The sequence below is a fragment of the Streptomyces sp. VTCC 41912 genome (assembly GCF_045799175.1).
GTDB classification, from domain to species: Bacteria; Actinomycetota; Actinomycetes; order Streptomycetales; family Streptomycetaceae; genus Streptomyces; species Streptomyces albulus_C.
Genome location: NZ_JBJMAB010000001.1, coordinates 223,714 through 449,435, shown reverse-complemented (window position 1 = coordinate 449,435; position 225,722 = coordinate 223,714). Strand labels below are relative to the sequence as shown.

The window sequence follows — 225,722 nt, the reverse complement described above, 5'->3', positions numbered from 1 at the left end:
CGCCGGGAGGTTGTTGTCGCGGGCCATCGCGAACGCCAGCCGGATGGCCGCGGTGTGCACCGCCAGCTCGCAGACGGTGATCGCGATGACCACGCACCACAGCACGGCCTGACCGACCGTCGACCCCAAGGTGGCCAGGACCACGTACTGCAGGCCGTCCACCGACAACCGCTCGTCGTGCAGGTCGGGCACCGCCAGCAGCGCGAACAGCAGGATCAGGCCGCCGATGAGGAACGAGGCGACCAGCGCCCGCAGGATCGCCCGGGGCGCGTTGCGGGCCGGATCCTTGGACTCCTCACCGAGCGAGGAGGCGGTGTCGAAGCCGTACATGACGTAGGCGGAGGCGAGCGAGGCGGTCAGGAACGCGCCCAGGTACCCCAGACTCTGGCCCTGGCCCTTGCCGAAGGTGTCCGTCAGCGCGGTCGCCGGGCCGCGGGTGACGTGCGCCGCCAGCAGCAGGATCAGCACGACGGCGGCGATCAGCTCGATGGCCACGCCCGCCGAGTTGATCCGCGCCATCAGCTTCACGCCGAAGGCGTTGACCAGGGTGGTGAAGGCGATCAGGACGGCGCCCAGGAGGACCGCGTTGGCGGCCGCGTCGGTCTTGCCGGTGCCGTCCCCGACGAACTGGAACCACGACGAGATCTGCGGCAGCGTCACCTGGTACGCCAGTGCCACCGCGGCCAGCGACACCATGGACGCGGTGAGCATCATCCAGCCGCCGAGCCAGCCCACGTGCGGACCGCCGAGCTGCTTCGCCCAGTTGTAGATGGACCCGGCCACCGGATAGCGGCAGGCCAGCTCGCAGAAGCAGAGCGCCACCATCAGCTGGCCGACGAAGACCATCGGCCAGGACCACCAGTACGCGGGACCGCCGTGGCTCACGCCGAAGTAGAACAGCTGGAAGGTGCCGGTGAGGATGGAGATGTAGCTGATGCCGGCGGCGAAGGTGTGGAAGGTGCCGAGGGTCCGCTTGAGTTCGGGCTTGTAGCCGAGCTCCGCCAGCGCCCCGTCCTCGTGCCCCGCGTCGTGCCCGCCGTCGCCGGACGGACCGCCGGCGCCGGAGCCCGGTGGCACGGAACCGCTCACTCGAACCACCTCTGCGGGACCGGCGCGGTGTTCCGCCAGACGTGCTTTGCCTCCTGGTACTCCGCCAGCCCGGCCGGCCCCAACTCCCGGCCGACCCCGGACTGCTTCATCCCGCCCCACTCGGCCTGCGGCACGTACGGATGGAAGTCGTTGATCCACACCGTGCCGGCCCGCAGCCGGGACGCCACCCGGTGCGCACGCTCGGCGTCCTGGGTCCACACCGCCCCGGCCAGCCCGTACACCGTGTCGTTGGCCAGCGACACCGCCTCCGCCTCGTCCCGGAACCGCTCCACGGTCAGCACCGGCCCGAACGACTCGTCGCGCACCACCGACATGTCCGGGGTGCACTCGTCGAGCACCGTCGGCAGGTAGTAGAAGCCGTCCGCCAACTCCGGATCGTCCGGTGGCGCCCCACCGCAGCGCAGTACGGCGCCCTCGGCCAGCCCGGCCGCCACGTACGCCGCGACCTTCGCCCGGTGCTCCGCGGAGATCAGCGGCCCGGTGCGGGCCCGCTCGTCGAACGGGCCGCCGAGCGGGATCCGCCGGGCCCGGGCGACCAGTTCGTCGACGAAGCGGTCGTGCAGCTCGTCCTGGACGAGCAGCCGCGCGCCGGCCGAGCAGACCTGCCCGGAGTGCAGGAAGACCGCGGTCAGGGCGTAGTCGACGGCGGTGTCGAAGTCGGCGTCCGCGAAGACGATGTTGGGGTTCTTGCCGCCCAGTTCGAGGGCGATCTTCTTGACCGTGGGGGCCGCCGCGGCCATGATCCGACGGCCGGTCACCAGCCCGCCGGTGAACGACACCAGGTCCACCCGCGGATCCTCGGTCAGCGGCGCCCCCACCAGCGGGCCGGTGCCCAGCACCAGGTTCGCCGCGCCGTCCGGCACCCCGGCCTCGGCCAGCAGCCGCATCAGGTGGATCGCGGTGTGCGGCGTCAGCTCGCTCGGCTTCAGCACGAAGGTGTTCCCGGTGACCAGGGCCGGCGCGACCTTCCAGGCGGTCTGCAACAGGGGGTAGTTCCACGGCGTGATCAGCGCGCAGACCCCGACCGGCTCGTGCCGCACGGTGCTGTCCACCTCGGGCGTCCCGGCGTCCACCACCCGGTCGGTGCCGCCGGACGCGCCGAGGTTGCCGAAGTACCGGAAGCAGCCGGCGATGTCGTCCATGTCGTAGCCGCTCTCCACCAGCCGCTTGCCGGTGTCCAGCGACTCGGCCCGGGCCAGCGCCTGGCGGTCCCGTTCCAGCAGCTCGGCGACGCGGAGCACCACCCGCCCGCGCTCGGCGGCCGGGGTCCCGGGCCAGGGCCCGTCGTCGAACGCCAGCCGGGCGGCGGCGACCGCGGCCGCCGCGTCCTTCGGGCCGCCCTCGTCGACCGTCGCGACCAGCGTGCCGTCCGCCGGGCAGCGGATCTCCCGCGCCTGCCCGTCGGCCGCTGCGGTCCACTGACCGCCGATGAACAGCTCCGGCATGGGTGCGCCTCCGGTCTCGTCTCCGGGCGGGGGCACGCACGGGACGGGCGCCCTGCCGCGGTGATCTCTGACGGTGGTGATCTGGGTACCGAGCGTAAGGGGGGCGTCGGGGGAGTGCACGGTGCGCGACGGCGGCGCGCGCGGGCGGGGTGCGGGGTGGGGCCGATGGGGTGACCGACCGGCGCTGTCCGACAATGGGGGCATGCACCTCGTCCCCGACGCCGCCGCGTACCTCGCCGGCCGCTGGCACATCGAGCGCACCGTGCACGACCTGCGAGCCGACACCACCGGCACCTTCCGGGGCACCGCGGACTTCATCCCGGACGGCCCGGACGGCGCGCTGCGCCATGCCGAGGAGGGCGTGCTGACCTGGCAGGGCGTCGAGCACCCGGCGACCCGCACGCTGTGGCTGCGGCCCCGGACCGACGGCACCGCCGCCGTCACCTTCGAAGACGGCCGGCCCTTCCACGACCTGGACCTGCGCAGCGGCCGGTGGACCGCGGTCCACCCCTGCGCCGCGGACCACTACGAGGGCACCTTCACCGTCCTCGCAGCGGACCGTTGGGACCTGACGTGGCGGGTCACCGGCCCGCACAAGGACCAGCTGCTGCGCTCGGTCCACCGCCGGGCCGACTGACGCCCGCGCCCACCGGTGCGAGCCGCCCCGCGCTCCGCTACGGCTTGACCGCCTTCAGCGCGTACAGCATCGGAATGATGGGTTCCGAGTCCGGCAGCCGCCACCAGCCGTCGGCGTCCGGCACCATCGACGGGAAGCGCGGCCACGGCAGCACCTCCGTCTCCCGCACGCTCTGCACGGTCAGCCCGGCCCCGACCACCGCGGTGACGACCTCGCCGACGCCGTGCCGCCACTCGTAGCTCGTCGTGGCGCCCTGGAGGGGCGGGCCGTCGGTGTAGGTGGTGGGGGTGTCGCTGCGCAGCGCGCCCCGACCGGCCAGGTAGTCGTTGCGGAGCAACAGCGGCGGGGCGGCCGGGTCCGCGGGCGGCGTCGCGCCGAGGGCGTTCAGCAGCGGGTGGAACTCCACCAGGTAGAACGTCCCGCCCGGCCGCAGCAGTTCGGCGACGGTCCCCGCCCAGGCGGCGAGGTCCGGCAGGTAGCAGACCGCGCCCTTGCCGGTGTAGACCACGTCGAACCGACGGTCGCCGAGCGCCTCCACCGCGCGGTACACGTCCGACCGGACGAACTCCATCTCCCGCCCGGCCGCCGCGGCCAGCCGCCGCGCCTGTGCCACCGCTTCGGCGGAGAAGTCCAGCCCCACCGCCCGCGCCCCCCGGTCGGCGAAGGCCGCGGTCTCGGTGCCCAGGTGGCACTGGAGGTGCAGCACGTCGCGTCCGGCCACGTCCCCGAGGTCGGCCCACTCGAACGGCGCGAACCAGTCCTCGGCGCTCCGCGTCCCGTCCAGCCCGTAGAAGGCACTGGCGACGTGGACCGGGGTGCGCGCGTCCCAGTTGGCCTCGTTGGCACGCACCATCTCCGCGGTGCCGGGCGGCCCCGGTCGTGCGCCGACGGGTCGGGCGGGCACCGCCCGGTCGGTGGACTCGCTCTGTTCTGTGGTCATGCCCCCTCTTCTACCTGTCGACGCCGCCCGCACACCAGGCCGTCGCCCCGCCCCGACCGGTACCGGCCACCCGGCCGACCGCCGCCACCCGGCCGCCGGCGAGCGCCAGCCGCCGGGTCGCCCGGCCGGCGAGCGCCTCGTCGTCGGTGGCGACGACGCACGTGAGCCGGTACTCGCCCCACACCCGCAGCAGCAACGCGGCGAAGTCCGCCCGGGCGGCCGGCGGCAGCCCCTCCGTCGGCCGGTCCGCGAGCAGCACCGCGGGCCGTTTGACCAACGCCCGGGCCAGCGCCGCCCGCCGCCGCGCGTACCGGTCCAACTGCCCCGGCAGCAGGTCGCCGCGGTCGGCCAGCCCGACCGCCGCCAGCGCCTCCCCGGCCAACTCCCAGCGGTCCACCGGCCGCAGCCCCAACGGGGCCAGCGCGGCGGCCACGCCCTGCCGCACGGTCGACCCGGCGAGCGACCCGAGGGCCTCGTCGTCGCCGGTGCCGAGCAGCCCGATCGATTCGGTGCGGATCCGGCCGAGCCGGGACGCGGTGACCGTGGCCAGATCCGTACCGTCGAGCAGCACGCTGCCCCGGGTCGGGCGCTCCAGTCCGCCCAGGATCCGCAACAGCGTCGAAGAGCCCGCGCCGGGCGGCCCCTGGACGGCGAGCGCACCGCCGGCCGCCAGGGAGAAACCGACGTCGTCCAGGGCCCGCACCAGGTCACCGCCGCGTCGGTAGTGCTTGGTCACGCCGCTCAGGTGGTACACGGTGCCGTCTCCTCACGGGCCGCCGGGCCGCGGCTCCGGGATCGACCGTAACCACCCCGTGTGACCGACCCATGAGCGGAACGTGAGAGCCGGATGAGAGCGCCTGCACGGATCACCCGGCGGCGCCCTCCGGCGATGTCCCGGCGATGTCCCGGCGGGGTCCCGGCGACGGCCCGCCGCTGGCGCGGGGCGCGCGGCCCGCGCCGGTCGGTGCAACCGGTCGACTGCCCACGGCGTCACGGCAGTTGGAGACGGGGCGCGGCACCCGTACGGTGGCCGTCACGGCAATCCGACGGGAAGAGTGGGGAATGAGCCAAGAAACCCGGCCGCTGTCCAGCGCTGTCGACGTGAGCATCCCGAGTGTCGCGCGGATGTACGACTACTACCTCGGCGGCAAGGACAACTACGCCGTGGACCGCGAGGCGTGCGAGGAGCTGAGCAAGGTCGTCCCGAGCACCCAGGTGCTGGCGATCAACAACCGGCGCTTCCTGCGCCGGGTGGTCCGCTGGCTGGCCCAGGAGCAGGGCATCCGGCAGTTCGTCGACCACGGCTCTGGCCTGCCGACGCAGGACAACGTCCACCAGGTCGCCCAGCAGGTCGACCCGCGGTCCCGCGTGGTGTACGTCGACAACGACCCGATCGTGCTGGCGCACGGCCGCGCGCTGCTGGAGGAGAACGACAACACCGCCGTCATCCAGGCCGACATGCGGGACACCGACGGCATCTTCGACAGCCCGGAGGTCCGCCGGCTGATAGACCTCGACGAGCCGGTCGCCGCGCTCTTCGTCTCCGTGCTGCACTGCATCCCGGACGCCGACGACCCCGCCGCGCTGGTCCGCCGGGTCGCCGAACGCCTCGCCCCCGGCAGCTTCCTGGTGGTCTGTCAGCTCGTCAGCGAGGACGCCGCGACGCGGGACTTCGTCACCGAGTTCATGCGGGTCAGCACCCAGGGGAGCTGGGGCCGGGTCCGGCAGCAGCACGAACTGCGGTCCTACCTGGACGGGTTGGAGATCCAGGAGCCGGGGTTGGTGGAGGTCTCGACCTGGCGGCCGGACGCGGCGGACGCCGGCCCCAAGCAGCTGACCCAGGAGTGGATCGAGTACGGCGGCGTGGCGCGCAGGCCGTAGCGCACCGACGGAGAGCGGGAGCGGCGGGCGGGGCGGGCCGGGGCCGGCGGTCCGGCCCCGCCGCAGTCACCCCAGCTGCTCCAGCAGCTCTTCCAGCATCGCCAGCGAGCGCCGCGGGGACTCGGCCTGGGCGCTGAGCCGGTCCATCACCGCCAGGTAGTGGTCGACGTCGTCCCGCTTGTCCAGGTAGAGCGCGCTCGTCAGCTGCTCCAGATAGACGATGTCCGGGAGGTCGGGCTCCAGGAAGCGCAGGATGGTGATCGGTCCGCCCGCCGCGGCCAGGCCGCCGAGGGCGAACGGCGCGATCTGGAGGGTGACGTTGGGGCGCCGCGCCATCTCCAGCAGGTGCCGGAGCTGATCGGCCATCACCTCCGGTCCGCCCAACGGCCGGCGCAGGCATGCCTCGTCGAGGATGGCCCACAGCCGCGGCGCGTCGGTGAGCGCGAGCAGTTCCTGCCGCTGCATCCGCAGCGCCACCCGCTGCGCGGTCTCCTCCGGGGCGGACCCCGGGTGGCCCAGCAGCGCCACCGCGCGGGCGTACTCCGCGGTCTGCAACAGGCCCGGCACGAACTGGACTTCGTAGGTGCGGATCACCGAGGCGGCCGACTCCAACCCCAGGTGGGTCTCGAACCAGCTGGGCAGCACGTCGCTGTACTGGTGCCACCAACCGGGCGTGCTGGTCCGGCGGGCGAGGGTCAGGAAGGTGGCGCGGGCGGTGCTGTCGAGGACGCCGTACAGCGTCAACAGGTCCGCGACGTCCCGCTCCTTGCAGCTCACCCGGCCCAGTTCGAGGCGGCTGATCTTGGCGTGGGAGGCGCGGATGGCGTCGCCGGCCGCCTCGCGAGTGATGCCGGCGGCCTCCCGGAGCCGGCGCAGCTGGGTGCCCAGCACGATGCGCAGGACGGTGGGGCCGCCGCGTGGATGTTCCAGATAGCGGCGCAGGGACAGATCGCTGTGCGGCTGCGCGGCGCTCATAACTGACTCCCCTGAGTGGTCGGGCCGACGCCCAGTGTCCCATTGCCCCGAGGAGGCGTACACCTACGCCGACTATCCGGCCGACATATGCCTCAGTCGTTGCCCCCGAAGGCGGTCGTCTGCTCAGTCGTGGGGGAACAGATCGTCGAATTCGCCGTCCTTGGCCCCCTGGACGAAGGCGGCCAGTTCGGCACGGGTGTAGATCAGCGCCGGGCCGGAGGCGTGTCGCGAGTTGCGTACCGCGACCCCGCCGTCCGGAAGAAGCGCCAGTTCAACGCAGTTACCACTGGGGTTGCTGCGGCGGCTCTTGCGCCAGACCGCGCCCTCGATGGCGCTCGCCGGCATTCCGTTGGTCATCGATTCCATCACGGCTGCTCCCTTGGTGGGGGGTGTGCTCGGGACCGATCCGGGCGGTGATCACGGTTGGCGTGATCCTGCCCCTGGCTGGCCGTCCGTACCGATGTAATTGCAGATGCACTTGCAGCGATGGACGGCCGACGAGGATATTAGCCCTCCGGGGCGGCCCCGCCCAGACCGTCCCCCACGCGCCCAACTCGCTTGCCCCTCCGCGGAGATCGTGATGACCACACACCCGGCACAGTCCGAGCGCGACGTCCTCCGGGAAGGAGGGGAGCCAGTGACCGGCGACACCGCCCGGGAGGCGTGGTGGCTGCCGGGGCCCGACGGGTTCGCGGCCTGTGCGCTCGGCGGCGCGGCCTGCACCGTGGCCGAGGCCCGCCGCTTCACCCGGACCACCCTCGACGCCTGGCGGATGTGTCCGGGGCTCGCCGAGAGCGCGGTCCTGATCGTTTCGGAACTGGTCAGCAACGCACTGCGGCACGGCGCCACCGAATCCGCCGAGACCGTCTTCGACTCCCTCTTCGAGAACCGTTTCTGCCACGGCTGGTTGGCGCTGACCCGACAGGAGCGCGGGGTGTTGTGCGCGGTCTCGGACGGCGGCACCCAGTCACCCGTGCTGCGGCCGCAGCACGCGCTGGCCGAGTCCGGGCGCGGGCTCCACCTCGTCGACCGGCTCAGCGACTCCTGGGGCTGGACGCCGCCCGACCGGTCGGGGAAGACGGTGTGGGCCTCGGTGGTCACGGCGGCCCGCGACTGACGCTTCAGCCGCCGCCGCGCAGCAGGTAGCCGTCGCGGATCGAGGAGGGCGTGGCGAACGGTCCGCTGCCGTACGGGTGCAGGGTGATGGCGAGTTCGTTGGCGGCCGGGCCCGCCTCCGGATGGGGTGCGAAGTCGCCGTCCCTCGCGTCCAGTTGGCGCTGGACGCCCCGCTGGCAGCTCTTCGCCAACTGGTCCGCGGCGACCGGGGAGAGCGTCAGACCGGGCCGCAGCTGTACGTGGACGACGGGCCTGGCCTCCAGGTCGCCGGACGCGTCGAGGGTGAGGCAGAACCCGGAGATCAGCCCGGCCAGCGGATTGCCGTCGAAGAGTCCGCGCTCGACGTGGTGCGGATAGCTGTTGGCCCCCATGGCTGACTCCCAGGCGCCCGACGGTGGGTTGCCCCGCCATCTTCGGGGCCCGGCAACCGGGCGTCATGAGTCGGGCTACTCAGGTCCGCGGGTGAGTACCCTCGCCCGGCCGATGCAGGTCTGACGGCCGAGTGACGTTCCGTCAAGAACATTGCCGCAGGCTCATTCTGACGGTCCGTCGACGGTGCCGACGCACGGTGTCGCCGACCGGCGGGCCCGTCAGTCCGCCAGTCCGTCACCCAGGCCGAAGGCGGCGAGCAGGCGCTCCGCCGCCAGGGTCGCGGTCAGCTCGCCCGCGCGGACCGCGGCCTCGACCTCCGGGCCCAACCGGCGGACGTCCGGATGCTCCTGGAGCCGGTCGACCAGGCGCTCGCGGACCATCGACCACGTCCAGTCGACCTGTTGGGCGCGGCGGCGCTCGGCGAGCGCACCGGTGGCGTCCAACAGGGCGCGGTGCTGCTCGATCCGCTCCCACACCGCCTTCAGCCCGGTGCCCTCGCGGGCGCTGCAGGTCAGCACCGGCGGCGTCCACGCCGCGTCGGCCGGCTGCAACAGCCTTAGCGCGCCGGCGAGTTCGCGCGCCGCCGAGCGGGCGTCCCGCTCGTGCGGGCCGTCCGCCTTGTTGACCGAGACCAGGTCCGCCAGCTCCAGGACGCCCTTCTTGATGCCCTGCAACTGGTCGCCGGTGCGGGCCAGCGTCAGCAGCAGGAACGTGTCGACCATGTGGGCGACGGCGGTCTCCGACTGGCCGACGCCGACCGTCTCCACCAGCACCACGTCGTACCCCGCGGCCTCCATCACCACGATCGACTCCCGGGTCGCCCGCGCCACCCCGCCCAGCGTGCCGGACGTGGGGGAGGGGCGGACGAACGCCGCCGGGTCGGTGGCCAGCCGCTCCATCCGGGTCTTGTCGCCGAGGATGGAGCCGCCGGTCCGGCTGGAGGACGGGTCGACGGCCAGCACCGCCACCCGGTGGCCCAGCCCGGTCAGCAGCGAGCCCAGGGCGTCGATGAAGGTCGACTTGCCCACGCCCGGGACCCCGCTGATGCCCACCCGCCGGGCCGCCCCGGAGTACGGCAACAACCGCACCAGCAACTGCTGGGCCGCCGCCCGGTGATCGGCGCGGGTGGACTCGACCAGGGTGACCGCGCGGGCGATCCACGCCCGGGAGCCCGCCCGCACGCCCTCGGCGTACCGGTCGACATCGATCCTCGCAGGCATGGCCCTCCGCCCTACAGCTCGTGGCCGAGGACCGACGCCAGGTCCCGCACCAGGTCGTGGGCCGCGTCCGGGATGACCGTGCCGGGCAGGAAGACCGCGGCGGCGCCCATGTCCCGCAGCGGCTGGACGTCCTGGGGCGGGATCACCCCGCCCACCACGACGGTGATGTCCTCCCGGTCCTCCGCCGCCAACGCCTCCCGCAGCGCCGGCACCAGCGTCAGGTGGCCGGCCGCCAGCGAGGACACCCCGACGATGTGCACGTCGGCCTCCACCGCCTGCCGGGCCACCTCGGCCGGGGTCTGGAACAGCGGGCCGACGTCCACGTCGAAGCCCAGGTCGGCGAAGGCCGTGGCGATCACCTTCTGGCCGCGGTCGTGGCCGTCCTGCCCCATCTTGGCCACCAGGATGCGCGGCCGGCGGCCCTCGGCGCGCTCGAACGCGGCCACCAGCTCCCGGGTGCGCTCGACCCCCGACGAGGGGCCCGCTTCGTCTCGGTACACACCCGAGATGGTACGGATCTGGCCCGAGTGGCGGCCGTAGACCTCCTCCAGGGCGTCCGAGATCTCCCCGACGGTCGCCATCGCGCGGGCCGCGTCCACCGCCAGCGCCAGCAGATTGCCCTCCAGCCCCGGGCCGGGCGCGGCCTTCGCCGCCTCGGTCAGCGCCCGCAGCGCCCGCCGGCAGGCGTCCTCGTCGCGCTCCGCGCGCAGCCGCCGGAGCTTCTCGATCTGCTGCGCCCGCACCGCGGAGTTGTCGACCTTGAGGACCTCGATCTCCTCGTCGGTGTCCACCCGGTACTTGTTGACGCCGATCAGCGCCTGCCGCCCCGAGTCGATCCGCGCCTGGGTGCGCGCCGCCGCCTCCTCGACCCGCATCTTCGGGATGCCCGCGTCGATCGCCTTGGCCATCCCGCCGGCCTCCTCGACCTCCTCGATGTGCGCCCAGGCGCGGCGTGCCAGATCGTGGGTGAGCCGCTCGACGTACGCGCTGCCGCCCCACGGATCGATCACCCGGCAGGTGCCCGACTCCTGCTGGAGGAAGAGCTGCGTGTTGCGGGCGATCCGGGCGGAGAAGTCGGTGGGCAGGGCCAGCGCCTCGTCGAGGGCGTTGGTGTGCAGCGACTGGGTGTGGCCCTGGGTCGCGGCCATCGCCTCCACGCAGGTGCGGGTGACGTTGTTGAACACGTCCTGCGCGGTCAGCGACCAGCCCGACGTCTGCGAATGGGTGCGCAGCGAAAGGGACTTGGGGTTCTTCGGCTCGAACTTCTGGACCAGCCGCGCCCACAGCAGCCGGGCCGCGCGCAACTTGGCGACCTCCATGAAGAAGTTCATGCCGATCGCCCAGAAGAACGACAGCCGCGGCGCGAACGCGTCCACGTCCATCCCCGCCGCCAGCCCGGCGCGCAGGTACTCCACCCCGTCGGCGAGCGTGTACGCCAGCTCCAGGTCGGCCGTCGCGCCCGCCTCCTGGATGTGGTATCCGGAGATCGAGATGGAGTTGTACCGCGGCATCTTCTGCGAGGTGTACGCGAAGATGTCGGAGATGATCCGCATCGAGGGCTGCGGCGGATAGATGTAGGTGTTGCGGACCATGAACTCCTTGAGGATGTCGTTCTGGATGGTCCCGGCCAGCTTCTCGGGCGCTACGCCCTGCTCCTCGGCGGCCACGATGTAGAGGGCGAGAACGGGCAGCACCGCGCCGTTCATCGTCATCGACACCGTCATCCGGTCCAGCGGGATGCCCTCGAAGAGCTGCCGCATGTCGTAGATCGAGTCGATCGCCACGCCCGCCATGCCGACGTCACCGGTCACCCGCGGGTGGTCGCTGTCGTAGCCGCGGTGGGTGGGCAGGTCGAAGGCGACCGACAGGCCCTTCTGCCCCGCCGCGAGGTTGCGCCGGTAGAAGGCGTTGGACTCCTCGGCGGTGGAGAAGCCCGCGTACTGCCGGATCGTCCAGGGCTGGTTGACGTACATCGTCGGGTACGGGCCGCGCAGGTACGGCGCGATGCCCGGGTACGTGCCCAGGAAGTCCAGGCCGTCGAGGTCGGCCGCGGTGTAGAGCGGCTTGACGTCGATGCCCTCCGGCGTCTCCCAGGTCAGGTCCGCGACGCTCTTGCCGGTGGCCTGCTGGACCGCGTCCGTCCACCGGTCCCGGTCGCCGGCCTCGGCCGTCCCGGACAGGTCGCCCAGCTCCACCGTGCTGAAGTCGGGGACGGCTCCCGCGTGCCCCGGGGCGTGGCCTGACGCAGCGTCCATGGCGCCCTCCTGCCGTGCCGTCTCCGTCATCCCGCCACCTCCGTGACATCCAGGGCCGAGGACAGCGCCCCGACCGCGTCGCAGCCCACGAACACGAACGTGTCCACTCCGGCCGCCACGAACTCCTCGCGGTGCGCACCGGGCTTGCCCGCCAGGTACACCCGCACCGCGCCCGCCGCCTTCAGCGCCGCGGTCACCTCCGCCGCCTGCTCGGCGTAGACCGCGTCACTGGAGCACACGCACGCGATCCGCGCGCCGCTCGCCGCGAACGCCGCGGCCACCGACTCCGCCGTCACCTGCTCCGGCACGGTCTCGATCCCGCCCGCCTGGAAGAGGTTGGCGGCGAACGCCACCCGCGCGGTGTGCGCCGCGACCGGACCCAACGCGGCCAGGAACGCCTTCGGCCGCGTCCCGGTCGCCGCCAGGTGCCCGTCGGACCGGGCCCGCAGCGCCTCGAACGCGTCGTCCCGGCGGACCCGCGGCAGCCCCCCGCCCGCCCGCGCCGGCGCCGGCTCGCGCTCCAACGGCGCCTCGGCCAGGTGCGGGAACTCGCTGACCCCGGTGATCGGCTCCCGCCGGTGCGCCAGATCCGCACTGCGTCGCCGCCAGGTCTCCGCCAGCCGCTCGCCGACCATCCCGGACCGCAGCGCGGCGGCCTGACCGCCCGCCCGCTCGATCTCCTGGAAGAACGCCCAGCCCGCGCGGGCCAGTTCGGCGGTGAGCCGCTCCACGTACCAGGAGCCGCCGGCCGGGTCGATCACCTTCGCCAGGTGCGACTCCTCCAGCAGCACCGACTGGGTGTTCCGGGCGATCCGCCGGGCGAACGCGTCCGGCAGGCCCAGTGCCGCGTCGAACGGCAGCACGGTCACCGCGTCCGCGCCGCCCAGGCCCGCGGACAGCCCGGCCACCGTGGTCCGCAGCATGTTCACCCACGGATCCCGACGGGACATCATGACCGCCGAGGTGACCGCGTGCTGGCGCTGCCCGGCCGCGGTCGGCGACACCCCGCAGACCTCGGCGACCCGGGACCACAGCAGCCGCGCGGCGCGCAGCTTGGCGATGGTCAGGAACTGGTCGGCGGTGGCGGCGTAGCGGAACTCCAGTTGCCGGCAGGCGTCGTCGAGGCTCAGCCCCCGCCCGTCCGCGGCCAGTTCCCGCAGGTACGCCACGCCGGTGGCCAGCGAGGCGCCCAACTCCTCGGCCGCCGAGCCGCCCGCCTCGTGGTACGGCAGCGCGTCGACGCTCACCGTGCGCAGGCCCGGGGCGCTCCGGGCGACCTGACCGGCCAGTTCGGCGGTGGCGGCCAGCCCGTCGGCCAGTGCGCGGTCGTCGCCGGTGCGGGCCAGCAGCCCCAGCGGATCGGCACCCAGGACGCCCGCCGTCTCCGACGGCGCCACCCCGGCCTCCCGGTACAGCCGCAGCAACTCCGCTGCCGCCGCCGGGAATTGCGCGCCCGCGTCGAGCACCACAGGGGCCAGGTCCAGATAGACGCCCCGGAGCGCGTCCGCCAGGCCGGACACCGGCACCCCGCCGTCGCCGACGGTCAGCCACACGGAGGTGCCGCCGTTCTCCAGGTCGGCGAGGAGCGCCTCGTTGACCCGCTGCGGATCGGTGCCGACCTGGCGCTGGCGGACGTCCCACCCGAAGGCGGTGCCCTCGGGCCGGGCCGCCCGGACGAACGGCGCGAAGCCGGGCAGGCCCGCGGCGGGCGGCGCGTCCTCGGCGGTGTACAGGGGAGGGACGCGGATCCCGTCCTGGAGATCCGTGGCGAGCGCGTCCTCGGCGGCGGCGCCGGTGGCCTCGGACGCGCCCGATTTGCGGAGCACGCCTTCGACGAGACGCTGCCACTGCTCGCGTTCGGCAGCCGGGAAGGCGGCGGCCAGGGGGAGTTCGGGGGACTCGGCGGTCATGGCAGCAGGCTAGGCGAACGGCCGTTAGCCGGAGCAGGGGCCCGAGCTGTGACCTTGCACTCGTTGAGGGCGGCGCCGATCGCCGTGTACAGGGCGAATCCACCCCGGACGGGCAGCGCCGGGCCCCGCCGACGGCTCCCGGAACCCGATCTTCCGGCGCGCTACGGTGGCCCCGGCACCCCACCGAGGAGCGCAATGCGCACACCGCCGAGCCCCCGCACCACCCTTGCCGTCGCCCTGCTCGTCCTCCTGGTCCTGACCGCCACCGCGGCCCTGCTGGTGCCGGCGCCGGCCCGCACCCCCGAGGAGCCCGCCGCCTGCCGGGGGCGCGCCCCCGGCAACTGGTCCACCGACCCGGCCACGACCGGGGCGTTCGCCCGCTACGGCGACGACGACTCCCGCACCGACGACTGGACCGGCGGCGACGGCACGCACTCCGTGCGCCTCCCGGACGGCCGGACGCTCTGGCTGTTCTCCGACACCTTCCTCGACCTCGTCCACCCGCCCCCCAACCCGCAGGGCGCGCCCACCCGTTGGCGCACGACCGTCACCGGGGGCACCCCGTTCCTGCGCCACAATTCGCTCGTTGTGATGACGCCGGAGGGCCGACCGGAGCGCACGCTGACCGGCGGGACCCCCGCCGCGCCCGGGCCGTTCTTCCCCGACCCGCCCGGCGGCGGCTGGCGCTGGCCGGTCCACGCGACCGTGGAACCCCGCACCCCCGGTGCCGCGGAGCGGGTCGTCCGGGTGCTGCTGTGGAACCGCGTCCCCGGCACCGGCCCGTGGGTCTTCGGCGTGCCGCACGGCACCGAGGTCGCCACCCTCGCGCTGCCCGACCTCCGACTGGAATCCCTCACCCCGGTCGCCGACCAGGGCGCCGTCGCCGACCCGGGCCGCCGCGTCCTCTACGGCACCGCACTGGTCCGCGTCGGCGACGTCACCTACGTCTTCGGCGGCGACGACCCGCCCGGGTCCCCGGCCGACAGCGCCTACCTGGCCAAGGCCCCGGCCGGCCGGCTCGCCGACCGGACCGCCTGGCGGTTCTGGAACGGCGCGCGCTGGCGGCCGGACGCCGCGGGCGCGGTGCCGGTCCTGCGCGGCGGCGGTCGGCGCGGCGTCGGCAGCGCCTTCACCGTCGTCCGCGACGGCCGGACGTGGGTGCTGCTCACCATGGACACCGCCGGCGGCGGCACCGCCGGGCTGCGGACCATCACCGGCTACTGGGCCTGTGCGCCCCAGGGCCCTTGGCACGGCCCGGCCGGCCGGATCACCCCACCGCGCCCGGCCGCCCCCGACCCCGACCACGTCGCGGTCTACAACCCGCAGGCCCACCCGGAACTCACCGACGGCACCGGCCTGTTGCTCAGCTACGACGTCAACTGGCTGGGACCACCCGGCGCCGCCGCCGACCCGGTGGTCAACGGCGACGTGGAGCTGTACCGGCCGCGATTCCTGCGCCTCCGCATGGCACCGGCGGGGGAGTGACGCGCGGTGCCGGCGACGCTCACCTGCCGTGCCGCTCCCGCCAGGCGCGGGCCTGCTCCTCGACGTCGAACGGGACGCGGTTCAGCGGCGGTCCCTCGGGCGGGCTGGCCAGCGCCGCCCGGATCCGGCCGTTGATCTCGGTCAGGACGCGGCGCAGCGCGGCCTCGCTCGGTGCGTCGGCGGCGGCCGCCTGGGCGTCCTCGATCTCCTTGCGCAGGACGAGGCTGGGAGGGAGGAAGGACACCTGCTCGCGGTCCATCTTCTCCTTGATCCACCACATCTCGTCGTAGGGCCGGTCGAGATTGCGCAGCGGCTTGCCGAAGCCCGGCAGGTCCTCGAACCCGCCGCGCTCGGTCGATTCGCGGATCTGCTTCTCGACCCAGCTCTCGTAGCTGACACCGGGGGGCTTGCGCTCGGTCATCGTGGGGGTCTCCCAAGGTGTGGCCGGACGGTCCTCGTTCCTCCACGGTAGTGCAACCCGCCCCGGCCGGCCGGGCCTCGGGGCGAGGCGCCCGGTCAGCCGCCGCCCTCGGCCGGGCCGGTCGGGCTCGGCTGCACCAGAGGGAAGGCGTTGCTGCCGCCGCACACCATCGGGCCGACCCGGACGCCCCCGCCGACCAGCGTCACGGTGACCTGGCCGGGCGGCCTGTTGCCGGGCACCCGGGCGTTGGCCGCGGTGCACACCAGTTGGTTGAGCGAGGCCGGGTCCAGCAGTTTGGCGTTGACCGGCAAGGTGATGGTGACCTGCCCGGTACTGGACGTGGCGGTGAGCGGGGCCGGGAACTTCGGCACCACGCTGGACAGTCCGCGCATCCGCTCGGCGTGGTTCGGCCCCTGCACCAGCAGGTCGATCGCGGCCTGCGGATCCAACGGCTCGCGCGCCGGACGGGTCGCCGGGTGCAGTCCGTCCGGACCGTAGAAGAACAACTGCACGTTGACGGTGGGCTTGCCCGGGGCCCGCACCCCGGTCGCCGGCTCGCCGGCGTCGATCACGTCGGTGGGCTCGATCCCGCAGCCGGCCAGCGTCGCGGTGAGCACCCCGGCCAGGGTGCCCAGGACGACCCGGCGGCCGGGGGTCCGGCCCGGGGCGGGGCGGCACGCGGCGGTGCGGCGTGCGGTCGGGCGTCGGTCGGTCATGCGGTGTCGTTCCCCTTCCCGGCGCCGCCGGGCTCCTCGCCGGGCTCGTCGGCGGACCCGCCGGCCGGTGCTTCCTCCTGGTGCAGCGGCAGTTCCACGGTGAACACCGCACCGCCCTCGGGCGCGTTGGCGGCGCGCAGCACGCCGCCGTGCAGCCGGACGTTCTCCTGCGCGATGGCCAGGCCCAGGCCGCTGCCCTCGGACCGGGCGCGGGCCGAGTCCGCCTTGTAGAACCGGTCGAAGACGTGCGGCAGCACCTCGGGGTCTATGCCCGGGCCGCTGTCGCGGATCTCGATCAGCAGCACGGCGTCGGCGGGCTCGGGCGCGTGCAGCTCCACCCGGACCGGTTCGCCGCCGTGGTGCAGGGCGTTGCCCACCAGGTTGGCGACCACCACGTCCAACCGGCGCGGGTCGAGCCGGGCGCGGACGTCTGCCGGCAGCTCCGCCGTCACCCGGCTCTGCCAGGCCCGGGCCTGGAGGGTCTTGCGGATCGTCTCGCCGACGTCCACCTCGTCCAGGTGGAGGGCGGCGGCGCCGGCGTCGAACCGGGACACCTCCATCAGGTCCTCCACCATCCGCGCCAGCTTCCCGGTCTCCTGACTGATCAGCCGGACCGCGGAGGCGGTGTCCGGGTCGAGCGAGTCGGCGTCCTCGTCCAGGACGTCGGTGACCGCGGACATCGCCGCCAGCGGAGTCCGCAGCTCGTGCGAGACGTCGGCCGCGAACCGCCGGGCGTTGGCCTCCATCCGGCGCAGCTCGGCCATGCTTTCCTCCAGCTTCGCCGTCATCTCGTTGAACGACCGTGACAGGTCGGCGAGTTCGTCGGCGCCCTTGACCTCCAGCCGGGTGTCCAACTTGCCCTCGGCGATCCGGCCGGCGGCCTGCCGCAGCCCCCGCACCGGCCGCAGCACCCCGCGCGCCGCGAACAGCGGCAGGATCACCGCCAGGGCGAACGCCGGCAGCGCCCCGCCGCGCGCGGCGGTGACCAGCGCCTCGACGTTGGCCTCCTCGGCGCGCAGCGGCAACTGGGCGTAGACCGTCAGCGGGGACGGCTGGTTGTCGGTCTGCCGCACCGGCATCCCGATCAGCAGCCACGGCGAGCCGTCCCGGTCGACGCGCTGGAACGCCGGCACCCGGCGCTTCTCCACCGACGCCTTGAAGTCGGCCGGCACCACCATGTCGCGTCGCAGTCCGCCCTCGTCGTCGTCCGGCACGCCGTTGTAGTGCACCGAGACGTCCCAGTCGCGGGACTTGCCGGAGCGCTCCAGCTTCACCCGGAAGAAGTCCAGGTCCGACCGGGACGGCGGCACCGCCAGCTCCGGCGCCAGCGAATTGACCTGGGCCCGCAGGTCGTTGACGGCGCCGTCCTGGGACCGCTGGAGGATGGCGTTGCGGGCCTCCCGGTAGGTCAGTCCCGCGGTGGTCAACGCACTGACCGCGGCCACCAGCAGGAACGCCACCACGAGCCGGGCGCGCAGTCCGCGCACCGCCGAGACGCCGGGCAGCAGGCGGCGGAGGCGGCTCACAGGGGTCCGAAGCGGTAACCGAAGCCACGCACGGTCTGCACGTACCGGGGGCTGCGCGGGGTGTCCTCTATCTTCGTCCGCAGCCGCATCACGCAGGCGTCTACCAGCCGCGCGTCGCCGTGGTAGCTGTGCTCCCAGACGTGTTCCAGCAGCTGCTGCCGGCTGAAGACCTGGCCCGGGGTGGCGGACAGGAAGAGCAGCAGCTTCATCTCGGACGGCGCCAGCGCCAGGTCCTGGCCGCCCTTGCTGACGACCAGCCCGGCCCGGTCGACGGTGAGTTCGCCGTAGGTCTCCACCGGCGCGGGCCCCGGCTCGGCGGCCGGGGCGCCGTCGGTGGGCAGCGCGGTGCGCCGCAGCACCGCCCGGATCCGCGCCTCCAGGACCTCGCCGCGGGCCGGTTTGACGATGTAGTCGTCGGCCCCGGCCTCCAACCCGAGGACCACGTCGAGGTCGTCGCCGCGGGCGGTGAGCATGATGATCGGCAGCTGGCGCTCGGCGCGGATCAGCCGGCAGATCTCGAAGCCGTCCTTGCCGGGCAGCATCAGGTCCAACAGGACGATGTCGGGGCGGAAGCCCGGCAGCGCCGCCAGCCCTTCCTCACCGCTGGCCGCGGCGGCGACCTCGTGGCCGCGCCGCCGCAGCGCGAGGGACACCCCGTCCCGGACGGCGGCGTCGTCCTCGATCAGAAGTACTCGTGGCATGGGACCAGTATCAATAATTTTCATGATGGATCCGTAACAGGAGCAGCCCGCCCCGACTCCTGTGCATCTGTGGAGGTGCGGGCGGCGTCCGTGCAAAGGGGCACACCACGCCGCCGGCAGGCAGACCAGCACAGCACACGAGGGGCGGGATCGACATGGCAGGGCGCTTCGGCACGGGACGGCGCTTCGGCATCGAGGGCGGGATCATCGGCGTGGCCACGGCGGCGGTGGCGTCGCTGGCGGTGGCCGGAGCGTTCGTGCTCCTCCAGCCCAGCGCCGAGGCGGACACGGTCGACCAGGCGCGCAAGCCGGCCCAACCGCCGCGCACCGCACCGGTCGACCCGACCATCGTGCACGCCTCGGACCGCCCCGGGCGCAGCCTGAACATCACCATCGACGACGGTCCGGACCCCGTCTGGACGCCGAAGGTCCTCCAGGTCCTCAAGGACAACGGCGTCAAGGCGACCTTCTGCATGATCGGCCCGCAGGCCGCGGCGCACCCCGCCCTCGTCAAGAAGGTGGTGGCCGACGGCCACCGGCTCTGCGACCACACCGTCGACCACAACACCGCCATGGACCACCGGCCCGACGACTACCAGTCCCGGCAGATCCTCGAAGCCAAGAAGATGATCGAGGACGCGGCCGGCGGCGCCAAGGTCGAGTACTACCGCGCCCCCGGCGGCGCCTTCACCCCCTACAGCCGCAAGCTCGCCGCCGACCACGGCATGCGCCCGCTGGGCTGGAACGTCGACAGCAAGGACTTTGAGGGCGGCTCGGTCGCGACGATCGAGTCGACGGTCCGCGGCGAGCTCAAGAACGGCCCCACCGTCCTCTTCCACGACGGCGGCGGCAACCGGGCCCGCACGGTGGAGGCGTTGGAGCGGCTGCTGCCCTGGATGAAGCAGCAGGGCTACGGCTTCGGGTTCCCGCAGCGGTAGCGCCCCCATACACAGTCGAACGGGCCGGTCACCACCGGCCCGTTCGTCGTGTCCTGCCCGTCGCCCGCCCGCGGCGGCGTCCCGCACGCCGCCGCCTCACGCGGCGCCGAACAGTTCCGCCAGCCCCTGTTCCACGCCGAGGTGCTCGTGCTCGCGACCGGCCGGCACCGCCTCGTAGGAGCGGGCCAGGAAGCGCCGGACGTCCGCGGTCCGCAACTGGACCATGGCGATGCCCTCGTCGGCGTGGAACTCCATCACCGTGCGGTCCGGGCCCGACGGCCGCACCCGCACGTCACCCCGGCCGACCGCGCTCCCCAGCCCGTCGGCGAGCAGGTCCCGGGCGAACGCCCAGTCCACCGCCGCGCCGTCGAGGGAGATCTCCGGCGGGAAGGTCATCCGCACCGCCAGCGGGTCGGTCCGCTGGTAGCGGAGCACCGCCGGCACCGCGTGGCCGACCGACGTCGCGAGGAGGCGGACCTGGACGGCTTGGTCGATGGCGGTGTGCATCGCGGCGACTCCCTCACGGCTGGGCGACCCGCGCGGGCGCGGGCGTGGTCATCCTGTAGGACGGTGTGCCCGGCCCGGCCGTGCATGCGGCGGGGGTGTGATCTGTGTCATGTCGACGGCGTCCGGTCGCCGTGGCCCACCGGGCGGGTGAGGAATTCGTCCAGGATGCCCGGTGTCGCCGTCGCCGCGAAGCCGGCCGCCGCGCCCTGCGCGAGGTCGGGCACGCGGTAGCCCTCCTCGCCCGCCGCCACCGCCGCGGTGAGCGTCACCAGCCCGGCCCGCCGGGTGAACGGGGAGGTGGTGAACGTCCAGGCGGCGACGGCCTCGCGGCGCAGCACCAGGGTGTCCCGGCTGAAGGTGCCCGCCCGGATGACCAGGTGCTCCCCGACGATCCGGTGCCCCAGGTTCCGGTACGCGTCCCGGGCCAGCCACAGCACCGCCGGCGCGGCGAGCACCGCGTAGATCCACGCGGCGTGCAGCAGTACGGGCGTGAACGCCGCCCCGAGACCGGCCAGCAGCGCGCTGACCGGCAGCACGGCGAACAGCAGCCCGCGCGTCCGCCGCCGGCGCAACGCGGCCCGGGGATGCCGCACCAGGCGGTGATCACCGTCGATCTGATGCCCCGTCACCTCCGGGTCCGGGAACGGGGTGCGCAGCGTCCCGCCGGCCACCCGGACCGCCTCCCGCCGGGGCGCCGGCGGGAGCAGCCCGCTGCGCTTGCGGTTCTCCTCCTTGTTGCCCAGGCCGCCCGCCACCGCCCGCACCGTCGCCCCGCCGCCGGCCCGCAGCAGCAGCGGTTCGCGCAGCACCACGCCGCGCAGCCGGGCCCGCTCGATGGTCACCGAGCGGGTGGTCAGCAGCCCGCGGTGCACCCGCAGGGTGCCGGCGTCGGCCCACTCCAGGCGGTAGCTCCACCAGTTCTCGACGTAGAGGACGAGCGCGCCCACCGAGCCCAGCGCGATCACCGCCAGCAGCGCCGCGGGGAGGGTCAGCCACAGCATCCCGTTGCCGAACTCCTCGAACGCCCGCCGGACGAAGCCGAGCTTCCACGGCTCGATGCCCATCTCGTGCAGCGCCCGGTACGCCGACCCGCCGGCCACGAACACGCCGCCGACCACCCAGAAGGTGAGCGGCGCGTACCGCAGCCAGCGCCAGTTGATCCGCGCCAGCACCGGATCCTCCGCGACGGCCCCGGTGGCCGCCCGCGCCAGCAGCTCCGCGCGCAGCCGCTCGGCCTCGGCCACCGGCAGGGCCTCCAGGGAGAGCTCGCCGGCGCCCTCCCCGGAACCCGCCGTGCCGGCGCGCAGCACCGTGACGCCCAACAGCCGGTGCAGCGGCGACGCGGTCAGGTCGACGGTGCGGATCCGGTGCAGGGGCACGCTCCGCAGCCGCCGGGTCAGCAGGCCGCTGCGCACGTCCAGGCTCTCGGCGGTGACCCGGAAGTCCGTACGCGCCCAGCGGACCAGCCCGGCCGCGGTGACCACGGCGAAGGCGGCGGCGATCGCGGCGAGGGTGATCCAGGCGCCGGTGGTGATCCGTCCGCCGGTGGCCAGTGCGGTCAGCGCCAGCGAGCCGAGCGGCGCGCCCAGCCAACCGCAGTGCACCAGCAGGGTGCGCGGGCTCAGTCGCCGCCACTCGGCCGCCCCGGGCACCGCGGGCTGGTCGTCGGTGCGCGGCGCGGGGGTCGGCGCGTCGCCGCCGGTGCCGGTCCCGTCGTGCCGTGCGGCGCTCATGCGGCGTCCCCCGGCACGTCCTGGGCGACCTCGCCGATCCGCCGGGAGAGCGCCTCGGCGTCCGCGTCCGACAGCCCAGCGATCTTGATGTCGCCGGCGGTCGAGGCGGTGGTGACGGTGACCGTCGCCAGCCCGTAGCGCCGCTGTATCGGCCCGCGCACGGTGTCCACCGTCTGCACCCGGGACAGCGGCGCGATCCGCCGCTTCTGCCAGAACCAGCCGCCCGCCGCGTAGACCGCGCGCTCGCCCAGCTCCCAGGCGTGCACCGCGTACCGCATCCGCGGCATCACCACGAGGTAGGCCACCGCCGGCAGGACCAGGACGACCAGCAGCAGCGGGCCCAGCCACGGCAGCGCGCCGGGGAAGAAGAGGACCGACAGCGCCGCCATCACCAGCGCGGTCAGCAGCATCGGCCCGCTGAGCGTGAGCAGTGCCTGCACCCGCCACCAGGCGCGGGCGCGGGGATCGACGCGGTGCCGTGGCGGGCGCAGGAGCGGTGCGGCGTGCTCGGACATGAGGGGTCACCGTTTTCCAAGTCAAACGTATTGTGTGGCGGTACGTTATAACGGTACGAGCGACTTGTAAAAGTGCGCCGGTCGGCGGGGCAGGGGCCGCGGGGCCCGTCGCGGCGCGGTCCCGCGACGAGGTCTGGCAACGGGGTGTCGCGACGAAGAGCAGTGACGTACGGAAGAAGGGAAGCCACCCGTGCCGAAGAAGGTGGATCACGAAGCCAGGCGCCGGGAGATCTCGGCGGCGCTCTGGCGGCTCGCGAACACCCGGGGCGTGGACGGGGTCAGCCTGCGCGACGTCGCCGCCGAGGCCGGCATCTCGCTCGGCCGGATCCAGCACTACTTCCGCAACCGCGACGAGCTGTTGCTGTTCGCCCTCCGGCACATCAACCACCAGGCCGCCGAACGGATCCGGCACCGCATCCTGGCCCTGGAACAGGACCCGACGCCGCGCACGGTCATCCGCGCCTGCTGCGCCGGGATGCTCCCGCTGGACGCCGAGAGCCGCGCCGGCCTCCTGGTCGCCGCCGCCTACTACTCCCGTGCGGTCCACGACCCCGCCCTGGGCGCGGAGGCCCGCGACGGCATCCCCAAGCTCCGTGATCTCTTCGTCGACCAGCTGCGGTTGGCCGCCGAGCGCGGCGAGGTCCCGCCGGAGCGCGCCACCGCGGACGAAGCCATGATCCTGATCGCCCTCGCCGACGGCCTGGCCTCCTACGTCCTGCTGGGCATCCACGGCCCCGAGCAGGCGCTCGCCCTACTGGACCGCCAACTCGACGGCCTCTTCGGGACGGCGGGCACCTAGGGCGGACGGGGCGGGGGCCGGGTGAAGTTGACGCGGGAGCGGGAAGTCCTTGAGCAGGTCGTCGACGGCGACGTGGGGGCGCGGTCGCGGGGCGTCCGACTCGGTGGTCGTCAACGCGGTATCGACCTGCGTGCCGGTGTGCGCGGCCGGACCCGGCGGGCACCTCCGGTGCGTTAGAGGGAGCGGGCCGCGCCGCCGTCGATGCGAATGCTTTCGCCGTTGATGTAGGCGGCGTTGTCGCTGACGAGGAAGGCGGCGAGCCGTCCTACCTCGGCGACCGTGGCATAGCGGCCGGCGGGGATGCGGGCGAGGAACTCGGGGTCCGAGGGCCAGCTGTCGACGAAGCCGGGCAGGATGCTGTTCATCCTCAAGCCAGTGGCGGCGTAGCGGTCGGCGTAGAGCTTGGTGAAGGAGCTGAGGGCGGCGCGCAGGCTGGAGTTGAGGGGGATGATGCCCATCGGTTCCAGGGCCGTGTAGGAGGACAAGTTCACGATGGCGCCGTGTCCGGCGGCCGTCATGTGCGGGGTGACCAGCCGAGCCATCCGCACGACGCTGAGCAGCAGCATGTCCAGGCCCGCGTGCCAGTCGGCGTCGGTGAGGTCGAGCAGGTCGCCGTTGGTCGCGTGGCCGGCGCCGTTGACCAGGGCGTCGATGCGGCCGTGCCGCTCAAGGGTGCTGTCGACCAGGCGGTTGAGGTCGTCGGGTTCTGTGAGGGAGCCCTGGACGGCGGTGGCGCCCAGTTCGAGGGCCAGGTCGTGGATGCCGGCGCCGTGGCTGAACAGCACGAGCCGGTGGCTGGCGGCTAGCTCCCGGGCGATTCCGGCGCCGATGCCGCGGCCTGCCGCGGTGACGATGGCGACGGGCTTGCTGGCGGTGGGGGTGGTCATGAGGGCTCCAGCACTCGCTTAAGTTCGACTGTACGAAATTTACCGTACAGTCGAACTCAATGACCGGCAATTCGGACAGTACGGGTAGTGTCGTACGCTCGTACCATGGCCGCTTACCATCCCGCCCGCGAGCAGCTGCTCCTGGAGGACGTGCTTGCCGCACTGGGCAACCCGGTGCGTCTGGGCATCCTGCGTGAACTTGCCGCCTCCCCCGGCGAGCGCACCTGCGGCAGCCTCCCACTCGACGTCACGAAGTCGACGGCCACTCACCACTGGCGCGTCCTGCGTGAATCCGGCATCACCCGCGAACACCGCGACGGGCGCTACAAGGCCGTCACCCTGCGCCGCGACGACCTCGACAACCGCTTCCCCGGCCTCCTCGACGCCATCCTCACCACCCCAACCACAGGCGACGCCAGGTAGCCCCCCAGAAACTCACCCCCTCGTAGTCCCATGGGGCTGATCAATGGGGCGGACCGTGCGGGGGAGGAGCGAGGCCGACACGGGAGCGGGGCGGTCGCGGTCGCGGCCTGAGTCGACCCGAGTCGACCTGATGAACAGTCAGTTGATGGAGGCGAGGCCCCTCGGCCGGCTTTCCGCGCTTTCCCGCCACCGCCATCCGGCCCGTTCGCGAGGTCTGCCATTCTGCTGTCCGACCGTCGCGCTGGACCCGCCCCCGCCGCACCCCGGTGGGGCGCTTCCGCGCGTCACCGGCACGACCAAGGGGAGGCGACCATGCCGTACATCGGGGAGACCTGGCGGGTGGAACGGGGTGCCGACGTGGTCGGCGAGATCACCGTCACGCAGGCGGACTTCCCCTGGTTGAACGGGCGCTTCACCCCCGGTCCGGCCTTCGCCGAACTGCGGCCGCACTTCGCCCGCGAGTTGGCGCTCGTCGACACCATCGACGACGACCTCTCCGCCTGGGAGGACGCCTACGCGCGCGCCAGCGACGGCGTCCGGCTGATCGCCCCGGGCGGTCCGGTGGCGGAGTTCCTGCTGCACATCGAGGACGACGCGGCGTGGTTCCGCTGGAGCGACGAGCCGTTCCCGGCGGTGTGACGAAGGGGACCGCGGGGCGCCGGCCGGAGCTGGTGCAGCGGCGCGCGTGCGTGCGTGGCGATGCGGTCAGCGTGCGTGGTGGCGTAGGCCGTGTTCGTGGTGGCGCGGGCCGTGTTCGTGGTGGTGCGACGGGGGAGTCGCCGGGCGGGCGCCGGCGCCCTCATCCGTCAGTCCATCAGCCCATCAGGCTCCCCAGGCGTCCCTCCAGTACCACCAGCAACTCTCCCAATGCCGCGGAGAGTTCCTCCTGCCGCTGTGCGCCGATCCCCTCCAGCAGCGCTGCCTCGTAGCGCAACTGCTCCGGCAACAGCCGGTCGATGGTGTCCCGCCCCTCCTGGGTGAGCGAGAGGTGGGTGACCCTGCGGTCCCGGTCGTCCGGCCGACGGCTGATCAGCCCGCGCTCCTCCAACTGCCGCAGGCGTTTGGTGACCGCCGCCCCCGAGGCGAAGGTCTCCCGCGCGACCCGGCCCGGGGTCAGCTCGCGGTCCATCCGGCGCAGTGTGCCGAGGACGTCGAACTCGGGCCGGGTCAGTCCGGCCCGCCGCAGCGGTGCGTCGGCGGCCTGTTGCAGCAGCGCGGAGCAGCGGTTGAGCCGTCCGATCACCGCCATCGGGCCGGTGTCCAGCCCGGGGTGCACCTGTTGCCACTGGCGCAGCACCCCCGCGACGATGTCCTCGGTCACCCGCACGCTCCTCTCCGCCCCGTCCGTCCGCCCGGCACCCCGGTCGCCCACGGACTTCATTGTGCCTGCCCAGGGCCGGCCGGAGGGTACGTCAGGCGGCCGGCGCCAGCGGGCGGCTCAGGCGGCGAGCGCGGGCGTGGTCAGGCGCCGCACCAGCACCGCGAGGGTCCGGTGCCCCTGCTGTTCGGCGCCGGCGATCCGCTCCTCGGGCAGCGCCCGTTGCCACCACTCGCCGTTCGCCACGTCCACGGCCTCCCGCAGCTCGACCAGGCACCCGGCGAGCCGATCGCGCGCCCAGCCGGCTTCAGGCGCCCAGTCGGCTTCGTGCGTCCTGTTGGTCTCGTGCGTCCCTTCGGACTTCGGTGTCCCAGCAGCTTCGTGCGCCTCGCTCGCCGTGGTGGGCCGACCGTCCGCTCCAACGGGCGCGCGGCCGGTTCCGGTGCGCGGCGCGCCAGCCCCCGTGGGCGGTGCACCCGGTCCCGCGGGTACGGCACCGGTCCTGGCGGGTGCCGCGTTCGCGCCCGGTGCGGCCGCCAGCAGCCGGGCCGCAGCCGCCTCGGCCTCCGCGACCCGTTCCAGCGCCAGATCGATCCGGTCGGCGGCCCGCCGATTGGTGACCAGCACGCAGCAGACGAGCCCGACCGCCGCGCCCACCACGGTGTCCAGCCACCGGTCGGCGATCAGCGTGCCGGCCGGCAGCGGCCGGCCGAACTCGGTCAGCAGCAGCGCCATCGGCGTCACGCACACCGATCCGAGCCAGTAGTTCCGGGTGATCGTGGCCTCCGCGCCGAGTTGGAACGCCAGCGCCAGCGCGATCATCGTGACCTGCCCGGTGTGGATCAACGGCAGCAGCGCGGTGAACAGGACCAGTCCCAGGAGGTTCCCGAGGGTGCGTTGGAAGGCGCGCTGCCAGGAGAGCGTGGTGTTGGCCTGGTAGATCGACGCCGCGGTGACCACGGCCCAATACGGATGCCCGACGCCCACCGCCAACGACGCCCAGCCCGCCAGGACGCACCCCACCGCCACCCGTGCCCCGATGGGCAGCAGGGGCGAGCCGGGACGGAGCCGCCCGAGCACCGCCCGCAGACCCCGCGGCCGTCCGGGCGCCGGGCTCCGCAGTCCGCCACCGGCCACGGCCCGCCCGACACGGGACCCGGCGGCCGCGCCGACCTCCGGGGGCGTACCGAACCCCGCCGTCCCGCGGGCCGGCGCAGCCTCACTTGCTCGGGCCCCTTCGCCCTGCCGAGCCGCCCGTGCGCGCCGCATGGCCCCGGACCGTGATGCCACGCCGGACCGCAGTGCCATGCCCGGCTCCAACGCCACCCCGGCCTCCCAGGCCGCCCTGGCCTCCCACGCCACTCCGGCCAGTTCCTCAGCCTCCGCGCCGGTCAGCGTCACCTCGGGCAGCGGGCGTCCGCTCCGGAGCTCCCGCGCCCATCCGCCGAGCCGCCCGGCCTCGGCCGCGGCGTCCCGTGGCTCGCCGCCCAGCGACGACTCCGCCCGCACCAACAGCCGCTCCAACCCCTCCCGTGCCGCGGCCTTCGCCGGCGTACGGGTCGGGACCAGGAACAGCGCGTGCCAAGCGGCGTTCACGGCCGCCGCGGTGGCGTGCCGGGCGTGCACCACGCCGGGCGGTTCGGACTCCCCGGCCGACGGGGCGCCGGCGGCTCCCGCCTGGGCCCGCAGCAGCCCGGCGGCGGCCTGAAGCGCCCGAGCAGTGGCGATCCGCTCCGGACCCTGCGGCCGCACCAACGCCGGCGCCATGCACACCAGCCAGGCGAACGCCCCGGTGGCCAGCGCCAGCGCCGCGTGCGGCAGCACGTCGGCCGGTTGTTGCGGCACGAAGAACGCCGAGGCCGCGATGAACGTGAGGATCAGGTTTCCGGGCGGCCCGATCCGCGTGGCGTCGCACACCACCTTGTGCGCCGCGGCGACCAGCGAGGCCAGCACCACCAGCACGGCGGCGGAGGTGACCAGCGAGGCCGCGGTCAGCGCCACGGCCAGGCTCGCCACCATCCCGAGCACCACCCACGGCAGGGTCCGGGCCCGTGCCGCGTACGGCAGGCCGTGCGCGTACAGCGCGCACATCGCGCCGGCGGAGGTGTAGAGGACCAGGTCGAGCCGCCCCAGCCCGAGCAGCACCAGATCCGGGACGGCCAGCGCCACCACGGCGCTGAGCGCGGGCTTGTGCCAGATGTCGACCGGCCGTCGCAGCCGCACCGTGCTCCGGACCGGCAACGGACGGAACCGCACCGTGCCCGATCCGTCGGGCCCCGTCTCCGTCTTCCACCGCCCCGTGGGCCTGGCGTGCTTGGCGTGCTTTCCCATGGAAAAAGATTAGCAGGTGTTTTACCTGTAAAAGATACGCGCTGAGTCACCTCACGAGCGCGCGACAATGACCCCGTGCCCACCGCGAAGAACGTCAAGAACACCGAGAGCGCCGCGACCGCCGAAGCGACCGAGCCGACCGAGCCGACCGAGCCAGCCAAGTCGACCAAGTCGATCGAGCCGGACGAGTCCGCTGAGGCAGTCGGGATGACCAAGACCACGAAGACCGCGAAGGCTGCGAGGGCTGCGAAGGCTGCGAGGGCCACCGAGGACACCAAGCGCCCCCAGAGCACCAGGAGCGCCAAGGGCGCCAGGCCCGCCAAGGCAGCCCAGAGTGCCGGTGGCGCCAAGAGCGGCAAGGGTGTCAAGGGCGCAGGGGGCGCCGGTGGCGCCAAGAGTGCCCGGAGCGCCCAGAGTGCCACGAGGGGAGAGCCGGCCTCCGCGCCCGCTTCGCCCGACCGCCGCCGTGAACTCCTGGACACCGCGGCGGAGGTGTTCGCCGCGCAGGGCTACAACGCGACCACCGTCCGCCAGATCGCGGACGCGGCCGGGATGCTCGCGGGCAGCCTCTACTACCACTTCGATTCGAAGGAATCGATGGTCGACGAGATCCTGGCCACCTTCCTGGACGAGCTGTGGGCCGGTTACGACGCGGTGCTCGCAGCCGACCTGGAGCCCCGGGAGACCATCGAGGCGCTGGTCACCGAGTCGTTCCGGGAGATCGACCGGCACCGCGCCGCGGTCGCGATCTACCAGAAGGAGGCCCGGCACCTCGCCACCCAGCCCCGCTTCGACTACCTCGCCGCCTCTCGCCGGAAGTTCGAGCGGGCGTGGCTCGGCACACTGGAGCGCGGAGTGGCCGAGGGCGTCTTCCGCGGTGACCTCGACCTCCGGCTGGCCTACCGCTTCCTGCGCGACACGGTCTGGGTCGCCGCCAGCTGGTACCGCCCGCAGGGCCGACACACCCCCGAGGAGATCGCCCGCCAGTACCTCGCGATGGTGCTCGACGGCATCGCGCTCCCCGGGCCCGCGTGACGCCGGACGGACGCAATGACGCCGCGGACGCAATGCCGCCGGGCGCGTTCCCGTTGGCGTCCGCCTGCACGTGGGCAGGAAGGCGTCCGTCCGCAAGCGTGGCCTGCGGGGGGGGGGAGTCGGTCCACTGCCCCTCCGTTTCCGCCTCCGCCCCCGCCCCGCCTTCAACGGAACGCGAGCACACGGGAACGCGGCGCGACAAGGGCTCTGCGCGGCTCACGGACGACGGGTCGTGAAGCTGGGACGTTCGCCCCGACTCGCACGACTGACCCCTGAGCCAGGGGGCGTGGCCAACGAACGGGCGGCCGGCCGTGACCGGTCGGGAGTGGGCCGCGGTTCACGGAGGTGCGCCACCGCCGGCGGGCCCCGTCGCCTCAGCAGGCCACGTTCTTGACGTACAGGGCCCGCGATCCGGCCGTCGTGCCGTACCGCACGTCCTTCGTCGCTCCCTGGGGGAGCCTGCCCCGCGGATCCGCCTGGTGCGGGACGACGATGGTGTAGCAGGCCGGTCGCTGGGCGCACAGGTTCGTCAGCCGGACGTAACGCTGCCCGCCCTGGTCGAAGAACTTGCGTACCTTCACACAGCGCGGCACCTGGTCGGCCATCGCCTGCGTCGCGGTGGCCAGCGTCAGCGAGGCACCGCACACCGCACCCGCGAGTGCTATCGACATGATCTTCCGCATCCGGTTTCCCCCGTTCCTCGCGCGGCGACGGTCCGCTTCCCGGCCCTCATCGCTGCCGGTCGGCCGTCCGCCCCGTCGCGTTCTCGGCCTTCTTCGCCTTTCCGGCTGTCCGGGCTGCCCACGCCTTCGTCGGCCCCGTCCCATTGTCCACACCCGCACCCCGTTTTTCAGCCCCCGGCTGCCGCCTGGAGTTCGTCCACCCGTAGGTAGGTCAGCGCCCGCCGCGTGAGTTCCGCCACGTCGTCCGGCTCCTCCTGCCACGCCCAGTGCTCCATGGCCACCGACAGCGCATCGATCAACGCGCAGGCCAACAGCCGTACTTCCATGCTGTCCGCGGACGCCCCGGTGCGCACCGCGAGCACGGGGACCAGCTGGTCCTGCATGTCCCGCCCCGCCGCCAGCCACCGCATGCGGATCGCCGGCACGCTTCCCATCACGCGGATCAGCCGCCGGGCCTTGTCCGGGTCGGCCAGCCGCCGCGCCGCCTCCGCGTCCTCGAACGCCGCCCCTACCGCACTGGTCAGCGGCTCGTCGACGGGCCGACCGGCGAGCTGCTGGACGAGCACCCCCACGCTGGACGTCAGTACGGGCGTGAGTGCGTCCTCCTTCGCCGCGCAGTACCGGTAGAACGTGCGCAGCGAGATCCCGGCCGACGCGGCGATGTCCTCGACGGTGGTTGCCTCGTAGCCCCGCTCGGAAAACAGCGCCGCCGCGGTCTCGGCGATCTCCATCCGGGTCTCCTGCCGCCGCCGTTCGGTCAACGAGGGCCTGCCGCGCCCTGCCGTCATGCGCCTCTCCCACTCCCGGCGGCCGCCCGGCCCGCCTCACCCGATTCCCATATTGTCACGAACCAGCACCTTGGCACGTCATGCCAAAAAAGCTATGTTGGGCCTGGCTGATCACCAGGCACCGCTGCACCACAACACCCGAACCCGCCCCCTCCCGCACACCCGCCTCTCCCTCTCGCCGCCAGTCCGCCTCCCCGACTGCCCGCCCGGCCCACCGGCCCGGCCCGCCGTGCACCGCAACCACGAACCCGAGCCCGAGAACCCGGCCGCGAGTCCGTGCACGAAGCCCGAGCCCACCAGACGGGGGCCACGCGCACCGACCCTCACGGGCCGCCCGTCTCCCACCGACCGTCTCGCCGCCCCACCGCCGCGCCGCCTTGCCGTCCTGCCGCCTCGTCGTCTTGAACTGGCCGTGCCGCCTTCCCCCTCCGGCGCCGGCTGGCGTGCCCCCTACCGTGCCCTGGTCCGTGGCGAACAGCCCATGCCGGACCCCACGACGGACCCCGAGTCGTCCCCCTTTCACCTGCGACGTTTCACCGTGACGTTCCCCTCTTGACGTTCCGACCACGGCATTTCACCTACGCGTTTCGCGCGTTCCGCACCACGAGGGATCGAAGGAGCCAACCATGCCCCGCCGTACCTACCTCGTCACCGGCGCAGCCTCCGGCATAGGCCGGGCCACCGCAGCCCGCCTCCGCGACGGGGGCCACACCGTGATCGGCGCCGACCTCAAAGGCGCCGACATCTCAGCCGACCTCGCCACGCCCGCCGGCCGAACCGAACTCGTCCAGCGCGCCGACGAGTTGACCGGCGGACGCCTGGACGCCGTGATCGCCTGCGCCGGGCTCGCCCACCCCGACCCCGTCACCCTCCGGGTCAACTACTTCGGTATGGTCGCCACCCTCGAAGGGCTGCGCCCGCTGCTCGCCGCCGGCACCGACCCCCGCGCCGCCCTCGTTTCCTCCGCCATCGCCATCCACCCGTCGGACCCGGCGATCGTCGACGCGGCCCTCGCCGGCGACGAGGAGGCGGCCGTCGCCGCCGCCCAGGCCGCCGTCGACCGGGGCGAGGGCCACACCATCTACGGCTCCTCCAAGCACGCCATCGCCCGTTGGCTGCGCCGCACCGCCGTCACCGAGGGCTGGGCGGACGCCGGCATCCCGCTCAACGCCGTCGCCCCCGGAACGGTCGTCACGCCGATGACCGCACCGCTGCTCGACGACGCCGCGATGCGGGAGGTCGTCGACGCCAGCCTGCCGATGCCGTTGAACGGGCACGCCCGCCCCGAGCAGATCGCCCCCGCCCTCGCCTGGCTGACGTCCGCGGACAACACGCACATCACCGGTCAGATCCTCTTCGCCGACGGCGGGGCCGACGTGACCCTGCGCGGCGACACCGGCTGGTGAGGCACCGGCCCTGGTGAGGCACCGGCCCTGGTGACGCACCGACCGTCGCGCTGCCCGGATACCGCCCCGGCCGGAATTCCGCCCCCGACGCCTTGCGGACCGATGTCCCGCCGGCGTCGGGGGAACGATCCGCGGCGGCGCCGGGTCAGTCGTTCCCCGACGGGCGGGCCGCCACCACCTTCAGTCCCCGCTCCGCGAACTCCCGACGGGTCTCGTCGGTCACCGCGCCGTCGGTGATGAGGGTGTCGAAGACATCGGCGTCCCCGACCCGCGCGAAGCACCGCTCGCCGATCTTCGACGAGTCCGCGACGACCACGGCCCGGCGGGCGCGCTCGGCCATGAGCCGGTTGATCCGGGCCTCGGCCTCGTCGTGCACCGTGGCCCCTCGCAGCGGATCAACGCCGTTGGCGCCGATGAACGCGATGTCGATGGAGATCTGCTGGAGCACCAACTCGCTGAACGGGCCGACCAGTTCGTAGGACCGCGAGTGCGCCACGCCACCCGTGAGCACGATCTTGATCTGTGGTCGGACCGCCAGCTCACTGGCGATGTTCAGCGAATTGGTGACGATGGTCAGATGTGCCTGCGGGTCTGCTTCCGCGAAGTCCGCCCGGGTGGCGAGCACCCGCGCGATCGCGGTCGTCGTCGTCCCACCGCTCAGCCCGACCACGTCCCCGCGCTCGACCAGCCGTGCGGCCGCCTTTGCCACCGCCTCCTTCTCCGCCGACCGGTGTCCTTGCTTGTAACGGATCGGAAGGTCGTACGCCACGGAGCTCAGCACCGCCCCGCCCCGGGTGCGGACCAGTAGCTGCTGTTCGGCGAGCGTGTCCATGTCGCGCCGCATCGTGGCGGCCGAGACCTCCAGCTCGGCCGCCGCCTCCTCGACCTCGACCCGGCCCCGGTCCCCGAGCAGCTCAAGCAGTGCGTTCATCCGTTCATGGCGCTTCATGGCGCGAGCCTAATTCGTTTCCCCGCCCGCACCGGCCCCGGCCCGAACTCATCCCGTCACCTCCGTCTCACTCCTCCCGCGCGTTCGCCCCACGCTTCTTTCTCCGCCCCGACCCCCTGCCGTCCGTTCCCTCGGGGCTCTGGCGACGGGACGGCAGGGGGCAGGAGCCTTCACCCGCGGACCGTGGCCTCCACCGTCTGCGGGGTGGGCACCGTCACCGGGGTGCTGAGCACCTCCAACAAACGGGCGGCCTCCTGCGCCACGGCTTCCCGGGCCGGCTTGACGTACTTCCGGGAGTCGATCAGCGCGGGGTCGGCGTCCAGCGTGCGCCGTATCGAGTTGGTGAAGACGGAGACGAGATGAGTAGAGATGTTGATCTTGGTCATGCCGGCGGCGATGGCCCGGCGGAGCTCGTCGTCCGGTACTCCGGACGAGCCGTGCAGGACCAGGGGCACCGGGAGCGTCCTGCGCAGCGCCGTGATCAGGTCCTTGTCCAGCTCGGCGGTCCGCTCCCGCATCGCATGGGAGGAGCCGACGGCGACCGCGAGGGCGTCGACGCCGGTGGCCCGGACGAAGGCCAGGGCCTCCTCGGGGTCCGTGCGCACCCCCGGCGCGTGGACCCCGTCCTTCCCGCCGACCTCGCCGAGCTCCGCCTCGACGTAGGCGCCCCGCTCGTGGCACCAGGCGGTGAGCGTGGCGGTGGTGGTGACGTTCTGTTCGTAGGGGAGGGCGGAGGCGTCCACCATGACCGACCCCACCCCGGCGGTGATCCCCCGGTGGACCAGCTCCGCCTCGGTGATGTGATCGAGGTGGACCGCGATCGGGGCCGTGGACTCCTCGGCGAGGGCGAGCGTGGCCCGGGTAATGGGGAGCAGGCTTCCGTGATAGCGGATGCAGTTCTCGCTGAGTTGCAGGATCAGCGGGTGTCCGGTGCGCTCGGCGGCGGTCACCAGGGCTTCGGCGGTTTCCAGATGGATGACGTTGAAGGCCGCGGCGCCGACCCGCGCGGCGCGCGCGGCATCGACGATCGACGCGGTGGGAACGAGTGGCATGGTGTCCTGACTCCCTTGGGAGGAAGGGTGAGTTGGCGTCGGCGCGGGCGGTGCGGCGAGGAGATCGCGGCTTCGGCGCGGACGGGGCGCCGCTTAGGGGGCGGCGGGCTCCTGGAGCATCACGGAGCGGGTCAGGCTGCGCGGATTGTCCGGGTCCAGCCCCCGGGCGCGCGCCCGCTCCAGCGCGACCCGCTGCACCAGCACCAGATCGGCAAGCGGATCCCTGGCATGGGACACGAAGTGCGCCCCGGTGCGTGCCACATCGGCCTCCAGCCCCTCGGGAGCCTCGCCGAAGAGCCAGGTCACCCGGCCCGGTGCCGCTATCGAGATGGGACCGTGGCGGTACTCCATCGCGGGGTAGGACTCCGTCCAACTCTGCGACGCCTCACGCATCTTGAGTGCCGCCTCGTTGGCCAGGCCGTACGTCCAACCGGTGCCGAGGAACGCGAACTGCTCGGCGTCCACCCACTCCTTCTTGACCGGAACGGTAAGGGCCTCTTCCGCGTCGGCCACCGACCGCGCGACGTCTTCGCCCAGGTGGGCGCGGAGCAGCGTCAACGCCGTGGTCGCGAACCGGGTCTGCACCACCGATCGTTCGTCCGCGAAGGGCAGTGCCACCGTCTCGTCCGACAGCTCGACCGCCGGAGTCTCGGGATCGCCGAGCACCGTCACGGTGGGGATGCGTCCTTTGACCGCCTCCAGTACGCGCAGCACCTCGGTCGTCGTCCCCGAGCGGGTGATCGCCACCACCGCGTCGTACCGCCGGTCGGCACCGAGGAACGCCTCCGAGGCCGGGAAGGGGTCGGTGACGCCCAGCCCCGCACCTTCGCGCAGGGCCGCGTAGGACTGCGCCATGAACCACGACGTGCCGCAACCGACGACGGCCACCCGCTGACCGGCCCCGGGCAGCGGGCCGCCGCCGGCGCCGATCCGGGCGGCCTCCCGCCATGTGTCCGGCTGGCTGTGCAGCTCCTGCTCCATGTACGAGGTCTCGCTCATGGCCACCCTCCCGTGGTGCGTGCTCAGTGTTTACCGATCGATTGCAGTGTGGCTGCAACTTTCTGCTTCGTTGGGAGCAACTCTACGCAGGTTCGTGCATGCGTTCCATCCCTCGCACGGGTGATTGCGACGGAAGGGGCGTGCGGTTGCCGGCGGATGGGTGGCTGATTGCGTGCGGTGCGACGGCGTGGCATGGAACGAAAAGCGGGTAAGTGACTGTTGACATCTGCGTGAAAGGTGCCTGATATTCGCAAGCTCAGTCATGCCGATGCCCGGTGATGGCCGACGACGCGGTGTCCAGGCGCCCGTCACGCAGTCATGCAGTCACGCAGCAAAGACGCTCCGTCGCACGAAGGACTCCCGATGTCCACTGCCTCACGCTCCACACCGCGTCCGTCGCCCCCGACCTCACTCCGCACCGGCCGGATGTTCGCGCTCACCGGCGCCGTCGTCGGTGTCATCTACGGCTACGACACCGGCAGCATCTCCGGCGCCCTGGTGTTCCTCAGCAAGGACTTCGGCCTGACCGAGACGGAGAAGGGCCTGGTCAACAGCATCCTGGTGTTCGGGTCGATCCTGGGTGCGCTGATCGGCGGCAAGCTCGCCGACGCCCTGGGCCGCCGGGTCGCGATGCTGATCGTCGCCGGTTCCTACGCGGTCTTCGTCGCACTGTCCGCGGTCGCCCCCACCGTCGAGGTGCTCGACGCCGTCCGGTTCCTGCTCGGGGTCGCCATCGGCATCTCGATCGTGGCCGCGCCGCTCTACGTCGCGGAGTCGACCCCGGCCCGCATCCGGGGCGCCTCGGTCGCCGCGTACCAAGTGGCCACGGTCGTGGGCATCGTCCTCACCTACTTCGTCAACTGGGGCCTCTCCGGCGGCGGCCACTGGCGCTGGATGCTCGGCCTGTCGGCGATCCCCGCGGCGCTCGTCGTGATCCCGCTGCTCCGCCTGCCCGACACGCCCCGTTGGTACGTCCTCAAGGGGCAGACCGAACGGGCCGTCGAGGTGATGGCGGTGACCGACCCGGAGGTCGATCCGCGCGCCGAGGTCGCGTCGGTGCGCGCCGCACTCGACGAGGAGAGCGGCGGGTCGGTGCGCTCCCTGCTGCGCAAGCCGTACGCCCGCGCCGCGTTCTTCGTGGTCGGCCTCGGCTTCTTCTGCCAGATCACCGGAATCAACGCGGTGACGTACTACAGTCCGCAGATCTTCGAGGAGATGGGCTTCACCGGCAACGGCCAGAACTTCCTGCTGCCGTCCTTCGTCGAACTGGCCTCCCTGGTCGCGGCCGTGCTGGCGATCCTCATCATCGACCGGATCGGCCGCCGGGTGGTGCTGCTGTCGGGCATCGGCACGATGGTGGTGATGCTCGGGGTCCTGACGGCCGTCTTCAGCGCCGGAAAGCTGCACGGGACCACCACCTGGGTGGGCTTCGTGGCGATCCTCCTGTTCACCGCCGCCTTCAACTTCGGCTTCGGGTCGCTGATCTGGGTCTACGCGAGCGAGGCGTTCCCCGCCCAACTCCGTTCCACGGGCGCCTCGGTGATGCTCACCGCCGACCTCGTCGCCAACCTCCTGATCGCCCAGTTCTTCCCGTCGCTGATGGCGAAGGCGGGGGCCGCCGCGACCTTCGCGGGACTGGGCGTGCTCGCACTCGGCGCCCTGGTCTTCGCGGCCTTCACCGCACCCGAGACCAAGGGCCGCCAGTTGGAGGAGATCCAGGACTACTGGCGCAACGGCGGCCGCTGGCCCACCGCCTCCGCGCCGGGACCGGCGGCCGCCACCACCGGTCCACTCGATGACTCCGCAGCTCAACCGACATAGCCCTGATGGGGCAGGACCCCGATCGCTGGTCTATCGGGGCCCTGCCGTCACGCCGCCTCGGGAGCCCGGGGAGGAACTGGGGGGGCGCGTCAGATTTCGCCGAGGACGGTGACGATGCGCTCGGCTTTGAAGTCCGTGCGGTTCTGCCCGGGGGTTGGCGCTGAGCTGATGCCCCGGTGCTACTCGGGCCGACGCGGCAGGTCCCGGTCTCGGTCGCGGCCGACTGGGGCTGCCGAGTTGAGGGGTCCCGGAGGGGGAGTCGCGGGACAACGGAATTTCATTGTGGCCCACTAACGTGCACCGGGAATTGACCAAGCGATATTCCGGTAATCGCGAGTATCGCCTCCGGCCATGGAGAATTAGTGCGTAAACTCGCTTCAAAGCTGACCCTGGTGGGCGTGTCCGTTGCTTTCCTCGGAGGGGCGCTCCTGTCTCCGCAGGCGCAGGCGGCCCAAGTCGCGGCAGGAGTGCCCGGGCGCTTCATCGCAGACGCCGACATCCTGGCGGCCCCCGACGGGGCGGTCGTGGGCAAGGGCCGGAACGGTCAGCCCGTCACGGTCAACTGCCAGACGGCCGACGGTAATTGGTGGAACCTCAACGCCCCCGAAGCCGCAGGCTGGGTGTGGCAGCCGAACCAGGTGTTGCGCGACTGGGGCACTCCCAATCCCCCGGTCTGCTGACCGTCTTCCGGCTTGACCAACCTCTCGGGCTCCCCGTCGGTCACAGGCTGACGGGGAGCCTTGCAACTCCTAACGAAATGATCTTCGGCGTGGTTGGTTCACTCCCAGGCTGATGATCTGGGGGTGCGGACGGCGCGGCCGAAACCGTGAAAGGTCGATGATGAGTTGTGGGCGGTGATCGACCCCCTGCTGCCGAATGTGGAGGGTCGAAGCCGGCATCCAGGGTGCAAGCGGCATCCTGACCGTCTGGTGTTCCAGGGCATCCTGTTCGTGCTGCATACCGGGATCGCCCGGGGACATCTGCCGCAGGAACTCGACTTCGGCGCGGGTATGACCTGCTGGCGCCGCCTGGCCGAGTGGACCGAGGCCGGGGTGTGGCCCCGGCTGCACGAGGTCATGCTCGCCAGGCTCCGCAGCGCGAACGCCCTGGACTTCTCCGGGGCGGCGGTCGACGGCTCCCACATCCGGGCGTCAAAGGGGGCCCCAAGACGGGACGAAGCCCTGTTGACCGGGGTAGAACCGGCAGCAAGCATCACCTGATCACCGGCGCCACCGGTATCCCGCTCGCCGCCACCTTGACCGGAGGCAACCGCAACGACGTCACCCAGCTCATCCCGCTGCTCCAGGCCGTGCCGCCTGTGCGCGGCGAGCGCGGCCGGCCCGGGCGCCGCCCAAACGTAGTGCTGGGCGACCGCGGCTACGACCACGACAAGTACCGCCGACTGGTGTGGGACCTGGGCGTGAAACCGCAGATTGCCCGCCGTGGCACCGGGTTCGGCTCCGGGCTCGGCACCCAACGCTGGGTCGTGGAACGCGCGTTCGCCCACCTGCGCTCGTTCCGCCGCCTGCGTATCCGCTGGGAGATACGCGACGACATCCACGAAGCCTTCCTCACTCTCGGATGCACACTGATCTGTTGGAGACGCCTGCGCTCAATCTGTGACTGATCCAGTGAGTACGGGAAGGGGATGGCGAAGGACTTTCCGACGTGGCTATTTGAGATGGGAGAGGAGCGCGTCAAGTGCCTTGGTCAGGGCGTCGGCATTGGCTGTGTCGAACCATGCGGTGCGGATGCGCTCGTTGCTTCCGTTCGGTGTCTCGTGGTCACCCGCGAGTTGATGCAGGGAGCGCGTACCGTCGCCCAACGCGCGCCCGACACCCTGGAAGAGGCTGCGGATGTAGCGGTCCGCGTGCTCGACGGGAATGCCCTGCTGGGAAGCCCAGTCGGTGAGCGTGGCCAGGTACCAGTAATGCGAGGTCAGGGTGCCCGTCAGTGCGGAGAAGACGCTGAAGTCCGCTTCATCCGCGACCGGGAGCGCCTCACCGAGGCGGTCGAAGAGGGCGTCGACCACTGGGTGGGAGGGATAGGTGACGGTGACGGACCGGCGCTCGCGCACAGAGGGAAGCGGGATGGCACGCACCACGGGAGCCCCGGTGTCGAACGTCCCGCGCAGCTCGCTGATGCCGACACCGGCGATCACACTGACCACGACGCGGTCGCTGTCGATCCGGAGCCCGGCGAGCGCCTCGGCGTGGTCCAGGGGTCGGACGGCGAGGACCACCACGTCGGAGTGGTTGACGACGTCCTGGTTGTCTACACACACTCGCACGTTCGGATACCGCTGGGACAGCTCGGCGGCTGTACGGGCGCCGCGAGGCGAGAGGTAGACCTCTGGTGGCTCCTCGACGCCGTCGCACAGGCCCGCCACGATAGCCCGGCCGATCTCGCCCACACCGATGATCCCGATACGTTCCACTGTGCCTCCCCATCGTCTACCAGCTGTGGCCTGCTCAGGCCACAGCTGAGTGCAGGTGCCGACAGTGGGCGTGCGCAGGCCGCTTGCTTTCCCGCCGTGGGAGGCGCTACGCGGCTCCCACGGCTTCGCCCGTGCCACTCCCCAGGACTCCTAGATCATTGCCCCCCGGGGTGATTCAACCCGCTCGGAGAGCATTTCGTTAGGAGTTCTTATAGGCAGGGGATCGAGGGCCAGGCAGCGTCCTGCCAAAGGAAGGTGAGGTCCGCGTGGCCTCAGGGTCTGCTCCGTGGTGGTGTCGATTCCGGGCGTGGGCGTCGGGCCTGTGGTCGGGGTGCGTCCATGGCCCGTGCGGCGCGGGGCCCGGTCCGCCGGACGGTTCCGGTGGGCCGGGCCGCGGGTGCGACGGAGGTTCAGGACGGAAGTTGCTCCCGGTATTCCGCCAGTGCCGGTGCCGTCTTGGTCGCGGTGAACTCGGTGATCCGGTACTCGCAGACCCCGGCCCGGACGAACGGGTCGTCGGCCGCGAGCTCCTCGACGGTCGCCCGGTCGCTCCCGGCGGCGATGATCACTCCTCCGTCACGCGGGTTCTTCCGCCCGGACGCGATGAAGTGTCCGGCGGCGTACGCCCGCTCCAGCCACGCCACGTGGTCCTGGAGGGCGGCGTCGACGCGGTCGAGGGGAGCGGTGTAGGTCAGTTCCAGTACGAACATGGCTGCAATATAGAGGAGGGGCGGCGGGCGCCCACGGGCGGTACGCGGCCGCCCGCAACCGTGCACCGGTTCGATAGCGTGACGGCACCATGGACACTTCCGGAACCCTCTCCCGTGCCGACGAACTGCAGCACTGGCCCACGGACGAAGCCGGGGCCCGCGCGGTCCAGGACCGGCTGCGCGGCCACGTGCGGCTCGACGAGCCCGGCCCGGTACCGGGCTTCGAGGGCACCGCCGTCGGCGTGGACGTCGCCTACGACGACGAACACGACGTCGTCGTCGCGGCCGCCGTCGCCCTCGACGCCCGCACCCTCGCGGTCGTCGACCGGGCCACCGCCGTCGGTCCGATCTCCTTCCCCTACGTTCCCGGCCTGCTCGCCTTCCGGGAGATCCCCACCGTCCTGGACGCGCTGGACCGGCTCGCCCGCACCCCCGACCTGGTCGTCTGCGACGGCTACGGGCTGGCCCACCCGCGGCGCTTCGGTCTCGCCAGCCACCTCGGTGTGCTGACCGGGCTGCCCACCATCGGGGTCGCCAAGACGCCGTTCACGTTCCGGTACGAGGCGCCGGGGCCGGAGCGCGGCGCCACCTCGCCCCTGTGGGACGACCGGGCGGCGGACGGCGAGCCCGAAGAGGTGGGGCGTGCCCTGCGCACCCAACGGGGCGTCAAGCCGGTCTTCGTCTCGGTCGGCCACCGGGTGGACCTGGACCGGGCCTGCGCGCACACCCTCCATCTGGCGGCCGCCTACCGTCTGCCGGAGACGACCCGGGCCGCCGACTCGCTGTGCCGCAAGGCCCTGGCGAGCCTCTGACGGCCGGCCCGGGCTAGCCGCGGACCACCCGGAAGACGATCCCCGCGTCCTGGAGGCGACGGGTCAGCGCGTCGCCCATGGCGACGGCCGTCGTCACCTGGCCCGCGGTGTCCGGGAGGTCGTCGAAGGCGAGGCTGAGCGCTCCCTCGGCGAGCATCTTCGCGGTCTCGTCGTAACCGGGATCGCCGCCCCTGACCTCGGTGACCAGGTGCGCACCTCCGCCCGACGCCACGAACCGCACCGCGAACCAACTCCGCGCCCGGCGCTGCGGACTCGGCCCCTCGCCCGGTTGCAGCCGTCCGGACAGCCACCGTCGGACGGGCGGTACCTGGGCGAGTGCCGCAAGGGCCCCGGCGCCCGCCGTCGCGGCCACCGCGGTCGGCAGTCGGCGCACCCCCGCGTAGTGCCGGTAGCGGAAATCGGGGCCGTACTGGTCGAGGGCGGCCGCCGAGCGGGCCACGACCTGCGGGTCCAGGGTCGGCAGCGGCAGGCCCCAGGTGCCGGTGTCCCGGCTCCGTACGGGCGGCCCGAACGGGGCGCGCACGATGCGGCCCGCGGGCCGCGGTTCGACCCGGCGACGGGCCCGCGCGGCCCGCGCCATGGCGGCCGGCCGGGAGGCCGCGGTGAGCGCGGAGGAGAGCGTCCCGCCGGAGAACGTGGCGTCGGTCCGCACGAATCCGTCGATGCGCAGCGGCACCCCCTTGGGGAGCAGGCCCACCGTGTAGTGCACCCCGAGGTCGTACGGGACGGAGTCGAAGCCGCAGGCGTGGACGAGCCGTGCCCCGGTGGCCCGGGCGGTGGCGTCGTGGCGCAGGTACGTCCGGTCGACGAACTCCGCCTCGCCCGTGAGGTCCAGGTAGTCGGTGCCGGCCTCGGCGCACGCCGCGACCAGGGTTTCGCCGTGCCGGAGGTAGGGCCCGACGGTGGTGGCCAGGACGCGGGTGGCGGCGGCCAGGGCGCGCAGCGAGCCGGCGTCGGCGCTGTCGGCCCGCAGCAGCGGGAGGTCCGCGCAGTCCGGGTTGAGGGTCGCCAACTGGTCGCGCAGCCGCTCCAGTTTGGCGGTGCTGCGACCGGCGAGCGCCCAGCGGCAGCCTTCGGGGGCGTGCCGCGCGAGGTACTCCGCGGTGAGGGCGCCGGCGAACCCGGTCGCTCCGTACAGGACGAGGTCGTGGTCCCGTCCTGAGGTGTCCTGCCGTGACATCTGCGTCCTCTCTGGTCCGAGGTCCGGACCCTAGGGACTTGTTGACGGATACGTCAACGACAGGCCGGGTCGGCGGGGTTGCCCTTGGCGGCCCGGAAGGCGGTCCGCGGTGCGTCCGGTCTTGACGCGGCGGGGTAGGCCGGCCAGATTCATGCGGTGAGGTGGGACATCCGATGTCCGGCTTGTCCCGGGGTGCGGGGCGGGCGAGTCGGGCCGCTCCTGGAGGAGGCCGGCTCCTGTGACGACGCAGTCCGCGGATCCGGCTGGCCGGAGCCCGCGCAGGGCCTGGTACCGCGAGGTCACCCCGCGCCAGTGGAAGGCGCTGTCCGCCGCCTGGATCGGCTATCTCCTCGACGGCTTCGACTTCGTGCTGATCACTCTGGTGTTGACCGAGGTCGCCGACGACTTCCGTCTGGACAGCGCGACCGCCGCCTCGCTGGTCTCCGCCGCCTTCGTCACCCGTTGGTTGGGCGGTGCCCTCCTGGGGGCGATGGGCGACCGCCACGGCCGCAAGGCAGCCATGATCGCCAGCATCCTGCTCTACTCGCTCGGCACCTTCGCCTGCGGGTTCGCCTGGGACTACACCAGCCTGTTCGTCGCCCGGCTGGTGATCGGGCTGGGTATGGCGGGGGAGTACAGCACCAGCGTGACGTATGTGCTGGAGAGCTGGCCCGCCCGGTTGCGCAACCGCGCTTCCGGGTTCCTGATCTCCGGCTACGCCGGCGGTACGGCCGTCGCGGCGCAGGTCTACGCCTGGGTGGTGCCCGCGTGGGGCTGGCGCTGGATGTTCTGGCTCGGGGTGCTGCCCGTACTGGTCGCACTGTGGATGCGCCGGTCGCTGCCGGAGGCCGGGGACTGGCACGCGGAGGTCGCCGGCGCGCGCGGCGGCGACGGTGCGGCGCCCCCGAACCGGCCGCATCCGTTCCGCCCGCTGTTCACCGGTCGCCGGCGCCGCCGGGCGAACGCGGTGCTGGCGACGCTCGCGACGGTCGCCCTGTTCTGCGCGTTCACGCCCTGGGGTGCGGGGTTCGTGCCGTGGTCGGCCGGGCTCGCCGCCCTGTGCCTGCTGGCCTTCGCCGCCCAACTGGGCGGGCGTCGTGGCTGGCTGCTGCACGTCTCCTTGATGGTGACGGTGTTCTGCGCCTTCCTCTACAGCTGGCCGGTGCAGGCCCTGTTGCCGACCTACCTCAAGACCGACCTGGGATACCCGCCCGCGCAGGTCGGCGACGTGATGTTCGTCGCGGGCTTCGGCGCCATGGCCGGCTGCTGGCTGGCCGGCTTCACCGGGGACCTGCTCGGGACCCGGCGCGCCTACGCGTGCACCCTGCTGGCCTCACTGGCGTTCGTGTTCCCGGTGTTCGCGGTGCGCGGGAGCGTGCTGGGGCTGGGCGTGCTGCTCTTCGTCCTGCTGGCACTGGGGCAGGGCATCTCCGGGATCCTGCCGAAGTACATCGCCGGCCATTTCCCGACCGGGACCCGCGCCGCGTCGCTGGGCTTCGTCTACAACGCGGGGGCGCTGGGCGGAGCGGTGGCGCCGGTCCTGGGGGCGCACCTCGCCCGCGGCATGCCCCTGGGGCGGGCGCTGGCGGTCCTCACCTTCGGGCTGACGCTGCTGGTCGTGCTCCTCGTGGGCGGCGACGTCCCGCGGCGACTCGCGCGGCTGGTGGACCGTCAGGTGCCCGGGGACCACCTCGTGACGGAGACGGCGGGTGGCGCGGAGACGGCCGAGGGGCGTGGGCGGGGCGTCCCGCGCGGCGAGTCGTCGTCCGGTGCGGCGTAGCGCCGGAACGGAGGGCGGGCCGGTGCCGCCGGCCGCGGGCCCGGCCGGAGTCATTCGGTGCTGTCGTCCCGCCGTCCCAACGCCACCCCGCGGACCCCCTCCAACTCCGTCAGCGCCTCCACCAGGGGATGCGCGGAGCCGTCGCCCTCCAACCGGAGCAGCACCTCGGCCGCCACCTGGGTGTCGTCCGGGCGGGTCTCCACCTGGACGTCGGTGACGCGGAACCCGCTGCCGGTGCACAGCTCCAACATCCTCCCGAGCAGACCGTGTTGCGCCTGATAGGTGAGGCGCAGGTCTATCCGGTTGTAGGACGGCCCGGCGGTGATCCGCTCCGACACCTTGGAGAAGCCGCGCACGATCAGGAAGTGCACGGCCGTCGCGCCGATCGCGAGCAGTGGCAGCCCGCCACCGCAGGCCATCCCGATGGCGCAGGTCAACCAGATGGTCGCGGCCGTCGTCAGTCCCCGGACCGCGTCCTTGCGCACGAAGATGAGCCCGCCGCCGATGAACCCGATGCCGGAGACGACCTGCGCGGCGACCCGGGACGGGTCCAACACCACGCCGTCCGTGCCCAGCAGCGCGCCGAAGCCGTGGATCGAGACCTCCATGAACAGCGCGCTGCCCACCCCGACGAGGGTGTGGGTGCGCAGCCCGGCGCTCTTCTGCCGGGCCTCGCGCTCCAATCCGATCAGCGAGGACAGCAGGAGGGCGATGCCCAGCTCGGTGAACTGGCGCAGACCCTGGCCGGCATGGACGTCGAAGAGTGCGGCGGCGAGGTGAGACATGACGGCATTGTCCCTCCGCCGGACCGCCGCGGGGCGCTCCGCGGGCCGTTGTCAGTGGTCGCGGTTAGCGTGGGGGCGATGGGCGGTGCGGGCTCCCGCGCGGCCCATCCCGGGCGTTGAGGACGGCGTCGGGCGGGGGAGCGGACGTGGAGGACGGGATGGCGCAGGCGGTGCGGACGACGGCGGTATCGGCGCGGAGTTGCGCGTGCCCGCGGCTGATAGCCCCCGAGCTGCTCATCGGCCGGCTCGGCGGGGGATGACGGCGCGGCGACAGGCGCGCGAAGGCCCGTGACGGCGGTGGCAGTTGAGCACCGTCGCCACGGGCCTTCGTCGTGCGCGACCACGGGGCACGGGGGGCTTGTGGAAAGTGGAACACGTTCTTAACATCACGAGTGTTACATCAGAAGTGTCACAGTGCGGAAGGCGTGGGGCGCGATGACGCAGTCAGGCAACGGCCCGCTCGGCGGGGTGCGGGTGGTGGAGCTCGCCGGCATCGGCCCCGGCCCCTTCGCGGCCATGCTGCTGGCCGACCTCGGCGCCGACGTCGTGCGGGTCGACCGCCCCGGAGGCGCCGGACTGGGCATCGATCCGGCGTGCGACCTCACCAACCGCAACAAGCGCTCGATGCTGGTGGACCTGAAGCAGCCCGCCGGAGTCGCCCGCGTCCTCGACCTGGCCGAGCGCGCCGACGTCCTGATCGAGGGGTACCGGCCGGGAGTGGCCGAGCGGCTGGGCGTCGGGCCCGAGCCGTGTCTGGCGCGCAACCCCCGCCTGGTCTACGGCCGGATGACCGGCTGGGGCCAGGCGGGGCCGCTCGCCGGCACCGCCGGCCACGACATCGGCTACATCGCCCTCACCGGCGCCCTCGGCATGATCGGCCCGGCCGACGGACCGCCCGCGATCCCCGCCAACCTGCTCGGCGACTACGCCGGCGGTTCGCTCTACCTCGTCATCGGCGTGCTCGCGGCCCTCCAGCACGCCCGCACCGAGGGCGGGACGGGCCAGGTCGTGGACGCCGCGATCGTCGACGGCACGGCCCATCTGACGGCGATGATCCACGGCATGCTGGCCGCCGGTGGCTGGCAGGACCGGCGCGGCGCCAACCTCCTCGACGGCGGCGCCCCGTTCTACGGCACCTACGAGACCGCCGATGGCGGCCACATGGCCGTCGGCGCGCTGGAGCAGCGGTTCTACGCCGAGTTCATCCGGCTGCTCGGCATCGAGGACGAAGTCCCCGGCCGGGACGACCTCACGGCCTGGGGCGACCTGCGCACCGCCATCGCCGCCCGTTTCCGGACCCGCACCCGGGACGAGTGGACCGCGGTCTTCCAGGAGTCCGACGCCTGCGTCGCCCCGGTGCTCTCCCTGCGCGAGGCCCCGGGACACCCGCACCTCGCGGCCCGCGGGACCTTCACCGAGCACGCCGGTCTGACCCAGCCCGCCCCCGCGCCCCGCTTCTCGGCCACCCCGGGGACCCTCCGCAGGGCTCCCGCCCTCCCCGGAGCGGACACCGAAGAGGTCGCCCGCGACTGGCAGCTGCCCGGCCTCGCCGAACCGGTCGACGAGCCGCACCGCACCGAGCCGAAGGAGACGGCCCGTTGACGCAGCCGCCCACCGCCCTCGCGGACGCGACCACTCCGCGCCGCCGCGCCCGAGCCGTCGCCGCTGCACGCCGCCCGGCGGCGGTCACCGCCCGACCCTACGGCCGCCGGCCGGCCGCGCTCCCCCTTGAGGCGCCCGGCTCCGTCCACGGCCGCAAGCAGAGAGCCGGGGCCACCGTGCGGGAGGGGTTCCGTGCGCCCTGGACGCCGTACGGCACCGACGGGTTCGTCCGCGAGCACGGTGCGCGGCAGCCACCGCCGGCCGACGCTCCCCAGCCGCCGCGGGCAGGCGCCCGCGGCGGCCGGATCCCCGCACACCGGGCGGCCGCCGCCAGGGTGCGCACCGTCCAGCCCATAGGCCCCGACCCCGCCGAGCTCACCGAGACCGTCGAGCACCGGCTCTGAGGGGACGCGCGCGCCACGCCCGCCCGGGGCGATCCCCGGCCCCGGCCGAGCAGCCCGTCGACCATCCAGGCCCATCCCCGAAGGGACAGCAGAGTGGAGCGCCAGATCTTCACCGAGGACCACGACGCCTTCCGCGCCACGGTGCGCACCTTCCTCGCCAAGGAGGTGACGCCGCATTACGAGCAGTGGGAGAAGGACGGCATCGTCAGCCGGGACGCCTGGCGGGCGGCCGGCCGACAAGGTCTGCTGGGCCTGGCCGTGCCCGAGGAGTACGGCGGCGGGGGCACCACGGACTTCCGCTACAGCGCCGTCCTCGCCGAGGAATTCACCCGCGCCGGCACCCCCGGCTTCGCCATCGGACTGCACAACGACATCGTCGGCCCCTACCTGACCTCGCTCGCCACCGAGGAGCAGAAGCGCCGCTGGCTGCCGGGGTTCTGCAGCGGCGAGACGATCACGGCGATCGCGATGACCGAGCCCGGCGCCGGCTCCGACCTCCAGGGCATCCGCACCACCGCGGAGGACCGCGGCGACCACTGGGTGCTCAACGGCTCCAAGACCTTCATCTCCAACGGCATCCTCGCCGACCTCGTCATCGTCGTCGCCAAGACCACCCCCGAGGGCGGCGCGCACGGCCTGAGCCTGCTGGTCGTCGAACGGGGGGCGGAGGGTTTCGAGCGCGGCCGCAACCTCGACAAGATCGGTCAGAAGTCGCAGGACACCGCCGAGCTCTTCTTCCACGACGTGCGGGTTCCCAAGGAGAACCTCCTCGGCGATCTCCACCGCGCCTTCGTGCACCTGATGACCAACCTCGCGCAGGAGCGGATGGCGATAGCGATCGCCGGGATAGCCGCCGCCGAGCACCTGCTGGAGACCACCACCCGGTACGTCAAGGAGCGCGAGGCCTTCGGCCGGCCGCTGGCCAAGCTCCAGCACGTCCGGTTCGAGATCGCCGAGATGGCCACCGAGTGCGCGGTGACCCGCGCCTTCCTCGACCGCTGCATCACCGACCACTCCGAGGGCACCCTCGACGCCGTGCACGCCTCCATGGCCAAGTGGTGGGCCACCGAGCTCCAGAAGCGGGTGGCCGACCGCTGCCTCCAGCTGCACGGCGGATACGGCTACATGACGGAATATCCGGTCGCCCGGGCCTTCACCGACGGCCGCATCCAGACCATCTACGGGGGGACGACCGAGATCATGAAGGAGATCATCGGCCGCTCCCTGCTCGGCTAACCCTCCCCGACCGCGCCGTCCCGGGCCCCGACACCAGCGGCCGACACCGCGATCCCGACCCCGGCCGGAAAGAAAGGCTTTTCTGTGAGCACCGAAGCGTACGTGTACGACGCGATCCGCACCCCCCGCGGTCGCGGCAAGGCCAACGGCGCCCTGCACGGCACCAAGCCGATCGACCTGGTCGTCGGCCTGATCCACGAGGTGCGGCGGCGCTTCCCCGACCTGGACCCGGCCGCGATCGACGACATCGTGCTGGGCGTGGTCGGGCCCGTCGGCGACCAGGGCTCGGACATCGCCCGGATCGCCGCGATCGCCGCCGGTCTGCCCGACACCGTCGCCGGCGTACAGGAGAACCGCTTCTGCGCCTCCGGCCTGGAAGCCGTCAACATGGCCGCGGCCAAGGTCCGTTCGGGCTGGGAGGACCTGGTCCTGGCGGGCGGCGTGGAGTCGATGTCGCGGGTTCCGATGGCCTCCGACGGCGGCGCCTGGTTCGCCGACCCGATGACCAACTTCGACACCGGCTTCGTCCCGCAGGGCATCAGCGCCGACCTCATCGCCACCATCGAGGGGTACTCCCGCCGCGACGTCGACGAGTACGCCGCGCTCTCCCAGGAACGGGCCGCCGCGGCGTGGAAGGACGACCGCTTCGCGCGCTCGGTGGTCCCCGTCCAGGACCGCAACGGCCTGGTCGTCCTCGACCACGACGAGCACCTGCGCCCCGGCACCACCGCCGACTCGCTCGCGGGCCTGAAGCCGTCGTTCGCCGCCATCGGCGACGCCGGCGGCTTCGACGCGGTCGCGCTCCAGAAGTACCACTGGGTCGAGAAGATCGACCACGTCCACCACGCCGGCAACTCCTCCGGCATCGTGGACGGCGCCGCGCTGGTCGCCATCGGCTCCAAGGAGGTCGGCGAGCGCTACGGCCTCACCCCGCGGGCCCGCATCGTCGCCGCCGCGGTCTCCGGCTCCGAGCCCACGATCATGCTCACCGGCCCCGCGCCCGCCAGCCGCAAGGCCCTGGCCAAGGCCGGTCTGACCATCGACGACATCGACCTGGTCGAGATCAACGAGGCGTTCGCCGCGGTCGTCCTGCGGTTCGTCAAGGACATGGGCCTCAGCCTGGACAAGGTCAACGTCAACGGCGGCGCCATCGCCCTGGGCCACCCCCTCGGCGCCACCGGCGCGATGATCCTCGGCACCCTCGTCGACGAACTGGAGCGGCAGGACAAGCGCTACGGCCTGGCCACCCTCTGCGTCGGCGGCGGCATGGGCGTCGCCACCGTCGTCGAGCGCCTCTGACCCCTCGTCCCACCCACCACGGAGTACTACCCATGAGTGAATCCGCTGCTGCGTCGACCATCCGCTGGGAACAGGACGAGACCGGTGTCGTCACCCTGGTCCTCGACGACCCCCACCAGTCCGCCAACACCATGAACAACGCCTTCAAGACCTCCCTGACCGCGGTCGCCGACCGCCTGGAGGCCGAGAAGGACAGCATCCGCGGCATCATCGTCACCTCCGCCAAGAAGACCTTCTTCGCCGGCGGCGACCTGCGCGACCTGATCGCCGTCACCCCCGCCCAGGCACAGCAGGCGTTCGAGACCGGCAACGGCATCAAGCGCGACCTGCGCCGGATCGAAACGCTCGGCAAGCCCGTGGTCGCCGCCATCAACGGCGCCGCGCTGGGCGGCGGCTACGAGATCGCCCTGGCCTGCCACCACCGCATCGCCCTGGACACCCCCGGCACCAAGATCGGCCTGCCCGAGGTCACCCTCGGCCTGCTGCCGGCCGGCGGTGGCGTCACCCGTACCGTCCGGCTGCTGGGCATCACCGACGCACTGCTGAAGGTGCTCCTCCAGGGCACCCAGTACGACGCCGCGCGCGCCAAGGACAACGGGCTGATCCACGAGGTCGCCGAGACGCGGGACGAACTCCTCACCAAGGCGCGGGAGTTCATCGACGCCCACCCCGAGTCCCAGCAGCCCTGGGACGCCCCGGGTTACAAGATCCCCGGCGGCACCCCGGCGCACCCGAAGTTCGCCGCCAACCTCCCGGCGTTTCCCGCCAACCTCAAGAAGCAGCTCAACGGTGCCCCCTACCCGGCGCCGCGCAACATCCTCGCCGCGGCCGTCGAGGGGTCCCAGGTCGACTTCGAGACCGCCCAGACCATCGAGGCGCGCTACTTCGTCGAGCTGGTCACCGGCCAGGTCTCCAAGAACATGATCCAGGCGTTCTTCTTCGACCTCCAGGCCGTCAACTCCGGTGCCAACCGCCCCAAGGACGTCGCGCCGCACACGGTCCGCAAGGTCGCCGTCCTCGGTGCCGGCATGATGGGCGCCGGCATCGCCTACGCCTGCGCCAAGGCCGGCATCGAGGTCGTCCTCAAGGACGTCACCCTGGAGGCGGCCCAACGCGGCAAGGAGTACTCCGAGGGGCTGCTCACCAAGGCGTTGGCCAGGGGGCGCACCACCGAGGCGAAGCGCGACGCGCTGCTGGCGCGGATCACGCCCACCGCCGAGCCCGCCGACCTCGCCGGCTGCGACGCGGTCATCGAGGCGGTCTTCGAGGACGTCGCCCTCAAGCACAAGGTGTTCAAGGAGATCCAGCACGTCGTCGAGCCCGACGCGCTGCTGTGCTCCAACACCTCCACCCTGCCCATCACGTTGTTGGCCGAAGGCGTCGAGCGGGACGCCGACTTCATCGGCCTGCACTTCTTCTCGCCCGTCGACAAGATGCCGCTGGTGGAGATCATCAAGGGTGAGCGGACCGGTGACGAGGCGCTGGCCCGCGCCTTCGACCTGGTCCGCCAGATCCGCAAGACCCCCATCGTCGTCAACGACTCCCGAGGCTTCTTCACCTCCCGGGTCATCGGCCACTTCATCAACGAGGGCGTGGCGATGATCGGCGAGGGCCTCGACCCCGCCTCGGTCGAACAGGCCGCGGCCCAGGCCGGCTACCCGGCCAAGGTGCTGTCCCTGATGGACGAGCTGACCCTCACCCTCCCGCGCAAGATCCGCAACGAGACCAAGCGCGCCGTGGAGGAGGCCGGCGGCACCTGGCAGCCGCACCCGGCCGACGCCGTCATCGACCGCATGGTCGACGAGTTCGACCGCCCCGGGCGCAGCGGCGGGGCCGGCTTCTACGACTACGGCGACGACGGCCGGCGTGCCGGCCTGTGGCCCGGGCTGCGCGAGCACTTCCAGCAGGAGGGCGCCGCCGTCCCGTTCCGGGACATGCAGGAGCGGATGCTGTTCTCCGAGGCGCTGGACACCGTCCGCTGCCTGGAGGAGGGCGTGCTGACGTCCGTCGCCGACGCCAACATCGGCTCCATCCTCGGCATCGGCTTCCCCGGGTGGACCGGTGGCGTGCTCCAGTACATCAACGGCTACCAGGGCGGGCCGGGCCGGGAGGAACTCGTGGGCCTGCCCGGGTTCGTGGCCCGCGCCCGCGAGTTGCAGGCGGCCTACGGCGACCGGTTCGCGCCCTCCGCGCTGCTGGTCGAGAAGGCCGAGCGGGGCGAGAAGTTCAGCGACTGAGCCGGACGCGCGGGGGCGGGCCGGTGCGGTCCGCCCCCGTCACCGGCCGGTCGCGCCGTCGGCCCCGCTCGGGCCCGTGCGGTCCGCCCGGCCGTCGTGCTCGCCCGTGCCCAGCCACTCCCGCAGCTCTTCCTTCATCGACCGTTGGAAGGCGGTGACCAGTGCTTGCACCACCATCGGCTGCATGTGCGCGGAGAGCGACTTCATCCGCGCCACCTCCTCGGCGTCCGGCCCGCCGTCCCGGTAGGGCTCCCACACCTCGTCCTTGAACAGCCGGCTGAGCTCCCGGGCGGCCGAGCGGGTGTGCTCGATGACGACGGTGCGGGCCGCCAGGATCGTCTCCAGGGCGATCGGCACGTCGAGCAGCCGCGCCCCCAGGTGCAACAGCCCCGGGTCGACCCGGAAGACGTCCGGCTCCTCGGTGCGGACCAGGACGTTCATCGCCGCCAGCCGGTCGAGGTCCTCCTCGGTCAGCTCCCGTCCGACCCGCCGTTCCAACTGGTCCCGGGTGGCGTCCTCGGCCTTGTCCGGGATCCAGCTCGCCACCAGGGCGCGGTGGATGGCCAGGTCCTGGGCGCTCAGGTCGGGCGGCAACTGCTCCAGGTAGCGTTCGATGGCGGACAGGGTCAGGCCCTGGTGCTGGAGTTCCTCGATCAGCGCGAGCCGCGAGAGGTGGTCCGGCCCGTAGCGACCGACCCGGCGCGGGCCGATCTCGGGCGGCGGGAGCAGTCCGCGGGTGCTGTAGAAGCGGATCGTGCGGACCGTGACGCCGGCGCGGGCGGCGAGTTCGTCGACCGTCAGGTCGGGGGCGGACTCCATCATGTTCAACAGTATTGCTGTCTCACCAGTCCTGTGAAACCTTCGTCACCGCTCAGCGCGCGGCCGGGCCCCCTTCGAGAGGGCCCGCATCCTCCGTACGGTCCGTAGCTCAGGCCCACGCCTTCGGGAGGCGCCATGACCACGCTCCTGCGCATGCCCGGCGAGCCGGGCGAACTCACCCTGCCGGCCCTGCTGTTGCGCAACGCCGAGGACCACGGTGCCCGGCCCGCACTGTCCTGGCGCGCGCCCGGCGGCGGCCGGCGGACGCTCAGTTGGGCGGCGGCGCGCCGCCGGATCGGCGAACTGGCCGCCGGGTTCCGGGCGCTCGGCGTCCGGCGCGGCGAGATCGTGCTGCTCATGATGGGTAACCGGCCCGAGCACTGGCTCGGCGACCTGGCCCTGGTGCACCTGGGCGCGGTGCCGGTCACGGTCTACGGCACCGCCGCCCCCGAGCAGATCGCCCACGTCGTCCGGCACAGCCGGGCCCGCCTGGCCGTGGTCGAGGGCCCCCGGGAGCGGGCCCGCTGGGAGCCGCTGCTCGACGATCCGGCGGCGCGGCTGGAGCGCCTGGTGGTCGTCGAGCCGGCGGACGACCCGTCGGGCACCGGGGGCGCGACGGCCCGGTGCGAGGGCTTCGCCGCGGTGGCGGCCCGCGGCGCCGAGGCGTACGACCCGGTGTCCTTCGAGGCGGCCTGGCGGCAGGGCGACCCGGACGACACGCTCACCGTCGTCTACACCTCCGGCACGACCGGCGACCCCAAGGGGGTGGTGGTCAGCCACCGCCACGTGCTGCTGAACGCGGTGGCGCTGGACGGCGTCGTCGAGCTGCCGGACCACGCCGCGCACCTGTCCTACCTCCCGTTCGCGCACATCGCCGAGCGGATGCTCGGCCTCTACCTGCCGGTGTTCCGGGCCGCGCACGTCCACCTGTGCCCGGATCCGGCCCAGGTGGCGCCGCTCGCGCGGGAGCTGCGGCCGGCGCAGTTCTTCGGGGTGCCGCGGGTGTGGGAGAAGCTGGCGGCGGCCGTCGGCGGCGCCCTCGCGGAGCTGCCCGAGGAGCACCGGGCGGCCGTGGCGGCGGCCGCCGAGACCGCTCGGGCGCACGTCGCCTACCGGGAGCGCGGGCAGCGGCCGCCCGACGGGCTGGCGGCGGCGTACGCCGCGGCGAAGGCGCAGGTGCTGGACCCGCTGCTGGCGGCGGCCGGTTTCGACCGGTTGGTGTGGACGGCGAGCGCCTCGGCGCCGATGCCCCCGGAGGTGGTGCGGTTCTGGGCCGGCTTCGGCATCGTGATCATGGATGCGTGGGGGCTGACCGAGACCGTGGGGGTGGCCACGACCAACGCCCCGGGCGGCTTCCGGCTGGGTTCGGTGGGACGGCCGCTCGCCGGTCTGGAGGTGCGCACGGCCGCCGACGGCGAAATCGAGGTGCGCGGCCGGACGGTCTGCGCGGGCTACCTCCGGGGGGACGGGGCGGTGGAGCCGGCCACCGGCGCGGACGGCTGGTTCCGCACCGGCGACGTCGGGCGGATCGACGCGGACGGCTACCTGTGGCTCACCGACCGCAAGAAGGACATGATCGTGACGTCGACCGGCAAGAACGTCTCGCCCGCGCTGGTCGAGAACGCCCTCAAGGAGCATCCGCTCATCGGGCAGGCGCTGGCGCACGGCGACGGCCGGTCGTACGTGGTGGCGCTGCTGGTGCTCGATCCGGAGCTGGCTCCGGCCTGGGCGGCCCGGCACGGCATCGAGGGGAGCCTGTCGGAACTGGCCCGGCACCCGCACGTCCGGGCGGAGGTCGAGAGGGGTGTCGAAGCGGCCAACTCGCGACTAAACCGCACGGAACAGGTCAAGCGATTTTCCTTGTTGGGCGAGGAATGGCGGCCGGAAACTGGCGAACTCACCCCGTCGTTGAAGCTCCGCCGCCGTGTCATTCGCCACAAATATGGACAAATCCTAGAGCGAATGTACGCCATGTGATCTCCCACACAGACGGGGGGCCACTCTTCGGGGAAGGTGTGCCGACTGGCCGTTCGCGCGATCCGCGGTGCCGGTCACGTGCAAGCTCTCCGAAAGCGAGATGAACCACCAGTGAGCACAGAAACCGTCGTGGATGAAGCCCAGCGGCCATCGGACGGGGGGAGCGGGGTCCAGCAGGACGCGGGGGACGCCGGCTACAGCAAGGCCCTCAAGGGCCGCCACATCAACATGATCGCCATCGGCGGCGCGATCGGCACCGGCCTCTTCCTGGGCGCCGGCGGGCGCCTGCACTCGGCCGGCCCCGCACTGGCCGTCGCCTACGCGGTCTGCGGTCTCTTCGCCTTCTTCGTCGTCCGGGCCCTCGGCGAACTGGTGGTGCACCGCCCGTCGTCCGGCTCGTTCGTCTCCTACGCCCGGGAGTTCCTGGGCGAGAAGGGCGCCTACGTCGCGGGCTGGATGTACGTCGTCAACTGGTCGACGACCGGCATCGCCGACATCACCGCGATCGCCCTGTACACCCACTACTGGAGCGCGTTCACCAGCATCCCGCAGTGGGTGATGGCGCTGATCGCGCTGGCGGTGGTGCTCACGATCAACCTGATATCCGTGAAGATCTTCGGTGAGATGGAGTTCTGGTTCGCGATCATCAAGGTCGCGGCACTGGTCGCCTTCATGTTCATCGGGATCTTCCTGCTGGCCACCCAGCACCCGGTCGACGGACACACCCCGGGTCTGAACCTGATCACCGACCACGGCGGCTTCTTCCCGACCGGTCTGATGCCCGTGGTGATCGTGCTCCAAGGCGTCGTGTTCGCGTACTCCGCGGTCGAGCTCGTCGGCGTCACCGCCGGTGAGACCAGCGAGCCGCACAAGGTCGTCCCCAAGGCCGTGAACTCGATCATGTGGCGGGTCGGCATCTTCTACGTCGGCTCGGTGGTCCTGCTGGCGATGCTGCTGCCGTGGAACGTCTTCAGCGCCAACGAGAGCCCCTTCGTCACCGTGCTGTCGCACGTCGGCATCCCGCACGCCGGCGACGTGATGAACCTCGTCGTGCTCACCGCGGCGATGTCCAGCCTGAACTCCGGGCTCTACTCCACCGGTCGCATCCTGCGCTCGATGTCCATGGCGGGCTCCGCGCCGAAGTTCGCCGCGCGGATGAACCGCAGCCAGGTGCCGTACGGCGGCATCATGCTCACCTCCACGGTGTGCGTGCTCGGTGTCGGACTCAACGCCTGGTTGCCGAGCCAGGCGTTCGAGATCGTGATCAACATCGCGGCGCTGGGCATCATCAGCACCTGGTGCACGATCATGATCTGTCACATGGTGTTCGTCCGCCGGTCCAAGGAGGGCCTGGTCGAGCGTCCGCGCTTCCGCCTGCCGGGCACGCCGATCACGGACATCACCACCATCGTCTTCCTGGTCGGCGTCATCGTGCTGATGTGGTTCGACGACGGCGTCGGCCGGCAGACCGTCCTGCTGATCCCGGTGCTCGCCGCCGCGCTGGTCGGTGGGTGGTTCGTGGTCCGCGGACGGGTCCGCCGGATCGCCGAGGAGCGTGAACTCGCGAAGTAGTACGGGGGAAGCCCCACGCCTGCACGCCGGAGGGCGGTCGCGGTGGACCGGAAGGTCGCCGCGGCCGCCCTCCGGCGTGCGGGGCCGTTGTCAGTGGTCGCCCGTACCGTGGGGTCATGGCTGAGAAAACGGGGATCGACGCCGCAATCGTCTACGTCAAGGGTGATGCCACCGCACCTCGGGGCAAGGGCGTCAAAATGATCGTGCACGTCTGCAATGACCTCGGTGGCTGGGGCAGGGGTTTCGTGCTCGCGCTCTCCCGCCGCTGGCCGGAGCCGGAGCGGGCCTACCGCCGCTGGCACCGCGAGCGGGCGGGGAACGACTTCGGGCTGGGCGCCGTCCAGTTCGTGCCGGTCGGTGAGCGGATGTGGGTGGCCAACGTGGTCGGCCAGCGGGGCATCAAGACCGGGAGCCGGGGGGTGCCGGTGCGGTACGAGGCGCTGGCGGCCGGGCTCGGCAGGGTCGCGGATCGGGCGCTGGAGCTGGGGGCCTCGGTCCATATGCCGCGGATCGGCTGTGGGTTGGCCGGTGGCACCTGGTCGCGGGTCGAGCCGCTGATAGTCCAGCGCCTCGTCGGGCGCGGGGTCGCGGTGACGGTCTACGACCAGTGAGGGTGACGGCGCGCCGGGCGGTGTGCGCACCGGGTGGTGGACCGGCCGGTCCACCACCCGGTGCGTGGGATCAGCCGCCGATCAGCGGATAGTGGTCGGAGAGGTTGGTGTAGGTGTACTGCTTGCCCCAGCTGGAGACGGTCCAGGGCGCCGACTCCTCCTTGACGACCGTGTTCTGCCAACCGGCGGGCCGGGCATGGCCGTTGCGGAAGAGCACGTAGTCCAGGTCCTCGCGGGGGTCGTTCGGGTAGCGGTACTTGGCGATCGAGTTCTCCGCGGTGTCGAAGGAGTACGGGTGGCCCGTGCGCCGGTCGGCGGGCGCCAGGTCCGCGTTGGCCAGCAGGGCCGCGTACTCGCTGCCGTGGAAGTCGATGTTCAGGTCGCCGGCGACCATGACCTCCTCGTTCGCCGGGATGTTCTTGGCGTCGAGGAAGGCGTCCAGCTCCTTGAGCTGCTTGGCGCGGTCGGCGGCGGCCTCGCCGGCCTTGCAGCCCGAGTCGGTGGACTGGGTGTGGGTGCCGACGACGTGCACCTTGGTGCCGTTGACGTCCAGCACCGCGTAGACGAAGCCCTTGTTGGAGAAGGCGTCCGAACCGCAGGCGTCCTTGTAGACGTACTGCTCCTTGCGCAGCACCGGCCACTTGCTCAGCAGCGTCACCCCGCCGTCTTCGGGGGTGACGGCCGAGTAGGCGCCCGAGGTGGCGTCCCAACCGCTTCGGCTGCGGCCGACCACCGGGGTCTGGTGCGGGTACTCCGCGGCGGCCTGTGACGTGAGTGCGTCGGAGGAGGAGTTGTCGAAGGCCTCCTCAAGCACCACGACGTCGTTGCCGTGGAAGAAGTCCGCGGAGGCGATGGCCTGGGCGCGGTGGTCCTGGCCCCAGTTGGGATACAGGTTCTTGCTCATGAGGAAGGTGTTGTAGGTGAGCACCTTGAGTCGGGGCGCGCTCGCGGCGGCCCGGGGGCCGGTGGGGCCGGCCGGGGTCGAGGTCGTGGCGGCCGATGCGGTGGGGGTCGCGATGGCCAGCGCGGCGGTGAGGGCCGCGCAGAGCGCGGCGGCACGGGAAGTGCGCAGGGGGGAGTGCGGCACGGAAACTCCCTGGGAAGAGAGGGGACATGGGGTGTTGAACCGGCGACGCACATCAAACCAGCTGGGGTTACTTCTAGGTAACCGTTCGGCGGGCGGCAGATGTACAGACCGCAGCTCCAGCCGAGGGCGTCGCGTCCGCGCGCCGTGCTCCCGGGGCCGTGGAATCCCTCTGGGCAGCGGCTCGTTACAAAGTTATTCAGTTAGTGTCACTGTTGCTGGCGGAGGGTGCGCCGGCCCGTGGCGGTGTGCGGAGGGGGGCTGATGACGGACGAACAGCGGTTGCCGGCAGGGGTGTTGGCGGGGGCGCCGGGGGCCGGGGGCGGGCCGTCGGAGAAGATCCTGGACGCCGCGCGGGAGCAGTTCATGACCTTCGGGCTGCGCCGGTCCACCATCGACGACGTGGCCAAACGCGCCGGGGTCTCCCGGGTCACGGTGTACCGACGGGTCGGCAACAAGGACGAGTTGGTGCAGCGGGTGCTGCTGCGGGAGTACCGGCTGTTCGTGGCCGAGGTGGACGCGGCGGTGGCCGGGCTGCCGACGATGGAGGAGCGGATGGTGGAGGGGTTCGCGGCCATCCTGCGCCTGATCCGCGGGCATCCGCTGATCGGCGGGCTGCTGCGGTTGGAGCCGGAGACGATGCTGCCCCACCTGACGCTGGAGAGCGGGCCCTCCTTCCTCGCGATGCGCGGGTACCTGGCGGGACACCTGCGCCGGGCGCAACGGGCGGCGCAGGAGGGCGCCGACGGGGTGGGCGAGGAGCGCGCGGACCGGGACGCGGAAGGCGACGGGGACCCCACGGCGGTGGCCGAGCTGATGGTGCGGATCACCGTGTCGTTCCTGCTGAATCCGGTGAGCTGCTTCGCGTTGGACGACGACGAGCAGGCCCGGCGGTTCGCCCGGCGGTACCTCGCACCGCTGCTGCACCGGTGAGCGGCCGGACGGCCCCCGCCGGAGGCCGCCCCGCCGGAGGCCGCCGCGCCGGGGGACTCCGACAACAGGGCCGGGCGCGAGAGGTGCCGCCGGGCGGCCGGTCAGCGCCGGCTGTGCAGCCAGCGCCCCGCCGCGACGGCCCGGTCCACCCGGCGCGCCGGCGTGGTGAAGGAGGTCAGGTCCACGGGCGGACGGAAGCGCCGGACGGTGAGCGCCTGCGGGGCGGTGAAGCCGCGCAGGCCCTCGGCGCCGTGGACCCGGCCGTGCCCGGACGCGCCGGACCCGCCGAACGGGAGGGCGGGGACGGCGGCGAAGCCGAGGACGGAATTGACCGATGCCGCCCCGGAGTCGAGGCGCGCGGCGACGGCGAGGCCGGCGCGGCGGCTGCCGGTGAAGACCGCCGCGCCCAGCGCGTAGGCGGAGGCGTTGGCGCGGGCCACCGCCTCGTCGAGGTCCCGGACGGCGTTGACCACGACGACCGGTCCGAAGGTCTCCTCCCGGACGGCGGGGGAGTCCTCGGGGACGTCGACCAGGACGACGGGGTGGGCGTGCGGCGGGGCGATCGACTCCGGTCCGCCGTGCAGGGCCCGGCCGCCGGCGGCCAGGGCGTCCTTGACGTGCCCCTCGACGGTGGCGAGTTGGGCGGGAAGGGTGAGCGGACCGTAGGCGGCGTCCGGTCCGGGGCCGGTGCGCAGGGCGCGGACGCGCCGGACGATCCGGTCGCAGAGCGCGGCGTGGATCGGCTCGACGGCGTAGACACGCTCCACGCCGGCGCAGGTCTGGCCGGCGTTGGCCAGGGCGCCCCAGACGATGGCGTCGGCCGCCGCGTCCAGGTCGGCGGAGGCGTCGACGAGGACGGCGTCCTTGCCGCCGCACTCGGCGAGGAGCGGGGTGAGCCGCTCCGCGCAGACCGCGGCGACCCTGCGCGCGGTCGCCGGGGAGCCGGTGAAGGCGATCTTGTCGGCGCCGGAGCGGACCAGCGCCTCGCCGGTGCTGCCCGGGCCGGTGACGGTCTGGAGGAGGTGCGGCTGGTCGGGGACCGCGTCGGCGAGCGTGGCGGCGAGCAGGACGCCCACGCCCGGGGTGAGTTCGGAGGGTTTGAGGACGACGGCGTTGCCGGCGGCGAGGGCGTGGCCGACGGAGCCCATGGGCGTGTAGAGGGGGTAGTTCCAGGGGCCGATGACGCCTATCACGCCCAGCGGCCGGTAGCAGAGCAGCGCGCGCTGGTGGCACGCGAGCGGGCCGGAGGGGACGCGGCGGCGGCCGAGCACGCGACGGGCGTTGCGGGCTGCCCAGTCGAGGTGGACGAGGGCGAGCAGCACCTCGGCCCGGGCGTCGGCCGGTGGTTTGCCGGTCTCGGCGACGATCAGCTCGGCGAGTTCGTCCATCCTGCGGGCCAGTGACCGCTTCCAGACGAGCAGGCGACTGCGGCGGCCGGCCCAGCCGCAGGCCGCCCAGGCGCGGGCCGCCGCCCGGCCCCGGTCGACGGCGGAGCGGACCTCCTCGGGGCCGTGCACGGGATGTTCGCCGACGGGTTCGCCGGTGAGCGGTGAACGGGAGATCAGTACGGTCATCGGTCGTCCTCGGAGGGCAGGGGGCGCAGCGGGCGGTGCTGGGCCCAGGCGGGCCCGAGGTCGTCGAGGGCGTAGCCGAAGGGGTAGGAGCGGGGCCGGGGCAGGCCCGGTCGCCCCTCGGGCCGTGGGGGCAGCAGCCGCACGAGGGCGGCCCGGGCGCGCAGCGTGCGGTGGGCCAGGGTCCGTAGCCAGGGCGGCTGCGGGGGGAATCCCCGGGCGTGCAGCAGGGGGTCGTCCAGCAGGGCGAGGGAGAAGCGGGCGGCGGCGGGGCGCAGGACGGCCGGGTACCACGACGCCAGCACCCGGAAGGTGGCGTCGGCCACCCGGTGGTTGGCCGGGTGGTAGGCGAACGCGGCGGCCTCGTGGTCGTCGAGGAGCTTCTCGTAGCCGGCCATCGTGCGCGGGGCGTCGGCGATGCCCATCAGCGCGGCGAGCCGGTGGCCGACCAGGGCGAGGGCGGCCTTCTCGTTGGCGCACAGGGGACGCCAGCCGTAGCGGTCGATCCACCGCTTCGGGCCGACGACGGTGGTGGCCAGGACGTAGCGGAAGTCGTCGTCGGGGATGCGGTACTTGGCGTGGATGCGGTTGAGGTGGCGGGCCGCGGCGCGGCCCCGCTCCGAGTCGAAGCCGTCCGCGGACAGCTCGTGGCCCAGGAGCACCGTGTCGTCGTAGCGCTTCTGCCCGTGGCGTTCGAACTCCTTTGTGTGGTCGAGAAGTTGGGAGATGCGCGGGACACCGTAGTCGCGCAGGAACGCGGCCGACACGCCCCGGGCGTAGTCCCAGGGGAATTCGTACTGGGTGATCCAGCGGAAGATCTGCTCGAAGTCCCGCTCGGGGTCCATCCGGCGGATCTCCCGCAGTCGGGCGTAGCGGCCCATGGCGCGTGCCTCCTGACGTGGGGTGGCGTGCGGTGGTCTCCCGGCGGCCGGCCGGGAGTCGGTGCGCGGGCCCGCCGGCGGGGCGGCGTCCGACGGGCCCTAGTGGCCGCCCAGCACCCGGTAGCGCACCTCCGCGGCGTCGACGAGGACCTGGCCCGCGCTGACGGTCCGCAGGGTGAGCAAGGGGAGCCGGACGGCGATCGGGAGGCTGGCGGGGACGACGTCGGCGCCGAGGCACAGCTGCGGGGTGCTGACCTCCAGCCAGGGGATGACGAGGGCGCCCCGCAGGAAGGTGGCGTAGACGTCGACGTCGCGGATGTCGAGTCGCACGTCGAGCACGTGGTCGGAACCGTCCGGTCCGGTGACCCGCAGGCGGTAGTCGTCGGCGACGATCCGCGCGGCGTGCACCCACAGGACCTTGATCCGGCCGCCGCCCGCGGTGGGCAGGTAGGTCGCGCCGTGGACGAGGGCGTCGGTGGCGGTGAGCCGAGTGGCGCCGACGGTCGGGTAATAGGGGCTGACGGGGTAGGCGGCGCGGCCCGGGCCGGGCTGTGCGCCGACGACGAGGGGTGGCACCAGGGGCGTGCGGTCGTCGGGGGTGCCGACCGCGCCGGGACGGGCCGTCCGGGTCGGCGGTGCGGGGCGGTCGCCGCCGGAGGGCGGCGGGCCGGTGGGGGCGGGGTCGTCCGCGCCGCCGGTGTCGACGCCGGTCAGGCAGGGCAGCCGGAGCGCGCCGAGGGCGTCGCGCGGGTCCGGGTCGGCCGCGCGGGCCGGTGCGCCGCTGACCAGCCCGGCGGCGAGGACGAGCGGCAGCGTCAGGGCGAGGGCGGCGCCGGGCGGAGCCGGTCGGGCGCCCGCGCCCTCAGGCGCTTTTGGGTGCGGGCCCACCGCCCCGGACACCGCCCCGGACACCGCCCCGGACACCGCGCCGTCCGCGCCCGCCGCAGGCCCGTCCGGCAGCCATCCGAAGGCCATCGACGAGCCCAACAACCCGAGCCCGCAGCCGATCCCGAAGCCGCCCAGGTTGGTGGTGGCGAGCGAGACCAGGGAGGCGATGGCGGTGACGACGGAGACGAACATCCGCTGGGCGGGGGCGAAGACGAAGAACAGCCCGCCGGCGATCAGCACCAGCCCGACCCCGATCGCCGACATCGCGCCGATGCCGACCTTCAGCATCAGCGGGAGCGGCGCCAGCGGCAGTGCGATCAGCTCCAGACCGCCGGCCACCGCCCACAGCCCGGCCCAGAACGGGCGGCTGCGCCGCCAACACCGCAGGGCTCGGCGCAGTCCGGGGGCGGGCAGGATCCGGTCGAGCCAACTGCCGGTCTCCTTGGCGAGTTCGGCGAGGAAGCCGAGGACGAAGGTGAGCACGGGGCCTCCTGGCGGCTAGTAGCACTCTTTGCCGGTGCGGCTCAGCTCGATCTCGACCTTGTCGAGGGTGAGCGACCCGCCGTTGGAGGCCCAGGCGGTGCTCTTGACGTCGCGCGCCAGCGCGGTGTCGGCCTGGACGCCGAACAGCCCGCGCGGTCCGCTCACGCCCGACGCCCCGGTGAGGGTGGCGGCGTCGCGGCCCGCCTGCACGCCGGTCACCCGGCCGCCGCTGCTGGTCAGCGCATCGGCGTCGACGACGAGGTGCTCGCCCCGGACGGGCCGGTCGCCGCCGGAGCGGACCAGCAGCGAGACCTCGCCGACCAGCGGCAGTTGCTGCTTCATCGACAGGCACACCCCGCGGGCCGTGCCGGACTCGATGCCGGCCAGCAGCACCGGGTGGCCGCTGCCGTCCGCGCTGCCGAGCGAGGAGGGGAAGCTGGAGATGCCCCGACCGGTGATCTCGTCGGCGGAGACCTTGAAGTTCTTGCCGGACACCGCGAAGGACGCCGCCATCGCGCCCTGCGCCAGGGCGATCACCACGGCGCCGACGCAGGCCACGCCCGGCACCAGCATCACGGCGGTGCGCTTCCAGTGGGTCCGTCCCTGGGTGCTCAACTCACGTGCTCTCGCAGCCATTTCGGGAACCTCCCGAGGGAGTGAGTCAATGTTACAAGGACTATTGACTTGTTTCACGAGCCGCGTCAACACTGCTGACACGGATTCAGTGACGCGGCGGGAGGGACACCGTGGCAGCAGCCGACACCCCCTTCGACCACCCGGCGCAGCGACCCCCGGCGCAGGTCCGGGCGCCCCGCCGGGGCGGCGTCGCCTGGCGCCACTTCGGCGACACCCGGGCCTTCCTGACATCCCCGCAACTGCTGTTGCTCCAGGTCGCGCACCCCGTGGTCGGCGCCGGCGTCAGCGACCACTCCACGTTCCGCACCGAGCCCTGGCAGCGCCTGCTGCGCACGGTCGGCTCGCTGGGCACGGTGATCTACGGCGGACAGGCCGCGGCCACCGCCGAGGCCCGACGGCTGATCGAGGTCCACCGGCGGATGAAGGGCACCGACGCGCGGGGCCGCCGCTACCACGCCCTGCACCCCGAGGCGTACCACTGGGTGCACGCCACCCTCGTCCGCGGCCCGGTCGAGGCGCTGCGGCTCTTCGGCCCGGGGCTGACCGCGGCACAGACCGAGGACTACTACCAAGAGATGCGGGACGTGGGACGGGTCTGGGGCCTCAAGGAGCACCACCTGCCACCCGACTGGCCGGCGTTCTGCGCCTACTACGACCGGATGGTGGCCGAGCGGCTGGAGTTCAACGACGCGGTGCGCGACGTCCTGGCGGAGCTGGCCCGGCCGCAGAAGCCGCCGGTGCGGTGGGTCCCGGCGGTGCTGTGGCGGCCGTGCGCCGCGCTCGCCGCCCGTTACGCCCTGCTGGTCACCGTGGGCACGCTGCCCCCGGTCCTCCGCGAGCGGTTCCGGCTGCCCTGGACCGCCCGGCACGAGCGCCGGCTGCGCCGGTTCGCCCGGGTGGTGCGCTGCCTGATGGCGCTGGTGCCGCCCCCGCTGCGGATCGCCCCGTCGCTCTTCCTCGCCTACTGGCACACCCACCGGCCCGGCACCGACCCGCGGACCCGCCGCCCGTTGGGGGCCACCGTATGATGAGTAACCGTATGAACACGGTACGCACAGGCGCGGAGCGCACGGACCCGGAACCCCCGCCGCCGGGAGGGGTGCTGTGGACGCTGGTCGGCGACGTCAGATCGCTGCTGACCCTGCCCGCGGCCCTGACGATGCAGGTCGCGCACCCCGCGGTGGGCGCCGGCGTGGACGACCACTCGGTCTTCCGCACCGACCCCTGGGGGCGCGGCGAACGGTCGCTGACCTCGCTCCAGCTGTGGGTCTACGGCGGGCCCGCCGCAGCCGAGGAGGGCCGCCGGCTGCGGAAACTGCACCGGTCCATCCAGGGCACCGACGCCCATGGCCGCAGGTACCACGCGCTCACCCCCGCGTACTACGCCTGGGTGCACGCCACCGGCTACCCCGTCTTCCGGCACGCCCAGCGCTACCTCGGCCGCCCCTTCACCCCCGCGCAGGAACGCCAGCTGTACGCGGAGTGGCTCCAGGTCGGCCGGATCCTGGGCATCCACGACCGGGACATGCCGCAGACCATCGAGGAGTTCTGGCCGTACTACCGCGGTCTGCTCGACACCGAGATCCAGCAGACCGCGGTGGTGCGGGAGTTGACCGCCACCGACCGGCCGCTGCCGGCCCCGGACCGCGGCCCCTGGTGGGTGCGGCTGCCGCTGCGCCTGGTCTGGCCGGTGCTCCTCCCGGGCTTCGCCCGCTTCCGCCGGTTCGTCACCATCGGGCTGATGCCGCCGGACGCCCGGCGGGCCCTCGGTCTGCCCTGGACCGACGTCCAGGAGCGCCGGCTGCGCCGCCTGGGCCGGGTGGTGCGCCTGGTGGTGCCCCTGCTGCCGGAGCGGGTGCGGTTCCTGCCGCTCGCCCGCCGCGCCCGCCGGGCCCGACGGGCGAGCGCCCGCTAGCGACGGGGACGGGCGGAGCCGGACGCGCCGGACCCCGCCCGCCGCCACCGGTCAGTGACCGGCGTGCACCTCGTGGGTGGCCTGGATCTGCTTCCACGACTTGGGCTGGGCGACCGGGCCGCGCGCGACGAACGCCCGCGCGCCCGCCGCGGCGGCCGGCCGGGTCGGCTGGTACAGCCAGGTGTCGAAGAACTCGGCCAGCGGCTTCCCGGACTTCTTCTCGGCGAACTTCACGAAGTCCCCGACCGCGGCGTTGCCGTACCGGTGCTCCGTCGGCCACGACTTCAGCAGGTCGAAGAAGACCTCGTCACCGAGCTTGTTGCGCAGCGCCTGGAGGGCCAGCGCGCCCCGGTCGTAGACCGCCGAGTCGAACTGCTTGTCCGGGCCCGGGTCGCCCGGCTTCACCGTCCAGAACGGGTCGTCGGCCGGGTGCTGGGCGTAGGTGTAGTCCGCCAACTGCTGCGCGGTGCCCTCGCCCTCCTTCTCCGACCACAGCCACTGGCTGTACGCGGCGAAGCCCTCGTTGAGCCAGATGTCCTTCCAGTCCTTCAGCGACACGCTGTCGCCGTACCACTGGTGCGCCAACTCGTGCACGACCACCGAGACGTTGGCGCCCTTGTCGAACGCCTTCTTGCCGTAGAACGGGCGGGTCTGGGTCTCCAGCGCGTACCCGGCCGGGACGTTGGGGACGTAGCCGCCCACCGAGTTGAACGGGTACGGACCGAAGACGCTCTGGAGCCACTCGGTGACCTCGGTGGTGCGCTCGATGCTCGCCCGCGCCGCCCCCAGGTTCGCGCCCAGGTCCGGGCTGACCGCGTTGATCACCGGCAGGCCGTCGGCGGTGGTGTCGGTGGTGATGTCGAACTTGCCGATCGCCAGCGTGGTCAGGTACGTCGCCTGCGGCTTGTCCGAGCGCCAGTTGAAGCGCGTCCAGCCGAGCTTGGAGGACTTCGAGGTCAGCACGCCGTTGCTGAGCGCCTGGGTGCCGTCCGGCACCGCGACGGAGATGTCGTACGTCGCCTTGTCGGTGGGGTGGTCGTTGCTGGGGAACCACCACACCGCGGACTCGGGCTCCTGCGCGACCACGCCGCCGTCCGGCGTCCGGGCCCAGGCGGTGAAGCCGTCGATCTTCAGCTCGGAGGGCTTGCCCGCGTAGCGGACGACCACGCTGACGTCCTTGCCCTTCTCCAGGGGCGTGGCCGGCGTCACCTCCAGCTCGTGCTTCCCGGACGTGGCGAAGGTGGCCTTCTTGCCGTTGATCCGGATCTCGCTGACCTTCAGGCCGAAGTCCAGGTTGAAGCGGGAGAGGTCCTGCGTGGTCCGGGCGAGCAGGGTCGCCGTGCCCTCCAGCAGGTCCGTCGCCGGCTGGTACTTCAGCCGGAGGTCGTAGTGGGAGACGCGGTACCCGCCGTTGCCGCTCTCGGGGTAGTAGCTGTCGCCCGCACCCGGGGCACCCGGCGTGAAGTCGGCGGCCGACGCCGGGATCGCCAGCATCAGGCTGAGCGCGGCCGCGCCCGGGACCAGGAGTCTGTGACGCACGAGTCCTCCAACTCGTAGGGGAGGTCGATCTCTTACGGAGCTTATGTACGCATCGCAGGCCGCGTCATGTCCATGGCCACATCTGACACATGACCGACATCTCACCGACACGAGCCCCGGACGGACCCCTTCTGCACAGGAGTTGACCCGCGCTACGGTCCGGCCGTGACGATACGCACGGGAACCCCCCACCCCCCATGGAAGACCCTCGTCCTGTCCGCCGTCCTCGCCCTCCTGGCCCTGGTCGCCGTCCCCGGCTCGGCGGGCGCGGCCCCCGCTCCCCGGGAGAGCAAGCCGGTCTACTCCTACGCCCACGCCGTCCGCGAGACGGTCTGGGTGGACACCGGTCTCGACGGCGACGGCGACGGCCGCCCCGACCGGGTCGCGGCCGACATCGTCCGGCCCGCCGAACCCGCCCGGCAGGGCCGCCGAATACCCGTGATCATGGATGCGAGCCCCTACTACTCCTGCTGCGGACGCGGCAACGAAAGCCAGAAGAAGACCTACGACGCCCAGGGCCGCCCGGTCCAGTTCCCGCTCTTCTACGACAACTACTTCGTGCCGCGCGGCTACGCGACCGTCCTCGTCGACCTGGCCGGAACCAACCGCTCGGACGGCTGCATCGACGTCGGCGGCCGCTCGGACGTCCAGTCGGCCAAGGCCGTCGTCGACTGGCTGGGCGGGCGGGCGCGCGGCTACACCGCCCGCAGCGGCGGGAAACCCGTCACCGCCGACTGGTCCAACGGCAACACCGGCATGATCGGCAAGAGTTGGGACGCCACCGTCGCCAACGGGGTCGCCGCCACCGGCGTCCCGGGCCTGAAGACCATCGTCCCGATCGCCGGCATCTCCTCCTGGTACGACTACTACTTCGCCCAGGGCGCCCCCCTCTACGACGGCGGCCCCGACGGACTCGCCAGCGCCGTCGAGAGCCCCGGCGCGCACAGGAACTGCGCCGCGGTCCAGAAGAAGCTCGTCGACGGCGCCCCGCGCAACGGCGACTGGACCGACCTGTGGACCGAACGGGACTACGTCCGCAACGCCGACAAGGTCCGCGCCAGCGTCTTCCTCGTCCACGGCATGCAGGACCTCAACGTCCGCACCAAGCACTTCGGCCAGTGGTGGGACGCGCTCGCCCGGCACGGCGTCCAGCGCAAGATCTGGCTCTCCCAGACCGGCCACGTCGACCCGTTCGACTACCGCCGCGCCGACTGGGTCCGCACCCTCCACCAGTGGTTCGACCACTACCTGATGGGCTACGACAACGGCATCGAGCGCGCCCCGATGGCCGACGTGGAGCGCGCCCCCGACACCTGGCGCACCGACGCGCGGTGGCCGGCCCCGGGCACCGCCGCGGTCACCCTGCACCCGCGCACCGGCACCACCGCCGGCGTCGGCGCCCTGGGCAGCCGGCCGACCCCGGCCGGCCAGACCGCGTCCTTCACCGACGACCCGCAGCTCGGCGAGGCCGACTGGTCCGCCGCCGTCGACCGCGCGACCCCGGCCAAGGCCGGCTTCACCACCGGTCCGCTGACCGCACCGCTCCGGCTCTCCGGCGCCGGCACGGTGACCGTCACCGCCACCCCCAGCACCACCAGCGCGCACCTGACCGCGGTCCTCGTCGACCTCGGCCCGGACACCATCCGCAACTACGGGGGCGACGGCGAGGGCATCGTCACCCGCGGCAACAGCACCTGCTGGGGCGCCGGCACCACCGGTGACACCGGCTGCTTCAAGGAGACCGCCGCCGACACCAGCAAGGTCGACTACACCGTCTTCAGCCGCGGCTGGGCCGACCTCGGCCACGCCACCGACCCGCAGCACGGCCACCCGCTGACCCCCGGCAAGCCCTACACCCTCACCCTCCAACTCGCCGCCAGCGACCACATCGTGCCGGCCGGGCACCGGCTCGCGCTGATCGTGGCCGGCACCGACGCCCACCTCATCGACCCGCCCGCCTCCCGCCCCACGCTCACCCTGGACCTGGCCCGCACCGCCGCCCGGCTGCCGCTCACCGGCGGCGCCCCGGCCCTCGCCCGGGCCACCGCCGGCACCCCGGCGACCGTCCACCCGACCGGGACCGCCCTGACGGGCATCGCCCCGCCGCCGGCCCCGAGCCGGCTGCCGCACGGCGACTGACCGGCCCGGGGGCCGTCCCGCGCCCGCGGGACGGCCCCCCACCCACGCTGCCGACACCCGGAGGCACCCTCGTGGCACCCCGCAGCCCGTTCCGCTCCCGCGGCCTCGTCCTCGGTGCGCTGGCCGCCGCCCTCACCGCCGCGTTCGCTCCCGTCCCGTCCGCCCGGACCGCGCCACCGCCCGTGCCGCGAACGGGATTCGAGGTCAGCCACGGCGCCCGCTGGACCAGCGAGCCGGAGGAGAGCGCGTTCCTCGCCGCCGTCGCCCGCGCCCCGGGAACTGCGACGCGCGTTCGCATCGACCGGATCGGCACCACCGTCCAGGGCCGTCCGCTGCGCCTGGTCCGCCTCGGCGCCGCCGCCCCCGCGGGACCCGCCGGTGTCCGACGCGGCACCTCCGTGCTGCTGATCTGCTCGCAGCACGGCGACGAGCCCGCCGGCCGTGAGGCGTGCCTGACCACCGTCCGCGACCTCGCCCTCGCGAAGGATCCGGCCACCCGGCGCTTCCTGGCGCGCACCAGCGTGCTGGTCGTCCCCACCGCGAACCCCGACGGACGGGCTGCCGACACCCGCGGCAACGCCGACGGCACCGACGTCAACCGCGACCACCTCGCGCTGACCACCCCCGAAGCCCGCGCGATGGCCGCGGTACTCCGCGAGGACCGCCCCGACACCGTCTACGACCTGCACGAATACACCCCCACGGCGCCCTACTACGTCAAGGACCTGCTCTCGCTGTGGCCGCGCAACCCGAACACCGCGGCCGCCGTCCACCGCGCATCGACCGCGCTGTCCGAGGACTTCGTCGGCCCCGCCGTCCGGGGGGCCGGCTTCAGCACCGGCGTCTACGGCATCTGGACCGACCCGGCCACCGGCGCTCCCGTGAAACAGGTCGCCGGCGACGGACAGGAGCGGATCCTGCGCAACACCGCCGGGATCAAGGGGTCCGTCGGGCTCCTCGTGGAGACCCGCGTCGACCCGCTCCCGGGCCGTCCGAGCCGCGCCGCGGACACCGCCGACGGGACCGACCCGGCGCGCACCCACCGCCGCCGGGTGGACTCCCAACTCGCCGGCCTGAAAGGGCTGTTCACCTTCGTGGACCGGCACCGCGCACGGATCGCGGCGGCCACCGCGGCGGCCCGCACCGCCGGCCTGGCCGACCGCGGCCCGATCTACCTCGGCGGCGCCGACAACGACCCCCCGACCGCGGACCGCATCCTGACCCGCCCGCCGCGCGCCTACCGCCTGGCCCCGGCACCGTTCGCCCGGGTCGCACCGGTCCTGGCGGCGCACGGCGTGCACTGGCGGCGGGACGGCGACGGCGGCGCCACCGTCCCGCTCCGCCAGTCACTGCGCGCGCTGGTCCCGCTGCTGCTGGACGCGCGCGCCGACCATCACGTCGCGGTCGGCACCCCGGTCGAGCCCTGAGCCGGCGCGACCTCGGCCCGCACCAGGCGCAGCACCTCGTCCGCGCACCCCCAGGAGACGGTCACCCCCGCACCCCCGTGCCCGTAGTTGTGCACGCACACCGTCCCGTCCGGCAGCCGCTCGGCCGCCAGCCGCACCGCCGGACGGGCCGGCCGCAGCCCCACCCGGTGCGCCAGCACGCGGGCCCGCGCCACCTCGGGGAAGTACCGGGCGCAGCGCGCCACGATCGCCGCCGCCACCGACGGGTCCGGCTCCCGCGACCAGGCCCCCTCCCGCGCCGTGCCGCCCAGCACGAGCCCGAAGGGCTGCGGCAGCACGTACGCGGTGTCCTCGGCGCCCGCGTCGGCCGCGGTGAACCACTCCGTGACGCCCGGATTCTCCACGATCACCAACTGCCCCTGGACCGGGTGCACCGACTCGTCGGGGACCAACTCCCGGGCCCCGAGCCCGGAGCAGTTCACCACCGCCCGGACCCCGTCGGCCGCCTCCGCCAGGGACGCCACCGCACCCGTCACCACCGTCCCGCCGGCCGCCACCAGCCGCCGTTCCAGATGGCCCAGGTGCGCCGGCATGTCCACCAGCGGTGTACGGGCCCGCCACCCCGCGGCACACCCCGCGGGCAACTCCCCGGCGCGGGCCCGCCGCAGCCCGGGCAGCGCGGCGTACCAGGCGCCGAGCCCCGCCTCCAGGCCCGTGTCGCCGCCGTCCGCCGCGGGCGCGCTCGCGAACGTGCCCGTCACCAGCCGGGCCCCGGTCTCCGCCGGTCGCCCGGCCAGTTCGCCGAGCACCTCCAGCGAGCGCAGCGACCAGCGCACCGCCTCGTCGTACGGCTGGATCCGGTACGGCCAGCACAGGCCGCCGGCCACCGCCGAGGTGGTGTCGCCGGCCGTGTCCCGGGCCACCACCCGCACCCCGTACCCGGCCTCCGCGAGCACGACCGCCGAGGTCAGGCCGATCACCCCGCCGCCGATCACGCATATCTCCGGGGCCGTCGCCCCGCCCGTCGCCACTGATCGCCGTTCCGTCATCTCCGTGCCCTCCTGGGGTCCCGTTGCCTGCTCTCCGTGGTCCCGCCGCGTGCCGGGGCCGTGGTCGGCCCCTCCCTCCTGCCCGTCCACCCGGCGCCCTGGGTTTCGACGCCTGATCGGCCCGCCGTCCTGCGAACCCGTCACCGCCCACCCTCCTGCACCTGTGATCTTGTCCACTTGTGATCTTCGCGTAACCCTCCGGAAGCGCTCCGGACAGAACCGGACCGTAGGCTGGAGGGGCCCCCGGTGGACCGGCACCCGCCCCACCGGCCGGGCCCCGGCACCGTCGGCCGATGACGCCCCTCGGATCCGCCCGCGACCCCCTCGGGGCCCCGCCCCGCATCCCGCTCCGCCATCGCCCGAGGAGACCCATGCCCCGCCACCGGCGCGCCGTCCCCGCCTGGCTCGCCCACCCCTTCCGCTGGCAGCGGCTGCCCGTGCCCTGGGCGGCGGTGGCCCGGGGCGCGCTCTGCGCGGGACCGCTCCTGGCCGCGGGGATCGCCACCGGCCACCCGGCCACCGGCGTGCTCATCGCCGTCGGCTCGATGCTGGCGGGCGTCAACGACCGCCCGGGCACCCGGCGCACCGGCATCGTCCACATCGGCCTGCCCGCGCTGGCCGCGGCCCTCGGCATGCTGACGGGCGCCTCGCTGCGGGCCGCCGACGCCGGCTGGTGGGTGGTGCCGGCGCTCGCCGCGGTCGGCTTCGTCTCCGGCGCGGGCAGCGTGGCCGGGCCGGTACGCTCCACCGCCGCCATGCAGATGCTCGCCGCCACCGTCCTCGGCGCGGGCATGCCGCTGCCCGGCGCGCCCTGGGCCAAGGCCCTCGCCGTCCTCGCCGGCTGCCTGTGGCTGCTGCTGCTCCGCCTCGTCCTGCGCACGCCGCGCCCGGCGGGCGGACCGCTGCACGGGGAACGGGCCGCGGTCGCCACCGTCTTCGACGCGCTCGCCGACGCCCTGGAGGCGGTCGGCGGCCCGGGCGCGGAGCCCGCCCGCCGCCGGCTCACCGCGGCCCTGGACCGCGCCGACGAGGCGCTGCGGCTGCGCCGGCTCACCGACCGGCTGCTGCGCCGCCCGGCCCGCCCCGAGGAACTCCTGCTGGCCGAGCGCTTCGCCGCGGCCACCGCGCTCTGCGAGGCCAGCGTCGCGCTGCTGTGGGAGGCACGACCGCTGCCGCCGCGGGTCGCCGCGAGCCCCCGCCGCTTCGCCGCGGCGCTGCGCACCGGCCGGCCGCCCGGCCGGCTCGCCGCACCGGAGCACAGCTCCGCCGCCCGCGGCGCCTTCGACCACGCCCTCCTGGACGCCGCCGTCGCCTTCGACCGGGACCGGCCGCTGCCCCGGCCCGCAGCGGGCCCCGACACCCCGCCGGAACGCGCCGGCGGCACCCGCGGCGCACTCGGCCCGGCGGGCCGGGACTACGGCCTCCGGGTCGCCCTGTGCATCGGCGCCAGCACCGCGGCGGCGCTGGCGCTGCGCGCCGACCACTGGTACTGGCTGCCGGCCACCGTCACCTTCCTCGTCAAGCCCGACCTGGGCCCGCTGTTCTCCCGCACCGCCAACCGCTTCGCCGGCACCGCCGCCGGCGTGCTGGTCTTCGCGGTGGTCGGGACACTGCTCTCCGGGAGCTGGTGGCCGGCCCTGATGGCCGGTGCGGGCGGGGCGCTGCTGCCGTTCGCCACCCGGCACTTCGCCCTGCAGACCGGGGCGATCACCGTGATGGTGCTCTCGTTCGTGCACGTCGGCGGCGCACCGCAGGCCGCCCCCGAGCGGATCGTGGACACCTCCCTCGCATGCGCGATCGTGCTCGTCGTCGGCCACCTGCCGCGCCTCGCCGATCCGCGCCGCCGGGTCGGCCCGCGGGTCACCGAGGCGCTGCGCAGCACCGAACGCTTCCTGCGCCACGTCCTCGAACCCCGGCCGGCGGCCCCCGCCGACCCCACGGCCGCGGCCGTCCGGCGGCTGGCGCTGCGCCGGGCCGCCTACCGGACGTTGGCGCAGGCCCGGGCCGCCGCGGAGACCGCCGCCGCGGAGTTCCGGCCGTCCAGGGAGCCCGGCCCCGACTGGCTGACCGTGGTCACCGCCGTGGAACGCATCGTCGACGCCGCCACCGCCTGCGCCGTCCGCCTCGACCGCGGCGCCCGGCGCCCGGGCCCGGAGGAGGCCGAGCGCCTCTGCCGGGCGCTCGCCGCCACGGCCGACGCGGTGGAGGCGCCCGGCCGTCGCCCGCCGGGCACCCCGCCGCCGGCCCTGCGACCCGTCCCGGACTGTGCGACCCTCACCGACGTCGCCGCCGAACTGGAGCGCCTGCGGGAGTACGCGGCCGTCCGGTGACCCGGGGCGCGCCGGCGCCCGTCACGAGGACGGCGCCGGCACCCGCCGGGCAGCGCCGGCCGCCCGCCGCCGCATCCCCTCCGCCGCACCGCCGACCAGCAGTGCCACGGCCACCAGCAGCGCGCTCACCCACAGCGGCGCGCGGTAGCCGAAGCCCGCGGCGAGCGCGAGACCGCCCCACCAAGGGCCGACCGCGGCGCCCACGTTGAGCGCGGCGGTCGCGAACCCGCCGCCCAGCGTGGGCGCTTCGACCGCCGCGTAGAGCACCTGCGCGATCAGCGTGGAGCCGACCGCGAACGACAGGGTCCCCTGGACGAGCACCCACCCGACGGTGGCCACCGCGTTCGAGGCCGTCAGCGCGAACGCCGCCCAGCCGACGAGCAGCGCCGCGCCCCCGACGGCCAGCACCGCCCGGGGCCGCCGGTCGGCCAGCCGCCCGCCCGCCGTGACACCGGCGAACGACCCGATCCCGAACAGCGCCAACACCACCGGCACCCCGGCAGCGCCGAACCCGGTGACGCCCGTGACCAGCGGTGCGAGATAGGTGAAGGTACAGAACGTGGCGCCGTTGACCAGCGCTGCCAGCAGCAACGCCACCCACAGCCGCGGTCGTCGCAGCGCCCGCACCTCGGCCCGGATCCCGGGAGTGCCGGGCGTCCCGCCGGCCGCGCCGTCGCCCGTCGGCCCGGCCGGCACCGACCGCACGAGGGTGAGGACGGCCGGCACCGACACCGCGGCCACCGCCCAGAACGCCGAGCGCCAGCCCCACTCCTGCCCCAGCACGGCGCCGGCCGGCACCCCGGCGATGCAGGCCAGCGTCGTGCCGCCCAACAACACGGAGGTGGCCCGGCCCTTGGCGTCGGGCGCGACCATCGCGGCGGCCGTCGCCAGCGCCACGGCCAGGAACCCGGCATTGGCCAGCGCCGCCACCACCCGGGTGGCCAGCAGCACCGCGAAGCTCGTGGTGACCGCGCCCACGACGTGGACCAGCAGGAAGGCGACCAGGAAGACCAGCAGGGCGCGCCGCCGCGGCCAGCGCCGGCTCAGCAGCGCCATCAGGGGCGCCCCGACGATCATTCCGGCCGCGAACGCCGAGGTCAGCGCGCCCGCGGCCGGAATGGACACCTGGAGATCGGCGGCGATGTCCGGGATCAGCCCGGACAGCATGAATTCGGACGTGCCCTGCGCGAACACCGCGAGCGCAAGCACGTAGAGGGCGAACGGCATCAGAAATCTCCGCAACCACACCGTGGACCGGCACGGCCGAGGAACGCCGTCGGCGGAACCGACGGCGCCCGACGGGACCGGTCGAAGAAGCGGCAGCCCCGGCTGCCGCATGGACAAGACCTGCCTCAACGGGCGGTCCGGTGGCGGGAGGAGACCTCGACGTGACGGCGCGGGAACGCGCGGCGGCGCGACGGCGGCCCAAGGGCGGCGTCGCGGCCGGGCAACGGCAGTGCGAGGAGCCACCGGGCGGCGCCCGGTGGCTAGCGTCTTGAGGACTCGGGGCTGGTCACGCTCCGCAGGCTAACCGCGCCCGGCCGGCCCCGTCCACGGATTAATCGCGCCGTGGTGGTCATCGGCCCGGCGCACGAGCGCCCCGCCCGGTTCGGTCCGGGCGGGGCGCTCACCGCGGTGGGTCGGGGCGGGCGGCGGCGCCACCCGCCCCGACCCACCGTCAGTCCGTTGCGCTCAACGGCCGTCCTTGCCGCCCAACAGCCCGGCCCGCCGCAGCGCGTCCGCCATCGCGTCGTTGACCGGCCCGGCCTCCCGGCCGCCGCCGCGCCGCTCGCCGCCCCGCTGGCCGCCGCCCTGCCGCGGCCGCGGCGCACCGCCCCGGCCGCCCTCGCGCGGGCCCCGACCGCCGCCACTGCCACTGCCACCGCCACCGCGCCGCTCGCCGCCACCGGCCGGCGCGGCCTTGCCCGGCTCGTCGTCCAGCCGCAGGGTCAGCGAGATCCGCTTGCGCGGGATGTCGACGTCGAGCACCTTGACCCGGACGATGTCGCCCGGCTTCACCACGTCCCGCGGGTCCTTGACGAAGGTCTTCGACATCGCCGAGACGTGCACCAGGCCGTCCTGGTGGACGCCCACGTCCACGAACGCCCCGAAGGCGGCGACGTTGGTCACCACGCCCTCCAGGAGCATCCCCGGCGCCAGGTCGCCGATCTTCTCCACGCCGTCCTTGAAGGTCGCGGTCTTGAACTCCGGCCGCGGGTCCCGGCCCGGCTTCTCCAACTCCTGGAGGATGTCGGAGACCGTCGGCAGGCCGAAGGAGTCGTCGACGAAGTCCGCCGGTCGCAGGGCGCGCAGCACGGTGGTGTTGCCGATCAGCGACCCGACCTCGCTCTGCGCCGCCTTGACGATCCGGCGCACCACCGGGTACGCCTCCGGGTGCACGCTGGAGGCGTCCAGCGGGTCGTCGCCGCCCCGGATCCGCAGGAAGCCCGCGCACTGCTCGTACGCCTTGGGGCCCAGCCGCGGCACGTCCTTGAGGGCCTTGCGGGAGCGGAACGGGCCGTTGCCGTCACGGTGGTTCACGATGTTCTCGGCCAGGCCCGAGCTGATGCCGGAGACCCGGGCCAGCAGCGGCGCGGAGGCGGTGTTGACGTCCACGCCGACGCCGTTCACGCAGTCCTCGACCACCGCGTCGAGCGAGCGCGACAGCTTGGCCTCGGACAGGTCGTGCTGGTACTGGCCGACCCCGATCGACTTGGGGTCGATCTTGACGAGTTCGGCCAGCGGGTCCTGCAGGCGCCGCGCGATGGAGACCGCGCCGCGCAGCGACACGTCCAGGTCCGGCAGCTCCTGCGAGGCGAACGCGGAGGCGGAGTACACCGAGGCGCCCGCCTCGGACACCATCACCTTCGTCAGCTTCAACTCCGGCTGCGCGGCGATCAGTTCGGTGGCCAGCTTGTCGGTTTCGCGGGAGGCGGTGCCGTTGCCGATCGCGATCAGCTCGACGTCGTGCTCCCGGGCCAGCCGCGCCAGGGTGGCCAGCGCCGCGTCCCACTTCTGCTGCGGCACGTGCGGGTAGATCGTCTCGGTCGCCGCCACCTTGCCGGTCGCCTCGATCACGGCCACCTTCACGCCGGTGCGGAAACCGGGGTCCAGGCCCATCGTCGCGCGCGTCCCGGCGGGCGCCGCCAGCAGCAGGTCCCGCAGGTTCGCGGCGAACACCCGGACCGCCTCGTCCTCGGCGGCCTGCCGCAGCCGCAGCCGCAGGTCGATTCCCAGGTGCACCTGCACGCGGGTCCGCCAGGCCCAGCGGACCGTGTCCTTGAGCCACGTGTCGGCCGGCCGGCCGCGGTCGACGATCCCGAAGCGGTGCGCGATGGACCGCTCGTAGGCGCTGGGGCCCTCACCGGCCTCGGCCGGGTCCTCGGGCTCCAGGGTGAGGTCGAGGACGTCCTCCTTCTCGCCGCGCAGCATCGCCAGCACCCGGTGGGAGGGCAGCTCGGTGAACGGCTCGGCGAACGCGAAGTAGTCGGCGAACTTGGCGCCCTCCTCCTCCTTGCCCGCGCGCACCTTCGCCGCGACCCGGCCGCGCGACCACATCCGCTCGCGCAACTCGCCGATCAGGTCCGCGTCCTCGCTGAACCGCTCGGTGAGGATCGCCCGCGCGCCCTCCAGGGCCGCCGCGGGGTCGGCGACGCCCTTGTCCGTGGACACGAAGGCGGCGGCGGCCGCGGCCGGTTCGACGGACGGGTCCGTCAGCAGCCCGTCGGCCAGCGGTTCCAGCCCCGCCTCCCGGGCGATCTGCGCCTTGGTGCGCCGCTTCGGCTTGAACGGCAGGTAGATGTCCTCCAGCCGGGCCTTGGACTCGGCCCCGCGGATCTGCGCCTCCAGCGCGGCGTCCAGCTTGCCCTGCGACCGCACGGACTCCAGGACGGCGGTCCGCCGCTCCTCCAGCTCCCGCAGGTAGCGCAGCCGCTCCTCCAAGGAGCGCAGCTGGGCGTCGTCCAGCGTCTCGGTCGCTTCCTTGCGGTAGCGCGCGATGAACGGGACGGTCGAGCCGCCGTCGAGCAGTTCGACCGCGGCCTTCACCTGCCGCTCCTTGACGCCGAGCTCGTCGGCGATGCGCGCTTCGATGGACCCGAGGGTCCCGATGGGCCCAGTGGCTGCCGTCACGTTGATCCTGCCCGCCTTCCAGCGACTTTCCTGAGCCTGCATTGTGCCGCCCCGTGGTCCGGACTGTCGCACCGCCCGGCCGGGAACGCCGGGGTGTGAGAAGACGCACCCACCGCCGGCGCCCCCGTCCCGGGCGAGCGGCTAGTCCCTGGCGAACAGCGTCTGGGGGAACGCCCCGGATTCCATCAGGCGCGCGGTGAAGCCGGCCGCGAGTTCGGTCAACCGGGCCACGCCCGCCGCCCCCAGGTGCTCGTACGGCGCCCGGTCGAGCCGGTCCGTGGTCCGCTCCAGCTCCTTGCGCAGCGCCGTGCCGGCCTCGGTGAGTTCGTCGGCGTCGACCAGCAGTCCGCGCCCGCGCAGCCGCTCCTGTGCCGCCGTCAGCTCCTCGGGCGTCCAACCGCGGGTCGCCAGGATGCCGCGGTGGCTCATGCCGTGCCCGCTGGCGGCGTGCGAGACCAGGGCCTCCGTCGGGTCCAGCTCGGCGTCGAGCAGCGCCACCAGGTGGCCGTCGCCGCGGTGTTCGCGCAGCAGCGACGCGGCGTGCCAGTAGGCGAGGTGCGGGGCCTCGGGCACCGGGAGGTCGGCGTGGGCGGAGTACAGCGGCCGGGCGTGCCGGGTGCAGCCCTCGGCGGCGGTCAGCGCGAGCTTCGCCGCCTCCGCCATCTCCGGGGAGTCCACCGCGTCGCCGAGGAGCCGGCGCAGGGCGGCGTCCACCGCCCGCAGCCTGGCGTCCAGCACGGCCTGCGGCGTGGTGACCGTCCAGACCTGGGGCACGTGCTGGGCGATCAGTTCGTGCTTGAAGGAGTAGAAGGTCGCGGCGATCGTTCCGGCGCCCACCGCGCCGAGCGGCGCGCTCCGGACGGCGAAGTACCCGGCGCGGCCCTCGACTCCCAACCCGGACAGTTCCGCGGTGAGTTCGGGGGCGAAGTAGTGCGCCGAGTGGAAGGGGTTGAGGGCGTTCTGGCAGTGCCGGCCGGCCCGTTCGGGCAGTGCGCTGGAAGTCGTCATGCGAGCAGGTTACCGACCCGTCGGTATGGCGCCACCCCCGCGGGCGCCCCGAGCGGACCCCGCTCCGCGCATGGCAGGAAAGGTGGGAAACCCGTCATTGCCGCCATCCTGCCGCGCCACCAGGATGGAGGGCATGGAACAGCGCGACGTGCTGGTCGTCCTCTTCGACGGCGTGCAGAGCCTCGACGTGAGCGGCCCGGTCGAGGTCTTCAGCGGAGCCTGCCACGGCGTCCCCGGCGCCTACCGCATCCGCACCGCCGGCCTGACCGGCGCCCCGGTCCGCACCACCAGCGGCCTGACCCTCGTCCCGGACCTCGCCCTCGACGCCGCCGAGCCCCCGCACACCCTCCTGCTCCCGGGCGGCGAGGCCACCGACCCGCCCGACCCGCGGCTGGTGGACTGGCTGCGCACGCACGCCCCCCGCACCCGGCGGAAGGTCTCGGTCTGCAGCGGCGCCTTCCTGCTGGCCGCGGCCGGACTGCTGGACGGACGCCGGGCCACCACCCACTGGAGCCTGTGCGCCGACCTCGCCGCCCGCCATCCCGCGGTCCGCGTCGACCCCGAACCGATCTACGTGCGCGACGGCGACGTGGCGACCTCCGCCGGCGTCACCGCCGGCATCGACCTGGCGCTGGCCCTGGTCGAGGAGGACCTCGGCCGCGACCTGGCCCTGTCCATCGCCCGCCACCTGGTCGTCTTCCTGCGCCGACCGGGCAACCAGACGCAGTTCAGTGCCCAGCTCGCCGCGCAGACCGCGGAACGCCGCCCGCTGCGCGACGTCCAACAGTGGATCACCGAACACCCGGCGGCGGACCTCTGCGTCGAGGCGCTGGCCGACCGCGCCGGGCTCTCCCCGCGGCACTTCGCCCGCGCCTTCCGCGACGAGACCGGGATGACGCCCGGCCGGTACGTCGACCGGGTCCGCCTGGAGGCGGCCCGCCGGCGTCTGGAGGACACCGCCGACGGCGTCGAGCAGATCTCCCGGCAGTGCGGCTACGGCACGACCGAGGCGATGCGCCGCGCCTTCGTCCGGGTCCTCGACACCTCCCCGGCCGAGTACCGCCGCCGCTTCCGGCCGGCCCGGCTGCCCTGACCGGCCCCGGACCCGCCACCACCACCGACCACCCCGACCGCCCCGCCACACCACACCACCGAACCAGGAACGAGGTCCCCGTGCAGATCGCCATCCTCCTCTACGACCGCTTCACCGCCCTCGACGCCATCGGCCCCTACGAGACCCTCGGGCTCGTCCCGGACGCCGAAGTGGTGTTCGTCGCGGAACACCCCGGCGTCCACCGCAGCGACAAGGGCTCCCTCAACCTGGTCGCGGAGGCCGCCCTCGGCGACGTCACCGCGCCCGACGTGCTCGTCGTCCCCGGCGGCCCCGGGCAGGCCGCGCTCATGACGGACGGCCCGCTGCACGACTGGATCCGGGCCGTGGACGCCGGCACCACCTGGACCACCTCGGTCTGCACCGGCTCACTGGTCCTCGCCGCCGCCGGCCTCCTGCGGGGCCGCCGGGCCACCTCCCACTGGCTCGCGCTGGACCTGCTCCCCACCTACGGCGCCGAACCCACGGGGGAGCGGGTGGTCTTCGACGGCAAGTACGTCACCGCCGCCGGCGTCTCCTCCGGCATCGACATGGGGCTCACCCTGGCCGGCCGGATCGCCGGCGACTTCGTCGCGCAGACGATCCAACTCGGCATCGAGTACGACCCGCAGCCGCCCTACGACGCGGGCGCCCCGGAGAAGGCACCGGCCGACGTCGTCGCCGCCCTGCGGGAGCACGGCGACATCATCCTGGCCGGGAAGCGGTGGCGGGACGCCGACACCGCAGTGAACTGACGGAACGTCAAGAAGGCGACCGGCGAACGCCGCTCAGCCCTCGGGCCACCTGAACCGCGGCGCCCTGCGCTCCAGGAAGGCGGCGGCACCCTCCGCGGTGTCGCCGCTCTCCCGCGCCTGCGCCGCCCAGAACGCCCCGCGCGCCTCCGCCTCCTCGGGCGCCACGTCCCAGGTCCCGTTGGCCAGCTCCTTCGCCGCGCTCTGGGTCAACAGCGACCGGCTCGCCAGGACGGCGGTGAACTCCGCGACCCGCTTGTCCAGCTCGCCCTCGGCCACCACCTCGTCCACCAGCCCGGTCCGCAGCGCCCGCGCACAGTCGATCAACTCGCCCGAGAACAGGAGGTACTTGGCGGACGAGAGCCCCACCAACCGGACCAGTCGCCGGGTCGCCGACGCCGGATAGGCCACCCCCAGCTTCGCGGGCGTCACCCCGAACAGCGCGCCCTCCTCCGCGAACCGCAGGTCGCAGGCGGCCGCCAACTGGGCGCCGCCGCCCACGCAGTAGCCCCGTATCGCCGCCACCGTCGGCCGCGGAAAAGCCGCCAACGCCTCCTCCGCCGCCACCGCCAGCCCCTGCGACGCCCCCGACGGGTCCCGCAGCGAGCCGATGTCCGCCCCCGCGCAGAACGTCCCGCCGTCCCCGGTCAGCACCAGCGCCCGCACCGCGTGGTCCGCCGCGAGCCGCGCCAGCAGCGGCGGCACCTCCTGCCACATCGCGACGGTCATCGCGTTGCGCTTGCCCGTGTTGCTGATCGTGACGGTCGCCGTACCGCCGCTGACACGCGTCTTCAGACCCGGTTCCATGCCCGGATGGTAGAGCGACCGCCGGGCGCCCGGCCGGATACGATCGGCGGCCTGATGTCAGCAACCCTCGTCGCCAAAGACCTCGCCGCCGGCCACGGCGAGCGCGTCCTGTTCTCCGGTCTCGATCTGGTCGTCGCCCCCGGCGACGTGATCGGCCTCGTCGGCGCCAACGGCGCCGGCAAGTCCACCCTGCTGCGCCTGCTGGCCGGACTGGCCACCCCCGAGCAGGGCGGCCTCGCCCTCAGCCCGCCGACCGCCACCGTCGGCCACCTCCCGCAGGAGCCGGAGCGGCGCGCCGGAGAGTCGGTGCGCGCCTTCCTCGCCCGCCGCACCGGCGTGGCCGACGCCCAGCGCACCCTGGACGCCACCACCGAGGCCCTCGCCGAGGGGCGCCCCGGCGCCGACGACGCCTACGCCACCGCCCTGGAGCGCTGGCTCGCCCTCGGCGCCGCCGACCTCGACGAGCGCGCCGAGGAGACCGCCGCACAGCTGGGCCTGGCGATCAGCCTCGACCAGCCGATGACCACCCTCTCCGGCGGCCAGGCCGCCCGTGCCTCGCTCGCCTCGCTGCTGCTCTCCCGCTACGACGTCTTCCTCCTCGACGAGCCCACCAACGACCTCGACCTGGACGGCCTGGACCGCCTGGAGTCCTTCGTCACCGGCCTGCGCGCCGGCACCGTCCTGGTCAGCCACGACCGTGAGTTCCTGGCCCGCACCGTCACCCAGGTCGTCGAACTCGACCTCGCCCAGCAACAGGTCAACACCTACGGCGGCGGCTACACCGCCTACCTGGAGGAGCGCGACCGGGCCAGGCGGCACGCCCGCGAACGCTACGAGGAGTACGCCGACACCAAGGCGGCCCTGGAGACCCGCGCGCACACCCAGCGCAACTGGATGGAGAAGGGCGTCCGCAACGCCCGCCGCAAGGCCCCCGACAACGACAAGATCGCCCGCCGGGGCCGGGTCGAGGCCACCGAGAAGCAGGCCGCCAAGGCCAAGCAGACCCAGCGCATGATCGAGCGGCTGGAGGCCGTCGAGGAGCCCCGCAAGGAGTGGGAGCTGCGGATGGAGATCGCCGCGGCACCCCGGGCCGGCGCGGTGGTGGCCACCCTCCGGCAGGCCGCGGTCCGCCGCGGCGACTTCTCCCTCGGCCCGGTGGACCTCCAGATCGACTGGGCGGACCGGGTCGCCATCACGGGCCCCAACGGCGCCGGCAAGTCCACCCTGCTCGCCGCGCTCCTGGGCCGGCTGCCGCTGGACTCCGGCGCGGCCTCGCTCGGCCCCGGCGTGGTGGTCGGCGAGATCGACCAGGCCCGCGGCCAGCTCTTCCGGGGCAGCGGCGAGACCTCCCTGATGGACGCCTTCCGGGCCGCCGTCCCGGACCTGGCACCCGCCGACGTGCGCACCCTGCTCGCCAAGTTCGGCCTCAAGGCCGGCCACGTGCTGCGCCCGGCGGGCACCCTCTCACCCGGGGAGCGCACCCGGGCGGCGCTCGCACTCCTCCAGGGCCGCGGGGTCAACCTCCTGGTCCTGGACGAGCCGACCAACCACCTCGACCTCCCCGCCATCGAGCAGTTGGAGTCCGCGCTCGCCTCGTACCCGGGCACCCTGCTGCTGGTCACCCACGACCGCCGGATGCTGACGGCGGTGCACACCACGCGCCGGATCGAGGTCGACGGCGGCCGGATCACCGACCGCTCGGTGTGACCGGGCCCGATGCTGCCGGGCATCCGCTCCGGCTTTCGATTTGTCTCCGCGGCCGGCACCCCGTAAGCTCATCCGAGTCGACGCGGGGTGGAGCAGCTCGGTAGCTCGCTGGGCTCATAACCCAGAGGTCGCAGGTTCAAATCCTGTCCCCGCTACTCAGAAGGACAGCAGGTCCGGTGCGCACGCACCGGGCCTGCTGTCGTGTGTGCCCGGGGACGTCCCCGCTCCCTCTGCCACCTCCCGTAATCCGGGGTATACCGGGAAAAACGGTCCCTGAGTGAGGAGGCGGCGATGAGCGGCAGGTCCAGGTCTTCCCGGCGCAGTCCGACGGCCCGGTTGGGGCGCAGCTTCGGGCTGCTCGCGGTCCTCGGCGTCATCCTCGTGCTGGCCGGCATCGTCGGGTTGATCTACGTGGGCGTGGCCACGCTCACCACGATGCTGCTCTTCGGCTGGTTGCTGCTGATCGGCGGCCTGGTGGGGCTGGCGCACGCCGTCCAGTCCCGGGGGTCGAGCTACTTCTGGCTCGCGGTGATCGTCGCGGCGCTGAACATCGCGGCCGGAGTGGTCGTCATCCGGCTGCCGGACGCGACCGCCGCCGCGCTGACCATGTTCGCCGCCCTGCTCTTCCTGACCGGCGGCCTGTTCCGCCTGGCGGGTGCGGTGGTGGTGCGCGGGGCGCAGTTCGGCTGGACCCTGCTCCAGGGCGTGATCGGCATCCTGCTGGGCGTCCTGGTGCTCGCCAACTGGCCGCAGAGCAGCCTCTACGTCATCGGCTGCTTCTTCTCGCTGGAACTGCTCTTCGACGGGCTGGGCCTGCTCGCCATGGGGATCGGCGGCCGCCGCGTGGTCGGTATGGTCGAGGACAGCCGGGTGGCTTGATCTTTGCCCCGACCGCGCCGGTTCCGGTGAGGTGCCGGCGGCTGGCCCGGAGCTCCCTGTCAAAACATGTATTCAAGACGACGGGATGCATCACGAGGGCGATCAATTCCGACAGAATCGGCCAAAAGGCGTCGATAGGCGCTGACTTGTGTTCAGGAGCCCGGCTCGGACCAGCGCATTCTCAACACTCGTCATGTGAGGATGCCTTCCGGACCCCCTGCCGAACCCCCCGAGGAGCTGACCTCCCCGCTCGCCTACGAAGGTGTCTGGCGGTTCACCGCCCCGGCACTGGAGTCGTCGGTGCCCCAGGCACGTCACGCGGTGCGGGACCTCCTCGTCGAACAGCGCGCACCCGTCGCCGACGACATTCTCGACGGGCTCCTGCTGATCGTCTCCGAGCTGGTCACCAACGCCGTGCGGCACGCCGCGCTGCTCTCCCCGCAGATCGCCGTCCAGCTCACCATCGGCGCCAACTGGCTCCGCATCGCGGTCGAGGACGACCACCCCTACCGCCCGAAGGCCCTGGAGGCGGACGAGGGTGACGTCGGCGGCCGCGGCCTGTGGCTGGTCAAGGTGCTCACCGCGGAGGTGGGCGGGAAATGCGACGTGACGCACACCGTGGGCGGCGGCAAGGCCATCTGGGCCGAGCTGCCGCTGGCGCCGCTCGCTACCAGCCCGCCGACTGCCCGGTGAGCTCGCGGACCGCCGGCCGCGCCGCGTCGAGCACGGTCATGAACCACGCGGAGAACGGAACCTGCGCGTGCCGCTCGGCGAGCTCGTCCGGCGTCACGAACGCGACCTCGGAGATCTCCTCCGGATCCGGCGCCGGCTCCGACCGCAGCAGCCCGACGAACAGGTGGTTGTACTCCTGCTCCACCAGGCCGGAGGCCGGGTCGGGGTGGTTGTAGCGCACCGTTCCGGCCTCGGCCAGCAGTGCGGGCGCCGCGCCCAGCTCCTCCGCGGTCCGCCGGGCCGCCGCCGCGAACGGCGTCTCGCCGGGGTACGGGTGGCCGCAGCAGGTGTTGGACCACACACCGGGGGAGTGGTACTTCGACAGCGCCCGGCGCTGGAGCAGCAGTCGCCCCTTCTCGTCGAAGAGGAAGACCGAGAACGCCCGGTGCAGCTGCCCGGGCGGCTGGTGGGCGGCGAGCTTCTCCGCGGTGCCGATCGTCGTGCCGTCCTCGTCGACCAGTTCCAGCATGATCGGCTCGGCGGCGCCGTCCGGCGCACCCACCGCCGAGGTCCCGGCGGTCTGTCCGTTGGCAGGTGTGATCGGCATGCGCATCCTTCTCGTCGGTCGTCGCGCTCAAGTCTGCCCCACCGGACCGCCGGCAGCGGCAGAGCACCGTGCCGGGTGCCGACCGGCGTCGGGCGTCCGGTAACCATGACCAGCCCCCGCATAACCGGCACCGGAGCCGGCGGCCAGTTGTTCCGGCGAGGCCCGATCCACCATGATGATCGCGGCAGGCGCAGCCGTCGCTCACCCGATCGGGTGGTGAATGCGTGGTGAACGGCCGCATCCCGCGATCGGATAGCCTCTGCCGACGTGCCTCCCGGCCCCCAGGGCCAGGTGTGCCGCACCCGCCGCCCGGGTAGTTCGTGTCGAATGCGGACGACCGGCGCTGCTCGTCAGCATCCAAGGAGTGAGTTCGTCTGTCGACCGCCATCCTCACCGGTCCGCCGGTCGCCGGGTCGTCGCTCGAGGCCGACCTGCGCGCACTGGGTTTTGACGTCCGCACGGCCAGTGACCCCGCCGGCGCCGCCGAGCTGCTCGCCGAGGCGCCGGCCCAGGAGCGGATCGCCGTGGTGGACCCCCGCTTCGTCGGCCACCTGCACGCCCTCCGGCTCGCCCTGACCGACCCGCGCTTCCCGGCCGCCGCGGTGCCCGGCGCACTCACCGTGCAGCCCGCGGCCCGCGCCGCGCTGGACCGGGCCGCCGGCCGCATCCCCGTCGGGGCCGGCACCGCGCACCTGACGGACGTGCTCACCGACACCCTGACCGAGGCGCTCGACCGCGCCGACGTCGGACTGCACCGCGTCGAGCCGGGCAGCCTGGTGGCGACCCTCGCGCTGACCCCCGCCCAGCGGGAGGAGGCCCGGGAAGCCGTCGCCGCCGTCGACGAAGAGGCGGTCCGCCTGCGCACCGCCGTGAAGTCCCGCGACGGCTTCTTCACCACCTTCTTCATCAGCCCGTACTCCCGGTACCTCGCCCGCTGGTGCGCCCGCCGCGGCCTCACCCCGAACCAGGTCACCACGGCCTCGCTGATCACCGCGCTGATCGCGGCCGGCTGCGCGGCCACCGGAACCCGCGGCGGCTTCGTCGCCGCCGGCGTGCTGCTCCTGCTCTCCTTCGTCCTGGACTGCACCGACGGGCAGCTCGCCCGCTACTCGCTCCAGTACTCGACGCTGGGCGCCTGGCTGGACGCCACCTTCGACCGCGCCAAGGAGTACGCGTACTACGCCGGACTCGCCCTCGGCGCGGCCCGGGGCGGCGACGACATCTGGGCGCTGGCGCTGGGCGCGATGATCCTCCAGACCTGCCGCCACGTCGTCGACTTCGCCTTCAACGAGGGCAGCGAGTTCGAGGGCGGGGGCGGTGGCGCCGGCCCGGCCGTGGGCCTGTCCGACCGGCTCGACCGGGTCGGCTGGACCGTCTGGGCGCGCCGGATGATCGTGCTGCCGATCGGCGAGCGCTGGGCCATGATCGCCGTCCTGACCGCGCTCACCACCCCGCGCATCGTCTTCTACGCCCTGCTGGTCGGCTGCGCGCTGGCCGCCTGCTACACCACGGCCGGCCGGGTGCTGCGTTCGCGCACCCGCCGGGCCCGCCGCACCGACCGGGCCGCCCGCGCGCTCGCCGACCTCGCCGACTACGGTCCGCTGGTCGAGCTGCTGAGCGGCGGCGGCCGGGGCCGGGCCCGCACCGGTTCCCTGCTCGCGCCCGCTATGGCGTTTCTCTCGTCCGCGGTGCTGCTGGTGTGGGTGATCTCCCAGCCGGACCCCGCCTCCTGGCTCACCGTCGGCGTCGCGGTCTGCTCCGCGCTGCTCGCCGCCGCGGCACTGGCCCGCCCGCTCAAGGGCGCCCTGGACTGGCTCGTCCCGCCCTTCTTCCGGGCCGGCGAATACCTCGTCGTCCTGGTGCTGGCCGCCCGCGCGGACGCCCACGGGGCGCTGCCCGCGGCGTTCGGGCTGGTCGCGGCGGTCGCCTACCATCACTACGACACGGTCTACCGCATCCGCGGTGGCGCCGGGGCCCCACCGCGGTGGCTGGTCCGGGCGACCGGCGGGTACGAAGGGCGGATCCTCGTGGTCACCGTCCTCGCCGCCCTGCTGCCCGCCACAGGTTTCACGATCGCGCTCACGGCACTCGCTGGGGTCCTGGCGCTGCTGGTGCTCGCCGAGAGCATCCGCTTCTGGGTGGCCGCGCACAATCACGGTGCACCCGCCGTACACGATGAAGGAGAACCCGCATGATCGGCCTCGTGCTGGCCGCCGGCGCCGGACGGCGTCTGCGCCCCTACACCGACACCCTGCCCAAGGCGCTGGTGCCGGTGGGCCCTGAAGGGGACGGAGAGGCGACCACCATCCTCGACCTGACCCTCGGCAACTTCGCCGAGATCGGTCTGACCGAGGTCGCGATCATCGTCGGCTACCGCAAGGAGGCCGTGTACGAGCGCCGGGAGGCGCTGGAGCAGAAGTACGGCCTGAAGATCACCCTGATCGACAACGACAAGGCCGAGGAGTGGAACAACGCCTACTCCCTGTGGTGCGCCCGTGACGTGATCGCGGCCCACGACTCGGTGATCCTCGCCAACGGCGACACCGTGCACCCGGTCTCCGTCGAGAAGACCCTGCTCGCCGCCCGCGGCAACGGCCAGAAGATCATCCTCGCGCTGGACGCCGTCAAGCAGCTCGCCGACGAGGAGATGAAGGTCGTCGCGGACCCCGCCAAGGGCGTCCAGAAGATCACCAAGCTGATGGACCCGGCCACCGCGACCGGCGAGTACATCGGCGTCACCCTCATCGAGGGCGCGGCCGCCGCCGAGCTGGCCGACGCCCTGAAGACCACCTTCGAGCGGGACCCGGACCTCTACTACGAGGACGGCTACCAGGAGTTGGTCAACCGCGGCTTCAAGGTCGACGTGGCGCCGATCGGCGACGTCAAGTGGGTCGAGATCGACAACCACGAGGACCTCGCGAAGGGCCGTGACATCGCATGCCAGTACTGACCCGCCTCATTCCGTCCCCGGTCGTCGTCGACATCAGCGCCGGCGCCCTGGACGACCTGGCGGGTCTGCTGGCCGACCAGCGCATCTCGGCCTCCGGCAAGCTCGCCATCGCGATCAGCGGCGGCTCGGGGGCCCGGCTGCGCCGGCGGCTGGCCCCCGCCCTGCCGGGCGCCGAGTGGTACGAGGTCGGCGGCGGAACCCTGGACGAAGCGATCAAGCTCGCGGACGCCATGAAGAAGGGGCACTACGACGCGGTCGTGGGCCTGGGCGGCGGCAAGATCATCGACTGTGCGAAGTTCGCCGCGGCGCGCATCGGCCTGCCGCTGGTGGCGGTCGCGACCAACCTGTCGCACGACGGGCTGTGCTCGCCGGTCGCCACCCTCGACAACGACGCGGGCCGCGGTTCGTACGGCGTGCCCAACCCGATCGCCGTGGTGATCGACCTCGACATCATCCGCGAGGCCCCGGTCCGCTTCGTCCGCTCCGGCATCGGAGACGCGATCTCCAACATCTCCGCGGTGGCGGACTGGGAGCTGTCGCACCGGGAGACCGGTGAGGCCATCGACGGGCTGGCCGCCGCCATGGCCCGGCAGGCCGGCGAGGCCGTACTGCGCCACCCCGGGAGCGTCAGCGACGACGCCTTCCTCCAGGTGCTGGCGGAGGGCCTGGTCCTGACCGGCATCTCGATGTCGGTGGCCGGCGACAGCCGACCCGCCTCCGGCGCCTGTCACGAGATCAACCACGCCTTCGACATCCTCTTCCCCAAGCGGGCGGCGAGCCACGGCGAGCAGTGCGGCCTGGGCGCCGCCTTCGCCACCCACCTGCGCGGCGACCGGGAGACGGCGGGGTTGATGGTCGAGGTGCTCCAGCGCCACGGCCTGCCGGTCACCCCCGGCGAAATGGGCTTCACCGACGCGGAGTTCGTGCAGGCCGTCGAGTTCGCCCCGAAGACCCGTCCGGGCCGCTACACGATCCTGGAGCACCTGGACCTGTCCACCGATCAGATCAGGGACGCATACGCCGACTATGCCGAAACCATCAGTAGCTGAACTCCGCCCGGTCGTTCACCCCGAGGGCGTGAAGGACCGGCGCAGCGGAGAGCACTGGGCCGGCCGCCTCTACATGCGGGAAATCTCGCTGCGCTGCGACCGGTACCTGGTCAACACCCGGGTCACGCCCAACCAGCTGACCTACCTGATGACCGTCTTCGGTGTGCTCGCGGCCCCGGCGCTGCTGGTGCCGGGGATCTGGGGCGCCGTGCTGGGCGTGGTGATGGTCCAGCTCTACCTGCTGCTCGACTGCATCGACGGCGAGGTGGCGCGCTGGAAGAAGCAGTTCTCGCTCGGCGGCGTCTACCTGGACCGGGTCGGTGCCTACCTGTGCGACGCCGCGGTGCTCGTCGGCTTCGGCCTGCGCGCCGCGGACCTGTGGGGTCCCGGCCGGATCGACTGGCTCTGGGCGTTCCTCGGCACCCTGGCCGCCCTCGGCGCGATCCTGATCAAGGCGGAGACCGACCTCGTCGGCGTCGCCCGCCACCAGGGCGGACTGCCGCCGGTCAAGGAGGCCGCGGCCGAGCCGCGTTCGTCCGGGCTGGCGCTGGCCCGCAAGGCGGCGGCGGCGCTGAAGTTCCACCGGCTGGTCCTCGGCATCGAGGCGTCCCTGCTGATCCTGGTCCTGGCGATCGTGGACACGGTCCGCGGCGATCTGTTCTTCTCGCGGCTCGGTGTCGCGGTGCTGGCCGGCATCGCGCTCCTGCAGACGCTGCTGCACCTCGTGTCCATCCTCGCCTCCAGCAGGCTCAAGTGACCGCGGCGTCCGGAATGCGACTCGGTGCGGTTGTCCTGACCATGGGCAACCGCCCCGAGGAGCTGCGCGCACTGCTGGACTCCGTCGCCCGGCAGGACGGCGACCCGATCGAGGTGGTGGTGGTCGGCAACGGCGCACCGCTGCCGGAACTGGCCGTGCCCGGGCTGGTCGTGCGGACCGTCGAGCTGCCGGAGAACGTCGGCATCCCGGCCGGCCGCAACGTCGGCATCGAGGCGTTCAAGGTCGACGGCGCCGACGGCTACCGCGTCGACGCCCTCCTCTTCCTCGACGACGACGGGCTGCTGCCCGGGACGGACACCGCCCGGCTGTGCCGCGAGGCGTTCGCCGCGGATCCGGCGCTGGGCATCATCAGCTTCCGGATCGCCGACCCGGACACCGGGCTGACGCAGCGCCGGCACGTCCCGCGGCTGCGCGCCTCCGACCCGATGCGGTCCTCGCGGGTGACCACCTTCCTCGGTGGCGCCAACGCGGTCCGCACGGCGGTGTTCACCCAGGTCGGCGGCCTGCCCGACGACTTCTTCTACGCCCATGAGGAGACCGACCTGGCCTGGCGCGCGCTGGACGCGGGCTGGTTGGTCGACTACCGGGCGGACCTGGTCCTGCACCACCCCACCACGGCCCCGGCCCGGCACGCGGTCTACCACCGGATGGTGGCCCGCAACCGGGTCTGGCTGGCCCGTCGCAACCTTCCCGCTCCGCTGGTTCCGGTCTATCTCGGTGTCTGGCTCCTGCTCACCCTCGCCCGCCGGCCGTCGCTGCCGGGACTCCGGGCCTGGCTGGGCGGCTTCAAGGAGGGCTGGGCCACCGCGTGCGGTCCCAGGCGCCCCATGAAGTGGGCTACCGTTTGGCGACTGACCCGGTTGGGCCGCCCTCCCATCATCTGACAAGCTCGTATCTGAGAGCATCAGGCGCGAACCGGGGCGTCGTCCCCGGGAGCGCACCTTGAGGACGAAAGTGTCAACTGTGAGCGAGACTACGCACGACAGTGCGGTCGCCATGAGTGCCCCGCCATCCGCCGACGAAGGACTCACCCCCGTCCAGCGGGCGGAGAAGTACGGACTGGCGCAGAGCGGTGCCCGGCCCAGCCTGGCGGAGTACGTCAGCCAGCTGTGGGCCCGCCGGCATTTCATTTCCGCCTTCGCCAGCGCCAAGCTGACGGCGCAGTTCAGCCAGGCGAAGTTGGGCCAGGTCTGGCAGGTGGCGACCCCACTGCTGAACGCGCTCGTCTACTACCTCATCTTCGGTCTGCTGATCGGCACCCGGAAGGGCGTCCCGGACTACGTCCCGTTCCTGGTCACCGGCGTCTTCATCTTCACCTTCACCCAGAGCTCCGTGATGGCCGGTACGCGGGCGATCTCGGGCAACCTCGGGCTGGTGCGTGCGCTGCACTTCCCGCGGGCCTGCCTGCCGATCTCGTTCTGCCTCATGCAGCTCCAGCAACTGCTGTTCTCCATGGGCGTGCTGGTGGTCATCCTGCTCGCCTTCGGGCAGCTGCCCACGTGGTCGTGGCTGCTGGTGCTCCCCGCGCTGGTGCTCCAGTTCGTGTTCAACACCGGCCTGGCGATGATCATGGCCCGGCTCGGCAGCAAGACGCCGGACCTGGCACAGCTGATGCCCTTCATCATGCGGACGTGGATGTACGCGTCCGGTGTCATGTTCAGCATCAGCGTGATCCTCCAGGGCAAGCACGTCCCGCACTGGGTCGAGGTGCTGCTCTACGCCAACCCCGCCGCGGTCTACATCGACCTGATCCGGTTCGCGCTGATCGACAGTTTCAAGGCCAGCCAGCTCCCGCCGCACGTGTGGGCGTTCGCGCTGGGCTGGGCGGTGCTGGCGGGCGTCGCGGGCTTCGTGTACTTCTGGAAGGCTGAGGAGCGGTACGGACGTGGCTGAGCAGATGGACGGCGTCCAGCCGACGGAGGCGGCGCAGGAGCGGGTCCCGACCGTGATCGCGGACGAGCTGCACATCGTCTACCGGGTCTACGGCACCGGTACGGGCAAGGGCAGCGCGACGGCGGCGCTCAACCGCATCATCCGGCGCCGGCCGTCGGTGGGCGTGCGCGAGGTGCACGCGGTGAAGGGCGTCTCCTTCACCGCCTACAAGGGCGAGTCGATCGGCCTGATCGGTTCGAACGGCTCCGGCAAGTCGACCCTCCTCAAGGCCGTCGCGGGTCTGCTGCCCGCCGAGCGCGGCAAGGTCTACACCCACGGTCAGCCCTCGCTGCTGGGCGTGAACGCGGCCCTGATGAACGACCTGACCGGCGAGAAGAACGTCGTCCTGGGCGGTCTGGCGATGGGCATGTCCCGCGAGCAGATCCGCGAGCGCTACGACGAGATCGTCGACTTCTCCGGCATCAACGAGAAGGGCGACTTCATCTCGCTGCCGATGCGCACCTATTCGTCCGGCATGGCGGCCCGCCTGCGGTTCTCCATCGCGGCGGCCAAGGACCACGACGTGCTGCTGATCGACGAGGCGCTGGCCACCGGCGACCGGGCCTTCCAGAAGCGCTCCGAGGCCCGGATCCGCGAGCTGCGCAAGGACGCGGGCACGGTCTTCCTGGTCAGCCACAACAACAAGTCCATCCGCGACACCTGTGACCGGGTGCTGTGGTTGGAACGGGGCGAACTGCTGATGGACGGCCCGACCGACGAGGTCATCAAGGCGTACGAGAAGGAGACGGGCAAATAGCCCACCCTTCGCAGGAGGCCCCCGCGCACGGTCATGGCGGGGGCCTCCGATCGTGAAGGAATGGTCAACTCTGTGGGATCCGGGAACAGTTGCTGCCCGGACTACGTTGACCGGATCGTTGCCCGAGGCTTCAGTACCCACTCGGACGCGGTCTGGATACACGGCGTAAGCTGTACGGGTACTGAACGGCACAAGTGGTGCAAGTCGGGCAATGTTCACCCGGGCGAGCGACAGGAGCTCGATCGGAGCGCGTCGCTAGCTGCGGCGTGTCCGAAATGGGATGTTTTGGCTTGGCGGTGTAGAACGGGAGACGTGACGGCAATGGCTACTGGTTCGCTCCGGCTCCACAACACGCCGGGTAGCCCCCGGTGAGCCGAGGAGACGAGCAGGCGCGTCGCGCCTTCCTCCGGAGGGTGGCGGTGAGTGGCGGGAGGGACCACACGCGCACCGTGCTCGATCAGGCCGCGCACGAGAATTTCCCGGTCGCGCCGTTCTTCCTGCCCCGTGCCTGGCGCGCCGATCTGATGGCCCTCTACGGCTTCGCCCGCCTCGTCGACGACATCGGCGACGGCGATCTGGCGCCCGGCGGTGGCGACGCCGTCCTCCTCGGCCTGGACCGCGTCCAGTACGACGACCGCCCGGCGCTGCTCGACGCCCTCGAAGCGGACCTGCACCGGGTCTTCAGCGACCGCGCCCCCGGCCCCAAGCACCCGCTGATGCGGCGGCTCGGTCCGACCGTGCGGCGCTGCGGGCTGACCCCCGACCCCTTCCTCGGCCTCATCGAGGCCAACCGCCAGGACCAGCGGATCAGCCGCTACGCCACCTACGGCGACCTCGCCGCCTACTGCGAGCTGTCCGCCAACCCCGTCGGCCGGCTCGTCCTCGGCGTCACCGGCACCTCCAGCCCGGAGCGCGTCCGGCTCTCCGACGCCATCTGCACCGCACTCCAGCTCGTCGAGCACATCCAGGACGTGACCGAGGACCTCGGCCGGGACCGGATCTACCTCCCCGACGAGGACATGAAGCGCTTCGGCGTCACCGAGGAGGACCTGGCCGCGCCGTCCGGCGGCCCCTCGGTGCGCGCGCTGATCGCCTTCCAGGCGGAGCGCGCCGGTGAGCTGCTGGACGAGGGCGCCCCGCTGGTGGGGAGCGTGTCCGGCCGGCTGAAGCTGCTGTTGGCCGGCTTCGTCGCCGGCGGGCGCGCCGCGCTCCAGGCGGTCGCCGCCGCCGATCACGACGTACTCCCTGGACCGCCCAAGCCCACCAAGCTCAGCCTGCTGCGCGAGGTCGGGGCGACACTGCGACGAGAGGGGTGAGTCGGACCGTGGAGGCCACCACACAGATGTCCGCGCCGGTGCTCGCTGCGTACCGCTACTGCGAGACGGTCACCGGGCAGCAGGCGCGCAACTTCGCGTACGGGATCCGACTGCTGCCGGCCGAGAAGCGGCAGGCGATGTCGGCGCTCTACGCCTTCTCCCGTCGGGTCGACGACATCGGCGACGGCGCCCTGGCGCCCGAGGCCAAGGGGCGCCGGCTGGAGGACACCCGCGCCCTGCTCGTCCGTATCAAGGACGGCCGGATCGCGGAGGACGACACCGACCCGGTGGCCGTCGCGCTCGCCGACACCGCCCGGCGCTTCCCCATCCCGCTCGGCGCGCTGGACGAGCTGATCGACGGGGTGCTGGCGGACGTCCGCGGCGAGACCTACGAGACCTGGGACGAGCTGAAGATCTACTGCCGTTGCGTGGCCGGGGCGATCGGCCGGATCTCCCTCGGCGTCTTCGGCACGGTACCGGGCGCACTCGATGCCGAACGCGCCCCCGAGTACGCCGATACGCTCGGGCTCGCGCTCCAACTGACCAATATCCTCAGGGATGTTCGCGAGGACGCGGGCAACGGACGGACGTACCTCCCGGCCGAGGACCTCGCCAAGTTCGGCTGTTCGGAAGGGTTCCAGGGCGCGGTGCCACCGCCCGGTGCCGACTTCACCGGCTTGGTGCAGTTCGAGGTCCGGCGGGCCCGTGCACTCTTCGCCGAGGGCTTCCGGCTGCTGCCGATGCTCGACCGGCGCAGCGGCGCCTGCGTGGCGGCCATGGCCGGTATCTACCACCGGCTGTTGACGCGGATCGCCGACGACCCGGCGGCCGTGCTGCGCGGCCGGGTCTCGCTGCCCGGACGGGAGAAGGCGTTCGTCGCGGTGCGCGGGCTCTCCGGGCTCGACGCGCGGGCGATCGGCCGCCGGCAGGCCGAGAGCAGGAGGCGTGGATGAGGTGCCGGACCGCGTACACCGACCACGGTCCGGCGTCGGCGCGGCGGGCAACCCTTCGCCGGACAGCGGCGTCCATGGAAGGCGTGAGGGGGAAGAGCACATGACAGTGGGAGCCGCACTGCCCGGGCGTGCCTCGTCCCGCCCTTCCGGCCGTCCCGAAGGGGCGGCCGCGGTGGTCATCGGGGGCGGACTGGCGGGCACCACCGCGGCGCTGGCCCTGGCCGACGCCGGCCTGCGGGTCACGTTGGTTGAGGGCCGGCCGCGCCTCGGCGGGCTGGTCTTCTCGTTCCGCCGCGACTCCGCCGTCGGTCCGCTGACCGTCGACAACGGCCAACACGTCTACCTGCGCTGCTGCACCGCCTACGGCGACCACCTGGAGCGGCTCGGCGCGGGCCGGCTGGCGCCCCTCCAGGACCGGATGGACGTCCCGGTGCTGGACGCCGGGCACGCCGGCGGCCGGCTGCGGCTCGGCCGGCTGCGCCGCACCGCCCTGCCGGTCCCGCTCCACCTGGCCAAGAGCCTCGCGCTGTACCCGCACCTCTCGCCGGCCGAACGCGCCGGCGTGGTCCGCGCCACCCTCGCGCTCGGGCGGCTGGACCCGGCCGACCCGGCGCTGGACGCCACCGACTTCGGCAGCTGGCTGGGTCGCCACGGGCAGAGCCCGCGCGCCGTCGAAGCGCTGTGGGACCTGGTCGGCGTCGCGACCCTCAACGCCACCGCCGGCGACGCCTCGCTGGGCCTGGCCGCCAAGGTCTTCAAGACCGGGCTGCTCTCCGCCCCCGGTGCCGCCGACATCGGCTGGGCCCGGGCGCCGCTCGGCGACCTCCACGACACCCACGCGGCCGCCGCGTTGGGCAAGGCCGGCGTCCGGGTCGCGCTGCGCACCCGGGCGGCCGCGGTCACCCGCGACGACGCCGGCTGGCAGGTCGCGGTGGAGAACGGCCCGCACGGCCGGGAGACGCTCACCGCGGACACCGTCGTCCTCGCCGTGCCGCAGCGCGAGGCGCACGCCCTGCTGCCCGACGGCGCGCTGCCCGCCAAGGAGCGGCTGTTGGAGATCGGCACCGCACCGATCCTCAACGTCCACGTCATCTACGACCGCAAGGTGGTGCGCCGCCCGTTCTTCGCCGCGATCGGGTCCCCGGTCCAGTGGGTCTTCGACCGCACCGAAGCCTCCGGGCTGGCCCGCACCGCCGGCCACGAACGCAGCCAGTACCTCGCCCTGTCGCAGTCGGCCGCACAGGCGGAGATCGACCAGCCGGTCGCCGCGCTCCGCGCCCGCTACCTCCCCGAGTTGGAGCGGCTGCTGCCGGCCGCCCGGGGCGCCCGGATCCTCGATTTCTTCGTCACCCGCGAGCGCACCGCGACCTTCGCGCCCGCACCGGGCGTCGGCCGGCTCCGCCCCGCTGCCCGCACCCAAGTCCCCGGCCTGTACCTGGCCGGCGCGTGGACCGCCACCGGGTGGCCCGCGACCATGGAGAGCGCCGTCCGCAGCGGCACCGCCGCCGCCCGCGAGGCACTCACCGAACTCGGCGTCCCCCAGGGCCAGTTGCCTCAGGAGGCGGCATGACCAGGCGTACGGGCGCTCGCACGAGCACCAGCACCGGAAACAGAGGAGAAACCGTGGCTTCCCCGGCTATCGACACCGCGAGCGTCACCGCGCTGCTGGAGCGCGGGCGGACACTCGCCACTCCCGTGCTGCGTGCCGCCGTGGCCAGGCTCGCCGCTCCCATGGACACCGTCGCCGCCTACCACTTCGGTTGGATCGACGCGGAGGGCAACCCCAGCGCCGGTGACAGCGGCAAGGCGGTGCGCCCCGCGCTCGCGTTGCTGTCCGCCGAGGTCGCGGGCGCCGCCCCGGAGGTCGGGGTGCCCGGTGCGGTCGCCGTCGAGCTCGTGCACAACTTCTCCCTGCTGCACGACGACCTGATGGACGGTGACGAGCAGCGCCGGCACCGCGACACGGTCTGGAAGGTGCACGGGCCCGCGCAGGCCATCCTGGTCGGCGACGCGCTGTTCGCGCTCGCCAACGAAATACTGCTGGAGCTCGGCACGGTCGACGCCGGCCGGGCCACCCGCCGCCTGACGCTCGCCACCCGCAAGCTGATCGACGGTCAGGCGCAGGACATCTCCTACGAGCACCGCGAGCGGGTCACCGTCGAGGAGTGCCTGGAGATGGAGGGCAACAAGACCGGTGCCCTGCTCGCCTGCGCGGTCTCCATCGGCGCGGTCCTCGGCGGCGCCGACGACCGCACCGCGGACATCCTGGAGCGGTACGGCTACCACCTCGGCCTCGCCTTCCAGGCCGTCGACGACCTGCTGGGCATCTGGGGCGACCCGGAGGCCACCGGCAAGCAGACCTGGAGCGACCTGCGCCAGCGCAAGAAGTCGCTGCCGGTCGTCGCCGCGCTCGCGGCCGGCGGGCCCGCCTCCGAGCGGCTCGCCCGGATCCTGGCCGCCGACGCCAAGAAGAGCGAGACCGAGATCGCCGACTTCACCGAGGAGGAGTTCGCCTCCCGCGCGGCGTTGATCGAGGAGGCCGGCGGTCGGGAGTGGACCTCCGAGGAGGCCCGCCGCCAGCACGCCACCGCCATCGCCGCACTGGACGAGATCGACATGCCGGAACACCTCCGCGGGCAGCTCGTCGCGCTCGCGGACTTCGTCGTCGTACGAGAGAGATGATGACCATCAACACGCTATAGATCGCAGTCGCCGGCCGACGCCGTCCGGGCGTCGGCCGACGGAATCCCTGAGCACGCATTGACAGTTCACTGCAGAAGGGGAAGCCATGACAGCGACGACCGACGGCAGCACCGGGGCCCTGCCGTCCCGGGGCTCCTCGGCCACCGATGCCGCCGACGAGACCGAACCCGCCGGCCCGGCCGGCAGACCGACCCCCGCCGTGCTCACGGTCACGGCGGACGCCGCGCGGGCAGCGACCACCCGCGCCGCCGACCACCTGCTCTCCCTCCAGGACCCCGCCGGCTGGTGGAAGGGCGACCTCGAAACCAACGTCACGATGGACGCCGAGGATCTGATGCTCCGCCAGTTCCTGGGCATCCAGGACCCGGAGCTCACCGAGGCCACCGCCCGCCACGTCCGTGGCGAGCAGCGCCCGGACGGCACCTGGCCCACGTTCTACGGCGGGCCCGGCGAACTCTCCACCACCATCGAGGCGTACGTGGCGCTCCGGCTGGCCGGGGACGCGCCGGACGCCCCGCACATGGCGACCGCGGCGGCCTGGATCCGCGAACAGGGCGGAATCGCCGCCTCCCGCGTCTTCACCCGCATCTGGCTCGCCCTCTTCGGCTGGTGGAAGTGGGACGACCTGCCCGAGCTGCCGCCGGAACTCATCTACTTCCCCAAGTGGTTCCCGCTCAGCATCTACGCGTTCGGCTGTTGGGCCCGCCAGACGATCGTCCCGCTGACCGTCGTCTCGGCCAAGCGCCCGGTCCGCCCGGCGCCGTTCGCCCTGGACGAGCTGCACGCCGACCCCCGCAACCCCAACCCGCCGCGGCCGATGGCCCCCGCCGCGAGCTGGGACGGGCTCTTCCAGCGCCTGGACAGGGCGCTGCACCTGTACCAGAAGGTCGCGCTGCGCCGGCCGCGGGCCGCCGCGATGCGCTCGGCCGGCCGCTGGATCGTCGAGCGGCAGGAGAACGACGGGTGTTGGGGCGGCATCCAGCCCCCGGCCGTCTACTCCGTCATCGCCCTGCACCTGCTCGGCTACGACCTCGACCACCCCGTGTTGCGGGCCGGTCTGGACTCCCTGGAGCGGTTCGCGGTCCGCCGCGCGGACGGGGCCCGCATGATCGAGGCGTGCCAGTCGCCGGTGTGGGACACCTGCCTGGCCACCATCGCCCTGGCCGATGCGGGCGTGCCCGCCGACCACCCGCAGTTGGTCCAGGCCGCCGAGTGGATGCTCGGCGAGCAGATCGACCGCCCGGGTGACTGGTCCGTGCGCCGTCCGCAACTGCCCTCCGGGGGCTGGGCGTTCGAGTTCCACAACGACAACTACCCGGACATCGACGACACCGCCGAGGTGGTCCTGGCGCTCCTTCGGGTGCGGCACCCCGACCCGCAGCGGGTCGCGGCCGCCGTCGACCGGGCGGTGCGGTGGAACCTCGGGATGCAGTCGAAGAACGGGGCCTGGGGCGCGTTCGACGCCGACAACACCAGCCCGTTCCCCAACCGGTTGCCGTTCTGCGACTTCGGTGAGGTGATCGACCCGCCGTCGGCCGACGTCACCGCGCACGTCGTCGAGATGCTCGCCGAGGTCGGGCGGGTCCACGACCCGCGCACCCGCCGCGGCCTCGCCTGGCTGCTGGCCGAACAGGAGCCCAGCGGCGCCTGGTTCGGGCGTTGGGGCACCAACTACGTCTACGGCACCGGCTCGGTGCTGCCCGCGCTCACCGCCGCCGGCATCCCCACCTCCCACCCCGCCGTCCGCCGCGCCGTCGGCTGGCTGGAGCGGGTGCAGAACGACGACGGCGGCTGGGGCGAGGACCAGCGCTCCTACCAGGACAAGGAACGGTGGGCCGGCCGCGGCGCCTCCACCGCCTCGCAGACCGCCTGGGCGCTGATGGCGCTGCTCGCGGCCGGCGAGCGGGACGGCGAGGCGGTCCGCCGCGGGGTGCGCTGGCTGGTGGAGAACCAACTGCCGGACGGCTCCTGGGACGAGCCGTACTTCACCGGCACCGGCTTCCCGTGGGACTTCTCCATCAACTACCACCTGTACCGCCAGGTCTTCCCCGTGACCGCCCTCGGCCGCTACGTCCACGGCGGACCGGGCACCGGCGGGACGGCCGGGGCACTGGTGGGGGACTGATGCCGAGACGGCCCGTGCCGGATGCGGATCCGCCGCTGCTGGTCGCCTGTGCGCTCGGCATCGAACGGTTCGCGCTGCGGGGCGGTGACCGCGGGGCGGTGCGTTCGCCCGCGGTCACCCTCCGTACCGGCATGGGACCCCAGGCGGCGGAGCGGGCCCTGGCCGCTGCCCTGGGTGCGGGGTCGGTCACCGCGGGTTCGCCCGTGGTGGCCAGCGGATTCTGTGCCGGACTGGCACCGGGGATGCGCCCCGGAGACGTGATCGTCGCCGAGGCCACCCGGGACCACCGGCCCGGCTTCCCCGACGTGCCGTGCCGTGACAACGGCCCGCTGGTGGACTCCCTGCGGGCGCGCGGCCTGCGGGTGCACACCGGACTGCTGCGCGGCTGCGACCACGTCGTGCGGGGCGCCGAGCGGGCCGCGCTGCACTCCGAGGGCGCGCTCGCGGTGGACATGGAGTCCGCCGCGACGCTCCGGACCGCGGTGCACTGCGGCGCCCGCGCGGTCGCGGCCGTGCGGGTGGTCGTGGACGCTCCGGAACACGAACTCGTGCGGATCGGAACGGTGCGCGGTGGGATATCCGCCTTCCGCGTGCTGCGTTCGGTATTTCCTGTTTTCTTTGAATGGCACCGTTCTTTGCTGCTCCCCAGGAGGTGAGCCAGATGGCCATGCCGCTCCGTCAATCCATCCGGGTCGGGACCTATCTGTTTGAACAGAAAGTGCTGCGCAAGCGGGAGAAGTTTCCGCTGATCGTCGAACTGGAACCGCTCTTCGCCTGCAACCTCAAATGCGAGGGGTGCGGGAAGATCCAGCACCCGGCCGGGGTCCTCAAGCAGCGGATGCCGGTGGCCCAGGCAGTGGGAGCGGTGCTGGAATCCGGTGCCCCGATGGTCTCCATCGCCGGCGGCGAGCCCCTGATGCACCCTCAGATCGACGAGATCGTAAGGCAGCTGGTGGCCCGTAGGAAGTACGTCTTCCTGTGCACCAACGCGATGTTGCTGCGCAAGAAGATGGACAAGTTCAAGCCCTCGCCCTATTTCGCCTTCGCGGTGCACATCGACGGAATGCGGGAGCGGCACGACGAATCCGTCGCGAAGGAGGGCGTGTTCGACGAGGCGGTAGCGGCCATCAAGGAGGCCAAGCGCCGGGGCTTCCGGGTCACCACCAATTCCACCTTCTTCAACACCGACACCCCGCAGACCATCATCGAGGTCCTCAACTTCCTCAACGACGACCTTCAGGTCGACGAGATGATGCTGTCGCCGGCCTACGCCTACGAGAAGGCCCCCGACCAGGAGCACTTCCTGGGCGTGGAGCAGACCCGGGAGCTGTTCCGGAAGACGTTCGCCGGCGGCAACCGGCAGCGTTGGCGGCTCAACCACAGTCCGCTGTTCCTGGACTTCCTGGAGGGCAAGGCGGACTTCCCCTGCACGGCCTGGGCGATCCCCAACTACTCGCTCTTCGGCTGGCAGCGCCCCTGCTACCTGATGAGCGACGGTTACGTCCCCACGTACCGGGAGCTGATCGAGGAGACCGACTGGGAGAAGTACGGCCGCGGCAAGGACCCCCGGTGCGCCAACTGCATGGCGCACTGCGGCTACGAGCCGACCGCCGTCCTGGCCACCATGGGCTCGCTGAAGGAGTCCCTGAGGGCGGCCAGGGAGACCGTCGCCGGGAACCGCGGCTGACGCGACGCGCGGAGATCCGGCGGCACCGGAGCGTTTGCGGTGCCGCCGGTCCGGCTGGGGGCGGCACCGAGCGCCGCCCGTGAGGAGAGGACCCCGTGACCGGATTCGACCTGACCGAGCTGCTCGCCGAACGCGGCGCCGAGCGCTACGCACTGCACAGCCGCCACCTCAACCACCAGCTGCCGCGGATGCTGCACACCATCGGCTTCGACAAGGTCTACGAACGGGCCGAGGGCGCCTACTTCTACGACGCCGACGGCCGCGACTACCTCGACATGCTCGCCGGATTCGGCGTGATGGGCCTGGGCCGGCACCACCCCGTCGTCCGCAAGGCCCTGCACGACGTGCTCGACGCCCAACTCGCCGACCTCACCCGCTTCGACTGCCCGCCGCTGCCGGGGCTGCTGGCCGAGAAGCTGCTGGCCCACGCGCCCCACCTGGACCGGGTCTTCTTCGGCAACAGCGGCACCGAGGCCGTCGAGACCGCCCTGAAGTTCGCCCGCTACGCCACCGGCCGGCCCCGCGTCCTCTACTGCACCCACGCCTTCCACGGCCTGACCACCGGATCGCTCTCGGTCAACGGCGAGGACGGCTTCCGCGACGGCTTCGCGCCCCTGCTGCCGGACACCGCCGTCGAGATGGGCGACCTGGCGGCGTTGGAACGGGAGCTGCGGCGCGGCGACGTGGCGGGCTTCGTCGTCGAACCCGTCCAGGGCAAGGGCGTCACCGCCGCCCCGCCCGGATTCCTGCGCGCCGCCCAGGAGTTGCTGCACCGCCACAAGGCCCTGCTGATCGCCGACGAGGTGCAGACCGGTCTGGGCCGGACCGGCGACTTCTTCGCCTACCAGCACGAAGAGGGGGTGGAGCCGGACCTGGTGTGCGTCGCCAAGGCGCTCTCCGGCGGCTACGTCCCGGTGGGCGCCACCCTGGGCAAGGACTGGATCTTCAAGAAGGTCTACTCGTCCATGGACCGGGTGCTGGTGCACTCCGCCAGTTTCGGCGCCAACGCCCAGGCGATGGCGGCCGGGCTGGCGGTGCTCGCGGTGATGGAGGACGAGGAGACCGTCGCCAACGCCCGGCACACCGGGGAGCTGCTGCGCTCCCGGCTGGCCGCGCTCGTCGACCGGTACGAGTTGCTGCACGAGGTGCGCGGCCGCGGCCTGATGATCGGCATCGAGTTCGGGAAGCCCACGTCCCTGGGGCTGCGCAGCCGTTGGACGATGCTACAGGCCGCGCGCAAGGGATTGTTCGCGCAGATGGTGGTGGTGCCGCTGCTCCAGCGCCACCGGATCCTGACGCAGGTCTCCGGCGACCACCTGGAGGTCATCAAGCTGATTCCGCCGTTGATCATCGGCGAACGCGAGGTAAACCGCTTCGTCGAGGCGTTCACCGCCGTCATGGACGACGCCCACAACGGCGGCCTGCTCTGGGACTTCGGGCGGACCCTGGTCAAACAGGCGGTCGCCAACCGCTGACCGCGCGGCGTGGGAACGGGCCGTCCCCCGGGGACGGCCCGCCGGTCGGTCGGAGGTCAGTCCGTCAGCAGCCGGTCGCGGAGCTGCTCGCGGGTGGCCGGCGAGAGCTTCAGGCCGTCGGTGAGGTAGGTCTCGGTCGAGCCCCAGGTCTCCGCGATCGCGTCGAAGGCGGCCGTGAGGTAGTCGATGTCCGCGCCGAACAGCGGCGAGAGCAGCTCCATGACCTCCGGCGACATGCCGGCCGCGGAGTGGTCGGAGCGGCGGACCTTGTAGCGCCGGTTGGGGTCGTTGGACTTGAGGTAGTCGGCCTCGATGGCGTCCCGCTCCACACCGACGGCGAGCAGGGTGATCGCGATGGACAGCCCCGCGCGGTCCTTTCCGGCGGCGCAGTGCATCAGCGCCGGCACGCTGTCCTCGGCGAGGGCGTGCAGCACCCGGCTGTGGTCCTCGGTGCGGGTGGTGATGATCTCGCGGTAGGTGCGGGCCATGCGGTCCGCGGCCTTGCCGTCACCGAGCACGACCCGGAGCTGGTCCAGTTCGCCGTCCCGTACCATCGTCCAGAATTCCGCCCCGTCCGCGGGGTCGGTGAGCGGAATGTTGACGTTCCGCACCCCGGGCAGCGCCACGTCGGGGCCTTCGAGCTTGATGTCGGAGGCGTTGCGGAAGTCGAAGATGGTGTGCAGCCCGAGGCCGGCGAGGAACGCGGCGTCCGCCTCGGTGGCGTGGGCCAGGTGGCCGCTGCGGAAGAGTCGGCCCTGCCGGATGCGACGCCCGTCGACCGTCGGCAGCCCGCCCACGTCGCGGAAGTTGCGCACCTCGGCGAGCTCGGGCTGGGACTGGGGGACCTGCGGCGTCTGCTGCGTCACGGGCGCTCCTCGGGATCGGTCGCCGACGCTGCTCGTCGACGAGGCGGGCTTCTTCGACGATACGACATGGATGCCGCAGGCAATCAGGTGGCGAGGGCGCGCGACATTGTCGAAACGGCGCGCATCATCCCCCATGTGTGGCGCCTGAGCAGCATTCCGTGACCGATCGTTATTCCGACTTGGACAGAATTTGACCTGGTGGCATTAATCACCTCCCGTCAACCCCTGGTTACGGTGGCGTAGGTCACTTAGGAAGGTGAAATATGTCCTGACGTGGCAGACGATTCGAAGAACAGCAGCAAGGGCGCGATACGCGCCGTCGGGTCGTACGCAGCCGTCGGGGACAGCTTTACCGAGGGGGTCGGGGATCCCGGTCCGGACGGGGCGTACATCGGTTGGGCGGACCGGCTCGCGGTCCTCCTCGCCGACCAGCGGGACGAGGGGGACTTCCGCTACGCGAACCTCGCCGTGCGCGGGCGGCTCCTGGACCGGATCATCGAGGAGCAGGTGCCCCGGGCGCGGGAGCTCGCCCCCGAGCTGGTGACGTTCTGTGCCGGCGGGAACGACATCCTGCGGCCGGGTTCGGACCCGGACGCGGTGGCCGAGCGCTACGAGGCGGCCGTGGTGGCGCTGCGCGAGACGGTGCCGACGGTGCTGCTGTGCACCGGTTTCGACACCCGGGGGATGCCGGTCCTCAAGCACCTGCGGGGCAAGATCGCCACGTACACCGCCCACGTGCGGGCCATCGCCGACCGGCACGACTGCCCCGTGCTCGACCTGTGGTCGCTGAAGTCCGTCCAGGACCGGCGGGCCTGGAGCGAGGACCGGCTGCACCTGTCGGCCGACGGGCACACCCGGGTCGCGCTGCGGGCCGGGCAGGTGCTGGGCCTCGCGGTGCCGGCCGATCCGGACCAGGCGTGGCCGCCGGAGACCGAGCGGACCGCCGCCGAGGCGCGGCGCGACAACATCCACTGGGCGCGCGAGCACCTGGTGCCGTGGATCGGTCGTCGGCTGCGCGGCGTCTCGTCCGGCGACGACGTCGAGCCCAAGCGGCCGGACCTGCTGCCGCTGTAGCCCTTCACCCGTGCAAGGCCCCGTGTCGCCCCGTGGCGGCGCGGGGCCTCAGTGCGTGGCGGTGCGGTAGGGCAGGTCCGCCCAGACCACCTGTCCCCGGCCGCCGTCGTCGGGCCGGGTGCCCCAGCTCTCGGAGAGCGCGCCGACCAGGAACAGCCCGCGCCCGCCCTCCTGGTCGAGGGTGCCGGGTTGGGCGTGCGGTGCGGTCAGGCCCGGCCCGCCCTCGTCGGTGATCTCTATCCGTATGTGCGCGCCGACGACCGCGATCTCGCAGCCGACCTTCTCGCTGTCGGTGTGCCGCACCGCGTTGGTGAAGAGCTCGGTGACCACCAACTCCACGTCGTCGCGTACCTGTTGGGCGGCGCCCCACTCGCGCAGCAGCGAGCTGACGCGCTTGCGCGCCTCGGGCACGGAGGTGCGCCGCGCCGGCAGGTGGAACGCGTCCTGAGGGGACTGGGCGAGGAATCCGCCGCATCGCCCTAACGACGGAGCGTTTTTGTAGGAAGCCACGACATAACTATGTGCGATGTTGCTCACCGTTGGCAAGGATCAGTCTGTAATTTGCAGAATTGAAAGTGCAGTCTGTTCGAGCTGATGACGGCATGACACACTGCTGAGCACTGAAGCTGGTTGGAGGGGATCGGACGTGGCGGACCCACGGTCTGCAGGTGCACCGACCGTCCTACGGGTGGTGCTCGGCAAACGACTGCAGGACCTGCGGGAGAGGGCGGGGCTCTCCTTCGAACGGGCCGCGGCCGCGCTGGACGTGACGCACGCCACGATACGACGCATGGAGAAGGCCGAAGTCGGCCTCAAGATCCCCTACGTCGAGAAGCTGTTGGCGACCTACGGGGTCACCGACCAGAAGGAGATCGACGGCTTCGTCTCGCTGGCCCGCGAGGCCAACCGCCCCGGCTGGTGGCACCGCTTCCGCGACGTCCTGCCCGAGTGGTTCAGCGCCTTCGTCAGCCTGGAGAGCGAAGCCAACCTCATCCGCTCCTACCAACCGCACTACGTCCCCGGCCTCTTGCAGACCGAGGAGTACGCCGCCGTCGTGCTGCGCGCCGGGATGCCGCATGCCTCCCCGGCCGACGTCGACCGCATCGTGGCCCTGCGCATGGAGCGGCAGGCGCTGTTGACCCGCGAGAACGCCCCGATGCTGTGGTCGGTCATGGACGAGACCGTGCTGAGACGGCTCATCGGCGGACCCAAAGTGATGCGGGACCAGATCGCGCGGCTGATGGAGGCCACCTCGATGCCGAACGTCCGGCTCCAGGTGATGCCCTTCGCCGCGGGCCCGCACCCCGCCATGTACGGGCCGTTCCACATCTTCCGCTTCCCGATCCCGGAGCTCCCGGACATCGCGTACGCGGAAAGCCTCGTCGGAGCCGTGTACTTCGACCAGCGCAACGACGTCTCGCAGTACCTGGAGGCCCTGGACCGGATGTGTGCGCAGGCCGCGCCGGCACACACCACCGAGGCCATTCTGGGTGGCTTTCGCAAGGAGATCTGAACCCCCCATGGATCGCATACGTATCTACAACGGCATGCCCGCCAACGAACTGGGCAGCGACGGCTGGCACAAGCCGTGGAGCGGCGGAAACGGCGGAGAGTGCGTCGAGGCCATGCGCCTACGGGACGGCCGGGTCGCGCTGCGCCAGTCCACCGACCCGGACGGTCCCGCCTTGATCTACACCCACCGTGAGATGGTCAGTTTCATCGAGGGCGCGAAGGCCGGCCACGCCGACTTCCTGCTCTCCGCCGCGCCGTGCTCGGCGCACTGAGGGAGGAGCCATGACCGACCAGCACGGCCTTCCCGCGACGGACGCCGACGTTCCGGAGATCGGCCCGTACGCCCCCGGCCCGGACCACCTGGGCTTCGCCGCCGAGGAGATCGACACCAGCCGGCCGCACCCGGCCCGGATGTACGACTACTTCCTCGACGGGTGGGACAACTACGAGGTCGACCGGGTCGCCGCCGACCGGGTCATCGAACTCCACCCGCAGGTGCGCGACAGCGTCCGCGCCAACGGTGCCTTCCGCCAGCGCGCGGTCCGCGCCGTGGTGGCGGCCGGGGTGCGGCAGTTCCTCGTCCTCGGCATCGGCATTCCCACCTCGCCCAACGCCCACGAGGTGGCCCGGCAGGCCGCACCCGAGACCCGGGTGGTGTACGTGGACAGCGACCCGATCGTCGCCACCCACGCCCGGGCCCGACTCGCCAACGCGCCCGGGACCGCCTTCGCCCTCGGTGACCTCCGCGACCCCAAGGCGGTCCTGGACGACCCGGTGGTCCGCGAACTGATCGACTTCGAGCGACCCGTGGGCCTGCTCATCGGCGGCGTGATCGACTTCCTCGGCGACGAGGACCAACCCGCCGCGCTGCTCGCCGCGTTCGGCGCCGCGCTGCCGGCCGGCAGCCACCTCATCCTCTCCCACGGCACGTACGAACCCTACGAGGGCTACGCGCAGGGCCGCATCGACGAGGCGGCCCGGGCCCACGTGGAAGAGGTCTACAAGAGCGCCACCACCCCGCTCGCGCTGCGCACCAAGGACGAGATCGCGGCCCTCCTCGGACCGTTCGCCCCGTTGGAACCGGGCGTCGTCCGCGTACCACTGTGGCGACCCGACGCCGCCGTGCCCGGACCGAAGCAGCTCAACGACACCATCTTCTACGGAGTGGTGGGCCGCAAGGACTGAACCGGCGGCACTCCGGCACGGTCGGACACCGGCGCCCCCGCAGTGCGGGGACGCACCGGAGTGGGGGTCCGACCGGGTGCAGGGATCCGTTCCAGCACACCGCCGGCGAAGACGTCGTACAGCGGCAGCGTCTCCAGATGGACGTAGCCGATGTGGCAGTCGCAGACGGCCAGTGGGCAGGGGCGCGGGCGGAGCGCCGCGCGGTAGCTCCCGTCGTAGAGGTTGCCCAACTCCGCCCGGACGAAATGGCACCGCCGGACCGTGCCGTCACCGTCCACCGACACCACCGACTCGCCCGTCCGGCACGGGAGTCCGGCGCTGCGGTGCGGCTGCCGGCTGTACGGGAAGAGCGGATCGAGCGCCGACCACGCGGCGGCCTCGGCGTCGGTGTACGCGCGACCCTCCGCGGCGTTGACCCAGAGGTAGACCCCCTCGGGAAGGTCGGCGCGCAGCCTGCGGGCCACGTCGAGACGCTCCGGGAAGCCCACCACACCCACGCTGAAGCGCACGCCCCGACCGGCCAACTCCTGGGTCTTCGCAAGGAAACGGTCGTACGGCGTCTGCCCCGGGTGGAAGGTGCACCACAGGGCGAGCGCGTCGAGATCGGCGTCGGCGAGCCACTCCGTGCGGCAACTGAGGTTGGTCTGGATGGCCACCCGCCGCACGTGCGGCAGCCGGCTCAACTCGACCAGGGCGCGCCGGTACCAGGAGCGCACCAGGCCCTCGCCCCACGGGGTGAACAGCACGGACAGCCGGTCGTCCGTCTGCCGCGCGGCCCAGGCCACGAAGCGGTCCAGCGCCGCCCGGTCGGCGCGCAGCTGCTCCCGGCCGTCCCGCCGCTTGGCGAACGGGCAGTAGGGGCAGTCGTAGTCGCAGGACGCCAGCGGCCCGCGGTACAGCAGCGTCAAGTCCATCGCGCGGCCCGTCACTTGAGGTCGTAGGCGGCCATCCGGGACCGGACGCCGGGGGAGAAGAGCATCGGGCCGAGTGCGTCGGAGTGCGCCAGCCCCTCGGGGGACAGCCGCAGCAGGTCCGGGCCGGCGGCCCCGTCCAGCCAGCCGCGCGCGGCGAACGCCGCCAGCTCCGCAGGGAAGTCGTCCGCCGGCGCGGTGCCGAAGCGCGTCCGGTACTCCGCCACCGGCATGCCGGCCGCCTGGAGGACGGACTGCAACAGGTGGCGGCGGCGCGGCCGGCGGACGGCTGGCCGGGCTCGCCGCAGTGGCCCGCAACGCCGGCTGGTGGTGGCCGTACGAGAAGGTCGCGCTCATCGCCGAACGGCCGAGCGCACTGCACCGGGACGAGGCCGGGCGGTTGGACCGCGCCGACGGTCCGGCGCTGGCCTTCCCCGACGGCTTCGCGCTGCACGCCTGGCGGGGAATGCCGGTCCCGGCCGCGTTCCTGGCGGAGCTCACCACCCTCACCCCGGGGCGGATCCGCGCGGAGGAGAACGCCGAACTCCGGCGCGTCATGCTGGAGTTCTACGGCTACGACCGCTACCTGGCGGAGTCCGGCGCGCGACCGGTCGACCGCGACGAGACCGGCGTGCTGTGGCGCATCGACCTGCCCGACGACGAGCCGGTGGTCATGGTCGAGGTGGTCAACTCCACGCCCGAACCGGACGGCACCCACCGCACGTACTGGCTGCGGGTGCCGCCGCGGACACGGACCGCACGGCAAGGCGTCGCCTGGACCTTCGGCATGGCGGAGGAGGGCTACACCCCGGTGCTGGAGACCTGAGCCTCTACGGCGGGGACCGGGGGCGGGGGCGGCGGCGGGCTGGCGGAGGCCAGGAGGTCGTCGGGTCGGGCCAGCGCGGTGTGGGTGCCCGCCGCCGTGCAGGCGTGGGCACCGGCGACGGCGCCGAGCCTGGCGCACTCCTCCAGGTCCCGGCCCGACAGCCGGCCGTAGAGGAAGCCGCAGGTGAAGGCGTCGCCGGCGCCGTTGCTGTCCACGACCGGGGTGGGTGGCACGGCGGCCGGCACCAGCCGTGGGGTGCGGTCCTCGGGCGTCAGGAGGTAGGCGCCGCCCGCGCCGGCGGTGGCGATCACGGCCTTGGCCCGGCCCTCGCGGATGATCTCCCGCATGATCTGGCCGATCCGCTCGCCGGCCCCCGCCGTGCTGAGGAAGACCAGGTCCGAGTGGAACGCGAACGCGCGGTGGTGCTCGGTCAGGCCGTCCCAGTCGTGCAGGTCCGTGGAGACGGGGACGCCCAGCGCCTCGATGTCGTCGAAGAGGTAGCGGGCGAAGTGGCTGATCGACAGGTGGACGTGCCGGGTGCGGCGCAGGAGGGGGAGGTAGTGCTCGGGCGGCATCCGCAGGTCGAGCGGGTCGCGCGCGTCGTAGAAGGACATCCGGCGGCCGTCGGGCGAGACGAGGTTGACCGCCCGGCGGGTACCGTGCGGCGAGATCATCGGGCGGAAGTCGACCCCGCTGCCGGCCAGCCGCTCGCGGACCAGCGCGCCCGGTGGGTCGTCGCCGAGGAAGTCCACGAAACCGGTGGTGAGGCCCAGTGCCGCGCAGCCGAGCGCGACACCGGTGCCGGTGTGCCCGGCCCATTCTCGGACGGGCGGCACCGCATGGCTGTCGGCGGACGGGACGGGCAGTGCGCCGACCCGCACGATGGTGTCCACGCCCGATCCGCCGACGACGAGTACGTCATATGGCTCAGATACCTGCTGGAAGGTCACAAGCGTCCCTGAATCCCTTGCTGGTGAGACGAGTCCCGTGCTGGTGGGAGCGGCCGCGGCCGCGGTGCGCCCGCCGTCGGGAGTCTAGACGCACAGTCGCCTCATATCGGGATGTTAGGGACCGGTGTGACGCGAGGGAGGACGGGCACCGGGAAGCCGTCGCCGGGGGCCGGAAGAGGGGCCGGAGGCGGTGTCCCCGGGGCGTCCGTACGGCGGGCCGGACGGCTCCGACCGCACGTCAGGACGGAGGCTCGCGAGCGTATCCGGAAGCCCGGTCCGGGTGGCGCCGCAGACGCACGGGGGAGTCGAGGCGGTGGCGGGAGCGCGGCGGGAACCGGACGGCGGTGGGGGAAGGGGAGCACGTGAGAGCAGTGGGGGAGCGCGCGTTGGGTCGTTGACACGGCCGTGCCGGGCGCTGAGGCTGAGGCGCACGGGTGATCGGGTCCCGCGACCGGGGCCCGTCGGTGGGGAGAAGGGGTACGCGCATGGCGGAGCACACCGGGCACGGGCGGAGCGCGGTCGTGATCGGTGGTGGACTCGCCGGGATGCTCGCGGTCACCGCGCTGCGGGGGCACTACGACGTGGTCACGGTCGTCGAACGGGACCGCTACCCCGCCGACCGAAGCTTCCGCAAGGGCGTCCCGCAAGCCCGCCACCTGCACATCCTCCTCAGCGGCGGACAACGAGCCCTGGAGCGGCTGCTGCCCGGCACCCTCGCCGCGCTCACCGAGGCCGGGGCCCGCCGCCTCTACCTACCGCGCGATCTGCTCACCCGTACGCCCACCGGCTGGCAGCGCCGGTTCGACGAGCGCCGGCATCCCACGCTGAGCGTCACCCGACCGGTCCTGGATGCCGTCGTCCGCGAACGGGCGTTGCGCGCCGCGGCGGCCGGCCCGGCCACCCGGGTCGAGGTGCTGGAGGCGACCGAGGCCGTCGGTCTCACCGGCGACGCCCGGCGGGTCACCGGCGTCACGGTCCGGGCCCGCAACGGCGACCGCAGCGCCGCCACCACCCGGGTGCTCCCCGCCGAACTCGTCGTCGACGCCTCCGGCCGAGGCTCCCGCACGCCCCGGTGGTACGCCGAACTCGGCCGGGAGGCGCCGCAGGAGGTGACCGTGGACTCCGGCCTCGCCTACGCCACCCGGATGTACCGCCCCACTGGCCGGGACGACGAGCCGGACGCCGGCGTCAACGTGCCCGGTTGGCCTGGGTGCCCTCGGGGCGCCGCCTACATCCCCGTGGAGGACGGCAACTGGCTGCTGACGCTGTCGGGGGTGCGCGGCCACCACCCGCCGACCGACGACGCGGAGTTCGCCGCGTTCAGCGCCACGGTCGGCGACCCGTACGTCCACGAACTGCTCGCCCGCGCCGAACCGGTCTCGCCGGTGCACGGCTTCCGCGACACCTGCAACCGGCGCCGGCACTACGAGCGCCCCGGTGCCGTCCCGGAAGGCTTCCTGGTCCTCGGCGACGCGAACTGCACCTTCAACCCGGTGTACGGGCAGGGCATGTCGGTGGCCGCGCTCGGCGCGATGGCCCTGCGGGACACCCTCGACGCGGCCGGTGGGCCGGGGCCCGGGGTCCTCGCCCGGGCGCAGCGGGCGGTCGGCCGGGCCGCGGAACCGGCCTGGATGGCGGCGGTCGGAGCGGACCGCCCCTACGCCCGCGGCAACGGTGCCAGGGCGGGACTCGGCGAGCGGTTGACGACGTGGTACCTCGACCGCCTCGCCGCCCGGGCCGCCGTCGACCGCATTGTCGGCGCCGCCTTCCGGGACGTCTTCTGCCTCACCGCCCCGCCCTCCCGCCTGATGGCCCCGCGGGTGGTCCTGCGGACCGTCCTCCTGCCCCGCCTGCCGGGCCTGTCCCGGCCGCCGACCACGGTGGAGCCGGTCTGACCCCGCGTCAGCCCGGGGTCCGAGGCCCCGTCCCGCGCCCCCGACCGCCCGGGCCCGGTGTCCCCGTGGCCGTCCTTGCGCAAGCCTCGGGCTCCCGGAGTCGTCGCGGGCCCCTCTTCACGGACCTCGCGTGACGGACCCCGCGCATCCGACCGCGCATGCCGCTCCACCGGCGGATCGGTTGCCGGCCGGTCGGGGCCACCCGTGTCGTCGGGTTCGGCGCGGGGCGAGGTTCCGTGACGGGTGGGGTGGAGGAGAAAGCGGGGGCGTAAGGAGGCGCGGCGCCGGGGCGCGGGCCGGAGCACGTCGTGCGACGGACGTCCTGCGCCGCACGGCCGCGGCAGCTTTCGATTCACTCGAACGGATGCTTTCGGCTGGCGCGGCCGTTCACCCGGGCGTAGCGGCCCGCCCCCTGCCGTCACCGGCCGGTGCACCTGCCCGTCACCCGCACCGGGAATGCACCGACGGGCTGCGCCGTTGCCCCGAAGAGTGCCCGGTGCTGGTCCGCGGTCGCCGCCCGGCGGCCCGGCGGTACCGGAACCCAGCGTTCGCGCGGTCCGTTCACTTCGCGACTGCCCCGACCATGGAGGTGCCGTGACCGCATCCCGACCCCGTCCCACGCCCCTGTCCGCGCTGCGCCCCGCGGCGTTCGGCGCCGAGCCGACCGGAGAGCGACTGGCACGGATGCGCAGATCACCGCAGTTCGTCGACGGGCAGTTCCGCAACCCGGCACCCACCCGGCAGCTGCTCCGGGGCGCCGCCCTGCCGATGGCCCGCACGCAGCTCAGCCGCGAGGGGCGACTGCGGCGGGCGCCGGTGGGACGGATCCCGGTGCACCGCCCGACCGACGAGGACTGGGGGCGCCCGCCGGATTCCGGACTGCGGATCACCTGGATGGGACATTCCAGCGTGCTCGCCGAGATCGACGGGCAGCGGGTGCTCTTCGACCCGGTCTGGGGCGAGCGCTGCTCACCGTTCAGCTGGGCCGGGCCGAAGCGGATGCACCCGGTGCCGGTGGAGCTCGCGGACCTGGCCCCGGTCGACGTCGTGGTGATCTCGCACGACCACTACGACCACCTCGACATGCCCACCGTCAAGGGGTTGGTGAGTTCCGGCGCGCTCTTCGTGGTGCCGCTCGGCATCGGCGCCGACCTGGAGTTCTGGGGCGTGCCCGCGGCCCGTATCACCGAGCTGGACTGGCACGAGTCGACCCGCGTCGGCGGGCTCACCCTCACCGCGACGCCGGCCCAGCACTTCTGCGGCCGGGGGCTGCGCGGTGCCCAGCACACGCTCTGGGCCTCCTGGGTCGTCGCCGGCCCCGAGCACCGCATCTACCACAGCGGTGACACCGGCTACTTCTCCGGATTCGCCGAGATCGGCGCGGCCCACGGCCCGTTCGACACGACGATGGTCCAGATAGGGGCGTATTCAGACTTTTGGCCCAATAACCACACGGACTGTACACCGCACCCTGGCGGATGGCCAGACATTCACATGAACCCGGCTCAAGGCGTCCAGGGCCACCTTGACCTGCAACAAGGCCGTGCCAGGGGCGTCTTGTTGCCGATCCACTGGGGCACCTTCAACCTTGCGCCGCACCCGTGGGCCGAGCCCGCAGAGTGGACGATGGCAGCGGCGAAAGCCGTTGGGCAGGACGTGGCCTTCCCGGTCCCCGGCCAGCCGTACGAACCTGCTGGCACGCTTCCCACGGCTCCTTGGTGGCGTGACCTTGCCCTTCCTCTGAACCGCAAGTGGCCTGTTCCGCTCGGTGCATCGGAGGCTGGCAGGGGCGACCTCGATCTTGTGAACGAGGCGTGACATGGACGATCTGAGGCAAGTAGTCAGAGCGTATGTGGCCTTGTCAGATTCGGAGCGAGAACGGCTACTGCTAGCCATCGATGGGCCGCAGCGCGGGCAAGCCATTGAAGAGAAAAGACCCGAGTGCAGCCCTTTGCCGACCAGCCGTCGAATTGGAAAGGCTGTGCGCGTGGTTACACGAATTGTGCCTTCCTGAGGTGCGACTACGGCACGATGGGCGCACGGTTGAGGTATGGCTGAGCACCCACTCGTCGTGGTGCACCCGCCGTCTCCATCCGGCGGACGGCGGGTCACGGCCGACGCCGAGATCCTCGGCGTAGCCTACGGGCCGTCGGACCTGGCCGAGTTTCTTCGGCGGGCAGGGGCGGATCCCGAAGAGGTGCGGCTCGACGACCGGGCGCAGATCGAGTGGCGCGGCGGCGGGCCGGACGTGTGGGTATGACAGGGCTCGGGAGGATCGGCCTCAGTTAGGGGAATTGATCGTGTCGAGAAAGTGGGTCCCTGAGAGGCGGCCGGCCTCGGCGCGACACCTCGCCCAGCGTCGCACCGAAAGCCCAAGTGTTTTGATTCATTCATTGCCCGAGCAGGGCGTTTGATACGGGGTCAGTACATATAGACAGTGTGTCCGCAGCTCCCACACCGGTACTTGCCGTTGCCTTCGTCGTCCATGGGCTTTCCGCAGCACAAGGGGATGCACCGTTCCTTCCAGGGATATGGGTCAGACGTTGAGCGGTGAGTGGGAGTGCTTCCAGCGAAGCGCCGCGTTCTTTCCACCGAGCCAGTAGGAGCGTTGGTCGTTGGTGATCTGTTGGCCGCCGATCCAGTAGGCGTGTGCCTCTGGGGTGACGGCGAGGCGGACAGAGGTGATGTCGGGCTCTCCTGCGTCGTGCCAGGCGGTCAGGGTGTTTTCGATGGCGTCCCAGATGGCGACGGAGCCGCCTTGGCGGACTGTCCACTGGTCGCCGTTGGCGGTGAGGGCGGCGAACGCTTCCCGGCCGGCGTCGAACAGGTACACCGTCTCTCGGCCGTCACTGGTGGCATGCAGGAGCTGGGCGCCGGGGGCGGCGAGCTGGGCGAGGAAGGCCGGCATCCAGCCCTTCAGCGTGTCGGGAGACACAGAGGTCTTCCGCTCGGTGTCGGCGTAGAAGGTGCGGGCGGTCAGGTCTCCGGCGAGCGGTACGGCGGCTTCTGCTCGTGCGGGCATGAAGGAGCTGCGGCCGATGATGCGGCCCTCTGCGGTGCCGTCGTCCTTGACGGTGATTTTGGCCAGGCCAGTGCCGTAGGACCAGGCGCTGGGGCCGACGGTGGCGAGGATGATGCCGCCGGGCTTGGTCTGGCGTACCCAGGTGTAGGGGATGCGGCGCAGGGCGCAGGTGGCAATGGTGCGGTCGTAGGGGGCTCGGCGGGGGTGGCCCAGGAGGCCGTCCCCGGTGACGGTCCAGGTGGAGTATCCGGCGGCCTCCAGGGCGTTGTCCGCCCGCTGGGCCACGTCGGGGTCCACTTCGACGCTGGTGACGTTGTCCTCGCCCAGGCGGTGGCAGAGCAGCGCGGTGGAGTAACCGGTGCCGGTGCCGATTTCCAGGACGGTCATGCCGTCCTCCACGTCCAGGGCCTCGCTCATTCCGACGACGGTGGAGGGCATCGTGGAGGACGAGGTGGGGAAGCCGGTGACGGTGCCGGTTGGGTTGTCGGCGGTCAGGTGGCCGTCGATCTGGGTCACCCAGGTTTCGTTCTGGTAGACCAGGTTCAGCCACTCGTCGGCGTCGGTGTCCGCGCTCACGGGGGTGTATTCGTGCCCGCGGGGGCCGGGGGCGTCTTTGAAGAAGGACTGTAGGAACAGCTCTCGCGGGACTTCTTCGACCGCCGTGCGCCAGGCGCTGGTCTTCAGGACACCGCCTTGCGCCAGGTCGTTGGCCAGCTTGCGGCGGAGAGCAGCGGAGTCGGGTGTGGTCATGGGGTCGCTCCTTGCTCCAGGAGATCAGCGAACGCCTGGGTGATGGGTAGTCCGGTCTCGTCTTCGAGCCAACCCCATTGGCCGTTGGGGTTCAGCTCCAGCCAGTGGAGGTCACCGTCAGGGGTGATGCACAGGTCGAAACTGCCGCTGGCCAAGCCGAAATGGTCAAGGTGCGCGAGCAGGGCTCGTTCCACGCCGGTGGGGAGGTCCATCGGCGTGTACGTCAAGGCGCTGTAGTCCGCGCGCCAGTCCAGCAGGTCTGAGTCGATCCGGATGGCGAACACTGTGGGTCCGACGATGACCACCCGCACGTCCGCGATCTTGGGGACCTGCGCCTGGAACAGGTGCGGGGTCACGGTCACGCGCTCGTCTACGTCGTCGGCCGTGACGGGCTCGGTCCATGTCGTCAGGCCCACGCCGTCGGCCCGACGGTAGGGGGTCCAGCGGAGCGCCTTGAAGATCACGGAGTCGTGTTCGGCGATGAACTCCCTGATCGTCTTTAGGTCGTTGGAGATCAGGGTGGGTGGGACGGTCAGGCCCAGGCGTTGAGCGGCCGCCAGTTGCAGGGGCTTGTGTTCGGCCGTGCGGTTGCTCAAGGGGTGGTTGACGTAGCGGCAGTGCGGCAGGGCGTAGAGCGTGCCGCCGAGTCCGTGTCGGACCTGGGCCTCTGCGTAGCGGGCGTCCGGGGCGTCCAGGTGGTCGAAGTGGGGCCAGGTGGGGCGGCGCCAGTACATGGCCCGCACCCTCTCCAGGGTGGTGTCCCTGGAGAGGGTGCGGAGGGTGCCGGCCGGAGTGGCCGAGCTGTCCGTACTGGCGCCGAACCGAGCCGACATCTGAAGGCCGTCGCCGATGTCGGAGGGATCGAACCGCACGATGGGAACACCGCGTTTGTTGAGTTCGGTGATCACCATGTCGGCGGTTACGTCGTCCACTTCGGTGACGACCGCGACCGGTTCAGCGTCGTTCATCAGTCCGTCTCGCTGTCCTGGTCGTGGTCGGTGTCGTTGCGGCTGTCCTGGTTGGTGGACTGGGGGGTGGTCTCGGTGCCCTTGGACGTCCCGTGCCGGCCCATGTCGACGACACCGCCGCGAGCGTCTCGGTAGACGGTGGTCTGCGTGGCGGGGTCAAGGTGAGCGGTGGCGAATCCGGGCTGGTGAACGCTGGGGTAGGGGCGCATTCGGATGATGCCCCAGGGGATGACGGGCGGGCGTTCCGGTGCAGTGGACTGCATGGTTCTCCCTTCCTGATGTGAAGCGCGTGAGCGCTTCCGTGTTCTTCCTAGTGGGACTTGCACACCCGCATCAGCGCCGGATTCTGGCTGGCGATGCGGGAGACTGCGGGGAAATGGCCTCGTGCAGGCCGTCCGTCATGCTGCGGCGGCCTGCCGCTCCCGAACTTCGAAGCCGTGGCGTTCGGTGAGAGTTGCAGGCGTGCACCAAGAAGTGAGGGCGTCCCAGGGGGGATGGCCCGGCCTGGCGATCACGAGGCAGTCACCATTGATTGCGGTGATGCGACCAACATGACCTCTGGTGGCATCCAGCACGATGTCTCGAACGTCGAAGCCCATGCGTATTCCCTGTGATGGTGAGGCCCGCCCCGGCAGTGACGTCGCCCAACGATGCCGGGGCGGGGGATGGTGGCCGCCCAGATCCCGGAGGGGGGATCTGGGCGGCTTGGAGCCCGACTGAACGGCCCCCTTGGCGTGTCAGTCAGACTCCGTACTCCCCGATATCTCCGACGGGAGGAGACTGGGAGCCCAAAGGCGGGGGTGGGCTCTACCGCTCGGGGAGCAGTCCCGGCGCCCCTGCATTCGCCGGGAGTTGGTGGTCAGTCAGCTGCCTGAGCGCTGGTCGTTCGGCGCGGACGGGGGCCTAACCCCCGCGGAAGCGAGGCGGCGCTAGTCATGGGCTGTCTCAGCCTTCATGGGCCGAGGTGCAACCGTCCTTGACGGCTCCCACGAGGCGAGCAGCCGAGTTGGCAGTCCGGTGTTGGCGATCAAGGGCGTTCCGAAGGTGGGGGTTTCCGATGGAAGAGATCGGACGCCAGCTATAGGCAATCCCGTTAGGTCTGATCTTTACGTCATCCCTATTGGCGCGCACCAGGTACCGAAAGCCAAACAGGAGACCTCCGGATGGAGGCTCGGTTACGTCGATATGCAGCGGACCCAGGTCTTCGTCATCCGCCCAGACCTCAAACCATCCTGTTGTTTCCATGAGAACGCGAACGGATGCAGCCAGGAGGGAAAAGTCGTCAACAATCGGACTGCCTTCGATGAAAGCCCATCGGTCGCCATGCCAGCAGCAGAGAACATCTCCCGATTCGTTCAGGACGACGGCACCGACCCTGACGTGAGGGCACCTGTCCCCATGGACGCAGCGCCCCTCAAGGCGATGACTGCGAAGCGCATTGAAAAGTAGGTGGAGCTGAGGCTGTTCAGCTTCAGCATGCCGCGAGAACTTGTGAAGTTCTCGGACGATCGATGCTGCGTCCACTATTTCTCCTCACCCGTTAGCTCAGCCCACACAACCTTTCCCCACTGTTTCCTCTCGTAGCCCCAGGAGGCGGACAGCGCGGCGACGAGAACCAGGCCCCGTCCCGACTCGGCGTTCTCATCGGGACAGCGAATAGTCGGGGCGGCCAGGCTCCTGTCGATCACGCCGATCCGAACCCTGAAGCGTTCTCGCGAGATCACCACCTGAATAGCCGAAGAGCGGGTGTGCGTAACGGCGTTGTTGACGAGTTCCGAGACGATCTGCGAGCTGGCGTAGCCCAGTTCCTCGTGGCCCCAGGCGCTGAGCGCAGTGGAGACGAGCGACCGGGCCCTGCCTGCTGCCGCAGGCGTGCGGGGGAAGGTCTGGGCATAGCCCGGAACACCGGTCCCGGCGGGTCTTGCGGGCGTCGTGATCACGGGGTCATCCCTCCGAGGCGGTGGAACTCCCAGCCCTGACGGGGGTTCAGGGGCGGGGCGCTCTCCTCCAGCACCACCAGACAACCCGGCGGCGTCATGCGGAAGCAAGACGAACGTAGAAGAGCTGGAGGCCAACCTCCAAGCAGATTGCGCGAGTTTGCAGGAGGAGGATTGACGGGGCTGCACCGCGGGTTGACCATCGGTCTGACGCGCAAATCAGCGCAAGGCAGCAGACAGGAGAACGACCATGAAGCTACGGTTCCTTGGTAAGAACTCCCAAGGTGGCGAGTGCCCGACCCTCTACGCCACGGATCGTGACACCTACCTCGTGCAGGGCTGGAAGATCTTCGCGAACGATCTGCTGATGCAACTCACCATCCCCGAGGGCGAGACGGCCGTGGAGGTGCCGACAGAGCTGTTCGAGCACCTGGAGAAGGATGGCCTCCCCTCCGGTGAGTTCCGACGCCTGGAGGACCCCCTGATGATCCTCACTCCTGGGGGAACGTACGTTGTGCAGGGCCAGGAGGTGACCGACCCCGAAGCACTGGCACAGATGGACATCCCGGACTACGAAACCGTGGTCGAGGTCCCCAAGGCCGCGATCACTGCGCTACTGGAGGAACCGCGTGGAGCTGATCTCCAGCGACGAGCGCAACCAGCTCTTTGAGAGCTGCGCGCACGGCGCCTTCCACTTGGAACTGAGGGACGACTACTCAGTCCCAGTTGAGGACGGCCCTTACGCGAGCTGGCTCCGCGGGGAGGCAGTGGACAACTCGTTCATGGTGCCGTGGACGGATCTCGTGAAGAGGGTCACCGGCGCAGGGAAGTACATGCGCCGTGTGCGGGTTGTCACCGAGCCGCACACCCCTTACATCCAGTGGGAGTACGTCACCGCCCACGTCAACGAGGAGGCCGGCGAGTCTGTCCGGTGGTTCCCACGGCACGGGTTGCCCGAGGGCATGGTCTTCCCGATAGCGGGGAATGACTGGTGGTTGTTTGATGACAACCTCTTGGCCGTGGGGCACTTCAACGACTCGGGTCGGTTCATCGGCAACGAACTAGTCGACGCTCCCGGTGCCGTAGCCGAATGCGTCCGTGTGCGGGACCTGCTTTGGTCGTCCGCCATCCCGCACTCCGAGTACAAGCCCTGATCCTTCCGTGAACAACCAAGCACAAGAGACGCGCGAGGCGTTGGGAGCCCGGCTGCGTGGATTCCGCAAGGACGCGGGGTTCAGCAGTGGCCGGGCCTTCGCCGCTGCCACCGGGTGGCAGGAATCCAAGGTCTCTCGCATCGAGAACGGCAAGCAGAATGCGAGTGAGGACGACATCCACCTCTGGTGCCGGCTCACTGGGCACGAGGCCGAGGCGAGCGACCTGGTAGCGACGGTCCGTCACATTGACGAACTGTGGATGGATTGGCGCCGGGTGCTTGCTGCCGGGGCCGAGAACCGGCAGAAGAAGTCCTTGCCGCTGTATCAGAAAACCAAGGTCTTCCGAATCTGGGACCCCAACATGGTCTGGGGGACGATCCAGATTGCCGAGTACGCCGAGAACGTCTTCGAGCTGCTGTCCGACTTCCACGACACACCAGCTGACAAAGAAGCCGCCGTAGCGAAGCGCCTCGAACGACAGAGGTACCTTTACGAGGGGAACCGAATCTTCAACGTGCTCCTTGGCGAACAGGCTCTTTACTCGAACCACGGCGGCTCAGAGGTCATGAGGGCACAACTAGATCGCTTGTTGGCCATCCTGGCGCTGCCGCGACTCAGTTTGGGCATCGTCCCCAAGTCGGCTCCCCTCGCCATCTTCACAGGTCACGCTTTCTCGATGTTTGACGACAAACTTGTCCTCGTCGAGACGTACTCCGCGGAGATGACTGTGACGCAGCCGAAAGAAATTGCGCTATACCGCGAGGCATTCGATCGACATAGGCAGTCTGCTGTCTATGGACAGGCAGCAAGAGATCTTATACTGGCTGCTATCGACCATTTCGAACGACTGGGAAGGAAAAGCCATGGCTGAGATGTCGAACTGGCGTACCAGCAGCTACACGAAAACGAATGATTGCGTTGAAGTCGCCGACAACGGCCCGGATCGCGTCCGTGTTAGGGACACCAAGGACCGAGAGAGGGCCATGCTGCACTTTACACCGGGCTCTTGGGCCTGCTTTGTCGAGTTCAGCAAGCGGCTGTCCGTGTAGCGTAAGATGCGCCCATGGCGCAGAAGGTAGTAACTATTTTCACGGACGACCTCACGGGCGAAGAGTCCTCGGAGGCCACCACCCACACGATCGCGCTTGACGGCGTGAATTACGAAATTGACCTTGGGCCGGACAGCTACGACAAGCTTTTGGAGGCCCTGGCCCCCTTCACCTCGGCCGGGCGGCGGGTCCGGGGAACGCGGAAGGCCAGCGGACGCGCAGCCTCGACGGCGAGCAGCGGCGAGGACACGGCGAAGATCCGCGCATGGGCCAAGGAGAACGGCTACGAGGTTAACGACCGCGGTCGAGTGCCGGCTGAAATCCGCGAGGCTTACACAAAGGCACACTGATCCGCCCAATTGCGAAAAGGCCCCTCATGTCTGTGAGGGGCCTTCGTCGTTCCCGTCTTCATGCAATCGACTTCGCTCCCCGTGCCGCGGCCCGACACCGGGCCCGGGGGATGCTCCACCTCGGGCCCGGCGGCTTACCCGAGGGCGCCGAGGCTCGTCAGTACCAGGACGAAGAGCGTCAGCGCGACGCCGGCCGCGGCCGAGCACGCCCTGACCCAGCCCGGAGCGTGGAAGCTTCGCCTGCCCCCGAAAATGCTACGTCGCTTTACTCATCTCCATCAGGAGGCAAGGGTGTCGTTTTCAAATTCGTCAACGGCTGGTCCCGTTTGTTTCACATCTTCAGAGTCCGCTGTTTGCTGGTTAAACTTCAGGGGCAGGTCCGCCCCACCGCAGTGATTTAGCGGAGTTTCGGCAGGCAGCACGGCAAAAAGCCCGGTCACTGTTCCGCTGTCGTGTTTAGTGGCTCCCTCGCCGCGCGTTGTGGTGCCGTGGTTTGCGCACGAGTTATCGAATGACGGGGAAGCGAAGACGATGATGCCACCAGCGGATGCGGGGGCCGCGGTTGCGAGTCCGGCACCGAGTGCTGCGGCGGTGACTCCGAGGGCCGTAAGAGTCCTACGAGCGGTCATGTCCGACCAACGATGTGCGGGCCGTGAAGGTGTCACGCCTTCACCCATTTAGCTCAACCAGTACGAGAGGTGATGAGCATGACTAGCTCACTGACAATGATGCAACCCAAAACACTGTCTCCACCAGAAGGTCATTGCCCTTAAGGAGGGCTCTTGATGTGGGTATATATAACCCCCGGCATTAAATATGTACCTGTCATCAGGGATGAACCGTAACACCAGTACCCCAAAACGAGACTAAGGTCACCCGGCAGGGCGAAAACAGCTAATTCACTCTTCACCTCGGGCCCCGATCCGCCATTTCGCCACCTCCAAGGCTCCAAAATACCCCCTGACGGGCTATCGACCTTCCCTCCTCGGTCAAACGGGGTAGCTCTGCGAGGTCGGCAGTAATCCCCCTGGAAATTTCATACCCGTACACGGTTGGAGGAAGGCACCCGCGCGATGAAGGTGTATGTGTACTGGGTGAGTAAAACAGGTGAGCGGCAGCTCGTCACTGTGGTCGAGCGATGAAAAGGCCCCGCCGCGCCGTGAGGTGCGGCGGGGCCTTTTTCCGTTACAGCTTCTTCTTGAAGTAGTCGTCCTTCACGACCAGTCGCTGTTTCACGTCATCTGGGATGAGTAGCTCACACTGTCCCCCGTGAACCAGGAATGTGATTCCTCCCCGCAGCAGATCTTTCTCCATCTGGTCTGTGCCGAGTTTCGACCAGTGCTCCGAGTAGGTCACGCCCATGGGCCGGTAGCGCCAACGGTCTTGAGTGCTCTCGGGATCGATGCTCTCCAACTCGGCGCCGAACTTCTGAAGGGCTTCTTCGGCTTGCTTCTGGATGAAGCCGCCTACTGAGAAGGAGCCGCCGGGTGCGAGGCCGTCCATGTAGTGCTTGACCGATGCCTTGAGGTCGGTGACGCGGGCTAGGTTCTCCGCGCCGCGAGCGTACTCCCGTGGATCACCTCGTAGTGGCCCAACTGGTCAAGCACCGTATCGGCGAGTGCCCCATACATCTCATCAGGGTTGAAGGTTGGAGCGCCGCACGGCTCGGTGGTGTATGTCGAGCAGCGCAGTCTGGCGTTGGTGCGGGTCGAGCCGTCCTTCCGCTTTCTCTTCGTGACGTGCTTGTACATGTTGGCGCCGCAATTTCCGCAGAGGATCACACCCAGGAAGAGCGAGAGCTTTTTGCCTTTTCCGTCCTTGCGTCCATGCTTGGTGTTCCGCTTCAGTCGGTCCTGAAGTTGATCAAACTCGTCGTCCGTGAAAATCGGAGGAGCAAGCCTGATCGGCTGGCCGTCCGAGTCGTAGACGATGCGAGAGATGTCCTTGCTCTGAGCCTTGGGGGGCCGGATTACCCGCAGTCCCCTAAGGGCCGGATTCGTCAAGATGGACGTCAAGTTCCTCGCGTACCACCTCCCCCCGCTAGGCGCGGGTACACCTGCCCTGTTCACTATCTGCGTGATCTTGTACATGGAACGACCGCGCATCAGCATGTTGTAGATCCATCGCAGAACTCTCTTCCGGAAGGGGTGGACTACGAGTTTCCGGCCGTCCGGCCCCTCTTCTGTGGTGTAGCCGTAGACCGGCTTACCGATCAACCACCGGTCAACAGTGCGGGTGTATTTCCATAGTGATTCCAGGCGAATGCCGGTATTGGCAGCCTCGATACGAGCCATGCCGGCGATCATCGTGACCATCATTTCGCCGTAGGCGCTGTCGAGGTCGATTGGGTCTTTGTCGGCCGCAAGAATCTTGCCGTACTCCTTGCACCACTCGATCATCAGGTGGAGATCGGAGATACGCCGAACAAATCGATCAAGCTTCCAGAAGAGGATCTGGTCGAATTCCGGGGCGCGGTTGTTGATCCAGTCACCCAGCTCCGGGCGCTTCCACGGCGGAACCTTGGTCGCGGAGACGTTCAGGTCGCGGGCGACGCCGACCACGCGGCAGCCGCGCATGAGTGCAAAGCGGTGAAGGTCCAACTCTTGCCGGACGGGACTGGTTGTCTCGTCTGTGAGGACCGAGAGGCGGATGGACAGAAGGGCCCGGGGGGCATTCAGGGGAAGGAGCGACTCCCGTTCCCGCAGTTCCTCTAGCTCCCGCAGCTCCGCATCGGACCACTGTGAGTCAAGCAAGGTGAATCCCAACTTTCGGTGTCACCTAGCACGTAGGCGTGAATGATCCACATCCGTGACACCGTGCGCTGATGTGGACGCTGGCCTCGCCCACACGTATGTACTTGGTGTGGATTTGGCCTGACATCCACATGACTCCGGAGGAGGGGATGCGGGCTCACCTGGACCTCCAGGGCGGGGAGCCGCGCGGGGTGCTGCTGCCGATCCACTGGGGGACCTTCAACCTCGCACCGCACCCGTGGGCCGAGCCCGCGGAGCGCACCGTCGCGGCGGCGCACCGGGCCGGCGCGGAGGTGGCGGTGCCGCCGCCGGGCCGGCCCTTCGAGCCCGCCGACGCGCAGGTCGTGGAGCCGTGGTGGCGGGCGGCGGCGGTGCCGCCGGTGCAGGGGTGGCCGAGCTGGCCGCCGGCGGGCCCGGAGGTGGCGCGGTCCGGTGCGGTCGTGGAGGGGGCGGCGGCCGCGGTCGCGGTCGAACTTCCGGAGTGAGGCGGGACCGGTGATGCCGCTGAGGCGGCCGAGGTCACCCCAACGACGCTTTCCTGTACGGAGGTTCGGATCTTTTCGCACCTCCGTGCGGGGCGTGCCTACCTACGGAGGTGGCGCGGGGTAGCGAAACCCCGAAGGGGGTCCGAACCCCACCCCCGCAACAACTAGCGTGCGTGCTCCGCGAACTGCCAACGGCCGATCCGGAGGGCGCCGATGCCTACCGCAACCCCGCCGAGGACCGAGACGTCCCTGGAGGCTCCCAGGTCCCATGGCGGCCGGCGCGGCCGGGCGGTTCCCTCGGAGCCGGTCACCGACGCCGCCATACGGTCCCGCCTGGTCCGGCTCGCCGCCGTTCCCGCCCTGCTGACGGCGGTGGTCTGCGCCGGCGTCACCGCGTTCGTGGTGCGCAGCGGCGGTGCCCGGCTCACCGGCCGCGAGTGGCCGGTGCTGGCCGGCGGCCTCGTCGCGGTCTGCGCCGTCGTCCTGGTCGGCGGCCTGGTCGCGAACGCCGAGGCGCGGGCCCTGGCACACCGCTGCGCGCGGCTGCGCCAGGTGTGCGCCCGCGCGCAGGCCGACATCGCCGATCTCCTCGACCGGGTGCGCAACGACGCATGGCTGCACGCCCGTGAGGACCGGGAGCCGTTCCCCGGGCCCGGTGGTGACCCGCTCGGGCAGCTCGCGCACGAGGTCGCCGCCACCGGCCGGGCCGCCGAGGCCGCGCTCATCGAGGCGGTGGGGATCGTCCGCAGCGACGCCACCGGCAACCAGCAGAAGCTGGAGGTCTTCGTCAACCTCGCGCGGCGCCTGCAGTCCCTCGTGCACCGTCAGATCCTGACCCTCGACGAGATGGAGCACCAGGTCGAGGACCCGGACCTGCTCAAGGGCCTGTTCGTGATCGACCACCTGGCCACCCGGATCCGCCGGCACGCCGAGAACCTCGCCGTGCTCGGCGGTGCCATCACCCGCCGTCAGTGGACCCGTCCGATCACGCTGACCGAGGTGGTGCGTTCCTCGACCGCGGAGGTCGAGCAGTACACCCGGATCAAGCTGGTGTCGCCTTTCGAGGGCACCCTGCGCGGGCACGCGGTCGCCGACGTCGTGCACCTGCTCGCCGAACTCGTCGAGAACGCCACCGAGTTCTCCGACCCGGAGACCCCGGTCACGGTGCGGGCCCGGCACGTCACCGCCGGGCTCGCGGTGGAGGTCGAGGACCGCGGTCTGGGCATGCCGGCGGAAGAGCAGGAGCAGATGAACCGGCTGCTCACCGACCCCGCACGGATCGACCTCACCCAACTGCTCGACGACGGCCGGATCGGCCTCTACGTGGTCTCCTCGCTCGCCCAGCGGCACGGCCTCGTGGTCCGGCTCCAGAGCAGCATCTACGGCGGCGTCCAGGCCGTCGTGATCGTGCCGCCGGAACTGCTCGGCGACGACTCCGCCGAGACCCGGGAGGAGTTCTCGGACGGCATGGAGAGGGAGGAGGGCGAGGGGGCCCCGCTGCTCCCGGCGGGCGGTCAACGGGCCTACGACCAGCGCCTCGACGGGTCCGCGGGGCGCCGCGCAGCGGTCGCCGCCCCCGCCGCCCCCGCGCCCCTCGCCGCCGACGACCGTCCGGCCCGCGCGCTGCCGCCCGCCCCCGGGCGCACCGCCGGACCCGACGATGCGCCGGCCCGCCGGCGCATCGTGCGCACCCCCGCCGCGACCACCATCGCCAGCGTCGAGGCCGCGGCGCTGACCCCGCAGCACGGCTGCGGTGCACCCGACGGCCCGTTCGTCGGCGTGCCGGTCGGCGGGCACCCCGCCGACCCCGGTCCGGTGCTCCTGCCGCCCCCGCCGCCGCCCCTCGACGACGCCAGCCGCCCCCGACTGCCGCGCCGCGTCAAGCAGGCACACATCGCCCCCCAACTGCGCGACGTGCCGGTCCACCCGCCCCAGCGCACCGGCCCCGAACGCCTCCACGACCCGAACCTGATGGCCGCCTACCAGCGCGGTTTCAGCCGTGGCGACCCCAGCTACGCGGCCGGCCTCACCGCCGCCGGCCACCCCACCACCGCGCCTGCCACCACCCCGGGCCAGGACCGCGCACCCGGCAGCCGGCAAGACCCCGAACTGCTCCTTGCCCCCGATCACGACGCCCCGATGGCCCGCCCCCAAGGAGACGACCCCGACCATGGTGAGTGATGTGCGCGCGCAGACGACCGCGGAGTTCAGCGGCACCCAGCACACCGACCTTTCCTGGCTGCTGACCGGACTCGTCCAGCGAGTGCCGCACACCCGCAGCGCCGTCCTGCTCTCCGCCGACGGCCTCGTCAAGGCCGCGCACGGCTTCGAACCGGACGTCGCCGACCACATGGCGGCGCTCTCCTCCGGCCTGTACTCCCTGGCCCGCAGCGCCGGTTCCCGCTTCGGGGAGGGCAGCGACATCCTCCAGGTCGTCGTCGAGATGGAGCAGACCTTCCTCTTCGTCGCCGCCGCCGGTTCCGGCGCCTGCCTGGCGGTGCTGGCCGGCCGGGAGGCCGACGCGGGGGTGCTCGGCTACGAGATGGGGATGCTGGTCAAGAGCGTCCGACCGTACCTGTCGACGCCTGCGCGCCACCAGGTCCCGGCGGGTGGCCGTTGACCGTGGTCCTGCCGCGCCGGCAGCGGTCGTGCGGGCCGGACGCGCCGTGGATCGACGAGGTGGCGGGCCGGCTGGTCCGCCCCTTCACCGTCAGCAGGGGCCGTACCCGGCCCACGGCCGACTTCGACCTGATGACCATGGTGCGGGCGACCGGACGGCGAGCCGCCGGCCTCCAAGGCCCCGACTACGACCGGGTCCTGGAGCTGTGCGGCGGGCCCGTCCCGGTCGCCGAGGTCGCCGCGCACCTCAGGCAGCCCGCCGCGGTGACCAAGGTGCTCCTCGCCGACCTCGTCGACTGCGGGGCGCTCACCGCGCGGACCCCTCCGGCCCTCACGGCCGGGCCCGCACCCCGTACCGACCGTGCCCTGCTGGAGGCCGTGCTGCATGGACTTCGTCAACGACTCTGACGCCCGGCTGCCGGAGCATCCCGCGCCCGACTCCTTCCCCATCGCACTGAAGGTCCTGGTCGCGGGCGGCTTCGGCGTCGGCAAGACGACCTTCGTCGGTGCGGTCAGCGAGATCGCACCGCTCAGCACCGAGGAGCTCATCACCCAGCTCAGTGCCGGCACCGACGACCTGGCCGGTGTGGAGGACAAGACCACCACGACCGTCGCCCTGGACTTCGGCCGGATCACGCTCGGTCCGGAGCACGTCCTCTACCTCTTCGGGACGCCCGGGCAGCACCGCTTCTGGTTCCTGTGGGACGAGTTGTCCCGCGGCGCGCTGGGCGCGGTGGTGCTCGCCGACACCCGGCGACTGGACCAGTGCTTCGCCGCGGTCGACTTCTTCGAGGGGCGGGGCATCCAGTTCGTCGTCGCGGTCAACGAGTTCGACGGCGGACACCACTACGCGGCCGCGGAGGTCCGCGCCGCCCTGGATCTCGCGCCGCGGGTCCCGGTGGTGCTCTGCGACGCCCGCCAGTGCGCCTCCGGCACCCACGTCCTGGTGTCCCTCGTCGAACACCTGCTCAGCCCCGTCCGCACCGCCTCCCCGGAGCCGTCATGAACGTCCCCTCCGTCCGCTTCCCGATCCCTTCCCGCCATCCGTCCTGGCGCTATCCGCAGTCCGAACTCCCGCATCTGACCGACGCCTTGACGCGGCGTCTGGTGATCACTCCGGAGGACCACGAGGCGCCGGCGCGGGTGGCCCGACTGCGCGAGCTGGGCATCGGCAAGAACCCGCTGCCCGCGTTCGACGACTTCGCCCGCAAGCTCGCCCGGACCACCAACACCCCTTTCGCGATGGTGAACTTCGTCGACGAGCACGAGCAGTACTTCGCCGGCCTCTACGCCCCCGACCTCGACACCTCCCTCGAACTGGGCCCGGCGCCGCCCAGCGGCCGCCCGGAGCGCGTCATGGCCCGGGACCATGGCTACTGCCCGTACGTCGTGGTGCGGCGCAAGGCCCTGGTGCTGGAGGACGTCTGCGACTACCCGCGGTTCGCCGGGAACCCCGTCGTCGACGGACTCGGCATCCGCACCTACCTCGGCGCTCCGCTGATCGACCGCACCGGCACGACCCTGGGCACCGTCTGCGTCGTCGACCGCGAGCCCCGGCCCTGGGGGCGCGAGGGGCTGCACACCATCAAGGCGTTCGCCGCCGAACTCGTCGAGCAGGTACACGAGATGGAACGGCGGCAGCAGGAGGCCGACGCCTCCTGACGGGCACACCCGTCCATGGTGGAGCCCCGTGCGGCCCGCACGGCCGAGCGGTGCTCCCCTGCGGACGGGTGCGCACGCCGGCGGCGCCGGCGGCGACCGCTCAGGACACCTGGGCCAGTGCCTCGCGCCCGCCCGGCAGCGCCGCCGCCTCCTCCGGCCGTTCCACCGCAGCGGGGCGCAACAGCGCCGCCAACCGCTCCGACCACTCGCCCTTGCCCTGCCCCAGCGCGAGTTCGCCCAGCCGCAGCAGTTGCACGTCGGAGGTGCCGGCCGGCGCGAAGACGTGGTGCGCGTCGCGCAGGAAGCGCTCCACCGGACGGTCGGTGAACAACCCGCAGGCGGCGTGGACGTCCATCGCGTCCTGCGCGGACTCCAGTGCCGACTCCACGTTCACCAACTTGGCGTTCATCAGCTCCGCGTCGCACGGCAGCCCCTGGTCCAGCAGCTGCACCGCGTGGTAAGCGGACAGTCGGGCGAGCAGCAGCCGGGACTGGATCCGTCCCAACTTGAGCTTGACCGTGGGGAGTTCCGCGAGCGGCTCGCCGTAGCGCCGCCGCTCGGTGCAGAACGCCGTGGTCTCGTCCAGGACCGCCTGGTGGATGCCGAGCGAGACCGCGGTCAGGTTGGGCCGGCCGTAGAGCACGCTGGAGGAGTACGCCACGGACAGCCCGTCGCCCTCGCGGCCCAGCAGGTGCGTCGCCGGCACCCGGCAGTCGTCGAAGAACAGCTCGCCGAAGCCGAAGCCGTGCAGGCCCATCGCGGGCCGCTGCGGACCGACCCGGAGGCCGGGTGTGCCGGACTCGACGAGGAAGGCCGACAAACCCCCGGAGCCCTCGCCGGTGCGGACCACCACCCCGTGCAGGTCGCCGATGTGGCTGTTGCCGACGTAGGTCTTGCGGCCGTTGAGGACGTAGTCGCCGCCGTCGCGTACGGCGGTGGAGGTCATGCCGAGCACGTGGCCGCCGGAGTGCGGCTCGGTGACCGCGATGGTCGGGAGGCAGTCGCCCGAGGCGATCGCCGGCAGCCAGGTCTTCTTCTGCTCCTCGCTGCCGAAGTGGACGATCTTCGCGACGCCGAGCTGGGACGCCTGCACCATGGCGCCCATCGCGGCGCTGACCCGGGACAGTTCCTCGATGATGACGGTCTTGGCGACGTGGCCGGCGCCCATCCCGCCGTGTGCGCGGTCCACCGTCGCGCCGATCCACCCCTGCCGGGCGATCAGCCGCGAGAGGTCGGGGCGGACGGTGCGGCTCGCCTCCATCTCGGCGATCCGGGGGCGGACCTCGTGCTCGGCGAAGTCCCGTACCCGACGCCGGAGTGCTTCATGCCGCTGGTCGATGAAGTAGCGATGCAAGACGGGCCCTCCTCCGCGAACCCCCGCGTGCCGACCGCTCGTTGCCTCGGGGCGACACGGGCGGTGCCGCCGAGATCGTATCGGAAATGATCTTGAAACTACCGCGTGCAATACCCGTTGGCATACCAGGTCCGGGTCGCGCAAAACGTCGACCAGGCGCATCCATACGCGCACTTGGAGTGCGTGAACGCGCCGCACAACCCCCGCTCGCGGAATTCCGGAACGCGCGGTTCCGGGGCATCCCGGAACCGCGCCACCCCGCGCCTCCCGCCCCTCAGTGCCCGGTGTCGCAGCAGGACTCGCGGCGCTGCTGCCGGCCCACCGCCAACCAGTCGGTGCCGGCGGCCGCGCGCAGCGCCGGCCCGCCGGGCGCCGGGAACGACTCCACCAGCGCCCGCTGCTCGAACAGCCGCCCGCCCTTGAGCACCGCCGACGTCCGCACCAGCGCACCGAGGTCGTGGAACGGATCGCCGTCCACCAGCACCATGTCGGCGAGCTTGCCCACCTCCAGCGTCCCGAGGTCCCGCTCGGCACCGAACACCCGGGCCGGCAGCACGGTCGCGGTGCGCAGCGCCTCGACGACGCTCAACCCGCCCCGGTGCAGCGCCCGCAGCGACAGGTGGAGCGAGAGGCCGACCGGCACCAGCGGCTGGTCGGTGCCCAGCGCCACCCATCCGCCGCCGTCCAGGATCCTTCGGTACACCCCCACCTCGGTGGCGATGTCCGCCAACTGGGTGGGCGTCGGCCGGCGCGCGGCAGCCTCCCGCACCACCGCACCGTCCCACGGCGGCATCAGCCGGCTCACCCGCACGTCCTCGGCCAGCGCCGGATCCTCGCCGATCAGCGGCGCCGACGAGAACGGCGTGGCCAGCATGTGCATCCCACCGGACGTGTAGACGTCCTCGACGTCCTGGTACGCGTGCCCCGACGCCGACACCGCGTGCCCGAACTCCAGCCGCTGGGTGGCCTGGAGGTGGGTGGTCAGGTCCTGGCCCAACTGCACGCCGGGGCTGAGCAGGTGGCTCCCCGAGCGCACCCCCAGCTCACCGTGGGCGAAGCGGGCCGCCTCCGCCATCACCCAACCCGGCGCCCGCACATAGGTCTTGACGAAGTCCCAGTCCAGCGCCGCGCCCCGGGCCAGCGACCGGCGCAGCCCCGCCGCGGTGCGGTGCGCCCGCCCCATGCTGTACGCCACCCGCCCGCCGTCCAGCAGCTCGCCGCAGGTCAGCAGCCGCGGACCGGCCAGCGCCCCGGCGGCCAGCGCCTCCCGCAGTCGCGCCTGCTCGTACGAGAAGCCGCCGCAGGACACCGTGGTGGTGATGCCGTACGCCAGCTGCAACGCGGTCTGCCGCCCGCCGTACGTCGTCTGCCAGGGGTGGGTGTGCGCGTCCCACAGCCCCGGCAGCACGGTCCGTTCCGCGGCGTCCACCCGGCGGGCGGTGCCGGCGCGGGACGCCCGGTGCGGCTCGACGGCCGTGATCCGCCCGTCGCGGACCACCACGTCGACGTTCTCCCGCACGGTGTCGCCGGTGCCGTCCCAGAACCGGCCGGCGTGCACCACGGTGTCCCGGGCGCGCGCCGGCCGCCGTTCCAGGGCGAGGGGCACGGTCCGGGCCGGACCGCCGGACACCGGGACCAGCCGCAGGGTGCCCGCCGAGAGGTACAGCAGCGTCGTGGCGTCCCCGGACCACGACGGGTGGTCCGCGGCCTCCTCGGTCAACTGCCGCGCCGCACCGTCCGGCGTACCGTCCGGCCGCACCGGCAGCACCCACAGCGCCGACTCGGCGATCAGCGCCAGCCACTTCCCGTCCGGCGACCACACCGGCCCCGAGTCGTAGCGGTCCGCGATCGAGACGTGCTCGGCCACCTGGTGGAGCCGGTCCTTCCCGGTCTCCGCGTCGACGATCCGGATGACGTTGTAGCCCTCGCGGAACCGGCGGTTGAGCCGGTTGCGGTCGCACAGCGCCAGGTACCTGCCGTCCGGCGACCAACTGGGCCGCCCCGGCAGGCCGCCCGCCCCCATCGGCGCGGCCAGCGCCTTCTCCGCGCCGTCCGCGAGGTTCCGCACGACGAGGTTGCCCATCATGTCCAGCGCCGCCAGCCGCGAGCCGTCCGGCGACAGCGCCGGCTGCACCCGCCCGCCGGAGGCCAGCACCGTCTCCGCACCCGAGTCCAGCTCCCGCCGGCGCACCGCGAACAGCCCGTCCCGGTCGTCGGCGTACACCAGGGCCCGGCCGTCCCGCGACCAACTCGGCGCGAGCACGTAGCGGGTGGGTGCGGCGGCGGTGATCCGGCGCGGCGCGCCGCCACCGGAAGTGGGCGCCAGCCACAGGGAGTTGAGCGCCGCGAAGGCGACCCGGCGGCCGTCCGGGGAGAGCGCCGGCAGGTGGATGCCGCGGACCGGCCCGCCGGCGGTCCGCTCGAAGCCGTAGTCCTTGACGCGGTACCGCGGACGGTCCAGGGGCAGCCGCGCGGCGAACGGGATGGTCTCGACCCGTTGCGGAGCGTCGGGCCGGACGATTCGGAACTGGCCCCCGACCGTCACCAGTAGGGCGTCCCGCGACACCCAGCGCGGCGGCACCGGCTCCACGTCCCCGTCCACCGCCACCGCCGCGCCGTCCACCACCAGCGTGCAGGTCGGCCCCGGCGCCTCGGTGGTCCGCAGGTACGCCAACCGCCCCGCGGGGGACAGCGCGGGCACCATCACCTGCGCCACGGCGGTCTCGGTGTGCTCGGTGCGCACCGCACCCCGCCCGTCGGCCGGCACCGACGCCACCGTCCGCGAGACCAGCGCCGTGCCGTCCAGTCGGCCGCGCACGAACACGATCCGGGCGCCGTCCGGCGACCAGCAGGGGTCGAAGTCCTCCCAGGCGCCGGTCTGGTGGGGGCCGTCCTGACCGGGGAGCCCGGTCACCCGGGTCAGCCGCCCGGACGCCACCTCCAGGACCCATAACCGGTACGGGCTGCCGCCCACCGGGTCGCCGCCGCGCTCCGAGGCGAACGCGAGCCGGGTCCCGTCGGGCGACCAGGCCGGCCCCCGGTCGTCCCACGGGCCGTCGGTCACCTGTGTCAGGCCCGAGCCGTCCGGGGCCAGCGTCCACAGGTGGAAGTTCCCGCCCCGGTAGGCGCAGACCGCGATCCGGCGGCCGTCGGGGGAGTGCACCGGACGGGTGGGCTCCAGGTCGGGCGGGGTCAGCGCCCGCGCGTCGCCACCGGCCCGGGGCAGCGACCACAGGACGTTCTGCACCTCGGCGACCAGCCGGTCGCCGGACGGTGCGAGGGAGGCGGCGCCGTTGGTGGCGGCGGTGAAGGACAGCGCCGCGGGCGTAGCGGCCGCGACGTCCGGCAGGGGCGCGGCCGTGGCGGGCGATGCGGCCACGCCCGCCAGGCCGGCCGCGGCGGCGGCCGACGCGGTGCCCTGGAGGAACCTGCGGCGGGAGAGCGGCGAACGGGGGGACGGAACGTGCTCGGGGCGGTCTGCGGTGTCCAACGATCCTCCTGCGAAAGGGGGTTGCGGCACAGTGCCGGCACAGAACCGACCGATCGTGTCACGCCGGGCCGGCCGCGGACCATCTCCGCCACGCGCGCCCCGTGGCCAACCACTGCCCCACGGGCCAGAGTGGGCGCGACCGACGACCCGTCAGCCCCGGGAGAGCACCATGCAGCAGGACGTCCACCAGGCCCCCGACGGCGCCCGCATCGCCACCTACACCTGGCTACCGGAGAGCGGCACCCCGCGCGCCCTGGTCCAGATCGCCCACGGGGCCGCCGAACACGCCCGCCGCTACGCCCGCTTCGCCCGCTTCCTGACCGGTCACGGCTACGCCGTCGTCGCCTCCGACCACCGCGGCCACGGCGCCACCGCCGCCTCCACCGGCGGCCGCGGGGTCACCGGCGAGGACGCCTGGCGGGCCACCGTCGGCGACCTCAAGGGCATCGGCGACCGCGCGGCCGCCGCCCACCCGGGCCTGCCCCTCGTCCTCCTCGGCCACAGCATGGGGGCGATGCTGGCCCGGGACTACGCCCAGGAGTACGGCGCCGACCTCGCCGGACTCCTCCTCACCGGCGTCTTCCGCACCCTGCCCGGCCTCGACGTCGACACCGCCGCGGCCGCACTGGAGGCGGAGATCGCCGCGGACGGCCGGGCGCACCCCTCCCCGTTCCTGCCGCGCGTCTTCGGCTCCTTCAACGACGCGTTCACGCACCGCACCGGCTACGAATGGCTCTCCCGCGACACCGCCGAGGTCGACCGCTACGTCGCCGACGCGGACTGCGGCTTCCCGTTCTGCGCCGGCCTGGCCCTGGACTGGGTCCGCGCCGTCCGCAAGGTCAACGACCCGGCCCACCTGGCCCGCATCCCCCGCGGCCTGCCGATCCACGTCGCGGTCGGCGACCAGGACCCCTGCCACCAACGGATGACCCTGGTCCACGAACTCCTGGAGGACTTCCGCTACCTCGGCATCCGCGACCTGACCTGGCGCGGCTACCCGGGCGCCCGCCACGAGATCCTCAACGAGACCAACCGCGACGAGGTCCAGGGCGACCTGCTGGCCTGGCTCGACGCGCATCTCTGACCCGCCGGGCGCACACCAGCCGCGGGAAGGCGGCGCCGGTCCGGGCCCGCAGGCCCCGCGGGCCCGGACCGGCGACCCGGGCCCGCGGCGGCCGGACCTCAGACCTGGCCCGGCTTGAAGACGTCCTGCTCGATGAGGAGCTTGTCGATCCGGGCCTTGTCCACCCGGTTGGTCACCTCCGTGGCCTCCTGCCTGTCGCGGACGCACTTGGCCAGGGTGAACGCCGACGAGACCACGAAGACCAGCCCCAGCCCGAGGAACCCGCGCTCCCAGGCGCCCACCGGGAGCTTGATGATCCCGATCACCAGGGCCACCAGCGACAGGCCGAACGAGAGCGCGGCCTGCACGAAGAAAGCCGTGGTCGTCGGCCGCTGAATCGTTGGAGTGCTCATGCGCGTAGCGTGGCGGCACGGTGACGCCGCCGCATGAGTACGGGTACTCATCCCGGCCACGCTCGCCGCCCACCCGCGTCGCCCACCCCGGCCGGAAATGGCGACGCGCACCCTCTGACTTGGGGTATTGTTCTCGTGCACGACCACCCGGGGAGATCCCCGGAGGATCGGGCAACGGGACGTGGCGCAGCTTGGTAGCGCACTTGACTGGGGGTCAAGGGGTCGCAGGTTCAAATCCTGTCGTCCCGACTTGCGGATACGTGAGTCAGAGGCCGTGTCGGACTTCACCGACACGGCCTCTTCTCGTTGCTCCCCGCGTTCGCGGCATCCCTGGCCTCCCTGGCGTTCGCGGCCTCCCTGGCGTTCGCGGGTCGTTCCCCGTGCTCCGGGGTGCCTCCGGAGCACGCCCGCTGTGCGTCCGCTCCCTCCCGCCTTCGCCTGCTGCCCCCTCTCGCCCCAGACGCCCCGACCGTTGCACGCACAGTTGTTTTCTCCTCACTCAACTCGCGGTTAAGTTCGACCTTCCTCACTGTCCGTATGTGGACTGGTGCGGCCTGTTCCCGGCGTGTCAGGATGGGGGCGTAGCTTCGACGGCCTTAACTGCGCGTTGGGCCGGCCTGACGGACGGGGGAATGGCAGTGGGGGGCGACAGCCGGCCCAAGGGGGAGGGCAGCGTGCTCGCGGAGCGGCTCAACCACCTCTTCGCGCACATGCACCCACCGGGCGCTCCGTACACCAACGCCCACGTCGCGGACGAGATCAGCCGCGGGGTGGCGGAGTACGGCGGCGTCAAGGTCACCGAGCAGTACCTGTCGATGCTGCGCAACGGGCGGCGGACCAACCCGGGTCCCGAACTCCTGCGCGCACTGGCGAAGTTCTTCGCCGTACCGGTCGGGTACTTACTGGGGGACCTCTCCCAGCCGCAGGCCGCGCGGGTGGAGGAGGAGGTCCGGTTCCTCGCCGCCATGCGGGACCAGCGGGTGCGCGCCATCGCGCTGCGCTCGGTCGGGCTGCCCCCGGAAGTGCAGGACAGCCTGACGACGATCATCTCCCAGTTCCGCCGGCAGATGAACCTGCCGGACGGCCCGCCGGAGCAGGGTGGTGATCGGCGTGGCACACGGCCCGATACGGACCGCTGAGCGCGACCGGATCTTCACTACCTGGCGGCGGGCCGGACACGAGGACGGGACGAGCATGCGAGTGGGGCAGATGCGCAGGCGGTGCAAGCAGCTCATCAAGGAGTTGCAGCTGCCCGCCTCGACCGATCTGCGGGGGATCTGCGACGTCGTCGCGGCGCGGGTGGCACGGCCCGTCCACCTCGTGCCGATGAGCCTGGGCGGCGTGGTCTCCGGGATGACCGCCACCACCGACGACGGCTACTGGGTCTTCTACGAACTCAAGACCTCCCCCTGGCACCAGACCCACATCGTGCTGCACGAACTCAGCCACCTCCTCCTCGGGCACGCGCAGGACCCGGCCGTCACCGAGGACGCGCTGCGGATGTGGACCCCCTCCGTCGACGTCGCCACCGCCATGCAGCGGATGGGTCTGACCATGGGCTTCGCCCGCCACCACGGCTACGACAACCTCGCCGAGCGGGAGACCGAGGTGCTCGGGACGCTCCTGATGGAGCACGTGGTGCCCGCCACCGCGGAACGGGAACTCCCGCTGGCGGGACCCGCCGCCGAGGTCGCGGCCGCGCTGGGTCCCGCGCTCCAGCACATCCGCCGCCAACAGGAGGCGGCCGGACCCGCAGGAGGCCCCGGTGTTTGACGTCGTCTACCTCTGCTTCGCGGCCGCCGCCTGGGCGTTGGTGGCCTACAAGGCGGTCGCGTGGTTCCGGGACCGCCGCAACACCGACCTGGGTCTCGCCTGCCTGATGACCGGCGGCGTGGCCACCGTCTTCCTCTTCTCCGCGCCCAGCCTCTACCGGGGATTCGACCGGCTGGTCGGCGTCGCCAACCTCGCCATGGTCTTCCTCTACTCCTCCGTCGTGGTCTTCGCCGCCGGGGCGCTGGTGCTGCTGCTCCGCTGGACGACCGGTGAGGGCGAGGCGGCCCGGGCCAGGGCGCGGAGCAGGGCGCGGGCCGTGGTCGCCGCGGTGGCGTTCCTGTGGGCGGTGGCCGTCACCGGCTTCGCCGTCGGCCGCCCGGACGCCGTCGAGCACCCCCGCGACTTCAGCACCGCCTACGCCGACGCCCCCGGCGTGATGGTCTTCCTGGTGCTGTATCTGGCCATCTTCGGGGCGAGCCTGGCGGGGTTGGGGACGCTCTGCCCGCGTTACGCCGCCCGGGTCGGCGCCTCGTGGCTGGCCCGCGGGCTGCGGGTACTGGCCGCGGGCTGTTGGCTCGGCCTGCTCTACTGCGCCTGCAAGGTCATCGGCTTCGTGCTGTCGTGGACCGGGCATCCCGCGCCCTGGCTCTCCAACGGCGTCGCCCCGCTCAGCGCCTCGGTCGCCGCGATCCTGGTGCTCGTCGGCTTCAGCCTGCCCGCGGCCGGCCCGCGCGCCGCGGCCTGGCGCCGATTGCGCCGCCTGACGCCGCTCTGGCGGACCGTCACCGCACAGGCCCCGGAGGTCACCATGGACGGTTCGCGGTGGGCCGGCCGCTGGCCCTTCGCCGACCTGGAATGGCGCGCCAACCGCCAGATGGCCGAGATCCGCGACGTGCAGCGCGGCCTGCGCCGGCACGTCGAGTCCGACGCCATCGACATCGTCCTCGAACGCGCCCGTGCCGTCTCACTGGACGACCGGCAACTGGCCGCGGTCGCCGAGGCGGCGGCCCTGCGGCGCGGCCTGGAGAACCGCGCGGTCGGTCACGTCCCGGATCACGGCGCCGACAGCGTGGTGGTCGCCGAAGGCCGACAGGCCGCCCGACTCTCCTCCGAATACGAGCACTTGGCGCTGGTCGCGGACGTCTACCGCTCGCCGCTGATCGAGACCGTGCTCACCGAGTTGCGCCAGCGCAGCGCCACCGCGCACAGCTGACCGCAACACCACAGACGGGGTGGCCCGGTACGGGGGTCCGGGCCTCCCCGCACCGCGCACGGCGGCACCGGCCCACGTGGCCGGTGCCGCCCGGCGCCCCGTCCCCGGTGATCTAGGCTCGGGCGCCATGCAGAACACCGCCGAGACCGGCCCCGCAGCCCCCCTCGACACCACCGCCCTCCTGGACGACCCGTACGCCGCCTACGCCGCGCTCCGCGAAGCGGGCCCGGTGCACCGGATCACCGGCACCGACGGGCAGCCCGCCTGGCTGGTCACCCGCTACGACGACGTCCGCAGCGCGCTGGCCGACCCCCGGCTCTCGCTCGACAGGCGGCACGCCACACCGGGCAACTACCGCGGTTTCTCGCTGCCGCCCGCCCTCGACGCGAACCTGCTCAACATGGATCCGCCGGACCACACCCGGATCCGCCGCCTGGTCGTCAAGGCGTTCACCCCGGGCCGCATCGAGGCGCTCCGGGCTCCCGTGCAGCGCATCGCCGACGACCTGCTGGACGCCATGGCCGCGCGGGGCCGCGCGGAACTCGTCACCGACTACGCCGGACCGCTGCCGATCACCGTCATCTGCGATCTGCTCGGCATCCCCGTCGAGCGCCGGCGCGACTTCCTGGCCTGGTCGGACGCGCTGATCACGCCCGACCCCAGCCGTCCCCAGGCGATGAAGGAGGCGATCGGCGCGATGCTGGAGTTCTACACCGGGCTGATCGCCGCCAAGCGCGCCGAGCCCGGTGACGACCTGCTCTCGGACCTGATCGCGGTCCGCGACGACACCGCGGACGACCCGGCCGGCGACCGCCTCAGCGAGGACGAACTGACCTCGCTCGCCTTCCTGATCCTCTTCGCCGGCTACGAGAACACCGTCCAGCTCATCGGCAACGCCGTCCTCGCCCTCCTCGACCACCCCGAGAGGCTCGCTGCGTTGCGCCGAAATCCGGCCGAACTGGCGCCCGCCGTCGAGGAGTTCCTGCGGTACGACACCCCGGCCTCCCTGGCCATCCGCCGCTTTCCGGTCGAGGACCTGGACATCGGCGGCGTCCGCATCCCGGCCGGCGAGAGCGTGCTGCTCTCGATCGCTTCCGCGAACCGCGACCCCGAGCGGTTCCCCGACCCGGACCGGTTGGACCCGACCCGCGAGCTCTCCGGCCACCTCGCCCTGGGACACGGCATCCACTACTGCCTGGGCGCACCGCTGGCCCGCATGGAGGCGGAGATCGCCATCGGCGCCCTCATCAGCCGCTTTCCCGAGCTGCGCCTCGACGTGGCCCGGGACGAAGTACGGCACCGTCGGACCATCCGGGCGCGTGGCCTGATTTCGCTGCCCGTGGCCTGGTAATCCGGGAACGCACAAGTTTTTGATGCGTAACCGTTCAGTCATGCGGTAGAAAAGTGCTGTGACCCGCCCGGTGTGCATCCCCCGTCGCACCGGGCGGGTCCTTCTTTGCGAGTGCGCACATCGGCGACACGCCGGGCGCAGCACCCTTCGGTGGCCCGTCTGGCGCATCCGCGCTGCGCCCGCCGCCGCCCCTCCTTAGCGTGACCCCATGGCATTTGACGCGCTTGTGTCCAAGAAGGCCGGTGCGCTGGCACTCATCGCCGCCGCCGGAGTGTCCCTGAGCCCGATACCGGCCGATGCCCGTCCCGCAGCACCGACGGGACGTCAGGCCGCGGCCCCCGCCCGGAAACTGCCCGGCGGCCTCAGCGCCCTCGCCTGGATGGTCGCCGACGCCGACACCGGCAAGGTGCTGGCCGGCCGGAACCAGCACCGCAGACTCGCCCCCGCCAGCACCCTGAAGACCCTCTTCGCCGTCACGGTGCTGCCCAAGTTCTCGTCCGGCAAGGTGCGCCAGGTCAGCGCCGGCGACCTCGCCGGTCTCGGCTCCGGCAGCAGCGTCGTCGGCATCCGCCAGGGCCAGCGCTACTCCGTCGCCGACCTGTGGCGCGGCGTCTTCCTGCGCTCCGGCAACGACGCGGTGCACGTCCTCGCCGCCATGAACGGCGGCTGGTCGGCCACCGCCCAGGAGATGCAGCAGACCGCCCGCCGGCTCGGCGCCCGCGACACCACGGTCAAGTCGCCGGACGGCTACGACACCCCCGGCCAGGAGTCCTCCGCCTTCGACCTGACGGTCTTCGCCCGCGCCGGCCTCGCCAACGCGGACTTCGCCCGCTACTGCTCCACCACCCGCGCCGGGTTCCCGGCGGCCGGCGGGGGCACCCTGCAGATCGAGAACACCAACCGGATGCTGGTCGGCTCGCACGGCCTCCCCCGCTACCCCGGCATCATCGGCGTGAAGAACGGCTACACCAGCAAAGCCGGCAACACCCTGATCGCCGCCGCCCGCCGCCACGGCCACACCCTGATCGCCACCGTGCTCAACCCCCAGTCGGGCGAGGCCAACGGCGTCTACAAGGAGGCGAGCGCCCTGTTGGACTGGGGCTTCAACACCGTGACGGGCCCCGAACCGGTCAGCCGCAGCGAATCCGACGACGAGGAGTGACGCCGCTCCCTGACGCCGGCCCGCCTCACCGGCGGGCTCCCCGGCCGAACGCCTACCGGGCGCGCAGTCGGGGAGCCTCCCCGGGGGCCGAGACTGGACCGGCCGCCCCGTCCTGGGGAGTTCCGGCCAGCCGACCGATCAGCTCCCGCGCCCAGGCCGTCAGCCCGTCGACGTCGATGCCGTACGGGGCGGCACCGGCGTAGCGGGCCAGTGCCGCCGCACCCCGTCCCAACAGCGCCGCGCCCCCGGTGGCGTTGCCGCGCGCCGCGTGCGTGAGCCCCACGGCCAGCTGCGCCAGACCGCGCCACAGTTCCCGCTCGGACTCCGGCGCGGCCTTCCAGGCGTCCTCCAGGACCTCGTGGGCGTGGAACGGCATCCCGGCGTCCAACAGCCGCTGCGCCTCGGCCAGTGCCGCGTCGGGGGTGCGGTCCACCCCCTCGGGCTGCCGGGCGACGCCCGGTGCCCCATAGGGCAGCGGACGGCCCAGGCCGTCCCGGGGGCGGGCGTTGCGGGCCCGGCCCTGTTCGTCGCGGTCACGGGCGCGGGACGCCGGGGCGCCGCCCTCCTCGTGCCGGGTGGGGTCTGGGTGGTCCTCTGGGGCGTTCACCCTTCGATTGTGCGTCGCGGGTCGTCGTGCCGTCGCCGCGGGGCCGCGGCGGGGTCAGGGCACGAGGACCGGGGACGACGCGTCCGGCACGCGCAGCGACGGCGTGCCGCCGCCGTCCGCCGGGACGGTCCAGACGTCGCTCGGCCGCCCGTCCCGACCGGGCAGCGCGTACGCCAGGGTGCGGTCGTCGAGCCAGGCGGCCTGGTCGTCCACGCTGCGGGTCTCGGCGACCGGATGTTCGTGCAGGGTGCGCAGGTCCAGGACGGACAGCCGCCACGGATCGGCGGCGCCCTCCCGGACCCGCTTCTTGAAGGCGAGCCGGGTGCCGTCCGGCGACAGCGAGGGGCACTCCACGTTCTTCCGGAGGGCGTGCGCCGCCCACTTCCGCATGTCGCCCCGGACCAGGTACGTCCTCCCCTTGGTCGACACGGTCGCGTAGAAGAGGTTGTCGTCGCGGGCGAAGGTCACGCCCCAGTAGTTGACGTCGGGGGAGTGGTAGCGGCGGCCGTCGAGGGTGAGGGGGATCTCCTCGATGTTCTTGATCAGGTAGCCGGTGCGGGTGTCCAGGACGGACGTGCGGGTGGAGAACGACGTGGTGGCGTAGGAGTCGCCGGTGGCGAACATCGTCCAGGCCAGCATCCGTCCGGAGGCCGAGACCCGGGCCCGGTTGGGGATGCCGGTGAGGGCGATCCGGCGTCGTTCGCGGAGCCGGTCGTCCAGGACGACCGCGTACGACCTGGGCGGGATGCCGGGCCGCCGCTGGAGGCAGAGGCCGGTGCCGCCGGCCGCGTGGAAGCGCTCGCACGCGGGCCCGCCGGTCGCCCGCCGGTCGTCGCCCGGTGCCGTGCCGCGCCCGCCCGGTGTCCGGGCCGGCACACTGGCCACCCGACCGGCCCCGGCGCCCGTGCTGCGGAAGTAGAGCCGCCCGTGGTCGAGGCCGAACGCCGAGACGGTGTCGGTCGGTTGGGCGCGCCGGGTGGCGGCGACGGTGTAGCCGACGGCGACGGTGGCCAGCAGCGCACCGGCGACCGCCACGGCGAGGACCCGGGCGCGCCGGGAGGGTGCGGCGGGCGGGGTGGGGATCGGGCTCGTCATGGGCGCGACGGCCGCCTTTCGGGGGGAGGGGCGTCGGGGTCGGGGGCGTTCGGCCGAGCTGAGCGGGGCGGGTCAGCCCGGCCGGGCAGGAGCATGCCGGCCGCCACGAGCGCCGCGGCCAGGGCGAGGGCGGCGGCGACGAGGGCCGGGCCGGCGCCCCAGAGCGTCCAGGCGGCGCCGAAGCCCGCGGCGGCCAGCAGCCGGCACAGTGCCTGGCCCGTCTGGAGCAGCGCCATCCCGCTCGCCCGGTGGGCGGGCGGCAGCACGGGTCCGGCCAGGGCCATCAGTACGCCGTCGGTGGCCGCGTAGAAGACACCGAGCAGCAGCAGGACGCCCACCAGGAGCACGGCTGCGCGCTCTGTCGCCAGGAACAGCAGATAGCCGCCGAGCAGCGCGGCGTGCCCGCACAGGAAGGGCACCCGGCGGCCGACCCGGTCGCCGAGCCGGCCGGCCGGCACGGCCAGCAGGAGGTAGACCGCGGCGGCGCCCAACGGCAGCAGCGGGAACCAGCTCACCGCGAAGTCCAGCCGGCGCTGGAGCAGCAGGTACAGGAAGGAGTCCCCGATGGTCGCCGCACCCAGCAGCCCCGCCGCCGTGCAGAGGCGCCGGAAGGCGGGATCGCGCAGCGGGGCGAGCCACCGCGCCCGGGCGCGGGGCGCCGGGTGCGGCTCCTGTGGGTGGGGTGGCGCGGCGGCCCGCCCGGGGACGAAGGCGACGAGCAGCAGCACCCCGAGCAGTCCCACGCAGAAGCTGACGACGAACACCGCGTCGTAGGCGTCGGCGGTGGCCCACAGGAGCGCGAACGCGGCGAGCGGCCCCAGGAGGGCGCCGGTGGTGTCCATCGCCCGGTGGACGCCGAAGGCCCGGCCGAGCGCGTCCGGTGGTGCGCTGAGCGAGATCAGGGCGTCCCGCGGGGCGGTGCGGACGCCCTTGCCGATGCGGTCCGCGGCGAGCGCGGCGCCGATGCCGAGGGTGCCGCCGCCGGCGAACAGCAGTCCCAGCCGGGACAGCGCGGACAGGGCGTAACCGGCCCCGGCGACCAGCTTGTGCCGGCCGCCGCGGTCGGCGGCGCGTCCTCCGGCCAGGCGGACGAGGGCGGTGACGCCGTTGTAGAGGCCGTCGAGGAAGCCGAACTGGAGGGGGGAGAGGCCCAGTTGGAGGACGAAGTAGAGGGGCAGCACGGCGGTGACCATCTCCGAGGAGACGTCGGTGACCAGGCTGACCGCGCCGAGGGCCAGTACCGGCCCGCCGACGCGGCCCCGCGTCACCTTCGCCGTCGCGGCCGCATCCGTGGTCGCGAGATACATGGATCAGCCCCGGGGGACGTAGGGGGATGGACTCGGGCGGCGGCGCCGTACGGGCCGGCCGTGCCGGGTGCGTCGGCCGGTCCGGGCGCTGCGGCCGCCCCGGTGGTCAGTGGCACTGGTAGGATGGGCTGCTGTCCTTCGTCTTGCCGTCCGTGCCGATCAGGTCCCAGGAGAAGCCGTGGTCGGTGAAGTGCAGCCGCACCACCCCGAAGGTGTCGGTGAGCCGCTTCTCGCTGTGGGGCTGCACCTCCTCGATCTTGTACGGGTTGGCGCCGCCCATGCCGCCGAGCAGTTCCACGATCCCGTTCGGGTCGGCCGTGCCGTCGGGGTCCTGGGGGGCGAACCGCTCGTAGTGGTGGTCGTGCCCGTTGAGGACCAGCTCGGCCCCGGCGTTCCGGAGGAGCTGCCACGCCGGGCGGCTGACCGGGTCGTTGCCGTGCTCGCCGGAGGAGAAGAGCGGGTGGTGCCAGTAGGCGGCCACGCACTTCTTGGACGTGGCGGCCAGGTCGGCCTTCAGCCAGGCCAGTTGCGCGGAGTCCAGGGTGTTGGAGTCCAGTGCGACGAAGTGCCAGTTCTCCTGGTCGAAGCTGTAGTACGGCTTGCCCTGGGGGTACGCCCGGGCGCCGAAGTACGCCTTGTAGCCGGCGAGGGCGCCGGCCGGGTCGTACGTCTCGTGGTTGCCGGCGACCGGGTGGGTCTTGTCCTTGAAGGCGCCCCAGGTCTTGTCGTAGTACCTGGTGAAGTCCTTCAGGCGGGCGTCGTCGTACTGGTTGTCGCCCATGGTCAGCACGAACGCCGGGTCGATCTTCTTGACCAGTGCCGCGGTCCTGGCGTGCTCGCAGTCACGGTCCTTCGCGGTGCACTGCTCGGCGATGTCGCCGGCGGCGACCACCGTGAAACCGGCGGCCGCCGCGCCGGGCGCGCGGTCCGGCGCGGCGTCCGCACGACCGGGGGCGGACCAGAGCGCCACGCCGCCGACGAGCGCGAGGGCGGCGCCCGCGGCGGCGGGAACTCCCCAACGGGGGCCGCCGGCCGCGGACTTCCGCCGGCCGGCCGGCGGGTTCTGGTGGTTCTTCGGGTGCTGCGCCGGATGCCGCTCGGGCTGCTCGGCGCGGGGGATGGACGTCATATCCGTCTCCTGGATCGGCATGGGGGAGCCGTCCCAAGGGATCCTGAAGGGGCCACCATGTACGCGTCAAGAATCTGCGGCATTAATTGTCAGGAAACTTTCCTAACGTTGCTGTGCGCGGTCCGGCGACGGCCCTCACTCCCCCAACTGCACCTCGTAGAAGCAGAGATGATCCTTGATCTCCGCCACTCCGGCGTGCGGCTCGGGGTAGGCCCACACGAGGTCCTCGGGGCCCTGTGCGAGCGACCAGTAGGAGGCGGTGCCCTTGAACGGGCAGACGGTGTGGGTCGCGGAGGGCGTCAGCAGGTCGGTGCGGACGTCCTCCGGCGGCAGGTAGTACCGCACCGGACAGCCGGTCTCCAGGAGCAGCAGCGGTCGCCGGCTCTCGGCGAGCAACTGCCCGTTCACCACGACCCGGACGTGTTCGGTGCCCTGCTTGATCTCGATGCGGTGGCCTTGCGTGGACATGACCTTGATCTCCGTTCGCGTGTCGGACGGCTACCCGCTCAGGGTCGCATCCGGGACGGGTTCAGGGTGATCCCTGAGGCCGGCGCGCCCCGAGAGCGGCACAGTGGCGGGCATGACTCCACAGCAGCCCTCCCGACCGCCCTTCGACGCCGGTGCGGGCGCGGTCCCGGACGCGACGAACCCCCTCTCCCGCAGGGCGGTCGTCGGTGCGGCGGTGGCCGGCGCGGCGGCGCTCGCCGCCTTCGGGCCGGCGCGCCCCGCCGCCGCGGCGCCCCGACCGGCACCGCCCGTCCCGCCCGCACCGCTCCCGCCGCTGGACGTCGCGGCCCTGCGCGCCGCGCTCTCGGATCTGGCGCACCCCGAGGTCACCGGCGCCCAGGTGCGGGTCACCGGCTCCGCGGGCCGCTGGTACGGCACCGCCGGCGTCGCCGACCGGGCGAGCGGCCGGCCCATCGACGCGCACGACACCTTCCGCATCGGCAGCATCACCAAGGTGTTCGTCGCCACGGTGATCCTGCAACTGGCCGCCGAACACCGGCTCGTGCTCGACGCGCCCCTCCAGCGGTACCTGCCCGACCTCCTGCCGTCCGCGTTCCCGCGCCTGAGCATCACCCACCTGCTGAACCACACCAGCGGCCTGCCCGACGAGTCGCGCGACGGCGCTCCGGACCTCTCCACCCCCGAGGGCATCGCCCGGCACCGCTACGACAGGTGGACCCCGCAGCAGCTGGTGTCCCTGGTCTCGCACGGCCCGATGAAGTTCGCCCCCGGCAGCAAGCAGGAGTACCGCGGGATCAACTACGTGCTCCTCGCCCTGCTGATCGAGCGCCTGACCGGCCGTCACTACGGCGAGGCGATCGCCAGCCGCATCCTGCACCCGCTCGGCATGCGGCACACCTCCCTGCCCGGGAAGGACCCCCGCATCCACGGCCCGCACGTGCACGGCTACATGAGGATGACCGACGGCAGCCTGCTCGACATCACCGCCTACGACCAGACGGCCGCCTGGGGCGAGGGCGAGATGATATCGACCACCGGCGACCTGGACCGCTTCCTCACCGCCCTGTTCTCCGGCACGCTGTTGCCGCGCCCCGTCCTGGAGCGCATGTTCACCCTGCCCGACGGGGTGCGCATGGTCGACGGCAGCCCGGCCCGCTACGGCGCCGGGCTCCAGACCGTCACCATGAACGGCATCACCTTCTGGGGCAAGACCGGTGAACGGTACGGCTACGCGTCCGCGCTGGTCGCCACCCGCGACCAGCAGCGCCGCGCGGTGATCGCGTTCAGCCCGACCCACCGGGACGCCACCCAGCTCCAGATGACCCTCCGGGTGGCGGAGGCGCTGACGAAGGGCTGAGCCGGAGCCGTCCGCACGGGGGTTCAGGGGCCGAGGGGGTGCTCGGTGAAGCGGCCGCAGGGGCGGAAGCCCAGCCGCCGGTAGACGGGTTCGCCGTCCGCGGACGCCTGGAGCACGGCGACGGCGGCGCCCTCGGCGCGGGCCGCGTGGAGCGCGGCCAGGGTCAGGGCGGTGCCGTGTCCGCGGCGGCGGTGGGCGGCCAGGGTGCAGACGTTGTAGATCCCGGCGACGCCGGCGTGGTGGAACACCTCGGCCGACGCGACAGGGCGGCCGGCCGCGTACCCGACCAGGTAGCGGGCCGGACAGTCGGCGGCCAGCGCCTGCCGGGCGGCGCGCGCGTAGAAGCGGCGCACGGTGTCGGCGGGCGGATCCCAGTTCGCGGCGAGGACCGCGGCGTAGTGCGCGAGCTGTTCGGGGGTGGTCACCTGCTGGACGTCCAGGGGGCCCGGGACGGCGGCGGGGAGGGCGTCGTCGAGCGCGGCCCACATGGCCGTCTCGTGTGCGGAAGGGGGGAGGCCGGCGGACGCGAGCCGGGCGGCCAGGTCCGGCGGTGTCGAGGCGGGCCCCACCCACCAGGAGAAGGGACGGCCGGTCGCGGCCACCGTGCGGACGGTGTCGGCGATCCGGGCCGCGGCGGTGGCCCCGTCGAAGCGGGCCCCGGCGACGACGTTGAAGGTGTCGTCGGCGAGGCCGCTGTCCGCGACGAGGAGGTCGGCGGCCTCGGTGACGGTCGCGTCCGGGAGGCTGCGGTGCAGATGGCAGGCGTGCTCGGCCAGGTTCCGTTCGATCCTGGCCGGCAGCTCGCGCGGATGGGGAGGAGGGGCGTGCTCATGACGCATGATCAGTGATCAGAACACCTCCGCGACCGAGGGGCAACGCCCTTTCGGGTCGGTGCCCGGCCGTGCGGGCCGGGCACCGACCCGTGGGCCGGCGGTCAGGTGCCGACCGGGCGGATCCCGCGGCCGGCCCAGTCCGGCGCCGGGGTGGTGAGGGCGGCCAGCTGGTCGCGGGTGGCGTCGGGGAACGGGACGGCGGAGCCCTGCCGCTGGTCGACGTGGAGCAGGAAGAGCTCCTCGGTGGCCACCGGGGCGCCGCTGGGAGCGCCGGCGGGATCGCAGCGGTACATCTCGTGGACCACACGGAGCTTCTTCGCGGCCGCGCCGAGCACCGTGGTGCGGACGGCCAGTTGGCTGCCGCGGGGGACCTCGTCGAGATAGCGGACGTGGGCCTCGACGGTGTAGAGCGAGCAGCCCGTGCGCTCCCGGTACGCGGCGTCGAGACCGCACGCGTCCATCAGGGCGTCGGTGGCGAAGCCGAAGACCAGGACGTAGTACGCCTCGCTGAGGTGGCCGTTGTAGTCGATCCAGTCTTCCCGGACGACCTGACGGAAGAGGGGGAGGGGGAGGGGAGCGGGGCCCCCGGCCGGCGTGGACGGATCGGGGGCCATCAGGCGGCGCTCCCGGGCGCGTGGGGGCGCTGGCCGGGGACGGCCGGGTCCGGGGCGGCGGCCCGCTCGCTCCGGGGGAGGCGGCCGGTGGCGCGGAGGACGTCGATGACGCCCTGATCGCGTTCGGCCACCAGGTCGGCGTACGTGCGGTCCCCGGCGGCGGTCGCGCAGCCGTCGACCATCGCGTCCCGCAGCTCACGGTCCAGTTCGGGGGCCTCCAGGCGGGTCCAGGGGGACTTCAAGGAGGGGCCGAAGTGGTCGAGCATGTGGGCCATGCCGCCCTCGCCGCCGGCGAGGGCGAACGTCAGGCAGGGGCCCATGAACGCCCACCGCAGGCCCGGCCCTTCGGTGATCGAGGCGTCGATGTCCTCGACCGTGGCCTCGCCGTTGGCGACCATGTGCAGTGCCTCGCGCCACAGCGCCTCCTGGAGGCGGTTGGCGATGAAGCCGGGCAGCTCGCGGTCCATGGTGATGACCGACTTGCCGGCGACGTCGTAGAAGCGGGAGGCCCACGCCACCGCCGCGGCGTCGGTGTGCGTGCCGCCGACGACCTCGACGAGCGGGATGAGGTACGGCGGGTTGAAGGGGTGGCCGACGACCAGGCGGGACGGGTCGGCCGCCGTGGTCTGCATGTCGGTCATCGGGTAGCCGGAGGTCGAGGAGGCGATGACCACGCCGGGGCGCGCGGCGGCGTCCAGCTCGGCGAGGAGCGAACGCTTCAACTCCAGCTTCTCCGGGGCGCTCTCCTGCACGAAGTCGGCGTCGGCGACGGCCTCGGCGAGGGTCGGGGCGACCGTCAGCCGGTCCGGGGAGGCGCCGTCGGCGAGCCCCAGTTGTTCCAGGGCGGGCCAGGCGGCGGCCACCAGGCGGCGGAGCTTGTCCTCGGCGTCGTCGGCGGGGTCCCAGGCGGTCACGTCGTAGCCGCGGGCGAGGAAGTGGGCTACCCAGCCGCCGCCTATGACGCCGGCGCCGATGCAGGCCACGCGGCGGACGGCCTCGGGGGTGGTGGAGGGGGTGAAGGGCATGGGGTGCTGCCTCCTGGGCGGGAGTTCGCGCGACGGAACGGGGTGGTTGCGGGGCGTCGGTGTGGCGGTTGCTCGTGGCGGTCTCAGCCGCGCGGCTTCAGGCCGAGGCGGGCGCGGGCCTGGTCCGGGGTGGCCACGGTGGAGCCGAGGAGTTCGGTGATCTGGACGGCGCGCTCGACGAGTTGGGCGTTGGTGGCCTTGACGCCGCGGCTCAGGTAGAGGTTGTCCTCCAGGCCGACGCGGACGTTGCCGCCGAGCAGGATGGACTGGGCGACCCAGGGCATCTGCATCCGGCCCAGCGCGAAGCTCGCCCACTGGGCGCCCTCGGGCAGCATGTTCACCATCGACTGAAGGACCCCGGGGTCGGCCGGGGCGCCCCACGGCACGCCCATGCAGAGCTGGAAGACGCTGGGGTCGTCCAGCAGGCCCTCGGCGAGCAGCTGCTTGGCGAACCACAGCTGGCCGGTGTCGAAGATCTCCAACTCCGGCCGGACGCCGAGCTCCTGGATCCGCTTGGCGCCGGCGCGCAGCATGTCGGGCGTGGAGACGTAGAGCGTGGAGCCGTCGCCGAAGTTGAGGGAACCGCAGTCCAGGGTGCAGATGTCGGGGAGCAGGTCCTCGACGTGCGGGAGCCGTTCCAGGCCGCTGACCAGGTCGGTGCCGGGCAGCTGGGTGAGCGGGCGCTCCGGGTCGATGACCAGGTCGCCGCCCATGCCGGCGGTGAGGTTGATGACGACGTCGGTGCCGGTCTGCTTGATGCGGTCGACGACCTCGGCGTACAGGCGGGGGTCGCGGGACGGGGCGCCGGTCTCGGGGTCGCGGACGTGGATGTGCACCACCGCGGCGCCCGCGGCGGCCGCCTCGACGGCGGACTGTGCGATCTGCTCGGGCGTCACGGGGACGTGCGGGGAGCGGCGGACGGTGTCACCGGCGCCGGTGAGCGCGCAGGTGATGATGACGTCGCTGGTCGGGGTGGTCATGGGGTCCCTTCGGGTCGGGGTGGGCGGGCAGGGGCGCGGCGGGCGGACGGGGCACGCACCGTCGCGGGGCGCGCGGGGTCATCAGCAGGGGCGGTGGCCGCCCGGTCGCGCGCTCGTCAGGGGCGGTGCGCGTCGAGTTCGTTCTCCACGAACGTCAGCAGGGCGGCGTGCATGGTGTCGGGGCTGGTGCTGTCCGGGGCGGTGGCCAGCACCTGGGTGGCCAGGCCGTCGATGAGGGCGGTGAGCCTCAGGGCGGTCACGTCCGGGTCGACGGGACGGAAGACGCCCTGCTCGGTGCCGCGTCGGAGGACGTCGGCGACGGTGGTGCGCCACTGCCGGTAGTAGTGCTCGTGGAGCCGTCCCACGGCGGTGTCGCGGGCGGCCTGCGCCCACAGGTCCAGCCAGACCAGCCACTGCCGGCGCTGCTGCGCGGTGCGCGGCGTCTGCAGGGCGATCAGGTGCAGGAGTTCGGTGCGGGCGTCGGGGGCGGCGGCCAGTCCGGCCGCGCGGCGGTCGGTGTCCTCGTCCATGCACCAGCGGACGGCGGCTTCCAGGAGTTCGTCGCGGCCGGGGAAGTGGTAGTGGACGGCGGCCGGGCTGGTGCCGCAGGCGGCGGCGATGTCGGCGACCCGCACGGCGTGGAAGCCGTGCTCGGCGATCAGCCGGACGGTCTCCCGGACGATCTGGAGCGGCCGGCCGCCCTCGGGCACCGCGGCCGGCTCGCGCTCCGGGGGCGCCGCGGGGCGTTCCGGGGCGCCCAGCAGCCAGCCGGTGTCCACTCCGCCCAGGTCGGCGATGCGGACGATCTCGGCGAGGGCGAACCGTCGGGTGCCGCTCAGGGACCGGGAGAGCTTGGAGGGGTCCATCACGATCCGGCGGGCGAATTCCCGATGGCTGCACCCGAGCCGTGCGATCACCTGCCGGACGCGGTCGGTGACGTGTCCGGCGTCGTCGGCGATCCGGTCCCCGGGGTCTGCGTTCATGGCCGGGGACGCTAACAGGGTGTTGAGAACATCGCAACGCCATCAGCGGGCGATCGTAGAGAAAAGTCCTGTTCCGTGGGTATCTGTCGGGCGGCGTTGTGGGAATACTGAGCCGTGAGTCAGTGGTGTTGCGGAGGGGGTGGGCGGCTCCCGCTGGCAGGCGTGGGGCCGGTCGGGGCGGGGCGCGCCGGACGCGGGAACTCGGGGAGGGTGGCGGTGCTGGACAAGCCGCAATACGGGTGAATGTGGCAAAGTGACGGCATGGCTGACCGGGGAGCGAAGCGGCCCACCGTGTCGGTGCCGGACGACTGGCCCGCCCACCCGGACCTGACCCTGGCCCTCAACGGGATGGGCGGCTTCGACTGGGACCTCGACAGCGGGCTGATGCACCTGGATCCGCCCGCACTGGAGGTTTTCGACCTCCGGCCGGCGGAGTACGACGACCGCCCGGCGAGCCTCGGCTCCCGCGTGCCGGGCTACGAGGTGGCCCGGCTCGACGCCCTGGTGGCCCGCGCGCTCAAGGACGGCAGCCACTCCTACGGCGCCTACTTCCGGATCCGGCTGCGCGACGGCGAACTGCGCTGGACGCACGCCCAGGGCAGCATCCGCCGCGATCCCACCGGCCGGCCCCGCCGCGTCATCGGCGTGGTCCGCGACGCCAGCGACGAGTACGCCCAGGCCGCCGAGCGGATCGCGGTCACCGAGGAGCGCCGCCGGCACACCAGCGTCGTCGAGCGCACCACCGCCGCCCTCGCCCACGCCCGCACGGTCGGCGAGGTCATCGGCGTGCTCGCCGATGAGCAGGGGCTGAGCCGGCTGGGCGCCGAGAACGTCATCCTCGGCCTGGTCGAGGCCGGACGGATCCGGCTGGTCTCCGAGGGCAAGGCCGGCAGCTTCGTCCCGGACCTGGAGTACACCCGGATCGGCGACGAGTTCCCGATGAGCGAGGTGGTGCGCACCCTCGCCCCGCGGTTCGTCCACAGCCGGGAACAGTTCCGCACCCACTACCCGCGACTGTGGCCGGCCGTCGAGCCGCTCAACGTCAGCTCCGCCGCGTATCTGCCGCTGATCGCGCAGGGCCGCCCGATCGGGGTGATCGGGCTGTTCTTCGAGCGCGAGAGCGACTTCCGCGACCAGGAGCGCAACGTACTGCTCGCGCTGGGCAGCAGCATCGCGCAGAGCCTGGCCCGGGCGATGCTCTACGACCAGGAGCACGAGATCGCCGCCGGCCTCCAGCAGGCCATGCTGCCGCGCCGGATCCCCGGCTTCCCCGAGGCGCAGATCGCCGTCCGCTACCGCTCCGCGCGGATGGGCCGGGACATCGGCGGCGACTGGTACGACGTGATCCCGCTGCCGGACGGCCGGGTCGCCGCCGTGATCGGCGACGTCCAGGGCCACGACACCCAGGCCGCCGCCCTCATGGGACAGCTGCGGATCGTGCTGCGCGCCTACGCGGCCGAGGGGCACGCGCCGGCCACCGTGATGGCCAGGGCCTCCGCGTTCCTCAACGAACTCGACACCGACCGCTTCGCCACCTGCACCTACGTCGACGCCGACCTGACCACCGGCGCCGCCCGGTTCGTCCGGGCCGGCCACCTCGACCCGATGGTGCGGCACGCCGAGGGCATCTGCCGGCGGCTCCCGGTGGCCGGTGGCCTGCCGCTCGGCATCTCCTCGGAGTTCCGGCTGCTGGACTACCCCGTCACCACCGTCCACCTCGCCCCCGGCGACACCCTGGTGCTGTGCACGGACGGGCTGGTCGAGGAGCCCGGCGCCGATCTGGACGCCGGGCTGCGGCACTTGGCGCGGGAGGTCCGGGACGGCCCGCAGGACGTCCAGCAACTCGCCGACCGGCTCTGCGAGTCGGCGGACGACCGGCGGGGCGAGGACGACATGGCGCTGCTCCTGCTGCGCCGCCTCGGCGCGCCCGAGCACGACACGGCCGGCCGCTTCCGGCAGCACATCGCCCCCTCCGACCCCGCGGGACTCTCCGCCGCCCGCCACATGATCCGCGCCGCGGTCCGCGCCTGGGGCGCCCGCGAACGCGCCGACGAGATCGAACTGGTCGCCGACGAGCTGATCACCAACGCCCTGTTGCACACCGACGGCGAGGCCGTGGTCAACATCCGGATGCCGCACGGCGCCGAACGCCGACTGCGGCTGGAGGTCGAGGACGGGTCCAGCAGCCTGCCGCGCCGCCGGGAACCAGGCGAGGCCGGGGTCTCCGGCCGCGGTCTGCTGCTCGTCGATCGGCTGGCCGATGTCTGGGGAGTGGAACCGCGCGGCGGCGGAAAGTGCGTATGGTGCGAGTTCAACTGCCCCTGACCGGGAAGGCCCTGGCCGACCCCGGCACTCAGCGGGAACGAGCGCCGAGGAATCGGCACGGCCAAGTGAGGACTGCTCTATGGGATCGCGGGCGGAACAGCGCGACAGCGCCCGCCAGTTGGCGGCGCGCCTCGACGCGGAAGGCGTCGGCAACGTGGCGCTGACCTGGGTGGACAATGCGGGCATCACCCGCGTCAAGTCGGTTCCGGCGCCCCGACTGACCGACGTCGTCACCCGCGGTGTCGGCATGTCACCCGTCTTCGACGTCTTCACCTCCGACGACGCCATCGCGGTGTCCGACCACCTCGGCGGCCCCGACGGCGACCTGCGGCTCTTCCCCGACCTGGACCGGCTCACCACGCTCGCCGCGCAGCCCGGTTGGGCTTGGGCGCCGGTCGACCGCTACGACCAGCTGGGCCAGCCGCACCCCGCCTGCCAGCGGCTCTTCGCCCGCCGGATGGTCGACCGGGCGGCCGCCGCCGGCCTGGAGCTGCGGATGGGCTTCGAAACGGAATGGGTGGTCACCCGCGCCCCGCAGGGCCCCGCCGACGCCGCCGCGCTCGACTACCCCTGCACCGGCCCCGCCTACGGCATGGCCCGGGTCGTCGCGCTCTCCGACTACCTCCGCGACGTCACCGAGGCCCTCACCGTCCAGGGCGTCGAGGTGCTCCAGCTCCACCCCGAGTACGCGCCGGGCCAGTTCGAGGTCAGCACCGCCGCCGGCGACCCGCTGCGCGCCGCCGACGACGTCGTCCTGGTCCGCGAGACGATCCGCGCGGTCTCCGCCCGGCACGGTCTGCGCGCCGGATTCGCCCCGTCCGTGGTCGCCGGCGAGGTCGGCAACGGCTGCCACCTCCACCTCAGCCTGCACCGCGCGGGGACGAGCCTGCACCGGAGCGCCGGCGCCGACTGGGGCCTGGCGCCCGAGGCGGTCGCGTTCCTCGCCGGCGTCCTGGACGCGCTGCCCGCCCTGCTCGCCGTCGGCTGCCCCTCGCCCGCCAGTTACCTGCGCCTGCAACCCTCCCACTGGGCCGGGGTCTACCAGTGCTGGGGCGTGGAGAACCGCGAGGCGGCGCTCCGCCTGGTCACCGGCGCCCCCGACGACCCCGACGGCGGCCACGCCGAGGTCAAGACCTTCGACGCCGCCGCCAACCCCTACCTCGTGGTCGGCGCGGTGATCGCCGCCGGGCTGCACGGCATCGACACCGCGGCCCACCTGCCCGCCCCGCAGGCCGGCGACCCGGGCCTCCTCGGCGTCCGCGAGCGGGCCCGGCGCGGCATCGTGCGGCTGCCCGCCACGCTCACCGAGGCCGCCGACCGGTTCGAGAAGGCGACGCCGCTGCGCGAGGCGCTGGGCGACGTGCTGCACGGCGCGGTGCTCGCGGTCCGACGGGCCGAGGAGGCGCACTTCGCGGAGCAGGAGCCGGAAGAGATCGCCGCGGCCACCCGCTGGCGCTGGTGAGGGCCACCCGCGCGGCGGGGCCCGGCGCCCCGGCCCCGCCGCAGTACGGGCCCGACGCCGCCGCGGTGCTGGACGGACTGCCGCCGCTGGTGGACCACCACTGCCACGGCGTGGTCCGCCACGAACCCGACCCCGCGACGTTCGCCGCGTTCCTCACCGAAGCGGACCGGCCGCCCGCGGCCGGCACCACCCACTTCGACACCCAGACCGGCTTCGCGGTACGCCGCTGGTGCCCCCCGCTGCTCGACCTGCCCGCGCACTGCCCGCCCGAGCGCTACCTCGCCCGACGCCGCGAACTCGGCCCGGACGAGACCCGACGGCGCCTGCTGTCCGCCACCGGGATCGGCGCCTACCTCGTCGACACCGGACTCCCCGGCGACCTGACCGGACCGGACGAGACGGCCGCCGCGGGCGGCGCCACCGGGCACGAGGTGGTGCGGTTGGAGGCGCTGGCCGAACGGACCGCGACCGACCACCGCGGGCCCGGCGCGGCGGACGCCGCCGAGGCGTTCCTCGCCGCCCTGGCCCACGCCGTGCGGGCGGCCGCCGAGAGCGCCGTCGCCTTCAAGTCCGTCGCCGCCTACCGGCACGGCCTCGCCCTGGACCCCGCGCCGCCCGGCCCCGACGCGGTGCGCCCGGCCGCCCGCGCCTGGCTCGCCGCCGGCGCGCCCCGGCTCACCGACCCGGTCCTGCTGCGCCACCTCGTCTGGCTCGCGGTCGCCACCGGCCGCCCGCTCCAACTCCACACCGGTTTCGGCGACCCCGACCTGCGGCTGGACCACGCCGATCCGGCGCTGCTCACCGACCTCGTACGGGCCACCGCGGACACCGGCACCGACCTGGTGCTGCTGCACTGCTACCCGTACCACCGGCAGGCCGCCTACCTGGCCGCGGTCTTCCCGCACGTCCACGCCGACGTCGGACTGACCCTCACCCACGTCGGGCCGCGGGCCACCGCGGTGCTCGCCGAATTCCTGGAACTGGCCCCGTTCGGCAAGCTGCTGTTCTCCACCGACGCCTACGGCCTGCCGGAGCTCTACACGGTGGGCAGCGCGCTGTTCCGGACCGCGCTGGGGGAGGTGCTGGGCGGCTGGGCGGCGTCCGGTGCCTGGTCGATGGCGGACGCCCGGCGGGTCGCGGCGATGATCGCCGCCGGGAACGCGCGCCGGGTGTACGGGCTGACGGACGACGGTCCGACGGAGCCCGTCGGGTAAGGGGCGCTCGGCCCCTACGCCTATTCCCCAGCGGCCCGGCGACGTGGTTTACTGCCGCGTGCCACGTACAACGACCTCCGACGAGCCCGCCGATGACCAGGCCGGAAAGTCCGACGAGCCCCGGATACCGGCCCGCGGCCGGATATTCGCCGACCTGACCCCGCTGCGCACCTCGCCCGACTACCGCCGCCTGTGGTGCGGCAACACCGTCTCCTGGATGGGCCAGCAGATGACCGCGCTGGCGGTCTCCCTCCAGGTCTACGCCCTCACCCGCTCCACCTTCGCCGTCGGCCTGGTGGGCCTGTGCTCGCTGGTCCCGCTGGTCGTCTTCGGGCTCTACGGCGGCGCCATCGCCGACACCGTCGACCGCCGCAAGCTGGGCCTGTTCAGCGCCGCCGGCGCCACCACGATGTCCGTGGTGCTGGCCACCGCGGCACTGCTCGGCTACCACCGGGTCTGGCTGCTCTACACCGTCGTCGCCCTCCAGGCCGTCTGCTTCGCGATGAACTCCCCGGCCCGCTCGTCGATGATCCCCCGCCTGCTGCCCACCGAGCAGCTGCCGGCCGCCAACGCCCTGCAGTCCCTCACCTCCAACCTCGGCCTGATGGGCGGACCGATGCTCGGCGGCGTGATCGTCGGCATGTGGGGCTACCAGGCGGCCTACCTCATCGACGTGGTGGCCTTCACCGCCTCGCTCTACGCGATGTGGCGGCTGCCCGCCATGCGGCCCGAGCAGGGCGACGGCCCGACCCGCCGCGCCTCCGTCCTGGACGGCCTGCGGTTCCTCGCCACCCGCCCCAACCTGCGCATGACGTTCTTCTCCGACCTCGCGGCGATGGTGCTGGCCCAGCCGCGGGCCCTGTTCCCCGCGGTCGCCGCGCTCTGGTTCGGCGGCGACGCCAAGACCGTCGGCCTGCTGGTCGCCGCGCCCGCGGTCGGCGCCGTCCTGGGCGGCCTGTTCTCCGGCTGGCTCGGCGGCATCCGGCGGCACGGCCTGGCCATCCTCATCGCGGTGGCGGCCTGGGGTGCCGCCGTCGCCGCCTTCGGCCTCTCCCGGCACCTGTGGCTCGGCCTGTTCTTCCTGGCCGTCGCCGGCTGCGCGGACACCGTCTCCATGGTCTTCCGCAGCACCATGCTCCAGGCCGCCACCCCGGACGAGATGCGCGGCCGCCTCCAGGGCGTCTTCATCGTCGTGGTGGCCGGCGGGCCCCGGCTCGGCGACTTCCTGGCCGGCTCCGCGGCCGACCTGACCTCGCCCGCCACCGCGGTGATCGGCGGCGGCCTGGCCTGCGTCCTGGTCGTCACCGCACTCGGGCTGGGCCGCCGCGCCTTCGCCCGGTACGACGCCCGGGACCCGCAGCCGTGACCTTCAGGGCCGGGCCGGCCCGTCACGGGACCCGGCCCGGCGCCGCGATCCGCCGTGCGGGCCGGCCATAGACGGGCGAGACTCGGGTACGGGGGCCCGTAAGCCACCCGTCGTCCCACCCCGGAGGCCCGTCGTGCAGCGGCAATCGCCCGTCCGCCGTCACCGCACCCCCGGCTGCGACCGGCAGCCCCCACCGATCCCGCCGGACCCCGGAGGCCCGCCGCCCGGTCCGGTCCCGGAGCCCCCGCCCGGCCCCGTGCCGCCCGAGCCGCTGCCCGGGCCGCCCCAACCGCCGGCGCCGCCGGACCCGATCCCCCCGGACCCCTCGCCGGTGCCGCGCCCGCCCGGACCCGATCCGGTCCCGGAGCCGTCCCCGGCCCCCGGACCGCTCTCCCAGGCGTCACCCGGGCACTCCTAGCGCCCGGCCCCGGCGTCCCCGCCCAGCCACCGCAGCACACCGCAGCACACCGCAAGGAGGTGTCGAACATGGCCATCGCCACGGTCAACCCGGCCACCGGCGAGACCCTCAAGACCTTCGACGCGCTCAACGCGGGCGAGATCGAGGACCGACTGGTCCGCGCCGACCAGGCGTTCCAGGACCACCGCCGCACGTCCTTCGCCCACCGCGCCGAACTCCTGCACCGCGCCGCCGACCTGCTCGAAGCCGACCAGGACGGCATCGCCCGCACCGTCACCACCGAAATGGGCAAACCGCTGGCCCAGGCCCGCGCCGAGGCCGCCAAGTGCGTCAAGGCGATGCGCTGGTACGCCGACCGCGCCGAGGCGCTCCTCGCCGACGAGCAGCCCGATCCCGCCGACGTCCGGGACTCCGGCGCGGCCCGCGCGGTGGTGCGCTACCGCCCGATCGGCACCGTCCTCGCGGTGATGCCCTGGAACTTCCCGCTCTGGCAGGTCGTCCGGTTCGCCGCCCCCGCCCTGATGGCCGGCAACACCGGTCTGCTCAAGCACGCCTCCAACGTCCCGCAGACCGCGCTCTACTTGGAGGAGCTGTTCCGCCGCGCCGGCTACCCCGACGGCTGCTTCCAGACCCTGCTGATCGGCTCCGCCGCGGTCGAGGAGGTCCTGCGCGACCCCCGGGTCGCCGCCGCCACCCTGACCGGCAGCGAACCCGCCGGCCGCGCGGTCGCCGCCGTCGCCGGTGACGAGATCAAGAAGACCGTCCTGGAACTCGGCGGCAGCGACCCCTACGTCGTCCTGCCGTCGGCCGACCTGGACAAGGCCGCCCGGATCGCGGTCACCGCCCGCGTCCAGAACAACGGCCAGTCCTGCATCGCCGCCAAACGCTTCATCGTCCACGCCGACGTGCACGACGCCTTCGCCGAACGGTTCACCGCCCGGATGGCCGCGCTGACCGTCGGCGACCCGATGGACGAGGCCACCGACGTCGGCCCGCTCGCCAGCGAACAGGGCCGCTCCGACCTGGAGGAGCTGGTCGACGACGCGGTCCACCAGGGCGCCCGGGCGCAGTGCGGCGGCCGCCGCCCGCCCGACCGGCACGCCGGCTGGTTCTACGAGCCGACCGTGCTCACCGGCATCACCCCGAGCATGCGGATCCACCAGGAGGAGGCGTTCGGCCCGGTCGCCACGCTCTACCGCGTCGCCGACCTGGACGAGGCGATCGCGCTCGCCAACGACACGCCGTTCGGCCTGAGTTCCAACGCCTGGACCCGGGACGCCGCCGAACAGGACCGCCTGGCCCGGGACCTCCAGGCCGGCGGGGTGTACTTCAACGGCATGACCGCCTCCCACCCCGGCCTGCCCTTCGGCGGCGCCAAGCGCTCCGGCTACGGCCGTGAGCTCTCCGGCCACGGCATGCGGGAGTTCTGCAACATGACGACGGTGTGGTTCGGACCGGAGGAGTGAGCCCGCGGGCCCCGACCGGGCCGGTCCGTCCGGCGGGTCAGGGCGCCGCCCACAGGGTCACGGACAGCCGGAAGGTCGGGTTGTCCGCGCTGGCGCCGCTGCTGCCGTCCTCCGCGTCCACTTTGGTGAAGGCCACCTTCGCCACCTGGTTCCGTCCGGTCACCACGCACCACACCGTCCCGACCGGGATCTTCCCGGCGTTGGTGTACGTGCCCAGGGGGCTGCTCTCGGCGGCAGTGCGGCAGGCCGCGGCGGTGTCGGTACCGGCGTCGGCGACGCCCGCCCGGATCGGGCTGCCGTAGCGGCTGTTGACCGTGATGACCGCCTGGGCGCCGTTCATGCCGTTCTGGCAGCCGATGTAGAGGAGTTCGGTGCCGTTGGACGGGTCCATCACGCCGGAGGTGACCGCGGGCGTGTCGAGGTCCAGTGCCTGGGAGACGCTGCCCAGGCAACTCGCCGCGCGCCAGATCAACGGCCGGTCGCGGAAGACGACCTTGGCCGGCGCCGTGCGGTCGCCGGCCTCCGGGGAGGGCGTGCGGGCCGACGGCGGGGGAGTGCCGCCGGGAGTGCCGCCGGCCGCCCCGCCGGAAGCGGTTCGGCCGCCGGCCGTGGGCCCGTCAGCGGCCCGCCCGCCGCTTGTGTCGTCACCCGAGAACACCCCCCGGACCAGCGGCGACGTCAGCAGCAGGGCCACCACCCCGCCGACCGCCGCCGCCACCAGCACCGGACGGTGGCGGCGGGCGGAGCGCGGCTGCGGGACGGGCGCGCCGAGGTCGAACGGCGGTGGGCCGCCGGGGGGCGGGGTGCGCGGCGGGGGCGGCACCGGGCCCGCGGTGCGGGCGGCGCCCGCCGTACCCGGCATCCCCGACGGCCCCCGCAGCAGCACCAGGGACCCCGCCGCCCCGGCCGACCGGCGCTGCGGTCGCGGCAGCCCCCGGGCGTGCAGCGCCCGGTCGACCTCCGCGTGCACCTCGTCGAGGGTGAGCGGAACGGGGGCGGCCAGCGCGTCCAGCAGCGCGCCGGTGAAGGCGGTGCAGGTCTCCCCGGCGGGCGCGTGGGCCGGCGCGGTCCGCGTGGTGGACGTCAGGGTGTAGGTGCCGGCCAGATCGAGTTGGCCGACGGCCAGGCCGGCCGGCTCGCCCATCGCGGAGACCGCCCGGCCCGAGAAGCAGCAGTCCACGACCAGCACCCGGGCCCGCGCCCGGGCCTCGCCGACGTGCCGCTTCACCAACTCGATCGGGACGGCGGTGAAGCCCACCTGGTCGAGGTCGGTGTGCACCAGCCCCAGGTGCAGCAGCCCGGTGTCGTCGAGGATCCCGTGCCCCGCGTAGTAGACCAGGAGCAGTTCCTCGGCCTCCCGCACGGCCCAGGCCAGCGCCGCGCCGACGGCGGACTGGTCGGTGGGGTCGGCCACCACCCGGCAGTGCTCCGGGGCCAGCAGCCCCTGCACCGGGTGGGTCAGGGCCGCCCACAGCCCCCGGAGGTTGCCCGGGACCGACGGGATGTCCGGCAGGTCCGCACTGGTGAAGCGACCGGTCCCGATCAGTACGGCGCGACTGCCGGGCCCGTACGGGAACCACCGGCCGGCGGCTCTCCCACTCATCGATGCCCTCCCCCTGCATGACGAACGGTTCCCGTCATCCTGGCACGATCACCCCGGGCGCGGACCCGGTTCGGCGGGTCGGACGTGCACCGTGCGCCGCGGGGCATCTCCCGTGGGTATTAAGGGAGTTCAGGTTCCGCTTCCGGGCGGGTCGTCCGGCACCACGAACTCGCACCACAGGGCCTTGCCGGACCCCCGCGGCTCGGCGCCCCACCGGTCCGCCAACGCCTCCACCAGGAGCAGCCCCCGCCCGGAGGTCGCCGTCTCGCCGGGCCGCCGGCGCCGCGGCCACTGGCTGGACCGGTCCTCGACCTCCAGCCGGATCCGGCGCGGCGCACCCGGCAGCAGCTCCACCGCGACCAGCGCGCCGCTCTCGGTGTGGGTGAGCGCGTTGGCGATGAGTTCCGAGGCGGCCACCTCCACGTCGTGGGTGACGGCGCCCGCCCGCCACTGGTCGAGCGTGCGGCGCAGCGCCGAGCGGACCTCCGCGGTGCCCGCCGGGTCGGCCTGGTGGACGTGCAGGCGCAGCCGGGGCGTGGCGGCCTCCCCGGGGATCGCGCTCCGGTGCAGCAGCAGGAGCGCCATGTCGTCGTCCGAGCCGGGCTCGGCCCACAGGTGGTTGGAGAGCCGGTCGGCGAGCGCGTCCAGTGCGGCGGGCCCGGAGCGGACCGCCGCGGAGAGCGCGTCGATCCCGGCCGAGATGTCCTGGCCGGGCTGCTCGACCAGGCCGTCGGTGCACAACAGCAGCGTCGAGCCCGGCTCCAGGAACAGCTGGGTCTCCGGGAAGTGGTCCTGCCCGAAGGCGGTGGCCAGCCCCAACGGCAGCCCGCCGCGGACCTCCGGCCAGTCGATGTGCCGGGAACTGTTGCAGATCAGCGGGCCCAGATGGCCGGCCCGGGCCAGGTGCAGCGCCCCGGACTCCAGGTCGGCCTGGACGTAGGTGCAGGTCGCGAACCGCTCGGTCTCCAGCTCCGCCAGGAAGCGGGAGGCCCGCACCAGCACCGTCTCCGGCGGGTGGCCCTCGCTGGCGTAGGCGCGCAGCGCGATCCGCAGCTGCCCCATGACCGCGGCGGCGTGCGTGTCGTGCCCCTGGACGTCGCCGACCACCAGGCCGGTGCGGCCCTGCGGCAGCTGGATCACGTCGTACCAGTCGCCGCCGACGTCCCGGCCGACGCTCGCCGGGTGGTAGCGGACGGTGACCTCGCCGCCGGCGATCGGCGGCAGCCGGCGCGGCAGCATCGCCGCCTGGAGACCGGTCGCGAACTCCCGCTCCTGGTCGAAGAGGGTGGCCCGTTGCAGGGACTGCGCCACCACGCCGGCCAGCGCCAACGCCAGGTTCCTGGCCTCCGCCGACTGCACCGCCGGCTCGTGGTTGAACAGCCCCAGCGCCCCGAGGACGGTGTCCTGCGCGATCAGCGGCAGGAAGGCGGCGCTGCCGGTCGGCAGCACGTCCACGTACGGGCGCAGCCGCGGGTAGCGGGCGATCAGCTCACCGCGGGTGCTCAGGAAGCTGGGCCGCCGGGAGCGCACCGCCTCGGACAGCGGCAGGGTGTCGTCCAGCCACGAGTTCATCATGTCGGCGGGCACCTCGCCGTCCAGCCCGGCGGTGGCGATCACCTCGAACCGGTCGTTCGTGACCAGGCCGAGGACCAGCGCGTCCGCGCCGAACCGGCGGGCGCCGCCGGCGCCGGTCAGCACCCGCGTCACGTCCTTCACCGACAGGGCGCGGGCCAATGCCGCGGTGGTCTGCTGCACCATCACGGTCTGCCGCTGCCGCTCCTGCTGGAGCGAGCGCAGCAGCGCGGAGTCGGCGAGTTCGCTGGTCGCCTCCCGGACGATGCCGATGATCCGGTACGCCACGCCCCGGGCGTCGTGCAGGATCCGGCCCTGGGAGTGCGTCCAGCGCCGCGTCCCGTCCCGGCACTGGATCCGGAAGTACGCGCCGTAGGAGGAGGTGCCGTCCTGGAGGGCCTGCGAGACCGCCGCGTCCAGGCGCAGGCCCTCCTCCGGCGGCACCCGGGAGATCAGGGACATCGGCGCGCCGTCGTACTCGCCGGGGCGCAGGTCGAAGACCTCCATGGCACCGGGGTCCAGGTCCATGAACCCGCTGTCCAGGTCCCAGTCGAAGGTGCCCATGCGGTTCAGCGACAGGCGCTCGCGCAGGCCGATCGGCTCGTGGTGGGACACCCCGGGTGCCTCCTCCTCGACGCGGGGCGTGGCCCGGTCGGCACGGGGGTCGTAGCCCTCCGCGGAGGGGTCGGGGGGCCGCTCGGCCATGCGAACACCTTAGGCGGGGCCCACGGGCCCCGCATTCTCGGCGGCCGTGACCCGCGGTGCGGGGTGTTGCCGCACGTCACGGCCGGGGTATGGGCGACGGCCCGGGCGGTCGGTCGGGCCGTCTGCCGCGCCGGGGCGGATGCTAGGCGGTCGCCGCGGTCCGTGCCGCCGCGGCGACCGGCCGGGTGCTGTGCGTCCGGTGCGCCAGCGTGGCCCGCCGGGTCGGCACGTCGACGGTGTAGGCGTCGACGGTCAGCCGGGCGGCGGACGCCTTGAGGACCATGAAGCCGTGCGCGGCGAAGTCCTGCCAGGCGGCCGGGTGGTCGAAGTGCGCCTTGCCGTCGCCGGTCTTCGCCGACGCCCCGCACACCACCTGCCGGGTGCCGCCGGTCCGGGCCGTCGGTTGAAGCACCTGGAGCGTGTGGTCGTGGCCGGACAGGATCAGGTCGGTCCGCCCGCAGACCACCTGCTCGTAGAGGTCCTTGAGGTGGACGCCGCTGGTGTAGTTGCCGACGGTGAACCCGTCGTAGGCGCCGGCGCTGCCGTGCTTGCCGTTGTTGAGGTACGGGTGGTGGCTCAGGACGACCTTCCAGCGGGCCCGGGACGCCCGCAGCGCGCCGTCCAGCCAGGCCCGCTGTTCGCGCATGTACGGCCCGTCCCAGTGGTAGTACGGGTCGAGCTGCACGACGTAGGACGACCAGGGGATGGTGTCGAGGACGAAGAACTCCACCAGCGGGCGGGCGGCCGGCAGCGGCACGCTGTAGTAGCGGGCGGGCATGTACCAGCGCCGCGACCGGGTGGCGTACAGCACCTCCCGGTCGCCGCGGGACGGGTCGCCGCCGCTGCCCGGTATCAGCCCCGAGCAGTCGTGGTTGCCCAGCACCATCAGCCACGGCACGTCGATGCCGGCGTTGGGCTTTTCGAACTTGTCCTGGAACTCCGCGTCGTGGTCCGACTCCGGGCCGTTCTCGTAGAGGTTGTCGCCCAGGCCGACCGCCAGTCCGACGCCCTCGGTCCGGCAGACGTCCCGGGCGGCGGCCGCCACCGCGTACTGGGCGTCGTCGCCGGTGCCCGCGTCGCCGGTGATCAGGACGGCGAACTCGCCCTTGCCGTTGGGGTGTTCGGGGAACGGGAGGGAATCGACCGGACCGCCGGAGCGGGGCGCGGCGGCGGCCGTCCCGGCGCCGGTGGGCAGCACCGCCAGCGCCGCGCCGGCCAGCGCCGTGCCCAGCAGCGCCCGGCGCCCCACGTATCCGGGGACCCGGCCGGTGGTCCGCGGATACGGTCCGCCGGCGGGTGCCTGAGGGCCGGTGCGCAGCCACTCCTGCTCCGTCAAGTCCGCCCGGGGCGGGATCAGTTCGTCATCGCACATGGCTGGTTTTCTCTCACGGCGGGCCGGGCCGGTGGTGGCGGAACGATGAAGCGCGCGTGGACGTATGGCGATCAGTGGGCGTCGTCCGCCGCCCCGTGCCGACCGGCGCCCGCCGCGAACCGCGCCGCACCCGCCAGGCCCTGGGCCAACACGGCCTGTCCGTGGCGGAGTTCGGCGGCCATCGCGCTCTCCTCGTCGCGGCCCTCCTGGTCCAGCAGCGACGCCCGGTCGCTGCGCAGGCACGCCTGCGGGAGCCGCGCCAGCTCCGCGGCCAGCCGCTCCGCCGCGGTGCGGGCGGTGCCGGTGGGCACCACCCGGTTGACCAGCCCGATGTCGAGGGCCTCCGCGGCCGGGACCGGGCGCCCGGTCAGCACCAGGTCCATGGCCCGGCCGGCGCCGATCAGCCGGGGCAGCCGGACCGTGCCGCCGTCGATCAGCGGGACGCCCCACCGCCGGCAGAACACGCCGAGGACCGCGTCCTCCTCGGCCACCCGCAGGTCGCACCAGAGGGCCAGTTCCAGCCCGCCGGCCACCGCGTGCCCGGCGACCGCCGCGATCACCGGTTTGCCGAGCCGCATCCGGGTCGGGCCCATCGGCCCGTCGCCGTCCGGCGCGACGCGGTTGCCGTGCGCGGTGCCGACCGCCTTGAGGTCGGCACCGGCGCAGAACGTGCCGCCCGCGCCCCACAGCACCGCCACCCGCGCCTCCTCGTCGGCGTCGAACGCGCGGAAGGCATCGGCGAGTCGGCGTGCAGTCAAGCCGTCCACGGCGTTGCGGGCGGCGGGCCGGGACAGCACCACCGTGGTCACCGGCCCGGCCCGCTCGACCCGCACCGCGCCGTCGTCCTCCTGCGGCATCAGCCGGCGTCCCGGCAGGTCCGGGCGCCGCCGAGGATCCCGTCGAGGTCGGCGTCGGGCGGCAGGGTGCCGAAGGCGTGGCCCCACTCGCCGTCCAGCCGGGAGGTGCAGAACGCGTCGGCCACCGCCGGGGTGCCGTGCCGCACCAGCAGCGACCCCTGGAGGACCAGTGCCAGCCGTTCGGCCAGCGAACGGGCCATCAGCTGCGCCCGCCCCGGGTCGCCGAGTGCGGCGAGCATCTTGCGCAGGCCCGCCACCGCCGCGTCCAGCCGGCGGTCGGCGCCGGCCGCGGCCTCGACCTCGGTGAAGTAGGCGTCCAGCGCGGCCGGTTCGCGGGTCAGGGCGCGCAGCACGTCGAGCGCGGCGACGTTGCCCGAGCCCTCCCAGATCGACAGCAGCGGCGCCTCCCGGTACAGCCGGGGCATCCCCGAGTCCTCGACGTAACCGTTGCCGCCCAGGCACTCCAGGGCCTCCGCCGCGTGCGTACTGCCCCGTTTGCACACCCAGTACTTCCCGGCCGCCAGGGCCAGCCGGCGCAGCGCCGACTCCCCGGCGTCGCCGGCCTGCGACCGGTCCACCGCGGCCGCCAACCGCATCCCCAGCACGGTCGCCGCCTCCGACTCGACTGCCAGGTCGGCCAGGACCGAGCGCATCAGCGGCTGCCGGTCCAACTCCCGCCCGAACGCCCGCCGGTGGGCGGTGTGGTGCAGCGCCTGCCGCAGCCCCGCCCGCATCCCGGCCGCCGAGCCCAGCACGCAGTCCAGCCGGGTCACGTTCACCATCTCGACGATGGTCCGCACCCCGCGGCCCGGCTCGCCGACCGGCCAGGCGACGGCGTCCTCGTACTCGATCTCGGACGAGGCGTTGGAGCGGTTGCCGAGCTTGTCCTTGAGCCGCATCAGCCGCATGCCGTTGCGGGTGCCGTCCGGCAGCACCCGCGGCACCAGGAAGCAGCTCAGCCCCTCGTCGGTCTGCGCCAGGGCCAGGAACACGTCGCTCATCGGGGCCGAGGTGAACCACTTGTGGCCGGTGAGGCGGTAGCTGCCGTCCCCGGCCGGCACCGCCCGGGTGGTGTTCGCCCGGACGTCGGAGCCGCCCTGCTTCTCCGTCATCGACATGCCGGCGATCAGACCGTGCTTGGTGAGCGGGGCGCGCAGGCCGAAGTCGTAGGTACGGGCGGCGAGCAACGGCTCGTACTGCGCGGCGAGTTCGGGCGCCGCGCGCAGGGCGGGCACCGCGGCGTAGGTCATCGAGACCGGGCAGCCGTGGCCCGGCTCGGCCTGCGACCAGACGTAGAACTTGGCGGCGCGCACCAGGTGCGCCCCCGGCCGGGCGTCGGTCCACGGCGCGGCGTGCAGGCCGTGCTCCACGGCGGTGGCCATGAGCTGGTGCCAGGCCGGGTGGAACTCCACCTCGTCCACCCGGTGGCCGTACCGGTCGTGGGTGTGCAGCCGGGGCGGCTGCTCCTCCGCCCAGCGGGCCTGGTCCTGCACCGCGGCGGAACCGGCCAGCGCGCCCAGTTCGAGTACCTCCGGCTCGCCCCACGCGCCGCCGTCCCGCCGCAGCGCCGCCAGGAGCGCCGGATCGTCCGCGGCGCTGAAACCCGTCAGCGGTGGGGCCTGGTTGGTTACTTCATGGGTGACGGTCATGGTCCGACGTTACAGATTTCCTACGACCGACGGAAGACCGTAAGACCGGGCGTGGCGCCGGACCACCACCGCCCCAGCCACCTCCCGCCCCAGCCGCCTCGCGGGTACGACTTAGACTTCCCGGACCCATGAACGACGCCCCGCTCGCCCTCCGCCCGCTGACCGCGCGTTCCGTCGTGCTGAGCACCCTCCTCGGCCACCACCCGCCCCGGCTGCCGGTGCGTGCGCTGGTGCGGGCCGGTGAGCTCTTCGGCATCGCCGAGGGCACCGTCCGGGTCGCGCTCTCCCGGATGGTCGCCGCCGGTGACCTGCGACAACAGGACGGCGGCTACGCACTGACCGCGCGGCTGCTCGCCCGCCAGGCCCGACAGGACGAGAGCCGGACGCCGCGGACCCGCCCGTGGCACGGTGCGTGGGAGATCGCCGTGGTCACCGCGGACGGCAGCCGCCCGCCCGCCGAACGCACCGCGCTGCGCCAGGCGATGGCCGGGCTCCGGCTCGGCGAGCTGCGCGAGGGCAGCTGGCTGCGCCCCGCCAACCTCGACCGGCCCCGCCCGGCGGTGACCACCGCGCAGTGCACCTGGTTCACCGGCGCCCCCGACGGCGACCCGGCCGCGCTGGCTCGGGGCCTGTGGGACCTGGCCGGCTGGGCGGCGCACGCCCGGGACCTGCTGGCCGCACTGGACCGCGCCGCGACGCCCGCCGAGCGCTTCACCGTCGCGGCGGCCGTCCTGCGCCACCTCCTCACCGACCCGCTGCTACCGGAAGCCCTGCTGCCGGAGACCTGGCCGGGTGCCGCGCTCCGCTCCCGCTACGACGCCTTCGAGGCCGAATTCCGGGGCCACCTGACGCACTTCCTCGCCCCCGCCGACGGGTAGTGCGCTTGCCCCGCGCACGTGCCACCTCACGGGTGCGGCGCTCCCCGCCCCCCGCGGACGGCGGGTCGGCCGGGCGGAGGGGCGCACGGGCGGCGCGGTGACGCGCGGGGATGCGGAGCACACCGGCACGGCCGGGGGCGCACGGGGCGGGCCACCCCGGGCCGGGCCGGTGCGCCGGGCCGGCCCGGTCCGCGCGCCCGGCCGCCGCGGGCCGCACGACCTGCCGCCTTCCGGCGAAACCCGGGTCGGAGCACCGTCCCGCCGGCCGTGCGCGGTGTGTGCGGCCCCCGCCGCGCGCATGCCCCGAGGCCGGCGGACGCACTGGGCGTGACCCCGCGGAGTCGAACGCGGGGGCGATCGCCGTCCGACCGGGCACCCGGGGCACGCGGGGTGCGCCCCTACCCGTCGGGTCCCCGCGCCATGCGGAGGATTTCGTCCCCCTTCCGGCGGCGAGGGGGCAGACCGGCCGCCGAAAGCGCTACCGCGCGCTCTCCCGGTGGCGACGCGGCCCGTGGTTGTCTCTTCCTCGTCGAATTCGACCGGCCCGGAGAAAACCAACCGACGATCCAGATTCCCAAAACTCGCCGAAAACGCTGACATCTCTGCGCGCCCACCGAAATACCGGAATCTCCGGCATTCGAAAGTGAGCGACACACCAGTACGCACAGCAACAAGCGACGGGAGCACGCACATGGAAACTCAGCAGGTACCGGAAACGCACGAATCGCCGGAACCGCAGGACTGCCGGGCGGCGGAAGAGCGCCAGCCGGCGGACCGGGCCGTCCGCGGCGAGGCACTGCGCGGCCGGGGGGCCCGGGGCGTCACCGCGGCCGCCGTCCTGCTGGCCGCCGGCGCGCTGGGCGCGGTGTCCGAAGAGCCGGCCGAAGCCGTCAGCAGCGGCACCTGGGACCGCCTGGCCCAGTGCGAAAGCGGCGGCAACTGGCGGATCGACACCGGCAACGGCTTCTCCGGAGGGCTCCAGTTCGGCCACTCGACCTGGCGGTCCTACGGCGGCGGGAGCTACGCGCAGCGCGCCTCCCGGGCCTCTCGCACCCAGCAGATCCAGGTCGCCGAACGCGTACTCGCCCGCCAGGGCTGGGGCGCCTGGCCCGCCTGCTCGGCCTCGCTGGGGCTGAGCGGCGTTCCCCGCGGCGGCGGTGCGCACACCCTGCCGGCCCCCGAGAAGGCCGGGCCCAAGCGCACCCACGGCCGGTACCCCACCCACCAGGAAAAGCCCTACAAGAAGGAGCGGCATCGTCCTTCCGGGGGCACCGTGGTGGTCAATGCGGGGGACACCCTGAGCGGCATCGCCAACGTACACGGAAAACCCTGGCGGGAAATCTACCGGCAGAACCGACAGGTCATCGGTGGCGATCCGAACCTCATCTACCCGGGCACCCGACTTCAGGTTCACGCGACCGGTACGAGGTGATCCGCGGCGGCTGACGAGCCGTCTCGGTAATTCCTCGAACGGGTAAGCGCGACGAACTCGAAGAACGAAATCGGAAGGGCGTCACGGATCGTCCAGCGGTTCTGTGAACGGAATTTCCGGGGGGATTTCGGGGGGAATGCTGGGGGGATTCCGGGAGTCGATGTCCGAGCGGGAGGCAGGCCGTCCGCGGCGCCGCGGACGGCCTGTCCACCTGTGGATCTAGGGGCGCCGGACCCGCCGCCGGATTTCGTAGGCGGCCAGGACGACACCCAGCGTGAGCAGGCTCAGCCAGAACTGCGCCCGGCTGTCCGGCAGCACCGCCATCGCCCCGATCACCAGCGCCATCAGCGCCACGGTCAACCGGCTGAGCCACGGGAAACCCCACATCCGCAGGGTCAGCCGCGCCGGATCGTCACGTTCCAGTGCGCGCCGCATCCGCAACTGCGCCACCGCGATCGCCAGATAGACGAACAGGGCAATGGCGCCATAGGAGTTGATGAGGAACGTGAAGACGACATCGGGCGAGATCCACGCCGCGACCACCGACAGATATCCGACCGAGGTGCCGGCCAGCAGCGCCCGCCGCGGCACCCCGCTCGCACTGAGCTTGGTGAAGCCGCGCGGCGCATCGCCGTTCCGGGTGAGCGCGAAGAGCATCCGGGACGAGGTGTAGAGCGCGGAATTCAAGCAGGAGAGCACCGCGACCAACACGATCGCGTTCATCACCGTGCCGGCCGCCGGCACCGCCAACCGGTCCAGCACCGCCGCGTACGGGCTGACCTCGATCGCCTTCGACGTCCACGGCACCACCGCGACCACCAGGAAGATCGACAGCACGTAGAACGCCACCACCCGCAGCACGATCGACCGGATCGCGTCGGCCACCGCCCGCTCCGGCTCGACGGATTCGGCGGCGGCGATGGTGACGATCTCGGCACCGGTGAAGAAGCCCACGCAGGGCACCACGGCGGCCAGTACCGCGCCGACGCCCGCCGGGGCGAAGCCGCCGTGCGCGGTGAGCAGCGCCAGCCCGCCGGTCGAGTCGGGCCACAGTCCGCACACGTAGAGCGCGCCGAGGAAGAGGAACACCACGATCGCCACGACCTTGATCGAGGAGAACCAGTACTCGAACTCGCCGTAGGAGCGCGCCGACACCATGTTCGTCGCCGTCAGCAGCGCCATCAGCACCAGGCTGACCGCCCACAGCGGGGCGCCGGGCAGCCACAGCCGGATGATCCGGCCGCCGGCCACCGCCTCCACCGCGACCACGATCACGAAGAAGTACCAGTACAGCCAGCCCACGGCGAACCCGGCCCGGTGGCCGAGGGTCTCCCGGACGTGCGCGTAGAAGGAGCCCAGCGCCGGGCGGGCCACCGTCATCTCGGCGAGCATCCGCATGATCAGCACGGTCAGGCCGCCGGCCGCCAGGAAGGACACCACCGCGGCCGGCCCCGTGGACCGGACCACCACCCCGCTGCCGACGAACAACCCGGCCCCGATGACCCCGCCCAGCGCGATCAGCTGCATGTGCCGGCGTTTGAGCCCCTGCCGGAGCCCGGCGCCGGCGGCGTCCGCGCTCGGGGCGGTCGGCTCCGGAGGCCGTGCCAGGGCGTCGGAGGCGGTGCCGGCGCCGGATGCTGTGGATCCCGTACTCATGGGGCGCGACGCTAACGCGCCAATCCTGCGGGCCTGTTGCCGCAGTGTTTCGGCGTGCCGGTGGTGCGGAGCCCCCGCCGGGGTCCCGGGTCAGCGCGGCAGTGCGCAGACCGCCACCGGCGCCGCGAACGGCTCGCCGACCCGGACCAGCGCCCCGGTCCGGTCGTCCACCGCGAACACCGTCACCGACCCCGACTTCTGGTTCGCGGCGAACAACCACCGCTGGTCCGGCGAGAACGCGATCTGCCGGGGGAAGTCGCCGCCCACCGGCACCGTGTCCAGCAGCCGCAGCCGGCCCCCGCCCGCCGTCACGGCGTACCGGGTCAGGCTGTTGTGACCGCGGTTGGCGAGGAAGGCGAACCGGCCGTCCCGGGTCACCAGGATCTGCGCCGGGTAGCTGACGCCCGGGCCGGTCCCGGTGGACTGCGGCTCCCCGGGCACCACCCGACCGCTGCCCGGGTCGTACCCGCACACCACCACCGTGTTGTCGACCTCGTTCGCCAGATAGGCGTACCGCCCCGACGGGTGGAAGGTCAGGTGGCGCGGACCGGCGCCGGGCCGCAGCGCCGCGGCCGCCACCTGCGCGAGCTTCCCGGCCCGCGGGTCGAGCCGGTAGGTGTAGACGGTGTCGTTGCCGAGGTCCACGGCCAGCACGTACCGGCCGTCCGGCGCGGTGACGACCTGGTGCGCGTGCGGTCCGCTCTGCCCGGGGCCGGGCGGCGGCACGTCGTGCACGACCAGGTCGGTGCGCGGGCCCAGCGCACCGCTGCCGGCGTCGATCGGGTGCACGGCCACGCTCCCCGACAGGTAGTTGGCGCTCAGCAGCCACCGCCCGCCGGGGTGCACCGACAGGTGGCACGGCCCGGCCCCGCCGGTGGGCCGACTGCCCAGCACCACCGGTGCGCGGCCGTCCCCCGGCAGGGCGACCGCGGTCACCGCGCCGGCCTCCTGCTCGTCGACCGCGTAGAGCGTGCGGCCGTCCGGCGCCAGCGCCAGGTACGACGGATCGGCGACGCCCGGGATCACGCCCGTGGCGGTCAGCGCGCCGGTGTCGGGGTCGTAGCCGGCCAGTCCGATGCCGCTGCCGCCGCCCGGCTGCGAGGTGTACGTCCCCAGGAACAGCGGGTGCAGCCGCCGCGGGCCCGACCGGGCCCACGCGCGGTCCCGGCCCGGCCCGGCCACGGGCCCGACCGCACCCCACGCGCCCGCCCCGAGTGCCCCGAGCGCCCCGACGAAACGCCGCCGGCCGACGCCGGCGCGCGCTCCGACCGTCTCCTCCATGCCACACCTCCGGTGTCGTGCCCGCCAGGGTGGCCCGCCCCGCACCACCCCGCAAGGGCCCCGCATGTGACGACGCGTCAGGGAAGATCCCTACCCCCGACCCCGAGAACCACGTACATCCCGGTGATGACCCCCACCCCCACGCGTAGCACTCCAGTCGTACGCGACAACCCATACGCGGACGGATTCGCCGCACCCCCCGCCTTCCGTACGTTCGTGGACAGGCAAACGCATGATCGAAAGGCCACGGATTGATGTACGGCAAGGCATTCGCCCCGGAGTACCAGGGTGAACTGGGCTCGGCGCTGAGCGTGAACTCCTCCTACGAGGAGGTACTGGCCACCGCCCACCGGACACTCGCCGCAGCGGACACCGCGCTGGACCGCTCCAGAGCCCAGCTGGCCGTCGCCGAGGCCAACCGGAGACTGGGGCGGGTGGACGCGGCGGGCACCGCCTGGCGCGCCGCCTACCGCGGCGGCCGGACCGCCGGCGATCCGGCCGCCATGGCCTGGGCCCTGTGGAGCGGCGGCACCCTCGCCCGCCAGTGCGGCACCCTGGCGCTGGCCCGGCGGCTGCTCACCCACGCGGTGGCGCTGGCGCAGACCGGCGGCGACCGCCTGGCGCACGGCTACTCCCTGGCCGGCCTCGCCGAGACCGGCCGCATCCAGGGCGACTACGCCGCCGTCGCCGAACTGCACGAACAGCTCCTGGAACAGGCCCGGGCGCACGGCGAGGCCCGGCACATGGTCTGGGCGATGTCCGGCATAGCCCAGATGCACCGCAACACCGGCGACCACCGCAAGGCGCTGGAACTCTTCGAGGAGTCCGCCCGGATCGCCGCCGCCGCGGACGACTTCCGCGGCCGGGCCTGGTCGTTGCGCGGGGTGGCCGACGTGCTCTCCGTCCGCGGCGAGCCGGACCGGGCGCTGACCCTGCTGTCCGAGGCGGAGGCCATCTGCCGCACCATGGACCTGGCCGGTGCGCTCGCCTACAACCACAAGATGCGCGGCAACGTCCTCTACCGCGCCGGCCGCTACGCCGAGGCCCGCGACACCTACACCCTCGCCCTGGACGAGTTCCGCGCGATGCAGGAGCCGCGTGGCGAGGCGCTCTCCCGGCTGGGCCTGGCCAAGTCCCGCGCCCGACTGGGCCGCGCACCCGCCGGCACCCTCGCCGAACTCGACGTCCTGGAAAGCGACTTCAAGCGGATCGGGCTGCGTCACGCCCGCGAGATGGTCATCGCCTTCCGGACAGAGTTGACCGCGACACCGGCGGCAGGAACTCCCGCTCAGCGCTCCGGTGCCACCACTCGCCGGTCTCCCGCAGTTCCCGCCAGGTCGTGAAGCGGTAGCGGAAGACCCGGGCCCGCACCCGGGCGGGCGGCAGGTCGGGGAAGGGGTTGTGGCGCAGCAGCCGCAGGGTGTCCCGGTCGTTCTCCAGCAGTCGCGCCGCGAACGGGACGAACCAGGAACGGGCGTAGGCCGGCGAGAGCGCCGCGAACCACATCAACCAGTCGAGCCGCAGGTGGTAGGGGGCGAACTGACGTGGCAGGCGCCCCGGTTCGCCGGGCTTGCCATGGAACTCGTAGGCGTGCCACGTCGTTTCGGGCCCGGACACGGTGTCCGCGGTGCCCTCGACGACGATCTCCCGGCGCACCCGGGTGATGCTGCCGAAGGCGCCGTAGGAGTTGACCAGGTGCAGCGGCTCGTACGAGGTGTTCATCAGCTGGCCCCGGGACAGCAGGTTGCGGGCCGGGCGGTAGCTGAGCGCGAGCACGCCGACGGCGGCCGCGGTCACCACCACCACGAACCACACCGGCGGCGCACCCGGTGCCGGCGGGGGGCCGGCCCACAGCGGGGCGGCGGCGGACAGGGCCAGCGCGATGGTGACCCAGTTCAACCAGGCGAAGTTGCCGGACAGCACCAGCCACAGCTGGGTGGCGGCCATCCCCAGGGCCGCCCATCCGGCCACCGGTTGCGGCGTGAACAGCAGTACCGGCAGGACGAGTTGGGCGACGTGGTTGGCGGCCGTCTCGACCCGGTGCAGCGGTTTCGGCAGGTGGTGGAAGAACCAGCTGAGCGGGCCCGGCATCGGCTGGGTCTCGTGGTGGTAGTAGAGGCAGGTCAGATCGCGCCAGCAGCGGTCCCCGCGCATCTTGATCAGCCCGGCGCCGAACTCCACCCGGAAGAGCAGCCAGCGCAGCAGCCACATGACCAGCACCGGGGGAGCGGTGTCGGCGTTGCCGAGGAACACCGCCAGCGCCCCCGCCTCCAGCAGCAGCGTCTCCCAACCGAACCCGTACCAGGTCTGCCCGACGTTGACGATCGACAGGTACATCGCCCACAGCACGGCCCACAGCACCATCGCCGCCCACAGCGGCACCGCGTCCGCCGCCCCCGCCGCGACCGCCGCCGCCAGCGCCGCCCCGCCGCCGGACCAGAGCGCGAAGAAGCGGTCCGAGTAGTGCAGCTGGAAGACCGAGGGGGACAGCCGGAACGGCACCCGCGCGGTGAACGCCGGGATCGGCAGCATGCCGCGGGCCCCCAGGAGCGCCCGGAACTGGCGCGCCGCGGCGAGGAACGCGACCAGGTAGAGCACCGCGAGCAGCCGCTGGAAGACCAGCCGCCCCAGCCATGAGCCCGGATCCGAGAACCATTCCACCCGCCCATGGGTAGCACCGCGGCCGCCGCCGCGGGGACGCGGCGCGCGGACGGGCACCCGGCGGGGATCGGGACGACCTTTCCACCCTACGGAAGGGGTGGCGCCCGGCAACCGGTGTCCCGCGAACGCGGCGCGGAAGAGGGGTTGACGGCCGTTCGGGTGAATGACGATGCGTGTTCGTGCGCCCCGGCGTGGGCCCTGGCGCCGGGCGGCCGGCCCGTGTCCCCGAGACCTGCCGTTATCGCCGCAAAAAGTCGAGCGGCACCCCCGTGGCGTCGATATTCTGGAAGGCGACGGACGACCCTCCTGGGAGACGCCAACACCATTGGCCCGTCGCGGGAACGCCACACACCCTGGCCGACCTCCCGGTCTGTGAAGCAAGGCGCCACCGCGTCGGAACCAATACCTCGATGAAGGAGTGCGTGGTGGCAGTGCACAAGGCTCAACACAAGCAGCCCCGTCTGAAGCAGGGCGAGCGCCCCGGGCGTATCAAGGAAGTCCGCAACCTCGAAGCCTGGGACCGCTGCGCTCCGGTGCGCCTGGCCGGCTGCGAGGAGGATCCCGTCGAAACGCACATCGTCCGCGGCATCGACTGACCCCGCCGGGGACGGCCCGCCGGCCCCGTCCCCACCGGGGGGCGGGGCCGGCGGGCGTCACCGGAACTCCGCCGATCAGGGCCGACGGCCGAGCAGGCAGAGCAGCCGGGTCAGGTCGTCCGCGTCCGCCGGGGGTTCCACCGGCGCGGCGAAGAACCCCGACCCCGCCAGGGCCTCCGCGTACGGCTCGACCTCGCGCAGCGCCGCGGTCACCAGGTGCGCCGGCACCCGCTCGTCGGCACCGATCGCCCGGGACAGGTCCCAGGCGTGCACCACGGCGTCGGCGGTCAGTTGGGTGCAGTACGCGTCCGCCGGCGTGGTGCCGTAGGACAAGTGGACCGAACGGTGCAGGGCCCCCGGCGCGGCGAACGCCGACCGGGCCGCGGCCGAGGCCCGGTCCCACGCGCCGACCGGGTCCTCGCCGAGCTGGTCCCCGTCGAAGTCCCCGTCCACCTCGGCGATGGTCGCCCCGTCCCGCACCAGGCGCGGCACCCACAGCTGCTCCGCCGTGAGGTGGTTGACCAGGTCGAACACCGACCACTGGGTGCACGGGGTGGGCGCCTCCCACTGGTCGTCCCGGACGGCGTGGACGCGGGCGCCGAACAGCGTCAACGCCTCGTCGTGGGCGCGCAGGACGTCATTGTTGGCCATGGTCCCGAGGATAGGAGCGGCCACCGGCGACGGCGCCCGGTGCGGGGCGATCGGAGCACCGCGCCGGCCGCGCGGGGATGGCGCGCTGCGCTCTGGTGGGCACCCGGCGGGTGGCTGTTCAATGGGCCGGACCGGTGTGCGCCGGTCCTGGCCGCTCCCTGCTGGAGGCACCATGGAAACCGTCGCACCGTCCGCCGCCCGCGCCCCCGCCATCCGCTGCGCGGGCCACGAACGCGGCTACCCGGAGTTCTTCGACCGCGCCGCACGGATCGCAACGGGCCTGGCGGAGCTGGGAGTCGGGCCCGGCGACCGGGTCGCCGTGGTCCTCCGCAACGAGCCCGCCCACCTGGAGATCACCACCGCCGCCGCCCAGCTCGGCGCTTGCGCCGTCCCCGTCAACTGGCACTTCCGCGCGGACGACCTGCGCCACGTGCTGGCCGACAGCGGCAGTGCGGTGGTCTTCGCCCACACCGACCTGCTCGACGCGGTGGGCGCGGTCCTGCCCGACGGGGTGCGGGTCGTCGAGGTCGCGGTGCCGCCCGGTGTGGCGGCCGCCTGCGGGACCACCGCCCCGCCCGTCACCGGCCGGCACCCCGTCCTCGACGACTGGCTGGCCGGGCGGGCGCCGCTGGCCCGGCCCGTCGCGGCCCGACCGCCCACCGTCATCTACAGCTCCGGAACGACCGGCCGCCCCAAGGGCGTCCTGCGGGAACCGGTCGGCCCGGAACGGCTCGCCGAAGCGGTCGCGAGCTTCCTGGAGTACTTCGCGGTCGCCCCCGGCGGCCGGACCCTGATCCCGGCCCCGCTCTACCACGCCTCGCCCAGCCAGCACGCGGTCCTCGCGCTCGCCGCCGGCCTGGACGTCACGCTGATGCCGCGGTTCGACGCGGAGGAGTTCCTGCGGCTGGTGGAACGGCACCGCATCGAGCAGGCCCAGGTGGTGCCCACCATGTTCGTCCGGCTGCTGCGGCTGCCCAAGGAGGTCCGGGAGCGCTACGACCTGTCCTCCCTCACCTCGGTGGTGCACGCCGCCGCGCCCTGCCCGCCGCACATCAAACACGCCATGATCGACTGGCTGGGACCGGTGCTGCGCGAGTACTACGGCGGCAGCGAGACCGGCGCGGTGACCTGGTGCGACAGCGCGGAGTGGCTCGCCCACCCCGGAACCGTCGGCCGCGCCCAGGGCACCTGCGAGGTCCTCGTCCTCGGACCCGACGGGGAGCCGCTGCCGCCCGGCGCCACCGGCGAGATCTACGTCCGGCCCGCCGAGAACTGGCCCCGCTTCAGCTACCTCGGCGACCCGGACCGGCGGGCCGCCATGGAGGCGCCCGGCCGGCCCGGGCACGTCAGCATCGGCGACATCGGCCACCTCGACGAGGACGGCTTCCTCTACCTCAGCGACCGCCGCAACGACCTGGTCATCTCCGGCGGCGTCAACATCTACCCGGCGGAGATCGAGGGGTGCCTGCTCGCGCTGGACGGGGTGCGGGACGCGGCGGTGTTCGGCATTCCCGACGAGGAGTTCGGCGAGGCCCTCGCCGCGCACCTGGAGACCGAGGCCGGGGTGCTGCTGACCGCCGCGGAGGTCCGGGCGCACGTCGCCGAGCGGCTCGCCGCGTACAAGGTGCCCCGGGCGGTGGTGTTCGAGGAACTGCTGCCGCGCGACGAGTCCGGCAAACTCTTCAAGCGGCAGCTGCGGGACCCCTACTGGGAGGGGCACGGCCGCCGGATATGACCCGGCGGCCGCCGCCCGCGCTCAGCCCGCCATCGCGTCGAGCACCGGGACCAACTGCTCCTCCTCGTACGTGAGATGGGCCTCCAGTTCGTCCGTGAGGCGCTCGACCTCGGCGCGGACGTCGCCCGGGGCCGCGGACGGCTCGGCCAGCACCCGTTGCAGTGCGTCCAGGAGCGCCGCGAGGGCCCGGTGCTCCTCGTCCAGCCGGTCCAGCACCGGGGCGAGGTCCGGCCGGTGCCGGCGGAGCGCGGGGAACATCCCGCGGTCCTCGCCGGTGTGGTGGTTGTGCAACCCCTGGCACAGGGTCAGGCAGTTGATCCGCAGTTGGGCGCCGAGCACGCTGCCCGAGGCGGCGAACTCCTTGCGGAGGGTGGCGATTTCGCGGCGGAAGGCGTCGTGGACGAGGGCGATCGTCTGCCCCGGCGTCGCGCCGGCGAAGCGCGGCGGACCGGCCTCGACCGACGTCAGGGCCACCACCGGGATGGTGCGTCGGGTCTTCGCCTGGTAGTCGGCCCAGCCCGGGTCGGCGTCCACGGCGCGGGCGAAGACCCGGTCGCGTTCCTCACCGGCCAGCACCTCGGCCGCCGCCTCGTAGGTGAAGACCCCGGTCTCGACGGTGACGCGGGGGTGGGCGCGGAGGTTGTGGAACCAGTCCGGGTGGTGCGGTGCGCCGCCGGCCGACGCGATCACGAGGATCCGTTCGCCGTCGGGGAGGTACCCGACCGGGGTGGTGTGCCGGGTGCCGCTCCGGGCACCGGTGGTGGTCAGCAGGATCAGCCGACCGCCCTCGAAGGGGCCGCCGACCCGGCCGGCGTTGGCCCGGAACTCGTCGATGACCTGCTGGTTGAAGTCATGGGGCATGAAGGGTCCGTCTCCAGGAACGAGGTGCCCGGCGCAGGGGCGCCAGGGCAGGGGGAAGCGCCCACGCGACGGCGGCGGCGCGGCGCGGCAGGGCGCGGCGCGGCGGCAGGCGTGGTGCGGTGCACAGAAGGCTGCGCGGAGCGTTCTCGCGCAGTGAAGGAAATGGCGCGCCGTGCGCGCGGGGGAGAGGCAATCGGGGGCGGGCGGGTCTCGCACCCGCCGCACGGTCACGAAGTGACCGGGTGCCTCACTCGCTCATGGCCCATGGCCGACCCGGTAGTCACGCCGCCAACCGTACGGGCACGCACGTGCGAAGGCAATTCCCGAGCCGCCCGCACCGCTCGGCCCCACCGCCCTCCGCCCCTTCTGCCGGCGGGAGTTGGCTGCCCCGCCCGGCATGCCGACGACCGGTACGCCGGCCACCCGCCGGGCCCGGAGAGCAGCGGCACCGCGCTCTGCACCTACGCCCGCGCCGCCGCGGTCCGCACCGGCGTCGTCCCGCGGGCCGCTACCTCCCGGTGGTCGCCGGTGCCGGGGCGGTGATGGTGGCCACCGCCGTCCACCCCGACGGCTTCCTGGGCCACGTCCAGAGCGTCGGTGACCGGCCGGCGTCGGGCCGGCCGGTCATGCGCGACTCCACCGCCGACTTCGAGGTGGGGTGTTGCTCCTGGCCGGCATCGAACTGGCCGCACTGGGCGGCCGGTCGGCGCCGGTCGGCCGGTCCGTCCGCCCGTTCCGCCGTGCGCGCGGCGGAACGGGCGGACGCCGGGGCCGTCAGTCCGCCGGGCCGTTCGGGACGATCTGGAGCTTGCGGCCGGTGCCCTGCCGGAAGGTCTCCAGGGCGGTGGCGTACCCGTCCAGCCCGAACCGGTGCGTGATCATGGTCTCGGCGTCGATGACGCCCTTGCCGAGCAGTTCCACCGCGCGGCCGTAGCTGTGCAGGATCGCCATGCTGCCGACGATCCGGATCTCGTCGTTGTAGATCCGGAACGGCGAGAACCGCGCGCTCTCCTGGTCGGGCGCGCAGCCGAACTGCTGGAAGGTGCCGCCGCGGGCCGGCCGGGTCAGGCCGTCCTCGATGGCGCGGATGTTGCCGGTGCAGTCGGTGACCACCTCCCAGCCGCGCGGGTGCGCGTCGGCCAGCGCGTCGGCGTGGGTGGCGACGGCGTCGGCGCCGAGCTTGCGGGCCACCGCGAGCCGGTCCTCGTTGACGTCCACGACCGAGACCGAGGCGGCGCCGGAGCGCTGGGCGACCTGGAGGTAGAGCAGGCCCATGGTGCCGGCGCCGTAGATGAGGAAGTTGTCGCCGAGCTTGGGGGCCACGAGGTCGAAGCCGCGCACGATCGTCGACAGCGGTTCGATCAGCGGCGCGTGCGCCAGCGACACGCCCTCCGGCAGTCGGTAGCAGTTGCGGACCGGCACCGCGACGTACTCAGCGCAGGCGCCGTCCTGGGTGATGCCGATGGTGCCCCAGCGCTCGCAGAGGTTGCCGCGGCCGATGGCGCAGAAGTGACACGCGCCGCAGTAGATCGCCGGATCGGCCGCCACGGCGTCGCCCTGGGCGAACTCCGTGACGTCCGCGCCGACCGCGACCACCTCACCGGCGAACTCGTGCCCGGGGATCACCGGATAGCGGGTCGGCCCGAACTCGCCCGCCAGCATGTGCACGTCGGTCCCGCACAGCCCCGCCGCCGCGACCTTGACGACGACCTCGCCGGGGCGGGGCGTCGGGTCCGGGACGGTGGTGACGTCGAGCCGGTGCGGTTCCTCGATGACTACTGCGCGCATGGCCGTGGCCGCCTTTCGGGAGGGAGGAGGGTGGGGGAGCGGGGGAGCGCGGGCGTCGGACTCAGGCCGCGCGCAGGTTGCGCGATTCGACCTGCTTGATCTTCTCCACCTTGGGGGCCGAGCGGCCACCGGCGAAGTCGGAGTCCAGCCAGTGCCGCAGGCAGACCAGCGCCGCCTCGACGCCCATGGTGCGGCTGCCGAAGCAGGCGATCTGCGCGTCGTTGGACTTGCGGGCCCGTTCGGCGCTGTAGCTGTCGGGGATCTGCGCGGCACGGATGCCGGGGACCTTGTTGGCGGCGATCGCCATGCCGATGCCGGTGCCGCAGATCAGCACCGCGCGCTCGTGCTCGCCGCGGGCCACGCTCCGCGCGACGCGCTCGGCGACGTCGGGGTAGTCCTCGGTGGCGTCGGCGCTCAGGTCGGTGACCGAGTGGCCGTGCGCGGTGAGGTACGCGGCCATGGTGTCCTTCATGGCGGTGCCGGCGTCGTCGGCGCCGATCGCGATCGGGTACGTACGGGACATGTCGGGCTCCAATTCGGGCTCCACTGTGGGTTCCTGAGGCGGGGTGGGACGCGGGGTCAGCCGCGGGCGATCTCGTCGAGGACCGCCCGCAGGCCCGCGGTGTCGTGGGCGAGCCGGCCCAGGAACAGCCCGTCGACGGCACCGGCCAGCTCGCGGTAGGTGCCGGGGCCCGCGGTCCCGCCGTAGATCAGCCGACCGCGCACGTCGTGTGCCCGCAACGCGCCCCGCAGCGCCGTGGCGACCGCGCGGACGTGCCGGGCGGGTGCCGGTGCGCCGGCTCCGATCGCCCAGACCGGTTCGTAGGCGACGATCACCTCGCTGCCCGGGGCGGCACCGGCCAGGGCGGCCCGGACCTGGGCCAGCGTCTCCTCGGCGGCCGCCGCCGGGTCCGCCGCGTGCCGCTCGCCCGCACAGATCACCGGGATCAGGCCGGCCGCGGTGGCGGCCCGGGTCTTGGCGGCCACGATCTGGTCGGTCTCCCCGAAGTGGCGGCGGCGCTCCGCGTGGCCGACCTCGACGTAGCGGGCGCCGGTCTCGGCGAGCATCCCGGCCGAGACCTCGCCGGTCCACGCGCCCCGGTCGGCCCAGTGCACGTCCTGGGCGCCGTAGCCGACGCCGGTGCCGGTCAGCAGTTCCCGGGCGTCCGCCAGTGCCGGGAAGGACGGCAGCACGAAGAGGTCGACGGGGCGCGGCAGGTCGGCCAGCACCTCGCCGAGGGCGGCGACCTCGGCGAGCCAGGCCCGGGTCTCGGCCAGGCCGAAGTACAGCTTCAGCGAGACGCCGACCAGTGGGCGGGGTGCCGCGTGGACCGCGGTGCCCGTCGCGTTCTCAGGAATCACGTCGCTCATGATGCATCCAACAGAATCACATGTGAAGTTCTCAATTCAAGACGTGAACTTCACGAGATGTCTGTGATTTTTGCGCGCTTCCGGGGAACGCACGCCAGCCGCCGCCCGGGCACCGGCCAGGGCCGGTCACCCCCTGATCGCCGCCGCCCGCACCCCGCTAAAGTCGCCTCACCACGACAGACCAGGGCAGACCGGCGCGGACGCCGCCGCCACGGGTTCCGGGGGCGCCGCCCCGGGGGGAGGACGAACCGCGAGATGAGCCGCCGTTCGCAGGGATTACTCGGCATGTGGGCCGAGGCGCAGCGCCAGCAGCAGCGCCGGGCGGAGGTCGCCCACCGCGCGCAAGTGCAGCAGCAGCGGGAACAGGAGCGACAGGCCCGCGCCGCCGAACGCGCCATGGCCCGGATGCACCGCGAGCGGCAGACGGCCTACCGCCGGCAGCGCGAGGCCGACGCCCGCCGCCGCACCGAGGAACTCGACGCCCGGGTCACCGCCCTCACCGACCTGCTCGCCGCCGGCTGCCGGGCCCCCGCCTTCAGCGCCGCCGCCCTGCTGCGCCCCGAACGCATCGAACCGTTCGCCCCCGGCGCGTTGGCCACCCCGGTGGTCATGCCCGACCCGGCCCGCTACCAGGTGCCCACCGGCGGCCTGCGGTCCGGCGCCCGCCGCGACCGCGACCAGCAGGAGGCCCGCGCCCGCTACGAACAGGACTGGTACGCGGCCCAGTCCGCCGAGTCCCGGCGCCAGGCCCAACTGGCCGCCTACCGCCAGCAGTACGACCAGTGGGCGGCCGGCGCCCTGGACGGCATCCGCCGGCACAACGCCGGCGTCCGGGAACTGCTCGCCGGCCTGCGCGCCGGTGCCGCGGACGCCGTCGTCGAGTACTTCTCCGCCGCCCTGTACTCCGGCACCTCCTGGCCCGAGGGCTTCCCCCGCCAACTCAGCGCCGGCTACGACACCGCCGCCCGCCAGCTCGTCCTGGACTGGGAACTGCCCGGCTACGACGTGGTCCCCGCCGTAAAGGCCGTCCGCTACCTGCCGACCGCCGACGAGGAGCGGGAGACCGCCCGCCCGACGGCCCAGTGCCGGGCGCTCTACCGCGACGTGCTCGCCCAGAGCGTGCTGCTGGTCCTGCGCGACCTGTTCGCCGCCGACACCTACGGCGCCCTGGACTCGGTGGTGCTCAACGGCTTCGTCGACGACGTGGACCCGGTCACCGGACGCCCCGCCACGCTCTTCCTCGCCACCGTCCAGGCACCCCGCAGCGCCGTCGAGTCCTACCACCTGTCCCAGGTCAGCGCCCTCGACTGCCTCACCGACGGGCTCCGCGGCCAACTCTCCGCCCGCCCCGACCAGCGCGCCCCGATCCGTCCCGGGCGGCGGCCGGACGACATCGCCGGCGGTGCGGTGGTCTCGCACGGCACCCACGGCGATCCGGACCTGCACGAGATGGACCCGCTCGCCTTCGAGCAGTTGATCGCCGAGCTGTTCCGCGCGATGGGGATGGGGGCGGTCACCACCGAACGGTCCGGCGACGGCGGCATCGACGTGGACGCCCTGGACCCCGACCCGATCCGCGGCGGCAAGATCGTCGTGCAGGTCAAGCGCTACCGCAACACCGTCCCGCCGACCGCGGTCCGCGACCTGTACGGCACCGTCCAGTCCGAAGGCGCCAACAAGGGCGTGCTGGTGACGACGTCCCAGTTCGGGCCGGGCGCCCACCGCTTCGCCCAGGGCAAGCCGCTCACCCTCATCGCCGGCCCGGAACTCGTCGACCTGCTCGGCCGGTACGGGCTGCGCGGCCGCCTCGGTCCCGGCGACGGCCGCCCCGACGCCCCGGAGCCCGCCGACCCGGCGCCGGACCACACCACCCTCGCCGTGAACTGGTCCGGTGCGGCCGCCCTCGACGTCTGCGCCCTGGTCTGCAAGGGCACCGCCGTGCTCGACGACGACCACTTCGTCTTCTTCAACAACCCCGCCACGCCCGACGGTTCGGTGCGGATGCTGGCCGGTGTGACGGAGGACCGGGCGGCGCTGCGGGTGCGGTTCGCGGACCTGCCGCCGGCCGCGGACCGACTGGTCCTGGTCGCCGCGGTCGACCCGGAGAGCGACCCGGACGCCGATCTCGGCGGCTTCACCGACGCCCGGATCCGCCTGCTGGACGCCGCCGGGAGCGAGCGGGACCGGCTGCCGGTCTCCGACGGGCGGCCCGGCGAGCGGGCGCTGGTGCTCGGCTCGTTCCGCCGGCGCGGCGGCGACGACTGGCACTTCGTCCTGGGGGGCAGGGGCTACCCCGGGGGGCTGGCCGAGCTGATCGGCGACTTCGGGATCGAGGTGGCCTGACGGCGGTGGCAGCGCCCCGGGCCGACCGGGGCCCGGCCCCACCGCCCGGTCAGCCCTGCCACAGCCGGGTCAGGACCTCGTTGACGACGTCCGGCCGGTCCTGGTGCGGCATGTGGTCGGTGCCCGGCACCTGCACGTGGCGGGCGCCGATCATCTCGGCGAGGTACTCCCCGCAGGCGGCCAGCGCGTCCCCCACGAACTCCCGGTACGCGGCGTGCGCGGTCTCCCACGTCCCGTTGACGACGGTCTTCGGCATCCGGGCCCGGGCCAGCGGCGCCAGCGGGATCTGCGCGTCCCAGACGGGCCGTTCCCGCATCGCGGTGCGCACCGCCCGCAGGACGCGGGGCGTGAACTCCGGCAGCCGCATCCCGTACGCCTCGGTGGACTGCCGCAGGTACTCCTGCGGGCTCACCTCCCCGGTCCCCTCGGCGCTCGCGTACGCGGCCCGGATCCGCTCCACCGCCGCCCGCACCACGGGGTGCGCGGCGGCGGTGCGCAGCGGCGACGGCTCGATCAGGGTGAGCGACTGGACGGCCTCCGGTCGGGCCGCGGCGGCCAGCATCGCGGCCGCCGCGCCGTACGAGTGCCCCACCAGGTGAGCCCCGCCGCCGAGCAGCCGGCCGAGGTCCTCGGCGTCCAGCGCGTAGTCGCTGCGCTCGACGTCGGGGCTGTCGCCGAAGCCGCGCCGGTCCACCAGTTCCAGCCGGAACGCCTCGGCCAGCGGCCGCTGCGCCGCGAAGCAGTCCGTTCCCCAGCTCATCGTGCCGTGCACCAGCAGCGCCCGTGGAGCGCCGGGCAGTGCCTCGTCCCACACCGTCACGTGAAGCGGTTCCTCATTCATACCGGGCCACCCTAGGGGCGGCGGGGCGCTTCGGCCCGCCAACCGGCCGGGGGAGGGGGCGTGTTGCGAGGGATCGGCGGACAACGCCTGCCCGAAGGAGATGAGTTGTGCGCGCGACGGCGTCGGGAGCCCGCCGGTACCGGGGCGGGGCGGGGCCCGTCGGCCGCCGGGCCCCGCGGGTCGTGGCCCTCCGGGGAGGCGGGTCCCGGGCGCCGGTGCTCGGGCCTGTGACGCTCGGGCGTGCGGTCTGTGCGGTCTGTGCGCCTCCGGTACCGGGGCCGTCCGAGGGACAGCGCCGGACACCCCGCCGTGCGGTCATATTCCGACGGGAAGTGACTGATATCTGTCGGACATGAGCGCGTTCACCCGGTATGCGACGGCGGTGCTGCTCGTCGGGCTGGCCGTCGGCTGCGGCGCCCGGCCGGACGACCCGCCGCGCGCCCCCCGATCCACCCCGCCGTCCGCCGAGCGCCGCCCCGACCCGCCGGCCCCGCCCCACCGCGCCCGCCCCGCCGACGCGGCCCCGGCCCGGTCGTTCACCCTGGTCGCCACCGGTGACGTCATCCCCGCCCACCCCGACGTGCTCGACACGGCGCGGGACGACGCGCCGGTGGACGGCGGCTACGACTTCCGACCGATGCTCCGCGGCGTCGCCCCCGTCGTCACCGGCGCCGACCTGGCGCTGTGCGACCTCGAAGCGCCGCTCGGCCCGCTGGGCGGCCCGTTCACCGGTTACCCCGAACTCCAGGCCCCGCCGCAGATCGCCACGGCTCTGAAGGCCACCGGCTTCGACTCCTGCGCCACCGCCTCCAGCCACGCCCTCGACCAGGGCGAGGAGGGCGTGCGCCGGACCCTGGAGGCGCTGGACACGGTCGGCCTGCGGCACACCGGTACGGCCCGGAACCCCGCCGAGGCCGCCCGCCCCGCCCTGCTGCGGGCCCCCGGCGGCGCCCTGGTGGCCCACCTGGCCTACACCTACGACGCCGAGGGCGGCCGGCCCCCCGAGGACGCGCCCTGGATGCTGAACCCGCTCGACCCGGCGCGGATCGTCGCCGACGCCCGGGCCGCCCGCCGGGCCGGCGCCGACGTGGTGGTCGTCAGCCCCTACTGGGGCACCGAGTACCGCACCGCCCCCGACGCCCGCCAGCTCCGGCTCGCCCACCTCCTGGCCGCGGCCCGCACCGACGGCCGCCCCGACATCGACCTGATCGTCGGCAGCCGCGCCCACACCCCGCAGCCCTTCGAGAAGGTCGGCGGGACCTGGGTCGTCTACGGGCTCGGCGATCAACTCGCCGGTGTGATGACGCAGGCCCGCGGCGACTGGGGCGCCGCCGCCCGCTTCCGGTTCGCCCCGCCCGCCCGACCCGGTGGGCGCTGGCGGGTCACCCGGGCCGAGTACGTCCCGCTGCTGACCGACGTCGGTCCGCCGGTGCGCGCCCTCGACCTCACCCGCACCCGCGGCCACGACGACGTCCGGAAGGAGATCGACCGGGCCGTGCTGAGCCGCGGCGCCGCGGACGACGGGCTGGTGCGCCGCCGCTGAGCGGCGGTCCGCGGCGCGGGCGCCGACCGGCGAACCGGCCGGACCGTGGTCCTCCGGTACGGTCCGCCCGCGCGGTGTGAAACCCTGGTGAAAGAGTGACGACCCCGCCGACGACCGGATCGGCCAGGCCAGGAAAGGACCGGAGGGCAGTGAGCGAGAGTGCGGCCGTCCGGCCCCGTAACCCGCGGGGGCAGGGCGAGCGCCTGCGGGAGGAGCTGCTGCGGGCGACCGAACGCCTCCTGGAGGAGGTCGGCAGCGAGGACGCGCTGTCGCTGCGTGCGGTGGCTCGGGAAGCCGGCGTCGCCGCGCCGAGCATCTACCGGCACTTCGCCGACAAGACCGAACTGGTCTGGGCGACCCTCGAGGTCAGCTACGAACGGCTGGCGCACGCGATGACCGACGCCGCCGCGCAGGCCGAAGAGGACGACCCGGTGGCCCGGCTCCGCGCCCAGCTGCGGGCCTACTGCCGCTACGCCATAGAGCACCCCGCGAACTACCGCCTGCTCTACGAGACCCGGCAGACGCCCGTCGGCCCCGAGCGGCTCGCCAGCCACCCGGCCGGGCTGCTGGTCCGCAGCTGGCACCACGCGCTGACCGCCTGCGAGGAGGCCGGCTGGCGGGTGCGCGGTTCGCGGGCCGAGGCGCCGTACCTGCTGTGGTCGGCGGTGCACGGCCGGGTGATGATCTGGCAGGTCATGCCGAGCCGCAAGGACACCAGCCGACTGGACGGGTTCGTGGAGGAACTCCTCCAACTGCTGCTGGAGCACTGACCCCTCCCCGGACCCTTCCACCCCTCTCTCTGAGGCCCCTGAGGCCCCTGAGGCCCTTGAGGCCCCGGCCGCCCGTCGGCCGGGGCCTCACGCGTACCCGCAGGCGGGCGAGGAGTGTTCCGTTCGTCACGTTCCACGGAAATCCCCGAGGCGTTTACCCGATCATTACGGATGTAAGTTTACGGTTGTTAGGCGATGGATCGACTCATGGCGCACACCCGACCGGTGTGCGCGCGAGGAGCGAGATGACCGAGATGACCGACACGACAGTTCCCGCCGCCCCGGCACCGCTGCCCGTGGAACCCCCCAGCGGCTGCCCCTTCGACCCCCCGGCCGAGTTCGGCGCCCTGCGCACCGAGGAGCCGATCTCCAAGATCTCGCTCCCCGACGGCAGTTGGGCCTGGCTGGCCACCCGCTACGCCGACATCCGCGCGATCCTCGGCGACACCCGCTTCAGCTCCGACACCACCCTGCACGGCTACCCGCTCAGCGGCATGACCGGCGGCGGCAACCAACAGAACCGCGGCTTCATCCGCATGGACCCGCCCGAGCACACCCGGCTCCGCCGGATGGTCACCCGCGAGTTCATGGTCAAGCGCGTCGAGGCGCTGCGCCCCGAGATCCAGCGCCTCACCGACGAGCTGTGCGACGCCATGGAGCGCCGCGCCGGCGAGCCCGTGGACCTCATCGAGGCGCTCGCCCTGCCCGTCCCCTCGCTCGTCATCAGCCTGCTGCTGGGCGTCCCCTACGACGACCACGACGTCTTCCAGCGGCTCACCGGCAAGCTGCTCTCCCGCACCATCGCGGAGCCGGCGCGCGAGGCCGCGCGGGGCGAACTCCGCGACTACCTCGACGCGTTGGTCACCGCCAAGGAGAAGGAGCCGGGCGACGACATCCTCGGCCGGCTGATCGTCGAGCAGCAGCGCACCGGCGAGATCACCCACGACGACGTCGCCGCCTTCGCCGCCCTGCTGCTGATCGCCGGGCACGAGACCACCGCCAACATGATCGGCCTCAGCGCCCTCACCCTGATGCAGGACCCCGGCTCCGCCGAGCGGCTCCGCCAGGACCCGACGCTGATCCGCGGCGCCGTCGAAGAACTGCTCCGCTTCCACAGCATCATCCGCAACGGCCCGCGCCGCGTCGCCACCACCGACATCGAGATCGACGGACAGCTCATCCGCGCCGGCGAGGGCGTCGTGGTGGCCGTCCCGTCCGCCAACCGCGACGCCACGGTCTTCGCCGACCCCGACCGCCTCGACGTCGGCCGGGCCAACGCCCAGCACCACGTCGCCTTCGGCTACGGCATCCACCAGTGCCTCGGCCAGGCCCTGGCCCGGGTCGAGCTCCAGGTCGTGATAGCCACCCTGCTCCGCCGCTTCCCCACGATGCGGCCCGCCGTGCCGGTCGAGGAGATCCCGTTCCGCACGGACATGGCCATCTACGGCTGCCACGCCCTGCCCGTCACCTGGTGACCGGCCGCACCGGCCGCACCGGCCGACCCACCGCCCCCACCGACCCCCACGGAGCCACCGCCATGAAGATCACCCTTGACGCCGACAAGTGCTGCGCCGCCGGCCAGTGCGTGCTGATCGCCCCCGAGGTCTTCGACCAGCGCGACGAGGACGGCGTGGTCGTCCTGCTCGACGCCGCACCCCCCGCCGAACAGCACACCGCGGTCCGCGAGGCCGCCGCCATCTGCCCCGCCGCCGTGATCGAGGTGCAGGAATGACGACCCGCCCGATCGCCGTCGTCGGCGCCTCCGCGGCCGGGATCACCGCCGCCGAGGCCCTGCGCCGGGCCGGCTGGACGGGCCCGCTGACCCTGATCGGCGACGAACCCCACCTCCCGTACGACCGGCCGCCGCTGTCCAAGCAACTGCTGCACGGCGCCTGGGAACCAGCGCGGCTGATGCTGCGCACCGCCGAGCAGCTCGCCCCGCTCGACCTCGACCTGCGGCTCGGCACCCGGGCCACCGGTCTCGACGTCGCCACCCGCACCCTCACCCTCGACGACGGCCAGCGCCTGGCCTGCGCCGGCGTCATCATCGCCACCGGCGTGGCCGCCCGCACGCTGCCCGCCGCCGACGGCCTCACCGGCGTCTTCACCCTGCGCACCCTCGACGACGCACTGGCGCTGCGCGACCGGCTGTCCGGCGGACCCCGCCGGCTCGTCGTGGTCGGCAACGGCGTCCTGGGCTGCGAGGCCGCCGCGGTGGCCCGCGAGCTCGGACACGAGGTCACCCTGATCGGCCGGGAAACAGTCCCGATGGCCGCCGCCGTCGGGCCCGGCATGGGAGAACTCCTCGCCGACGAGCACCGGGCCCGCGGCGTCCGGCTGCTCACCGGCGAGGTGGCCGCCTTCGAGCCCGCCGACGCCGCCGCGGACCGCCCGGTGCAGGTCGACGGCGTCCGCCTGGCCGACGGCAGCCGGCTCCCCGCCGACCTGGTGCTGCTCGCCATCGGATCCGAGCCCGCCGTCGGCTGGCTGACCGACCCGGCACTGGACACCACCGACGGCCTGGGCTGCGACGCGTACTGCGCCGCCGCCCCCGGGATCTACGCCGCGGGCGACGTGGCCCGCTGGGAGCACCCGGCGCACGGCCGCCCGCTCCGCTTCGAGCACCGGATGAACGCCACCGAGCAGGCCATGGCGGCCGCCCGCAACCTCGTCGCCGAACTCACCGCCGAAGCCGTCAACGGCACCGCGGAAGCCGCCGGAGACGGTGCGCAGCCGCCGGAGCGCCGACCGTTCGCCCCCGTGCCGTACTTCTGGTCCGACCAGTACGGCCTCAAGCTCCAGGCGTACGGCCTGACCACCGGCGCCGACCAGGTGGAGACCACCGTCCTGGACCGGGACGCCCGCCGCGCCGTGGTGCTCTTCGGCCGCGCCGGCCGGGCCGTCGGCGTCCTGGCCTGCGCCCTGCCGCCGCGTCAACTGCGGACGCTGCGCGCACTGGTCGCCACCCCCGTCCCCTGGGAGGAGGCACGCGACCGGCTCCGGGAGGCCACCACCGCCGGCTGACGTCCGCGCCCGCCGCGCACGGGTGCCGTGCGCACCGCGGACGGTGTCCGATCATGGAGGGATGACCGACTCGTACGTCCGGGTGCGCGGCGCCCGTGAGCACAACCTCCGTGGCATCGACGTGGACATCCCGAGGGACGCGCTGGTCGCGTTCACCGGGGTGTCCGGATCGGGCAAGTCCTCGCTCGCCTTCGGCACCCTCTACGCCGAGGCGCAGCGCCGCTACTTCGAGTCGGTCGCCCCGTACGCCCGGCGACTGATCCACCAGGTCGGCGCGCCCAAGGTCGAGGAGATCAGCGGGCTGCCGCCGGCCGTCGCGCTGGAGCAGCGGCGCTCCGCGCCCACCTCCCGCTCCTCCGTCGGCACCGTCACGACCCTCTCCAACACCCTGCGGATGCTGTTCTCCCGCGCCGGCGACTACCCGCCCGGCAGCACCGGGCGGCTCGACTCCGACGCCTTCTCGCCCAACACCGCAGCCGGCGCCTGCCCGGAGTGCCACGGACTGGGCACCGTCCACCGCGTCACCGAGGACTCCCTCGTCCCCGACCCGTCACGCTCGATCCGCGACGGCGCCGTCGCCGCCTGGCCCGGCGCCTGGCAGGGCAAGAACCTCCGCGACATCCTCGCCACCCTCGGCCACGACGTCGACCGCCCCTGGCGCGACCTCCCGGCGGCCGACCGGCACTGGATCCTGTTCACCGACGAACAACCCGTCGTCACCGTCCACCCGGTCCGCGAGGCCGGCCGCATCCAACGCCCCTACCAGGGCCAGTACATGAGCGCCCGGCGCTACGTCCTGCACACCTTCGCCGACTCCAAGAGCGAGACGCTGCGCAAACGCGTCCGCCAGTTCCTGACCGCCGAGCCCTGCCCGGTGTGCGACGGCCGGCGGCTGCGCCCCGAGGCGCTGGCGGTCACCTTCGAGGGCCGCGACATCGCCACCCTCGCGGGCCTCCCGCTCGGCGCCCTCGCGGAGCTCCTCCGCCCCACCGCCGCCCGCCCCGGCGACGACCCCGCCCCGACCCTCGCCCGCGACCTGGTCGCCCGCATCGAGGTCCTCACCGAACTCGGCCTGGGCTACCTCAGCATGGACCGGCCCGCCCCCACCCTCTCCGCCGGCGAACTCCAACGCCTGCGCCTGGCCACCCAACTGCGGTCCGGCCTCTTCGGCGTGGTCTACGTCCTCGACGAACCCTCCGCCGGCCTGCACCCCGCCGACACCGAAGCCCTGCTCACCGTCCTCGGCCGCCTCAAGGAAGCCGGCAACACCCTCTTCGTCGTCGAACACGACATGGACGTGGTCCGGCGCGCCGACTGGCTCGTGGACATCGGCCCGCGCGCCGGGGAGCACGGCGGCCGGGTGCTGCACAGCGGCCCCGTCGCCGCCCTCGCGCACGCCGAGCACTCCGCCACCCGCCGCTTCCTCTTCGCCGCCGAACCGCCGCCCGCCCGCACCCCGCGCACCCCCACCGGCACCCTGACCCTGCACGGCGTCACCCTGCACAACCTCCGCGACCTGGACGCGGCCTTCCCGCTCGGCGTCTTCACCGCCGTCACCGGCGTCTCCGGCTCCGGCAAGTCCACCCTGGTCACCCGGGTCCTGGCCGAGGCCGTCCAGGACCGCCTGGGTGCCGCGGCCGCCCGACCGGACACCGACGAGCCCGGCGACGACCACGACACCGGTCCGGCGGTGCGCGCCCGGCTCACCGCCACCACCGGCCTGGACACCGTCGACCGCCTGGTCCGCGTCGACCAGAAGCCCATCGGCCGCACCCCGCGCTCCAACCTCGCCACCTACACCGGCCTGTTCGACGCCGTCCGCAAGGTCTTCGCCGCCACCGACGAGGCCCGCGCCCGCGGCTACACCGCCGGCCGGTTCTCCTTCAACGTCCCGGCCGGCCGCTGCGGGACCTGCCAGGGCGAGGGGTTCACCGCCGTCGAACTCCTCTTCCTGCCCGGCACCTACGCCCCGTGCGCCGACTGCCACGGCGCCCGCTACAACCCCGAGACCCTCCAGATCACCCACCGCGGCCGCACCATCGCCGACGTCCTCGGCCTGACCGTCGACGACGCCGCGGAGTTCCTCGCCGACGTCCCCGCCGCCGCCCGCAGCCTGCGCACCCTGAAGGACGTCGGCCTCGGTTACCTGCGCCTCGGCCAGCCCGCCACCGAACTCTCCGGCGGCGAGGCCCAGCGCATCAAACTCGCCGCCGAACTCCAGCGGGCCCGCCGGGGCCACACCCTCTACCTCCTCGACGAGCCCACCACCGGCCTGCACCCCGCCGACACCGAGGTGCTGCTGTGCCAACTGCACGGCCTGGTCGACGCGGGCAACACCGTCGTGGTCGTCGAACACGACATGGGCGTCGTGGCCGGCGCCGACCACGTCATCGACCTCGGTCCCGGCGGTGGCGCGGAGGGCGGCCGGATCGTCGCCGCCGGCACTCCCGCCGAGGTCGCCGCGGCCCCCGGCAGCCGCACCGCCCGCTATCTCGCCCGCTACGGGGCCCGCCGGGACCGTTCTTGACGGTCCGCTAATGTACGCGGGTCAGATCACCCCGCGGTTCCGGCACACGGCGGCCGCGGCACGACGAAGGGGCACCACCCGTGGCAGACATAGAGCAGGCCAGGGCCACGTTCGCGCGGTTCGACGCGGACGGCGACGGCCGGGTCACGCCGGACGAGTTCAAGCACGCGATGGCCGAGATGGGCGACCACCTGGTCACCGGCCCGGTGGCCGAAGCGGTCATCAAGGCCAAGGACACCGACGGCGACGGCCTGATGTCGTTCGACGAGTTCTGGAAGTCCGTCCAGGGCTGAGCCGCGGGACCGGGCCCGCGGCCCGGTCTCACACCCCCTTCGCCGTCCGTTCGTCCGCGACCTCGCGCAGCGCCGCCACGGCGCGGGCGGACGGGGGCCGCCCGGCACTGCCGCGCCGCACCACCACCACGAAGCGCCGCACCAAGACCGGCGCCCCGCGCAACGGCACCCGCACCGCGGCGCGAACCCCGCCGCCGCGCACGCCGCCAGCAGCAGCGGGTGCCGGTCGGCCGGGTCACCGGCCCGGATCCTGGTCTCCGCCGCCGTGCTCTCAGCGCTCGCGCTGGTCGTGCTGGTGCGGGGGTGAGGCGAGCGCCCCCGGCGTGCCCACCGGCGGCGGGGCCGCCCGGTCGCCGGTGCCCCACCGCGACGGCTCGGGGCCCACCGCGAAGCGGAGTTCACGGCCGGCGCGCAGGTCGGCGGTGGTCAGGTAGGTGCGGTCCCGGGGCGTGCCGTCGAGCCGTACGGACTGCACGTAGCGGTGGCTGGTCGACGTGCCGGGGGCCGTGATGGTGAAGCGGCCGGCGGGGTAGTAGCGCCGGTCCAGTGCCAGGTCCACGCGGTCGAAGACCGGGGTGCTCAGGCCCCAGGTGTCGGTGCCCGGCTGGACCGGGAAGACGCCGATCGCGGAGAGCACCATCCAGGCCGACATCGTGCCCAGGTCGTCGTTGCCGGTCATGCCCGTGGGGGTGTCGGTGAACAGCGTCAGCGCGGCGTGCACCACGTCCGTGGTCTTCCAGGGCTGGCCGGTGGAGAGGTAGGTGTACGGGGCGATCAGGTCGGGTTCGTTCTGCGGGTTGTACTTGTCGGCGTTGTAGTAGTCGTAGGGGCCGTTCACCCACACCTCGCGGGCGGTCCTCGCCGGATCGGCGAGCAACTGCCGGTAGGCGAAGAAGGAGTCCAGCCGGTCCGTGGCCGCCGTCTTGCCGCCGATCAGCGCCACCATCCCCGGCAGGTCCTGCGGCACCAGCCACTGGTACTGCCAGGCGGTGCCCTCGTGGAAGCCCTCGCTCTTGGCCGGGTCGGCGGGGCCGGTGAACGCCCCCTGCCCGTCCCGGGCCCGGAAGAAGCCGGTGGAAGGGTCGTGGAGGGTGCGGTAGTTGAGGGCCCGGGCGGCGTACCGGTCGGCGTCCGCGTGGTGGCCGAGGTCGTGGGCCATCTGCGCGAGCATCGCGTCCGCCAGGGCGTACTCCAGGGTCGCCGAGGCGCCGTGGTCGAAGTCGGAGTCACCGGGCTTGGTGTGCGGACGCCCCTTGAGGTATGGCGCGTACCCGTTCTTGACGTACGCGGCGTTGGCCTCCCGGCCGACCGCGGGGGAGTTTGCCGGCGGCACCCCGTCGGCGTTCTTCCTCAGCGCCGCGTACGCCTCCTCCTCGTGGCCCTTGAGCAGCCCCTGCCGGTGGGCGTTGGTCAGGAACGGGGTCACCGGATCGCCGGTCATGATGTTGGTCTCGACCGTCCCGTAGCCCCACTTGGGCAGCCAGCCGCCCTCCGCGCCGATGCGCAGCACCGACAGGGCCATGTCGCGCGCCTCCTGCGGTGCGAGCAGCGACAGCAGCTGGGTCTGGGTCCGGTAGGTGTCCCACAGCGACCAGTTCTGGTAGTAGGTGAACCCCCTTTCCCGGTGCGGGCGTTGGTCCCATCCGGTGTAGCGGCCGTCCACGTCGCTGCCGACGTTCGGGGCGAGGAAGGAGCGGTAGAGGGCGGAGTAGAAGGTCCGGCGCAGCGTGCGGTCGCCGCCGCGGACGCGCACCGTGCCGAGCCGCCGCTCCCAGGCCGCGTCCGCCGCCGCCTTCGCCGCGTCGAAGGAACTCCCGCCCTCCACACGGAGGTTGCGGGCCGCACCGGCCGCGTCCACGTAGCTGAGCGCGGTCGTCGCCTCGACGACGCGGTCGGTGCGGGTGTCGAACCGGACGTAGGCGCCGTGCCGGCCCGGCGCGGTGGAGTCCCGGGAGCCGGGCGTGACGGTGTCGCCGCGCCACGTCCCGTACGCGGTGAACGGCCGGTTGAAGCGGGTGACGGTGTGGACGGTGTACGGCCGGGTGTCCTGGCAGAAGCCGCGGCCGGTGATCGTGGTGCGGAGGGTGCGGGAGTCGACCACCTCGACGTGCGTGGAGACCGTCCGGTGCAGCGACTGGCCGGCGTTGAGCAGCACGTTGGCCTTGTCGGTGGCGGGGAAGGTGTAGCGCTGCTTGCCGGTGCGGGCGGTCGCGGTCAGCTCGGCGGTGATCCCGCCGTACGAGGTGAGTCGGACGCGGTAGGAGCCCGGCCGGGCCGCCTCGCCGTCGTGGGTGTACCCGGCGGCGTACTTCGCGTAGTCGGTCTCGGTGACGTCGCCGGTGGTCGGCAGCACCGGCAGGTCGCCGCCGAGCCCGCAGCCGACGCCGGAGACGTGCACCGCGCTGAAGCCGCGGATGTGGTCGTCGTCGTAGTCGTAGCCGGTGGTGTGCCCGGTGTCGGGCGAGAGCTGCACCATGCCGAACGGCACGGCGGCCCCGGGGTAGGTGTTGCCGTCGTTCTTGCTGCCGATGAAGGGGTTGACGAGGTCGGTGAGGCGGCCGCCGGACGGCTCGGCGGGGGCGGCGTGCGCGGCCGGGGCGGTGAGCACGCTCCCGAGGAGCACGGCCGCCACCGCGGCGCCCGCGGTGCGCGGCCGGTTGCGTCTGGTCCAGGGCATGGGCAGACCTCCAGGAGGGGCCGACAACGTTGTCACGGCGGGGTCATTCTTGGGCCCCGACCACGGCGCGTCAAGGGCGCCCGATGCGCCAACCCCGCTCGCCCACGGGCCTGCAACTCCTGCGCCGCCGCCCGCGCGACACCGAGCCCGCCGTGGACGTCTGGGCGTACGTTCCGCGCCTCCGCCTGCCCCGGTGGCGGTGGTGGCACCGGATCGTCGGGCGGCGGTGGCGCGCGGTGCGGCGGCGGACGCGGCGGCGCGGCCGACCCCGTCCGGCGTCAGGCGTCGTGCGCGGCACCCACCGCGGTCGCCGTGTGGAGCGCCGGCTGCGCCCGCAGTCCGGGCGCCAGCACCGCCGTCACCACCAGCGACGCCCCGGCCAGCGTCGCGATCGCCCGCCCCGGTGCCGTCCACTCGGCCAGCGCACCGGCCAGGGCGGCGCCCACCCCCTGGAGCGTGAGCATGCCGGCGGAGTGCAGCCCGAGGGCGTGACCGCTCAGCTCCTCGGGGGTAAGCGCCATCAGCCGGTCCTGGAGCAGCAGGCCCGAGGCGTAGCCGACGGTGGCGAGCAGCACCGCCGCCACCGCCACGGCCGTCGGCGGCCGCATCGCGAAGACCAGGTACGGGCCGGCCAGCAGCAGGCACAGCGGCACCACCAGGCGGTCCGCCCGGCGGCGCGGCACGAACCGGCCGACGACCGTGTCCCCGACCAGCATGCCGAGCGCACCACAGGCGAAGAGCGGCCCCGCCAGCGCGGGCGCGTACGGCACGTAGAGCGACTCGGCGCCGACGATCAGGCCGCCCGGCACCCACAGCGCGAGGTAGACGCGGCGCCGCCGCCGGTCGGCCCACAGCACCGCGTTGGTGCGCCAGGTCGCGGCCGGCGAGGGGCGGCCGGCGGCGCGCGGCGGTCGCCGGGCCAGTCCGCGGCGGGCCGTTACCGCACCGGCGGCATGCAGCCCGGCCGCGACCAGCAGCGCCCCGCGCGGCGACACCGCCGCCACCAGCGCCCCGCCCGCCGCGAAGCCGCAGATCTGCACCACCCCGGACGCCATGGCGAACACCGAGCGGCCCAGCAGGTACCCGTCCCGCGTCAGCAGTTCGCCGAGCAGCCCGTAGCGCACCCCGCCGCCCAGCGACGAGAGCACCCCCAGCACCATCAGCACGGCGAACGCCGCGGCCACCGGCAGACCGGGGACGGCCTGAACGGCGGTGCCCGCGCCCAGCAGCAGCCCCAGGGCACTCAGCGCGGCGCGCGACGGGAGCCGGTCGGCCGCCGACAGCAGCGTGGCCGCGCCGACCACCTGCGCCAAGGACGGGCCGAACATGGCGAGCGACGACAACAGCGGGGAGCCGGTCGTCCCGTACACCAGCGTGCCGAGGGCCAGGCCGCCGACCGTCTGACCGGCCACCTGCCCGGTGGAGGCGATCAGGAGCGGACGGAACTCCGGGGTGCGGAAGAGCTCGCGATAGCTGCGCATGGCGGGAGTGTCCGGGCCGCCGGGGCGCGCGGCGTACAGTTTCGCGGACCTGCGAAACCCGTGCGGGGCCCGCGCCGGGCGCGCACGGTGGGAGCACGGAACGGGGGCGGTGGCGTGGGCTGGTGGGAGATCACGGCGGACACCCTCGCCGCGGGCCGGTTCGCCCTCTCGCCGCTGGCCGAGACCACCGCGGCCCTGAAGACGCTGCACCGCGGCACCGCCGCGCACCCGGGCGAACGCGCCTGGCTCGACGCCCACCTGCCCGCCTACCGCGCCCTTCTGGCCGCCGACCCGCCCACCGCCCTCCTGGTGCGCTGCGCCCTGCGCCCCACCTGGAACGCGACGTTCCTGACGCCCGCCCCGACCGGCGACGCCGACCAGGACTTCCCCGCCGAACTCGCCCGGATCCGCGACACCCCGCCGGCCACCGCCCGCGCCGACCTCGCCGAGGCCCTGGCCGGCGCCCCGCTCCCGGCCGCCCTGCGCCACCGCGCCGACCTGCCGGAACGCGCCGCCGCGCTGCTGGACTGGGTCTGGCGGCGCACCGTGCTGCCGGACTGGCCGCGCCGTCGCCGGGTGCTGGAGGCCGACGTGCTGGCGCGCACCGCCCGGCTCGGCAGCGGCGGCTGGGTCGCGGCGCTGGACGGGATGCGCCCGGGCCTGCGCTGGCTCGGCGCGAACCGCCTGCAGATCACCGCGCACGACCATCCGGCACGCCAACTGACCGGTGCCCACCTGCTGTTCGTCCCGGTCACCCCGCAGCAGTCCTGGCTCTCCTGGGACACCGACGGGCGCACGCCGCCGCGCTCCGCGGTGGTCTACCCGTGTTCCGGCGCGCTGGCCGAGCCGGACCGCCCGCCGGTCCCGGGCGCGCTGACGGCCCTGTTGGGCGGCGGCCGGGCGGCGGTGCTGATGCTGCTGGGCGCGCCGAAGAGCACCACCCAGCTGGTGGCCCTGACCGGCCAGGGCCTGGGCTCGGTCGGCCGGCACCTCCAAGTCCTGCGCGACGCCGGCCTGATCGCCCGCCGCCGGGCCGGGCGCAGCGTGCTCTACCGCCGGACGGACGCCGGCGAGGCGGTCGTACGGGCCGTCACCGCGGGCCCGGAGCCGTCCGGTCCGCCGTCGCCAACTCCGACTTGCGGTAGGAGTACGAGAAGTAGATGACCAGGCCGATCACGAACCACACCGCGAACCGCACCCAGGTCTGCCACTCCAGGAAGGTGATCAGCCACAGCGAGAAGCACACCCCGAGCGCCGGCACCACCGGCATGCCCGGCGTGCGGAAGGTGCGCGGCAGGTCGGGGCGCTTGTAGCGGAGCACGATCACCGAGACGCACACCACCACGAAGGCCAGCAGGATGCCGATGTTGGTCAGTTCGGCGGCCTCCCCGATCGGCAGGAAGCCGGCGATCAGCGCGGACGCCGCGCCGACGATCCAGGTGACCCGCACCGGCACGTGGTGGGTGGCGCTGGTCTTGGCGAACCACTTGGGCAGCAGCCCGTCCCGGCTCATGGCGAACCACACCCGGGTCACCCCCAGCATGAAGGTGAACATCACGGTCAGGATGCCGATGATCGCGCCGACCGCGATCACGTCCGCCAACGCGTCCAGCCCGACCGACTTGAAGGCCGTGGAGAAGCCGCTCTCCGGGTCGATGTGCCGGTAGTTCTGCATGCCCGTCAGCACCAGGCAGGCGAGCACGTACAGCACCATCGAGACGGCCAGCGAGTACATGATCGCCCGGGGCATGTGGCGTTGGGCGTCCTTGGACTCCTCGGCCGCGGTGCTCATCGCGTCGTAGCCGAACACCGCGAAGAAGACGGTGGCCGCCCCGGTGAACGCGCCGGTCACCCCGAACGGGAAGAACGGCCGGTAGTTGGCGGTGTCGAGGTGGAAGAAGCCGACACCGACGACGACCAGCACCACCAGCACCTTCAGTCCGACCACGATCGTCTCGAAGCGGGCCGCGTTCTTGATGCCCAGCGTCAACAGGTAGGCGATCAACAGGCAGAGCACCGAAGCGAAGAGGTCCACCCGGTGCCCCGGGCCGGTGCCCGGCGCGCCCAGCATCCACAGCGGCAGCTTCAGCCCCATCTCGCCGAGCAGGAAGCCGAAATAGCCGGAGATGCCGATCGCCACCACCGCCACGATCGCGGTGTACTCCAACAGCAGGTCCCAGCCGATGAACCAGCCGGCGAGCTCGCCCAACACCGCGTACCCGTAGGTGTAGGCGGAGCCGGCCTTCGGGATCAGCCCGGCGAACTCGGCGTAGGAGAACGCCGCCGCGGCGCTGGCCACGCCCGCGATGAGGAACGAGACCAGGACCGCGGGGCCGGCCTTCTCATGGGCGACGGTGCCGGCCAGCGTGAAGATGCCGGCGCCGATGATGCCGCCGACGCCGATCGCGGTCAGCTGCCACAGCCCCAGCTCACGGGTGAGCTGCTGGCCCGCCGTGCCCTCCGGCTCCTCGATGTGCTCGATGGGTTTGCGGCGCCAGACGCCCTGACCCGCGCGCAGCAGGCGTGCCATGCGTGATCCTTCCGTACGCTCGGTACGTGCCCGTCGTGGTTCGACGGCGGATCATCATGGACCGCCGGCGGCGCGGTACGAAGGCGACGCGGCGGCGGGCAGCCATTCGGCCCCCGGGGCTTCAGCCCGCCTCCTCCAACCGGAAACCGACCTTCAGACCGACCTGGTAGTGATCGATCCGCCCCTCGATGATGTGGCCGCGGACCTGCGTGATCTCGAACCAGTCGAGATTGCGCAGCGTGCCTGAGGCGCGCCTGATGCCGTTCTGGATGGCGGCGTCCACACTCTGCTGGGACGTCCCCACGATCTCGGTCACGCGGTACGTGCGGTCGGTCACGATCTCTCCCTCATCGGGGCGGCGCTCCCCCCGTCCACCTTCCACCGTGCCTCACCCCGGCCCACCCCACCAGCGGGCCGGGACCGGGGGTGTACGGGGGCGGGCGGCGGCCGCGAGGTGGAGTGCGGCCCGGTCGGCGATGGCGAGTTCGGCGCAGAGGCTGTTCGACGCCTGGTTCGGCGAGGCGATCGACGCGCGCCTCCTGGCCGCGTACGTCGGCGGGGAGTGGGGAGCCGCTCCGCTGCCGAGCGGGGCTGCTGACGGTGGTTTCCGGGGCGCGCCGTACCTATGAGGCGTGGCCGGCGGCCGTGGCGTCGCGCGTTTCCACCGCCTCGGCGGCGCGGTCGGCCAGGTCATCCCATGGACGAGGGGCGACGACCGACGCGCCGGCGGCCCGTGCCTGCGCGGCGAGCCACCGGCCGTACAGCACGCTGACGCGTGCGCGATGGCGCTGCGGTCCGGCCTCCGGTTCCCGGCGCAGGTAGTTGGCCGTCACCTGGGCTTCGTCGTCCTCGTGGAGGAAGACGGCACGGACCGGACCTCCGGGCGTCGCCGGTCCGGGCAGGACGTAGTCCCCTTCCAGGATCACCGGGGTGTCGGTGCCCACGTGGTTGGCCACCACCGCCTCGATCGCCGGCGCCAGCGCCTCGGCGATCGCGATCTGCCGCTCGACCACCGATGCGGGCGCCTGACGGGCGGCCTCCGGGTGGGTGCGCCAGAAGTGGACCTCCGGCAGGTGCTCGGGCCGTGTCACCGCGAGGAGGGCTTCCACGATGTCGTCGACCTCCACGACGGGGACGTCGTAGCGTCGTGCCAGTGCCCGGCCGACGCCGGTCTTCCCCATCCCCGATGCGCCCCCGACGATGAGCACCCGCCAGTCGGGAACACCCCGCACCCCATCCGTACCGTTCACGGGGGCAGGGTAACGGGGGTTCGCCCCCGCGTTCACGTTCCGGGAGGCCGGAAGGGAGTTCAGCAGGGCGGACGCGGTCGAAGGTGAGGGAGTACGCCGGGCTTGCCGTCCCCCTGACTGGCGAGCGGTGACGTCAACGTGGGCCTGGTGCATGGCGTTTCGGGCGCGCCGGGGAGTTCGCGCAGGGGGCGAAGGGGACCGGCAGGTGTAACGCCCGCAGCCCGTTCACCGCCGGGCCCGCACTCGCCCGAGTACGGTCCCGGCCCCGAAATCCCCCTGCCGGAGAACCTCCGCCGGAGCACGTCCGATCAGGGACGCTAGGGCACCACCGTGACGGGCCAGCGGCCGGCCTTGACCAGCCGGACCGCGACCGAGCCCATGATGCGGTGGCCCGCGGACTCCGAGGCGCCGACCACCACCGCGTCCGCCTTGAGCTCGTCGGCCATCTGCACCATGCCGTTGTACGGGTCCCCGCGCAGCGTGTGGAACTCCCACCGCAGGTGGAATATCCCGTCGAGCCGCTCGGTGGCCTTGCGGATCTCGGCCATCAGCTCCTCGGCGACCTCGTTGGTGGTGTCCATGACCGGTGCGCCCAACGCGGCCCCGGTCGCCAGCACCGGCTGGACGTAGACCATCACCAGCTTCGACCCCTGCCGCCTGGCCAGCCCGGCCGCGTACGCCGCGGCCCGCCAGGACGAGTCGGAGCCGTCGACGCCGACGACGATGACCTTCGGGCCGTCCGTTCCGCGCTCGAACGGCGCGGCTGCGTTGTCCTCCACACCAGGCAGGTTATCCGCACGCCCGGGCGGTCGAACTCAGGGGCCGGGCGCTCGCGCGCCGTTGTCGGGCGCCGCGGGCGCGGGCGGCCAGCGGTCCGCGGCGAGCACCCCGAGCACGTACGCCTTGGCCACCAGTGCGGTGCGGCCCTGGACGTGCCAGCGGCGGGCCAGCCGGGTGAGGTGGTAGTTCACGCCGTCGACGGTCAGTCCCAGTGCGCTGCCGATCGCGGCGGTGGTCGCCCCGCCGGCGGCCAGCGCCAGGATCCGGGCCTCTACGGGGCTGGTGGCGGCGCGCGGCACGGCCGCCGGCGCGGCGGTGGATCCGGTGTCCTCGCGCAGCAGGGCCAGCAGCGACGGCTGTGCCGCGGACGGGTCGCCGACCGGATCGATCGTCAGCTGTCCCTGCCGCTCGGGCTCGTCGGGCCCGGTCCGCCACCGCACCTCGACCGGGTAGCGGGACCGCCGGCCCAGCCGCAGCGCGTCCATGATCCGGGCGATCTGCGCGGGGTCCCGGGGCCGGAACAGGTCGAGCAGGTTGCGGCCGCGCAGCTGACCGGGGACCGCGCCCCACTGCGCCGCCATCGCCGGATTGGCGATCAGCACCTGGCCGTCCGCCCGGCACACCGCGATCGGTGTGGGGATGCGGTCCAGCAGCATCACGAAGTAGTCGCGGTAGGCGCTGGCCGGGGGCGGCGCGGGCAGGGTCGGCGGCCCGGGGCGCGGACAGTCCGTGCCGGTGTCGTCCTCCGGCGCACCGCCGTGCGTCGCCCTGCCCATCGTCCGGATTCCGCCCTTTCTTCCGTCCAGCAGCCGTCCCTAGCCCCATCCTCGCCGCAGGCGCAAGGGCACGCGACGACGAACCACTGCACAATCATGCAGTTCCCCGGGGCGGGGGCGGGCATCGGGCCGGTCACGCTGGAGACATGACCGACACCATCGCGCCCCAGACGGGCGACCGCGCCAGCGCCGTGGGCGTCCCGGTCGCCGACCTCACGGCGACCGGGATCAGCAGCACCCCCCTCCAGCAGGCCATGGACCTCGCCCGGATCCACGGCCCGGCCTACGTGCGCAAGTTCGGTGCGCACGAGACGCTCTTCCTCTCCTCCGTCGACCTGGTCACCGAGGTCTCCGACGAGACCCGCTTCGCCAAAGGCGTCTCGGTGGTCCTGGAGAACGTGCGGGAGTTCGCCGGTGACGGTCTGTTCACCGCCTACAACGACGAACCCAACTGGGCCAAGGCGCACGAGCTGCTGATGCCGGCCTTCGCCCTGGGCTCGATGCGGACCTACCACCCGGCGATGCTGAAGGTGGCCCGCCGGGTCACCGCGTCCTGGGACCGCCGGATGGCCGAGGGCCGCCCGGTCGCGGTCGCCGAGGACATGACGCGGATGACGCTGGACACCATCGGACTGGCCGGCTTCGGCTTCGACTTCGAGTCGTTCTCCCGGGACACCCCGCACCCCTTCGTCGAGGCGATGGTGCGCTGCCTGGAGTGGAGCATGACGAAGTTCGCCCGGCAGCCCGACGCCGACCACACCGCCGCCGACGCGGCGTTCCGGGTGGACGCCGACTACCTCGCGTCCGTCGTCGACGAGGTGATCGCCGCCCGCACCGCCAGCGGGGAGCGCCGCGACGACGACCTGCTGGGCCTGATGCTCGCCGCCGGGGAGGGCGAAGCGGCGCACCAGGGGCCGGCCCTCGACCTCGCCAACATCCGCAACCAGGTCATCACCTTCCTCATCGCCGGTCACGAAACCACCTCCGGCGCGCTCTCCTTCGCCCTCTACCACCTGCTGAAGGACCCGGTCGCGCTGCGCCTGGTGCAGCGCGAGGCCGACGAACTGTGGGGCGACGAGGCGGACCCGGACCCGACGTTCGAGGACATCGGCAAGCTGGCGTTCACCCGTCAGGTCCTCAACGAGACGCTGCGGTTGTGGCCGACCGCCGCGGCCTTCACCCGTCAGGCCCGCACCGACACGGTCCTCGGCGGCCGCTACCCGGTCGCCGCCGGGTCCCTGGTCACCGTGCTGACCCCGATGCTGCACCGCGACCCGGTCTGGGGCGACAACCCCGAGGCGTTCGATCCGTTCCGCTTCACGCCGGAGGCCGAGGCGGCCCGCTCCCCGCACGCCTACAAGCCGTTCGGCACCGGTGAACGCGCCTGCATCGGGCGGCAGTTCGCGCTGCACGAGGCCACCATGCTGCTGGCCCTGCTGGTGCACCGCTACCGGCTCGTCGACCACGCCGACTACCGGCTCCGCGTCAAGGAGACCCTCACCCTCAAGCCCGACGGCTTCACCCTCGCCCTGGCCCCCCGCACCCCCGCCGACCGGGCCGCGGTGCGCAGCGCGCTGGCCGTGCTGCCCGGTGGGCCCGCCGGGGCGGCGGGCGACGCCACCGACGCCGCGGCCGACGAGGGTCTGCCCACCCGCGTTGGGCAGGGCACCGGACTGCTCCTGCTGCACGGCACCAACTACGGCACCTGCCGGGAGTTCGCCGAGCGGCTCGCCGACGAGGCCACCGCCCTGGGCTTCGCCACCGAGGTCGCGCCGCTGAACGCGCACGCCGGTAGCCTGCCGACCGACCGCCCCGTCGTCCTCGTCGCCGCCTCGTACAACGGCCAACCGACCGATGACGCCGCCGCGTTCACCGCCTGGCTCGGCACCGCCCCGGAGGGCGCCGCGGCCGGCGTCCACTACGCCGTGCTCGGCGTCGGCGACCGCAACTGGGCCGCCACCTACCAGCAGGTCCCCACCTTCCTCGACGACCGGCTGGCCGCCCTCGGCGGCGAGCGGCTGCTGCCCCGCGCCGAGGCCGACGCCTCCGGTGAACTCGCCGGCGCAGTGCGGAAGTTCGGCGCGGCCCTGCGTACCGAGCTGCTCATCCGGCACGGTGACCCGGCGAGCATCGGCGACCGGGGCGCGGACGGCGCCGACACCGGCTACGCCGTCACCGCGCTCACCGGCGGCCCGCTCGACGCGCTCACCGCCCGGCACGACCTCGTCCCGATGACCGTCACCGAGGCGTACGACCTGACCGCCGACGGCTGGTCCCGGCCCAAGCGCTTCCTGCGCCTGGCGCTCCCGGACGGCGTCACCTACCGCACCGCCGACCACCTCGCGGTGCTGCCGGTCAACACCCCCCAGGCGGTGGCCCGCACCGCCGCCGCGCTCGGCGTCGACCCGGACTCCGTGCTGGCGCTGCGCCCGCCCACGGGCCGCCCGGCCCGCGACACGCTGCCGATCGACCGGCCGCTGACCGTGCGGCAACTCCTCACCCATCACCTGGAGTTGGGCATGCGCCCGACACCCGAACAGCGGGCCCTGCTCGCCGCCCACAACCCCTGCCCGCCCGAGCGGCACGCCCTGGAGAACCTCCCGGACGACGATCCGCGCAGCCTCGTCGAGCTGATCGAGGCGCACCCCGCGCTGCGCGGCGCGCTGCCCTGGCCGGTGGTCCTGGAACTGCTGCCGCCGCTGCGCACCCGCCACTACTCGCTGTCCTCGTCGCCCGCCGCCGACCCGCGCCACGCCGACCTGATGGTCTCGCTGCTGCCCGGAGGCACCGGTTCGACGCACCTGCACGCCGTGCGCCCCGGCGACACCGTGCTGGCCCGGGTGCAGCCGTGCCGGGAGGCGTTCCGTCTCGACCCGGACGACGACACCCCGGTCGTCCTGGTCGCCGCCGGCACCGGGCTGGCGCCGTTCCGCGGCGCCGTCGCCGACCGCGTGGCGGCCGGCCGGACGACCCCGGCCCGGCTCTACTTCGGCTGCGACGACCCCGACGGCGACTACCTGCACGCCGCGGAGTTCGCCGCCGCCGAGCGGGCCGGCGCCGTCGCCGTCCGCCCCGTCTTCAGCGCCCGCCCCGAGAACGGCCACCGCTTCGTCCAGCACCGGATCGCGGCCGAGGCCACCGAGGTGTGGGAGCTGTTGCGGGCCGGCGCCCGGGTGTACGTCTGCGGCGACGGCAGCCGGATGGCGCCCGGGGTCCGGGACGCCTTCCGCGCGGTGCACCGCGAGCGCACCGGCGCGTCGGAGCAGGAGTCCCAGGCGTGGCTGCGCGAACTGACCGCTGCCGGCCGCTACGTCGAGGACGTCTACGCGGCGGGCTGACGCGCCACGGGGCGCCGGCGGCGGGTGCGGTCCTCGCGCACCCGCCGCCGGTGCGTCACGCGTCCGTGCGCGCGGGCCGAGCGACGGCCCCCGCGAACTGCACCACCAGCAGCACCACCCCGGTCATGAGGAAGTTGCGCACCGCGGCCTCGACCCCGTTCCACTGCTTCGACTGCCACATCGCGAACCACTCGCCGCCGATCGCCCAGAAGCCGGCCCCGAACAGCACCATCATCATCAGCAGCCCCACGGTGGCCAGTTGCCGCGCCCGCCCGGCGCCGCCGGACCGCCCGCGCACGACCCACAGCGCGGTCGCCGCGAGCAGCACCAGCGCCGCCACCGACTCCCAGGCGATCACCGCGACGTAGGCGGCGTCCTGTGCACCCCGCGAGGTGACGGCCCGCCACATCAGGTCCGGGTCCTGGAAGGTGGTGTCCATCGCCAGCACGTGCCGGACGTACTCCCGGTTGGTGCCGAAGTCGGTGATGTTGCCGAACGCGACCAGCGCTATGTAGAGCGCCACCGTCCCCGTCAGCACCGCCGCCGTCCACGACAGCCCGCCCGAGCCGGCCCCGTCGTTCCCCCGGATCCGCATCCGCACACCCTTTCGCTTGATCGTTTGCGTCGCTGACCGTACCGCGCCCGTCGTCGTTCCGCTCGCCGACCGACAACTCCCGTACTCTGCTCACCGACCTGGCGGGACACGAGGGGAAGCGGGGCGCATGAACAGGAAGCGGTGTGCGGGGACGGTGGCCGTCGCGGCGGCGGCGGTGATCGCGGCGAGCGGCCCGGCGGGGGCCGGGACGGCCGCCCCGACGACCTACGGCACCAGCACCGCGGTGGGGGTGCACAACGCCTACGAGAAGGCCAAGTACCCCTATTTCGCTGATGCGTTGGGCTCCGGTGCCGCGCTCGTCGAAGTGGACGTCTGGACCAACGGCCTGGGCGGTTCGTGGCGCGTCTCGCACGGCAACCCGCTCGGCAACAACAACAACTGCGTCGGCGCGGCCACCGCCGGCGAACTGCGCGGCAAGGACCGCAACCAGGACTTCGCCGGCTGCCTGGCCGACCTGCGGGCCTGGCACGACGCCCACCCCGGCCACCGCCCGATCCTGGTCAAGGTCGAGATGAAGGACGGCTTCAACGCCAAGGGCGGCCGCGGACCGGCCGAATTCGACGCCCTCATACGCCAGAAGCTGGGCGACGCGGTCTACGGGCCCGGCGACCTGGCGCACGGCCACCCCACCCTCGACGCGGCGGTGCGGGCCGGCGGCTGGCCGCCGCGCGCCGACCTGGCCGGGAAGTTCCTCTTCGAGCTGATACCGGGCACCGTCGAGGAGAAGAACCCGTTCGACAAGCTGTGGACCGACGTCGAGTACGCCGGCCACCTCAGGGACCTCGCCGCCCGCGGCCAACTCGCCCGGGCCACCGCCTTCCCCGCCGTGCACGGCGCCGCCCCGGGCGACCCCCGGGACCGCTACGCCGACCCGGCGCTGCGCCCCTGGTTCGTGGTGTTCGACGGCGACGCCGCCACGTACCTCGACGGCTCCATCGACACCTCCTGGTACGACGCCCGCCACTACCTGCTGGTCATGACCGACGCCCACAAGGTCCCGCCGGCCCTGGACCCCACCCGCCCCACCGAGGCGGACGCCCTGGCCCGGGTCGGCAAGCTCGCCGCCGCGCACGCCAGCTTCGCCACCGCCGACTGGTACCCGCTGCCGTCGGTCCTCGCCACCGTCCTCCCGCGCGGCGGCGCCTGAGCGGGGTCGGGGCCGGGACCGGGCCGCCCGCTAGCCGCGGGTGGCCCGCCGGTACAGCGCCGCCACGTCCGCCCCGAAGCGGCTGCTGTACGACGTGTTGTCGTCACCGCCCCCGTCCTGACCGCCGATCAGCCCGATCAGCGAGCCGGTGCCGGTCACCGGATCGAGGTCGGTGAGCATCGGACCACCGCTGGTCCCGGCCGGGAAGCCGGCGCAGGGGAAGCGCAGTTGGCCCGGGCCCTCGGCGTCGGCGGTGTGCCGGCAAACGACCGGGGTGTCGCGGTCGGACGGGTAGCCGGTCAGCTGCGCGGGCCGGCCGGGCGGCGCGTCGAACCGCATCCGTTCGGCGCCGGTGACGTCCTCGATCCGCTGGTCCGTGCCGCCGTGCCGGCGCACCCGCAGGAACGCCACGTCGTGGTCCGGGTCCCGGTCGCTGATCCAGCGCGGGTCCACGTAGACGCGGGTGGGGACCCACAGGCCGTAGGGCGCGATCCCGTCGTGCAGGCCGGGGGCGAACACCAGCCGGGTGCGGAAGCCGCCGTCGTGGACGCAGTGCGCGGCGGTGGCGACGAGGTTCCCGGCGGGGGAGTGCACCACGCTGGCCGTGCAGTAGTGCCCCGCGTCGCCGTCGTCGCCGGGCGAGAAGAGCGCCCCGACGGGCGGCGAGGGGGCCGCCGCGCTGGCCGCCAGCGGGCGGGAGGCGGGCAGCGGTGCCGGGGCGTCACCGCTCCGGCGCACGGCGACGACCCGTGGGCCCGGTGACTCGCGGTACGGCCCGGCCAGCACCGCGGCGGCCGCCCGGTCGCCGGCCGACCGTGAGGCGACGTACGTCCCGGTGGCCGGGTCCCCGGGCGCCACGTACGGATCCTGGTGCGCGGCCTTGAGCGCCAGCGCCGTGCCGCCCACGACGACGGTGAGCACTGCGAGCGCCGCCGTCACCCGCAGTGGCACCCCGGCGCGGGCCCGGCCGGTGCGGATCGGGCCGCCCGCTCCCGGCCCCGTGGGCGCCGGCCCGGACCGGCCGTCCGCCGGCCGTGCGTTCCGTGTCGCCGCCGCCCCGGCCCCGCGTTCGCTCGTCTCCACCAGGTGCCGCCTTGCCGCTTCAGTGGGCGCGGCCGCACCGCGCACCGTCGTGCGGGGCGGGGGCAGCGCCGGAACCAGACATTTCAACCAGTCTGATGCACGGAAGCGTCTCGTGGTTCGGTTCGAGGTCCGATCACGCGTGCGCGTGCGCCGACCGGGTGACGCCGAGACCGGCCAGGTTGTGCCGGATCAGCGTCTCGGCCATCCGGAACTCGTTGGGGAAGTCCATGGGGACGATGCCCAGCCCCCGCCAGGCGCCGCCCTCGGCACCGTCCAGCAGGTCCTTGACCCGTGGGTTGAGGCGGTCGGCGTTGGACCGCGGCGGGAGCAGGGCCGAGGTCGAGACGTAGTTGACGAAGAGCTTGCCGGGCTGGGCGACCGCCTTGCGGAACTGGGCCTCGACCTTGGGGTACTTCCCGATCGGCTCGGCCATGTAGTCGTCCTGGACGTCGAACAGCGCCGGGTCGGTGTACCGCACACCGCCCAGCCCGTCCGAGTCGGCCAGCAGCACGACCCGGCCCCGGGCCTCGCCCAGCGTGGGCAGCCCCGCGTCCAGCCGGAACAGCGACCGGTACCCCTTGCCGTCCAGATAGCTGACGAAGACCTGCCGGAACTCCTCGGCGGAGACCTCCGAGTACTCCTGCTTGACCCGCATCAGCACGGTCTCGGTGGGGTGCGCCCGCAGGAAGTCCCGGCAGGCGTTGAGCACGTCGCCGAACATCAGCTCCTGGTAGAACGCGCCGTGGTGGATCGCGAAGACGCCGTCGATGGCCCGGCAGCGCACGTCCAGGAACCGGATGCCGGAGGCGAGTTGCTCGGCGACCGAGGTGTTCTGGCAGGCCACCCACGGCCCGCCGATCCGGGCCCCGGAGTCGTGGGTGCCGGGGATGCTCAGGCGCTGCACGGGCGTGCCGTCGCCGAGCGCGGACATCCAGTCCTGTACCGAGACCGCGGTGGGGGCCGCGGCCGCCGCGGTCCCCCCGCCGCCGAGGCCCGCGAACAGCCCGGCGGCGGACAGTCCCGCCGCGCCCCTGAGGAAACCCCGCCGATCCAGCGCCGTGGCCATGCCCTGCCCCCTAGCCGAGCCCCTGTGGCTCCGTACGCGGCGGGCGCACCCGACGGCGCGTACGGATGTGCGATCGGGGCATCGAACCACATCGACGGGCGGCCGGGTACCCGCCGGTCGCGCGCCGGCCGGATCGGCACCGCTCAGACGCGCAGCGCCAGGGACAGCGCGAACCGGCCCTCGCGGTCGGTCCACCACTCGGTCAACTTCAGTCCAGCGGCGGCGAGTTCGCTGCGGACCCCGTCCTCGCGGAACTTCGCCGAGACCTCCGTGCGCACCTCCTCGCCGGCCGCGAACGGCACGACCAGGTCGACGCCGGGGATCTTCACGGTCAGTTCGGTGCGGGCCCGCAGCCGCATCTCCATCCACTCCTGCCCGGCGTTCCACCGTGCGACGTGGTCGAAGGCGTCCGGGTCGAAGTCGCCGCCCAGCTCGCGGTTGATGACCGCCAGCACGTTCTTGTTGAACTCGGCGGTCACCCCGCGGGCGTCGTCGTACGCGGCGACCAGGGTGGCCTCGTCCTTCACCAGGTCGGTGCCGAGCAGCAGGGCGTCACCGGGGGCGAGCAGGTCGTGCACCGAGCTCAGGAACGCGGCCCGCTCCTGGGGCAGGAGGTTGCCGATGGTGCCGCCGAGGAACGCCAGCAGCCGGGGGCCGGGCGTCGGCGGGAGCACCAGGCCCCGCTGGAAGTCGGCGACGAGGGCGTGCACGGTCAGCTCCGGATGTTCCTTCAACAGCCCCTCGCCGGCGGCCCGCAGCGCGGACTCGCTGACGTCGACCGGCAGGTAGGCGTCCAGGTCGGCGAGGGCGCGGAGCAGGTGACGGGTCTTGTCGGAGGAACCGGACCCCAGCTCGATCAGGGTGCGCGCGCCGGACGCGGCGGCTATCCGGTCCGCGGTGGCGCGCAGGATCTCGCGCTCCGCGCGGGTGGGGTAGTACTCCGGCAGGGTGGTGATCTCGTCGAACAGCTCCGAGCCGCGGGCGTCGTAGAACCACTTCGGCGGCAGTTGCTTGGGCGTGCGGGACAGTCCCGCGGCGACGTCGGCGCGCAGGGCGGCCGCGGTGGCGTCGGCGGGCAGGGTGCGGGTGAGGCTGAGCGGGCTCACGTTGCGGGCTCCTTGAGCGGGGTGAGACGGACCTCGGTGGGGGTGGCGCACAGCAGCGTGCGGTCGGGGACCTCGGTCCAGTGGGGGGACTCGTCGTAGGGCTCGGAGGCGACCACCCGGCCACCGCCGGGGACGACCCGGTGGAACAGGGTGTCGCCCCAGGTGGTGCCGGTGATGCCGGCGCCGTCGGTCAGCAGCAGGGTCAGTCGGGAGCCGGGCGCCGCCGCGGCGACCTCCTCCACCGTGGCGGCCAGCGCCCGGCCGGGGTCGTCGCCGGCGACCAGCCGGCGGTGCACCAGGGCCCACAGGAACGCGGAGTCGCTGCGGGCCTGGAGGCGCAGCAGCTCCACCGGGGGCAGCCCGGCGGCCAGCGGCGCCATGGTGTCGGGCCAGCCGGCCACCGCGCCGTTGTGGCTGAAGAGGTACCGCCCGGTGGCGAACGGCGCGGCGGCCGCCTCGGCGTCCGCGCCGGCGACGGTGGCGTCCCGGACGGCGGCCAGCAGCGACCGGGTGCGGACCACCCGCGCCAGGTCCGGCAGTTGCTCGTCGGCCCAGATCGGCCCGGCCCGCCGGTAGCGGGCCGGCACCGGATCGTCGGGCGCGTACCAGCCGACGCCGAAGCCGTCCGCGTTGACCGTCCCGTGCCGCTGGTGGCGCGGCGCCCAGGACTGCCGGTAGAGGCCGTAGGGCGGATCCAGGACCACCTGCCCGAACGGGATCTCCGGTCCGACGTACGCCAAATGACGGCACATCAGGCGTCGTCCGCGGCCGGTCCGGCGTCCCGGGCGGTGCGGAAGCCGGCGAAGATCTGCCGCCGCACCGGGAGGTCCCAGTTGCGGAAGGTGCCGCGGCAGGCGACCGGGTCCACCCCGAACGAGCCGCCGCGCAGCACCTTGTGCGCACTGCCGAAGAACACCTCGGAGTACTCCCGGTAGGGGAAGGCGGCGAAGCCGGGGTAGGGCAGGAAGTCGCTGGCCGTCCACTCCCACACGTCGCCGATCAGCTGGTGCACGCCGAGCGGTGAGGCGCCGTCGGGGTAGCTGCCGACCGGTGCCGGCCGCAGGTGCCGCTGGCCGAGGTTGGCGTGCTCCGGGGTCGGGTCCGCGTCGCCCCACGGGTAGCGCCGGTCCCGGCCGGTCGCCGGGTCGTGCCGGGCGGCCTTCTCCCACTCCGCTTCGGTGGGCAGCCGCCGCCCGGCCCACCGCGCGTAGGCGTCGGCCTCGTACCAACTGACGTGCAGCACCGGCTCGTCGGGCGGCACCGGCTCGGTCACCCCGAACCGGCGGCGCAGCCACTGCCGGCCCTCCCGCCGCCAGAACAGCGGGGCCCGCAGCCGGTGCTCGCGCACCTGCGCCCAGCCCTGCGGGTCCCACCAGCGCGGGTCGTCGTAGCCGCCGTCCTCGATGAAGCGCTGGTAGGCGCCGTTGCTCACCGGGGTGGTGTCGAGGAGGAACGGCGGCACCGACCGCCGGTGCGCGGGCCGTTCGTTGTCCAGGGCCCACGGTTCGGTGGACGTCCCCATCAGGAACGGCCCGCCGGGCACCAGGACTTCGGACGGCAGGGGGCCGGCCGGCGCGGGCGGTGGTTCGGGCGCGTCGAGGACCGGCGGGCCCGCCCGCAACTGATGGGTGATCAGCATCGTCTCGTCGTGCTGCTGTTCGTGCTGCGCGATCATCCCGAAGGCGAACCCCGCGGACAGCAGCGGATGGCCGTGCAGTTCGGCGCGCTCCAAGACGTCCAGCACCCGGCCGCGCACCTCGGCGACGTAGCCACGGGCCTCGGCCGGCGCCAGCAGCGGCAACGCGGGCCGCTCGGCCCGCGGGTGCTCGAAGGCGTCGTAGACGGAGTCGATGTCCGGGCGCAGCGCGTCGCGGCCGCCGACGGTGCGCAGCAGCCACTGCTCCTCTTGGTTGCCGATGTGCGCCAGGTCCCACACCAGGGGGGACATCAGCGGGGAGTGCTGGGCGACCAGGTCCGGTTCCTCGACGCAGCCGGTCAGCGCGCGGGTGCGGTCGCGGGCGGCGAGCAGCGCCGCGGCGGCCCGCTCCCGGAAGGGTTCGCAGTCGATGGTCACGGGCTGTCCTTCCCACGGACGAGGCGGCCCTCGGCCGCGGCGGGCAACGCGTCCAACTGGTCGTCGGCCGGGCAGCGGCCGCGCGCCACGTAGCGCTCGGTGAACTCCGCGACCGCCGCGCGGATCGCGGGGGCGGCGCCCAACCGGGGCAGCGCCTCCTGTGCGGCGGCGAAACAGGCCACCGCGGCGGCGTGCAGTTCGGGGTCGGTCAGTGCGTCCCGGGCGGCGGCCCGCCACAGCGGGTTCTCCGGCGCCGGACGCCAACCCGCCGTCTCCGCGAGGGGCTTGACCGTGCGGTAGGCGTACTCGGCGGCTTCCGGGTCGTCGAACAGGGCGGCCGTGACGGCCAGCGGCACGATCCACCCGTCCGGGCCGGGCTGCGCGTCGATCATGCGCAGCTCCAGGTGGCCGCGCGGCCGGACCGGCGGGAAGAGCGTGGTGACGTGGTAGTCGAGGTCCGCCCGCGTCACCGGCCGCGGCCGGCCGGTGCGGATCCACTCCCGGAACGTCAGGCCCTCCGGCGCGTGCCAGGGGCCGTCCGGGCGTTGGACGCACATCACCGGTGCGTCCAGGGCGTAGCGGGCCCAGGCGGCGCGCGGGTCGGGGTCCGCGGACGGGGCGAAGGTGCGGCCCGGGTCGAGCTGCGCCCAGATGGCCTGGCGGGTGGTGCGGTACCCGGTCGGCCGTCCCTCGGCGAGCGGGGAGTTGGCGAACGCGGCGGCCAGCACGGCGCCCAGCAGGTGCGCCAGCACCCACCGTCGGCCCAGCCCCAGCGGTCCGGGCTCCTCGTGCCCGGCGTCCACACAGACCTGGACCGAGGCGGTGCCGCACATCATCGCGCGGCCGGCCGGTCCGCGGCGGTCGAAGTACGCCTCCATGGCGTCGTAGCGCGGGGCGACGAGCACCCGCCGCGGGGGGTGCCAGGGGTTGTGGCCGTGGCCGGCGAGGCCGAGGCCCAGCTCCCGCAGGGTGGGGCGGACCAGGGCGAGGTCGGCGCCGACCGCCTCGACGCAGGCGGTGAGGGAGGTGGCGGGCAACGAGCTGAGCTCCAGTTGGCCGCCGGGTTCGAAGGTGAGGCAGGAGTCGAGCGGCAGGGCGCGCAGGGCGTCCTCCGCGGCGTGCATCCGGTCGGGTGCGACCGGACATCGGGGGTTGCGGGCGTCGTGGACCAGCAACTCGATCTCGACGCCGAGGCGTCGGGGTGGACCGGTCTTGAAACATATCCCGCGCAGATGCGCTTCGAGTTCCGCTTCTGACACTGCCGGCCGTACGGGCATCGCTTCCCTCTCCCCTCCGGGGCGGCGGCTGGATCGCCGCCCTCCAGCTAAGCCGGTGCCGGCGGTCCCCTCAAGAGCGCGTGCCGGCGGTGGGCGGCCCGGTGCTGGGGACCGGGCAGGTGGGACGGGGGAGGACGGCCGGAAATCCGGTACGCCCGTTCGGGTGCCGGGCGGCGGAGCGAGGAGAGGCGGCGGACGCGCCTCCCCGCTCCCGGCGGCCGGCGGGCCCGCTACTGCCGGTAGCCGGCCAGGAACCGCCCGATCCGGCTGATCGCCGCGTCCAGGTCGTCGGCGTGCGGGAGGGTGAGGATCCGGAAGTGGTCCGGGCGCGGCCAGTTGAAGCCGGTGCCCTGGACGACCTGGATCTTCTCCCGCAGCAGCAGGTCGAGTACGAACTTCTCGTCGTCGTGGATCTTGTGGACCGCGGGGTCGAGGCGGGGGAAGGCGTACAGCGCGCCCTTGGGCTTGACGCAGGAGACGCCCGGGATCTCGTTGAGCCGCTCCCAGGCCCGGTCGCGCTGCTCCCGCAGGCGGCCACCGGGCAGGACCAGGTCCTCGATGCTCTGCCGGCCGCCGAGCGCCGCCTGGATGGCGTACTGCGCGGGGGCGTTGGGGCACAGGCGCATCGACGCCAGGGTGTCCAGTCCCTCCAGGTAGTCCGCCGCGTGCTCCTTGGGACCGGACACCACCAGCCACCCGGACCGGAAGCCGGCCACCCGGTACGACTTGGACAGTCCGCTGAAGGTCAGGCACACCAGGTCCGGTGCGAGGACCGCGGCGTGGTGGTGCACGGCGTCGTCGTAGAGGATCCGGTCGTAGATCTCGTCGGCGAAGACCATCAGCTGGTGGCGGCGGGCCAGGTCGAGCATGCCCTCCAGCACCTCGCGCGGATAGACCGCACCGGTGGGGTTGTTGGGGTTGATGATCACCAGGGCGCGGGTCCGGTCGGTGATCTTCGAGGCCAGGTCGTCGAGGTCCGGCAGCCAGTCGGCGCCCTCGTCGCAGACGTAGTGCACCGGCTTGCCGCCGGCGAGCGAGGTGACCGCCGTCCACAGCGGGAAGTCGGGGGCCGGGATGAGGACTTCGTCGCCGTCGTCCAGCAGTGCCTGGATCGCCATCGAGACCAGTTCGGAGACGCCGTTGCCCAGGTAGACGTCGTCGACGTCGACGTCGGGCAGCCCGGCCTCCTGGTAGCGCTGGGCCACCGCGCGGCGGGCCGCCAGGATGCCGCGGGACTCGGTGTAGCCGTGTGCACGGGAGAGGTTGCGCATCACGTCCTGGAGGATCTCCTCCGGGCACTCGAAGCCGAACAGCGCCGGATTGCCGGTGTTCAGCCGCAGGACGCTGTGGCCGGCCTCCTCCAGCGCGTTCGCGTGCTCGATCACCGGTCCGCGGATCTCGTAGCAGACGTCGGCCATCTTGCTGGACTGCTTGAACTGCATGCGGCGGCCTCCTCCTTCTCTCGCCCGCCGCGGGGTGCGGCAGCACTCGTGACACCGTACTTGGTTTTCCCAACTTCTCACTTGGAAAATCCAATCACATGTCTATGCTGGTGTCATGCCGCGCCGAAGTTATGACCAGTACTGCGCCGTCGCCCGGGCCCTGGACGCCGTGGGCGACCGCTGGACGCTCCTGATCGTCCGGGAACTGCTCGGCGGCTCCCGGCGGTACACCGACCTCCACGCCGACCTGCCGGGCGTCAGCACGGACATGCTCGCCTCCCGCCTGAAGGACATGGAGCGCGACGGCCTGCTCACCCGCCGCCGCCTCCCCCCGCCCGCCGCCGCCTCCGTCTACGAACTCACCCCGCGCGGTGACGCCCTGCTCCCCGCACTGGCCGCGCTCGCCGACTGGGGCGCCCCGGCGCTCGGCGAACAGCGCCCCACCGACGCGGTCCGCGCCCACTGGTTCGCGGTCCCGCTGATGGCCCGGCTCGCCCGGCACTTCGCCGACGGCCCGGTGCGCACCGTCGACGTCGCCCTGGACCAGGGCGCGTTCCACGTGGTGCTGGACCCGCACGACCCCGTCGCCGCCCGCTACGCCGACGGCCCGGCCGCCCACCCCGACGCCGTCCTGCGGATGGACACCGCCACCTGCGCCGCCCTCGCCCACGACCGCTTCTCCCTCGCCGAGGGCCTCGCGGCCGGCTGGATCGAGGAGTCCCGCCCCGAGGACCGCACCACGGACCCGGCCGCGGTCTGAGCGGCCGGCCGCCCCGTCCGACGGCCGCCCCGTCCGCCGGCGGAACCCTCCCCGTCGGCCGCCGCCGCGCCCTTGCCGCCGTTCACCGGGCGTGCCACCGTCCGTCCGGTGAACGCGGACCCGCCGCCGTCCCCGCCGCCCTCCGGGACGGTCCACTGGCACACCCACGACGTCGTCCTGCACCCCGACCGGGTCGTCAAGCGCTTCCGGCGGGCCGAAGGGTGCGACCCCTTCGTGCGCGAACGGCGCGCACTGCTGCTGCTCGGCAGGCACGCCCCGGACGTGCGGCGGGCACTGCGCGCCGGCACGGACTGGCTCGACCGGGCGGGACCCGGCGCCCCCGGCGCCCGCCGTGCCCTGCCGGCCGACGTCCCGGCCGTGTTCGGCGCGGGCGACGGCAACGCGGCCAACTACCTCTGGGACGGCCGCCGCGTCCGGGTCGTCGACTTCGAGGAGTCCGGCCGCAGCGACCGGGCCTACGAACTCGCCGAGATCGTCGAGCACGTCTCCGCCTGGCAGCCGCACCCGTTCGACACCGCCGCCTTCCTGGGCCGCTTCGCCCTGACCCCGGCCGAGTCCGCCCGCCTGCGGGAGTGCCGCACGCTGCACGCCCTGATGTGGCTCTGCCTGCTCGCGGCCGACGATCCCGCGCACCCCAGGAACCCGCCCGGCAGCGCCGCACGGCAGGCCCGGCGGCTGTGGCGACGGCTCGACGACGCCCCGTAGCGGCCCGGCCGCTCGCCCCGCCATTCGGCCGCACTGATGGGGCGTCAGGCAAGGGGCCGGGCGAGGCTTCAGGGCATGGGACGAGTGCGGTGGACAGCGAAGCGGGCACGGGCCGGCGGGGTGGTGCTGGCGGTGTGGGTGCTGCTCGCCGGGGTGGTGCCGCCCTCCGGGGCGGTCGGCGCCGCGCGGCCGGCGGAGCGGGTGGGCCGGGGATCGGCGTGGCTGCCGTTCTGGGGCGACGTCGAGGGCGCCTACCGGGACGCGTTGGCGCACGCCGACCAACTCCACACCGTCAGCCCCTTCTGGTACGAGACGACGGGGGAGCGCGCCGTCACCGGCCGGCCCGGCGCGGTCCGGCCGGCGGTCGTCGCGGGGCTGCACCGGGCCGGGATCGCGGTGGTGCCGACGGTGACCGAGACGCTGGACGCGGCGGCGATGGGGGAGTTGCTGCACGACCCGGTGCGCCGGCGGGCCCACGTCGACGCGCTGTCGGGGGTGGTGGCGAGCCAGGGGTACGACGGGATCGACCTGGACTACGAGACGATGGCGGTGACCGGCGACGCGGCGGCCCGGGCCCGGGTGCGCAGCGGCTACGTCACCCTCGTCGAGGAGCTCTGCGCGCGGCTGCACCGCCGCGGCAGGACGTGCGTGGTGACGGTGATGCCGCGGATCCGCGGGGCCGGCGCGGCCTTCGCCTACCGGCGGCTGGGCGCGCTCGCCGACACCGTGCGGTACATGGGCTACGACCTGCACTGGTCGCTGGGCGAGCCGGGCCCGCTGTCGTCCAAGGACTGGTACGCGCGGATCCTGCGCGATGCCACCGCCGAGGTGCCCCGGGACCGGATCGAGGTGGCCTTCCCCGGCTACGGCTGGGACTGGGTGCCCGGCAGCGGCCGGCGCGCCACCCACCTGACCTGGCACGAGGCCGAGGCGCTGCGTCGGCGGGTCGGCGCCCGCTACGCCTTCGATACGGACTCCGGCACCCCGCACTTCGGTTACGCGCGCGGCGGCGAGCGGCACGAGGTCTGGTACCAGGACGCGCGGGGCGTCCGGGCGCAGCTGCCGCTGCTGGCGGCGTACGGGGTGCGGGGGCGGGGGCTATGGGCGCTCGGGTTCGAGGATCCGGGCGTCTGGGCCGCGTTCCGCGGCGAGCAGGCGGAGCGCGGCCTCGGACGGTGAGCCGTCGGCGGCGGTGTACATCAAGACGGCCTGCCCGGAGCCGTCCGGGGTCTGCAGCATCTCGAAGTCCAGGGTCAGCTCGCCCACCAGCGGATGGTGGAAGTGCTTGGTGCCGAAGGTGCAGTTGCTCACCGAGTGGCGCGACCACAGGGCGCTGAACTCGGTGCTCTTCATCGACAACTCGCCGATCAGCTCCGCCAGTTGCTGATCGTCGGGGCGCTGGCCGGCGGCCACCCGCAGGGCGGAGACGGCGCGCCGGGTCTCCTCCTCGCGCTCCGGGTACAGCTCGCGGGTGTGCGGGTCGAGGAAGAGCAGCCGCTGGGTGTTGGGCCGGTCCTGGGGGCGGGCCGGGCCGTCGAAGTCCAGGTGGCCGGCGAGCAGCGCGTGCCCGAGGCGGTTCCAGGCCAGCACCTCGAAGCGCGGCCCGAGGGCGACGGCCGGCACGCCGGGCACGGCGGCGAGCAGTTGCCGCACGCCGGGGCGCGCGGTGTCGGGGCGGACCGCCGGGCGGCGCCGGCCCGGTGTCGGGCGGGCGAGCTGCCGCAGGTGGGCGCGTTCGTCGGCGGTCAGCCGCAGCGCCCGGGCCAGGGCGTCCAGCACGCCCTCGGAGGCGTTGTGGCTCTGGCCCTGTTCGAGGCGGGTGTAGTAGGCGACGCTGACGCCGGCGAGCTGGGCGAGCTCCTCGCGCCGCAGGCCGGGCACCCGGCGGCGGGCCCCGTAGGAGACCAGGCCGACGTCCTCCGGCTGGAGCCGGGCGCGGCGGGTGCGGAGGAAGTCCCCGAGTGCAACGGGGCCGGTGGCGGGTGCGTCCATGCCGGCCAGTCTGCGCCATGGGGCGGCCGGGTTGCCTGTCCCTGTCATGGCCAGGCTGGCGGCCGGGCGAGGGCGGTCGTCCGGTGGCCGGGAGGGCCGCGACGGGCCCGGCCGGAACTGTTCCTTCGGAGATACCGACCGCTTAGTATGCCCCGTGGCGGGGGCCGGTTCCGGTCCCGCACCAGCCGTACGTCCGAGGTCTGTGGAGGCATCAGGTGAAGGCATGGCGCGTGCACGCGAACGGGGAGCCGCGAGCGGTGATGCGGCTGGAGGACGTCGCCGACCCGCAACCCGGCCCCGGCCAGGTGCTGCTGCGGGTGCGGGCCGCCAACGTCAACTTCCCCGACGCGCTGCTGTGCCGGGGCCAGTACCAGGTCCGGCCGCCGCTCCCGTTCACCCCCGGCGTGGAGATCTGCGGCGAGGTGCTGGCGGTCGGCGAAGGGGCCGGCGCCGAGGTCGGCGCGCGGGTGCTGGCCCAGCCCGCGCTGCCCGGCGGCGGCTTCGCCGAACTCGCGGTCGCCGACGCGGCGACGGTCCGCCCGGCGCCCGACGCCCTGGACGACGCGGGCGCCGCCGCGCTGCACATCGGCTACCAGACCGGCTGGTTCGGACTGCACCGCCGGGCCCGCCTCCAGGCGGGCGAGACGCTGCTGGTGCACGCCGCGGCCGGTGGCGTCGGCAGTGCCGCCGTCCAACTGGGACGGGCCGCCGGCGCCCGGGTCATCGGCGTCGTGGGCGGCCCCGAGAAGGCCCGCACCGCCCGTGCGCTCGGCTGCGACCTGGTCCTCGACCGGCACGCCGACGACCTCGTCGCCGCGGTCAAGGAGGCCACCGGCGGGCGGGGCGCGGACGTGGTCTACGACCCGGTGGGCGGCGACGCCTACGCCAAGTCCACCAAGTGCATCGCCTTCGAGGGCCGGATCGTCGTCGTCGGCTTCGCCGGCGGCACCATCCCCGCGCCGGCCCTCAACCACGCCCTGGTCAAGAACTACGCCGTCCTCGGACTCCACTGGGGCCTGTACAACACCAAGGACCCGGCCGCCGTCGACGCCTGCCACGAGGAACTGACCAAGCTCGCCGCCCGGGGCGCCATCGAGCCGCTGATCGGCGGGCGGGTCCCGTTGTCGGCCGCCGCCGACGCCGTCCAGCGGGTCGCCGACGGGGACTCCGTCGGCCGCCTGGTGGTGCTCCCCGGCGCGGAGGAGGGCCGATGACCGACGCCGCCGACCTGCGCCGGCGCACCGCCGCCCTGCTCGCCGCGCACCCCGTCGCCACCACCGACCGGCTGGAGTTCCTGCGCGCCCGCTTCGACGCCGGGCTGGCCTGGGTGCACTTCCCCGAAGGGCTCGGCGGGCTCGGTGCGCCGCGCGCCCTCCAGGCCGTCGTCGACGCCGAACTGACCGCCGCCGGCGCCCCGGACAACGACCCCGGCCGGATCGGCATCGGCCTGGGGATGGCCGCGCCGACCGTCCTGCGCTACGGCACCGAGGAGCAGCGCCGGCGCTTCCTGCGGCCGTTGTGGACCGGCGAGGAGGTGTGGTGCCAGCTCTTCAGCGAGCCCGGTGCCGGCTCCGACCTGGCCGGACTGGCCACCCGCGCGGTCCGGGACGACGGCGGGGACTGGGTGGTCGACGGCCAGAAGGTGTGGACCTCCAGCGCCCACCTGGCGCGCTGGGCGATCCTGGTCGCCCGCACCGATCCGACGGTCCCCAAGCACCGCGGCATGACGTACTTCGTGTGCGACATGACCGACCCCGGTGTCGAGGTGCGGCCGCTGCGCCAGATCACCGGCGAGGCGGAGTTCAACGAGGTCTTCCTCACCGGCGTCAGGATCCCCGACGCGCACCGCCTCGGCGAGGTCGGCGACGGGTGGCGGGTCGCCCAGACCACGCTGATGAACGAGCGGGTCGCCATCGGCGGCGCCCGCACCCCGCGCGAGGGCGGGATGGTCGGGGTCGCCGCGGCAGCCTGGCGCGCCCACCCCGAACTGCGCACCCACGACCTGCACCAGCGGCTGCTGAAGCTCTGGGTCGACGCCGAGGTCGCCCGCCTCACCGGCGAACGGCTGCGCCAACAACTGACCCAGGGCCAGCCGGGCCCCGAAGGCAGCGGCATGAAACTGGCCTTCGCCCGGCTCGCCCAGCAGATCAGCGGCTGGGAGGTGGAGTTCCGCGGCGAGGACGGCCTCACCTACGACGACTGGACGCTGCGCCGTCCCGAGGGCGTCGACTTCACCGGCCGGGTGGCCGGCTACCGCTACCTGCGCGCCAAGGGGAACTCCATCGAGGGCGGCACCTCCGAAGTGCTGCTCAACATCGTGGCCGAGCGCGTCCTGGGCCTGCCGCCCGAGCCGCGCACCGACAAGGACGTCGCGTGGAAGGACCTCCCCCGATGACCGGCACCGACGAGACCGCACCCGACCTGCTGTACTCCGCCGAGGAGGACGCGCTGCGCACCGCCGTCCGGGCGCTGCTCACCGACCGCTGCGCTCCGGCCGCCGTCCTCGCCGACCTGGAGACCGGCCGCCCGTACGACCCGGAGCTGTGGCGGGCCCTGACCGCCGAGATCGGCGCCGCCGGGCTGCTGGTCCCCGAGGAGCTCGGCGGGCAGGGCGCCGGTGCCCGCGAGGCCGCCGTCGTCCTGGAGGAGTTGGGCCGGGCGGTCGCCCCGGTGCCCTACCTGAGCAGTGCGGTGCTCGCGGTCACCGCGCTCCTCGGCTGCGACACCGACCGGGCCGAGGTCGCCGGCCCGCTGGCCGAACTCGCCGCGGGCCGCACCGTCGGGGTGCTCGCCGTCCCGCTGCCGACCGCCCCCGGCGGGCCGGGCACGGCCACCGTGCGGGCGGACGCCGCCGGCGCGCTCACCGGGCGGATCACCTCGGTCGCCGACGCCGCCGGCGCGGGGTTGCTGCTCGTCCCGGCCGAGGGCCCGGACGGGCCGGCGCTGTACGCGGTGGACGCCGCGGCGGACGGCGTGCGCACCGAGCCGCTCACCCCGCTCGACCTGACCCGCCCGCTGGCCCACGTGGTGCTCGACGGGGCCCCGGGCCGCCCGCTGGCCCACGGGGCGCGGGCCCGGGCCGCCGTGGACCGGGCGTTGCGCACCGGCGCCGGGCTGCTCGCCTCGGAACAGCTCGGCCTCGCCGAGTGGTGCCTGGAGGAGACCGTGCGGTACACCGGCGAGCGCACCCAATTCGGCCGCCCGGTCGGCTCGTTCCAGGCGCTCAAGCACCGGATGGCCGCGCTCTGGCTGGACGTCGTCTCGGCCCGGGCGGCGGCCCGCAACGCCGCCGACGCGCTGGCCGCCGACCGCCCCGACGCTCCGGTGGCGGTCGCGGTGGCACAGGCGTACTGCGCGCCGGTCGCGGTGCGCACCGCCGAGGAGTGCGTCCAACTGCACGGCGGCATCGGGATGACCTGGGAGCACCCGGCGCACCTGTTCCTCAAGCGCGCCAAGGGCGACGAACTCGCCCTCGGTGCGCCGGGCCGCCACCGGGAGGCGCTGGCCGGCCTGGTCGACCTGGCCGCGCCCTAGCCCGGCGGCCCGGCGGCCGGTGCGCCCCGGCGGTCTTCGTCGGTGACGGCGAACGGGCGGCTGAAGGCGTGGGCGGTGCCGTTGCCGGCGGCGACCTCCAGCGCGTAGGCCCGGCCGGGCGGCACCGCGGGCAGCGTCACCAGGGCCTCGCCGGCACTCGCCGCGCCGGCCCGCGGGGAGACCAACGCCAGTCGCTGTATCCGGCCGCGGCCGGCGGTCGCGCTCAGCCAGACGTCCACCTCGGCGCCGGTGGAGTTGGTCCAGGCGACCGGGAAGCTGCCGTTGGCCCGCAGGTTCACGGGGCCGGCGGGGGCCGTGACCTGGATCGTCCCGGCCGGCCGGGACCCGGCGGGGCGGACCGTGGCCGGTTCCCGCGCGGCGGGCGCCGCCCGGAGTGCCGGATCCGCGCCGGCCGGCCCGTCGCGGGTGACGGCGGAGCGGCCGGCGGCGACCGGGCCGGCGGCGACGGCCGGCGCCGCGGCGGGGGCCGCGGCCCGTTCGGAGCCGCGGTGCGAGGGGGCCAGTTCGAGGACCAGCGTGCAGCCGACCGCGGTGGCGGCGACCGCGACGGCGAGGGTGTTGGCCGTCTCGGCGACCCTGCCCATCGTGTCCTCCTTTGCTCGGGGGAGGGACGGCCGGAACCTGCCCCGCGACCTTGATCATCAAAAACCCGCGCCCGGTGACCACCTGCCTGGGCAGCTCCGGCGCGACAGACCCCGGAACGGGAGGGATACTGCGCGCCGCAAGCGACCCATGGGTAAAGGATGAGTAAAGCGCGAGGGTGTCTGGAAAGTGCGGTTCGGGTAGCGTCGGAGCCATGAAGACCGCAACCCGCCGTGTGCTGATCGGACCGGTGCTCCTGCTGCTGGCGGCCCTCCTCGCGATGGTCACGGTGGCTGCGCCCGGCGCGCATGCCGCGGGTGGCCTGGACGAGGCGGCCGCGGCGCTGCGCAGGGGCCCGGTCTACGTCGACCCCCGCGCCTCAGGTCAGTTTTCGGCCAGCCAGGCGGATGCCCTCACCAAGAAGATCAAGGACTCCGGCAAGCCGGTCTTCGTCGCCGTCCTGCCCCGGACCTCCGACTACCAGCCGGCCACGCTGCTGCGGGACCTGCGGACCAAGGTCGGCATCGCCGGTGTCTACGCCGTCGAGCTCGGCGACGGCTTCAACGCCGGCGCCGACCCCCGGGTGATGCCGCGCACCGCCGTCCAGAACCTCGTCGGCGCCGTCAACCGCTCCGCCTACCCGACCGTCTCCGAGCGCGTCAACAGCTTCGTCGACACCGCGGTCACCGAGGCCCACGGGCACGCCCCGGCCTCCTGGGGCGGCGCCGCCGGCGGCTTCGACACCGGCACCGCCATCGGTCTCGGCGCACTGATCGTCGTCGGGGGCGGCGGCGCCTACGCCATCGCCCGCCGCAACCGCCGCAAGCGGGCCGAGGAGGAGCGCGCCGCCCTCGAAGACCTGCGGATCGTCGTCGACGAGGACATCACCGCGTTCGGCGAGGAACTGGACCGGCTGGACTTCGACCCGGGCGAGTCCGGCGCCGACGACGCGATGCGCGCCGACTACGCCCGCGCCCTGGACGCCTACGAGGACGCCAAGTCGGCGATGGCCGCGGCCGAGCACCCCGGCGACGTGCAGGCGGTCACCAAGGAGCTGGAGGAGGGCCGCTTCGCGCTCGCCACGCTGGCCGCGCGCCGCACCGGTCAGCCGCTGCCGGAGCGGCGGCTGCCCTGCTTCTTCGACCCCCGGCACGGCCCGTCGGTGGTGGACGCGACCTGGGCCCCGCCCGGAGGCGCGGAGCGCACCGTCCCGGTCTGCGCCGCGGACCGGAGCCGGCTGGAGGACGGCCGCGAGCCGCTGGCCCGCACCGTCCGCACCCCGCAGGGCGACCGCCCCTACTGGGACGCGGGGCCCGCCTACGCCCCCTGGGCCGGCGGCTACTTCGGCGGCGGACTGCTCCCCGGCCTCCTGGTCGGCACCACCCTCGGCCACCTGATGGCGGCCGGCCCCGCCTACGGCGCCGACTTCGGCGGCTACCAGGGCGCGGAGGGCGGCGACGTCACGGGTGCCGACTTCGACCCGGGTGACTTCGGCGGTGGCTTCGGCGGCGACGGCGGCTTCGGCGGCGGTGGCTTCGGCGGTGGCGGTGACGGGGGCTTCGGCGGCGGCGACTTCTGACCGCGGCGGGCCGCCCGGCGCCGGCTACCGGGTCCGGCCGTCGCCCGCCACCACCCGCTTGGCGCCCAGCAAGCGGGCGTACCGCGGCCGCACCGCGAAGTCGGCGCAGGTCCACACCACCGGGCGGCCCGCCTCCCGGCACAGGTGCAGCACCCGGTCCGGGCCCAGGTGGACGCCGACGTGCGCGCCGTACCCGGCGGGCCGTGCGGGGACCGGGCCGGCGTCGAAGAGCACCGGGTCCAGCGGGCCCGGCGGGGCGGCGGGCCGGGTCGCGGCGCGGTCCGCCCAGAGTTCGGCCGACCGCGGCGGCGGCACCCGCAGTCCGAAGTGGCCCAGCACGGCGTAGGCGTAGCGCTGGCAGTCGGCGCCCCCGGTGAGGTCCGGGGGCGGTGCCGGGCCGGCCGCCGGTGGTCCGGCCGGGTGTGACGGGCATTCAGGTGTCCCGGCTCCCGGATGGCGGGCGGCCGAGTAGGCGACGTTGCGCAGCGCCCGGGGCAGCCCCTCGAAGGCGACCGAGCCGTGAGCGGTGGGGACTTGGGGGCGATCGGGAGAGGCCACCGGGCCATGATGCCGGCGCTCTTCCCGGTGCTGCCCGGCGCGGTGTCGAGGAGTCTCGACTAGGGCTGGTCCATGCACACGCCCACGTCCGGATCCGCCGGGCCCGACGTGTACTCGACACCGCGAGGAGACCCCGATGGAACGCCGCATTCCCAAAGCCGCGCTGTGGAGCGCGGCCGCGGCCGCCGTGCTGGCGGCCGTCGCCCCGAACGGTCCGGCGCGGGCCGTGCCGCAGCCCGACCCCAGCCCCCAGCCCTCCCAGCGGGGCATGCTC

General features: G+C 73.4%; 203 protein-coding genes, 2 tRNA genes and 3 pseudogenes (2 of these 208 only partly in view). 107 read left to right on the top strand and 101 right to left on the bottom strand.

Annotated elements, in window-relative coordinates; all coding sequences use genetic code 11:
- Positions 1-1,089: the 5' portion of an APC family permease gene (locus ACJ6WD_RS02055; RefSeq protein WP_233656423.1), read on the bottom strand. 504 nt of this gene lie to the left of the window's left edge; 1,089 of the gene's 1,593 nt are visible here — the first part of the coding sequence; the start codon lies at positions 1,087-1,089; its stop codon lies off the left edge, out of view.
- Positions 1,086-2,555: an aldehyde dehydrogenase family protein gene (locus ACJ6WD_RS02050; protein WP_233656424.1), complete on the bottom strand. Its 1,470-nt coding sequence runs from the start codon at positions 2,553-2,555 to the stop codon at positions 1,086-1,088. Before ACJ6WD_RS02050 ends, ACJ6WD_RS02055 begins: the two co-directional genes overlap by 4 nt.
- Before the next feature lie 202 nt (positions 2,556-2,757).
- Here ACJ6WD_RS02050 and ACJ6WD_RS02045 point away from each other — a divergent pair, with 202 nt between their 5' ends.
- Complete coding sequence (locus ACJ6WD_RS02045; RefSeq protein ID WP_407615012.1) at positions 2,758-3,192, top strand: DUF6314 family protein; 435 nt, start codon at positions 2,758-2,760, stop codon at positions 3,190-3,192.
- Between the two features lie 37 nt (positions 3,193-3,229).
- Here the strand turns inward: ACJ6WD_RS02045 and ACJ6WD_RS02040 are convergent, their stop codons facing one another.
- Both ACJ6WD_RS02040 and ACJ6WD_RS02035 read right to left on the bottom strand, forming a co-directional pair.
- Positions 3,230-4,132 carry a class I SAM-dependent methyltransferase gene (locus ACJ6WD_RS02040; RefSeq protein ID WP_407615011.1) on the bottom strand — a complete coding sequence of 301 codons (903 nt, stop codon included), beginning with the start codon at positions 4,130-4,132 and terminating at the stop codon, positions 3,230-3,232.
- A 10-nt stretch (positions 4,133-4,142) separates the two neighbouring features.
- Positions 4,143-4,886, bottom strand: coding sequence for an ATP-binding cassette domain-containing protein (locus ACJ6WD_RS02035; protein WP_407615010.1), 744 nt, complete (start codon positions 4,884-4,886; stop codon positions 4,143-4,145).
- Positions 4,887-5,194: 308 nt separating this feature from the next.
- Between ACJ6WD_RS02035 and ACJ6WD_RS02030 the strand changes: the two genes are divergently transcribed.
- Positions 5,195-6,013 (top strand): SAM-dependent methyltransferase, encoded by an 819-nt coding sequence (locus tag ACJ6WD_RS02030; protein ID WP_233656427.1) that lies wholly within the window; start codon positions 5,195-5,197, stop codon positions 6,011-6,013.
- A 66-nt stretch (positions 6,014-6,079) separates the two neighbouring features.
- Here ACJ6WD_RS02030 and ACJ6WD_RS02025 read toward each other — a convergent pair whose 3' ends face one another.
- Both ACJ6WD_RS02025 and ACJ6WD_RS02020 read right to left on the bottom strand, forming a co-directional pair.
- A complete protein-coding gene (locus ACJ6WD_RS02025; RefSeq protein WP_233656428.1) occupies positions 6,080-6,988 on the bottom strand; it encodes a helix-turn-helix transcriptional regulator in 909 nt (302 codons plus the stop codon).
- A gap of 123 nt (positions 6,989-7,111) precedes the next feature.
- Positions 7,112-7,354, bottom strand: coding sequence for a DUF397 domain-containing protein (locus ACJ6WD_RS02020; RefSeq protein ID WP_016573087.1), 243 nt, complete (start codon positions 7,352-7,354; stop codon positions 7,112-7,114).
- A 271-nt stretch (positions 7,355-7,625) separates the two neighbouring features.
- On the opposite strand from ACJ6WD_RS02020, the gene ACJ6WD_RS02015 reads away from it, so the two are divergent.
- Positions 7,626-8,105 (top strand): ATP-binding protein, encoded by a 480-nt coding sequence (locus ACJ6WD_RS02015; RefSeq protein WP_233656429.1) that lies wholly within the window; start codon positions 7,626-7,628, stop codon positions 8,103-8,105.
- A 4-nt stretch (positions 8,106-8,109) separates the two neighbouring features.
- Here the strand turns inward: ACJ6WD_RS02015 and ACJ6WD_RS02010 are convergent, their stop codons facing one another.
- The 4 genes from ACJ6WD_RS02010 to ACJ6WD_RS01995 all read right to left on the bottom strand — a co-directional run bounded on the left by ACJ6WD_RS02010 (position 8,110) and on the right by ACJ6WD_RS01995 (position 13,861).
- Positions 8,110-8,475: a coenzyme f390 synthetase gene (locus ACJ6WD_RS02010; RefSeq protein WP_407615009.1), complete on the bottom strand. Its 366-nt coding sequence runs from the start codon at positions 8,473-8,475 to the stop codon at positions 8,110-8,112.
- Positions 8,476-8,694: 219 nt separating this feature from the next.
- Positions 8,695-9,696: a methylmalonyl Co-A mutase-associated GTPase MeaB gene (gene meaB, locus ACJ6WD_RS02005; RefSeq protein WP_016573090.1), complete on the bottom strand. Its 1,002-nt coding sequence runs from the start codon at positions 9,694-9,696 to the stop codon at positions 8,695-8,697.
- Positions 9,697-9,707: 11 nt separating this feature from the next.
- Positions 9,708-11,951: a methylmalonyl-CoA mutase gene (gene scpA / locus ACJ6WD_RS02000; RefSeq protein WP_376443100.1), complete on the bottom strand. Its 2,244-nt coding sequence runs from the start codon at positions 11,949-11,951 to the stop codon at positions 9,708-9,710.
- 26 nt (positions 11,952-11,977) lie between these two features.
- Positions 11,978-13,861 (bottom strand): methylmalonyl-CoA mutase family protein, encoded by a 1,884-nt coding sequence (locus ACJ6WD_RS01995; RefSeq protein ID WP_407615008.1) that lies wholly within the window; start codon positions 13,859-13,861, stop codon positions 11,978-11,980.
- 195 nt (positions 13,862-14,056) lie between these two features.
- Here ACJ6WD_RS01995 and ACJ6WD_RS01990 point away from each other — a divergent pair, with 195 nt between their 5' ends.
- Positions 14,057-15,346: a hypothetical protein gene (locus tag ACJ6WD_RS01990; RefSeq protein ID WP_407615007.1), complete on the top strand. Its 1,290-nt coding sequence runs from the start codon at positions 14,057-14,059 to the stop codon at positions 15,344-15,346.
- Positions 15,347-15,365: 19 nt separating this feature from the next.
- Here the strand turns inward: ACJ6WD_RS01990 and ACJ6WD_RS01985 are convergent, their stop codons facing one another.
- The 4 genes from ACJ6WD_RS01985 to ACJ6WD_RS01970 all read right to left on the bottom strand — a co-directional run bounded on the left by ACJ6WD_RS01985 (position 15,366) and on the right by ACJ6WD_RS01970 (position 18,710).
- Complete coding sequence (locus ACJ6WD_RS01985) at positions 15,366-15,767, bottom strand: DUF1992 domain-containing protein (protein ID WP_331246463.1); 402 nt, start codon at positions 15,765-15,767, stop codon at positions 15,366-15,368.
- Positions 15,768-15,862: 95 nt separating this feature from the next.
- Complete coding sequence (locus ACJ6WD_RS01980; protein WP_233656441.1) at positions 15,863-16,483, bottom strand: hypothetical protein; 621 nt, start codon at positions 16,481-16,483, stop codon at positions 15,863-15,865.
- Positions 16,480-18,009, bottom strand: a complete 1,530-nt coding sequence (locus ACJ6WD_RS01975) for a HAMP domain-containing sensor histidine kinase (RefSeq protein WP_233656442.1) — start codon at positions 18,007-18,009, stop codon at positions 16,480-16,482. The genes ACJ6WD_RS01980 and ACJ6WD_RS01975 overlap by 4 nt, the downstream gene beginning before the upstream one ends.
- Complete coding sequence (locus ACJ6WD_RS01970; RefSeq protein WP_038523285.1) at positions 18,006-18,710, bottom strand: response regulator transcription factor; 705 nt, start codon at positions 18,708-18,710, stop codon at positions 18,006-18,008. The genes ACJ6WD_RS01975 and ACJ6WD_RS01970 overlap by 4 nt, the downstream gene beginning before the upstream one ends.
- Before the next feature lie 155 nt (positions 18,711-18,865).
- Between ACJ6WD_RS01970 and ACJ6WD_RS01965 the strand changes: the two genes are divergently transcribed.
- The gene (locus ACJ6WD_RS01965) at positions 18,866-19,648 is read left to right on the top strand and encodes a polysaccharide deacetylase family protein (RefSeq protein WP_233656444.1); all 783 of its coding nucleotides are present in this window, start codon (positions 18,866-18,868) and stop codon (positions 19,646-19,648) included.
- 96 nt (positions 19,649-19,744) lie between these two features.
- Here the strand turns inward: ACJ6WD_RS01965 and ACJ6WD_RS01960 are convergent, their stop codons facing one another.
- The 3 genes from ACJ6WD_RS01960 to ACJ6WD_RS01950 form a co-directional block, all read right to left on the bottom strand.
- Positions 19,745-20,155, bottom strand: coding sequence for an SsgA family sporulation/cell division regulator (locus tag ACJ6WD_RS01960; RefSeq protein WP_016572127.1), 411 nt, complete (start codon positions 20,153-20,155; stop codon positions 19,745-19,747).
- A 107-nt stretch (positions 20,156-20,262) separates the two neighbouring features.
- A complete protein-coding gene (locus ACJ6WD_RS01955) occupies positions 20,263-21,888 on the bottom strand; it encodes a PH domain-containing protein (RefSeq protein ID WP_407615006.1) in 1,626 nt (541 codons plus the stop codon).
- Positions 21,885-22,403 (bottom strand): PH domain-containing protein, encoded by a 519-nt coding sequence (locus ACJ6WD_RS01950; protein ID WP_016572125.1) that lies wholly within the window; start codon positions 22,401-22,403, stop codon positions 21,885-21,887. Before ACJ6WD_RS01950 ends, ACJ6WD_RS01955 begins: the two co-directional genes overlap by 4 nt.
- 190 nt (positions 22,404-22,593) lie before the next feature.
- On the opposite strand from ACJ6WD_RS01950, the gene ACJ6WD_RS01945 reads away from it, so the two are divergent.
- Positions 22,594-23,202, top strand: coding sequence for a TetR/AcrR family transcriptional regulator (locus tag ACJ6WD_RS01945; RefSeq protein WP_233656448.1), 609 nt, complete (start codon positions 22,594-22,596; stop codon positions 23,200-23,202).
- A 173-nt stretch (positions 23,203-23,375) separates the two neighbouring features.
- On the opposite strand, the gene ACJ6WD_RS01940 is transcribed toward ACJ6WD_RS01945, so the two are convergent.
- Positions 23,376-24,089 (bottom strand): SDR family oxidoreductase, encoded by a 714-nt coding sequence (locus tag ACJ6WD_RS01940; RefSeq protein WP_233656449.1) that lies wholly within the window; start codon positions 24,087-24,089, stop codon positions 23,376-23,378.
- 105 nt (positions 24,090-24,194) lie between these two features.
- Here ACJ6WD_RS01940 and ACJ6WD_RS01935 point away from each other — a divergent pair, with 105 nt between their 5' ends.
- Together ACJ6WD_RS01935 and ACJ6WD_RS01930 are read left to right on the top strand one after the other, a co-directional pair.
- Positions 24,195-24,512 carry a helix-turn-helix transcriptional regulator gene (locus tag ACJ6WD_RS01935; protein WP_233656450.1) on the top strand — a complete coding sequence of 106 codons (318 nt, stop codon included), beginning with the start codon at positions 24,195-24,197 and terminating at the stop codon, positions 24,510-24,512.
- A 312-nt stretch (positions 24,513-24,824) separates the two neighbouring features.
- On the top strand, positions 24,825-25,151 hold the full coding sequence (locus ACJ6WD_RS01930; protein ID WP_016575551.1) for a hypothetical protein: 327 nt from the start codon (positions 24,825-24,827) through the stop codon (positions 25,149-25,151).
- Between the two features lie 175 nt (positions 25,152-25,326).
- On the opposite strand, the gene ACJ6WD_RS01925 is transcribed toward ACJ6WD_RS01930, so the two are convergent.
- Together ACJ6WD_RS01925 and ACJ6WD_RS01920 are read right to left on the bottom strand one after the other, a co-directional pair.
- On the bottom strand, positions 25,327-25,833 hold the full coding sequence (locus tag ACJ6WD_RS01925; RefSeq protein WP_407615005.1) for a MarR family winged helix-turn-helix transcriptional regulator: 507 nt from the start codon (positions 25,831-25,833) through the stop codon (positions 25,327-25,329).
- Between the two features lie 117 nt (positions 25,834-25,950).
- Entirely contained in the window at positions 25,951-28,086 is a 2,136-nt protein-coding gene (locus ACJ6WD_RS01920; protein ID WP_407615106.1) for an FUSC family protein, read from the bottom strand.
- Positions 28,087-28,635: 549 nt separating this feature from the next.
- Between ACJ6WD_RS01920 and ACJ6WD_RS01915 the strand changes: the two genes are divergently transcribed.
- Positions 28,636-29,196, top strand: coding sequence for a TetR/AcrR family transcriptional regulator (locus tag ACJ6WD_RS01915; protein WP_407615105.1), 561 nt, complete (start codon positions 28,636-28,638; stop codon positions 29,194-29,196).
- 374 nt (positions 29,197-29,570) lie between these two features.
- Here the strand turns inward: ACJ6WD_RS01915 and ACJ6WD_RS01910 are convergent, their stop codons facing one another.
- Positions 29,571-29,867 carry a hypothetical protein gene (locus tag ACJ6WD_RS01910; protein WP_407615004.1) on the bottom strand — a complete coding sequence of 99 codons (297 nt, stop codon included), beginning with the start codon at positions 29,865-29,867 and terminating at the stop codon, positions 29,571-29,573.
- A gap of 179 nt (positions 29,868-30,046) precedes the next feature.
- Complete coding sequence (locus ACJ6WD_RS01905; RefSeq protein WP_407615003.1) at positions 30,047-30,667, bottom strand: TetR/AcrR family transcriptional regulator; 621 nt, start codon at positions 30,665-30,667, stop codon at positions 30,047-30,049.
- A 626-nt stretch (positions 30,668-31,293) separates the two neighbouring features.
- Between ACJ6WD_RS01905 and ACJ6WD_RS01900 the strand changes: the two genes are divergently transcribed.
- Positions 31,294-32,073: an SDR family oxidoreductase gene (locus tag ACJ6WD_RS01900; RefSeq protein WP_233656452.1), complete on the top strand. Its 780-nt coding sequence runs from the start codon at positions 31,294-31,296 to the stop codon at positions 32,071-32,073.
- Positions 32,074-32,218: 145 nt separating this feature from the next.
- Here the strand turns inward: ACJ6WD_RS01900 and ACJ6WD_RS01895 are convergent, their stop codons facing one another.
- From ACJ6WD_RS01895 to ACJ6WD_RS01885, 3 genes are all read right to left on the bottom strand, one after another.
- A complete protein-coding gene (locus ACJ6WD_RS01895; RefSeq protein ID WP_037633946.1) occupies positions 32,219-33,022 on the bottom strand; it encodes a DeoR/GlpR family DNA-binding transcription regulator in 804 nt (267 codons plus the stop codon).
- A 170-nt stretch (positions 33,023-33,192) separates the two neighbouring features.
- Positions 33,193-34,074, bottom strand: a complete 882-nt coding sequence (locus ACJ6WD_RS01890; RefSeq protein WP_407615002.1) for a ketose-bisphosphate aldolase — start codon at positions 34,072-34,074, stop codon at positions 33,193-33,195.
- Positions 34,075-34,167: 93 nt separating this feature from the next.
- Entirely contained in the window at positions 34,168-35,073 is a 906-nt protein-coding gene (locus tag ACJ6WD_RS01885) for an SIS domain-containing protein (protein WP_407615001.1), read from the bottom strand.
- Positions 35,074-35,436: 363 nt separating this feature from the next.
- Between ACJ6WD_RS01885 and ACJ6WD_RS01880 the strand changes: the two genes are divergently transcribed.
- From ACJ6WD_RS01880 to ACJ6WD_RS01870, 3 genes are all read left to right on the top strand, one after another.
- Positions 35,437-36,894, top strand: coding sequence for a sugar porter family MFS transporter (locus tag ACJ6WD_RS01880; RefSeq protein ID WP_016574822.1), 1,458 nt, complete (start codon positions 35,437-35,439; stop codon positions 36,892-36,894).
- Positions 36,895-37,292: 398 nt separating this feature from the next.
- Positions 37,293-37,574: a hypothetical protein gene (locus tag ACJ6WD_RS01875; protein ID WP_331246457.1), complete on the top strand. Its 282-nt coding sequence runs from the start codon at positions 37,293-37,295 to the stop codon at positions 37,572-37,574.
- Positions 37,575-37,739: 165 nt separating this feature from the next.
- Positions 37,740-38,521 (top strand): IS5 family transposase gene (locus ACJ6WD_RS01870; RefSeq protein WP_407615000.1). Its coding sequence is split into 2 segments (ribosomal slippage): positions 37,740-38,043 and positions 38,043-38,521, totalling 783 coding nucleotides; the frame shifts between segments, so codons are not numbered across the junction.
- Positions 38,522-38,566: 45 nt separating this feature from the next.
- On the opposite strand, the gene ACJ6WD_RS01865 is transcribed toward ACJ6WD_RS01870, so the two are convergent.
- Positions 38,567-39,331: an NAD(P)-binding domain-containing protein gene (locus ACJ6WD_RS01865; RefSeq protein ID WP_331246455.1), complete on the bottom strand. Its 765-nt coding sequence runs from the start codon at positions 39,329-39,331 to the stop codon at positions 38,567-38,569.
- Between the two features lie 410 nt (positions 39,332-39,741).
- Positions 39,742-40,041, bottom strand: a complete 300-nt coding sequence (locus tag ACJ6WD_RS01860; RefSeq protein WP_016574821.1) for a YciI family protein — start codon at positions 40,039-40,041, stop codon at positions 39,742-39,744.
- An 89-nt stretch (positions 40,042-40,130) separates the two neighbouring features.
- Between ACJ6WD_RS01860 and ACJ6WD_RS01855 the strand changes: the two genes are divergently transcribed.
- Complete coding sequence (locus tag ACJ6WD_RS01855; protein WP_407614999.1) at positions 40,131-40,853, top strand: endonuclease V; 723 nt, start codon at positions 40,131-40,133, stop codon at positions 40,851-40,853.
- A gap of 13 nt (positions 40,854-40,866) precedes the next feature.
- Here ACJ6WD_RS01855 and ACJ6WD_RS01850 read toward each other — a convergent pair whose 3' ends face one another.
- Positions 40,867-42,054 (bottom strand): trans-acting enoyl reductase family protein, encoded by a 1,188-nt coding sequence (locus tag ACJ6WD_RS01850; RefSeq protein WP_233656460.1) that lies wholly within the window; start codon positions 42,052-42,054, stop codon positions 40,867-40,869.
- A 238-nt stretch (positions 42,055-42,292) separates the two neighbouring features.
- Between ACJ6WD_RS01850 and ACJ6WD_RS01845 the strand changes: the two genes are divergently transcribed.
- Entirely contained in the window at positions 42,293-43,834 is a 1,542-nt protein-coding gene (locus tag ACJ6WD_RS01845) for a sialate:H+ symport family MFS transporter (protein WP_407614998.1), read from the top strand.
- Between the two features lie 50 nt (positions 43,835-43,884).
- Here the strand turns inward: ACJ6WD_RS01845 and ACJ6WD_RS01840 are convergent, their stop codons facing one another.
- Entirely contained in the window at positions 43,885-44,619 is a 735-nt protein-coding gene (locus ACJ6WD_RS01840) for an MgtC/SapB family protein (protein ID WP_233656463.1), read from the bottom strand.
- Positions 44,620-45,054: 435 nt separating this feature from the next.
- On the opposite strand from ACJ6WD_RS01840, the gene ACJ6WD_RS01835 reads away from it, so the two are divergent.
- The 5 genes from ACJ6WD_RS01835 to ACJ6WD_RS01815 all read left to right on the top strand — a co-directional run bounded on the left by ACJ6WD_RS01835 (position 45,055) and on the right by ACJ6WD_RS01815 (position 51,397).
- The gene (locus tag ACJ6WD_RS01835; RefSeq protein ID WP_331246451.1) at positions 45,055-46,221 is read left to right on the top strand and encodes a CaiB/BaiF CoA-transferase family protein; all 1,167 of its coding nucleotides are present in this window, start codon (positions 45,055-45,057) and stop codon (positions 46,219-46,221) included.
- Positions 46,218-46,625, top strand: coding sequence for a hypothetical protein (locus ACJ6WD_RS01830; RefSeq protein WP_407614997.1), 408 nt, complete (start codon positions 46,218-46,220; stop codon positions 46,623-46,625). Before ACJ6WD_RS01835 ends, ACJ6WD_RS01830 begins: the two co-directional genes overlap by 4 nt.
- A gap of 93 nt (positions 46,626-46,718) precedes the next feature.
- Positions 46,719-47,861, top strand: a complete 1,143-nt coding sequence (locus ACJ6WD_RS01825; RefSeq protein ID WP_016574814.1) for an acyl-CoA dehydrogenase family protein — start codon at positions 46,719-46,721, stop codon at positions 47,859-47,861.
- 84 nt (positions 47,862-47,945) lie between these two features.
- Entirely contained in the window at positions 47,946-49,160 is a 1,215-nt protein-coding gene (locus ACJ6WD_RS01820) for an acetyl-CoA C-acetyltransferase (protein ID WP_233656469.1), read from the top strand.
- Between the two features lie 32 nt (positions 49,161-49,192).
- A complete protein-coding gene (locus ACJ6WD_RS01815) occupies positions 49,193-51,397 on the top strand; it encodes a 3-hydroxyacyl-CoA dehydrogenase NAD-binding domain-containing protein (protein ID WP_331246449.1) in 2,205 nt (734 codons plus the stop codon).
- Positions 51,398-51,436: 39 nt separating this feature from the next.
- Here the strand turns inward: ACJ6WD_RS01815 and ACJ6WD_RS01810 are convergent, their stop codons facing one another.
- Positions 51,437-52,219 carry a MerR family transcriptional regulator gene (locus tag ACJ6WD_RS01810; RefSeq protein ID WP_376559108.1) on the bottom strand — a complete coding sequence of 261 codons (783 nt, stop codon included), beginning with the start codon at positions 52,217-52,219 and terminating at the stop codon, positions 51,437-51,439.
- A 132-nt stretch (positions 52,220-52,351) separates the two neighbouring features.
- Here ACJ6WD_RS01810 and ACJ6WD_RS01805 point away from each other — a divergent pair, with 132 nt between their 5' ends.
- The 3 genes from ACJ6WD_RS01805 (at position 52,352) to ACJ6WD_RS01795 (ending at position 56,376) form a co-directional block, all read left to right on the top strand.
- Entirely contained in the window at positions 52,352-54,193 is a 1,842-nt protein-coding gene (locus ACJ6WD_RS01805) for an AMP-dependent synthetase/ligase (protein WP_407614996.1), read from the top strand.
- Between the two features lie 129 nt (positions 54,194-54,322).
- A complete protein-coding gene (locus tag ACJ6WD_RS01800) occupies positions 54,323-55,765 on the top strand; it encodes an amino acid permease (RefSeq protein ID WP_233656755.1) in 1,443 nt (480 codons plus the stop codon).
- Between the two features lie 116 nt (positions 55,766-55,881).
- Positions 55,882-56,376, top strand: coding sequence for a macro domain-containing protein (locus ACJ6WD_RS01795; protein WP_233656473.1), 495 nt, complete (start codon positions 55,882-55,884; stop codon positions 56,374-56,376).
- A 70-nt stretch (positions 56,377-56,446) separates the two neighbouring features.
- Here the strand turns inward: ACJ6WD_RS01795 and sph are convergent, their stop codons facing one another.
- Positions 56,447-57,463 carry a sphingomyelin phosphodiesterase gene (gene sph, locus ACJ6WD_RS01790; protein ID WP_233656474.1) on the bottom strand — a complete coding sequence of 339 codons (1,017 nt, stop codon included), beginning with the start codon at positions 57,461-57,463 and terminating at the stop codon, positions 56,447-56,449.
- 261 nt (positions 57,464-57,724) lie between these two features.
- Between sph and ACJ6WD_RS01785 the strand changes: the two genes are divergently transcribed.
- Positions 57,725-58,393 (top strand): TetR/AcrR family transcriptional regulator, encoded by a 669-nt coding sequence (locus tag ACJ6WD_RS01785; protein ID WP_376559127.1) that lies wholly within the window; start codon positions 57,725-57,727, stop codon positions 58,391-58,393.
- A 101-nt stretch (positions 58,394-58,494) separates the two neighbouring features.
- On the opposite strand, the gene ACJ6WD_RS01780 is transcribed toward ACJ6WD_RS01785, so the two are convergent.
- The 4 genes from ACJ6WD_RS01780 to ACJ6WD_RS01765 form a co-directional block, all read right to left on the bottom strand.
- On the bottom strand, positions 58,495-59,967 hold the full coding sequence (locus tag ACJ6WD_RS01780) for an aldehyde dehydrogenase family protein (protein ID WP_407614995.1): 1,473 nt from the start codon (positions 59,965-59,967) through the stop codon (positions 58,495-58,497).
- A complete protein-coding gene (locus tag ACJ6WD_RS01775; RefSeq protein WP_407614994.1) occupies positions 59,964-60,845 on the bottom strand; it encodes an oxygenase MpaB family protein in 882 nt (293 codons plus the stop codon). The genes ACJ6WD_RS01780 and ACJ6WD_RS01775 overlap by 4 nt, the downstream gene beginning before the upstream one ends.
- Before the next feature lie 99 nt (positions 60,846-60,944).
- On the bottom strand, positions 60,945-62,216 hold the full coding sequence (locus tag ACJ6WD_RS01770; RefSeq protein WP_407614993.1) for a DUF6114 domain-containing protein: 1,272 nt from the start codon (positions 62,214-62,216) through the stop codon (positions 60,945-60,947).
- A 15-nt stretch (positions 62,217-62,231) separates the two neighbouring features.
- Complete coding sequence (locus tag ACJ6WD_RS01765) at positions 62,232-62,852, bottom strand: DUF6230 family protein (RefSeq protein WP_331246441.1); 621 nt, start codon at positions 62,850-62,852, stop codon at positions 62,232-62,234.
- 110 nt (positions 62,853-62,962) lie between these two features.
- Here ACJ6WD_RS01765 and ACJ6WD_RS01760 point away from each other — a divergent pair, with 110 nt between their 5' ends.
- Both ACJ6WD_RS01760 and ACJ6WD_RS01755 read left to right on the top strand, forming a co-directional pair.
- Positions 62,963-63,880 carry an oxygenase MpaB family protein gene (locus ACJ6WD_RS01760; RefSeq protein ID WP_376447325.1) on the top strand — a complete coding sequence of 306 codons (918 nt, stop codon included), beginning with the start codon at positions 62,963-62,965 and terminating at the stop codon, positions 63,878-63,880.
- An 11-nt stretch (positions 63,881-63,891) separates the two neighbouring features.
- The gene (locus ACJ6WD_RS01755; RefSeq protein WP_407614992.1) at positions 63,892-64,767 is read left to right on the top strand and encodes an oxygenase MpaB family protein; all 876 of its coding nucleotides are present in this window, start codon (positions 63,892-63,894) and stop codon (positions 64,765-64,767) included.
- A 51-nt stretch (positions 64,768-64,818) separates the two neighbouring features.
- Here the strand turns inward: ACJ6WD_RS01755 and ACJ6WD_RS01750 are convergent, their stop codons facing one another.
- The gene (locus ACJ6WD_RS01750; RefSeq protein WP_045788571.1) at positions 64,819-66,261 is read right to left on the bottom strand and encodes a M1 family metallopeptidase; all 1,443 of its coding nucleotides are present in this window, start codon (positions 66,259-66,261) and stop codon (positions 64,819-64,821) included.
- A 210-nt stretch (positions 66,262-66,471) separates the two neighbouring features.
- Between ACJ6WD_RS01750 and ACJ6WD_RS01745 the strand changes: the two genes are divergently transcribed.
- Together ACJ6WD_RS01745 and ACJ6WD_RS01740 are read left to right on the top strand one after the other, a co-directional pair.
- Positions 66,472-68,445, top strand: coding sequence for a Xaa-Pro dipeptidyl-peptidase (locus ACJ6WD_RS01745; protein ID WP_407614991.1), 1,974 nt, complete (start codon positions 66,472-66,474; stop codon positions 68,443-68,445).
- Between the two features lie 71 nt (positions 68,446-68,516).
- Positions 68,517-69,872, top strand: coding sequence for a M14 family metallocarboxypeptidase (locus ACJ6WD_RS01740; RefSeq protein WP_407614990.1), 1,356 nt, complete (start codon positions 68,517-68,519; stop codon positions 69,870-69,872).
- Here the strand turns inward: ACJ6WD_RS01740 and ACJ6WD_RS01735 are convergent.
- Positions 69,839-70,900 (bottom strand): FAD-dependent oxidoreductase, encoded by a 1,062-nt coding sequence (locus ACJ6WD_RS01735; RefSeq protein ID WP_407614989.1) that lies wholly within the window; start codon positions 70,898-70,900, stop codon positions 69,839-69,841. The two genes, ACJ6WD_RS01740 and ACJ6WD_RS01735, sit on opposite strands and share 34 nt — an antisense overlap.
- 371 nt (positions 70,901-71,271) lie before the next feature.
- On the opposite strand from ACJ6WD_RS01735, the gene ACJ6WD_RS01730 reads away from it, so the two are divergent.
- Positions 71,272-73,230 (top strand): FUSC family protein, encoded by a 1,959-nt coding sequence (locus ACJ6WD_RS01730; RefSeq protein WP_407614988.1) that lies wholly within the window; start codon positions 71,272-71,274, stop codon positions 73,228-73,230.
- Between the two features lie 21 nt (positions 73,231-73,251).
- Here ACJ6WD_RS01730 and ACJ6WD_RS01725 read toward each other — a convergent pair whose 3' ends face one another.
- From ACJ6WD_RS01725 to ACJ6WD_RS01715, 3 genes are all read right to left on the bottom strand, one after another.
- Positions 73,252-74,457, bottom strand: coding sequence for a Cmx/CmrA family chloramphenicol efflux MFS transporter (locus tag ACJ6WD_RS01725; RefSeq protein ID WP_233656486.1), 1,206 nt, complete (start codon positions 74,455-74,457; stop codon positions 73,252-73,254).
- 465 nt (positions 74,458-74,922) lie between these two features.
- Positions 74,923-77,361: a Tex family protein gene (locus ACJ6WD_RS01720; RefSeq protein ID WP_407614987.1), complete on the bottom strand. Its 2,439-nt coding sequence runs from the start codon at positions 77,359-77,361 to the stop codon at positions 74,923-74,925.
- A gap of 141 nt (positions 77,362-77,502) precedes the next feature.
- Positions 77,503-78,369, bottom strand: coding sequence for an SCO6745 family protein (locus ACJ6WD_RS01715; RefSeq protein WP_407614986.1), 867 nt, complete (start codon positions 78,367-78,369; stop codon positions 77,503-77,505).
- A gap of 133 nt (positions 78,370-78,502) precedes the next feature.
- Here ACJ6WD_RS01715 and ACJ6WD_RS01710 point away from each other — a divergent pair, with 133 nt between their 5' ends.
- Together ACJ6WD_RS01710 and ACJ6WD_RS01705 are read left to right on the top strand one after the other, a co-directional pair.
- Positions 78,503-79,462 (top strand): GlxA family transcriptional regulator, encoded by a 960-nt coding sequence (locus ACJ6WD_RS01710; RefSeq protein ID WP_233656488.1) that lies wholly within the window; start codon positions 78,503-78,505, stop codon positions 79,460-79,462.
- An 80-nt stretch (positions 79,463-79,542) separates the two neighbouring features.
- Positions 79,543-80,214, top strand: a complete 672-nt coding sequence (locus ACJ6WD_RS01705; RefSeq protein ID WP_407614985.1) for a DJ-1/PfpI family protein — start codon at positions 79,543-79,545, stop codon at positions 80,212-80,214.
- Between the two features lie 33 nt (positions 80,215-80,247).
- On the opposite strand, the gene ACJ6WD_RS01700 is transcribed toward ACJ6WD_RS01705, so the two are convergent.
- Entirely contained in the window at positions 80,248-81,018 is a 771-nt protein-coding gene (locus ACJ6WD_RS01700) for an enoyl-CoA hydratase/isomerase family protein (RefSeq protein WP_233656490.1), read from the bottom strand.
- Positions 81,019-81,072: 54 nt separating this feature from the next.
- On the opposite strand from ACJ6WD_RS01700, the gene ACJ6WD_RS01695 reads away from it, so the two are divergent.
- From ACJ6WD_RS01695 to ACJ6WD_RS01680, 4 genes are all read left to right on the top strand, one after another.
- On the top strand, positions 81,073-82,725 hold the full coding sequence (locus tag ACJ6WD_RS01695) for an ABC-F family ATP-binding cassette domain-containing protein (protein ID WP_233656492.1): 1,653 nt from the start codon (positions 81,073-81,075) through the stop codon (positions 82,723-82,725).
- An 81-nt stretch (positions 82,726-82,806) separates the two neighbouring features.
- Positions 82,807-82,880: transfer RNA gene (locus ACJ6WD_RS01690), tRNA-Met, on the top strand.
- 136 nt (positions 82,881-83,016) lie between these two features.
- A complete protein-coding gene (locus tag ACJ6WD_RS01685) occupies positions 83,017-83,604 on the top strand; it encodes an HdeD family acid-resistance protein (RefSeq protein ID WP_233656493.1) in 588 nt (195 codons plus the stop codon).
- Between the two features lie 201 nt (positions 83,605-83,805).
- The gene (locus ACJ6WD_RS01680; RefSeq protein ID WP_016576193.1) at positions 83,806-84,297 is read left to right on the top strand and encodes an ATP-binding protein; all 492 of its coding nucleotides are present in this window, start codon (positions 83,806-83,808) and stop codon (positions 84,295-84,297) included.
- Here the strand turns inward: ACJ6WD_RS01680 and idi are convergent.
- On the bottom strand, positions 84,272-84,883 hold the full coding sequence (idi, locus tag ACJ6WD_RS01675; protein WP_016576194.1) for an isopentenyl-diphosphate Delta-isomerase: 612 nt from the start codon (positions 84,881-84,883) through the stop codon (positions 84,272-84,274). The two genes, ACJ6WD_RS01680 and idi, sit on opposite strands and share 26 nt — an antisense overlap.
- 374 nt (positions 84,884-85,257) lie before the next feature.
- Here idi and ACJ6WD_RS01670 point away from each other — a divergent pair, with 374 nt between their 5' ends.
- The 15 genes from ACJ6WD_RS01670 to ACJ6WD_RS01600 all read left to right on the top strand — a co-directional run bounded on the left by ACJ6WD_RS01670 (position 85,258) and on the right by ACJ6WD_RS01600 (position 102,608).
- Positions 85,258-87,078 (top strand): DUF5941 domain-containing protein, encoded by a 1,821-nt coding sequence (locus ACJ6WD_RS01670; protein WP_331246497.1) that lies wholly within the window; start codon positions 85,258-85,260, stop codon positions 87,076-87,078.
- On the top strand, positions 87,075-87,833 hold the full coding sequence (locus tag ACJ6WD_RS01665) for a sugar phosphate nucleotidyltransferase (protein ID WP_016574759.1): 759 nt from the start codon (positions 87,075-87,077) through the stop codon (positions 87,831-87,833). Before ACJ6WD_RS01670 ends, ACJ6WD_RS01665 begins: the two co-directional genes overlap by 4 nt.
- Positions 87,821-88,882, top strand: a complete 1,062-nt coding sequence (locus ACJ6WD_RS01660; protein WP_016574760.1) for an iron-containing alcohol dehydrogenase family protein — start codon at positions 87,821-87,823, stop codon at positions 88,880-88,882. The genes ACJ6WD_RS01665 and ACJ6WD_RS01660 overlap by 13 nt, the downstream gene beginning before the upstream one ends.
- Positions 88,860-89,639: a CDP-alcohol phosphatidyltransferase family protein gene (locus ACJ6WD_RS01655; RefSeq protein WP_078487313.1), complete on the top strand. Its 780-nt coding sequence runs from the start codon at positions 88,860-88,862 to the stop codon at positions 89,637-89,639. The genes ACJ6WD_RS01660 and ACJ6WD_RS01655 overlap by 23 nt, the downstream gene beginning before the upstream one ends.
- A gap of 14 nt (positions 89,640-89,653) precedes the next feature.
- Entirely contained in the window at positions 89,654-90,544 is an 891-nt protein-coding gene (locus tag ACJ6WD_RS01650) for a glycosyltransferase family 2 protein (protein WP_376436453.1), read from the top strand.
- A 79-nt stretch (positions 90,545-90,623) separates the two neighbouring features.
- Positions 90,624-91,553 carry an ABC transporter permease gene (locus ACJ6WD_RS01645; protein WP_016574763.1) on the top strand — a complete coding sequence of 310 codons (930 nt, stop codon included), beginning with the start codon at positions 90,624-90,626 and terminating at the stop codon, positions 91,551-91,553.
- Positions 91,554-91,557: 4 nt separating this feature from the next.
- The gene (locus tag ACJ6WD_RS01640) at positions 91,558-92,349 is read left to right on the top strand and encodes an ABC transporter ATP-binding protein (RefSeq protein ID WP_037634092.1); all 792 of its coding nucleotides are present in this window, start codon (positions 91,558-91,560) and stop codon (positions 92,347-92,349) included.
- A 449-nt stretch (positions 92,350-92,798) separates the two neighbouring features.
- Complete coding sequence (hpnC, locus tag ACJ6WD_RS01635; RefSeq protein WP_331246432.1) at positions 92,799-93,665, top strand: squalene synthase HpnC; 867 nt, start codon at positions 92,799-92,801, stop codon at positions 93,663-93,665.
- Positions 93,662-94,618: a presqualene diphosphate synthase HpnD gene (hpnD, locus tag ACJ6WD_RS01630; protein ID WP_331246431.1), complete on the top strand. Its 957-nt coding sequence runs from the start codon at positions 93,662-93,664 to the stop codon at positions 94,616-94,618. Before hpnC ends, hpnD begins: the two co-directional genes overlap by 4 nt.
- Positions 94,619-94,718: 100 nt before the next feature.
- Positions 94,719-96,188, top strand: a complete 1,470-nt coding sequence (hpnE, locus tag ACJ6WD_RS01625; protein ID WP_233656496.1) for a hydroxysqualene dehydroxylase HpnE — start codon at positions 94,719-94,721, stop codon at positions 96,186-96,188.
- A complete protein-coding gene (locus ACJ6WD_RS01620; RefSeq protein ID WP_037633976.1) occupies positions 96,185-97,300 on the top strand; it encodes a polyprenyl synthetase family protein in 1,116 nt (371 codons plus the stop codon). Before hpnE ends, ACJ6WD_RS01620 begins: the two co-directional genes overlap by 4 nt.
- Positions 97,301-97,406: 106 nt before the next feature.
- On the top strand, positions 97,407-99,446 hold the full coding sequence (shc, locus tag ACJ6WD_RS01615) for a squalene--hopene cyclase (RefSeq protein WP_233656497.1): 2,040 nt from the start codon (positions 97,407-97,409) through the stop codon (positions 99,444-99,446).
- The gene (locus ACJ6WD_RS01610; RefSeq protein ID WP_376446837.1) at positions 99,446-100,102 is read left to right on the top strand and encodes a 1-hydroxy-2-methyl-2-butenyl 4-diphosphate reductase; all 657 of its coding nucleotides are present in this window, start codon (positions 99,446-99,448) and stop codon (positions 100,100-100,102) included. The genes shc and ACJ6WD_RS01610 overlap by 1 nt, the downstream gene beginning before the upstream one ends.
- A gap of 5 nt (positions 100,103-100,107) precedes the next feature.
- Positions 100,108-101,133, top strand: coding sequence for an adenosyl-hopene transferase HpnH (gene hpnH / locus ACJ6WD_RS01605; protein ID WP_016571011.1), 1,026 nt, complete (start codon positions 100,108-100,110; stop codon positions 101,131-101,133).
- A 95-nt stretch (positions 101,134-101,228) separates the two neighbouring features.
- A complete protein-coding gene (locus ACJ6WD_RS01600; RefSeq protein ID WP_233656500.1) occupies positions 101,229-102,608 on the top strand; it encodes an aspartate aminotransferase family protein in 1,380 nt (459 codons plus the stop codon).
- Between the two features lie 56 nt (positions 102,609-102,664).
- On the opposite strand, the gene ACJ6WD_RS01595 is transcribed toward ACJ6WD_RS01600, so the two are convergent.
- Positions 102,665-103,474: a tyrosine-protein phosphatase gene (locus ACJ6WD_RS01595; RefSeq protein WP_016571012.1), complete on the bottom strand. Its 810-nt coding sequence runs from the start codon at positions 103,472-103,474 to the stop codon at positions 102,665-102,667.
- Positions 103,475-103,747: 273 nt separating this feature from the next.
- On the opposite strand from ACJ6WD_RS01595, the gene ACJ6WD_RS01590 reads away from it, so the two are divergent.
- On the top strand, positions 103,748-104,548 hold the full coding sequence (locus ACJ6WD_RS01590) for an SGNH/GDSL hydrolase family protein (protein WP_233656501.1): 801 nt from the start codon (positions 103,748-103,750) through the stop codon (positions 104,546-104,548).
- Positions 104,549-104,596: 48 nt separating this feature from the next.
- On the opposite strand, the gene ACJ6WD_RS01585 is transcribed toward ACJ6WD_RS01590, so the two are convergent.
- Positions 104,597-105,058, bottom strand: a complete 462-nt coding sequence (locus tag ACJ6WD_RS01585) for an ATP-binding protein (RefSeq protein WP_232817194.1) — start codon at positions 105,056-105,058, stop codon at positions 104,597-104,599.
- Between the two features lie 136 nt (positions 105,059-105,194).
- Here ACJ6WD_RS01585 and ACJ6WD_RS01580 point away from each other — a divergent pair, with 136 nt between their 5' ends.
- Genes ACJ6WD_RS01580 through ACJ6WD_RS01570 form a run of 3 tightly spaced genes read left to right on the top strand, consistent with a single transcriptional unit; the run spans position 105,195 to position 107,245 of the window.
- Positions 105,195-106,061: a helix-turn-helix transcriptional regulator gene (locus tag ACJ6WD_RS01580; RefSeq protein ID WP_038523381.1), complete on the top strand. Its 867-nt coding sequence runs from the start codon at positions 105,195-105,197 to the stop codon at positions 106,059-106,061.
- Positions 106,062-106,068: 7 nt separating this feature from the next.
- Positions 106,069-106,332, top strand: a complete 264-nt coding sequence (locus tag ACJ6WD_RS01575; protein ID WP_016571016.1) for a DUF397 domain-containing protein — start codon at positions 106,069-106,071, stop codon at positions 106,330-106,332.
- A 10-nt stretch (positions 106,333-106,342) separates the two neighbouring features.
- Positions 106,343-107,245 (top strand): SAM-dependent methyltransferase, encoded by a 903-nt coding sequence (locus ACJ6WD_RS01570; RefSeq protein WP_407614984.1) that lies wholly within the window; start codon positions 106,343-106,345, stop codon positions 107,243-107,245.
- Here ACJ6WD_RS01570 and ACJ6WD_RS01565 read toward each other — a convergent pair.
- Positions 107,218-108,159: an STM4011 family radical SAM protein gene (locus tag ACJ6WD_RS01565; protein ID WP_407614983.1), complete on the bottom strand. Its 942-nt coding sequence runs from the start codon at positions 108,157-108,159 to the stop codon at positions 107,218-107,220. The genes ACJ6WD_RS01570 and ACJ6WD_RS01565 overlap by 28 nt on opposite strands.
- Positions 108,160-108,170: 11 nt before the next feature.
- Positions 108,171-108,431 (bottom strand): annotated as a pseudogene (locus ACJ6WD_RS01560) (coproporphyrinogen III oxidase family protein); the annotation flags it as partial.
- A 5-nt stretch (positions 108,432-108,436) separates the two neighbouring features.
- Between ACJ6WD_RS01560 and ACJ6WD_RS01555 the strand changes: the two are divergent.
- Positions 108,437-108,982 (top strand): annotated as a pseudogene (locus ACJ6WD_RS01555) (DUF6745 domain-containing protein); the annotation flags it as partial.
- Here the strand turns inward: ACJ6WD_RS01555 and ACJ6WD_RS01550 are convergent.
- Positions 108,958-109,875: a carbohydrate kinase family protein gene (locus ACJ6WD_RS01550; RefSeq protein WP_233656505.1), complete on the bottom strand. Its 918-nt coding sequence runs from the start codon at positions 109,873-109,875 to the stop codon at positions 108,958-108,960. The pseudogene ACJ6WD_RS01555 and the gene ACJ6WD_RS01550 overlap by 25 nt on opposite strands.
- A gap of 542 nt (positions 109,876-110,417) precedes the next feature.
- Between ACJ6WD_RS01550 and ACJ6WD_RS01545 the strand changes: the two genes are divergently transcribed.
- The 3 genes from ACJ6WD_RS01545 to ACJ6WD_RS01535 all read left to right on the top strand — a co-directional run bounded on the left by ACJ6WD_RS01545 (position 110,418) and on the right by ACJ6WD_RS01535 (position 114,087).
- Positions 110,418-111,827: an NAD(P)/FAD-dependent oxidoreductase gene (locus tag ACJ6WD_RS01545; protein WP_233656506.1), complete on the top strand. Its 1,410-nt coding sequence runs from the start codon at positions 110,418-110,420 to the stop codon at positions 111,825-111,827.
- Positions 111,828-112,421: 594 nt separating this feature from the next.
- Positions 112,422-113,645, top strand: a complete 1,224-nt coding sequence (locus ACJ6WD_RS01540) for an MBL fold metallo-hydrolase (RefSeq protein WP_407614982.1) — start codon at positions 112,422-112,424, stop codon at positions 113,643-113,645.
- A 232-nt stretch (positions 113,646-113,877) separates the two neighbouring features.
- On the top strand, positions 113,878-114,087 hold the full coding sequence (locus tag ACJ6WD_RS01535) for a hypothetical protein (protein ID WP_407614981.1): 210 nt from the start codon (positions 113,878-113,880) through the stop codon (positions 114,085-114,087).
- A gap of 276 nt (positions 114,088-114,363) precedes the next feature.
- Here ACJ6WD_RS01535 and tgmC read toward each other — a convergent pair whose 3' ends face one another.
- The 4 genes from tgmC to ACJ6WD_RS01515 form a co-directional block, all read right to left on the bottom strand.
- Positions 114,364-115,599 carry an ATP-grasp peptide maturase system methyltransferase gene (gene tgmC / locus ACJ6WD_RS01530; RefSeq protein ID WP_407614980.1) on the bottom strand — a complete coding sequence of 412 codons (1,236 nt, stop codon included), beginning with the start codon at positions 115,597-115,599 and terminating at the stop codon, positions 114,364-114,366.
- Complete coding sequence (gene tgmB / locus ACJ6WD_RS01525) at positions 115,596-116,567, bottom strand: ATP-grasp ribosomal peptide maturase (RefSeq protein ID WP_407614979.1); 972 nt, start codon at positions 116,565-116,567, stop codon at positions 115,596-115,598. The genes tgmC and tgmB overlap by 4 nt, the downstream gene beginning before the upstream one ends.
- Positions 116,567-116,830, bottom strand: coding sequence for a putative ATP-grasp-modified RiPP (gene tgmA / locus ACJ6WD_RS01520; protein WP_376446851.1), 264 nt, complete (start codon positions 116,828-116,830; stop codon positions 116,567-116,569). The genes tgmB and tgmA overlap by 1 nt, the downstream gene beginning before the upstream one ends.
- Before the next feature lie 135 nt (positions 116,831-116,965).
- Positions 116,966-117,166 carry a hypothetical protein gene (locus ACJ6WD_RS01515; protein ID WP_376446853.1) on the bottom strand — a complete coding sequence of 67 codons (201 nt, stop codon included), beginning with the start codon at positions 117,164-117,166 and terminating at the stop codon, positions 116,966-116,968.
- 418 nt (positions 117,167-117,584) lie between these two features.
- On the opposite strand from ACJ6WD_RS01515, the gene ACJ6WD_RS01510 reads away from it, so the two are divergent.
- Positions 117,585-118,016 (top strand): hypothetical protein, encoded by a 432-nt coding sequence (locus ACJ6WD_RS01510; protein ID WP_407614978.1) that lies wholly within the window; start codon positions 117,585-117,587, stop codon positions 118,014-118,016.
- A 74-nt stretch (positions 118,017-118,090) separates the two neighbouring features.
- Here ACJ6WD_RS01510 and ACJ6WD_RS01505 read toward each other — a convergent pair whose 3' ends face one another.
- A complete protein-coding gene (locus ACJ6WD_RS01505; RefSeq protein ID WP_407614977.1) occupies positions 118,091-118,507 on the bottom strand; it encodes an ATP-binding protein in 417 nt (138 codons plus the stop codon).
- A 247-nt stretch (positions 118,508-118,754) separates the two neighbouring features.
- Between ACJ6WD_RS01505 and ACJ6WD_RS01500 the strand changes: the two genes are divergently transcribed.
- From ACJ6WD_RS01500 to ACJ6WD_RS01480, 5 genes are read left to right on the top strand one after another with little or no spacing between them, the layout of a single operon-like run.
- The gene (locus tag ACJ6WD_RS01500; protein WP_407614976.1) at positions 118,755-119,174 is read left to right on the top strand and encodes a hypothetical protein; all 420 of its coding nucleotides are present in this window, start codon (positions 118,755-118,757) and stop codon (positions 119,172-119,174) included.
- The gene (locus ACJ6WD_RS01495; RefSeq protein WP_376447904.1) at positions 119,134-119,658 is read left to right on the top strand and encodes a DUF6879 family protein; all 525 of its coding nucleotides are present in this window, start codon (positions 119,134-119,136) and stop codon (positions 119,656-119,658) included. The genes ACJ6WD_RS01500 and ACJ6WD_RS01495 overlap by 41 nt, the downstream gene beginning before the upstream one ends.
- Positions 119,659-119,665: 7 nt before the next feature.
- Complete coding sequence (locus tag ACJ6WD_RS01490) at positions 119,666-120,529, top strand: helix-turn-helix domain-containing protein (protein ID WP_376447902.1); 864 nt, start codon at positions 119,666-119,668, stop codon at positions 120,527-120,529.
- Complete coding sequence (locus ACJ6WD_RS01485; protein ID WP_407614975.1) at positions 120,453-120,707, top strand: DUF397 domain-containing protein; 255 nt, start codon at positions 120,453-120,455, stop codon at positions 120,705-120,707. Before ACJ6WD_RS01490 ends, ACJ6WD_RS01485 begins: the two co-directional genes overlap by 77 nt.
- Positions 120,708-120,721: 14 nt before the next feature.
- Positions 120,722-121,057, top strand: coding sequence for an Lsr2 family protein (locus ACJ6WD_RS01480; RefSeq protein ID WP_407614974.1), 336 nt, complete (start codon positions 120,722-120,724; stop codon positions 121,055-121,057).
- A gap of 1,185 nt (positions 121,058-122,242) precedes the next feature.
- Here the strand turns inward: ACJ6WD_RS01480 and ACJ6WD_RS01475 are convergent.
- A complete protein-coding gene (locus ACJ6WD_RS01475; RefSeq protein ID WP_407614973.1) occupies positions 122,243-122,560 on the bottom strand; it encodes a hypothetical protein in 318 nt (105 codons plus the stop codon).
- Positions 122,561-122,598: 38 nt separating this feature from the next.
- Positions 122,599-123,810 (bottom strand): recombinase family protein, encoded by a 1,212-nt coding sequence (locus tag ACJ6WD_RS01470; protein ID WP_407614972.1) that lies wholly within the window; start codon positions 123,808-123,810, stop codon positions 122,599-122,601.
- Between the two features lie 116 nt (positions 123,811-123,926).
- Between ACJ6WD_RS01470 and ACJ6WD_RS01465 the strand changes: the two are divergent.
- The 6 genes and pseudogenes from ACJ6WD_RS01465 to ACJ6WD_RS01440 form a co-directional block, all read left to right on the top strand.
- Positions 123,927-124,295, top strand: a pseudogene (locus ACJ6WD_RS01465) (MBL fold metallo-hydrolase); the annotation flags it as partial.
- A 213-nt stretch (positions 124,296-124,508) separates the two neighbouring features.
- Positions 124,509-126,476: a sensor histidine kinase gene (locus ACJ6WD_RS01460; RefSeq protein ID WP_407614971.1), complete on the top strand. Its 1,968-nt coding sequence runs from the start codon at positions 124,509-124,511 to the stop codon at positions 126,474-126,476.
- Positions 126,466-126,915, top strand: coding sequence for a roadblock/LC7 domain-containing protein (locus tag ACJ6WD_RS01455; RefSeq protein ID WP_233656509.1), 450 nt, complete (start codon positions 126,466-126,468; stop codon positions 126,913-126,915). Before ACJ6WD_RS01460 ends, ACJ6WD_RS01455 begins: the two co-directional genes overlap by 11 nt.
- Positions 126,912-127,322, top strand: coding sequence for a DUF742 domain-containing protein (locus ACJ6WD_RS01450; protein WP_233656510.1), 411 nt, complete (start codon positions 126,912-126,914; stop codon positions 127,320-127,322). The genes ACJ6WD_RS01455 and ACJ6WD_RS01450 overlap by 4 nt, the downstream gene beginning before the upstream one ends.
- Complete coding sequence (locus tag ACJ6WD_RS01445) at positions 127,300-127,920, top strand: ATP/GTP-binding protein (protein WP_233656511.1); 621 nt, start codon at positions 127,300-127,302, stop codon at positions 127,918-127,920. Before ACJ6WD_RS01450 ends, ACJ6WD_RS01445 begins: the two co-directional genes overlap by 23 nt.
- On the top strand, positions 127,917-128,576 hold the full coding sequence (locus ACJ6WD_RS01440; protein WP_233656513.1) for a GAF domain-containing protein: 660 nt from the start codon (positions 127,917-127,919) through the stop codon (positions 128,574-128,576). Before ACJ6WD_RS01445 ends, ACJ6WD_RS01440 begins: the two co-directional genes overlap by 4 nt.
- 100 nt (positions 128,577-128,676) lie before the next feature.
- Here ACJ6WD_RS01440 and ACJ6WD_RS01435 read toward each other — a convergent pair whose 3' ends face one another.
- Positions 128,677-129,930, bottom strand: coding sequence for an acyl-CoA dehydrogenase family protein (locus ACJ6WD_RS01435; RefSeq protein ID WP_407614970.1), 1,254 nt, complete (start codon positions 129,928-129,930; stop codon positions 128,677-128,679).
- Positions 129,931-130,204: 274 nt separating this feature from the next.
- Entirely contained in the window at positions 130,205-133,420 is a 3,216-nt protein-coding gene (locus ACJ6WD_RS01430; RefSeq protein WP_407614969.1) for an amidohydrolase family protein, read from the bottom strand.
- Positions 133,421-133,589: 169 nt separating this feature from the next.
- On the opposite strand from ACJ6WD_RS01430, the gene ACJ6WD_RS01425 reads away from it, so the two are divergent.
- Complete coding sequence (locus ACJ6WD_RS01425) at positions 133,590-134,504, top strand: alpha/beta fold hydrolase (RefSeq protein ID WP_233656517.1); 915 nt, start codon at positions 133,590-133,592, stop codon at positions 134,502-134,504.
- A gap of 98 nt (positions 134,505-134,602) precedes the next feature.
- Here the strand turns inward: ACJ6WD_RS01425 and ACJ6WD_RS01420 are convergent, their stop codons facing one another.
- On the bottom strand, positions 134,603-134,896 hold the full coding sequence (locus ACJ6WD_RS01420; RefSeq protein WP_233656519.1) for a YiaA/YiaB family inner membrane protein: 294 nt from the start codon (positions 134,894-134,896) through the stop codon (positions 134,603-134,605).
- A gap of 175 nt (positions 134,897-135,071) precedes the next feature.
- On the opposite strand from ACJ6WD_RS01420, the gene ACJ6WD_RS01415 reads away from it, so the two are divergent.
- The 6 genes from ACJ6WD_RS01415 to ACJ6WD_RS01390 all read left to right on the top strand — a co-directional run bounded on the left by ACJ6WD_RS01415 (position 135,072) and on the right by ACJ6WD_RS01390 (position 140,395).
- Positions 135,072-135,145 (top strand) — tRNA-Pro (locus ACJ6WD_RS01415).
- A gap of 383 nt (positions 135,146-135,528) precedes the next feature.
- Positions 135,529-136,035 (top strand): helix-turn-helix domain-containing protein, encoded by a 507-nt coding sequence (locus ACJ6WD_RS01410; protein ID WP_037633993.1) that lies wholly within the window; start codon positions 135,529-135,531, stop codon positions 136,033-136,035.
- 61 nt (positions 136,036-136,096) lie between these two features.
- Complete coding sequence (locus ACJ6WD_RS01405; protein ID WP_233656759.1) at positions 136,097-136,669, top strand: hypothetical protein; 573 nt, start codon at positions 136,097-136,099, stop codon at positions 136,667-136,669.
- On the top strand, positions 136,662-137,882 hold the full coding sequence (locus ACJ6WD_RS01400) for an MAB_1171c family putative transporter (protein ID WP_331246423.1): 1,221 nt from the start codon (positions 136,662-136,664) through the stop codon (positions 137,880-137,882). The genes ACJ6WD_RS01405 and ACJ6WD_RS01400 overlap by 8 nt, the downstream gene beginning before the upstream one ends.
- 127 nt (positions 137,883-138,009) lie before the next feature.
- Positions 138,010-139,233, top strand: coding sequence for a cytochrome P450 (locus ACJ6WD_RS01395; protein WP_407614968.1), 1,224 nt, complete (start codon positions 138,010-138,012; stop codon positions 139,231-139,233).
- A gap of 208 nt (positions 139,234-139,441) precedes the next feature.
- Positions 139,442-140,395 (top strand): D-alanyl-D-alanine carboxypeptidase family protein, encoded by a 954-nt coding sequence (locus tag ACJ6WD_RS01390; RefSeq protein ID WP_233656522.1) that lies wholly within the window; start codon positions 139,442-139,444, stop codon positions 140,393-140,395.
- A gap of 52 nt (positions 140,396-140,447) precedes the next feature.
- Here ACJ6WD_RS01390 and ACJ6WD_RS01385 read toward each other — a convergent pair whose 3' ends face one another.
- The 5 genes from ACJ6WD_RS01385 to ACJ6WD_RS01365 form a co-directional block, all read right to left on the bottom strand.
- Entirely contained in the window at positions 140,448-141,002 is a 555-nt protein-coding gene (locus ACJ6WD_RS01385) for a DUF309 domain-containing protein (protein ID WP_016574855.1), read from the bottom strand.
- 54 nt (positions 141,003-141,056) lie between these two features.
- Positions 141,057-142,097 (bottom strand): hypothetical protein, encoded by a 1,041-nt coding sequence (locus ACJ6WD_RS01380; RefSeq protein WP_407614967.1) that lies wholly within the window; start codon positions 142,095-142,097, stop codon positions 141,057-141,059.
- Positions 142,094-143,404: an MFS transporter gene (locus ACJ6WD_RS01375; protein ID WP_407614966.1), complete on the bottom strand. Its 1,311-nt coding sequence runs from the start codon at positions 143,402-143,404 to the stop codon at positions 142,094-142,096. Before ACJ6WD_RS01375 ends, ACJ6WD_RS01380 begins: the two co-directional genes overlap by 4 nt.
- Positions 143,405-143,510: 106 nt before the next feature.
- Positions 143,511-144,533 carry a metallophosphoesterase family protein gene (locus tag ACJ6WD_RS01370; RefSeq protein WP_407614965.1) on the bottom strand — a complete coding sequence of 341 codons (1,023 nt, stop codon included), beginning with the start codon at positions 144,531-144,533 and terminating at the stop codon, positions 143,511-143,513.
- A 135-nt stretch (positions 144,534-144,668) separates the two neighbouring features.
- Positions 144,669-145,001, bottom strand: a complete 333-nt coding sequence (locus tag ACJ6WD_RS01365) for a DUF427 domain-containing protein (protein WP_016575152.1) — start codon at positions 144,999-145,001, stop codon at positions 144,669-144,671.
- A 112-nt stretch (positions 145,002-145,113) separates the two neighbouring features.
- Between ACJ6WD_RS01365 and ACJ6WD_RS01360 the strand changes: the two genes are divergently transcribed.
- Positions 145,114-146,358, top strand: a complete 1,245-nt coding sequence (locus tag ACJ6WD_RS01360) for a serine hydrolase domain-containing protein (protein WP_407614964.1) — start codon at positions 145,114-145,116, stop codon at positions 146,356-146,358.
- 23 nt (positions 146,359-146,381) lie between these two features.
- Here ACJ6WD_RS01360 and ACJ6WD_RS01355 read toward each other — a convergent pair whose 3' ends face one another.
- The 5 genes from ACJ6WD_RS01355 to ACJ6WD_RS01335 all read right to left on the bottom strand — a co-directional run bounded on the left by ACJ6WD_RS01355 (position 146,382) and on the right by ACJ6WD_RS01335 (position 150,793).
- Positions 146,382-147,146, bottom strand: coding sequence for a GNAT family N-acetyltransferase (locus ACJ6WD_RS01355; RefSeq protein WP_376436450.1), 765 nt, complete (start codon positions 147,144-147,146; stop codon positions 146,382-146,384).
- Between the two features lie 146 nt (positions 147,147-147,292).
- On the bottom strand, positions 147,293-147,805 hold the full coding sequence (locus ACJ6WD_RS01350; protein WP_233656527.1) for a thioesterase family protein: 513 nt from the start codon (positions 147,803-147,805) through the stop codon (positions 147,293-147,295).
- Positions 147,805-148,830, bottom strand: coding sequence for a 3-hydroxyacyl-CoA dehydrogenase NAD-binding domain-containing protein (locus ACJ6WD_RS01345; protein ID WP_233656529.1), 1,026 nt, complete (start codon positions 148,828-148,830; stop codon positions 147,805-147,807). The genes ACJ6WD_RS01350 and ACJ6WD_RS01345 overlap by 1 nt, the downstream gene beginning before the upstream one ends.
- An 83-nt stretch (positions 148,831-148,913) precedes the next feature.
- Positions 148,914-149,810 (bottom strand): 3-keto-5-aminohexanoate cleavage protein, encoded by an 897-nt coding sequence (locus ACJ6WD_RS01340; protein WP_038523433.1) that lies wholly within the window; start codon positions 149,808-149,810, stop codon positions 148,914-148,916.
- 116 nt (positions 149,811-149,926) lie between these two features.
- Entirely contained in the window at positions 149,927-150,793 is an 867-nt protein-coding gene (locus ACJ6WD_RS01335; RefSeq protein ID WP_016574552.1) for a TetR/AcrR family transcriptional regulator, read from the bottom strand.
- Positions 150,794-151,054: 261 nt separating this feature from the next.
- Here ACJ6WD_RS01335 and ACJ6WD_RS01330 point away from each other — a divergent pair, with 261 nt between their 5' ends.
- From ACJ6WD_RS01330 to ACJ6WD_RS01310, 5 genes are all read left to right on the top strand, one after another.
- Positions 151,055-153,118, top strand: coding sequence for a SpoIIE family protein phosphatase (locus tag ACJ6WD_RS01330; protein WP_233656530.1), 2,064 nt, complete (start codon positions 151,055-151,057; stop codon positions 153,116-153,118).
- A gap of 79 nt (positions 153,119-153,197) precedes the next feature.
- The gene (locus ACJ6WD_RS01325; RefSeq protein ID WP_376436337.1) at positions 153,198-154,580 is read left to right on the top strand and encodes a glutamine synthetase family protein; all 1,383 of its coding nucleotides are present in this window, start codon (positions 153,198-153,200) and stop codon (positions 154,578-154,580) included.
- Positions 154,581-154,648: 68 nt separating this feature from the next.
- Positions 154,649-155,794, top strand: coding sequence for an amidohydrolase family protein (locus ACJ6WD_RS01320; RefSeq protein ID WP_407615104.1), 1,146 nt, complete (start codon positions 154,649-154,651; stop codon positions 155,792-155,794).
- Between the two features lie 58 nt (positions 155,795-155,852).
- The gene (locus ACJ6WD_RS01315; protein ID WP_020930069.1) at positions 155,853-157,160 is read left to right on the top strand and encodes an MFS transporter; all 1,308 of its coding nucleotides are present in this window, start codon (positions 155,853-155,855) and stop codon (positions 157,158-157,160) included.
- Between the two features lie 486 nt (positions 157,161-157,646).
- Positions 157,647-159,044: an NADP-dependent succinic semialdehyde dehydrogenase gene (locus ACJ6WD_RS01310; protein WP_016572066.1), complete on the top strand. Its 1,398-nt coding sequence runs from the start codon at positions 157,647-157,649 to the stop codon at positions 159,042-159,044.
- A 37-nt stretch (positions 159,045-159,081) separates the two neighbouring features.
- On the opposite strand, the gene ACJ6WD_RS01305 is transcribed toward ACJ6WD_RS01310, so the two are convergent.
- The 5 genes from ACJ6WD_RS01305 to ACJ6WD_RS01285 form a co-directional block, all read right to left on the bottom strand.
- Positions 159,082-160,647 (bottom strand): caspase, EACC1-associated type, encoded by a 1,566-nt coding sequence (locus ACJ6WD_RS01305; protein ID WP_407614963.1) that lies wholly within the window; start codon positions 160,645-160,647, stop codon positions 159,082-159,084.
- A gap of 129 nt (positions 160,648-160,776) precedes the next feature.
- Positions 160,777-162,924: a SpoIIE family protein phosphatase gene (locus ACJ6WD_RS01300; RefSeq protein ID WP_233656533.1), complete on the bottom strand. Its 2,148-nt coding sequence runs from the start codon at positions 162,922-162,924 to the stop codon at positions 160,777-160,779.
- 142 nt (positions 162,925-163,066) lie between these two features.
- Positions 163,067-164,296: a metallophosphoesterase gene (locus tag ACJ6WD_RS01295; RefSeq protein WP_233656534.1), complete on the bottom strand. Its 1,230-nt coding sequence runs from the start codon at positions 164,294-164,296 to the stop codon at positions 163,067-163,069.
- 71 nt (positions 164,297-164,367) lie between these two features.
- Positions 164,368-165,153, bottom strand: a complete 786-nt coding sequence (locus ACJ6WD_RS01290; RefSeq protein WP_233656535.1) for a crotonase/enoyl-CoA hydratase family protein — start codon at positions 165,151-165,153, stop codon at positions 164,368-164,370.
- The gene (locus ACJ6WD_RS01285; RefSeq protein ID WP_407614962.1) at positions 165,153-166,802 is read right to left on the bottom strand and encodes an acyl-CoA dehydrogenase family protein; all 1,650 of its coding nucleotides are present in this window, start codon (positions 166,800-166,802) and stop codon (positions 165,153-165,155) included. The genes ACJ6WD_RS01290 and ACJ6WD_RS01285 overlap by 1 nt, the downstream gene beginning before the upstream one ends.
- Before the next feature lie 128 nt (positions 166,803-166,930).
- On the opposite strand from ACJ6WD_RS01285, the gene ACJ6WD_RS01280 reads away from it, so the two are divergent.
- Both ACJ6WD_RS01280 and ACJ6WD_RS01275 read left to right on the top strand, forming a co-directional pair.
- Complete coding sequence (locus tag ACJ6WD_RS01280; RefSeq protein WP_407614961.1) at positions 166,931-167,680, top strand: PaaX family transcriptional regulator C-terminal domain-containing protein; 750 nt, start codon at positions 166,931-166,933, stop codon at positions 167,678-167,680.
- Between the two features lie 691 nt (positions 167,681-168,371).
- Positions 168,372-169,112, top strand: a complete 741-nt coding sequence (locus tag ACJ6WD_RS01275; RefSeq protein WP_376446017.1) for a transglycosylase family protein — start codon at positions 168,372-168,374, stop codon at positions 169,110-169,112.
- A 219-nt stretch (positions 169,113-169,331) separates the two neighbouring features.
- Here the strand turns inward: ACJ6WD_RS01275 and ACJ6WD_RS01270 are convergent, their stop codons facing one another.
- Together ACJ6WD_RS01270 and ACJ6WD_RS01265 are read right to left on the bottom strand one after the other, a co-directional pair.
- Positions 169,332-170,768, bottom strand: a complete 1,437-nt coding sequence (locus tag ACJ6WD_RS01270; RefSeq protein WP_407614960.1) for an amino acid permease — start codon at positions 170,766-170,768, stop codon at positions 169,332-169,334.
- A 90-nt stretch (positions 170,769-170,858) separates the two neighbouring features.
- Entirely contained in the window at positions 170,859-172,049 is a 1,191-nt protein-coding gene (locus ACJ6WD_RS01265) for a lactonase family protein (RefSeq protein WP_233656540.1), read from the bottom strand.
- Positions 172,050-172,303: 254 nt separating this feature from the next.
- On the opposite strand from ACJ6WD_RS01265, the gene ACJ6WD_RS01260 reads away from it, so the two are divergent.
- The gene (locus ACJ6WD_RS01260; RefSeq protein WP_233656541.1) at positions 172,304-173,392 is read left to right on the top strand and encodes a tetratricopeptide repeat protein; all 1,089 of its coding nucleotides are present in this window, start codon (positions 172,304-172,306) and stop codon (positions 173,390-173,392) included.
- On the opposite strand, the gene ACJ6WD_RS01255 is transcribed toward ACJ6WD_RS01260, so the two are convergent.
- The gene (locus ACJ6WD_RS01255; protein ID WP_331246408.1) at positions 173,286-174,710 is read right to left on the bottom strand and encodes a lipase maturation factor family protein; all 1,425 of its coding nucleotides are present in this window, start codon (positions 174,708-174,710) and stop codon (positions 173,286-173,288) included. The genes ACJ6WD_RS01260 and ACJ6WD_RS01255 overlap by 107 nt on opposite strands.
- 425 nt (positions 174,711-175,135) lie before the next feature.
- On the opposite strand from ACJ6WD_RS01255, the gene ACJ6WD_RS01250 reads away from it, so the two are divergent.
- Positions 175,136-175,306 (top strand): hypothetical protein, encoded by a 171-nt coding sequence (locus ACJ6WD_RS01250; RefSeq protein ID WP_157846778.1) that lies wholly within the window; start codon positions 175,136-175,138, stop codon positions 175,304-175,306.
- Positions 175,307-175,381: 75 nt separating this feature from the next.
- On the opposite strand, the gene ACJ6WD_RS01245 is transcribed toward ACJ6WD_RS01250, so the two are convergent.
- Positions 175,382-175,957, bottom strand: a complete 576-nt coding sequence (locus ACJ6WD_RS01245) for a TIGR03086 family metal-binding protein (protein ID WP_407614959.1) — start codon at positions 175,955-175,957, stop codon at positions 175,382-175,384.
- A 172-nt stretch (positions 175,958-176,129) separates the two neighbouring features.
- Here ACJ6WD_RS01245 and ACJ6WD_RS01240 point away from each other — a divergent pair, with 172 nt between their 5' ends.
- Complete coding sequence (locus ACJ6WD_RS01240; protein WP_053164623.1) at positions 176,130-177,692, top strand: AMP-binding protein; 1,563 nt, start codon at positions 176,130-176,132, stop codon at positions 177,690-177,692.
- Positions 177,693-177,713: 21 nt separating this feature from the next.
- Here the strand turns inward: ACJ6WD_RS01240 and ACJ6WD_RS01235 are convergent, their stop codons facing one another.
- The 5 genes from ACJ6WD_RS01235 to ACJ6WD_RS01215 form a co-directional block, all read right to left on the bottom strand.
- Positions 177,714-178,553: a nitroreductase/quinone reductase family protein gene (locus tag ACJ6WD_RS01235; protein ID WP_233656544.1), complete on the bottom strand. Its 840-nt coding sequence runs from the start codon at positions 178,551-178,553 to the stop codon at positions 177,714-177,716.
- Between the two features lie 461 nt (positions 178,554-179,014).
- Entirely contained in the window at positions 179,015-179,137 is a 123-nt protein-coding gene (locus tag ACJ6WD_RS01230) for a hypothetical protein (RefSeq protein WP_267952231.1), read from the bottom strand.
- Between the two features lie 190 nt (positions 179,138-179,327).
- A complete protein-coding gene (locus ACJ6WD_RS01225) occupies positions 179,328-180,341 on the bottom strand; it encodes a zinc-dependent alcohol dehydrogenase family protein (RefSeq protein WP_407614958.1) in 1,014 nt (337 codons plus the stop codon).
- 61 nt (positions 180,342-180,402) lie between these two features.
- Complete coding sequence (locus ACJ6WD_RS01220) at positions 180,403-180,864, bottom strand: RpiB/LacA/LacB family sugar-phosphate isomerase (RefSeq protein WP_037634123.1); 462 nt, start codon at positions 180,862-180,864, stop codon at positions 180,403-180,405.
- 56 nt (positions 180,865-180,920) lie between these two features.
- Positions 180,921-181,712: a triose-phosphate isomerase family protein gene (locus tag ACJ6WD_RS01215; RefSeq protein ID WP_376446196.1), complete on the bottom strand. Its 792-nt coding sequence runs from the start codon at positions 181,710-181,712 to the stop codon at positions 180,921-180,923.
- Positions 181,713-181,967: 255 nt separating this feature from the next.
- Here ACJ6WD_RS01215 and ACJ6WD_RS01210 point away from each other — a divergent pair, with 255 nt between their 5' ends.
- Complete coding sequence (locus ACJ6WD_RS01210) at positions 181,968-184,055, top strand: restriction endonuclease (RefSeq protein ID WP_233656548.1); 2,088 nt, start codon at positions 181,968-181,970, stop codon at positions 184,053-184,055.
- 49 nt (positions 184,056-184,104) lie between these two features.
- On the opposite strand, the gene ACJ6WD_RS01205 is transcribed toward ACJ6WD_RS01210, so the two are convergent.
- The gene (locus ACJ6WD_RS01205; RefSeq protein WP_233656549.1) at positions 184,105-184,896 is read right to left on the bottom strand and encodes an alpha/beta fold hydrolase; all 792 of its coding nucleotides are present in this window, start codon (positions 184,894-184,896) and stop codon (positions 184,105-184,107) included.
- Between the two features lie 352 nt (positions 184,897-185,248).
- Here ACJ6WD_RS01205 and ACJ6WD_RS01200 point away from each other — a divergent pair, with 352 nt between their 5' ends.
- From ACJ6WD_RS01200 to ACJ6WD_RS01170, 7 genes are all read left to right on the top strand, one after another.
- Positions 185,249-186,439 (top strand): CapA family protein, encoded by a 1,191-nt coding sequence (locus ACJ6WD_RS01200; protein ID WP_407614957.1) that lies wholly within the window; start codon positions 185,249-185,251, stop codon positions 186,437-186,439.
- Between the two features lie 149 nt (positions 186,440-186,588).
- Complete coding sequence (locus tag ACJ6WD_RS01195; protein ID WP_407614956.1) at positions 186,589-187,209, top strand: TetR/AcrR family transcriptional regulator; 621 nt, start codon at positions 186,589-186,591, stop codon at positions 187,207-187,209.
- Positions 187,210-187,454: 245 nt separating this feature from the next.
- Positions 187,455-188,684, top strand: a complete 1,230-nt coding sequence (locus ACJ6WD_RS01190) for a cytochrome P450 (protein WP_331249176.1) — start codon at positions 187,455-187,457, stop codon at positions 188,682-188,684.
- A 62-nt stretch (positions 188,685-188,746) separates the two neighbouring features.
- Positions 188,747-188,941 (top strand): ferredoxin, encoded by a 195-nt coding sequence (locus ACJ6WD_RS01185; RefSeq protein WP_016577284.1) that lies wholly within the window; start codon positions 188,747-188,749, stop codon positions 188,939-188,941.
- Positions 188,938-190,233 (top strand): NAD(P)/FAD-dependent oxidoreductase, encoded by a 1,296-nt coding sequence (locus tag ACJ6WD_RS01180; RefSeq protein ID WP_407614955.1) that lies wholly within the window; start codon positions 188,938-188,940, stop codon positions 190,231-190,233. The genes ACJ6WD_RS01185 and ACJ6WD_RS01180 overlap by 4 nt, the downstream gene beginning before the upstream one ends.
- A 61-nt stretch (positions 190,234-190,294) precedes the next feature.
- Positions 190,295-192,760 carry an excinuclease ABC subunit UvrA gene (gene uvrA, locus ACJ6WD_RS01175; RefSeq protein ID WP_407614954.1) on the top strand — a complete coding sequence of 822 codons (2,466 nt, stop codon included), beginning with the start codon at positions 190,295-190,297 and terminating at the stop codon, positions 192,758-192,760.
- 80 nt (positions 192,761-192,840) lie between these two features.
- Positions 192,841-193,053 (top strand): EF-hand domain-containing protein, encoded by a 213-nt coding sequence (locus tag ACJ6WD_RS01170; RefSeq protein ID WP_016576356.1) that lies wholly within the window; start codon positions 192,841-192,843, stop codon positions 193,051-193,053.
- A gap of 28 nt (positions 193,054-193,081) precedes the next feature.
- Here ACJ6WD_RS01170 and ACJ6WD_RS01165 read toward each other — a convergent pair whose 3' ends face one another.
- The 3 genes from ACJ6WD_RS01165 to ACJ6WD_RS01155 all read right to left on the bottom strand — a co-directional run bounded on the left by ACJ6WD_RS01165 (position 193,082) and on the right by ACJ6WD_RS01155 (position 197,211).
- Positions 193,082-193,255: a hypothetical protein gene (locus ACJ6WD_RS01165; RefSeq protein WP_407614953.1), complete on the bottom strand. Its 174-nt coding sequence runs from the start codon at positions 193,253-193,255 to the stop codon at positions 193,082-193,084.
- 69 nt (positions 193,256-193,324) lie between these two features.
- Positions 193,325-195,730 (bottom strand): GH92 family glycosyl hydrolase, encoded by a 2,406-nt coding sequence (locus ACJ6WD_RS01160; RefSeq protein ID WP_407614952.1) that lies wholly within the window; start codon positions 195,728-195,730, stop codon positions 193,325-193,327.
- A 278-nt stretch (positions 195,731-196,008) separates the two neighbouring features.
- Positions 196,009-197,211 (bottom strand): MFS transporter, encoded by a 1,203-nt coding sequence (locus ACJ6WD_RS01155; RefSeq protein ID WP_376446175.1) that lies wholly within the window; start codon positions 197,209-197,211, stop codon positions 196,009-196,011.
- A 114-nt stretch (positions 197,212-197,325) separates the two neighbouring features.
- Here ACJ6WD_RS01155 and ACJ6WD_RS01150 point away from each other — a divergent pair, with 114 nt between their 5' ends.
- Positions 197,326-198,375: an ArsR/SmtB family transcription factor gene (locus tag ACJ6WD_RS01150; protein ID WP_407614951.1), complete on the top strand. Its 1,050-nt coding sequence runs from the start codon at positions 197,326-197,328 to the stop codon at positions 198,373-198,375.
- Here the strand turns inward: ACJ6WD_RS01150 and ACJ6WD_RS01145 are convergent.
- From ACJ6WD_RS01145 to ACJ6WD_RS01125, 5 genes are all read right to left on the bottom strand, one after another.
- The gene (locus tag ACJ6WD_RS01145) at positions 198,302-199,741 is read right to left on the bottom strand and encodes an amino acid permease (protein WP_233656559.1); all 1,440 of its coding nucleotides are present in this window, start codon (positions 199,739-199,741) and stop codon (positions 198,302-198,304) included. The genes ACJ6WD_RS01150 and ACJ6WD_RS01145 overlap by 74 nt on opposite strands.
- Before the next feature lie 121 nt (positions 199,742-199,862).
- A complete protein-coding gene (locus tag ACJ6WD_RS01140) occupies positions 199,863-200,078 on the bottom strand; it encodes a dodecin (RefSeq protein WP_016575010.1) in 216 nt (71 codons plus the stop codon).
- A 286-nt stretch (positions 200,079-200,364) separates the two neighbouring features.
- A complete protein-coding gene (locus tag ACJ6WD_RS01135) occupies positions 200,365-200,991 on the bottom strand; it encodes a hypothetical protein (RefSeq protein WP_233656561.1) in 627 nt (208 codons plus the stop codon).
- 317 nt (positions 200,992-201,308) lie between these two features.
- The gene (locus ACJ6WD_RS01130) at positions 201,309-201,770 is read right to left on the bottom strand and encodes a universal stress protein (RefSeq protein WP_016575016.1); all 462 of its coding nucleotides are present in this window, start codon (positions 201,768-201,770) and stop codon (positions 201,309-201,311) included.
- A 36-nt stretch (positions 201,771-201,806) separates the two neighbouring features.
- A complete protein-coding gene (locus ACJ6WD_RS01125) occupies positions 201,807-202,547 on the bottom strand; it encodes a PAS domain-containing protein (RefSeq protein WP_331249183.1) in 741 nt (246 codons plus the stop codon).
- Between the two features lie 146 nt (positions 202,548-202,693).
- Here ACJ6WD_RS01125 and ACJ6WD_RS01120 point away from each other — a divergent pair, with 146 nt between their 5' ends.
- Entirely contained in the window at positions 202,694-205,885 is a 3,192-nt protein-coding gene (locus tag ACJ6WD_RS01120) for a cytochrome P450 (protein ID WP_407614950.1), read from the top strand.
- A 55-nt stretch (positions 205,886-205,940) separates the two neighbouring features.
- Here ACJ6WD_RS01120 and ACJ6WD_RS01115 read toward each other — a convergent pair whose 3' ends face one another.
- Positions 205,941-206,480: a DUF2165 domain-containing protein gene (locus tag ACJ6WD_RS01115; RefSeq protein ID WP_376436264.1), complete on the bottom strand. Its 540-nt coding sequence runs from the start codon at positions 206,478-206,480 to the stop codon at positions 205,941-205,943.
- 127 nt (positions 206,481-206,607) lie between these two features.
- Between ACJ6WD_RS01115 and ACJ6WD_RS01110 the strand changes: the two genes are divergently transcribed.
- Positions 206,608-207,648: a phosphatidylinositol-specific phospholipase C domain-containing protein gene (locus ACJ6WD_RS01110; protein ID WP_407614949.1), complete on the top strand. Its 1,041-nt coding sequence runs from the start codon at positions 206,608-206,610 to the stop codon at positions 207,646-207,648.
- 30 nt (positions 207,649-207,678) lie between these two features.
- On the opposite strand, the gene ACJ6WD_RS01105 is transcribed toward ACJ6WD_RS01110, so the two are convergent.
- From ACJ6WD_RS01105 to ACJ6WD_RS01075, 7 genes are all read right to left on the bottom strand, one after another.
- Entirely contained in the window at positions 207,679-208,731 is a 1,053-nt protein-coding gene (locus ACJ6WD_RS01105) for a trypsin-like serine peptidase (protein ID WP_407614948.1), read from the bottom strand.
- 133 nt (positions 208,732-208,864) lie between these two features.
- A complete protein-coding gene (locus tag ACJ6WD_RS01100; RefSeq protein ID WP_407614947.1) occupies positions 208,865-209,797 on the bottom strand; it encodes a phosphatidylinositol-specific phospholipase C in 933 nt (310 codons plus the stop codon).
- 143 nt (positions 209,798-209,940) lie between these two features.
- The gene (gene egtD / locus ACJ6WD_RS01095) at positions 209,941-210,903 is read right to left on the bottom strand and encodes an L-histidine N(alpha)-methyltransferase (RefSeq protein ID WP_376443945.1); all 963 of its coding nucleotides are present in this window, start codon (positions 210,901-210,903) and stop codon (positions 209,941-209,943) included.
- Positions 210,900-211,655 (bottom strand): ergothioneine biosynthesis protein EgtC, encoded by a 756-nt coding sequence (egtC, locus tag ACJ6WD_RS01090; RefSeq protein ID WP_233656571.1) that lies wholly within the window; start codon positions 211,653-211,655, stop codon positions 210,900-210,902. Before egtC ends, egtD begins: the two co-directional genes overlap by 4 nt.
- On the bottom strand, positions 211,655-212,977 hold the full coding sequence (gene egtB / locus ACJ6WD_RS01085) for an ergothioneine biosynthesis protein EgtB (RefSeq protein WP_407614946.1): 1,323 nt from the start codon (positions 212,975-212,977) through the stop codon (positions 211,655-211,657). The genes egtC and egtB overlap by 1 nt, the downstream gene beginning before the upstream one ends.
- The gene (gene egtA / locus ACJ6WD_RS01080; protein ID WP_376436250.1) at positions 212,974-214,254 is read right to left on the bottom strand and encodes an ergothioneine biosynthesis glutamate--cysteine ligase EgtA; all 1,281 of its coding nucleotides are present in this window, start codon (positions 214,252-214,254) and stop codon (positions 212,974-212,976) included. Before egtA ends, egtB begins: the two co-directional genes overlap by 4 nt.
- Positions 214,255-214,484: 230 nt before the next feature.
- Positions 214,485-215,696 (bottom strand): pyridoxal phosphate-dependent aminotransferase, encoded by a 1,212-nt coding sequence (locus ACJ6WD_RS01075; RefSeq protein WP_016575494.1) that lies wholly within the window; start codon positions 215,694-215,696, stop codon positions 214,485-214,487.
- Between the two features lie 115 nt (positions 215,697-215,811).
- On the opposite strand from ACJ6WD_RS01075, the gene ACJ6WD_RS01070 reads away from it, so the two are divergent.
- The 3 genes from ACJ6WD_RS01070 (at position 215,812) to ACJ6WD_RS01060 (ending at position 218,361) form a co-directional block, all read left to right on the top strand.
- Positions 215,812-216,456 (top strand): winged helix-turn-helix transcriptional regulator, encoded by a 645-nt coding sequence (locus tag ACJ6WD_RS01070; RefSeq protein ID WP_376436246.1) that lies wholly within the window; start codon positions 215,812-215,814, stop codon positions 216,454-216,456.
- Between the two features lie 108 nt (positions 216,457-216,564).
- Positions 216,565-217,182 (top strand): phosphotransferase family protein, encoded by a 618-nt coding sequence (locus ACJ6WD_RS01065; RefSeq protein WP_407614945.1) that lies wholly within the window; start codon positions 216,565-216,567, stop codon positions 217,180-217,182.
- Between the two features lie 75 nt (positions 217,183-217,257).
- Entirely contained in the window at positions 217,258-218,361 is a 1,104-nt protein-coding gene (locus tag ACJ6WD_RS01060) for a glycosyl hydrolase family 18 protein (protein ID WP_407614944.1), read from the top strand.
- Here the strand turns inward: ACJ6WD_RS01060 and ACJ6WD_RS01055 are convergent.
- Positions 218,281-219,174 (bottom strand): helix-turn-helix transcriptional regulator, encoded by an 894-nt coding sequence (locus ACJ6WD_RS01055; RefSeq protein WP_233656579.1) that lies wholly within the window; start codon positions 219,172-219,174, stop codon positions 218,281-218,283. The two genes, ACJ6WD_RS01060 and ACJ6WD_RS01055, sit on opposite strands and share 81 nt — an antisense overlap.
- 215 nt (positions 219,175-219,389) lie before the next feature.
- Between ACJ6WD_RS01055 and ACJ6WD_RS01050 the strand changes: the two genes are divergently transcribed.
- The 3 genes from ACJ6WD_RS01050 to ACJ6WD_RS01040 are packed head-to-tail and all read left to right on the top strand — an operon-like array spanning position 219,390 to position 222,708.
- On the top strand, positions 219,390-220,388 hold the full coding sequence (locus tag ACJ6WD_RS01050; RefSeq protein WP_016579086.1) for an NADPH:quinone oxidoreductase family protein: 999 nt from the start codon (positions 219,390-219,392) through the stop codon (positions 220,386-220,388).
- Positions 220,385-221,569, top strand: coding sequence for an acyl-CoA dehydrogenase family protein (locus ACJ6WD_RS01045; RefSeq protein ID WP_233656581.1), 1,185 nt, complete (start codon positions 220,385-220,387; stop codon positions 221,567-221,569). Before ACJ6WD_RS01050 ends, ACJ6WD_RS01045 begins: the two co-directional genes overlap by 4 nt.
- Complete coding sequence (locus ACJ6WD_RS01040; protein ID WP_407614943.1) at positions 221,566-222,708, top strand: acyl-CoA dehydrogenase family protein; 1,143 nt, start codon at positions 221,566-221,568, stop codon at positions 222,706-222,708. Before ACJ6WD_RS01045 ends, ACJ6WD_RS01040 begins: the two co-directional genes overlap by 4 nt.
- On the opposite strand, the gene ACJ6WD_RS01035 is transcribed toward ACJ6WD_RS01040, so the two are convergent.
- Positions 222,705-223,313 carry a hypothetical protein gene (locus tag ACJ6WD_RS01035; RefSeq protein WP_407614942.1) on the bottom strand — a complete coding sequence of 203 codons (609 nt, stop codon included), beginning with the start codon at positions 223,311-223,313 and terminating at the stop codon, positions 222,705-222,707. The two genes, ACJ6WD_RS01040 and ACJ6WD_RS01035, sit on opposite strands and share 4 nt — an antisense overlap.
- A 212-nt stretch (positions 223,314-223,525) precedes the next feature.
- On the opposite strand from ACJ6WD_RS01035, the gene ACJ6WD_RS01030 reads away from it, so the two are divergent.
- A complete protein-coding gene (locus tag ACJ6WD_RS01030) occupies positions 223,526-224,890 on the top strand; it encodes a hypothetical protein (protein ID WP_407614941.1) in 1,365 nt (454 codons plus the stop codon).
- Positions 224,891-224,914: 24 nt separating this feature from the next.
- Here ACJ6WD_RS01030 and ACJ6WD_RS01025 read toward each other — a convergent pair whose 3' ends face one another.
- On the bottom strand, positions 224,915-225,448 hold the full coding sequence (locus ACJ6WD_RS01025) for a cell wall hydrolase (RefSeq protein ID WP_407614940.1): 534 nt from the start codon (positions 225,446-225,448) through the stop codon (positions 224,915-224,917).
- Positions 225,449-225,584: 136 nt separating this feature from the next.
- Between ACJ6WD_RS01025 and ACJ6WD_RS01020 the strand changes: the two genes are divergently transcribed.
- Positions 225,585-225,722 carry the 5' end (the start) of a S1 family peptidase gene (locus ACJ6WD_RS01020; RefSeq protein WP_267952232.1) on the top strand. It continues 1,089 nt past the right edge of the window, so the window shows 138 of its 1,227 coding nt (coding positions 1-138); its start codon is at positions 225,585-225,587; its stop codon lies beyond the right edge, outside the window.

Coding starts and splice junctions, on each gene's coding strand:
- ACJ6WD_RS02050 (WP_233656424.1), bottom strand. CDS start 2,555: ATGCCGGAGCTGTTCATCGGCGGTCAGTGGACCGCAGCGGCCGACGGG.
- ACJ6WD_RS02045 (WP_407615012.1), top strand. CDS start 2,758: ATGCACCTCGTCCCCGACGCCGCCGCGTACCTCGCCGGCCGCTGGCAC.
- ACJ6WD_RS02040 (WP_407615011.1), bottom strand. CDS start 4,132: ATGACCACAGAACAGAGCGAGTCCACCGACCGGGCGGTGCCCGCCCGA.
- ACJ6WD_RS02030 (WP_233656427.1), top strand. CDS start 5,195: ATGAGCCAAGAAACCCGGCCGCTGTCCAGCGCTGTCGACGTGAGCATC.
- ACJ6WD_RS02025 (WP_233656428.1), bottom strand. CDS start 6,988: ATGAGCGCCGCGCAGCCGCACAGCGATCTGTCCCTGCGCCGCTATCTG.
- ACJ6WD_RS02020 (WP_016573087.1), bottom strand. CDS start 7,354: ATGGAATCGATGACCAACGGAATGCCGGCGAGCGCCATCGAGGGCGCG.
- ACJ6WD_RS02010 (WP_407615009.1), bottom strand. CDS start 8,475: ATGGGGGCCAACAGCTATCCGCACCACGTCGAGCGCGGACTCTTCGAC.
- meaB (WP_016573090.1), bottom strand. CDS start 9,696: ATGCCTGCGAGGATCGATGTCGACCGGTACGCCGAGGGCGTGCGGGCG.
- scpA (WP_376443100.1), bottom strand. CDS start 11,951: ATGGACGCTGCGTCAGGCCACGCCCCGGGGCACGCGGGAGCCGTCCCC.
- ACJ6WD_RS01995 (WP_407615008.1), bottom strand. CDS start 13,861: ATGACCGCCGAGTCCCCCGAACTCCCCCTGGCCGCCGCCTTCCCGGCT.
- ACJ6WD_RS01990 (WP_407615007.1), top strand. CDS start 14,057: ATGCGCACACCGCCGAGCCCCCGCACCACCCTTGCCGTCGCCCTGCTC.
- ACJ6WD_RS01985 (WP_331246463.1), bottom strand. CDS start 15,767: ATGACCGAGCGCAAGCCCCCCGGTGTCAGCTACGAGAGCTGGGTCGAG.
- ACJ6WD_RS01980 (WP_233656441.1), bottom strand. CDS start 16,483: ATGACCGACCGACGCCCGACCGCACGCCGCACCGCCGCGTGCCGCCCC.
- ACJ6WD_RS01970 (WP_038523285.1), bottom strand. CDS start 18,710: ATGCCACGAGTACTTCTGATCGAGGACGACGCCGCCGTCCGGGACGGG.
- ACJ6WD_RS01965 (WP_233656444.1), top strand. CDS start 18,866: ATGGCAGGGCGCTTCGGCACGGGACGGCGCTTCGGCATCGAGGGCGGG.
- ACJ6WD_RS01960 (WP_016572127.1), bottom strand. CDS start 20,155: ATGCACACCGCCATCGACCAAGCCGTCCAGGTCCGCCTCCTCGCGACG.
- ACJ6WD_RS01955 (WP_407615006.1), bottom strand. CDS start 21,888: ATGAGCGCCGCACGGCACGACGGGACCGGCACCGGCGGCGACGCGCCG.
- ACJ6WD_RS01950 (WP_016572125.1), bottom strand. CDS start 22,403: ATGTCCGAGCACGCCGCACCGCTCCTGCGCCCGCCACGGCACCGCGTC.
- ACJ6WD_RS01940 (WP_233656449.1), bottom strand. CDS start 24,089: ATGACCACCCCCACCGCCAGCAAGCCCGTCGCCATCGTCACCGCGGCA.
- ACJ6WD_RS01935 (WP_233656450.1), top strand. CDS start 24,195: ATGGCCGCTTACCATCCCGCCCGCGAGCAGCTGCTCCTGGAGGACGTG.
- ACJ6WD_RS01930 (WP_016575551.1), top strand. CDS start 24,825: ATGCCGTACATCGGGGAGACCTGGCGGGTGGAACGGGGTGCCGACGTG.
- ACJ6WD_RS01910 (WP_407615004.1), bottom strand. CDS start 29,867: ATGTCGATAGCACTCGCGGGTGCGGTGTGCGGTGCCTCGCTGACGCTG.
- ACJ6WD_RS01905 (WP_407615003.1), bottom strand. CDS start 30,667: ATGACGGCAGGGCGCGGCAGGCCCTCGTTGACCGAACGGCGGCGGCAG.
- ACJ6WD_RS01900 (WP_233656452.1), top strand. CDS start 31,294: ATGCCCCGCCGTACCTACCTCGTCACCGGCGCAGCCTCCGGCATAGGC.
- ACJ6WD_RS01895 (WP_037633946.1), bottom strand. CDS start 33,022: ATGAAGCGCCATGAACGGATGAACGCACTGCTTGAGCTGCTCGGGGAC.
- ACJ6WD_RS01890 (WP_407615002.1), bottom strand. CDS start 34,074: ATGCCACTCGTTCCCACCGCGTCGATCGTCGATGCCGCGCGCGCCGCG.
- ACJ6WD_RS01885 (WP_407615001.1), bottom strand. CDS start 35,073: ATGAGCGAGACCTCGTACATGGAGCAGGAGCTGCACAGCCAGCCGGAC.
- ACJ6WD_RS01880 (WP_016574822.1), top strand. CDS start 35,437: ATGTCCACTGCCTCACGCTCCACACCGCGTCCGTCGCCCCCGACCTCA.
- ACJ6WD_RS01860 (WP_016574821.1), bottom strand. CDS start 40,041: ATGTTCGTACTGGAACTGACCTACACCGCTCCCCTCGACCGCGTCGAC.
- ACJ6WD_RS01855 (WP_407614999.1), top strand. CDS start 40,131: ATGGACACTTCCGGAACCCTCTCCCGTGCCGACGAACTGCAGCACTGG.
- ACJ6WD_RS01850 (WP_233656460.1), bottom strand. CDS start 42,054: ATGTCACGGCAGGACACCTCAGGACGGGACCACGACCTCGTCCTGTAC.
- ACJ6WD_RS01840 (WP_233656463.1), bottom strand. CDS start 44,619: ATGTCTCACCTCGCCGCCGCACTCTTCGACGTCCATGCCGGCCAGGGT.
- ACJ6WD_RS01835 (WP_331246451.1), top strand. CDS start 45,055: ATGACGCAGTCAGGCAACGGCCCGCTCGGCGGGGTGCGGGTGGTGGAG.
- ACJ6WD_RS01815 (WP_331246449.1), top strand. CDS start 49,193: ATGAGTGAATCCGCTGCTGCGTCGACCATCCGCTGGGAACAGGACGAG.
- ACJ6WD_RS01810 (WP_376559108.1), bottom strand. CDS start 52,219: ATGATGGAGTCCGCCCCCGACCTGACGGTCGACGAACTCGCCGCCCGC.
- ACJ6WD_RS01805 (WP_407614996.1), top strand. CDS start 52,352: ATGACCACGCTCCTGCGCATGCCCGGCGAGCCGGGCGAACTCACCCTG.
- ACJ6WD_RS01795 (WP_233656473.1), top strand. CDS start 55,882: ATGGCTGAGAAAACGGGGATCGACGCCGCAATCGTCTACGTCAAGGGT.
- ACJ6WD_RS01785 (WP_376559127.1), top strand. CDS start 57,725: ATGACGGACGAACAGCGGTTGCCGGCAGGGGTGTTGGCGGGGGCGCCG.
- ACJ6WD_RS01780 (WP_407614995.1), bottom strand. CDS start 59,967: ATGACCGTACTGATCTCCCGTTCACCGCTCACCGGCGAACCCGTCGGC.
- ACJ6WD_RS01775 (WP_407614994.1), bottom strand. CDS start 60,845: ATGGGCCGCTACGCCCGACTGCGGGAGATCCGCCGGATGGACCCCGAG.
- ACJ6WD_RS01765 (WP_331246441.1), bottom strand. CDS start 62,852: ATGGCTGCGAGAGCACGTGAGTTGAGCACCCAGGGACGGACCCACTGG.
- ACJ6WD_RS01755 (WP_407614992.1), top strand. CDS start 63,892: ATGAACACGGTACGCACAGGCGCGGAGCGCACGGACCCGGAACCCCCG.
- ACJ6WD_RS01750 (WP_045788571.1), bottom strand. CDS start 66,261: ATGCTGGCGATCCCGGCGTCGGCCGCCGACTTCACGCCGGGTGCCCCG.
- ACJ6WD_RS01735 (WP_407614989.1), bottom strand. CDS start 70,900: ATGACGGAACGGCGATCAGTGGCGACGGGCGGGGCGACGGCCCCGGAG.
- ACJ6WD_RS01730 (WP_407614988.1), top strand. CDS start 71,272: ATGCCCCGCCACCGGCGCGCCGTCCCCGCCTGGCTCGCCCACCCCTTC.
- ACJ6WD_RS01725 (WP_233656486.1), bottom strand. CDS start 74,457: ATGCCGTTCGCCCTCTACGTGCTTGCGCTCGCGGTGTTCGCGCAGGGC.
- ACJ6WD_RS01715 (WP_407614986.1), bottom strand. CDS start 78,369: ATGACGACTTCCAGCGCACTGCCCGAACGGGCCGGCCGGCACTGCCAG.
- ACJ6WD_RS01710 (WP_233656488.1), top strand. CDS start 78,503: ATGGAACAGCGCGACGTGCTGGTCGTCCTCTTCGACGGCGTGCAGAGC.
- ACJ6WD_RS01700 (WP_233656490.1), bottom strand. CDS start 81,018: ATGGAACCGGGTCTGAAGACGCGTGTCAGCGGCGGTACGGCGACCGTC.
- ACJ6WD_RS01695 (WP_233656492.1), top strand. CDS start 81,073: ATGTCAGCAACCCTCGTCGCCAAAGACCTCGCCGCCGGCCACGGCGAG.
- ACJ6WD_RS01685 (WP_233656493.1), top strand. CDS start 83,017: ATGAGCGGCAGGTCCAGGTCTTCCCGGCGCAGTCCGACGGCCCGGTTG.
- ACJ6WD_RS01680 (WP_016576193.1), top strand. CDS start 83,806: ATGCCTTCCGGACCCCCTGCCGAACCCCCCGAGGAGCTGACCTCCCCG.
- idi (WP_016576194.1), bottom strand. CDS start 84,883: ATGCCGATCACACCTGCCAACGGACAGACCGCCGGGACCTCGGCGGTG.
- ACJ6WD_RS01665 (WP_016574759.1), top strand. CDS start 87,075: ATGATCGGCCTCGTGCTGGCCGCCGGCGCCGGACGGCGTCTGCGCCCC.
- ACJ6WD_RS01660 (WP_016574760.1), top strand. CDS start 87,821: ATGCCAGTACTGACCCGCCTCATTCCGTCCCCGGTCGTCGTCGACATC.
- ACJ6WD_RS01655 (WP_078487313.1), top strand. CDS start 88,860: ATGCCGAAACCATCAGTAGCTGAACTCCGCCCGGTCGTTCACCCCGAG.
- ACJ6WD_RS01650 (WP_376436453.1), top strand. CDS start 89,654: ATGCGACTCGGTGCGGTTGTCCTGACCATGGGCAACCGCCCCGAGGAG.
- ACJ6WD_RS01640 (WP_037634092.1), top strand. CDS start 91,558: ATGGACGGCGTCCAGCCGACGGAGGCGGCGCAGGAGCGGGTCCCGACC.
- hpnE (WP_233656496.1), top strand. CDS start 94,719: ATGACAGTGGGAGCCGCACTGCCCGGGCGTGCCTCGTCCCGCCCTTCC.
- ACJ6WD_RS01620 (WP_037633976.1), top strand. CDS start 96,185: ATGACCAGGCGTACGGGCGCTCGCACGAGCACCAGCACCGGAAACAGA.
- shc (WP_233656497.1), top strand. CDS start 97,407: ATGACAGCGACGACCGACGGCAGCACCGGGGCCCTGCCGTCCCGGGGC.
- ACJ6WD_RS01610 (WP_376446837.1), top strand. CDS start 99,446: ATGCCGAGACGGCCCGTGCCGGATGCGGATCCGCCGCTGCTGGTCGCC.
- hpnH (WP_016571011.1), top strand. CDS start 100,108: ATGGCCATGCCGCTCCGTCAATCCATCCGGGTCGGGACCTATCTGTTT.
- ACJ6WD_RS01575 (WP_016571016.1), top strand. CDS start 106,069: ATGGATCGCATACGTATCTACAACGGCATGCCCGCCAACGAACTGGGC.
- ACJ6WD_RS01570 (WP_407614984.1), top strand. CDS start 106,343: ATGACCGACCAGCACGGCCTTCCCGCGACGGACGCCGACGTTCCGGAG.
- ACJ6WD_RS01565 (WP_407614983.1), bottom strand. CDS start 108,159: ATGGACTTGACGCTGCTGTACCGCGGGCCGCTGGCGTCCTGCGACTAC.
- ACJ6WD_RS01545 (WP_233656506.1), top strand. CDS start 110,418: ATGGCGGAGCACACCGGGCACGGGCGGAGCGCGGTCGTGATCGGTGGT.
- ACJ6WD_RS01535 (WP_407614981.1), top strand. CDS start 113,878: ATGGCTGAGCACCCACTCGTCGTGGTGCACCCGCCGTCTCCATCCGGC.
- tgmC (WP_407614980.1), bottom strand. CDS start 115,599: ATGACCACACCCGACTCCGCTGCTCTCCGCCGCAAGCTGGCCAACGAC.
- tgmB (WP_407614979.1), bottom strand. CDS start 116,567: ATGAACGACGCTGAACCGGTCGCGGTCGTCACCGAAGTGGACGACGTA.
- tgmA (WP_376446851.1), bottom strand. CDS start 116,830: ATGCAGTCCACTGCACCGGAACGCCCGCCCGTCATCCCCTGGGGCATC.
- ACJ6WD_RS01515 (WP_376446853.1), bottom strand. CDS start 117,166: ATGGGCTTCGACGTTCGAGACATCGTGCTGGATGCCACCAGAGGTCAT.
- ACJ6WD_RS01500 (WP_407614976.1), top strand. CDS start 118,755: ATGAAGCTACGGTTCCTTGGTAAGAACTCCCAAGGTGGCGAGTGCCCG.
- ACJ6WD_RS01485 (WP_407614975.1), top strand. CDS start 120,453: ATGGACAGGCAGCAAGAGATCTTATACTGGCTGCTATCGACCATTTCG.
- ACJ6WD_RS01480 (WP_407614974.1), top strand. CDS start 120,722: ATGGCGCAGAAGGTAGTAACTATTTTCACGGACGACCTCACGGGCGAA.
- ACJ6WD_RS01475 (WP_407614973.1), bottom strand. CDS start 122,560: ATGGACGGCCTCGCACCCGGCGGCTCCTTCTCAGTAGGCGGCTTCATC.
- ACJ6WD_RS01460 (WP_407614971.1), top strand. CDS start 124,509: ATGCCTACCGCAACCCCGCCGAGGACCGAGACGTCCCTGGAGGCTCCC.
- ACJ6WD_RS01455 (WP_233656509.1), top strand. CDS start 126,466: ATGGTGAGTGATGTGCGCGCGCAGACGACCGCGGAGTTCAGCGGCACC.
- ACJ6WD_RS01445 (WP_233656511.1), top strand. CDS start 127,300: ATGGACTTCGTCAACGACTCTGACGCCCGGCTGCCGGAGCATCCCGCG.
- ACJ6WD_RS01440 (WP_233656513.1), top strand. CDS start 127,917: ATGAACGTCCCCTCCGTCCGCTTCCCGATCCCTTCCCGCCATCCGTCC.
- ACJ6WD_RS01425 (WP_233656517.1), top strand. CDS start 133,590: ATGCAGCAGGACGTCCACCAGGCCCCCGACGGCGCCCGCATCGCCACC.
- ACJ6WD_RS01420 (WP_233656519.1), bottom strand. CDS start 134,896: ATGAGCACTCCAACGATTCAGCGGCCGACGACCACGGCTTTCTTCGTG.
- ACJ6WD_RS01410 (WP_037633993.1), top strand. CDS start 135,529: ATGGCAGTGGGGGGCGACAGCCGGCCCAAGGGGGAGGGCAGCGTGCTC.
- ACJ6WD_RS01395 (WP_407614968.1), top strand. CDS start 138,010: ATGCAGAACACCGCCGAGACCGGCCCCGCAGCCCCCCTCGACACCACC.
- ACJ6WD_RS01390 (WP_233656522.1), top strand. CDS start 139,442: ATGGCATTTGACGCGCTTGTGTCCAAGAAGGCCGGTGCGCTGGCACTC.
- ACJ6WD_RS01380 (WP_407614967.1), bottom strand. CDS start 142,097: ATGACGAGCCCGATCCCCACCCCGCCCGCCGCACCCTCCCGGCGCGCC.
- ACJ6WD_RS01375 (WP_407614966.1), bottom strand. CDS start 143,404: ATGTATCTCGCGACCACGGATGCGGCCGCGACGGCGAAGGTGACGCGG.
- ACJ6WD_RS01370 (WP_407614965.1), bottom strand. CDS start 144,533: ATGACGTCCATCCCCCGCGCCGAGCAGCCCGAGCGGCATCCGGCGCAG.
- ACJ6WD_RS01365 (WP_016575152.1), bottom strand. CDS start 145,001: ATGTCCACGCAAGGCCACCGCATCGAGATCAAGCAGGGCACCGAACAC.
- ACJ6WD_RS01360 (WP_407614964.1), top strand. CDS start 145,114: ATGACTCCACAGCAGCCCTCCCGACCGCCCTTCGACGCCGGTGCGGGC.
- ACJ6WD_RS01350 (WP_233656527.1), bottom strand. CDS start 147,805: ATGGCCCCCGATCCGTCCACGCCGGCCGGGGGCCCCGCTCCCCTCCCC.
- ACJ6WD_RS01345 (WP_233656529.1), bottom strand. CDS start 148,830: ATGCCCTTCACCCCCTCCACCACCCCCGAGGCCGTCCGCCGCGTGGCC.
- ACJ6WD_RS01340 (WP_038523433.1), bottom strand. CDS start 149,810: ATGACCACCCCGACCAGCGACGTCATCATCACCTGCGCGCTCACCGGC.
- ACJ6WD_RS01335 (WP_016574552.1), bottom strand. CDS start 150,793: ATGAACGCAGACCCCGGGGACCGGATCGCCGACGACGCCGGACACGTC.
- ACJ6WD_RS01330 (WP_233656530.1), top strand. CDS start 151,055: ATGGCTGACCGGGGAGCGAAGCGGCCCACCGTGTCGGTGCCGGACGAC.
- ACJ6WD_RS01325 (WP_376436337.1), top strand. CDS start 153,198: ATGGGATCGCGGGCGGAACAGCGCGACAGCGCCCGCCAGTTGGCGGCG.
- ACJ6WD_RS01310 (WP_016572066.1), top strand. CDS start 157,647: ATGGCCATCGCCACGGTCAACCCGGCCACCGGCGAGACCCTCAAGACC.
- ACJ6WD_RS01305 (WP_407614963.1), bottom strand. CDS start 160,647: ATGAGTGGGAGAGCCGCCGGCCGGTGGTTCCCGTACGGGCCCGGCAGT.
- ACJ6WD_RS01300 (WP_233656533.1), bottom strand. CDS start 162,924: ATGGCCGAGCGGCCCCCCGACCCCTCCGCGGAGGGCTACGACCCCCGT.
- ACJ6WD_RS01295 (WP_233656534.1), bottom strand. CDS start 164,296: ATGTGCGATGACGAACTGATCCCGCCCCGGGCGGACTTGACGGAGCAG.
- ACJ6WD_RS01290 (WP_233656535.1), bottom strand. CDS start 165,153: ATGCCGCAGGAGGACGACGGCGCGGTGCGGGTCGAGCGGGCCGGGCCG.
- ACJ6WD_RS01285 (WP_407614962.1), bottom strand. CDS start 166,802: ATGACCGTCACCCATGAAGTAACCAACCAGGCCCCACCGCTGACGGGT.
- ACJ6WD_RS01280 (WP_407614961.1), top strand. CDS start 166,931: ATGAACGACGCCCCGCTCGCCCTCCGCCCGCTGACCGCGCGTTCCGTC.
- ACJ6WD_RS01275 (WP_376446017.1), top strand. CDS start 168,372: ATGGAAACTCAGCAGGTACCGGAAACGCACGAATCGCCGGAACCGCAG.
- ACJ6WD_RS01270 (WP_407614960.1), bottom strand. CDS start 170,768: ATGAGTACGGGATCCACAGCATCCGGCGCCGGCACCGCCTCCGACGCC.
- ACJ6WD_RS01265 (WP_233656540.1), bottom strand. CDS start 172,049: ATGGAGGAGACGGTCGGAGCGCGCGCCGGCGTCGGCCGGCGGCGTTTC.
- ACJ6WD_RS01260 (WP_233656541.1), top strand. CDS start 172,304: ATGTACGGCAAGGCATTCGCCCCGGAGTACCAGGGTGAACTGGGCTCG.
- ACJ6WD_RS01245 (WP_407614959.1), bottom strand. CDS start 175,957: ATGGCCAACAATGACGTCCTGCGCGCCCACGACGAGGCGTTGACGCTG.
- ACJ6WD_RS01240 (WP_053164623.1), top strand. CDS start 176,130: ATGGAAACCGTCGCACCGTCCGCCGCCCGCGCCCCCGCCATCCGCTGC.
- ACJ6WD_RS01235 (WP_233656544.1), bottom strand. CDS start 178,553: ATGCCCCATGACTTCAACCAGCAGGTCATCGACGAGTTCCGGGCCAAC.
- ACJ6WD_RS01225 (WP_407614958.1), bottom strand. CDS start 180,341: ATGCGCGCAGTAGTCATCGAGGAACCGCACCGGCTCGACGTCACCACC.
- ACJ6WD_RS01220 (WP_037634123.1), bottom strand. CDS start 180,864: ATGTCCCGTACGTACCCGATCGCGATCGGCGCCGACGACGCCGGCACC.
- ACJ6WD_RS01215 (WP_376446196.1), bottom strand. CDS start 181,712: ATGAGCGACGTGATTCCTGAGAACGCGACGGGCACCGCGGTCCACGCG.
- ACJ6WD_RS01210 (WP_233656548.1), top strand. CDS start 181,968: ATGAGCCGCCGTTCGCAGGGATTACTCGGCATGTGGGCCGAGGCGCAG.
- ACJ6WD_RS01205 (WP_233656549.1), bottom strand. CDS start 184,896: ATGAATGAGGAACCGCTTCACGTGACGGTGTGGGACGAGGCACTGCCC.
- ACJ6WD_RS01200 (WP_407614957.1), top strand. CDS start 185,249: ATGAGCGCGTTCACCCGGTATGCGACGGCGGTGCTGCTCGTCGGGCTG.
- ACJ6WD_RS01190 (WP_331249176.1), top strand. CDS start 187,455: ATGACCGAGATGACCGACACGACAGTTCCCGCCGCCCCGGCACCGCTG.
- ACJ6WD_RS01185 (WP_016577284.1), top strand. CDS start 188,747: ATGAAGATCACCCTTGACGCCGACAAGTGCTGCGCCGCCGGCCAGTGC.
- ACJ6WD_RS01180 (WP_407614955.1), top strand. CDS start 188,938: ATGACGACCCGCCCGATCGCCGTCGTCGGCGCCTCCGCGGCCGGGATC.
- uvrA (WP_407614954.1), top strand. CDS start 190,295: ATGACCGACTCGTACGTCCGGGTGCGCGGCGCCCGTGAGCACAACCTC.
- ACJ6WD_RS01160 (WP_407614952.1), bottom strand. CDS start 195,730: ATGCCCTGGACCAGACGCAACCGGCCGCGCACCGCGGGCGCCGCGGTG.
- ACJ6WD_RS01155 (WP_376446175.1), bottom strand. CDS start 197,211: ATGCGCAGCTATCGCGAGCTCTTCCGCACCCCGGAGTTCCGTCCGCTC.
- ACJ6WD_RS01145 (WP_233656559.1), bottom strand. CDS start 199,741: ATGGCACGCCTGCTGCGCGCGGGTCAGGGCGTCTGGCGCCGCAAACCC.
- ACJ6WD_RS01125 (WP_331249183.1), bottom strand. CDS start 202,547: ATGGGCAGGGCGACGCACGGCGGTGCGCCGGAGGACGACACCGGCACG.
- ACJ6WD_RS01120 (WP_407614950.1), top strand. CDS start 202,694: ATGACCGACACCATCGCGCCCCAGACGGGCGACCGCGCCAGCGCCGTG.
- ACJ6WD_RS01115 (WP_376436264.1), bottom strand. CDS start 206,480: ATGCGGATCCGGGGGAACGACGGGGCCGGCTCGGGCGGGCTGTCGTGG.
- ACJ6WD_RS01110 (WP_407614949.1), top strand. CDS start 206,608: ATGAACAGGAAGCGGTGTGCGGGGACGGTGGCCGTCGCGGCGGCGGCG.
- ACJ6WD_RS01100 (WP_407614947.1), bottom strand. CDS start 209,797: ATGGCCACGGCGCTGGATCGGCGGGGTTTCCTCAGGGGCGCGGCGGGA.
- egtC (WP_233656571.1), bottom strand. CDS start 211,655: ATGTGCCGTCATTTGGCGTACGTCGGACCGGAGATCCCGTTCGGGCAG.
- egtA (WP_376436250.1), bottom strand. CDS start 214,254: ATGCCCGTACGGCCGGCAGTGTCAGAAGCGGAACTCGAAGCGCATCTG.
- ACJ6WD_RS01075 (WP_016575494.1), bottom strand. CDS start 215,696: ATGCAGTTCAAGCAGTCCAGCAAGATGGCCGACGTCTGCTACGAGATC.
- ACJ6WD_RS01070 (WP_376436246.1), top strand. CDS start 215,812: ATGCCGCGCCGAAGTTATGACCAGTACTGCGCCGTCGCCCGGGCCCTG.
- ACJ6WD_RS01060 (WP_407614944.1), top strand. CDS start 217,258: ATGGGACGAGTGCGGTGGACAGCGAAGCGGGCACGGGCCGGCGGGGTG.
- ACJ6WD_RS01055 (WP_233656579.1), bottom strand. CDS start 219,174: ATGGACGCACCCGCCACCGGCCCCGTTGCACTCGGGGACTTCCTCCGC.
- ACJ6WD_RS01045 (WP_233656581.1), top strand. CDS start 220,385: ATGACCGACGCCGCCGACCTGCGCCGGCGCACCGCCGCCCTGCTCGCC.
- ACJ6WD_RS01040 (WP_407614943.1), top strand. CDS start 221,566: ATGACCGGCACCGACGAGACCGCACCCGACCTGCTGTACTCCGCCGAG.
- ACJ6WD_RS01035 (WP_407614942.1), bottom strand. CDS start 223,313: ATGGGCAGGGTCGCCGAGACGGCCAACACCCTCGCCGTCGCGGTCGCC.
- ACJ6WD_RS01030 (WP_407614941.1), top strand. CDS start 223,526: ATGAAGACCGCAACCCGCCGTGTGCTGATCGGACCGGTGCTCCTGCTG.